Annotated in this window: 177 protein-coding genes, 3 tRNA genes and 1 riboswitch (1 of these 181 running past the window's edge); of the genes, 89 read left to right on the top strand and 91 right to left on the bottom strand. The window is 40.0% G+C overall.

Going from position 1 to position 230,686, the window contains the following annotated elements; genetic code table 11:
* From BLU33_RS11655 to galA (BLU33_RS11575), 17 genes are all read left to right on the top strand, one after another.
* Positions 1–2,326 carry the 3' portion of a glycoside hydrolase family 31 protein gene (locus BLU33_RS11655; RefSeq protein WP_172829244.1) on the top strand. The gene continues 8 nt to the left of window position 1, outside the view, so only the last 2,326 of its 2,334 coding nucleotides appear in the window; its start codon lies off the left edge, out of view; it ends in the stop codon at positions 2,324–2,326.
* Between the two features lie 269 nt (positions 2,327–2,595).
* On the top strand, positions 2,596–6,798 hold the full coding sequence (locus BLU33_RS11650) for a hybrid sensor histidine kinase/response regulator transcription factor (protein ID WP_091372693.1): 4,203 nt from the start codon (positions 2,596–2,598) through the stop codon (positions 6,796–6,798).
* Between the two features lie 662 nt (positions 6,799–7,460).
* Positions 7,461–10,616, top strand: coding sequence for a SusC/RagA family TonB-linked outer membrane protein (locus tag BLU33_RS11645; protein WP_232009440.1), 3,156 nt, complete (start codon positions 7,461–7,463; stop codon positions 10,614–10,616).
* 27 nt (positions 10,617–10,643) lie between these two features.
* Entirely contained in the window at positions 10,644–12,233 is a 1,590-nt protein-coding gene (locus BLU33_RS11640) for a RagB/SusD family nutrient uptake outer membrane protein (protein WP_091372687.1), read from the top strand.
* A gap of 23 nt (positions 12,234–12,256) precedes the next feature.
* Positions 12,257–13,744: a glycan-binding surface protein gene (locus BLU33_RS11635; protein WP_091372686.1), complete on the top strand. Its 1,488-nt coding sequence runs from the start codon at positions 12,257–12,259 to the stop codon at positions 13,742–13,744.
* A gap of 51 nt (positions 13,745–13,795) precedes the next feature.
* Positions 13,796–15,439, top strand: coding sequence for a cellulase family glycosylhydrolase (locus BLU33_RS11630; RefSeq protein ID WP_091372683.1), 1,644 nt, complete (start codon positions 13,796–13,798; stop codon positions 15,437–15,439).
* Positions 15,440–15,756: 317 nt separating this feature from the next.
* Entirely contained in the window at positions 15,757–16,041 is a 285-nt protein-coding gene (locus BLU33_RS11625) for a helix-turn-helix domain-containing protein (protein ID WP_091372681.1), read from the top strand.
* 62 nt (positions 16,042–16,103) lie between these two features.
* Positions 16,104–18,266 carry a glycoside hydrolase family 3 C-terminal domain-containing protein gene (locus tag BLU33_RS11620; RefSeq protein WP_091372678.1) on the top strand — a complete coding sequence of 721 codons (2,163 nt, stop codon included), beginning with the start codon at positions 16,104–16,106 and terminating at the stop codon, positions 18,264–18,266.
* Between the two features lie 153 nt (positions 18,267–18,419).
* Positions 18,420–20,006 (top strand): GH39 family glycosyl hydrolase, encoded by a 1,587-nt coding sequence (locus BLU33_RS11615; protein ID WP_091380443.1) that lies wholly within the window; start codon positions 18,420–18,422, stop codon positions 20,004–20,006.
* 164 nt (positions 20,007–20,170) lie between these two features.
* Positions 20,171–22,216, top strand: coding sequence for a beta-galactosidase (locus BLU33_RS11610; RefSeq protein WP_091372676.1), 2,046 nt, complete (start codon positions 20,171–20,173; stop codon positions 22,214–22,216).
* A gap of 42 nt (positions 22,217–22,258) precedes the next feature.
* The gene (gene galA, locus BLU33_RS11605; protein WP_091372674.1) at positions 22,259–24,715 is read left to right on the top strand and encodes a beta-galactosidase GalA; all 2,457 of its coding nucleotides are present in this window, start codon (positions 22,259–22,261) and stop codon (positions 24,713–24,715) included.
* Positions 24,716–24,755: 40 nt separating this feature from the next.
* Positions 24,756–27,197: a glycoside hydrolase family 2 TIM barrel-domain containing protein gene (locus BLU33_RS11600; protein WP_091372673.1), complete on the top strand. Its 2,442-nt coding sequence runs from the start codon at positions 24,756–24,758 to the stop codon at positions 27,195–27,197.
* A gap of 190 nt (positions 27,198–27,387) precedes the next feature.
* The gene (locus tag BLU33_RS11595; protein WP_232009439.1) at positions 27,388–29,358 is read left to right on the top strand and encodes an alpha-L-fucosidase; all 1,971 of its coding nucleotides are present in this window, start codon (positions 27,388–27,390) and stop codon (positions 29,356–29,358) included.
* A 34-nt stretch (positions 29,359–29,392) separates the two neighbouring features.
* Positions 29,393–31,753, top strand: a complete 2,361-nt coding sequence (locus BLU33_RS11590) for a right-handed parallel beta-helix repeat-containing protein (RefSeq protein ID WP_091372670.1) — start codon at positions 29,393–29,395, stop codon at positions 31,751–31,753.
* 509 nt (positions 31,754–32,262) lie between these two features.
* Positions 32,263–35,406 carry a SusC/RagA family TonB-linked outer membrane protein gene (locus tag BLU33_RS11585; protein ID WP_091372668.1) on the top strand — a complete coding sequence of 1,048 codons (3,144 nt, stop codon included), beginning with the start codon at positions 32,263–32,265 and terminating at the stop codon, positions 35,404–35,406.
* A gap of 22 nt (positions 35,407–35,428) precedes the next feature.
* A complete protein-coding gene (locus BLU33_RS11580) occupies positions 35,429–37,030 on the top strand; it encodes a RagB/SusD family nutrient uptake outer membrane protein (RefSeq protein WP_091372665.1) in 1,602 nt (533 codons plus the stop codon).
* Positions 37,031–37,302: 272 nt separating this feature from the next.
* On the top strand, positions 37,303–40,182 hold the full coding sequence (gene galA / locus BLU33_RS11575) for a beta-galactosidase GalA (RefSeq protein ID WP_091372664.1): 2,880 nt from the start codon (positions 37,303–37,305) through the stop codon (positions 40,180–40,182).
* Between the two features lie 251 nt (positions 40,183–40,433).
* Here galA (BLU33_RS11575) and BLU33_RS11570 read toward each other — a convergent pair.
* The 3 genes from BLU33_RS11570 to BLU33_RS11560 all read right to left on the bottom strand — a co-directional run bounded on the left by BLU33_RS11570 (position 40,434) and on the right by BLU33_RS11560 (position 41,261).
* Positions 40,434–40,518: transfer RNA gene (locus BLU33_RS11570), tRNA-Leu, on the bottom strand.
* Positions 40,519–40,570: 52 nt separating this feature from the next.
* Positions 40,571–40,643, bottom strand: a tRNA-Gly gene (locus tag BLU33_RS11565).
* A gap of 135 nt (positions 40,644–40,778) precedes the next feature.
* Complete coding sequence (locus BLU33_RS11560) at positions 40,779–41,261, bottom strand: regulatory protein RecX (protein ID WP_091372661.1); 483 nt, start codon at positions 41,259–41,261, stop codon at positions 40,779–40,781.
* Between the two features lie 59 nt (positions 41,262–41,320).
* Here BLU33_RS11560 and BLU33_RS11555 point away from each other — a divergent pair, with 59 nt between their 5' ends.
* On the top strand, positions 41,321–43,783 hold the full coding sequence (locus tag BLU33_RS11555) for a bifunctional UDP-N-acetylmuramoyl-tripeptide:D-alanyl-D-alanine ligase/alanine racemase (protein ID WP_091372658.1): 2,463 nt from the start codon (positions 41,321–41,323) through the stop codon (positions 43,781–43,783).
* 6 nt (positions 43,784–43,789) lie between these two features.
* Positions 43,790–44,383 carry a DUF502 domain-containing protein gene (locus BLU33_RS11550; RefSeq protein ID WP_091372654.1) on the top strand — a complete coding sequence of 198 codons (594 nt, stop codon included), beginning with the start codon at positions 43,790–43,792 and terminating at the stop codon, positions 44,381–44,383.
* A 9-nt stretch (positions 44,384–44,392) separates the two neighbouring features.
* Here the strand turns inward: BLU33_RS11550 and BLU33_RS11545 are convergent, their stop codons facing one another.
* The 7 genes from BLU33_RS11545 to BLU33_RS11515 all read right to left on the bottom strand — a co-directional run bounded on the left by BLU33_RS11545 (position 44,393) and on the right by BLU33_RS11515 (position 52,375).
* The gene (locus BLU33_RS11545) at positions 44,393–44,818 is read right to left on the bottom strand and encodes a helix-turn-helix domain-containing protein (RefSeq protein WP_091372651.1); all 426 of its coding nucleotides are present in this window, start codon (positions 44,816–44,818) and stop codon (positions 44,393–44,395) included.
* Between the two features lie 17 nt (positions 44,819–44,835).
* Positions 44,836–46,071 carry a TCR/Tet family MFS transporter gene (locus BLU33_RS11540; protein ID WP_091372648.1) on the bottom strand — a complete coding sequence of 412 codons (1,236 nt, stop codon included), beginning with the start codon at positions 46,069–46,071 and terminating at the stop codon, positions 44,836–44,838.
* A 48-nt stretch (positions 46,072–46,119) separates the two neighbouring features.
* The gene (locus BLU33_RS11535) at positions 46,120–47,340 is read right to left on the bottom strand and encodes a TCR/Tet family MFS transporter (RefSeq protein ID WP_091372645.1); all 1,221 of its coding nucleotides are present in this window, start codon (positions 47,338–47,340) and stop codon (positions 46,120–46,122) included.
* A 220-nt stretch (positions 47,341–47,560) separates the two neighbouring features.
* Positions 47,561–48,994: a hypothetical protein gene (locus tag BLU33_RS11530; RefSeq protein ID WP_172829243.1), complete on the bottom strand. Its 1,434-nt coding sequence runs from the start codon at positions 48,992–48,994 to the stop codon at positions 47,561–47,563.
* A gap of 1 nt (position 48,995) precedes the next feature.
* A complete protein-coding gene (locus tag BLU33_RS11525; RefSeq protein ID WP_091372640.1) occupies positions 48,996–49,973 on the bottom strand; it encodes a pepsin/retropepsin-like aspartic protease family protein in 978 nt (325 codons plus the stop codon).
* A gap of 50 nt (positions 49,974–50,023) precedes the next feature.
* On the bottom strand, positions 50,024–50,701 hold the full coding sequence (locus BLU33_RS11520; RefSeq protein WP_091372637.1) for an ATP-binding cassette domain-containing protein: 678 nt from the start codon (positions 50,699–50,701) through the stop codon (positions 50,024–50,026).
* A 654-nt stretch (positions 50,702–51,355) separates the two neighbouring features.
* Positions 51,356–52,375: an aldo/keto reductase gene (locus BLU33_RS11515; RefSeq protein ID WP_091372635.1), complete on the bottom strand. Its 1,020-nt coding sequence runs from the start codon at positions 52,373–52,375 to the stop codon at positions 51,356–51,358.
* Between the two features lie 343 nt (positions 52,376–52,718).
* Here BLU33_RS11515 and BLU33_RS11510 point away from each other — a divergent pair, with 343 nt between their 5' ends.
* From BLU33_RS11510 to BLU33_RS11485, 6 genes are all read left to right on the top strand, one after another.
* Entirely contained in the window at positions 52,719–53,594 is an 876-nt protein-coding gene (locus tag BLU33_RS11510; RefSeq protein WP_091372632.1) for an SDR family oxidoreductase, read from the top strand.
* Between the two features lie 69 nt (positions 53,595–53,663).
* Positions 53,664–54,443, top strand: coding sequence for a Rossmann-like and DUF2520 domain-containing protein (locus BLU33_RS11505; RefSeq protein ID WP_091380437.1), 780 nt, complete (start codon positions 53,664–53,666; stop codon positions 54,441–54,443).
* A gap of 23 nt (positions 54,444–54,466) precedes the next feature.
* A complete protein-coding gene (locus BLU33_RS11500) occupies positions 54,467–54,799 on the top strand; it encodes a 2Fe-2S iron-sulfur cluster-binding protein (protein ID WP_091372630.1) in 333 nt (110 codons plus the stop codon).
* A gap of 43 nt (positions 54,800–54,842) precedes the next feature.
* A complete protein-coding gene (gene iscX / locus BLU33_RS11495) occupies positions 54,843–55,085 on the top strand; it encodes a Fe-S cluster assembly protein IscX (RefSeq protein ID WP_091372627.1) in 243 nt (80 codons plus the stop codon).
* Positions 55,086–55,156: 71 nt separating this feature from the next.
* Positions 55,157–55,678 (top strand): KdsC family phosphatase, encoded by a 522-nt coding sequence (locus BLU33_RS11490; RefSeq protein WP_091372625.1) that lies wholly within the window; start codon positions 55,157–55,159, stop codon positions 55,676–55,678.
* A 109-nt stretch (positions 55,679–55,787) separates the two neighbouring features.
* Positions 55,788–56,288: a Maf family nucleotide pyrophosphatase gene (locus tag BLU33_RS11485; RefSeq protein ID WP_232009438.1), complete on the top strand. Its 501-nt coding sequence runs from the start codon at positions 55,788–55,790 to the stop codon at positions 56,286–56,288.
* 189 nt (positions 56,289–56,477) lie between these two features.
* Here BLU33_RS11485 and BLU33_RS11480 read toward each other — a convergent pair whose 3' ends face one another.
* From BLU33_RS11480 to BLU33_RS11470, 3 genes are all read right to left on the bottom strand, one after another.
* Positions 56,478–57,872, bottom strand: coding sequence for an arginine decarboxylase (locus tag BLU33_RS11480; protein ID WP_091372620.1), 1,395 nt, complete (start codon positions 57,870–57,872; stop codon positions 56,478–56,480).
* 125 nt (positions 57,873–57,997) lie between these two features.
* Positions 57,998–58,924 (bottom strand): citrulline utilization hydrolase CtlX, encoded by a 927-nt coding sequence (gene ctlX / locus BLU33_RS11475; RefSeq protein WP_232009437.1) that lies wholly within the window; start codon positions 58,922–58,924, stop codon positions 57,998–58,000.
* 86 nt (positions 58,925–59,010) lie between these two features.
* A complete protein-coding gene (locus tag BLU33_RS11470) occupies positions 59,011–60,456 on the bottom strand; it encodes an arginine deiminase family protein (protein WP_091372615.1) in 1,446 nt (481 codons plus the stop codon).
* 161 nt (positions 60,457–60,617) lie between these two features.
* Between BLU33_RS11470 and argS the strand changes: the two genes are divergently transcribed.
* Positions 60,618–62,384, top strand: coding sequence for an arginine--tRNA ligase (gene argS / locus BLU33_RS11465; RefSeq protein ID WP_091372612.1), 1,767 nt, complete (start codon positions 60,618–60,620; stop codon positions 62,382–62,384).
* A gap of 68 nt (positions 62,385–62,452) precedes the next feature.
* Here argS and BLU33_RS11460 read toward each other — a convergent pair whose 3' ends face one another.
* From BLU33_RS11460 to BLU33_RS11435, 6 genes are all read right to left on the bottom strand, one after another.
* A complete protein-coding gene (locus tag BLU33_RS11460) occupies positions 62,453–62,746 on the bottom strand; it encodes a YXWGXW repeat-containing protein (RefSeq protein ID WP_091372609.1) in 294 nt (97 codons plus the stop codon).
* 64 nt (positions 62,747–62,810) lie between these two features.
* Positions 62,811–63,698 carry a 3-hydroxyacyl-CoA dehydrogenase family protein gene (locus BLU33_RS11455; RefSeq protein WP_091372607.1) on the bottom strand — a complete coding sequence of 296 codons (888 nt, stop codon included), beginning with the start codon at positions 63,696–63,698 and terminating at the stop codon, positions 62,811–62,813.
* 64 nt (positions 63,699–63,762) lie between these two features.
* Complete coding sequence (bioD, locus tag BLU33_RS11450) at positions 63,763–64,389, bottom strand: dethiobiotin synthase (protein ID WP_232009436.1); 627 nt, start codon at positions 64,387–64,389, stop codon at positions 63,763–63,765.
* Positions 64,367–65,497, bottom strand: coding sequence for an aminotransferase class I/II-fold pyridoxal phosphate-dependent enzyme (locus BLU33_RS11445; protein ID WP_091372602.1), 1,131 nt, complete (start codon positions 65,495–65,497; stop codon positions 64,367–64,369). Before BLU33_RS11445 ends, bioD begins: the two co-directional genes overlap by 23 nt.
* Positions 65,498–65,583: 86 nt before the next feature.
* Positions 65,584–65,934 carry a Spy/CpxP family protein refolding chaperone gene (locus BLU33_RS11440; RefSeq protein ID WP_091372599.1) on the bottom strand — a complete coding sequence of 117 codons (351 nt, stop codon included), beginning with the start codon at positions 65,932–65,934 and terminating at the stop codon, positions 65,584–65,586.
* A 165-nt stretch (positions 65,935–66,099) separates the two neighbouring features.
* Positions 66,100–66,867: an XRE family transcriptional regulator gene (locus BLU33_RS11435; RefSeq protein ID WP_091372594.1), complete on the bottom strand. Its 768-nt coding sequence runs from the start codon at positions 66,865–66,867 to the stop codon at positions 66,100–66,102.
* Between the two features lie 83 nt (positions 66,868–66,950).
* On the opposite strand from BLU33_RS11435, the gene BLU33_RS11430 reads away from it, so the two are divergent.
* Positions 66,951–67,310, top strand: coding sequence for a GIY-YIG nuclease family protein (locus tag BLU33_RS11430; protein ID WP_091372592.1), 360 nt, complete (start codon positions 66,951–66,953; stop codon positions 67,308–67,310).
* On the opposite strand, the gene msrB is transcribed toward BLU33_RS11430, so the two are convergent.
* The 5 genes from msrB to BLU33_RS11405 all read right to left on the bottom strand — a co-directional run bounded on the left by msrB (position 67,297) and on the right by BLU33_RS11405 (position 74,513).
* The gene (gene msrB / locus BLU33_RS11425; protein WP_091372590.1) at positions 67,297–67,785 is read right to left on the bottom strand and encodes a peptide-methionine (R)-S-oxide reductase MsrB; all 489 of its coding nucleotides are present in this window, start codon (positions 67,783–67,785) and stop codon (positions 67,297–67,299) included. The genes BLU33_RS11430 and msrB overlap by 14 nt on opposite strands.
* Before the next feature lie 111 nt (positions 67,786–67,896).
* Positions 67,897–68,466: a fasciclin domain-containing protein gene (locus tag BLU33_RS11420; RefSeq protein ID WP_157682122.1), complete on the bottom strand. Its 570-nt coding sequence runs from the start codon at positions 68,464–68,466 to the stop codon at positions 67,897–67,899.
* A gap of 52 nt (positions 68,467–68,518) precedes the next feature.
* The gene (locus tag BLU33_RS11415; RefSeq protein ID WP_091372585.1) at positions 68,519–71,662 is read right to left on the bottom strand and encodes a DPP IV N-terminal domain-containing protein; all 3,144 of its coding nucleotides are present in this window, start codon (positions 71,660–71,662) and stop codon (positions 68,519–68,521) included.
* A 54-nt stretch (positions 71,663–71,716) separates the two neighbouring features.
* Positions 71,717–74,056 carry a penicillin-binding protein 1A gene (locus BLU33_RS11410; protein WP_091372582.1) on the bottom strand — a complete coding sequence of 780 codons (2,340 nt, stop codon included), beginning with the start codon at positions 74,054–74,056 and terminating at the stop codon, positions 71,717–71,719.
* Positions 74,057–74,165: 109 nt separating this feature from the next.
* Complete coding sequence (locus tag BLU33_RS11405) at positions 74,166–74,513, bottom strand: TfoX/Sxy family protein (RefSeq protein WP_091372580.1); 348 nt, start codon at positions 74,511–74,513, stop codon at positions 74,166–74,168.
* Between the two features lie 217 nt (positions 74,514–74,730).
* On the opposite strand from BLU33_RS11405, the gene BLU33_RS11400 reads away from it, so the two are divergent.
* Positions 74,731–75,972, top strand: coding sequence for a vanadium-dependent haloperoxidase (locus tag BLU33_RS11400; protein WP_091372577.1), 1,242 nt, complete (start codon positions 74,731–74,733; stop codon positions 75,970–75,972).
* A 128-nt stretch (positions 75,973–76,100) separates the two neighbouring features.
* Positions 76,101–76,664, top strand: coding sequence for a hypothetical protein (locus BLU33_RS11395; RefSeq protein WP_091372576.1), 564 nt, complete (start codon positions 76,101–76,103; stop codon positions 76,662–76,664).
* A gap of 40 nt (positions 76,665–76,704) precedes the next feature.
* Here BLU33_RS11395 and BLU33_RS11390 read toward each other — a convergent pair whose 3' ends face one another.
* From BLU33_RS11390 to BLU33_RS11380, 3 genes are all read right to left on the bottom strand, one after another.
* A complete protein-coding gene (locus tag BLU33_RS11390) occupies positions 76,705–79,728 on the bottom strand; it encodes a GH92 family glycosyl hydrolase (protein ID WP_091372573.1) in 3,024 nt (1,007 codons plus the stop codon).
* A 134-nt stretch (positions 79,729–79,862) separates the two neighbouring features.
* Positions 79,863–80,639, bottom strand: coding sequence for an amidohydrolase (locus tag BLU33_RS11385; protein WP_091372570.1), 777 nt, complete (start codon positions 80,637–80,639; stop codon positions 79,863–79,865).
* Between the two features lie 69 nt (positions 80,640–80,708).
* Positions 80,709–81,800: a methionine aminotransferase gene (locus BLU33_RS11380; RefSeq protein WP_394331795.1), complete on the bottom strand. Its 1,092-nt coding sequence runs from the start codon at positions 81,798–81,800 to the stop codon at positions 80,709–80,711.
* A 117-nt stretch (positions 81,801–81,917) separates the two neighbouring features.
* Between BLU33_RS11380 and BLU33_RS11375 the strand changes: the two genes are divergently transcribed.
* The 4 genes from BLU33_RS11375 (at position 81,918) to BLU33_RS11360 (ending at position 85,110) form a co-directional block, all read left to right on the top strand.
* Positions 81,918–82,460 (top strand): hypothetical protein, encoded by a 543-nt coding sequence (locus BLU33_RS11375; RefSeq protein WP_091372565.1) that lies wholly within the window; start codon positions 81,918–81,920, stop codon positions 82,458–82,460.
* Positions 82,461–82,526: 66 nt separating this feature from the next.
* Complete coding sequence (locus BLU33_RS11370) at positions 82,527–83,495, top strand: ABC transporter substrate-binding protein (protein WP_091372563.1); 969 nt, start codon at positions 82,527–82,529, stop codon at positions 83,493–83,495.
* Complete coding sequence (locus BLU33_RS11365; RefSeq protein WP_091372560.1) at positions 83,495–84,364, top strand: ABC transporter permease; 870 nt, start codon at positions 83,495–83,497, stop codon at positions 84,362–84,364. The genes BLU33_RS11370 and BLU33_RS11365 overlap by 1 nt, the downstream gene beginning before the upstream one ends.
* Positions 84,361–85,110, top strand: coding sequence for an ABC transporter ATP-binding protein (locus tag BLU33_RS11360; protein WP_091372558.1), 750 nt, complete (start codon positions 84,361–84,363; stop codon positions 85,108–85,110). Before BLU33_RS11365 ends, BLU33_RS11360 begins: the two co-directional genes overlap by 4 nt.
* 110 nt (positions 85,111–85,220) lie before the next feature.
* On the opposite strand, the gene BLU33_RS11355 is transcribed toward BLU33_RS11360, so the two are convergent.
* Entirely contained in the window at positions 85,221–86,258 is a 1,038-nt protein-coding gene (locus BLU33_RS11355) for an Atu2307/SP_0267 family LLM class monooxygenase (RefSeq protein ID WP_091372554.1), read from the bottom strand.
* Positions 86,259–86,373: 115 nt separating this feature from the next.
* Between BLU33_RS11355 and BLU33_RS11350 the strand changes: the two genes are divergently transcribed.
* Entirely contained in the window at positions 86,374–87,900 is a 1,527-nt protein-coding gene (locus BLU33_RS11350) for a S53 family peptidase (RefSeq protein WP_091372551.1), read from the top strand.
* A gap of 22 nt (positions 87,901–87,922) precedes the next feature.
* Here the strand turns inward: BLU33_RS11350 and BLU33_RS11345 are convergent, their stop codons facing one another.
* The 8 genes from BLU33_RS11345 to BLU33_RS11310 all read right to left on the bottom strand — a co-directional run bounded on the left by BLU33_RS11345 (position 87,923) and on the right by BLU33_RS11310 (position 93,381).
* Complete coding sequence (locus BLU33_RS11345) at positions 87,923–88,822, bottom strand: helix-turn-helix domain-containing protein (protein ID WP_091372548.1); 900 nt, start codon at positions 88,820–88,822, stop codon at positions 87,923–87,925.
* An 18-nt stretch (positions 88,823–88,840) separates the two neighbouring features.
* The gene (locus BLU33_RS11340; protein WP_091372545.1) at positions 88,841–89,683 is read right to left on the bottom strand and encodes an oxidoreductase; all 843 of its coding nucleotides are present in this window, start codon (positions 89,681–89,683) and stop codon (positions 88,841–88,843) included.
* 89 nt (positions 89,684–89,772) lie between these two features.
* A complete protein-coding gene (locus tag BLU33_RS11335) occupies positions 89,773–90,066 on the bottom strand; it encodes a hypothetical protein (RefSeq protein ID WP_091372543.1) in 294 nt (97 codons plus the stop codon).
* An 18-nt stretch (positions 90,067–90,084) separates the two neighbouring features.
* Positions 90,085–90,801 carry a pirin family protein gene (locus BLU33_RS11330; RefSeq protein WP_091372538.1) on the bottom strand — a complete coding sequence of 239 codons (717 nt, stop codon included), beginning with the start codon at positions 90,799–90,801 and terminating at the stop codon, positions 90,085–90,087.
* Positions 90,802–90,884: 83 nt separating this feature from the next.
* Complete coding sequence (locus BLU33_RS11325) at positions 90,885–91,472, bottom strand: Crp/Fnr family transcriptional regulator (RefSeq protein WP_091372536.1); 588 nt, start codon at positions 91,470–91,472, stop codon at positions 90,885–90,887.
* A 41-nt stretch (positions 91,473–91,513) separates the two neighbouring features.
* Positions 91,514–91,798 carry a GNAT family N-acetyltransferase gene (locus BLU33_RS11320; RefSeq protein ID WP_091372533.1) on the bottom strand — a complete coding sequence of 95 codons (285 nt, stop codon included), beginning with the start codon at positions 91,796–91,798 and terminating at the stop codon, positions 91,514–91,516.
* 21 nt (positions 91,799–91,819) lie between these two features.
* Positions 91,820–92,443 (bottom strand): alpha/beta hydrolase, encoded by a 624-nt coding sequence (locus BLU33_RS11315; protein ID WP_091372530.1) that lies wholly within the window; start codon positions 92,441–92,443, stop codon positions 91,820–91,822.
* A 2-nt stretch (positions 92,444–92,445) separates the two neighbouring features.
* Positions 92,446–93,381: a ring-cleaving dioxygenase gene (locus BLU33_RS11310; RefSeq protein WP_091372527.1), complete on the bottom strand. Its 936-nt coding sequence runs from the start codon at positions 93,379–93,381 to the stop codon at positions 92,446–92,448.
* A 473-nt stretch (positions 93,382–93,854) separates the two neighbouring features.
* Between BLU33_RS11310 and BLU33_RS11305 the strand changes: the two genes are divergently transcribed.
* Both BLU33_RS11305 and BLU33_RS11300 read left to right on the top strand, forming a co-directional pair.
* The gene (locus tag BLU33_RS11305; RefSeq protein ID WP_091372524.1) at positions 93,855–96,980 is read left to right on the top strand and encodes a SusC/RagA family TonB-linked outer membrane protein; all 3,126 of its coding nucleotides are present in this window, start codon (positions 93,855–93,857) and stop codon (positions 96,978–96,980) included.
* Positions 96,981–97,001: 21 nt separating this feature from the next.
* A complete protein-coding gene (locus tag BLU33_RS11300) occupies positions 97,002–98,630 on the top strand; it encodes a SusD/RagB family nutrient-binding outer membrane lipoprotein (protein ID WP_091372522.1) in 1,629 nt (542 codons plus the stop codon).
* Positions 98,631–98,706: 76 nt separating this feature from the next.
* Here the strand turns inward: BLU33_RS11300 and BLU33_RS11295 are convergent, their stop codons facing one another.
* From BLU33_RS11295 to BLU33_RS11270, 6 genes are read right to left on the bottom strand one after another with little or no spacing between them, the layout of a single operon-like run.
* A complete protein-coding gene (locus tag BLU33_RS11295; RefSeq protein ID WP_091372519.1) occupies positions 98,707–99,465 on the bottom strand; it encodes a 6-phosphogluconolactonase in 759 nt (252 codons plus the stop codon).
* An 8-nt stretch (positions 99,466–99,473) separates the two neighbouring features.
* Positions 99,474–99,740 (bottom strand): HPr family phosphocarrier protein, encoded by a 267-nt coding sequence (locus BLU33_RS11290; protein WP_091372518.1) that lies wholly within the window; start codon positions 99,738–99,740, stop codon positions 99,474–99,476.
* Positions 99,740–101,452 carry a phosphoenolpyruvate--protein phosphotransferase gene (gene ptsP, locus BLU33_RS11285; protein WP_091372515.1) on the bottom strand — a complete coding sequence of 571 codons (1,713 nt, stop codon included), beginning with the start codon at positions 101,450–101,452 and terminating at the stop codon, positions 99,740–99,742. The genes BLU33_RS11290 and ptsP overlap by 1 nt, the downstream gene beginning before the upstream one ends.
* Before the next feature lie 3 nt (positions 101,453–101,455).
* Positions 101,456–103,039, bottom strand: a complete 1,584-nt coding sequence (locus BLU33_RS11280) for a PTS system mannose/fructose/sorbose family transporter subunit IID (RefSeq protein WP_157682121.1) — start codon at positions 103,037–103,039, stop codon at positions 101,456–101,458.
* 58 nt (positions 103,040–103,097) lie between these two features.
* The gene (locus BLU33_RS11275) at positions 103,098–103,568 is read right to left on the bottom strand and encodes a PTS sugar transporter subunit IIB (protein WP_091372511.1); all 471 of its coding nucleotides are present in this window, start codon (positions 103,566–103,568) and stop codon (positions 103,098–103,100) included.
* Entirely contained in the window at positions 103,561–103,995 is a 435-nt protein-coding gene (locus BLU33_RS11270; RefSeq protein WP_091372509.1) for a PTS sugar transporter subunit IIA, read from the bottom strand. The genes BLU33_RS11275 and BLU33_RS11270 overlap by 8 nt, the downstream gene beginning before the upstream one ends.
* Positions 103,996–104,435: 440 nt before the next feature.
* Here BLU33_RS11270 and BLU33_RS11265 point away from each other — a divergent pair, with 440 nt between their 5' ends.
* Both BLU33_RS11265 and BLU33_RS11260 read left to right on the top strand, forming a co-directional pair.
* Positions 104,436–106,268 (top strand): glycoside hydrolase family 9 protein, encoded by a 1,833-nt coding sequence (locus BLU33_RS11265; RefSeq protein ID WP_091372506.1) that lies wholly within the window; start codon positions 104,436–104,438, stop codon positions 106,266–106,268.
* 12 nt (positions 106,269–106,280) lie between these two features.
* The gene (locus BLU33_RS11260) at positions 106,281–107,432 is read left to right on the top strand and encodes a redoxin family protein (protein ID WP_091372503.1); all 1,152 of its coding nucleotides are present in this window, start codon (positions 106,281–106,283) and stop codon (positions 107,430–107,432) included.
* A 46-nt stretch (positions 107,433–107,478) separates the two neighbouring features.
* Here the strand turns inward: BLU33_RS11260 and BLU33_RS11255 are convergent, their stop codons facing one another.
* Positions 107,479–110,406 (bottom strand): triple tyrosine motif-containing protein, encoded by a 2,928-nt coding sequence (locus BLU33_RS11255; RefSeq protein WP_091372500.1) that lies wholly within the window; start codon positions 110,404–110,406, stop codon positions 107,479–107,481.
* Between the two features lie 191 nt (positions 110,407–110,597).
* Here BLU33_RS11255 and BLU33_RS11250 point away from each other — a divergent pair, with 191 nt between their 5' ends.
* Positions 110,598–111,359, top strand: a complete 762-nt coding sequence (locus tag BLU33_RS11250; RefSeq protein WP_091372498.1) for a ThuA domain-containing protein — start codon at positions 110,598–110,600, stop codon at positions 111,357–111,359.
* Positions 111,360–111,382: 23 nt separating this feature from the next.
* Entirely contained in the window at positions 111,383–112,147 is a 765-nt protein-coding gene (locus BLU33_RS11245; RefSeq protein ID WP_091372496.1) for a ThuA domain-containing protein, read from the top strand.
* Positions 112,148–112,175: 28 nt separating this feature from the next.
* On the opposite strand, the gene BLU33_RS11240 is transcribed toward BLU33_RS11245, so the two are convergent.
* Positions 112,176–112,943 carry a ThuA domain-containing protein gene (locus BLU33_RS11240; protein WP_091372494.1) on the bottom strand — a complete coding sequence of 256 codons (768 nt, stop codon included), beginning with the start codon at positions 112,941–112,943 and terminating at the stop codon, positions 112,176–112,178.
* 168 nt (positions 112,944–113,111) lie between these two features.
* Between BLU33_RS11240 and BLU33_RS11235 the strand changes: the two genes are divergently transcribed.
* From BLU33_RS11235 to BLU33_RS11225, 3 genes are read left to right on the top strand one after another with little or no spacing between them, the layout of a single operon-like run.
* Entirely contained in the window at positions 113,112–113,642 is a 531-nt protein-coding gene (locus BLU33_RS11235; protein WP_091372492.1) for a DUF4468 domain-containing protein, read from the top strand.
* A 6-nt stretch (positions 113,643–113,648) separates the two neighbouring features.
* Complete coding sequence (locus BLU33_RS11230) at positions 113,649–114,407, top strand: ThuA domain-containing protein (protein WP_091372489.1); 759 nt, start codon at positions 113,649–113,651, stop codon at positions 114,405–114,407.
* Between the two features lie 49 nt (positions 114,408–114,456).
* The gene (locus tag BLU33_RS11225; RefSeq protein ID WP_091372487.1) at positions 114,457–116,475 is read left to right on the top strand and encodes a primary-amine oxidase; all 2,019 of its coding nucleotides are present in this window, start codon (positions 114,457–114,459) and stop codon (positions 116,473–116,475) included.
* A 55-nt stretch (positions 116,476–116,530) separates the two neighbouring features.
* Here the strand turns inward: BLU33_RS11225 and BLU33_RS11220 are convergent, their stop codons facing one another.
* Together BLU33_RS11220 and fbp are read right to left on the bottom strand one after the other, a co-directional pair.
* Positions 116,531–117,007, bottom strand: a complete 477-nt coding sequence (locus BLU33_RS11220) for an Lrp/AsnC family transcriptional regulator (protein WP_091372485.1) — start codon at positions 117,005–117,007, stop codon at positions 116,531–116,533.
* A complete protein-coding gene (gene fbp / locus BLU33_RS11215) occupies positions 117,004–118,044 on the bottom strand; it encodes a class 1 fructose-bisphosphatase (protein ID WP_091372482.1) in 1,041 nt (346 codons plus the stop codon). The genes BLU33_RS11220 and fbp overlap by 4 nt, the downstream gene beginning before the upstream one ends.
* A gap of 293 nt (positions 118,045–118,337) precedes the next feature.
* Between fbp and pckA the strand changes: the two genes are divergently transcribed.
* The 12 genes from pckA (at position 118,338) to BLU33_RS11155 (ending at position 134,129) form a co-directional block, all read left to right on the top strand.
* Complete coding sequence (pckA, locus tag BLU33_RS11210; RefSeq protein ID WP_091372480.1) at positions 118,338–119,894, top strand: phosphoenolpyruvate carboxykinase (ATP); 1,557 nt, start codon at positions 118,338–118,340, stop codon at positions 119,892–119,894.
* 226 nt (positions 119,895–120,120) lie between these two features.
* Positions 120,121–122,025 (top strand): glycoside hydrolase, encoded by a 1,905-nt coding sequence (locus BLU33_RS11205; RefSeq protein WP_091372477.1) that lies wholly within the window; start codon positions 120,121–120,123, stop codon positions 122,023–122,025.
* 116 nt (positions 122,026–122,141) lie between these two features.
* Positions 122,142–123,638 carry a serine hydrolase gene (locus BLU33_RS11200; RefSeq protein ID WP_091372475.1) on the top strand — a complete coding sequence of 499 codons (1,497 nt, stop codon included), beginning with the start codon at positions 122,142–122,144 and terminating at the stop codon, positions 123,636–123,638.
* Between the two features lie 265 nt (positions 123,639–123,903).
* Positions 123,904–126,306 carry a GumC family protein gene (locus BLU33_RS11195; RefSeq protein WP_091372472.1) on the top strand — a complete coding sequence of 801 codons (2,403 nt, stop codon included), beginning with the start codon at positions 123,904–123,906 and terminating at the stop codon, positions 126,304–126,306.
* A 137-nt stretch (positions 126,307–126,443) separates the two neighbouring features.
* Complete coding sequence (locus BLU33_RS11190) at positions 126,444–127,679, top strand: lipopolysaccharide biosynthesis protein (RefSeq protein WP_232009435.1); 1,236 nt, start codon at positions 126,444–126,446, stop codon at positions 127,677–127,679.
* Between the two features lie 44 nt (positions 127,680–127,723).
* Positions 127,724–128,374: an acyltransferase gene (locus BLU33_RS11185; protein ID WP_197684597.1), complete on the top strand. Its 651-nt coding sequence runs from the start codon at positions 127,724–127,726 to the stop codon at positions 128,372–128,374.
* Positions 128,367–129,647 carry a hypothetical protein gene (locus BLU33_RS11180; protein WP_091372465.1) on the top strand — a complete coding sequence of 427 codons (1,281 nt, stop codon included), beginning with the start codon at positions 128,367–128,369 and terminating at the stop codon, positions 129,645–129,647. The genes BLU33_RS11185 and BLU33_RS11180 overlap by 8 nt, the downstream gene beginning before the upstream one ends.
* A complete protein-coding gene (locus tag BLU33_RS11175) occupies positions 129,644–130,405 on the top strand; it encodes a glycosyltransferase family 2 protein (protein WP_091372462.1) in 762 nt (253 codons plus the stop codon). The genes BLU33_RS11180 and BLU33_RS11175 overlap by 4 nt, the downstream gene beginning before the upstream one ends.
* 7 nt (positions 130,406–130,412) lie before the next feature.
* Positions 130,413–131,720, top strand: a complete 1,308-nt coding sequence (locus BLU33_RS11170) for a glycosyltransferase family 4 protein (protein WP_091372460.1) — start codon at positions 130,413–130,415, stop codon at positions 131,718–131,720.
* Positions 131,713–132,873 (top strand): glycosyltransferase family 4 protein, encoded by a 1,161-nt coding sequence (locus BLU33_RS11165; RefSeq protein WP_091372457.1) that lies wholly within the window; start codon positions 131,713–131,715, stop codon positions 132,871–132,873. The genes BLU33_RS11170 and BLU33_RS11165 overlap by 8 nt, the downstream gene beginning before the upstream one ends.
* On the top strand, positions 132,842–133,594 hold the full coding sequence (locus BLU33_RS25375; RefSeq protein WP_091372454.1) for an acyltransferase: 753 nt from the start codon (positions 132,842–132,844) through the stop codon (positions 133,592–133,594). Before BLU33_RS11165 ends, BLU33_RS25375 begins: the two co-directional genes overlap by 32 nt.
* Positions 133,587–134,129, top strand: coding sequence for an acyltransferase (locus BLU33_RS11155; protein ID WP_232009434.1), 543 nt, complete (start codon positions 133,587–133,589; stop codon positions 134,127–134,129). Before BLU33_RS25375 ends, BLU33_RS11155 begins: the two co-directional genes overlap by 8 nt.
* On the opposite strand, the gene BLU33_RS11150 is transcribed toward BLU33_RS11155, so the two are convergent.
* Positions 134,130–134,795, bottom strand: coding sequence for an acyltransferase (locus BLU33_RS11150; protein ID WP_091372451.1), 666 nt, complete (start codon positions 134,793–134,795; stop codon positions 134,130–134,132).
* 240 nt (positions 134,796–135,035) lie between these two features.
* On the opposite strand from BLU33_RS11150, the gene BLU33_RS11145 reads away from it, so the two are divergent.
* Positions 135,036–136,190: a DUF1972 domain-containing protein gene (locus BLU33_RS11145; protein ID WP_091372449.1), complete on the top strand. Its 1,155-nt coding sequence runs from the start codon at positions 135,036–135,038 to the stop codon at positions 136,188–136,190.
* A 9-nt stretch (positions 136,191–136,199) separates the two neighbouring features.
* Positions 136,200–136,985 (top strand): polysaccharide biosynthesis/export family protein, encoded by a 786-nt coding sequence (locus tag BLU33_RS11140; RefSeq protein ID WP_091372447.1) that lies wholly within the window; start codon positions 136,200–136,202, stop codon positions 136,983–136,985.
* Between the two features lie 12 nt (positions 136,986–136,997).
* Here the strand turns inward: BLU33_RS11140 and BLU33_RS11135 are convergent, their stop codons facing one another.
* From BLU33_RS11135 to BLU33_RS11070, 14 genes are all read right to left on the bottom strand, one after another.
* Entirely contained in the window at positions 136,998–139,529 is a 2,532-nt protein-coding gene (locus tag BLU33_RS11135) for an NACHT domain-containing protein (protein WP_091372445.1), read from the bottom strand.
* A gap of 217 nt (positions 139,530–139,746) precedes the next feature.
* Positions 139,747–140,256: a DUF892 family protein gene (locus BLU33_RS11130; RefSeq protein WP_232009433.1), complete on the bottom strand. Its 510-nt coding sequence runs from the start codon at positions 140,254–140,256 to the stop codon at positions 139,747–139,749.
* 241 nt (positions 140,257–140,497) lie between these two features.
* Complete coding sequence (locus BLU33_RS11125) at positions 140,498–142,513, bottom strand: cholesterol oxidase substrate-binding domain-containing protein (RefSeq protein ID WP_091372440.1); 2,016 nt, start codon at positions 142,511–142,513, stop codon at positions 140,498–140,500.
* 50 nt (positions 142,514–142,563) lie between these two features.
* Positions 142,564–143,151, bottom strand: coding sequence for a 2OG-Fe(II) oxygenase (locus BLU33_RS11120; protein ID WP_091372437.1), 588 nt, complete (start codon positions 143,149–143,151; stop codon positions 142,564–142,566).
* An 11-nt stretch (positions 143,152–143,162) separates the two neighbouring features.
* Positions 143,163–151,445 carry an RHS repeat-associated core domain-containing protein gene (locus BLU33_RS11115; protein ID WP_091372434.1) on the bottom strand — a complete coding sequence of 2,761 codons (8,283 nt, stop codon included), beginning with the start codon at positions 151,443–151,445 and terminating at the stop codon, positions 143,163–143,165.
* A gap of 6 nt (positions 151,446–151,451) precedes the next feature.
* Complete coding sequence (locus BLU33_RS11110; protein WP_091372431.1) at positions 151,452–152,612, bottom strand: prenyltransferase/squalene oxidase repeat-containing protein; 1,161 nt, start codon at positions 152,610–152,612, stop codon at positions 151,452–151,454.
* A gap of 4 nt (positions 152,613–152,616) precedes the next feature.
* Positions 152,617–153,510: a phytanoyl-CoA dioxygenase family protein gene (locus tag BLU33_RS11105; protein ID WP_091372429.1), complete on the bottom strand. Its 894-nt coding sequence runs from the start codon at positions 153,508–153,510 to the stop codon at positions 152,617–152,619.
* Between the two features lie 6 nt (positions 153,511–153,516).
* A complete protein-coding gene (locus BLU33_RS11100; RefSeq protein WP_091372426.1) occupies positions 153,517–154,347 on the bottom strand; it encodes a phytanoyl-CoA dioxygenase family protein in 831 nt (276 codons plus the stop codon).
* Between the two features lie 11 nt (positions 154,348–154,358).
* On the bottom strand, positions 154,359–154,715 hold the full coding sequence (locus BLU33_RS11095; RefSeq protein WP_091372424.1) for a hypothetical protein: 357 nt from the start codon (positions 154,713–154,715) through the stop codon (positions 154,359–154,361).
* Between the two features lie 2 nt (positions 154,716–154,717).
* Positions 154,718–155,737 (bottom strand): hypothetical protein, encoded by a 1,020-nt coding sequence (locus BLU33_RS11090; protein ID WP_091372421.1) that lies wholly within the window; start codon positions 155,735–155,737, stop codon positions 154,718–154,720.
* Between the two features lie 14 nt (positions 155,738–155,751).
* On the bottom strand, positions 155,752–156,417 hold the full coding sequence (locus BLU33_RS11085; protein ID WP_091372419.1) for a hypothetical protein: 666 nt from the start codon (positions 156,415–156,417) through the stop codon (positions 155,752–155,754).
* Positions 156,418–156,479: 62 nt separating this feature from the next.
* On the bottom strand, positions 156,480–156,806 hold the full coding sequence (locus BLU33_RS11080; protein WP_091372417.1) for a hypothetical protein: 327 nt from the start codon (positions 156,804–156,806) through the stop codon (positions 156,480–156,482).
* A gap of 33 nt (positions 156,807–156,839) precedes the next feature.
* Positions 156,840–157,118: a hypothetical protein gene (locus BLU33_RS11075; RefSeq protein WP_091372414.1), complete on the bottom strand. Its 279-nt coding sequence runs from the start codon at positions 157,116–157,118 to the stop codon at positions 156,840–156,842.
* Positions 157,119–157,473: 355 nt separating this feature from the next.
* Positions 157,474–158,562 carry a glycosyltransferase family 2 protein gene (locus BLU33_RS11070; RefSeq protein ID WP_091372411.1) on the bottom strand — a complete coding sequence of 363 codons (1,089 nt, stop codon included), beginning with the start codon at positions 158,560–158,562 and terminating at the stop codon, positions 157,474–157,476.
* Positions 158,563–158,857: 295 nt separating this feature from the next.
* Between BLU33_RS11070 and BLU33_RS11065 the strand changes: the two genes are divergently transcribed.
* Positions 158,858–161,962: a lantibiotic dehydratase gene (locus BLU33_RS11065; protein WP_091372408.1), complete on the top strand. Its 3,105-nt coding sequence runs from the start codon at positions 158,858–158,860 to the stop codon at positions 161,960–161,962.
* Here the strand turns inward: BLU33_RS11065 and BLU33_RS11060 are convergent.
* Both BLU33_RS11060 and BLU33_RS11055 read right to left on the bottom strand, forming a co-directional pair.
* Entirely contained in the window at positions 161,897–162,628 is a 732-nt protein-coding gene (locus BLU33_RS11060) for a LytR/AlgR family response regulator transcription factor (protein WP_091372405.1), read from the bottom strand. The two genes, BLU33_RS11065 and BLU33_RS11060, sit on opposite strands and share 66 nt — an antisense overlap.
* Before the next feature lie 5 nt (positions 162,629–162,633).
* The gene (locus BLU33_RS11055; protein ID WP_091372403.1) at positions 162,634–163,689 is read right to left on the bottom strand and encodes a sensor histidine kinase; all 1,056 of its coding nucleotides are present in this window, start codon (positions 163,687–163,689) and stop codon (positions 162,634–162,636) included.
* A 659-nt stretch (positions 163,690–164,348) separates the two neighbouring features.
* Between BLU33_RS11055 and BLU33_RS11045 the strand changes: the two genes are divergently transcribed.
* The 5 genes from BLU33_RS11045 (at position 164,349) to BLU33_RS11025 (ending at position 169,273) form a co-directional block, all read left to right on the top strand.
* A complete protein-coding gene (locus BLU33_RS11045) occupies positions 164,349–165,539 on the top strand; it encodes an alginate lyase family protein (RefSeq protein WP_091372398.1) in 1,191 nt (396 codons plus the stop codon).
* Between the two features lie 254 nt (positions 165,540–165,793).
* Entirely contained in the window at positions 165,794–167,047 is a 1,254-nt protein-coding gene (gene fucP / locus BLU33_RS11040; RefSeq protein ID WP_197684595.1) for an L-fucose:H+ symporter permease, read from the top strand.
* A 6-nt stretch (positions 167,048–167,053) separates the two neighbouring features.
* Positions 167,054–168,106 carry an aldo/keto reductase gene (locus BLU33_RS11035; RefSeq protein ID WP_091372393.1) on the top strand — a complete coding sequence of 351 codons (1,053 nt, stop codon included), beginning with the start codon at positions 167,054–167,056 and terminating at the stop codon, positions 168,104–168,106.
* The gene (locus BLU33_RS11030; RefSeq protein ID WP_091372391.1) at positions 168,103–168,441 is read left to right on the top strand and encodes an L-rhamnose mutarotase; all 339 of its coding nucleotides are present in this window, start codon (positions 168,103–168,105) and stop codon (positions 168,439–168,441) included. Before BLU33_RS11035 ends, BLU33_RS11030 begins: the two co-directional genes overlap by 4 nt.
* A 1-nt stretch (position 168,442) precedes the next feature.
* Positions 168,443–169,273: an amidohydrolase family protein gene (locus BLU33_RS11025; protein WP_091372388.1), complete on the top strand. Its 831-nt coding sequence runs from the start codon at positions 168,443–168,445 to the stop codon at positions 169,271–169,273.
* A gap of 7 nt (positions 169,274–169,280) precedes the next feature.
* Here BLU33_RS11025 and BLU33_RS11020 read toward each other — a convergent pair whose 3' ends face one another.
* Positions 169,281–170,159: a PPK2 family polyphosphate kinase gene (locus BLU33_RS11020; protein WP_091372385.1), complete on the bottom strand. Its 879-nt coding sequence runs from the start codon at positions 170,157–170,159 to the stop codon at positions 169,281–169,283.
* Between the two features lie 167 nt (positions 170,160–170,326).
* Between BLU33_RS11020 and BLU33_RS11015 the strand changes: the two genes are divergently transcribed.
* The 10 genes from BLU33_RS11015 to BLU33_RS10970 all read left to right on the top strand — a co-directional run bounded on the left by BLU33_RS11015 (position 170,327) and on the right by BLU33_RS10970 (position 188,608).
* Positions 170,327–170,953: a class I SAM-dependent methyltransferase gene (locus BLU33_RS11015; protein ID WP_091372383.1), complete on the top strand. Its 627-nt coding sequence runs from the start codon at positions 170,327–170,329 to the stop codon at positions 170,951–170,953.
* A gap of 316 nt (positions 170,954–171,269) precedes the next feature.
* The gene (locus BLU33_RS11010; protein WP_091372380.1) at positions 171,270–172,286 is read left to right on the top strand and encodes a GntR family transcriptional regulator; all 1,017 of its coding nucleotides are present in this window, start codon (positions 171,270–171,272) and stop codon (positions 172,284–172,286) included.
* 44 nt (positions 172,287–172,330) lie between these two features.
* Positions 172,331–173,920, top strand: coding sequence for a solute:sodium symporter family transporter (locus BLU33_RS11005; protein WP_091372377.1), 1,590 nt, complete (start codon positions 172,331–172,333; stop codon positions 173,918–173,920).
* Positions 173,921–174,650: 730 nt separating this feature from the next.
* Positions 174,651–177,794, top strand: a complete 3,144-nt coding sequence (locus BLU33_RS11000) for a SusC/RagA family TonB-linked outer membrane protein (RefSeq protein WP_197684594.1) — start codon at positions 174,651–174,653, stop codon at positions 177,792–177,794.
* An 11-nt stretch (positions 177,795–177,805) separates the two neighbouring features.
* Entirely contained in the window at positions 177,806–179,326 is a 1,521-nt protein-coding gene (locus BLU33_RS10995) for a RagB/SusD family nutrient uptake outer membrane protein (RefSeq protein WP_197684593.1), read from the top strand.
* 154 nt (positions 179,327–179,480) lie between these two features.
* A complete protein-coding gene (locus tag BLU33_RS10990; RefSeq protein ID WP_232009432.1) occupies positions 179,481–181,691 on the top strand; it encodes an alpha-galactosidase in 2,211 nt (736 codons plus the stop codon).
* Between the two features lie 43 nt (positions 181,692–181,734).
* Entirely contained in the window at positions 181,735–183,036 is a 1,302-nt protein-coding gene (locus BLU33_RS10985) for an SGNH/GDSL hydrolase family protein (RefSeq protein WP_157682120.1), read from the top strand.
* A 27-nt stretch (positions 183,037–183,063) separates the two neighbouring features.
* Positions 183,064–185,397: a glycoside hydrolase family 95 protein gene (locus BLU33_RS10980; protein ID WP_091372366.1), complete on the top strand. Its 2,334-nt coding sequence runs from the start codon at positions 183,064–183,066 to the stop codon at positions 185,395–185,397.
* A 14-nt stretch (positions 185,398–185,411) separates the two neighbouring features.
* Positions 185,412–187,481, top strand: a complete 2,070-nt coding sequence (locus BLU33_RS10975; RefSeq protein ID WP_091372363.1) for an alpha-galactosidase — start codon at positions 185,412–185,414, stop codon at positions 187,479–187,481.
* A gap of 221 nt (positions 187,482–187,702) precedes the next feature.
* Complete coding sequence (locus BLU33_RS10970) at positions 187,703–188,608, top strand: VOC family protein (RefSeq protein ID WP_091372362.1); 906 nt, start codon at positions 187,703–187,705, stop codon at positions 188,606–188,608.
* Between the two features lie 556 nt (positions 188,609–189,164).
* Here BLU33_RS10970 and BLU33_RS10960 read toward each other — a convergent pair.
* The 4 genes from BLU33_RS10960 to BLU33_RS10945 form a co-directional block, all read right to left on the bottom strand.
* A complete protein-coding gene (locus tag BLU33_RS10960; RefSeq protein ID WP_091372356.1) occupies positions 189,165–189,812 on the bottom strand; it encodes a hypothetical protein in 648 nt (215 codons plus the stop codon).
* A 1-nt stretch (position 189,813) separates the two neighbouring features.
* Positions 189,814–190,515 (bottom strand): hypothetical protein, encoded by a 702-nt coding sequence (locus tag BLU33_RS10955; RefSeq protein WP_157682119.1) that lies wholly within the window; start codon positions 190,513–190,515, stop codon positions 189,814–189,816.
* A gap of 354 nt (positions 190,516–190,869) precedes the next feature.
* Positions 190,870–191,550, bottom strand: coding sequence for a hypothetical protein (locus tag BLU33_RS10950; RefSeq protein ID WP_091372351.1), 681 nt, complete (start codon positions 191,548–191,550; stop codon positions 190,870–190,872).
* On the bottom strand, positions 191,534–192,508 hold the full coding sequence (locus BLU33_RS10945) for a hypothetical protein (protein ID WP_091372349.1): 975 nt from the start codon (positions 192,506–192,508) through the stop codon (positions 191,534–191,536). Before BLU33_RS10945 ends, BLU33_RS10950 begins: the two co-directional genes overlap by 17 nt.
* 253 nt (positions 192,509–192,761) lie before the next feature.
* On the opposite strand from BLU33_RS10945, the gene BLU33_RS10940 reads away from it, so the two are divergent.
* Positions 192,762–193,286, top strand: a complete 525-nt coding sequence (locus BLU33_RS10940) for a hypothetical protein (RefSeq protein WP_091372346.1) — start codon at positions 192,762–192,764, stop codon at positions 193,284–193,286.
* 56 nt (positions 193,287–193,342) lie between these two features.
* A complete protein-coding gene (locus tag BLU33_RS10935; RefSeq protein WP_091372344.1) occupies positions 193,343–194,131 on the top strand; it encodes a hypothetical protein in 789 nt (262 codons plus the stop codon).
* Between the two features lie 17 nt (positions 194,132–194,148).
* Here the strand turns inward: BLU33_RS10935 and BLU33_RS10930 are convergent, their stop codons facing one another.
* The 9 genes from BLU33_RS10930 to BLU33_RS10890 form a co-directional block, all read right to left on the bottom strand.
* Positions 194,149–194,814: a hypothetical protein gene (locus BLU33_RS10930; protein ID WP_197684592.1), complete on the bottom strand. Its 666-nt coding sequence runs from the start codon at positions 194,812–194,814 to the stop codon at positions 194,149–194,151.
* A 608-nt stretch (positions 194,815–195,422) separates the two neighbouring features.
* On the bottom strand, positions 195,423–195,821 hold the full coding sequence (locus BLU33_RS10925; RefSeq protein ID WP_091372341.1) for a helix-turn-helix domain-containing protein: 399 nt from the start codon (positions 195,819–195,821) through the stop codon (positions 195,423–195,425).
* 91 nt (positions 195,822–195,912) lie between these two features.
* Positions 195,913–197,136: a site-specific integrase gene (locus BLU33_RS10920; RefSeq protein WP_091372338.1), complete on the bottom strand. Its 1,224-nt coding sequence runs from the start codon at positions 197,134–197,136 to the stop codon at positions 195,913–195,915.
* A 247-nt stretch (positions 197,137–197,383) separates the two neighbouring features.
* Positions 197,384–197,473: transfer RNA gene (locus tag BLU33_RS10915), tRNA-Ser, on the bottom strand.
* A 122-nt stretch (positions 197,474–197,595) separates the two neighbouring features.
* On the bottom strand, positions 197,596–198,555 hold the full coding sequence (locus BLU33_RS10910) for a YihY/virulence factor BrkB family protein (RefSeq protein ID WP_091372335.1): 960 nt from the start codon (positions 198,553–198,555) through the stop codon (positions 197,596–197,598).
* A gap of 12 nt (positions 198,556–198,567) precedes the next feature.
* On the bottom strand, positions 198,568–198,975 hold the full coding sequence (locus BLU33_RS10905; RefSeq protein WP_091372333.1) for an acyl-CoA thioesterase: 408 nt from the start codon (positions 198,973–198,975) through the stop codon (positions 198,568–198,570).
* Complete coding sequence (gene mltG, locus BLU33_RS10900; RefSeq protein WP_091372330.1) at positions 198,975–200,027, bottom strand: endolytic transglycosylase MltG; 1,053 nt, start codon at positions 200,025–200,027, stop codon at positions 198,975–198,977. The genes BLU33_RS10905 and mltG overlap by 1 nt, the downstream gene beginning before the upstream one ends.
* Positions 200,028–200,045: 18 nt before the next feature.
* Positions 200,046–200,348 (bottom strand): rhodanese-like domain-containing protein, encoded by a 303-nt coding sequence (locus BLU33_RS10895; RefSeq protein ID WP_091372327.1) that lies wholly within the window; start codon positions 200,346–200,348, stop codon positions 200,046–200,048.
* The gene (locus BLU33_RS10890; protein ID WP_091372324.1) at positions 200,335–201,114 is read right to left on the bottom strand and encodes a PASTA domain-containing protein; all 780 of its coding nucleotides are present in this window, start codon (positions 201,112–201,114) and stop codon (positions 200,335–200,337) included. Before BLU33_RS10890 ends, BLU33_RS10895 begins: the two co-directional genes overlap by 14 nt.
* A gap of 254 nt (positions 201,115–201,368) precedes the next feature.
* Here BLU33_RS10890 and BLU33_RS10885 point away from each other — a divergent pair, with 254 nt between their 5' ends.
* Entirely contained in the window at positions 201,369–202,352 is a 984-nt protein-coding gene (locus BLU33_RS10885; protein WP_091372322.1) for a D-alanine--D-alanine ligase, read from the top strand.
* Positions 202,353–202,405: 53 nt separating this feature from the next.
* On the opposite strand, the gene BLU33_RS10880 is transcribed toward BLU33_RS10885, so the two are convergent.
* The 6 genes from BLU33_RS10880 to BLU33_RS10850 all read right to left on the bottom strand — a co-directional run bounded on the left by BLU33_RS10880 (position 202,406) and on the right by BLU33_RS10850 (position 206,144).
* A complete protein-coding gene (locus BLU33_RS10880) occupies positions 202,406–203,533 on the bottom strand; it encodes an acyltransferase family protein (protein WP_091372319.1) in 1,128 nt (375 codons plus the stop codon).
* Between the two features lie 53 nt (positions 203,534–203,586).
* Positions 203,587–203,997, bottom strand: a complete 411-nt coding sequence (locus BLU33_RS10875) for a hypothetical protein (protein ID WP_091372317.1) — start codon at positions 203,995–203,997, stop codon at positions 203,587–203,589.
* Positions 203,978–204,577 (bottom strand): exosortase/archaeosortase family protein, encoded by a 600-nt coding sequence (locus tag BLU33_RS10870; RefSeq protein ID WP_091372314.1) that lies wholly within the window; start codon positions 204,575–204,577, stop codon positions 203,978–203,980. The genes BLU33_RS10875 and BLU33_RS10870 overlap by 20 nt, the downstream gene beginning before the upstream one ends.
* A complete protein-coding gene (locus BLU33_RS10865) occupies positions 204,577–204,888 on the bottom strand; it encodes a hypothetical protein (RefSeq protein WP_157682118.1) in 312 nt (103 codons plus the stop codon). The genes BLU33_RS10870 and BLU33_RS10865 overlap by 1 nt, the downstream gene beginning before the upstream one ends.
* Positions 204,889–205,305: 417 nt before the next feature.
* On the bottom strand, positions 205,306–205,533 hold the full coding sequence (locus BLU33_RS10855; protein WP_091372305.1) for a hypothetical protein: 228 nt from the start codon (positions 205,531–205,533) through the stop codon (positions 205,306–205,308).
* Positions 205,534–205,736: 203 nt separating this feature from the next.
* On the bottom strand, positions 205,737–206,144 hold the full coding sequence (locus BLU33_RS10850; RefSeq protein WP_091372302.1) for an acyl-CoA thioesterase: 408 nt from the start codon (positions 206,142–206,144) through the stop codon (positions 205,737–205,739).
* A 210-nt stretch (positions 206,145–206,354) separates the two neighbouring features.
* On the opposite strand from BLU33_RS10850, the gene rpsO reads away from it, so the two are divergent.
* From rpsO to BLU33_RS10820, 6 genes are all read left to right on the top strand, one after another.
* Entirely contained in the window at positions 206,355–206,633 is a 279-nt protein-coding gene (gene rpsO / locus BLU33_RS10845) for a 30S ribosomal protein S15 (protein ID WP_091372299.1), read from the top strand.
* A gap of 132 nt (positions 206,634–206,765) precedes the next feature.
* Positions 206,766–208,886, top strand: a complete 2,121-nt coding sequence (pnp, locus tag BLU33_RS10840; RefSeq protein ID WP_091372295.1) for a polyribonucleotide nucleotidyltransferase — start codon at positions 206,766–206,768, stop codon at positions 208,884–208,886.
* Between the two features lie 149 nt (positions 208,887–209,035).
* Positions 209,036–209,308, top strand: coding sequence for a hypothetical protein (locus BLU33_RS10835; RefSeq protein WP_091372293.1), 273 nt, complete (start codon positions 209,036–209,038; stop codon positions 209,306–209,308).
* Positions 209,309–209,431: 123 nt separating this feature from the next.
* Positions 209,432–210,100, top strand: a complete 669-nt coding sequence (gene rpe / locus BLU33_RS10830; RefSeq protein ID WP_091372291.1) for a ribulose-phosphate 3-epimerase — start codon at positions 209,432–209,434, stop codon at positions 210,098–210,100.
* 189 nt (positions 210,101–210,289) lie between these two features.
* A complete protein-coding gene (gene serC, locus BLU33_RS10825; RefSeq protein WP_091372288.1) occupies positions 210,290–211,357 on the top strand; it encodes a 3-phosphoserine/phosphohydroxythreonine transaminase in 1,068 nt (355 codons plus the stop codon).
* A gap of 107 nt (positions 211,358–211,464) precedes the next feature.
* Positions 211,465–212,415, top strand: coding sequence for a D-2-hydroxyacid dehydrogenase (locus BLU33_RS10820; RefSeq protein WP_172829242.1), 951 nt, complete (start codon positions 211,465–211,467; stop codon positions 212,413–212,415).
* A 167-nt stretch (positions 212,416–212,582) separates the two neighbouring features.
* Here the strand turns inward: BLU33_RS10820 and BLU33_RS10815 are convergent, their stop codons facing one another.
* The 3 genes from BLU33_RS10815 to BLU33_RS10805 are packed head-to-tail and all read right to left on the bottom strand — an operon-like array spanning position 212,583 to position 215,334.
* Positions 212,583–213,974, bottom strand: coding sequence for an MBL fold metallo-hydrolase (locus tag BLU33_RS10815; protein ID WP_091372286.1), 1,392 nt, complete (start codon positions 213,972–213,974; stop codon positions 212,583–212,585).
* Between the two features lie 53 nt (positions 213,975–214,027).
* Complete coding sequence (locus tag BLU33_RS10810; protein WP_157682117.1) at positions 214,028–214,552, bottom strand: hypothetical protein; 525 nt, start codon at positions 214,550–214,552, stop codon at positions 214,028–214,030.
* A gap of 5 nt (positions 214,553–214,557) precedes the next feature.
* The gene (locus tag BLU33_RS10805) at positions 214,558–215,334 is read right to left on the bottom strand and encodes an SAM hydrolase/SAM-dependent halogenase family protein (protein WP_091372281.1); all 777 of its coding nucleotides are present in this window, start codon (positions 215,332–215,334) and stop codon (positions 214,558–214,560) included.
* A 100-nt stretch (positions 215,335–215,434) separates the two neighbouring features.
* Between BLU33_RS10805 and BLU33_RS10800 the strand changes: the two genes are divergently transcribed.
* The 4 genes from BLU33_RS10800 to BLU33_RS10785 all read left to right on the top strand — a co-directional run bounded on the left by BLU33_RS10800 (position 215,435) and on the right by BLU33_RS10785 (position 218,811).
* A complete protein-coding gene (locus BLU33_RS10800) occupies positions 215,435–216,394 on the top strand; it encodes a PhoH family protein (RefSeq protein WP_091372280.1) in 960 nt (319 codons plus the stop codon).
* Between the two features lie 107 nt (positions 216,395–216,501).
* The gene (locus tag BLU33_RS10795; RefSeq protein WP_091372277.1) at positions 216,502–217,446 is read left to right on the top strand and encodes a phosphoribosylaminoimidazolesuccinocarboxamide synthase; all 945 of its coding nucleotides are present in this window, start codon (positions 216,502–216,504) and stop codon (positions 217,444–217,446) included.
* Between the two features lie 47 nt (positions 217,447–217,493).
* Positions 217,494–217,871, top strand: a complete 378-nt coding sequence (locus tag BLU33_RS10790) for an STAS domain-containing protein (RefSeq protein WP_091372274.1) — start codon at positions 217,494–217,496, stop codon at positions 217,869–217,871.
* A 22-nt stretch (positions 217,872–217,893) separates the two neighbouring features.
* Complete coding sequence (locus tag BLU33_RS10785) at positions 217,894–218,811, top strand: ribonuclease Z (RefSeq protein ID WP_091372271.1); 918 nt, start codon at positions 217,894–217,896, stop codon at positions 218,809–218,811.
* A gap of 123 nt (positions 218,812–218,934) precedes the next feature.
* On the opposite strand, the gene BLU33_RS10780 is transcribed toward BLU33_RS10785, so the two are convergent.
* Together BLU33_RS10780 and BLU33_RS10775 are read right to left on the bottom strand one after the other, a co-directional pair.
* Positions 218,935–219,879: an MlaD family protein gene (locus tag BLU33_RS10780; protein ID WP_091372268.1), complete on the bottom strand. Its 945-nt coding sequence runs from the start codon at positions 219,877–219,879 to the stop codon at positions 218,935–218,937.
* Between the two features lie 97 nt (positions 219,880–219,976).
* Positions 219,977–220,861: an N-acetylmuramoyl-L-alanine amidase family protein gene (locus BLU33_RS10775; protein WP_091372266.1), complete on the bottom strand. Its 885-nt coding sequence runs from the start codon at positions 220,859–220,861 to the stop codon at positions 219,977–219,979.
* 106 nt (positions 220,862–220,967) lie between these two features.
* Between BLU33_RS10775 and BLU33_RS10770 the strand changes: the two genes are divergently transcribed.
* Genes BLU33_RS10770 through BLU33_RS10760 form a run of 3 tightly spaced genes read left to right on the top strand, consistent with a single transcriptional unit; the run spans position 220,968 to position 226,363 of the window.
* The gene (locus BLU33_RS10770) at positions 220,968–223,664 is read left to right on the top strand and encodes a putative LPS assembly protein LptD (RefSeq protein ID WP_232009431.1); all 2,697 of its coding nucleotides are present in this window, start codon (positions 220,968–220,970) and stop codon (positions 223,662–223,664) included.
* 4 nt (positions 223,665–223,668) lie between these two features.
* Positions 223,669–224,910 (top strand): competence/damage-inducible protein A, encoded by a 1,242-nt coding sequence (locus tag BLU33_RS10765; protein WP_091372260.1) that lies wholly within the window; start codon positions 223,669–223,671, stop codon positions 224,908–224,910.
* A gap of 49 nt (positions 224,911–224,959) precedes the next feature.
* The gene (locus tag BLU33_RS10760) at positions 224,960–226,363 is read left to right on the top strand and encodes a dihydrolipoamide acetyltransferase family protein (protein ID WP_091372257.1); all 1,404 of its coding nucleotides are present in this window, start codon (positions 224,960–224,962) and stop codon (positions 226,361–226,363) included.
* A 164-nt stretch (positions 226,364–226,527) separates the two neighbouring features.
* On the opposite strand, the gene BLU33_RS10755 is transcribed toward BLU33_RS10760, so the two are convergent.
* The 3 genes from BLU33_RS10755 to BLU33_RS10745 all read right to left on the bottom strand — a co-directional run bounded on the left by BLU33_RS10755 (position 226,528) and on the right by BLU33_RS10745 (position 230,247).
* Positions 226,528–227,766 (bottom strand): homoserine dehydrogenase, encoded by a 1,239-nt coding sequence (locus BLU33_RS10755; protein ID WP_091372253.1) that lies wholly within the window; start codon positions 227,764–227,766, stop codon positions 226,528–226,530.
* Positions 227,767–227,772: 6 nt separating this feature from the next.
* Entirely contained in the window at positions 227,773–228,828 is a 1,056-nt protein-coding gene (locus BLU33_RS10750; RefSeq protein ID WP_091372250.1) for a homoserine O-acetyltransferase family protein, read from the bottom strand.
* Between the two features lie 93 nt (positions 228,829–228,921).
* Positions 228,922–230,247, bottom strand: coding sequence for an O-acetylhomoserine aminocarboxypropyltransferase/cysteine synthase family protein (locus BLU33_RS10745; protein WP_091372248.1), 1,326 nt, complete (start codon positions 230,245–230,247; stop codon positions 228,922–228,924).
* Positions 230,248–230,487: 240 nt separating this feature from the next.
* Positions 230,488–230,598, bottom strand: a riboswitch (SAM riboswitch).
* Positions 230,599–230,686 lie beyond the last annotated feature (88 nt).

The raw sequence follows: 230,686 nt of genomic DNA, 5'->3' as shown, positions 1-230,686 counted from the left end.
AATTCTATTACTTCTAATCACAGCTATACCTGTTGCCAACGCCTCTGTCAAATCCTATAAAAAAGAAGCTGACGGGCTTTTATTTACATTAGATAAAGGCCTGATGATGGTTACCATTTGCAAGGACGATATCATCGAAGTAAAATACACCATTTTTAACGATTTTGTCAGCAAGCCCTCACTTATTGTAAATGCAAAATGGAGTTTCCCATCTTTTAAGGTTTCAGAAGATAAGAACCAGGTTATTATCACAACGGCTAAGTTGAAAGTAACAATAAACAAACTCACTAATAATATTACTTACCAAGACCTGTATGGTAAGGAAATAGCCTCTGAAGATAATAAAAGCATTACCCCAGCTACCATAGCCGGCATAAGCACCTATAACGTAAGCACCCAATTTAATTCACCTGCAGATGAAGCGCTTTTTGGCCTTGGCTGCCATCCTATTGACACTGGCTCTATCAATTATAAAGGAAGAAACCAGGATTTGGCAATAAAATACCTTACCGGCGCTGTTCCCGTGCTGCTATCCACTAAAGGTTATGGACTGATGTGGGATAATTATTCGGCATCAAATTTTTACGGTGCCGAAGCCGAAAATACCAAATTTAAATATGTATCCGAAAGTGGGAGGCAGGCCGATTATTACTTTTTTTACGGCCCTGGGTTTGATCAGATCATCAACCTATACCGTACAGCCACAGGCAAGGCTCCAATGTTTGCAAAATGGGCATTCGGTCTATTCCAATCACAGGATAGGTATATGAGCCAGGATGAAATACTTTCAGTAAAGAACAATTACCGCAATAATCATATCCCGGTAGATGTCATCGTGCAGGATTGGTATTATTGGGATCCATTCCCTATTGGTGCTCATGTAATGAACCCGGCACGTTATCCTGACCCTAAAAAAATGATCGATGAATTACATAAATCAAATATTCATGGGATGATTTCCATCTGGCCTGTGTTTGGCAAAGGAACCAGAGACTTCGATACCCTGCAAAAGATGGGAGGGCTAACAAATATAACCTGGGATAATATTGTTACCCATACATTTGATAACTACTATGATGCGCACAATCCCAAAGCCCGTGAATTATATTGGGATATGGCCCGCGACAGCCTGATTAAAAGATATGGTTGGGATGCGTGGTGGGTTGATCAATGTGAACCTGACAACGGCTTGTTATTGGACGAACGCCGCAAGAGTGATTTCTGGATAGGAAAGGGTATCAACTATTTTAATACCTATTCGCTCGAGCATTCCACAGGGCTATACCAGGGCTGGCGCCGGGATATCCCGAAGAAGAGAGCGTTTTTTTTACTCCGGCAGTCTTTTGCGGGTGAGCAACGAAATGCTGCAACACTTTGGTCTTCAGATATTTCCTGCACGTTTGATTCGTTTAAAAATCAGATACCGCAAGGCATTAATACCTGTACATCAGGCATTCCTTACTGGACATCAGACATAGGCGGATACCACTATAATTGGGGGGTACCCGATTGGTCGAAACCGGAATTCAGGGAACTGTTTACCCGTTGGTTCCAGTTTGGTACATTTTGCCCAATTATGCGCATCCACGGCAAGGGTGAACGGGCCATATTTTCAAAGAATTGGGACGAAGGCACAAGGTCAATCTTATTAAAGTATGATAAGCTGCGTTATCGCCTGTTGCCTTATATTTATTCGCTTGCCGCAAAAACTACGCTTAATAATTATACTATGATGCGTTCGTTGGCATTTGATTTTCGTAATGATAAGAATGTATACAAAATACCAGATCAGTATATGTTTGGACCTGCATTTTTGGTTAACCCCGTTACCGGAAAAGGTGAAACGGAAAGAAAGGTTTATTTGCCGGGATCGGGCCCGTGGTATAATTTCTGGACAGGTGAAAACCTCAGCGGAGGTAAAACGGTTAATGCTGCTGCACCGATTGACGAGATGCCATTATATGTGCGCGCCGGTTCCATCGTCCCGATGGGTCCCGAAGTAGAGTATGCCACCCAAAAAACCAATAAGGTTATTGAACTGCGGATCTATCCTGGCGCAGATGGGTGGTTTACTTTTTATGAGGACGAGAATGACAATTACAATTATGAGCAGGGCCGGTATTCCACTTTTACATTCGCCTGGAATGACAAACGGAAAGAACTAAGCATATCAGATACCAAGGGAGCTTTTCCGGGCATGTTAATACAGCACACCTTTAATATCATATTGGTTAACGGCCAGCATGGTAGCGGCCCTTTGGCCACTAAAGTTGTTGACGAAACGATTAACTATAACGGTAAAGCAATAATTGTGAAAGTAAGATAAGGGAACGAAACTGAAAATTGAACGATAAACCAGATTACAATTGATCATAGCCGTGAAATTAATTCAATATCATGGCGATGCGTTCCGTAGAGTCAGCTGCGGACGCATTTTTTATTTAATAACCCACCTTGTTTAAGGGGGCATAAAAATTGAAAGATGTCTGTTTTAGTAACCGAAACCTGGCTCTTGATGCAATACTTTTATTACCTTAGTGTACCGGCTTTAAAAAGTCAACCTTGTGATTTTTTGCTTTTTCAATGAAACCCCGAATGCGCGTAAAATTTTGTTCTCTTCTTGCGGTTGCAGTAATTTTTGTATGCGTAAATGTATTTGGGCAGGGTAGCCAGTATCGTTTCTCGCACCTGGATGTAGGCGATGGGTTATCACACAATCAGGTTAACTGCATATTTAAAGATTCGGAAGGTTTCATGTGGTTTGGTACCGCGTCGGGCCTCAATCGATTTGATGGTTATACCTTTAAAGTTTTCAAGCATGACAGCAATAATAAAAATTCTGTTAGTGATGATTTTATAAACAAAATTTTTGAAGGTCCGGATAAAAAGCTATGGATATCAACACGTAATGGGTTTTGCTATTATGATTCTGATACAGAGTCATTTAATAGTGATATGTCACTATTGTTGCGTTCTTTAAAGTTGCCTGTTGACCCGAATGTCACACAGGTAGTACGGACGAGTGCTGCGGACTTTTGGTTTTTGTATCCTGATTCAGGTGTTTACAGGTATAATACCTTAAGCAAGCAGACGAAACGCTATTATCATAGTATTAATTCCATTCCATCGTTATATTCAAGTTCAATTGCTGATATCACCGTTGATGCTAAACACAATATATGGATAGCATACAGTGATGGCACAGTTGAAAATTTTGATATTACGCTTAATAAAATTACCTATCACACAGATATTTTTAAAAAGGCATACAATAATAAAAACGGGTATTATTCTTTACTTATCGATCGGGATGATGATCTGTGGTTCTATGCGTCCTATATTGAGTCGGGCGTATTTTATTACAAGCCATCAACAGGGACTTTGCTACATATTGATAAAGAATCAGCGGGACTAAAGTTAAAGGCGAATGTCATAAACAATATTATTCAAGCCGACGATGGGCGTATATGGATTTCTACCGACCATGGCGGAATCAGTGTGCTGGATAAAAAGAAATTTGAAATTACCAGCCTGCAAAACCGTGAAGACGACGCCAAATCATTAAGGCAGAATTCTGCATCACTCTACAAAGATAATTTGGGTATTATTTGGGCCGGTACCTTTAAAAAGGGAATAAGCTATTATCATAAAAATATTATCAGGTTCCCGCTTTACAGGCATTTTGCGTCAGATCCTGCCAGTTTAAGTTTTAATGATGTCGACAAATTTGCCGAAGATAAGCTCGGCAATTTATGGATTGGGACAAACGGGGGCGGTCTTATTTATTTTAACCGTAAAAACGGTAACTATACCCAGTATAAGCACGATCCGTCAAACCTCAATAGTCTTAGTAATGACGTTATTGTTAATTTATGTATTGACCATGACCAGAAGCTATGGATCGGTACCTACTTCGGCGGCCTGGACTGCTTTGACGGAAAAACCTTTACACATTATAGACATGATGATAAAGTGACCACCAGTATTGATGATGATAGGGTATGGAGCATTCTGGAGGATTCCTCGCACAGGTTATGGATAGGGACGTTTGCAGGCGGTCTTGAGATTTTCGACCGATCAAAAAAAATATTTTACCAACCTTTTAAACCGTCCGATATAAGGTCCTCAATGGTATCTTCAATCTTTGAGGATAAACAAGGCAATATATGGATAGGGGGATTTTTGGGTGTAGATGTCATATTAAAAAAAACGGGACGAGTGATTCATTATATCTCAAATGGAAACGCCGCAAATGGTTTAGTTGACAATACCGTAAATAGTATTACCCAGGATAGCCACGGTTTAATATGGATAGCAACAGCCGGAGGATTGAGTGTTCTGAATACTAAAACTAATGTTTTCACCTCACTGACAACAAAAAATGGTCTTCCTGCAAACTCAATATTGAACATCCTGGAGGATAACAAAGGAGCCATGTGGCTGAGCACTTCAAATGGGTTAAGTCGTGTCACCTTAACGGCTACATTTAACGCTTTTAATTTTCAAATTGAAAATTTTGACGAGATGGATGGCCTTCAGGGCCGGGAATTTAATGCAAATTCCGCTTTAAGGACACGAAAAGGAGAGATGGTTTTTGGAGGCGGCGATGGTTTTAATATTTTCAATCCCGCAACCATACAACCCAATACGAATAAACCCAAATTAGTTTTTACCGATTTTCAAGTGTTTAATGAAAGTATATCCGCCAATGAAGCTATTAACGGACATGTTATACTTTCAAAAGCCATATCGGTAACACGTGATATCGTACTTAATCACGGCGAAAATATCTTTTCCATAGAATTTGCGGCGCTTGATTTTTTTGACCCCAGTAAAGAAAGATATCAGTATATGCTGGAGGGTTTCGACAAAGGATGGGTAAATGCGGATAGTAGAACGAGAAAAGCCGGTTACACCAACCTTGATGGGGGAGACTATACATTTAAAGTACGTGTATTCAATTCAGAAGGGGTTTGGAATCCCGATTACATTTCTTTAAAAATTAAAATTTTGCCGCCATTTTGGAAAACGACCTGGGCATATATAGTTTATCTGATGATTATTGGTGGGACGTTATATTTCATTCGTAAGCGCGGAATACAAAAAATCAGAATGCAGTTTGCCGTAGAAAAAGAGAAGCAGGAACAAAGACGGCTAATAGAACAAGAGCGCCAGGAAGTTAAACGTATGCAGGAGCTCGACCAACTGAAAATTAAGTTTTTAACGAACGTAAGTCATGAGTTCAGGACGCCACTATCATTGATCATGGCACCAGTTGAAAAAATGTTAACCCGAGCGGACCAGGAGCAGAAACAACAACTGACTATGATAGGAAAAAATGCCAGGCGACTGTTGCTACTGGTAAATCAGTTGCTTGATTTTCGCCGGATGGAAGTTCAGGAGCTAAAGCTGCATCGTAAGCCCGGAGATATTGTGAAGTTCATCAGTGAGATTAGCCTATCATTTATAGATATTGCCGAAGGAAAAGAGATCGGTTTTATTTTTGACACGACCATCGATTCGCTGTTTACAGATTTTGACCATGATAAGATAGAAAGGATATTATTTAACCTGATATCAAATGCCTTTAAATTTACTCCCGCAGGCGGTAATGTAAGCGTTTTACTCAATGTAACGAAAGATAATCAGGTTGATCAGGGTACTTTACTTGAAATTAAGGTGACCGATACAGGCATCGGTATTCCTGTTGAAAAGCACGATAAGATTTTTGAGCGTTTTTTCCAGAACGACGTTCCGGAGTCAGTGATAAACCAGGGCAGCGGTATAGGCCTTGCAATTACCCGTGAGTTTGTTAAGATGCATGGGGGGGAAATAACAGTCGAAAGCGAACCGGGCCACGGCAGTTGTTTTATCATCAAATTGCCACTTGTTGTTTATGCAGATGCTAAAATGGATACACCATTGGACATCGACGGTGAAAATGAAAAAGAAAACCAAGGCAATGGTAATGAAAATAAAGCCTCGCTGAAACAGCAGCCTTCAACTAAAAAACCGGTAATCCTGTTAGTTGAAGACAACGACGATTTTCGTTTTTACCTCAAGGATAATTTAAAAGATATATTTTTTATAATCGAAGCTTCAAACGGAAGAGACGGGTGGCAAAAGGCGCTTTCGCAACATCCGGATATTATCGTAAGTGATATCAATATGCCTGAAATGACAGGCATTGAGCTTTGTAAAAAACTGAAGAATGATAAGCGTACATCACATATTCCATTAGTTCTGCTGACTGCGCTGATTGGGGAGAACGAACAATTAGAAGGCTTGGAAATTGGCGCTAATGATTACATGACCAAACCGTTTAATTTTGAAATACTTCTTTCAAAAATAAAGAACATCCTTATTCTTAGGGACACTTATAAACGAACTTATAAAAAGCAAATGGATCTGCAATTGCAGGAGGTGCCTTTGCAAAATGAAGACGAGAAACTTTTGAGGAGTATAGTTGAATATATAGAAACTAACATATTAAATGAAAGTCTATCCGTCGAAGAACTAAGCCGCCAAATGAACATGAGCCGGGGATCGCTCTATAGTAAGGTCTTAATGCTTACAGGTAAATCTCCCATTGAATTTATCCGTTCCATAAGACTGAAAAAGGCGGTGTATTTGCTCGAAAACAGCCAAATGACCATTAGTCAGATATGCTATGAAGTAGGCTTTAACACTCCCAAATATTTCACAAAGCTTTTCAAGGAAGAGTATAATACTCTTCCCTCTGCCTACGTTGCTTCCATTCGCCAAAAGAAATTATCCGAAACTGAGAATAAAGAATAGCAACTTTCAAGTCGTTTTTGCGAAAGATACTCGTTGGGTTTAACAACAAGCAATGCTCTGGGACGTTGCTGTGAAATCCATTTTCTCCAAATGTCAGTGACTTAATCCTAAATGCTTACAACATACATGTTTTATGTTTATGAATTCCTGACGTTACCCTACATTTAACTGTTTTCTTAGGCCATAAATAGCATGACATGCTTTCGAGTTGTATGTAAGTGACAGTATTTCAACTTATTATGTTCTATTGAACATTTGGCCTATATTTTTACTCAATTCTAGCCCCACTGCTTTTATAGGTAACCATAGTTTAGTTTACTGAGAATGTCGGTCGATGAGATGTACTACATATGTCGTCGAACCTTATTCCCCGATTATAAATAATAGACCAACCAACTAATTTATTTTTTGAGACAGCAAACCGGTTTTACTGTCGCCCAAACTTTTTAATAGAGGTTTGACGGCTTAGTATAAAAAGGTTCCGGTAAAGTAGATTTTAGGTGTCTTTTTTTTGCGATTAACTATTAACAAGAATTTAAAAAAGGGAAGAAATATGAATAAAAGTTAACAAAACCAGTAACCACTAACCAAGAACTACAATTAACCTAATTATTAAAAAACTTAAAAATCCTTTATCAATGGATAAAAATTTACAAAAAAGAATGAGATACTGTATTTCGTTATTTATAGCAAGCATGTTGCTATGTCTTTCAGGATATGCGCAAACCATCGGTATCTCCGGAAAGGTAACAACCTCTGAAAAATCAGAACCGATTCCTGGAGTAACCATCAGAATTAAAGGCTCAGAAACCGCAGTTGCATCCGTTACTGATGGTACTTATAAAATAATGGCAAAGCCGGGAGATATACTCGTCTTTAGCTTTTTAGGTTATGAACGCCAGGAAATAACGGTTAAAAACAACAACACAATTAACGTTAAACTAAATCCTACATCCAGCGATTTAAACGAAGTGGTTGTTATTGGTTATGGTAAGATTCCGAAAAAAGATCTTACCGGTTCCGTTAGCTCAATAAAGGGAACAGACTTGCGCCAAACACAGCCAACTACTTTTGACCAGGCATTGCAGGGAAAAGTTGCAGGTGTTGTGATACAACAAATATCAGGGCAACCTGGTGGTGGCGTATCTATTCAAATACGTGGTGTATCGTCAATAACCGGCTCTAATTCGCCATTAGTTGTAATAGATGGTGTTCTTATTCCTCCATCTAGCGACCCTGGGAATGGCGGCAACCCATTAAATTCCATTAACCCTGCCGATATAGAAACCATAGACGTATTGAAAGATGCATCTGCAACTGCCATATATGGTTCGCAGGCAACCAATGGCGTTATCGTTATTACTACAAAAAGAGGTAAAATTGGAGCACCAACCATAACTTACGATGGCTATACCGAACAGCAGTTGAGGCCAAAGGAACTCCCTACCATGAACCTGCAGCAGTATGCCACTGTAATAAATGCCCGTTCTGCAGTATGGGGTTTCACCACTGATGCTGCAGAACTTGCCAATCCACAATATTTAGGTGCGGGTACCGACTGGCAAAAAGCATTATTTCAGAACGCACCGGAGCAAAGCCATACCCTAACCATAAGTGGTGGTAATGAAAAGAACCTATATTTAATATCAAGCACTTATTTCAATCAGCAAGGTATTGTGGCCGGTTCCGATTTCACCAGATACTCTGTACGGGTGAACCTGGACAATAAACCCGCCGATTGGCTAAAAATGGGAACCAGCCTTCAGTTAATACACAGCAAGCAAAATCAAAATACTACAGCCAACGGCGGAATAAGCAATGTATTAAGCGAGACACCCAATATTCCGGTACAATATCCCAATGGTTCCTATGGTGGCAATACCAACACACAAGGTTGGGTGAGTTCTGTTGCAAATCCTGTAGCTATTTCCTTAATTACAACAAATAATCAAACAAGAAATCAAGTATTTGCCAACCAGTATTTCGAAATAAAATTCACTAAAGACCTCTCATTCCGCACGGAAGCATCGGGTAATTTCGATTTTAATGGCAATAATACTTTTAGCCCAACTTATAATTTTGGTACATCTGTTAATGGTACCAACGGTGGAGGCCAAGGCCTGTCGGAAGATATTAGCTGGACATTCCGCAATTTTTTAACTTATGACCACAATTTCAATAAATTAAAAATCAACGTATTGGCAGGGCACGAAGCGACTTCGGATTGGAATGAAAGTGTTAGTGCCAACCGTACAAATTTCCCTTCAAACGATGTTATATCTGTTAGTGCCGGCGATCCTGTCTCGGCTACAAACTCAGGCAATATTGGTCTCGGTGGTTCAACGGAATCTTATTTCAGCCGCCTTAATTTATCATGGGACGATAAATACCTGATCACTGGTAACATACGTAACGATGGTTCTTCTAATTTTCCAGCCAACAATCGCTGGGCTCTTACCTATTCAGGTGCATTTGCCTGGAAAATTAATAACGAAGTTTTTTTTAAAAATGTAAAACAGATAAGTGAGTTGAAACTGAGGCTTAGTTACGGGCTTACCAACAACCAAAACGTACCGGGCAATTCTTATGTGGGGTTGCTTTCAACTCAGGTTAATGGTTTAGGTACTACAGAGTTTCAAACCCAGTTGCCAAACCCCAAAATAAAATGGGAGCAAACAGATTATTACGATGCCGGACTTGACGCGTCTTTTTTCAACGGCCGTTTCAGCCTTACGTTCGATGTTTATGACCGCATAACAAACGGACTTTTATTGAAAGAGCCGCTTCCAATATATTCTGGTACTACCACCGGTTATTCGCCGGGGGCCATGTCAGCCCCTTATGCCAACGTAGGTTCTATGCGAAATAGCGGGTTCGACTTCCAGATCAGCTCTACCAATATTAGAAGTAAAGATTTTTACTGGAGAAGCGATTTTACCTTATCGCGCAACGTTAATAAAGTGCTTAGTTTAGGTAATGGCGGATCTGATGCCAGCTTATCAGTAACAGATGGTGGCAGTGGCCAGGTGGCCGAAAAAACGGTTGTAGGCCAGCCAATTGGTGAGTTTTACGGCTATGTTTTCGATGGCGTGTTTGCAACTCCCAAAGATTTTCAAACACATGCCCTGCCTGCTAATCAGGCTGGTGTGCCTTATCCAATTAGTCCAAATGCTGGTGGTATCTGGTATGGAGACCGTATGTACAAAGATTTGAATGGGGATGGTATCGTCGACTCAAGAGATGAAACTTTTTTAGGTTCGCCAATCCCGAAATTTCAGTATGGTATCGGTAACACAGTTACCTACAAAAAATTCGAGCTGAATATTTTCTTTACTGGTGACTATGGCAACAAAGTCTACAATGAAGTATCGGAAAGCCATACCGACCCAACACAAACCACTGCCTGGTTTACATCGGTATTAAATTACTCGCGGTTGGCTATGATAAACCCCAATGGCTCTGCATCCGATGTTAACAATGTGTATGTTACCAATCCGAATACAAATATTGTGAGTTTGAGAAATGATAATACCAACGAAAACAACCGCCCTTCTAGTATATATATACAAAATGGTTCATTCCTGAAGTGTAAAAATATTACCCTGAGTTACAATATGACAGATGGTATTTTGAGTAGAATACACGTACACTCTATGCGGGTATATGCTAATGTAACTAATGTGTTTACCATTACGAAATATGTGGGTATGGATCCGGAAATTGGTTCATGGAACCCGCTTCAAGCAGGTTGGGACCAAGGTTACTATCCTCAGCCACGTGGATTTACTATTGGTGCAAATATAACTCTTGACAAATAAAATAATCATCGATTTTAAAAGATATTTATGAAACGGATTAATAAAATTATAGCTATATTATTATTGGGTGCGACGGTAGTCGGATGCAAAAAGAGCTTTTTGGATCGCCCTTCTACCACCCTGATTAGCTCTGAGAATTTTTACAAAACCCAAGCCGATTTGCGGCTGGCAACCGCGAACCTATATGGCGGCTCCCCCTGGTGGCAATGGCAGCAACCCTGGTTACTTTTAGGCGATGCTTTGCCAGGAACAGCCTTTTACACCTATAATGGTGATATAATGCAGCTTTATTCACGTACAATTACATCGCAAAATAGTGTTGTATTGAGTGGCTGGACAGGTTTGTACAATGTTATTGGCCAGTGTAATACGGTTATTAGTGCCATAAACCAATCAGCCTCTGGTTCTTTATCGCCCGCAATCAAAAACCAGGCCATTGCCGAAGCAAGGTTTATCCGCGCCATGGCTTATTATCATTTGGCGGTTTATTGGGGTGCCGTGCCTATTGTTACGGATAACTCCGTATTGGTAAGTAATGCTTTGCTTAACCGTAATACTGTTGCGGATGTTTATAAATTTATAACCATCGATCTCACTTTTGCGGCGCAAAACCTTCCTCTTAAAGATCAGGCAGGCCGGGTGACTACCTGGTCGGCGCAAGGCTTACTGGGCAAAGTTTATTTAACCATGTCGGGTTGGGGCTCAACAAATGGCATGCGCAACCAGGCATTGCTGGACAGTGCCGCGAAATACGCAGGCAATGTGTGTAAAAATAGCGGGTTAGCACTGTTTGCCAGCTATTATGACCTTTTCAAGGTGCAAAACAACAATAACCCCGAAGATTTATTTTCGCTTCAATGGGCCCCGGGTGTGGGTTACGGATATGGTAATGTTTTGGAAACCTATTATTCGCCCAGTGCCCTTATAAATTTTGGGGCCAGTGGCGGATGGGAGACCTTGCAGCCAACCTGGGATTTGTATATGATGTACTCGGCTAAAGATACCGTGCGGCGCAAAGCTACCATTATGAGAACCGGAGATCATTATCCGGAATTGGATATGGCAGATGGTGGTTTTACAGCAGGCGGAAACTGTATGAAAAAACATATTGTAGGCAACAATGCAGATAACAACTCGCCAACAGCTACGGTGTGGTCATCCCCAGAGGACTTCGCGATGCTGAGGTTGGCCGATGTATATTTGGTTTATGCCGAAGCGATTTTGGGCAACAATACTTCCACCACCAATGCCGATGCCCTAACTTATTTTAATATGGTTCGCAAAAGAGCCGGTGTAGACCCTGCCCTAATCTTAACTGCCGATACTATACGTAGGGAAAGAAGGGTTGAGTTGGCTTTTGAAGGTCAATATTGGATAGATTTGGTTAGGTGGTCTTATTATCAGCCGGCTGCAGCTGTTGCATTTCTTAATGCCCAGGATGCCAATCATGATCGGCAGCCGTTTACTTATGATCCTAAAACGGGTATAGCTACAAGGGATACTACTGCTGCCCCTTCTGCTACTCCGGCAACCATCAATTCATATACATTGCAAATTCCGGCGTCGGAGTTATCAACCGACCCGAAATTGGCGGCGGCACCAGTTCCTTATTATTAATTAAAAAATTACAATATATAATTATGAAAAAGAAATCATTAATTGGCTCGTGTTTATTGGCGCTCTTCCTTGCGATGGTGGCTTTATTCCCTGCCTGTAAAAAGAATAACGAAGGAGCCCCCTCTATTTCAGATGTAAGGCAATACGTTGCGTCGCCTGGCGATACTGTTTTGAGTACTGGTAATCCTAATACAAGTCCTAACCTATATGGAAATGGTGGTAATTATGTGGTTATACAGGGGATCAATTTGCAAAATGCCACCGAAATTGATTTTGACGGCGTTGCTGCCAACTTTAACCCTGCTTTAATTAACTCGAACAACGCGGTGGTACCAATACCAACAATTAACTATACAACGATTGATGCTGCTAAACTTTATAGCATTACTTATAAAACTAAAGCAGGCTCAACAACGTTTTTGTTTAAATTAGGGCCTCTGCCTCCAACTATTAGTTCTATATCGAACGTATTTGCCAACCCTGGTGATTCGGTTTATCTTTATGGTAAAAATTTAGTGTTGGTTCAACAGTTTGTATATGGGGGAACCAAGATTTCATCGTTTAATTCAAGTCCTGATGGAACTGCCCTTGGTTTTCTTATGCCAGCAGCAACACCCACCACTCAAATAATAGTAACCACCAAGAGTGGTACTGTTTTAGATACAATAAGGGCCACACCAACTATTACCGGTATTTCCAACGAAGATGCAGCGCCGGGCGATTCCGTTTATATTACCGGTACTTATTTTCAAAGCAGTCAGTCGCTGGTGTTTGGTGGTACTACAATTACTTCCTTTAAGGTATCAAAAGATTTGAAAACAATTGCTTTTGTTATGCCTGCACTAACAAGCTCACAAAACGGCGGGCCATTATCTGTTACTACAAAGTTTGGTACAGCTACTACTGTTTTCAATGTTGAAGACTTTGTTGATGGCGTGTTTCAAAATTGGGACAATGTTAACACTTATCCATGGGGGCTTAGCAACACATCAAACAGCGACTTTCCGGGCAACACTGGTTGGTATGGCGAACTGTATAACACCCAAAGCGGTGGTCAACCTTTGGGTCCGTACAATAGTAGCTGGTACAATGGTGGCCAGGGAATAAATATGGGCGGTTCACAATGGGTACCTACTGCTAATATTTCAAGTAGTCCTGCTAATTATGCGGTTAAATTTGAATTATATGTGCCCAAATCCACACCGTGGATTTATGGGGATATTTACGTAGCAGAAAATTATAGCTTTACGTATATCTCCCGTTACACGCCTTGGATAAACAAAGCGGGTACAATAACCCCATATTATACAGATGGCTGGCAAACTGTGACTTTACCATTGTCGAGTTTTGCAACAAATAATGGCAAAGGCACACCAGTACCATCAATTTCAGCATTGCTTGGCTCAAGTGGTAACACAGGTATGAATATCTGGTTTCTAAATGATAGCTCAGTTACCGTAAAATCTTATTCTTTGGCAATAGATAATATTCGTGTTGTAAAAATTAAATAAACTATAGCCCCGCGGCAACACATTGCTGCGGGGCTTTTAAACAAATAGAATATGAAAATGATAAAAAAAATAGGAACTGTATACAAAATTGCTGCAATATGTATCGCGGTTTTATTTGTTGTTTCCTGCAAGAAAAACGGTATAAGTGCAGCGCAACTTACACAGGCTAATGTTACGGATACCATACCGATGGTTGGTGGAACTAAAATGCTAACATTTAATTCGAATGCCGCCTGGAGTATCGATACTGCTGGTTTTGGATGGCTGCAATTAAGTCAAACATCGGGTGGTAGCGGTAATACTGTCATTACTTTAACAGGTAAGGCTAACAAATCGGGCGCAAGCCGTTCATTGCAATTAGTTTTAAATGCGACTAACGGTCAGACCCGGAATATCACCGTGTGGCAGGATGTCATTATTTATCCATCCTACAATACATCGGCCATAGCAGCTGATGTAACTGGCATGGGTAGTACTGCTATGCAAATAGCTAATAATATTACTTACGGTTGGAATTTCTATAATACTATGGAAGCACCTGGTGGAGAAACCGGATGGGGAAACCCGCCAATTACCCAGCAACAGTTTGATTTGCTAAAAGCAAATGGTGTAAATGCTGTAAGGATACCTATTCGTTACGATGGGACTGTAGCGAACGGTGGACATATAATAAACACTGCAACTGCCCAAATAGACCCAGCCTGGCTTGCCCGCATTCAACAGGTGGTTCAATATGCTATTAACGATGGTATGTATGTAACCATTAATATTCATTATGATCCCGGAACTACGCTTACCGGTGCTGCACAGGATACCGCTAATGCTAAGCATAGGGCATATTGGGAGCAAATAGCTACAGCTATGCGCGATTTTGACGAGCATCTGATGTTTGCCAGCCTCAACGAAACCAGCGCTGTCGATGTACCCTCAACTGTTACCTTAATGCGTTATCACCAATCGTTTATTAACGCGGTGCGCAGTACTGGTGGTAAAAATGTTTATCGTACTTTAGTTATTCAGTCACCTTCTGCATCAATAGATGCAGCTAACTCATTACTCAATCCGTCTAACGTGTATAAAACACCTTCGCTACCTACCGATATTACACATAATAGAATGATGCTTGAGTTCCACTATTATAGCCCGTCGCAGTATTGCATATTGGGGGGTAACGATAACACAGCGGTACCTCAAGACGCAAGCTGGGGCAAAGAGCTGTATTTTTGGGGGAACAGGAATACGTATTCTGTAAACGGCACGTATACTAACTATCATACCACAAACCCACTCTTCCTGGATCGCAATTGCACATCTGCGAATGAAGAAGGTTATGTAGATTCTATAATGCACACGGTGAAAGTAAGATTTGCTGATAAGGGTATCCCATTGTTTATGGGCGAATATGCGCCGAATGATCACTTTGCAAGATTAACGGGGTATCCGGCAGATTCGTTAAAATCAAGAGCATCTGAAACGCATTTCACTGCTTATGTTGCACAACAGGCCAAGGCAAATGGCGTAATACCGTATTTATGGGCAGGTATATTTAACCGGCCAACTATCATGGCCAACGGATCCTCGACCGGAGTAGCGTCTGGGCCCGCAGTTGTAGGAGACCAGGTCACACTGGATTCTGTAAAAGCTGCCGTAAATAAAGGTATAGCTGCTTATGGACAAGGCGTACCGTTTAAATAGGCCACTCTGTGTTTTTAGAGGCTCCCTATAGTAAAATAGGAGCGTATGTTTTTTATTGCACGAGAGTCTTGAATAAAAGTTATTCAAGACCGATGACACAAAGAACTGCCGGTATCATTGGATAAAACATTTTTATCTGTGATACTGGCAGAATTTTGGGCTTTAAGTCCACAAAGGTATTCATAACGAGTTTGGTCCTTTTACAGTTTAATAATGTTCTAAGCCATTCATTAATAAATGTTGTATAGAAAAATAAAAGGAAGAAAGGCCTTCAAAGGACCTGGCAAGCTTCAGAAGACATATAAACCAGCCGTGAGATGAAAATGTGCCGGGTATCGCTGTATAAGAAACTTAAAATGCTTACCGGTAAATCGCCTGTAGAATTTATACAGGCAATCCGCATGCAGAAAGCTGCCCATTTACTCGAAAGTACAGAAATGAAAATTAACAAGGTAGCAAGCGAAGTTGGGTTTGAAGCACCTCAATATTTCGCAAAGCTCTTTAAAAAGGAATACGATATCCTCTCCTCTGCTTACGTTCTTTTTATCCGTAAGGCTAAAACCCAGGGTAATATTAAATACTATGGGCTGGCCTGCGCCTAAAATAGCAGGGGTTAAAAAAAAGAATATGAACAATAAATTACAAACCAAATTTTAAATAATCAATGCGTATAAAATTTTTGATAGCACCCCTTGCCACATTATTCTTCTTCGGAAATGTTTCGGCCCAGAAAGCGAAACAGATGTCATTACAGTATAAGATAGATTACATGCTTAAGAGAATGACACTCGAAGAAAAAATCAACATGCTGCATGGTAATGCCTTGTTTTCTTCAGGGGGAGTAAAACGTTTGGGTATCCCCGAACTAACGTGCGACGATGGCCCATTAGGTGTGCGCGAAGAAATAAAGCGCTTTGACTGGAACTCGGCAAACTGGACAACCGATTCGGCTACCTTTCTGCCAAACGGTTCAGCTATAGCAGCTACCTGGAACCCCGCATTGGCAAATAAATATGGGGTGGTTATAGGAGAGGAGGCCAATGCCCGTAAAAAGGATATTATGCTTGCACCGGCATTTAATATTTGCAGAATGCCGCTATGCGGGCGTACCTACGAGTATTATTCAGAAGATCCGTATCTGAACGCACAATTAGCTGTACAGGCGGTTAAGGGCATCCAAAGCCAGCATGTGGCAGCCTGTATCAAACATTTCGCGGCAAATAATCAGGAAACAGACCGTAACATGATGAATGCCATAGTTGACGAACGGGCATTACGCGAGATTTATTTCCCGGCCTTTAAGGCGGCAGTGCAACAGGGAAATGCTTACACCGTAATGTCAGCTTATAACAAGCTAAATGGCTATTGGTGTTCGGAGAATGATTTTTTACTGAATAAAGTATTAAAAAAGGAATGGGGTTTTAAAGGTGTGGTTATGTCCGACTGGGCCGGCACACATCATACGGTAGCGGCGGCAAATGCCGGACTTGATATTGAAATGGGATCAAGCGGCCCGTATGATAAATGGTATTTTGCCGACCCTTTGCTTGCCGCGGTAAAAGCAGGCCAGGTTTCTGAAAAAACGATTGATGATAAAGTGAGGAGAATTTTATGGCTGATGTATCACACATCTATGAGCCAGAATCATCCCAAAGGAAGCATAGCCACCCCGGAGCATGGCAAAGCCGCTTATGAAATTGCCTCAGAGTCTGTTGTACTATTAAAAAACGATGCACATTTATTGCCTTTAAATACAGCTAACATTAAAAGCATTGCGGTCATCGGCGACAACGCGGTACGTACATTTGCTTTGGGCGGTTATGGTGCAGGGGTAAAGGCCCAGCACGAGATAACAGCATTAGAGGGCATAAAATCAAGGTTCGGTAAAACAGCCAGCGTCACTTTTGCCCAGGGTTACAAGGCTAAGTATTTAGCGAACAATACTGACGCGCAAAATAGTGGTTATGATCAACCCGACCAAACCCTGATCGACCAGGCCGTGGCGCTTGCAAAAACAACCGACATTGCCATTTTGTGCATCGGTTCCAATCGCGAGTTTGAAAGCGAAGGCCATGACCGTAAAAATCTTGAATTGCCTTTTGGAGAGCAGACATTGGTTGACGCAGTTACCGCTGCTAATCCTAATACCATTATTGTGGTAATGGCAGGTGCTCCTTACGACCTTAATAAAATTAAAAAGTCAAATCATACCATTGTTTGGTCATGGTTTAACGGATCGGAAGCAGGGAATGCACTGGCCGATGTTTTAAAAGGTGTAGTGAACCCATCCGGCAGGTTGCCTTTTACTTTCCCTGTCTCGTTAAACGACTCACCAGCTTCTGCCTTAAATACTTATCCGGGTAAGGACCTGACTGCTGAATATAAAGAGGGGATACTGGTTGGATATCGCTGGTATGATACTAAGAAAATTGATCCTTTATACTGTTTTGGTTATGGATTGTCGTATACCAATTTTACTTATACTGATTTGGCCACCAACAAGAAAACGTATAAAAAGGGGGATAAAATAACGGTATCCTTAAAGGTTAAAAATACAGGCAGTGTTGCCGGTAAAGAAGTTGTACAGCTTTACATCAGCAAACTAAACTCTTCGGTTTTGCGTCCTGGTAAAGAACTAAAGGCATTTAAAAAGATTATGATAGCACCGGGTCAAACGGCTCCTGTTTTAATAAACATAGCTATAAACGATCTCGCCTATTTTAACGATAAACTAAAAAATTGGGTGATTGAGCCTGGTCAATATCGGCTAATGGCTGCCTCATCTTCAAAAGATATCAGGCAAACAGTCGGGTTTAATATCAAGTAATTTAAAACGGAAAGCAAAAATAATGGCTTCGGCAATTGGAAAATTTTCCAACTGACAATTGAGTGATCCACTGAAGATGGCATGCCTATTCAAGCTGCCGAAAGGTGTATAGTATTAACAGGCTCCTGGCAACATGGGGCACATATTTATAAAATGAAAAGGAAATATTTACTACTTGTTTTGGGAAGCTTACTTTTAAGCAATGTATTTGCACAAAACAAAGATCAAAAAGGTATTGCTGGCACTGAAAGAATTATTCAGGTCGATTTTAATAAAGAAAAAGGACCGTTGAATACCTCATTTAAAGCGTGTGTAGGTGCCGGCCGCGCAAATGAAGGATTACGAGCTGACTGGCAGCAGCAGCTCGCCATTGTCAGGAAAGAATGCGGTTTCAAATATATCCGGATGCATGGGTTGCTAACGGATGATATGGCTGTTTACAGTGAAGACCGTACTGGTAATCCGCAATATAATTACCAGTATGTCGATGCTTTATACGACTACATTATTAGTATCGGCATGAAGCCATTCGTAGAGTTAGGCTTTATGCCGGGAGCACTTGCTAGCGGGAGCAAAACAATTTTTTGGTGGAGAGGCAATGTAACCCCGCCCAAAGATTATAAAAAATGGGCAGATTTAATTAGTAACCTGACCCAACACTTTACAGAACGGTATGGTGCGCAGGAAGTAAAAACATGGTATTTTGAAGTCTGGAACGAGCCGAATTTGAAAGATGGCTTTTGGACCGGTTCCCAGGCGGATTATTTCAAACTATATCAATATAGCGCAGAAGCAATTAAAAGCGTAAACCAGGCATATAGGGTTGGCGGGCCCGCCACAGCGGGTGCTGCATGGGTGCCTGAAATGATAGCTTTTTGTAAAAATAATTCGGTGCCTATTGATTTTATCAGTACGCATGCTTATGGCGTAAAGCAAGGGTTTCTGGATGAGCACGGATCGTCGGGTACCGTCCTTGACAAAAACGAATGGAGTGTTAGTGGCGATGTTTTAAATTCGCGTAAGCAGATTCAAAAATCGGCCATCCCAGGACTGGAACTACATTATACAGAATGGAGTTCGTCTTATACCCCTGCTGACCCCCTCCACGATAGTTACCACGAAGCAGCATACATACTTAAAAAATTAAAACAGGTTGGATCGGCGGCCAATTCAATGTCATACTGGACATTTACTGATATTTTTGAAGAGTCGGGGCCACGTTTTACTCCTTTTCATGGCGGATTTGGCTTAATGAATATCGAAGGAATCAAAAAGCCTGCATTTTTTGCCTATTCTTTTCTAAACAAACTGGGAGAAACTGAATTGGCTAATCGCGACAGTTCTTCGTGGGCCTGCAAAAATCACAAAGGTGATGTTCAGGTCTTGTTATGGGATTATACCTATACTTTGCCGGATTCTGTAAATAACCAGGCTTATTATATCAAGGATTTACCTGCCAAAACGAAAGGTAAAGTAAAAGTTAATTTATCGCATATCCCGGCTGGAAAGTATACAATGGAAATTTACAAAATAGGTTACAGGGTGAACGATGCATATACCAGCTATGTGGATATGGGCAGGCCAGCACAGCTAAGTTTACAGCAGGTTCAAAAGTTAAAAGAACAAAATGGATCTCCTGTAGCAACATGGCAAATTGAAATAAAACCCGGCGCAGCGTTTTCGCGTGAATTGGATATACGGGAAAATGATGTTGTCCTGATCAACCTGATTAAACATTAACCGGCGAATTTATTGTTCGAAACTGGGAATAGGCAGTACAATTAGGTAAACATTCACACAACGTTTCGGAGAAGAGCAAAAATTTCACATAAACAGACAAGTTCAGCGTGCGTAATTGACAAAAAAGTGAACAAGAGATTAATAAACCTTGCAAGTAAATTTCAATGATAAAAATAAATAGATTTTTTTGGGTAATCTCCATACTGTTGCTGACAGTTTTGTCGGTCAATGCTCAAACATTATATGTGGGCACCAATTATCATCCACATGATAATAAAGACCCGGAAAAAATAAAGAAGGATATTATGCTGATGAAGGCTGCCGGATTTAAGGTGGTCCGAATGGGCCATTTAGCCTGGGACAGTTATGAACCTTCTGAAGATAAGTTCGACTTTCAATGGTTTGATACGGTAATGGATATGATGAATGATGCAGGGATCAAGGTAATTCTTGATATCGCCATACGTCCGGCACCTATTTGGTTACATCACAAGTACCCCTCAATTGATGTTACCAGCCCGGGAGGCGGTGCACAATATCCCAACCATCGCTACATGGATGATGTGGGCGATCCAATGTATCAAAAATATGCTGTACGCTATGCGGATACACTTACAAAACATTATGCCAAACACCCGGCACTCTTAGCTTTTGGTATTGATAATGAATCTGGTGATGGCCCTATTTCCTATTCAGAATCGGTACGAAAAAGGTTCGTTGTTTGGTTGACGAATAAATATTCGAACCTTGATAATTTAAATAAAGCATGGGCTACACAACGTTGGTCCAGGAGGATTAATGAGTTTGATGAGGTTGGACTACCCCTAACAGGCGAAAAAAATGGCGCCCCGGAGAAGATATTAGATTTCAGGCGTTTTATTTCCGACGAAGTTAACCAGATCTTATTCAAAGTACTCGATAAGGTTAATACCAATGCCCCTGGTGTACTTACCAATACCAATGCCTGGTACTTTAGTTCAATGAGATATTTTGACTATTCTGAAATTGCCTATTCCGGGAAAATGGCCCGCGAGGGTTGCGGTTTTTACCCCGGAAACTCATTAACGACCAATTGGGGGATCATGAACTCAGCGTTTGTAATGTCTCGCGGCCAGTTTGAAAGCACGAACCCTTTCTGGTGCAGCGAGTTTACAACAATGACTGCGGTACCCAATTCGATCAGAAAATCAGCCTATGCCACGCTGATGTACGGCAATCAAATGGTTTGCGGATGGACCTGGCAAAGTATGTGGGGAGGCGAAGAACAATACCTGGAAGGCATGCTTGATTGGGACGGAATTCCTAACCGCAAATATGATGAATACAAAAAGATAGCCACCGAGTTTAAAAAGATCGAAAAATTCTTTCCTTACAAACCCAGGCCGGAAGTTGGTTTAGCATTCTCCTTTCCCAGTCAGATAGCCAGTAGCTCTTTCCCGGAGCAGCAGGATCAACAGTTACAGACCTGCTGGAATTTGTTTTATTACCGCAATATGGATTCCCGTGTTGTTGAGATCAGCAAGAGCTCGTTGAATTATAAATTGCTTTTTGTGCCGGGCGTAACGGTAATGGATGAAACAACGGCCAATAAAATCCGGGATTTTGTAAAAAATGGCGGGACTGTTATTATGACAAGCAATTCCGCCGTGGTTGACGAAACCGGGAAGGTATTTGCATCCACCTACCCGGGGCGTTTAAGCGATGTATTTGGAATACGGGTTGCAGGTTATGAAGAAACAGAGGCAATGAACGAAATATCCCGTGACTCGTTGAAAGGAAAGAAAATTAAATTAAATTATCAAGGGAAAACTATTGGAACTGAATCAACCAGATATGACGTCATCGAATCCAAAGGAGCTGAAATTCTCGGAAATATAACTAGCTTGGATAAAGATTATCCGATTATTACTTCTAATAAATATGGCAAGGGCAGGGCAATTTATGTCGGTTTACCTGCAAGTGGCGAGGTGCTGGGCCCGTTGGTTGATAAGCTGATTGATGAGTTAGGTATCAAAAAAGGACCCCAGGTACCCGATGGAATCCTGGCAAGGCAGATTGACAAAAATCATATCCTGTATCTCAACACAGGCCGGAGTCCGGCGGAAATCAAGCTGAAAGGCACTTTTAAAGGCATACTTACCGGCAAGACCTTTGTTGATAGCTTTACACTTCCGTCTGAAGAGCCTGAATTGATCGAAATCAAGGAATGATAACAGGTAAGTGTATTATGAGTAAAGAAATTATATAGACAAATGTTTAAAAGATTAATAAGATATTGCAGCATTTGCTTTTTTTTAATGTTGTGCGCGATAAAAGGAATATCGCAGAATGCGCAGCAAATAGGTCTTGCTAAAAGAACGAAAGAGAGCTTTGATTTTAACTGGCAGTTTCATAAAGGCGACATCGCCATCAAACGGGCAGTGAAAGCTGCTGGTTATGGAGGGTTAACGGATGTAAATGTCAAAGTTGAGACAAATAAAGAAGTCGTTATCGCTTACACTGATGTAGATAAGGCGGCTGCGTTCAAAGCCGAAGACTGGAAAGAGGTAAATCTTCCACATGATTGGTGTGTGGAGGGGACGTTTGTTAATGATAATTCAATCGGGAGTCAGCCTGCAGCCAATGGATATTTGCCCGGTGGAATAGGCTTTTATAGAAAAGAATTTGAGATACCTGAAACCGATAAAGGAAAGAAAATATCTATAGAATTCGACGGAATTTTCAGAAACAGCACCGTTTGGGTCAATGGCCAGCTTCTTGGGAATCACCAAAGCGGCTACACCCCTTCAAACTATGATTTGACTGACATTTTGCGTTACGGAAACGAAGGCAAAAATGTGATCCTGGTAAAGGTTGACGCTACCGAATATGAAGGTTGGTGGTACGAAGGGTGCGGAATTTACCGTCATGTTTGGCTCAATAAAACGAACCAGGTACATGTTGACCGGTTTGGCACTTATGTTACCACGCCCTCCATTTCAACTGATGAAGCTGCGATAAGCATAAAAACGAATATCAAAAACGAATTAGGCGTAGTAAAAAACATTACACTCACCTCCAAAATTGTTGATAACAAAGGCGTTGTGCTCGACACAAAAACCTCATCTCAGGCAATTGAACCGTTTAGCACTACGGAAATTTCCCAAAAAGGGACTATTCAAAAGCCTTTACTTTGGTCGCCCGAAACGCCAAATCTTTATAAAGTATTAACCGAAGTATCAGAAAACGGGATTGTAATAGACAACTACCAAACTACTTTCGGTGTGAGGACAATCGAAATAAACCGAAATGGAGTGTTTTTGAATGGAAAACTTTATCCGGTGAAAGGCACCTGCAACCATCAGGATTTTGCCGGCATCGGTGTAGCGCTTCCTGATAAAATAAACGAATACAAATTAAAGTTACTCAAGGAAGTGGGCTGCAACGCTTATCGTTGTTCCCATAACCCGCCGACCCCGGAACTGCTTGATATGTGCGACAGGATGGGCTTGCTTGTCCTGGACGAAAATCGGATGTTATCAAGTTCAGAAGAAGGGAAAAATGATTTGACAACGATGCTGTACCGCGATCGTAACCATCCCTGCATATTTATGTGGAGCATGGAAAACGAGGAACCGATTCAAGGCACGGTAACCGGGGCGAGAATACTTAAAACTCTGGTTGATATTACGCATAAAATTGACCCTACCCGCCCTGTGACGGCTGCCATGAATCATGGACGGAACGACGGCGGATACAGCGATGTGCTGGATGTTGTGGGCTATAACTATGGCGACAAGGGATTGGCTTATGTGAAAGACCACGAAAAATATCCTAACCGGGTGGAATTTTGTACTGAAGCCACAAGTTTCGTTTCTACCCGTGGCGAGTACAATAACGACTGTGGAAAAGGTTTCGTGTCGAACCTTGGGTTATGGCAACCCAACTGGGGGCCGCTACCAGGCGAAGACTGGGCGGATATTGTTAAATATCCGTATCTGGGAGGGCTGTTTGTATGGACAGCTTTCGACTACCGTGGCGAGCCAACACCTTATCAGTGGCCCTGCGTTACATCTCATTTCGGTTTCATGGATATTTGCGGCTTTCCAAAAGACGGGTATTATGCGTACAAAGCTGCCTGGACAAACGAACCGGTTGTTCATATTTTTCCACATTGGAACTGGCCCGGCAGAAAAGGAGACAGTATACAGGTGCATTGCTACACTAACTGCGATGAAGTAGAGTTGCTCCTCAACGGCAAAAGAATAAGCATGCAAAAAGCAATTCCCTATACTAAACTGATATGGAAACTTGTTTACAAGCCCGGAAAACTCGAAGCCAGAGGTTATAAAGGCGGAAAGTTAGTAACCACGGATGTTGTTGAAACAACAACTGCTCCGGCACAGGTAGGTTTAAATAGTGATTGCACCACATTAAAAGCTGATGGTTGCGACGTGGCGGTTATCAAGGTTTCCATAAAAGATTCAAAAGGCAGGGTGGTTCCTGTGGCCGATGACCTGGTCACATTTTCTATAGAAGGGCCGGGTAAAATCATTGGTACAGGTAATGGCAACCCAAGCAGCCACGAACCAGATAAAGCCAGTCAGCGCAAGGCTTTTAACGGGTATTGTCTGGTGCTGGTTCAATCCTATAAACAGGCCGGAGAAATTAAGCTAAAGGCTTTTTCCAAAACGCTTAAAGGAGATGAATTGACTATTAAAGTTCAATAAAGTGATAGCGAAGTATGCTTCCTTAAAAAAACAGATCATTATGAAACGGTATAATAATATTGAATATCACATAAAAACGATAGTTATTGTTTTTTTGCTTTTGGCTGGCAATATTTTATGTAACGCCCAAAACTCCGATAAAATTGAGCGAAAACAGCTATTTGATTATAACTGGAAATTTTATCAGGGAGACACAGCAGCAGCAAAATCAAAGGAGTTTAACGATATAAGTTGGCGGAGCCTTGATTTGCCGCACGATTGGAGCATTGAAGGCAAAATAAATCCTAAAAATCCGACCGGGGGATCGGGTGGATACTTGCCCGCAGGTATTGGATGGTACCGAAAAACTTTCAAGGTTCCGAATGAGTGGAGGGGTAAAAAAGTTTCTATCTATTTTGAAGGAGTCTATATGAATTCAGAAGTTTTTATTAATGGAAAATCTCTTGGAATCTATCCTTATGGTTATTCATCATTTAGTTATGATCTTTCACCCTATTTGAATTTTAATAATGAAAATGTGATAGCTGTAAGGGTAGATAATTCGCAACAATTAAATAGCCGCTGGTACAGCGGCTCCGGGATCTACCGCCATGTTTGGGTGATGGTTACCGATGCCGTGCATATAGCTAATTGGGGTGTTTCAATCACTACTCCCGATGTTTCTCCGAAAAAGGCAACCGTTCAAATCAAAATATTAATAAAAAACGAAACCGGTTTACCTCAAAGCGTTGTTGTTAGCACCCAGTTGCAGGATGCAAACGCTAAAGATGCAGGAAATAATCAAACAAGTGTCGAAGTGGGGCCTAATAGCGAGAAGGAAATCCGCCAAAGCATAACGGTAATAAATCCCCGGTTATGGACACCGGAAGCACCTTATTTATACGATGCTAAAACGCAGGTTGTGCAAAATAAAAAAGTACTTGACGGGACTAAGACCAATTTCGGCATACGCTCCATAAAATTTACTGCAGAAAATGGTTTCCAGCTCAATGGAAAAACAGTGAAGCTCAATGGCGGATGTATGCACCACGATAACGGGTGCCTGGGAGCTGCTGCTTTTGACCGTGCTGAAGAACGAAAAGTGGAATTGCTTAAAGAAGCGGGATTTAACGCTGTGAGAACTTCTCATAATCCCCCATCTGAGGCCTTTTTAAATGCATGCGACAGATTAGGGTTATTAGTTGTTGACGAAGCATTTGATTGTTGGCGGTCAGGAAAAAACAAATATGATTATGCACAATATTTTGACCGTTGGTGGAAACGCGATTTAGATGCAATGGTTTTGCGCGACGGCAATCATCCTTCAATTATTATGTGGAGTATTGGCAATGAAATAGTGGAGAGGGGTACCCCCGAAGCTGTAAAAACAGCCAAAATGCTCGCGGATGCGATAAAGAAAATAGATGCTACCCGCCCCATTACATCCGCTATTGTGGAAGATGGTAAGGAGTGGGCAACGCTTGATCCCCTTATGGCGGCCCATGATGTTGGCGGTTATAATTATCACCTGGGGAGCGCGTCTTCGGATCATCAGCGGGTTCCTTCGCGGATTATTATGCAAACAGAATCATATCCCAAGGATGCTTTTGCCAATTGGAAATTAGTAGAAAACAACAATTATGTTATTGGAGATTTTGTCTGGACGGCGGTGGATTATCTCGGAGAATCAGGAATAGGCCGTTGGTATTATTCAAATGAGACACCTGGTGAACACTGGGAACATGATCTCTTCCCATGGCATGGTGCTTATTGCGGTGATGTAGATTTGATAGGTTGGAGAAAACCCATATCCCATTATAGAAGCATGTTGTATAATAACACCGAGAAATTTTACATGGCCGTGCGTGAGCCTAATCCAGAACCTTTGGAAATTAAGAACACATGGTGGTCGGTTTGGCCCACATGGGAAAGCTGGACCTGGCCAGGATATGCAGGAAAGGACATTCAGGTGGAAGTTTATTCAAAGTATCCCAAGGTCAGGCTATACCTCAACAACAAACTCATTGGCGAAAAGCCAACTACTGATGGACAGGAATATAAAGCTGAATTTACAGTAGCCTATTCCCCAGGCGTGCTTAAAGCAGTAGGGGTGGAGAATGATAAGGAAGTTGAATCAACCATATTGAAAACTTCCAGCGATGCTGCAAAAATTCAATTAACGGCTGACCGAAAAGAAATAATAGCTAATGGACAAGACTTGTCGTATGTTAAAATTGAGATAACAGACAAGGATGATATATTTCAACCCAATGCCACAAACCGGCTTAACTTCAAGATTGAAGGCCCCGGCACTATTGCAGGAGTAGCCAATGCGGATATGAAAGACACAGACTCCTATGTAGGAAATTCCCGCAAAGCGTGGCACGGACATGCATTGGTTGTAATAAGGAGTACCCACGGTGTCGGTGATATTAAACTTACAGTAAGTTCATCAGGTTTATCCGGGGCTACTTTAAATATCAAATCATTACTGAAAAAATAGCTCATGCAAGAGAAAACGGAAAGGCGTTCTGGTATGACTGGTGTCTTAGGTTTAAAAAATGAAAAAAATGAAAATGTCTAAAATTGTTAAAGCCTGTCTATTTACAGCCGTCTTTTTTCTATATAGTTTTAGCAGCCGTGCGCAAAAAAATGCACCTGCCTCGTGCGGACCAGTCCCTTCGGTAAATCAAATGAGGTGGCAGGAAATGGAATACTATGCCTTTGTGCATTTGTCATTGAATACCTATACTGACCAGTCCTGGGGATACGGTAATGAAGATGTTAACCTCTTCAACCCAACAGCATTGGATTGCCGCCAATGGGCCCGCATTTGTAAAAATGCAGGCATGAAAGGAATTATAATCACCGCCAAACACCATTGCGGTTTTTGCCTGTGGCCTTCCAAATACACAGAATATTCCGTAAAAAATGCGCCCTGGAAAAACGGGAAAGGAGACGTAGTGCGTGAGATGGCAGATGCATGCAAGGAATATGGTTTAAAGCTCGGTATTTACCTTTCGCCATGGGACAGAAACCGGGCGGATTATGGCAAACCGGAATACATTAAATATTTCCGCAACCAGCTCACAGAATTGCTTACCAATTACGGCCCGATTTTCGAGATTTGGTTTGACGGTGCTAACGGCGGTTCGGGCTATTATGGTGGTGCTAATGAAACCCGTATGATTGACCGTAAAACTTATTATGATTGGGCCAACACCTATAAACTTGTACGTAAACTACAGCCTAATATTGTCATCTGGAATGATGGTGGAGATCGGGCTGATTTACGGTGGGTGGGCACTGAAGGCGGATCCGTCGGCGAAACAAATTGGAGCCTGCTAAATGCTACCGGTGATGTACCATATGATATGTTGCATTATGGGGTGGAGAATGGCAATGTATGGGTGCCTGCAGAAGTAAATACTTCTATTCGGCCTGAATGGTTTTACCACCCTAATGAAGATAAGAAAGTGAAGTCTGTGCCGCAGCTTATGGATATCTACTACAATTCCATCGGCCATAATGGTAGTTTACTCCTCAATTTTCCAATTATGCCCAACGGTCTTATTCATCCAACGGATGAAAAAAATGTATTGGATTTTGCAGAGGCAGTAAAAGCTGCGTTCTCCGTAAACCTGGCGAAAAACAAGTCGGCAACAGCATCTAATGTACGCGACGGAAGCAAATATTTTAGCGCAGGCAATGCGACCGATGATAATAAAAACACTTATTGGGCCACAGATGATAATATTAAAGCGGCTTCGCTTACCATTGATTTAGGCCGACCAACAAGGTTTAATCGCTTTTTGGCGCAGGAATACATTCAATTAGGGCAGCGTGTAAAATCTTTTACAGTGGAAGCGCTTGTTAAGGGCCAGTGGCAGGAATTGGCAAAAGGGACAACTATCGGCTATAAGCGCATAATAAGCTTTCCTGCTGTAAATGCCACTAAGGTGAGGCTTCATATTTTGGATGCCAAGGCCTGCCTGCTTATCTCCAATGTCGGGATTTATTATGCTCCGCAAATACTCGCCGCCCCTTCCGTTATCAGGAACCAGGCAGGTGAAATAACCATAACACCGGTTGATAAGGAATCGATAGTTTACTATACAACAGATGGCAGTACGCCAACCTCTGGTTCAATAAAATATAAAGGGCCTTTCCTCGCGGACGGCAAACCGGAGATACGTGCGATCGTTTACGATCCTTCTAATCATCAAAGTAGTTCCGAAACGCATGAAAAGTTTGATATAGCGAGGAAAAACTGGAAAATTGTTGGCATTGATGACGAAAAAGCATATGCTGTTTTAGACGGCGACCCATCTACCGCATGGCACCAGGGCAAAGACCAAAAAATGCCGGTTGATTTGGTGATTGATTTAGGAAAAGAAGAAAGTCTATCCGGTTTCAGGTATCTGCCGGATCAGGGTCAATGGAATGCTGGTATAATTGCTGGATACGAGTTTTATATTTCGGAAAACGGCGCAGACTGGAAACTGGTTAGCCATGGTGAATTTCCTAATATAAAAAACAATCCTTTGTGGCAAATCGTAAAATTCAACCCTCAGAAAGCGCGATATATCAAACTGAGGGCGGTTAAAAACACTGAAAACAACAATGAGACGGGGTATGCGGAAATCGATATAATTACGCAATAACGGCAGCTTATATTTAAACGTTGAAAGAGGGATTATGAATAGATTCAAAATAGTCATTATTATACTAACCGTGCTTTTTTGTCCGGCGCGATTGTTATCGCAAACAAAATTTTTCGTCTCTGCTCAGGGAAAGGATAGCAATCCGGGCACAGAAGCAAAGCCTTTTGGTTCTATACTCCGGGCGTTGAAAGAAGCCCGTAATCAGAAGGGCAAAATTAATTTGTACTTTATGGGAGGAACATATCGCCTGGATAAGCCTGTGGTTTTTACTGCTGAGGATTCAAGGCCCAATGGCAGCACGCTTACGCTAACCAGCTATAAAAAACAAAAAGTGATTATTAGCAGCGGCGCAGTGCTTCACTTAAAATGGGTGCCTTACAAAGATGGCATTTGGAAAGCAAGCGTAGACCAAAGTGTTCAGTTTGACGAACTGCTTGTTAACGGGCAGTTACAGCATATGGCCCGCTATCCCAATTATGATTCTTCTGCCCATTATTTGGGCGGTACCGCAGCGGATGTGTTATCGCCCGAACGTGTCGCCCGTTGGCAATCACCGGAGGGCGGGTATATACACGCGTTGCACCCGTCTCAATGGGGCGATGTCCATTACCAAATCACAGGGAAAGATAGTAAAGGGGAACTTGTGCTGGAAGGTGGGTGGCAAAACAACCGCCGCATGGGTATGAGCGAAAAATACAGGTTTGTGGAGAATGTTTTTGAGGAGCTCGATACAGCGAACGAATGGTATTATGATAAGAAGGCGAAAACGCTGTATTATTTTCCACCCGTTGGTCTAAACTTGCAGACAGCGACATTTGAATCGCCACAGCTTGCCAGCTTGTTCGAGTTCCGGGGCACAGAAACAAAATCCGTGAAAAATATTACCGTATCAGACTTGATCTTTACGCAAACAACCAGAACTTTTATGCAAAATAAGGAACCGTTGCTGCGTAGTGACTGGACCATCTACCGTGGCGGCGCTACAATATATGAAGGTGCGGTAAATTGTAGTTTGGTTAATTGTGCCCTGGTTAATCTTGGGGGTAATGCTGTATTTTTCAGTAAGTATAACCGTAGTTGTGAAATATCGGGTTGTCAGATTTCGGACGTAGGAGCAAGCGGAGTTTGTTTTGTCGGCGATCCTGGGGCAGTTCGCTCCCCTCGTTTTGAATATAACGAGTTTGTTCCAATAGCGGAAATGGATCGTACACCAGGCCCCAAAACCAACAATTATCCCAAGGACTGCAGCGTATATAACAATCTAATGTTTAACCTTGGATTGCTGGAAAAACAATCTGCAGGTGTAGAATTGTCCATGTGCCAAAGTATCACTGTCAGCCACAATACCATCTATGATGTACCCCGCGCTGGCATAAATGTCAGCGAAGGAACCTGGGGCGGTCATGTTATTGAATACAATGATGTTTTTAATACGGTTAAAGAAACCGGCGACCACGGAGCCTTTAATTCCTGGGGCAGGGATCGTTATTGGCATCCCGATAAAAGAATACTGGATTCGATTGTGGCGGCATACCCCGGTTTAGCGCTGCTTGATGTGACTAGACCAATTATTTTGCGCAATAACAGGTTTCGTTGCGACCATGGGTGGGATATTGACCTGGATGATGGCTCCAGCAATTATATAATTTACAATAATATTTGTTTAAACGGAGGTATTAAGCTGAGGGAAGGTGTGAATCGTGTTGTTGAAAATAACATCATGATAAATAATACTTTTCACCCTCATGTATGGTTTAAGAACAGCAATGACATATTCAGGCACAATATCGTGGGCAGCGGTTATCTCCCAATCGGAATTTCGGTATGGGGGAAAGAAGTCGATTATAACGTATTCCCTGACTCTGCCTCGTTATCCGAGGCACGGGGGAGAGGAACTGACATGCATTCTGTATACATGCCCGAAGCATTTGAAAACCCGGCAGAAGGAGATTTTCGACTTAAGCCCAATGCTGCTGCATTTTCAGTTGGTTTCAAAAACATAGCGATGGACAGTTTTGGAGTTATTTCACCAGGGTTGAAAGCACTGGCAAAGAAAGTGACTTATTCTAATATTGTAAAGCCAATTCAAGCTGCCGAAAGTGAAACAATTGATTTTCTGGGCGCAAAAGTGAAAAAGCTGACTACTCTTGGAGAACGATCGGCAACAGGAATGGATGGTATCCGGGGTATTTTGGTGATAGCTGTAGCACCCGGTCGATCCCAAGCTTTTTTCCAGGTAAATGATGTGATCATGTCACTAAACAACAGACCAACAAATAGTCTGAAGGAATTGCAAGAAGCAAGAATGTCGGTCACCGGGCCATCTGCCGAAATTATTATTTTCCGTAATCAACATGCGTATACCGAAAGAGTGAATTTTGATGACCATAAGTAAGTCAGGCTTCCGAAGTATACCCGGGGACATAGTAGTAAGGTGTAAAATACCCAGACCAGGCGGCTCATTATAACGAAATGGTTTAGTAATTCGATTTAATATAACCATCTTATTTTTAGGTTATTATATAGGTTTGCACATTTGGTCTATATTTTTGCTCATTCCTGTCCCTTGCTTTTTTTAAAGTTGCCATAATTTCACTTGTAAGGATATAGCCTCAACACAGTGTACTTACCGACACTGATTTTACGGCGTCCTACCAATTATCGATTGAACCAATATTTAATCTATTTCCTGACTCAGTAAATAGCTGAGTGTGTTTAAAAATTTTAATGATATGTTAAAAAGATCACTAATAAGCTGTGATAGGCTTTATGATGTCGAAGTTCGACAATCGATTGCATATGCAAAACCGATAAATATTTTTCACCAAAATTTCTTACGGTCAGCTATTCCTATCCTAAGTATTCCTAAATAATCAACCAATAGTTCACTTAAATTTTAAATTCATGAAAAGAAAATTACTAGCACGATTCCTGATTTTTTTCGGGATGACCTTATCAATTGTCATGATAAGTCCGCCGGGTTATTCCCAAACCGGGAAAATTACAGGAAGGGTTTCAGACAAAGATGATGGTTCCCCCTTACCTGGTGTAACTGTTAAATTAAACGGTACGGCAGAGGCCGTAAGTACAAATGCCGATGGGTCTTATTCCATAAATGCTGCGCAGGGCAGTGTATTGATTTTTTCTTTTATCGGCTATGATAAAAAGGAAATAGCTGTTCCTGTATCGGGTAAACTTGATGTAGCCTTATCTAAAGCATCTAATAATCTTAACGAAGTAGTAGTAATAGGCTATGGTACCGCCCGCAAAAAAGACCTGATAAGTTCTGTTGATGTCGTGGCCGCAAAAGATGCAGGTTCGACTACATCAGTAAGCCCCGCGCAATTATTAATAGGTAAAGCTCCAGGCGTTCAGGTGGTACAGGCAAGCGGTGTGCCGGGCGCAAACGCACAGATTATTATACGTGGTACCGGCTCATTTACAGATGTTAGCCCACTTTACGTAATTGACGGTATACAGGGAGATGCTAACCTCTTTAATACGATCAGCCCACAGGATATCGAAAACATAACCATATTAAAGGACGCCGCCTCTACGGCTATATATGGTGTTGCGGCAGCTAATGGAGTTGTTATGATTACCACAAAAAAAGGAAAGGCAGGACCCACTCAAATATCATTTACGTCGCAGGCAGGTATTTCAAATGTGCCGAAGGAACTTGGTCTGCTAAACTCCCCTGAATATGTAAAGCTCCTTCAGGATATTGATGCTTCGAACAATGTTCCGGTACCGGCAAAACTCAACACCCCTTATGTTCTGGTTGATAGAACCAACTGGCAAAAGGAAATCTTTAAAACAGCTGTATCAACTCAAAATGATATTAGTGTAAGCGGCGGAAATGACAAGGTTACTTATAACTTGTCTACAGGATATGTAACGCAGCAGGCCATAGTTAAAGATTATGATTTTGACAGGCTTAACAGCCGCTTTGGACTGGAAGAAAAATTAGGCCGTTTTCATTTCGGGGAAACTTTAAATTTAAGGTACACCGTAACCCAGGGCCAAACAGCGAGTGTAGGTAACGCTCTTACCTATGCACCTTATCAACCTGTGTATGATTCTTCGATCCCGGGCGGTTACTCCATTCTTACCAATGTGGATGACAACAGCAATGCTGTAAACCCTTTGCAGCCATTGGGTGTACAAACAGAAAGCAGCCATGAGATGGTATTATTTCCACAAGTATTTGGCGAAGTAAGAATTATTGATGGTTTAACTTTCCGTTCACAGGCGTCAGGAGTATATGGCAGCAGCGTAAGCGATTCTTATCAGATACCCTACGTGACTTCCAATAACCTGGCTTACGATCGGCAGGCGGGCCGCAGTTATGGCAACTTCTCCAATTATACAATTGAGAATTATTTATCTTACAATCATAGCTTTGGGAAAAATAATATTTCATTGACAGCGGGCACGAGCTATATCGATGCCGGCAGTTCTAAAAGTCTTAGTGTATTAGGTACCGGGATGCTAACCGACGCTGTAAAGGACATTGGTGTAGCCCCAACCATAACCAGCACGGGTAATTCCTCAGGTTATTACACTGAATTTGGCGATGCACAATCTTATTACGGACGTTTGATTTATTCTTATGACGATAAGTATATTTTTTCAGCCAGTATAAGGCGGGATGGATCATCCAACTTTGGTCCTTTAAGCCGTTATGGTAATTTTCCGGGTGCAGGTTTCGCATGGCGCTTTAGTCAGGAAGACTTCATCAAAAAGGCTTTGCCATTTATCAGCGATGGTAAACTGCGCGTAGGATGGGGACGGACAGGTAACAACAAGTTTGGCCTGACAAATACCAACGTATTTACCTTTAGCGGATCACCTACCGGAAACCTGGTATATTCTTTAGGCCAGAACGAACAATTCGTCACCGGAACAACAGTTACCACAATCGCCAACCCGTCGTTACATTGGGAAACAACCGACCAAACCGATGCCGGAATTGATTTGGCGTTTCTCAACAATCAAATAACATTTACAGCCGATTACTATAACCGAAAAAGCAGTGGGTTGATAGTAGCAATACCCCTGCCACCAAGTTTAGGAGTGGGTATAAATACTTCCGGTAGCAGCGAGATAGTGAACGCTGCGGATGCACAAAACAAAGGTTTTGAATTTCAGTTAGGTTACCGCTCTGAGGTTAAAAATGGCTTTAGCTATAATGTGAGTGTAAATGGTGCCTATAACAATAATAAAACACTATCGTTAGGCACCCAGTCGCCAACCCCGATAATTGGCGGAGCCTCCGGTGTGGAGACATTGACCCAGCCGGGCACACCTATTGGCGCATTTTGGGGTTATAAGGTTGCTGGTGTAGCCAGCACCCAGGCTCAAATTGATGCATTAAATAAAGCGGCACAGCAAAAAACCGGCAACCCAACTGCCGTTTATCAAACAGGGCTGCTTCCAGGCGACTTTATATATAAGGATCTGAACGGTGACGGGGTCGTTGACTCGAAGGATCAGCAGTTTTTAGGGAGTTCAATTCCGAAGTTTATATATGGGATTAATTTGGGTGCTACTTACCATAATTTCGACCTTAATGTTGTATTATCAGGTGTGCAGGGTGTACAAATTGGCAATTCGCTGCTAACCACACTGGATTTCGCAGCAACAGGGCATAACGCCTCAACCGCTATATTAAATAGGTGGGAACAATCCGGCGACAATGCAGCCCTGCCGAGAGCAGGCCAGGATGCAACAGGATCGGGAAACTTAAGACCATCGGATTTCTTTATACAAAATGGAGCTTATTTACGTGCCCGTAACGTAACCCTGGGTTATACGCTTACAAAAGCAGCCTTACAATCATTTTCGGGTAATGTGGTAAGCAGATTGCGCCTATATATTGCTGCGGAAAATTTGTTTACCATAACCGGCTATAAAGGGTATGATCCTGAATTAAGCACAGTTAACGGTGATAACAATACCTACGATACTATTTTTAACCGCGGCATTGATACGGGTCAAATTCCGCAGCCGCGCACATTTTTATTCGGGATACAAGCAGGATTTTAAATAACATTTTAAAGATACTATTATGAAAAAATATATAAAATTCTTTATGACGGGAGGGCTTTTGATCCTCTCCATAGGGTGTAAAAAAGATTTAAGTCTGGTTAATAAGAGCGCTTACACTTATGATACTTATTTTACCAGTGATGCTGCCATAAACCAGGCTGTTATAGCCACTTATGCGGGTTTATTGCATACTGGTTTATGGGCCCGTGAGTGGTATTATACTTTTGATTTGCTGGGTTATGATGCCAAAAACAACCAGCCCCTGGTAGGTGACCTCCTGCAATTAGCCCAGTATAATTTTGGTCCGGATCTTGACATTATGGACGAAAACTGGTCATCTTTATACCAAATAATAGCACGCGCCAATGTCGTTATTGATCGTGCGCAGAATGCATGGAAGCCGGCTAATGCCACAGAAACAACTGACCAGGCGCAATATATTGGCGAGGCCAAATTTTTGCGTGCTTATGCTTATTTTCAACTCGTTAATTTGTACGGGCGGGTGCCTTTGCATACGCAGTTTATAGCGCAGCCAACCCCTGCAGAAATTAACCTGCCGAGATCACCTGTTGCCGATGTATGGGCGTTAATTGAAAAAGACCTGCAAGATGCAGAGAAGGGTCTTCCCGTAACATATGCTGCTGCTAATTATGGACGTGCTACACAAGGTGCTGCGGTGGCGCTTTTGGGTAAATCATATTTATATGAGAAAAAATGGGGCCAGGCACAAACGGAACTTACGAAGTTGACCCAGGCGCCTTTCACTTATGCACTTGCGCCTGTATATAACAACCTTTTTGATGATCCGAACCAGGATAATCCGACTTTGAACCCTGAAACCATCTTCCAGGTGATGAACCAGCAATGGACAGATTGGGGCATAGGTAATCAATACTATCTTTTTGGTGGTCAGGAAACCTGGGGCGGAAAAGCGACACATTCAGACCGTGCGCAGGAATACGGATTTAATGATTGGAGCAACGTTTATATTACTACAACTGCTGTAAAGGCATTTACGTACCCGAATCCACAAAACCCTTCTGTAAATTACGTAGATCCACGTGCAGCCTTTACCTTTTATGGTGATGCCGCGAGCGGGGGGCAAACACAATATTGTCAGCAATGTTCGACTGGACCTGTGGCTTATCCTTACGCCACAAAAGGGTATATGTGGCTTAAATACGAATACTATAACAAAGTTGCCACTTTTGGCGGACCGCAGAGTGGTATAAACGGCCAGGTAATACGTTATGCTGATGTATTGCTTATGCTGGCAGAAGCCTACATACAGCAGGGAAATACGGGAACGCAACCATTAGCATTGATTAATCAGGTGCGCAGCAGGCCAAGCGTCAATGCTCCGCTTTACACCTCACTGGGTAGTCAGACTGAAGCCATGACCATCTTAATGCGGGAAAGGCAGTTAGAACTAACCGGTGAACAAAGCCGTTATTTTGACCTGATACGTTGGGGCATTGCGAAGCAAACTATAAATACTGAAAGGCAAATTGAGGACGGTACACAACCATTTCAGGATAAAAATGTGCTGTTCCCAATTCCTTTAGCCGAGAAGAATGCAAATGGTACAGTTGCAAAAGATATTTCAGGTGACTGGAATTAGTTAGTGTTGGTTTTATAATTGATCAAAGCCCGCAACATTAATCGTTGCGGGCTTTTTTGCAACAAACACCCCAAGCACTTTAAGCAAGAGGGTTTGTAGCAATTTGAACATTTTACACACTATTTATTGACTTTTGTACCAGCTCATTCAATGCCATCTTCAATAGTTTTGCCCAAATCATAAAATGAGTATTTGTTAAAAACAAATGCTATCGAAAAAAAATAAACATTATTTTAACAGGCATTGTATTTTCAATACCTCATAATTGGCAAATGAAAAATAAATATATAATCAAAAGGGCACATCTCGTACTGTTACTCTTAATAATAAAAACAGGCATATATGCACAATCTTCAGTATCTTCATCAAAACGTGAGCATTTGTCAATGGACAATGACTGGCGGTTTGCGTTGGGACACGCCTATGATCCTGCAAAAGATTTTAACAACGGTACGGGCGGATTCTCTTATTTTGCGAAGGCCGGATATGGGGATGGCGCGGCGTCGCCGCAGTTTGATGATAGGGGCTGGAGAAAAATTAACCTGCCGCACGATTGGGCGGTTGAACTGCCCTTTAGCCCCAAAGGCAGCACAAGCCATGGATCAAAGGCTATAGGGCGTAATTTTCCTGAAGCGAGCGTTGGCTGGTATCGCAAAGCATTTTTTGTTCCGGCTGCTGACCTTGGCAAACATATTTCTATTGCTTTTGATGGTGTTTTTCGTAACAGCATAGTTTGGGTTAACGGTCATTATTTGGGTACCGAGGCTAGTGGTTATAACAGCTTTGAATACAATATTTCCGAGTATTTAAATTATGGTGGTGACAACATAATCGCTGTGCGGGTTGATGTGACAATGGAAGAAGGCTGGTTTTATGAGGGAGCCGGTATATACCGCCATGTTTGGCTCAATAAAACAGATCAATTGCATATCCAAACCAATGGAACGTATGTCACAACCCAGGTTAAAAACAACATTGCGGGTGTTTCAGCTACGGCTACTGTAATAAATGATGATAAAAAAGAAAGAAGTTTTAGTGTTACACAAACTATCATTGACACCAATGGCAAGGCGCTCGCGACGAGTAGGATAACGGGACTCACTTTAAAGCCTTTTGCGTCTCAGGATGTAAAAGGCGTTTTAGCTGTTGCTCATCCCAAGTTATGGTCAATAGAAACGCCTTACTTGCACAAGCTGCTCACTACTGTTGAAGAGAACGGTGCTGTTGTTGACAGCTATATAACAACATTCGGAATACGCACTATAAGATTCGATGCTAACGCTGGGTTTTTTCTGAACGGTAAGCGTGTTGAGATAAAGGGAACTGACAACCATCAGGACCATGCCGGTGTGGGCACAGCTATGCCCGATGCCTTACAGGATTTTCGCATCCATACCTTAAAAAGCATGGGATGCAATGCCTATCGCTGTTCCCATAATCCGCCAACTCCGGAACTGCTGGATGCCTGTGACCGGTTGGGTATGGTGGTCATTGACGAAAATCGTTCGATGGGCGTAGCATCAACTGAATTAAATGACCTGAAAACGATGATCCTGCGCGATCGTAATCATCCATGCATTATCAGTTGGTCTATAGGAAACGAAGAATGGGCCATTGAAGGTAATATTACAGGGGCCCGTATCGCAGGTACTATGCAGGCTTTCGCAAAGTCGGTTGATTCAACCCGTTATATTACAGCAGCCATAAGCGGTGGTATTGGTTCGGGAATTTCAACTACGATAGATTTGTTAGGGTATAATTATATAGCTACCAAAAATACCGATGAGCAGCATAAGAAGTATCCTAATCAATTTAGCTGGGGTACAGAGGAAGGATCGACCGTAACATCGAGGGGTATTTATGTGGACGATATGAGCAAACATCAGCTTGCCGCATACGATCGAAAGCAAAATGATTTTTTTTATAGTTTGGAACAAGGCTGGAAATATTATGCCGCGCGCCCGTACCTGGCTGGAATGTTTATATGGACAGGTTTTGATTACCGGGGCGAACCCGTGCCTTTTGGATGGCCTTCGATTGAGTCGTATTTTGGTATGCTCGATGCTTGTGGTTTCCCAAAGGATGACTATTACTATTTAAAATCATGGTGGACGGATCAAACAGTAGTACACTTGCTGCCGCACTGGAACTGGCAAGGTAAAGAAGGCCAGGAAATAAGGGTATGCGCCTATAGTAATTGTGATGAGGTTGAACTTTTTCTGAATAAGAAAAGTCTTGGTAAAAAAGCTATGGAACCAAATGGCCACCTGGAATGGCAGGTGAAGTATGAACCCGGAACGCTGGAGGCTATAGGCTATAAAAAAGGCTTAAAAGCTGGTTCCGACGTGGTTAAAACTACTTCAAGCCCGGATCAGATAAAGTTACAGGCTAATCAACCTGTAATCAAAGCTGATGGAAAGGATATTGCTATAATAACAGTAAAAGCAACCGACAAAAACAATTTGGTGGTGCCTACAGCTGATAATGAGATCGGTTTTTCAATTAATGGTCCCGGTAAAATTATAGGGGTAGGTAACGGAAATCAAACTTCGCATGAGCCTGATCAATATTTAGAACGGGGCGATCTGATCGATATCGGCAATTTAAAAGAAAAGTTTGTGGACGATTTAAATGTGACTGCTGAAGTGGCTGCGGGGTACGACGATAGTGGTTGGCAAAATGCGTTTAAAGATACCAGGGATGATGCGTTTGGACAAAGGGTGAAAGCTTTGGTATATAGGGCGAGTTTTAATATTCCGGCTGATGGTACATTCACGACTGCTACTTTTTTCAGTAAAAGTATAGGCAAAACGGAAAGCATTTTTATTAATGGCAAAGAGATAGCCCATCAGATAAACGATGACAATGAAAGGCATGAATTTAAACTCGATGCCTCATTGCTGCATCCGGGATCTAATACCATTGCCATAGTTGCCACTCCATTGCTCAAAGCAAATATATGGGCTGATGTCAATACCGATCCGGGCTTAATCCAGTTAGTTTATCCGGCATTGCCATATAAAAGAAAGCTATTTAATGGTTATGCCCAGGTTATTGTACAATCAACCGGCCAGCCGGGTACAATCATTTTAAAAGCAGCATCGCCAGGCTTAAAAGAGCACACCATTGAAATTACGGCAGCAAATAGATAGTGTTAATAAAGCTTTGAGCAAAAATGTGTGTTTTCAAAATCATGCAATGGGTATCGAATTATTTAGGTGAACACTAACGGTCGACCAGTAGATACTTGGTTCGATATTTCGGGAAAAACTGCGATTTGAAAAAAGTGAATATCGAACCGGAAGATTGAACGAGGCAGTTGCACTTATGTTTCAGATTAACAATGTATTAGGGGGTAAAAAAAACGGGAAAGATCGATTGCCAAATCGTCTTTCCCGTTCAGTACTCAGAGCGGGAATCGAACCCGCACTCCGTTTACGGGAACAGGATTTTAAGTCCTGCGTGTCTACCAGTTCCACCATCTGAGCAGGTGTCTAAACCTTTAACAATAAATCCCTTCTTTTTGTGGGAAGGGATTTGAGCGAAAGACGAGATTCGAACTCGCGACCCCGACCTTGGCAAGGTCGTGCTCTACCAACTGAGCTACTTTCGCATGGTAAGAGTATCGTATTTTTCTACTCTTTTCCTTTCAACTCTCTAAGCTAAACCGCCTCTTCGTTGTTGGGAGTGCAAATATAGGCAGAATTGAATATCCTGCAAGGAAAATTTTCACTTTTTTTATAAAAATTTATAACTCGCTGGTTTTCAAAATATCATTTATGATATCAATTTCATATCCGCGGCTAAAAGCATACTGTTGCAGCTTATACCTGCGTTTATAAGGGTCTTTCTCGGTGAGGGAGGTCGCTTTTTTACTCAATAACCTGTTCAATGTATCCAGGTATTCGTCGCCATCAATGGTTTGCAGCGCCTTTTTTATAAGCCCATCGGGTACTTTTTTTAGTTTAAGGCCCTGTTTTATTTTTATTTTCCCCCAACTTTTTTGCTTGAACTTGCCGGTTACATAGGCTTTGGTAAAGCGTTCTTCGCTTAAAAAGTTATTGCCAATAAGCTGGATGATGATATTTTCAACAGCGTCCGTCCACAGTCCCCATTCATAAAGTTTATTGCGTACCTCATGCTGCGATCGCTCCTGGTAGGCGCAAAAAGCTTCGGCTTTGGTCAAGGCTACTTTTTCGTCGGTAATTTTAGGGGGCTTGGGCTGATCCATTTAAAACCAAAATTCGATAAAAATTCTTCTATTGGCAGAAATATAATCAAATTAGTGCCATGCTTAACAGCCAATATACCATAACTAAAATAAAAGAGATCATAAATGCCAACGGGGCTATTGTAAGTGAAAATAGCATAAGTGTTTTACTTACGGATAGCCGCCGGATTAATAATGCAGCGGAAGCTTTGTTTTTTGCATTGAGCGGCAGGAGGAACGGCCACGAGTTTATTGCCGAGGCTTATGCAGCTGGTGTACGCAATTTTGTGGTAAAGCATGGCCCCGAAATAAAAATGCCCGGCGCTAATTTTTTAATTGTTGATGATGTACTAACTGCTTTACAAACATTAGCCGCTTATCATCGTAGTCAATTTAAACTAAAAGTGATTGGCATAACAGGCAGCAACGGTAAAACTATAGTAAAAGAGTGGCTTTACCAATTAATGGCGGCAGATCATAATATTGTGCGCAACCCTAAAAGCTATAACTCACAAATAGGGGTGCCGCTTTCGGTATGGCAAATAAGCGATAAGAATGAGCTGGGTATTTTTGAAGCCGGAATATCAACCATCGGCGAAATGCATCGCCTTGAGGCTATAATTAAGCCTGAGATAGGCATATTAACGCACATAGGTTCGGCACATGATGAGGGTTTTGAATCGCGCGATCAAAAGATAAAGGAAAAACTGGGCTTATTTAAGCATTGTAGGCTCGTTATCCATAACTATGATCAGCTGATCGATTACCAGAAAAGTATCAAAGCTGAATGTTTTACCTGGAGCCAGAAATTTAAGCAAGCCGACCTGTATGTTTTTAGTGAAGCGGTAATTAGCAGGAACTTTTATCTGCGCGCTAAATACAAGGGCCATGAGATTGAATGCCTGGTGCCATTTATGGATGAAGCCTCGGTTGAAAATGCGATTACCTGCTGGGCAACCATGCTGGCAATGGGGTATAGTCCAGTTGAGGCTGATAAGCGTATAGAGCGATTAGCACCCGTAAGCATGCGCCTGGAGCTTAAAAATGGCATTCATGATTGCTCTATTATTGATGATTCCTATAACTCGGATGTGCAATCATTAGAGATTGCGCTTAATTTTTTAGGGCAGCAAAATCAGCATCAAAAAAAGACTTTAATACTATCGGATATATTCCAGTCGGGCTTAGAGGAGGATGTATTGTATGCACAAGTGGCAAATCTTATCAGTGCTAAAAAGATAGATAAATTTGTAGGAGTGGGGGGCGCGCTGTTTAATCATCAGGAGAATTTTGATGTGCCAGAGAAACACTTTTTCCATGATACGGCAGCTTTGCTAAAAGATCTGGGCAAACTCAATTTCAGGAATGAAGATATCCTGATAAAAGGTTCGCGTAGCTTTGAGTTTGAACGGGTGAGCCGTGCATTAGTGCAAAAAGGGCATGAAACAGTGCTTGAAATTAACCTGAATACGCTGCTTAACAATCTTAACTTTTATAAATCAAAGCTAAAGCCGGGGGTTAAAGTTATGGCAATGGTTAAGGCCTTTTCGTATGGCAGCGGCACTTTCGAGGTGGCCAATATGTTGCAATACAATAAGGTTGATTACCTGGCAGTAGCTTATATTGATGAGGGTGTTACGCTCAGGCAAACAGGTATTACCTTGCCTATTGTGATAATGAATCCGGAAGTATCGGCATTTGATAAGCTGGATGAATATAAACTGGAGCCTGTGATATACAGTTTTGGCCTGTTTGATGATTTTATTAAATATGCACAATCTGCAGGGCTGGTAAATTATCCTGTTCACCTAAAGATAGATACTGGTATGCACAGGCTCGGTTTTGAGGATTTTGAGATTGAAGCCTTATGCGATCTTTTGGAAGAAAATATTTATGTGCAGGTAAAATCAATATTTTCGCACCTGGCAGCCAGTGAAGCTCCGAAACACGATGCATTTACATTAAAACAGATAGCAAAATTTGAGAAAGCCTATAAGCAGGTAGAGAAAGCACTTGGTTATAAGCTCATTAAGCATTTAAGTAATACATCTGGCATAACGCGTTGGCCAGCAGCCCAGTATGATATGGTGAGACTGGGGATTGGCCTATATGGGATCGACTCAGCTGTGCCTGCTTCTGAAAATGCTTTGCAGCCGATAGCCGGTTTAAAAACAAGTGTATCGCAGGTTAAAAAGGTGCCTGCCGGCGAGACTATTGGCTATGGCCGCAATGGTCGCCTGGCCAAGAATGGCAAAATAGCCACCATTCGTATAGGTTATGCCGATGGCTATTTGCGCGCGTTTGGTAATGGCGTTGGCAAAATGATGATAAGGGGGGTACGGGTGCCAACAGTAGGCAATATATCAATGGATATGTGTATGCTTGATGTTAGCACCGTGCCGGATATACGCGAAGGGGATGAGGTAACTGTTTTTAATGAAGAGCTTAGGATTGAAGAACTTGCCGCCCAAATTGGCACTATTCCGTATGAAATATTAACTAATGTTTCGCAACGCGTAAAAAGAGTGTACTTTTATGAGTAGAATTTTATGAGAAGAGTTGCTAAAGCATTGCTTAATTATTTTGTTAAAGGTCTGCTGATTGTAGTACCCCTGGGGGTAGCTATTTTTCTGATTTACTGGGCAGTAGCGAAAATTGATAACTCCCTGAACCTAAGTAGTAATTTTATTGAAGACAGTAAAGGCAAGCCTATTTATATTCCGGGACTGGGTATTGTAAACGTAATACTCATCATTCTTATAGCCGGGGTTTTAGTTACAAATGTTATAACCGAACCTATAAAGCAGTGGTTTAACCGTTGGCTCAACCGCCTGCCTTTGTTCAAGTTTCTATACTCATCGATAAAGGACCTGACAGAAGCATTTGTTGGCGAGGAAAAGAAATTTAACGAGCCTGTTTTGGTTGACGTAAATGAATTTGGCTTGAAAAAGATTGGTTTTCTGGTTAAAAAAGACATGGCCACATTAGATTTACCCGGCGAGGTTGCTGTTTACTTTCCTTATTCCTATTCATTTGCAGGTCAGGTAGTTATCATATCTGCAGATAAAGTGCATCCCATAGATAAAAGCGCTGCAGAAGTGATGAAGTTTGTGATATCGGGCGGCGTAAGCGGGTTGGATTAACGGTGCCTTTTATAAAAGAATTGACATTTCTTTAGCCTTTTTTACCGATCCTGTACGGCAATCGGTATGCAGCTTTTTGGATACACGGGTTAGATGTCTTTTAACAGTACTTTCCGCAATAAATAGCTTGCCTGCAATTTGCTCATTGCTGAGGCCTTCATCAATCAGCAATAATATCTCGCCTTCGCGATCGCTGATACCAGCTTTGGCCATTTGATCATGGTTTATTAATGATGGCCTTTGCTGAACTATGGATGAATGTTTTTTTATTACACTTTTGATGATGATGACACCTGTTGTTATAAATGCCAGGCTAAAAACAACTATCCATATATCATCAATAGAAGCGCTATAAAATTGATCAACCCGGGCAAGTAAAAGCAATACCAGGATAGCAATAATCAGCAACTCGAAACTAATGATCAGTTGTTTCATTAATCAAACTTATGAAATTAAGTTGTTAAAGTAATATCTTTTTTAAAGCTTCTAACAACCAGTAACACACTAATTAATATTAATAATGCTCCAAGTATATAAGGCGAGCCGGGGAAATAAACTGATGAATCTTTATGCGTAAAAAATTTAAAACTGTAACCCATAATCAGTGGCCCAACTACCAGGCTTATACTCGAAAGTAATGTTAATCCGCCTTGTAATTCACCTTGCTCACTTGCCCCAAATTTACTGGTTATAAATCCCTGCAATGCCGGGCCGGATATGCCGCCAAAGCAATAAGGAACCATGAAAATATAAACCTGCCAGCCCTGGCCCGCAAATGCAATTAATGTTAATCCTACGCCGTAGGAAATTAAGCCCAATATGATATTCTTCTTTAATCCCCATTTGGGTATAAGGTAACGGATGAGCCAGCCCTGGATACATATCAGCAGAAAACCAATAAAAAGGCCAAGACACCCAACACTTCTCATTGTCCATTGAAACTTTTCATACACATAAAAAGGCATTTGGTATTCAACTGCTTTTTGTGCTATATAAACCAATGTAAAGGCAATTGCCAAACCGGTTAATGCGGAATATTTGCTAAGCTGCATAAATGAGCCTATCGGATTAGCGCGTTTCCACTCAAATTTGCGACGGTGTTCTTTGTCCAGCGATTCAGGCAAAACGAAATAGCCATAAAAGGCATTAAAGAGGGCAGCACCTGCTGCCACCATAAAAGGGAATTTAATATTGATATCGCCCAGGAATGCCCCGCCAGAAACACCTATGATAAAGCCCAGGCCCGATGCTGCACCAACAATGCCAAAGTTAGCCGCTCTTTTATCGCCGGTGCTTATATCGGCTATATATGCAGTTGCCGTGGACATGGTTGCACCGGTTATGCCGGCAATTGTTCGCCCTACGAATAGCCAGAATACAGTAGGTGCAAAGGCCATGAATGTATAATCAACACAAAAGCCTAATAAGGATATGAGCAGAATGGGTCGCCTGCCGAAACGATCACTAAGATTACCCATTACAGGCGAGAAGAGGATCTGCATGGTGGCATAGGTAAAGGTTAGCCAGCCATTAAGCTCAGAAGCTACCGAATAATCCACATTTCCCAATTGCTTCAATAAGTTAGGTATCACCGGGATGATGATAGCCAAACCCATCACATCAATAAATATGGTGACAAATATAAAACGTAAAGCGGCTGAGGTTTTAACTTTTGGTTCCTGATCCATTCGAGAGAAAATAATAATTGACAGGGAATTGTTTTAAATGGAGGTGGTTTAATTTCTTTTAAAGCTTCGTACAGCTAATATAGCACTCAAAAGCATCAATACAGCGCCTATTATAAATGGCGCCCCCGGGAACTGGAAATAGGGGTTAGGCTGCGTAAAATAACGGAATGATCCCAGCATAACGATGGGGCCAAAAATTGAGCTTAAACTCATGAGGCTGGTTAAACCACCTTGCAGCTCACCTTGTTCATTAGCGGGTACGTTGGTACTCATATAACCCTGCAAAGCCGGGCCTGCAATACCACCAAGGCAATAAGGAACCAAAAAGGCAAACATCATCCAGCCTTTACTCGCAAATGCAAATAAAGCCAGTCCGGTTGCGTATAAGAGCAATCCTATCCAGATACTTTTTTCCTGCCCAATTTTTGGTATGATGATCCTTATCAGTCCGCCTTGTACCAGTGCAACAAATAAACCTACCGCGCCGAGTGAGTAGCCCACCATGGCCTCGTTCCAGCTGAACTTATCCATCGTATAAAAAGTCCATGCGCATTGTACCGCCTGTGCGGCAAAATACACCAGGAACAAGGATACAGCCAGCCCAATAACTGCTTTGTATTTGCTTAATTTTATTAATGTACTTACAGGATTAGCCTTTTTTATTTCGAAAGGGCGCCTGTGTGCAAGATCCAAAGATTCCGGAAGAATGAAATAACCGTATGTCGCGTTTAACAACGCCAATAAAGCAGCGGCAATAAACGGGTAATGAACATCATATTTGCCCAATATCCCACCAATCACCGGGCCTATTATAAAACCCAGGCCAAATGCTACGCCAACCATCCCAAAATTTGCTGCGCGGTTTTCAGGGGTGCTGATATCAGCAATATAGGCTGAGCCTGTTGTAAAGCTGGCACCGGTTATTCCCGCCACAATACGGCCCACAAATAACCAGGCTATTGTTGGTGCAAAGGCCGAGAACATATAATCCACACTGAAGCCCAGTAATGAAAAAAGCAGCACGGGCCTGCGGCCAAACCTGTCGCTAAGGTTACCTATCAGCGGCGAAAATAAAAACTGCATCCCGGCATAAGCAGCGGTAAGAATTAGGGCATAGCCCGATGCCTCACTCAAATTGCCGTGAATTAAGTGCTCAATTAGTTTGGGGATAACAGGTATAATAATACCCAAACCCATTACATCAATTAAAAGTGTTGCAAAAATAAATCCTAAAGCAGCCTTACGCTTTTCAGGTACAGGTTTATTCATGCCCGCAAAATAGCAAATAAGTTAAATATTGATTATTAAATTTTTGTTAGGAGGGATTTTCTAACCCTTTTTGTCATTTCGAACGAGGAACGAAGAGAAATCTTCTGCACCAAGCAAAGCGAACGATACAGATCGAAGAAAATTTTTCGCTCACACAGCCCCAGGCACCAACCTGCTCAAGAGATAGTTTCTCCCTCAGGTCGAAATGACAAGGGGACTATTACGGCTCTATCCATAAAACCGAGTTCCCGGTACCATACTGGTTTTGTTCCCACAGTTTGTTGCCGGGGTCGATTATCCAATTTCCATCAACTATAAATTTGTATAGGTATTTACCTGGTTTCAGGCGCATGCTTATACTCCATTCATCACCATTATGAGCTAAAGTATAACTGCCCTGGTTCCAATCATTAAAACTTCCCGACAGGTGGATAACCTTTGCATTATCATACCCTTTTAATTTAAAAGTATGGGTAGGGCCTACCGCTAAAAAGCAATTGGTTTCCCCATTTATCACGGTATGGTTTTGGTTCAGAGGATCTAATATCCATTGGCCATCCACAACAAACTTATAATTGTAATTACCTGCTGAAAGTTTAACAGTGGCTACCCACGCATCACCCGATTTACTGAGGCGAATCTTGTTGGGTTTCCAATTGGTGAAATCACCGGCTACAAATACATTTTTTGCATTTGCGTAGCCATTGAGTTTAAAATTAACCGTTTCGCCAATATTTAGAACAGAACTGATGTTGCCATCCTCATCAACATGCTTATCTGGGTTGGCGGGGTCGGTCATCCATTTACCATCAACTTTAAAACGATATTCATGGGTGCCTTCGCACAAATACATAGGGATTTCCCATTCACCTTCATTTTTTTCGAGCTGCAGTTCAGTAGTATTCCAGTTATTAAAACTGCCCGCTAAAGTAACAGTATGCGCACTTAGAAAGCTTTTCAGTTTAAAGGTATAATTGCACTTGTAATAAACCGAGTTGGTGTTTCCCGCTCCGTCATTCATCTGCAAAACGTTATAAGGGTCAACCATCCAGCGACTATCAACTATATATTTATATTCATAACCACCGGGTTTTAGTTTTAGGTCGATGATCCAACCTTGTGGGGTTTTTGTCATTAAGCCTTTCAAGGTACTCCAATCATTAAAGCTACCGGATAAGAATACCCGTTTTGCATCCTGATGCCCCGGTAAAAAGAACCTGGTTAAACCTGGTGACACTTCAGTAACTGTAGCAACTGCAAAATTATTTACGCCATATACCGCATCAAGGTATCCCGGCCTGGGTTGAGTTTTTATAACACTTGCGGTAATTATGTAAGGGTTTTCCTGCGGATTGCCTTTCATATCTGTAAGGGAGCGATTAAACTGCACCACGCTGTTCTGTTTTTTTGCCATTACCCAGCCATCTTTTATAATTGCCGAATAATCACCTGCTAAAAATGCGCGTTTATCAACTCCGGGAATGGCTGCTTTTTTAAAGATACTATCCAGTTCAGCAGGGGATGAGTGGAGATCGATGAGCAATATAAGCTTGCCTTTGCCGGCTATGAGATTGTTACGGGTTTGGGCAATAGCATTCACCATGCAGCTTAACAGCAACATCAAAGTGAATATATATGGCCAGCACCGTCTCATTTTATTGATTGTTGTAAATGTACATTTCAAATTCCTTTTTAACGAAATTGATACTGAAAACGCCCCTTGTAAAAAAATCATAGCCTAGTATCCCATCAATGGTATGGTCATAGGCTTTGCCCATTTTTTCAAGGTTGGTTATCAGTATCCGGTTATGCATAAAATCCTGGTCACCAATGGTTAGTTTGTCAAAGCGCGCATATAAAACCTCAAAACTTGAACCTCCCACACCAACCAGTTTCGACCTGTTTATGATCTGCATATTTTTTATGATCTTTTTTGATTTGCCGTAATCCAATAAGTTAGTTTCGGCGCCGCTGTCAAAAACAAACCACATGCTTTTATCATTAATACTGCCTTTTAAAAATATAATATCATCCAGAAATTTGAACGGGGTTTTTAAGGTAGGATTATGAAACACTACTTCTTCAGGGGGGATATTGCCATCATTGTCGAGTTTCTGAATATAAAGCAGGTTATTTTGCAGGTCGATGGTAACAGCAAGCCTGGAAAATAGGCGTGTACCTAATAAGCCCAGTATTTTAATCCCGCGGCCGTTTTCAATGCCTGACAGATCGGTAACATCAGCAGTAAGCCTGCTATAATGCAGGTCGAGTATGGAAAAATCATGCACTACTGTAGTAAAAGTATTATCAGCCTCGCCGTTTATACCCGCTGCATGCTGTTCATGTATTTGAGGTGCATCCCTAAAATAAGTAGCGTTTAAAACCAGGTAGGGGGCACCTGTATCAAATACAAAATTACCTTCGAGCGAGTCGACCTGGGCTTCCACTATGATTAAGTTCCCGGCTCTTTTAATAGGAACAATAAGGGTTTTAAAATCGCCATATGGTGCAGGATCTATATCAACCAGCACATGTTTGAAACTAATACCACCTATAACTTTACCCGCACATTTGCCCTTAAGTGCCAGTGAAAGCACCAATATGGTGAGCAGATAGGGTAAGAGTTTGCGCATTAGGTTGTGTATATGCTATATAAGACAAGATGAACGCAATATTAGTTACATTAAAAGTCATTATCCGGCACTTTATTTATGTAGTTGTAGGTAACTAGCTCATTAGCACTGGTAATATGTTTGGTAGCGCCATTATGTAGTAATATAATCCTGTCGCTTACATCCAGAATGTTATAATATTGATGATCGGTAAGTATAATGCCCTTAGTTTTGGCGCACCTGCGGATGGTAGCCTTAAAGCCATCTGCCTGTACCGGCGAAATATGGGTAAAAGGTTCATCCAGCAAAATAAAATCAGCTTTGTTATAAAGGATCATCAAGGTTTCCAGCTGCCTCAATTCACCGCCCGATAACTGATTTACTATTTTATGATGATGATCTTTGTATACCTGATAATCGGCAAACTCGTCCCAAAGCCTGTTATCGATCATTATTTTAGCCATTTGTTGAATTTTAATACCATTTGGCAAATAATTGTGCTGCGGCAGATAAGCTATTTTTTGCTGATGATAGCCCTTTTTGATAAACTGATCATTAATACTCACATGTTTATAAGCCGGATTGAGCGTGCCGAAAATTATGCGCAACAGGGATGATTTACCGGAACCGTTTCTGCCTAACAAGCCTACAACTTCGCCCTGTGTACAGGAAAGCCATACATCCTGCAATATTTTGCGGTTGTCGAACTCTAGCTGCACACTATCAACCTTAAGCGTGTGCAAATGCATAATGCAGGAGATAAAAGAATGAATATAATAGGGAATAGATTGCCAGATCGAGTATTGCTACATATGCGTAAAGTCGTTTCATACTATAACCCGCATTACGATAATAAAAATAGGTGTTGCTTTTACTGAAGTATTGATAGCCAAACAAAAATAAATAGCCGAATAGTTTAAAAAAAACGCCCTGGCCATAGTCGATCTCACTACTTTCATAAATGAGATATATACTGAATATCAAATTTATGACGAACAGAGGTCTGTAAAATTGTAAAACTATAGTTCGGGTATTTGACATTTATTAGTTGATGACCGGTTGAAAAAGATCAAAACTGTTTGTCATTTCCCGTTCACTAAATGCCTCGTTTTGCACAGTTTATCACAAAACGGATGGAAGAAATTAATATTGTAAGGGAAAATGTTAAATAAAAAAGCCTCTGGTGGAAACAGGAGGCGTAACAGTTCTGATTATGGATTTTATTATCCTCTTTACCGCTTGCGGTAGAGAGGATCGACCAGCGAAGCGTAGTCGAGGTGAGTCAACTCAGCGCGTTTGTTTGACCGGTGATTTTGACTCACCCGGTCTTCACTCAGTCGTTCGACCACCCTCTCTGCCGCAAGCGGCAAAGAGGGTAAGATCATTAACATTAAACTCAATACTTACTTCAATTCCCTGTTAGCGGCTTGCCTTTCAACCATCCACTGCGGATATTCTTTAACCAGCGCGCTTACTTCATCAATCTTTTTCAGGTCATCTACTGATAATACAATCTCGGTCGACTTAATATTATCATGTAATTGTTCAGCACTTTTTGCCCCGATAATGGTGCTGGTAATCCCGTTTTGCTGCCTTACCCATGCCAGCGCGATAGCTGCCGTTGAGGCATTGTGCTGCTTGCCGATCTCGCTGATCACATCAATAATATCGAACGTTTTATCTTTATTGATGGGAGGGAAGTCGAAAGTATCACGCCTGGCGCCTGCCTTTTCACCATCGCGGGTATATTTTCCCGACAGGAAACCACCGGCCAGCGGGCTCCATGGCATCATAGCCAAATTTTGATCGGCAGCCAATGGCAATATTTCGCGCTCAATGTCGCGGCCTGCTAAGGAGTAAAAATATTGCATACCCACAAACTTGTTCCAACCATGCAGCTGGCAAATGCCCTGGGCTTTCATCACCATCCATGCCGGCCAGTTACATACGGCTATGTATCGCGCTTTTCCGGCTAAAACAATATCATTTAAAGCACGCATAGTTTCTTCAATTGGTGTTCTGTAATCAACCCCATGAACATATAATATATCCACATGATCCATTTGCAGGCGTTGCAGACTTTCATCTATTGATCTAAAAATATGCAAGCGGGATAAGCCCACATTGTTTTTACCCTCGCCCATTACGCCACGTACTTTGGTAGCAATCACTAATTCATTGCGGTTTATACCAAGGTCTTTTAACGATTGCCCCAATAGTTTTTCTGATTGACCGAAAGAGTAAACGTTGGCTGTATCGATGAAATTGATGCCGGAGTCTACAACAACTTCCATCAGCTCATTTACCGCTTGTTGTTGTAGTTGACCGATGGCCTCCCAATAGCCTGTTCCGCCGAAAGTCATGGTGCCAAAACATATTTCGGATACCACCACACCGGTGTCCCCTAAAAAATTGTATTTCATAATGTGTAGTGATTGTATGTTGTAAAATTAACCACACGGATCGGCTTTTGTTTAATACAGATGGTCAGCAAAGGGTAAAATAGCTGATACAAACCGCAAGTCCAAGCGTCCACGCTTGGACTTAACTTCCATGTAAGCGTCCACGCTTACGTTTATCACGAGCGTGGATGCTCGGAATTTATAGTATTCAAGCGTGGACGCTTGAACGGGCGATGGCCGCTAGTAGCTGTAGGATTACACTATGTGTCGATTCAATAGGCCCCTGTTGCAAATATTAGAGCATGAAAAATTGGCGGAAGCCTGTTAGTGCCTATATTTACGACGTATTCATTATAATACCCATATGTCGATAAAAACTACGGTGATTACCGGGGCAACCTCCGGAATAGGGAAAGAAACTGCTTTAGCGCTGGCTAAAAAGGATCATACGCTATATCTGCTTGTACGCAATACAATTAAAGGCGATGAGCTTAAGCAGGAGATCATCACCAAAACAGGTAATAAGAATGTCCATATTGTAAAATGTGATCTTTCTGATCTGCAAAGTGTTCGTGAGGCGGCGGCAGAACTTAATAATGGTAAGCTGTTTGCCATAAACGTACTCATCAATAATGCCGGTGGTATGTTCGATAAAAAGGAATTGAGCAAAGACGGCTTTGAAATGACTTTTGTAACCAATCACCTCGGGCATTTTTTATTGACCACCAGTATTTTGCCTTTGCTTGAAAAAGGCCATGCCCGCATCATTAACCTAAGCTCCGAAGCGCATAAAATGGGAAAGGCTAATTTTGATGACCTGCAATGGGAGCAACGCCCATACTCAGCAATAAAGGCTTACGGGGCAGCAAAATTATTTAATCTGTATTTTACAAAAACATTGGCTGAGAAATATGCCGATAAAGGGATTTCGTCATTCGCGGTACATCCGGGTATTGTAAGAACAGGTTTCGGAACCGGGACAAGCGGACTTTCAAAGTTCTTACTGTGGATTGCCACACCCTTTATGATATCACCGGAAGAAGGCGCTAAAACAAGCGTTTTTTTAGCCACAGAGCCAGGTATGGAAGCTAAAAGCAGCCAGTATTTTGTTAAATGTAAAATGACTAAATCATCCGTATTAGCCTGGAGCGAGGCGAATAGGAATATGTTGTGGGATATTAGTAAAAAGCTGGTAGGGAAAAGCGCTGTTGCAGGTGAAGACACCAGAAAGAAGAGCTAAATAGTAAGCTTATTTAATCTTTTACATTTTATCCCGATGTTTGTGTCCTCACAAATATTTGCCAAAACAATGCGCATAACAATAATAGGCTCCGGTAATATAGCTACACATCTGGGCGCCGCGTTCAAAAATGCCGGCCACCGTATTGTACAGGTTTATAGCCGGAGTGCCCATAACTCGGCTTTACTGGCTTACCATATTGGCGCCGAGGCAATCAATAATATTGATAGTATAAACCCTGCGGTTGATATTTTTATCATAGCCGTAAGTGACGATGCCATACCGGGTATAGCCAGTGAACTGGCTAAGTATGATAAACTGATGGCGCATACTTCGGGTGTTACTAACCTGCAGGCTTTGTTAAATTATACTGATAAAGCAGGCGTGTTCTACCCCCTGCAAACTTTCAGCAAAACCCGTGAGATCGATTTTTTAACCGTGCCCTTATGTATTGAGGCTGCCGATGAAACTATCCATGCCACTTTAAAAGAGCTGGCGCAAAGCATCAGCAATAATGTTTATGATATTGATTCCGTGCAACGTAAAGTATTACATTTGGCCGCTGTATTTGCCTGTAATTTTCCTAATTATCTATATGGTGTGGCACAAGATCTGTTAAAGCAAAATAATATACAGTTTGATCTGCTTCGCCCTTTAATATTAGAGACTGCGCAAAAAGTGCAGGAACATTTTCCGGCTGATGTGCAAACCGGACCGGCTATCCGCGAGGATTTTAAGACCATGGATACACACCTTGAAATGTTGGCAGGCGAACCCGGTTTGGAGCAGGTTTATAAGATATTAAGTCAGGGTATTATCAAAAAGGGTAAATCAAAATACGGGGCGTAAGTTATTTTGTTACTTTTGCCCAAATGAATATTTTTAAAGTTAAAATAAACTTTGAGGAACAGGGGCACGAATCTGTTGAGTTGCCTATTGCCGAAGGTGAATCTGTTTTAGATGTATGCCTGGAGAATGGCATTGAACTACAGCACAATTGCGGTGGTGTATGCGGTTGCAGCACCTGCCACATATATGTAAACAAGGGTATGGATAACGTGCAGGAAATATCCGATAAGGAAGAAGATTTTATTGACCGTGCAGTAAATCCGCGCATTAATTCACGTTTGGGATGTCAGGCTGTGATGATTGATGGCGATATTGAGGTAACTTTGCCCGATCAATCGGACTTCATGGGGCATTAATACAGGGTATCGATATATTATAAATTTTACTATAACAAATAAAATGGCAGACCATAAATTCACCTTACCTATTCACTGGAATGATCATGAGGACATTGCCATTGAACTTTACGAAAAGTTTGGTGATGATTTTGACGAATCAAAAATATACCGCATCCGTTTCACCGATCTTTTGGAGTGGATACTAACCTTACCAAACTTCGCCGGTACACGTGAGCAATCAACTGAAGGCCACCTGGAGCAGATCCAATCAGCCTGGGTATATGAATGGCGCGATAACCAATAGTTTCAGTTGGCAGTAGCCGGTTTGCAGTTTGCAATCGGTGAAATCATAACATAATCAGTGTAATCACAACGATGGAATCATTCCTGAATAAACTTAAAGATATAACCACTTTTATTTTTGATGTGGATGGCGTACTTACCGATGGTTCTGTATTTGTAGCAGAGAACGGTGAGCAAAGCCGTGCCTTCAATATTAAGGATGGTTACGCGATACAACTGGCCGTAAAATGCGGTTACCAGGTTTGTGTCATTTCGGGCAGCCGCTCAAAAAGTGCGGTTTACCGTTTAAACAGCCTGGGGGTAACTGATGTTTATATGGGTACCCACACCAAAACTGAGCGTTTAAAAGTTTACCTGGAAGAAAAAGCCACCCATGCCTCTAATGTTTTATACATGGGCGATGATATACCCGATCTGGGTGCAATGCACCTGGCGGGTTTACCTACTTGTCCTGCTGATGCTGTGGAAGAAATAAAAGCCGCAAGTCAGTATGTATCGCCTTATGCCGGAGGCAAGGGCTGCGCCCGCGACGTGATTGAAAAAGTGTTGAAGATACAGGGTAAGTGGATGAGCGAACAGGCCTATAGCTGGTAGGTTTTAAAGTCAAAAGTTTAAAGTCAAAAGGTCTCTTCAGATGAATAACCCATTACCAAAAATCATTCTTGCATCAAAATCACCCAGGAGGCAAGAATTGCTGAGGTTGATGGATATTGATTTTAGGATAGTTTTGAAAGAGGTTGATGAATCATATCCTGATCATTTATCACCTGAAGAGGTTGCACTCTATATTGCCACAAAAAAAGCAGAGGCTTTTGATGAAACCATAGGGGATGAGGTAGTGCTTACAGCCGATACCATCGTGTGTATTGATGGCCTAATACTTGGTAAGCCCGAAACCCCTGAACATGCCGTAGAGATGCTTAAAATGCTTTCAGGTAGGGTGCATAAAGTTATAACCGGTGTTTGCTTATTGCATAAACACAAATACAACAAGTTTTTTGATGTATCCGAAGTATTCTTCCGCAAGCTTACGGATGAGGAGATCACCAGTTATGTTGAAAAATACCAGCCCCTTGACAAAGCCGGCTCATACGGCATCCAGGAAAGGATAGGTCTGATTGGTATTGAACGCATCAACGGTTCTTATACCAACGTGGTAGGTCTGCCTACTGAAAAACTGTATCAGCAGTTAAAGAATCTTTAAAAACCTCATTGTCATTTCGAGCGATAGCGAGAAATCTTCTTCGACTTGCATTGGCGCCATATATTTTGCAGAAGATTTCTCTCTATCGTTCGAAATGACAAGGATAAAAAAAGAGACACAATATTTTGTGTCTCTACGATGATCTTTTAAATGTAGAGACGCAATATTTTGCGTCTCCTGAATTATTCTTTAAGTTGTATAACCCAGTATCTTCAATACCTGTTTACTGTTTTGTTCCTCACCAAATACCTCGAAATTGAATGTTTCATCGCGGTTGCGCCTGATGATCACATGCTTTGGCGATGGCAGCAGGCAATGGTGTATGCCACCATAACCGCTTAATACTTCCTGGTAGGCACCTGTATTAAAGAAGCCCAAATATTGCACCTTACGGGTTTTAGGCATAAACACACTGTTCATGTGGGCCTCCTGGTTGTAATAATCCTGACCGTCGCAGGTAATACCACCTAAGTTCACACGCTCATATTCGCTGTCCCAGTTGTTTATTGGTAACAAAATATATTTTTGGTTCAATGCCCAAACATCCGGTAGGTTGGTGATGAATGAACCATCCAGCATAAGCCATTTTTCACGGTCGTTCTGCTGTTTACGGCCTAATACTTTGTATAGGATACCTGAAGCCTCCGCAACGGTATATTTACCAAATTCAGTAATAATATCCGGTTCAACGGTATCATTTTCGGCGCAGATCTCTTTTATTCGGCTCACTATCTCATTGATCATGTATTCATAATCAAAGTCAAATACCAATGAATCCTTGAATGGTAAACCGCCACCGATATCAATCGTATCTAATGCAGGGTTTATCTTTTTAAACTTGCAATATAGGGTTACATATTTTTCAAGCTCATTCCAGTAATAGGGTGTATCTGATATACCTGAATTGATAAAGAAATGCAGTAATTTAACCTGGAAGTTAGGATTGTTCTCTATCTTGTTATAATAAAAATCGATGATATCTTCCAGCCTTACACCAAGGCGTGAGGTATAGAACTGAGAATCCGGCTGCTCTTCTGCGGCTATACGTATGCCAAGATTACATGGGGTATCCATCTCGATCTCGTCATCATACAGGTTAAACTCCTCTTTATTGTCCAGTACCGGGATGATGTTTTTAAAACCATCATGCAGCATATCAATGATATATTGTTTGTACTGAAAAGTTTTAAAGCCATTACATATTACGGTAACATCTTTATTTAGCGAGCCTTTTTTCTCAAGGGCATCAATCATTGGCATATCAAATGCCGAAGATGTTTCAAGGTGGATCTCGTTTTTAAGCGCCTCTTCAACAATATGCTTAAAATGCGAGCTTTTTGTACAATAGCAATATTTATAACTGCCGCGATAATTGTTTTTAATAATCGCCTGCTGAAACAACAGTTTTGCCTGTTGTATCTTTTTCGAGATGATTGGAATATAAGTGAAGCGCAAGGGAGTACCATACGTTTCGATCATTTCCATCAAATTAAGATCATGAAAATATAATTCATCATCTATTATCTCAAAACCTTCCTGTGGGAAACCTACACTTAGGTCAAGAAATTCCTGGTAACTCTGCATCTATTAAAATTTTGGCAAAAATGTAAAATTTAAACGGAAATTATGATGATTTTTTTATCGATGTAATGTAATTATTTTAGGAGCAAATATTTCACGGTTAATAGTCCATAGCTTTGGGTTGTAAATTATGATTCAAACGGTAAATGTACCTCGGCTATCATACATCTTGCACTACCTCCGCCGTTAGTTTCAATAGTGTTTATATTGCTGTAAATCAGTTCTCCATACTTTTTAAGCGTTGTTTTTTGAGCCCCCGTGAGCGACTTAAAAGCGCTTTGTGACATTACGATCAGCGCCTCTCCATTTTTATTCTGTACCTCCAGCATATTACCGGCAAATTGATTCATTTGCTCAAATGATATTTCAATAATTTCCTTCCTGGTCGTTTGCAGTGATTCAATAACTATTGTACGCTCGTTCGGGTTAGGAATGCTATCCAAACAAATAACCGCGAACTTGCTGCCAACGCACATTAAAACGTTGGTATGATAAATAGCTTTACCATGTTCATCAATTGCATCAAAGCAAATAGCTTTATAGCCGGTTTGCTCGCAAAAAACTGCTAACACATCTTTATCAGTACGTGGTGAAATACAAGCATAAGCAATTTTACCTATCCGGTCCAAAACCATACTGCCCGTACCTTCTAAAAACTTATGATCCTGCTCAAATCTGCTCAGGTCAACAATGTGGTGCACTTTAAAACAATCTTCTAATTGATTGATAATATCTTCCCGGCGTTCCAACCGGCGGTTGTTGGCCTGCATGGGGTACAGAAAAATATTTCCATCACTATGAAAAGATACCCAGTTATTAGGAAATATAGAATCAGGGGTATGGGGTTCGGGGGTATCGTCAATAACGGTAACATCTACACCGTTATTCCTAAGTACGGTAACCAGGTTATTAAACTCAATTAAAGCTTTTTCCTGCACTTCATTTTTACCGCCCTGCTTTACTTGAAAAGCATTGCTCACGGCAGTTTGCTCATTAAACCCGAAGCTAACCGGGCGTATCATTAGTAGGTGTGATGTAGATTGCTGCGTGGTCATTGGTCAGTTGTCATTAGTCATTTGTATCATTAGGCCATTTTTCATCAATCAAACAATGACTAATGACTCAATGACCAATGACTTTTTTATAAAACTTTATCCCTAAAAAGTGGCATACTCATACAATGAAAACCACCCCTCGCTCTTGATAATTCTGCCGATGGCATCAAAATCAAGGTATCCTTCATTGTTTGCGGATTCAGCTCGTTATTTTCAAACTTCTCCAACAGTTCAGCTACTTTAACCACTTTAAAGCCATTTTGTTTAAATGCCTCAACGGTTTTATCATTGCGGTCGTAACCCAGCACTACGCCTTCTTTTACAGCCAGCAGGTTGCAGGAGTCAGTCCATTGCTCCCGGGCATCATAAGGGAAGGTATTATTACCTGAATAAATGAATTGAGTTTTCTCTTTGCTTTCCAGATCATGCTCGCTGATGTTTGATAGCAGGGCTTCCAAGCACTCAAACATCTTTGGCTTTTTGCCTTTTCTAAATTGGATGATCTCTACCTTATCCTTTGACTTTTTATCGGCAAACCAGGCAATCGGTTCTTTATCTTCAATCGGGCTTTCAGCAATAGTCAGCGAGCCAAGCAATACCCACATATTTCGTTTGACTTGGGTAAACACGGTATCAATATGCATGTAGTCGCGCTTGTGCGGTATTTTTACTATGGTTACTTTTTTAACTACATCATTATCAAACAATAGCTTAATAGCTTCATTTGCACCACTTGTTGAGGTTCGTTCACTGCAGCCGATTATCAAATGCTGCGGACTAACCATCATCACATCACCGCCTTCAAGGGTGGTTTTATCGGTATTATCTTCACCGGGGCGCAAAAAATGCTGCATGCTTTCGGGGATCTCTAAAATGTTCTCGCGATAATTTGCAAACAATGGATGGTTGAAAAATATGTACCTGGCCAACAGAGTTTCGCGCGCTCTTGCCTTTTTTGCAGGTTTATTAAGCAGCATAAAATTATTTATGGCGATGCCGATATCCCTTGAAAATATCAGGTTAGGGATAGGTGCAAAGATCATCTCATCGGTAGTTAATGAGCCTGATATAAATATTTTGGCCAGCTCAACCGGTTTGGTATCTATTAGTTTTTGTTGCAGGCGATAGTTGCAGCTTTCGATAGCGCAAACAGAGGCTACCAGTTTCTCGCGTATGTTTTTTTCTTCCAGTATATCAGCCAGCAAGGTTTGTATCTCAATTACTTTATCTGAGGCGTGGAAGTTCTTATTATCAGGTTTAAAGAATGAACGCTTATCGGCAGCGCTATCAATTTGCTTGAGTTTTCCCTTTATCTTATCCGGATCGAGGAAATACATCAGCAACTTTATGTAGTAGTCATATTCATTTTTACGAACAGTATCCAAATGTACTATATCTTCAAAAAGCCAGTCCTGGGCCTTTGAGGGTACCACTTTGCCCAGTCCGCTATCCGGACTATGGATCAATAAACTGCGAAGATTGCCAATTTCGGAAGTTACATCAATTTTAAAACTATCGTTTTTGAGTATCATAAAATGAATAAGAGGAAATACAAATCTATATTTTTTAGTTCATGGTTCATAGTTGATAGTTCATGGATCATGGCTCATAACAAAACGGATAAAAACTATAGCGTAGCTGCTATGAACTATCAACTATGAACCATGAACTAATTATATTAATTTTGCCAAATATGGATTTTATTATTGAAGCCGTTGTTGAAGCGGTTAAACACTTATACCAAACTGATATTACTGCCGACGCCATAAACTTACAGGAAACCCGTAAGGAATTTGATGGCCAGGTTACCATAGTTACTTTTCCGTTCACTAAATTCTCACGCAAATCGCCGGAACAAACAGGGGCTGAGATAGGTGAGTACCTTAAAGCCAACCTGCCAGAGGTTGCGGCTTTTAACGTTATAAAAGGTTTTTTAAATATTTCAATTGCTGATAGCTACTGGCTCAATCAGCTATATACCGAAATTTTACCTGATACTTTCGCCGTTGCTAAACCAAACGGTAAAAAGGTAATGGTAGAGTATTCATCGCCAAATACCAACAAGCCATTGCACCTGGGCCATGTGCGTAATAACCTTTTAGGCTTTTCAGTAGCACAAATTTTAGATGCAGCAGGATATGAGGTGATTAAGGCTAATTTGGTGAATGACAGGGGTATACATATCTGTAAATCAATGCTTGCCTGGCAGTTGTTTGGTGATGGTGAAACGCCTGAATCAACTGGTGAAAAAGGCGACCATTTGGTTGGCAAGTACTATGTAATATTCGATAAAGAGTATAAAAAGGAAATAGAGTTCCTGAAATCCGAAGGGCAAACCGAAGAAGAGGCCAAAAAGAACGCGCCGCTAATTAAGCAAGCCCAGGAGATGCTGCTTAAATGGGAGGCAGGCGATGAAGAAGTTATCAATCTTTGGAAAACCATGAATACATGGGTTTATGATGGCTTTGGTAAAACTTACAATGCTTTAGGCGTCGCTTTCGATCAATTTTATTATGAATCAAATACCTATTTATTAGGTAAGGATATTGTTGAGGAAGGACTTGCAAAAGGAGTTTTCTTTACAAAGGAGGATGGTTCTGTATGGATAGACCTGACTGCTGATGGCCTTGATGAGAAATTGGTTCGCCGTTCTGATGGCACTTCTGTTTACATGACCCAGGATCTGGGTACTGCGCAGCTTAAATATGATGATTACAAAATGAATGAATCTATTTATGTTGTAGGTAATGAGCAGGATTATCACTTTAAGGTATTGTTCCTGATACTGCAAAAACTGGGCAAAACGTGGGCGCAGGGCTTATACCATTTATCGTATGGTATGGTTGATCTGCCATCAGGTAAAATGAAATCGCGTGAAGGAACTGTGGTTGATGCTGATGACCTGATTAATGAAATGGAGCAAACAGCTAAAGAGCAAACCGAAGCTTTAGGTAAGGTTGATGGTTTTAGCGAAGAGGATAAGCAGCATTTATACCACACGATAGGTATGGGAGCGCTGAAATACTTCTTACTAAAAGTTGATCCTAAGAAACGCTTATTGTTTGATCCTAATGAATCTGTTGATTTTCAGGGGCATACCGGGCCATTTATTCAATATACCCATGCCCGTATTAAATCAGTAATGAGCCGCGCCGGTGTTAATTATGCCGATAAGATCGATATTCAGGAATTATCAGCCGTTGAGCGTGACCTGATCGTGATTTTGACTCAATTCCCGGCAATTATAAACGATGCAGCTAAAGAGTACAGCCCGGCCGTAATTGCTAATTATATTTATGAGTTGGCTAAGATCTATAACAAATTTTACCACGAAAAATCCATATTGCAGGCTGAAGATGAATCACTGAAGAAATTCAGATTACAACTTTCTGCGGCATCAGCTAAAGTGATTAGCAAAGGAATGGGTTTGTTGGGGATTGAAGTGCCTGAGAGGATGTAATAATGTGCAGATATGCAAATGTGCAGATGATAAGAATCTGCACATTTGCATATCTGCACATCTATAAATTATCTCCAACGTCCTCTGTGCCATGCATAACCGCGAGGTCCGTGATACCACCTACCTTCAACCCAAACGTGACCTGCACGAGGTCTTGCCCAGTATCCTGGTCTGCGTACATATGACTGGCCATTCCATACCCAATCACCATTTATCCAAACAGCGCCTGCATAGGGTGCCACTGGTCTTGTATAATAAACTTCAGCAGGCTGGTTACTTACATAATACTCCCCAGCACATGATGACATAAACAGCGAACCTGCCAATGCAGCCAGGATGCCTAATTTTGATAATGTTTTCATCTGTATATGATTGATAAATAATACGTATTGACAATCAAACGCCTTAAAAGTTTAATGATTAAATTCAGGAAAATTTATCGGCCACTATAATTTCTTTACTACCAGCAATATATTTATAAAACCCGCTTCCCGATTTTACACCCAGATGCCCGGCGGTTACCATATTCACCAGTAGCGGGCAAGGCGCATATTTTTGATTGCCAAAGCCGCTGTATAATACATTTAAAATAGCCAGACATACATCCAGGCCAATAAAATCAGCAAGTTGTAATGGGCCCATAGGGTGGGCCATGCCCAATTTCATTACCGTATCTATCTCATTTACGCCGGCTACGCCTTCAAACAGGGTATATATGGCTTCATTTATCATGGGCATTAAAATGCGGTTAGCCACAAAGCCAGGATAATCATTTACCTCAACCGGATTTTTATCCAGTTGCTGAGCCAGCTCCATCACTTTTTGGGTAACCACATTGCTTGTTGCATACCCCCTTATAACCTCTACGAGTTTCATCACAGGCACGGGGTTCATAAAATGCATGCCTATCACATTTTCCGGTTTTTTAGTTACCGAAGCTATTTGTGTAATAGATATGGATGAGGTATTGGATGCCAATATAGTATCATCGCCACATATCTCGCTCAGTTGTTTAAACAGTTTTAGTTTGATGTCGCTGTTTTCAGTGGCGGCCTCTATTACCAAATCTGCATTGGCTGCTGCTGTTATGAGGTCTGTGTGGGTAATGATGTTATTCAGTGTATCAGCTTTTTGCTTTTCATCAATGGTGCCTTTTTTCAGTTGCCTGTCAAGGTTATTGGTTATAGTTTGTATGGCACGGTTTAAAGCATCAGCATTAATATCAACCAAAGCAACATTAAAGCCATGCTGCGCGAAAGTATGCGCGATGCCGTTGCCCATAGTTCCGGAGCCGATCACTGTTATATTTTTCATATCAGGTTATAATATATTACTAAGTTGATGCTATTTATTTAATTGGCAAAGTCCAGCCGGTAATTTATAAGCTGATATGTTCGCCTGCTTCAATAACCACATTTTTATCTATTGATTTATATTCGGGGATATGTCCCAGTAGCTTTAATCCCTTATATTTTAGAATATAAGATTCAGAGTCTATATCCGCCTTGCCATTAAATATGATCCCTTTTATGGGGATGTTGTATTGTTTTAAGGCAGCAACAGATAGTAAAGTATGATTAATACTCCCCAAATAATTTTGCGAAACCAGTATAATTTCAGCATCAAGGTACTTAATAAGATCTATCATTAAAAGCTCGTTGTTTAAGGGTACCATTAAACCACCCGCACCTTCAATTAATAGTTGGTTGTCGGTTTTTGGAGTGATGAATTTCTCTTTTTCAATGCTAACGCCATCGATTGCCGCAGATTTATGTGGCGAAAAGGGTTGGGTTAACCGATATGTTTCCGGATGAAAAACTGTTTGGGTATTAGAGATCAGGCTTTTTACTTTAAGCGTGTCACTATCATCCAGATCGCCGGATTGTACCGGTTTCCAGTAATCGGCTTTCAATTTTTCGGTTAAAATAGCTGATACGATAGTTTTTCCTATCCCGGTTCCTATTCCTGTAATAAATAATGGTTTATTCGGCATTGAGTACTTCATTTATGGTATTAGTAAGCAAAAATATTTCACCTACCGTATTATAGGCATGCAGGCATATTCGTATCCTTTCGGTACCTACAGGCACTGTCGGACTAAGAATTGCTCTTACATCCAATCCTGCATTTTGTAAATGTGTTGCCATTTGCTTTGCCTTTTCATTGCTGTTTAGCAGCAGACATTGTATAGCGCTGTCACTTTTAAGCAGGGGATAGGCTGCATTGTGTTTTATATTTTGTTGGAATAAACTGATATTATCAGCCAACCGTGCTATCACTTCATCCGATTGCTGTAACAGCTCGTAAGCCATTTTTATGGATGCGATCTGATGAATTGATGCCGCGGTAGTATAAATAAATGACCGGGCAAAATTGATAAGGTAGTTTCTCAATAAGTTGCTCCCTACAACTATTGCCCCATGGCAACCCAGCGCCTTACCAAAGGTGATTATTCTTGCAAATATCCTGTCTTCCAAACCAAGAGCGCAGATAAGCCCCTGTTTATATAAGCCAACGGCATGAGCTTCATCAACAATCAGGTAAGCGTTATACTTTTCTGTTAACTCCAATATTTCCACTATTGGCGGTGTATCACCATCCATAGAATAAACACTTTCAATAACCACATAGCAAATGCCTTTGGCTTGCTTTAGCTTACCCTCCAGGCTCTCCAGGTCATTATGCCTGAAAGTATACCGGTTTGCATAACTTAATCGCGCTCCGTCAATTATAGAGGCATGGATCAGCTCATCAGCAATAATGGTGTCGCCACGTTGTGGGAGGGATGAGAATAAACCCACATTTGCATCATAGCCTGAATTAAACATTAATCCAGCTTCATTATTATGAAAGGCGGCTATCTGCTGTTCCAGGTCTTCAGTATAAGTTAAATTACCTGATAGTAATCTTGAACCTGTTGATCCGTTTAAGGCCAGCGGCAAATTATTTAACTCTTGTTGAATATTATCTCTCAAGGCTGATGATCTTGCAAAGCCCAGGTAATCATTCGAGCAGAAATCAACCAGCGTACTTTCAGGTTTTAGGGTTCTGTAGGTGCCTGATGCTTTTCTTTCAGCCAGTCTTTTCTCGATATGATCTTCTGATAACTTCAATGTGGATAATTTTCGCTAAAATAAAGAAAGCGCCCCGATATTCATCAGAGCGCTTTCTTTATTAAATTAGTTTTTGGCCGGGATGGTTAGTTACCGCCGCCACCGCCGCCGCCATTTTGCATTTTGGCGCGCATCTCATCCATCATTTTTTTATAAGCCACTTGCTGATCAGGAGTAAGTACTGCCTGAACTTTGTCATTTGCAGCTGTCATGATAGGGCGCATCGCCGATCTATCGCCGCCTGCTTTCATTACGCTATCTCTTTTTGCAGCAGCATCTTTATAAATGACCAGTATTTTAGATGATTGATCATCTGTTAAATTTAACTTGGTTTTCAATGCTGCAACCCTGTCCTCAGGACTCATACGCATACCTTGTGCGCGACTTACTGCTGTAATACCGATAAGGAAACAACAGATCAACAAAAATTTTTTCATCTTAGTTTTTTTAAGTTTTTAATAAGTATAAGATAAAGATAGGCTGTTATGGTTTAATAACAACCTTGTAACTTAATTGTTGCAGCCCCCTAACCCCCTAAAGGGGGAATTTTAAACTTAATTTCTGCTTGTTTTAAATAACTCCCCCTTTAGGGGGCTGGGGGGCTAATTGCTTCCCTGTTGCAATTTGGATATTGAACGCTGCATCTGGGCCATCATGGTGGTCAGGCTTTCCATGGTTGGCTCTGGGGTAGGGAGCGGCATATGGGTAGAGATATAGGCCTTAGCTTTCCAGATCTCTAAAATATCTTCGCCATTAATATCATAAGGCTCGTAAACCGGGTTGTCTGATATCAATTTCAGTTTCTTGTTCTCCTTAAATTTATTGCCGATACGTTTGTAAACCACACCGTCGCTTTTTGAAATGATCACATAAGTTTCAGCTGGTTTTACATCGCCCCAGTTTTCCATGTATTCACCTATTATAATAGTACCTGATACCAAGGGTAACATCGAGTCGCCTTTTATTTCAAACGCCCTGAAGGTTCCCTGCTTAAACATAGGCAGGTAGAACTTAGGCAGCTGCGCCACATATTCTGGATCAGCGTAACCATTCAGGTAGCCGGCGCTTGCTTTCATCGGTACAAGCTCAATATTTTCATTATCATCCTTATCAACTGAAATGCTCAGGATACGCAGATTGCCTTTTGGCGCGGGCGCCCATTTGTCATTTATCGTCTCTTTTATAAAATCATCAAGACTGATCTCGAAGAAAGATGCTATTACTTTTAGTAATTCGTACTTGGGTTCGGCTCTTTCTTCTTCGTAGGCACCCACAAGTGAACGTTTTATACCTACCTGATCTGCAAACTGTTGCTGTGTTAAACCCTTCTTTTTACGGAGAAATTTAATATTTGATGAAATAATTGACATAAAATTTGGAATTGCTAAAATTATTAGTAATTTTATGCTCATAAAGTTAGTAATTATTTTTTAAACACCAAATTTATTCTCAGATGAAACGGTTTATCTATATTATCACAGACAGAAACAGAAAGAATTTACACGTAGGTTTATGCTCAGACCTGCTTAAAACGCTGAATTTTTATACCCAAATGCCAACTTTGTTTTTCGACAGCGCGCAGCAACTAAACCGTTTAGTATATTTTGAGGAAATCAATACCGAGGAGCAGGCAATGGAGCGCTTTAAATATGTAAGCACATTCACCAGGGCCCAAAAAGAAAAAATGATCAGACCTGTTAACCCTGATTGGGTAGATCTGACCATTGGATTGAATATTGAAAGCAATTTACGTACAAGGCCGCATATGCGCCCATCGGTAAGTGCTTTAAGAAAAGCGGTTACTTCGTTTTAACGAAAATAAGCGCGCCTGAATTCATGCAGTAACGTTTGCCGCCGCGGTTAACCGGTCCGTCATCAAAAACGTGGCCTAAGTGTAAGCCGGTGCTTTTTTCGATCACTTCATCGCGCGACATGCCGTAACTGTTATCTTTTACGATCTCAATTTTACTCATATCAGCGGGCTTTACAAAACTTGGCCAGCCTGTGCCACTATCAAATTTATCCTCCGAGCGAAATAAGATCTCGCCGGTGGCAGCACTTTTATAATAGCCTTTTTCAAAATTCTCATCATATTCATTATGGAAAGGAGGTTCTGTTCCTCTTTCAACCATTATGTAGTACTGATTTGGTGTAAGGATCTTTTTCCACTCGGCATCGGTTTTTGCCATAGGTCTTTTTCCCTTTTTATCGTTTTGCGCGTTAATGTTCTGACAGCTGAGTAAGGTTACTATACCTAATAGCATTATAGATAAGATTGACTTTTTCATTTTTGTATTCCTTTTAGTTTAAACAGCATACAATGCATATGTTGTATGTTTACCCCTTTAGACTACAATTACGCAATATCCTTACAAAAAGATTGTCATCAAATGGTTTGTTTATGGCTGGGTATTCTTTGAGATCAATACAGAGGTTACTATATCCAGAATGCCATTTTTTTGCAGAATATCAAATTTGCTGATAACGCTTTTATTGCCGTTCTCATTAGTTAAAACAATATTGCGGTTAGCATCAATTGTAGCTATTAATTTTGTGTTGGCCATAGTTGTTAAAACAGCCTGCCCATTATTCAGGTTGATCTGTTTTGCTATATCTTTTGAAGTTACCTTGCCGGTAAGTACGTGTGATAGTAGAAGTTTTACCAGATCTTGTTTGTGCGCGGGTTTCAAAAGAGTATCAAGTACTGCCTTATCCAATTTTAAAAACGCCTGGTTATCCGGTGCGAATACAGTTATAAGCGCATCACTCTTAAATGTTTGGCTTATACCTGCTGTATCCACCAATTGAAAAAATATGCTTGAATTTTTTGAATGTGATGCGTTTATAAAGAAATCATTTGATGAACTCATCGTTGTGCCATCAACTGTACGGGTAACTACAGCCGTAGTTTGTGCAAAAAGCAAGCAGCAATTAAATAATAGAAAAGTAAGCAGGATGATTTTTTTCATAAAGATATTATACATCAACTTTAACCATTTACACCGTGATAGGTTTTATTATTTACCACCCCGGTGTAAAGCCTAAGCCAAACACAGGTTTACTTACATCATCTCGATTGAACGGTACTGCAAGGTATGGTTCTAAAATAAAAGCGCCGAAAACATTAACTCTTAACGATATACCTGCGCTCAGTGCAGGTACACGTTGAATAGGGCCACCCTGTGCATCAGTACCGATAATGCTTGGTGTGGTTCTCCCCAAATCTATCTGATCGCCATGATTCCAGGCTAAACCGGCATCAAAAAATGCGTTCAGATCAGAAAAAAAGAATTTAGATTTTATCTGCGCTAATTTTTCAGGTCCGGTAAAAGGCAGCCTAACCTCAAAGCTTGCTACTGCTATGCGGCTGCCAGATAGCTGATCGATAGTAAAGCCATTACTGGGTTTGCTGGTTCCATTATAAAAAGTTTGCGCTTCATAACCACGTATTAAAAACGGATAGCCTACATATAACGGATAAAGTCCATTAGCATCACCCAAACGGGCATAACCATATAGCCTGGCTGCAAAGGTTACCGGTGAGGCGCGCAAATATCCTCTCAGATCAATAGTAGGATCGAAGAACTTATAGGTACCCACATTATATTCAGCCTCGATACGATAGCGATAGCCACTAAGTGGCGCAGCTACGCCAAAAAATGAATTGTCGCCAATTATTGAGGTGTTTAATTGATAAAGCGTAAAAGGCACAAGCTGTGCACCCGTGGTGCTATTATCAGGATCAGCGTTATAGGCTGAGTTGGATATATGAGAATGATTAGAAGTAAGGAAATGGCCCAAGGTATCGTATAGCGTATTATACCTATCGACCCGGTAATAATATCTTGAAGCACCGGCGCCAAATTCTAACCGTGTTTTTCTTGAAAAAGGATAGGAGGTAAACACGCTTGCCTGATCTTCAAAAACACGGATCAGGTCATACCTTTCATTAATGGCGGGTATAGTTTTTGTGCCATTAGTATAGGTTGTGTTTATATTGCTGTAGTTTGCATACTGATAAGGAATATGTGACAAGCCGAATCCGAAATTCCAGCGGCCGGTTTGTTTAATATATATTACCTGTGCACCAAAGTCATAAATTTCGCCATTTACAGCTGCCCCGGCATAGATCTGGTTGCGGCCTAATATATCGCTGAACACACCTTGTATGCCGCTTGCCAAGCCTGTACCAAATGAGCTTACACCCACACCAACGCCACTGCTTGCCAAATAATCAAGCTTGAACATTGGCTTATAAGGCACCGTATGCACTGAATCGGTCGGGATACGTGGATAGGCCAGGAAGTTGTTTAAATTAGCGTTGATAAGATTTACGCCCACAGCACGTGCAGGCGGCAGTAAGCCTGCATCGGTATTGATATAGGTACTATCAACCTGCTTGCCGGTAAAGTCACTCGCTTTGGCATTGTAAAGCGAATATTTTTGAGCACGATAGTACGAGTACACGATGTCATTGTTGTTGGATATACTTAAAGCAGGGGAGTACTCTGTAATACCGCTTATACCAGTAAACAAATTGGTCATCTGTTCAAGCTTCCCGTCACTTAAAGTATAGCGGTACATGTTACGAAAGCCATCCTGGTTTGATAAAAAGTAGATCTGCGTACCGTCTGACGAGTATTGCGGATTTAAATTGTTTGCACCGTTAAATACTTTAATATCAGTTATTTTTCCGGTAGCCAGATCAAGCTCGGCTAAGTTAAAAGTGATATCCTGGCCTAGCGACTTGTCATAGGTTGTCCTATCGCTTGCAAAAACTATCTTTTTACCATCGCGCGAGAAACTTGGCTGGTAATCGGAATATTTATCATTGGTAAGCTGTGTTATTTGTTTAGTATCAAAATGATACAGATATAGATCGCCCTGCCCTTCAGATAATCCTTGAAAAACGATGCTTTTGCCATCCGGCGACCATGATAGGTTACTAAACTGCTCAGCTTTCTCCATTGAAATATCCTGTACTACACGTCCGCTCGGTATTTCCACAACCAGCATACGGTTGCGCCCCTTATTGAAAACACTAAAGGCAAATTCCTTGCTATCCGGCGACCATGCTCCAGCTGATTCGATAAAATTAAATTCATCAACATGGTTGCTGGAGACCTTGCTCGTGAGTTTTCGTATTATGGTTCCTGTTTTGGCATCCGCCAGATAAAGATCAATGGTGAATAGATTTTTCTCTGATAGAAATGCCAGGTATTTGCCATCAGGACTGACAGCAGGGGCAAGGTTCATTTTCCCTGAATTTTTATCACTGATGATCTGACGCCCAACTGGCTTTTGCACAGTATCTTTTAAAAATGGCCGGTATGTTGCCTCAATGGAGTTTTTCCATAAGTTCGATAGGGTTTTATCATTATACCCAAACGTGCGTCTGATACCATATTCCAGTCCGAATTTGGCTGTGTTTTTAAAGAAGGGCACAACAATCGTATCGCCATAAGTTGAACCTATGAACGACCAGAAAGCTTCGCCATAACGGTATGGGAAGTATTTATTGGTTTCAGTAAGATCCTTTATGGTAGGGATATCATGATTTAAATAGGCATCACGCATCCACATGGCGGTGTAAGAGTCTTTTTTACCTAATGAAAGGTATTCTGCCATACCCTCCACCATCCACGAGGGTAAATTGGTGATGTTATCAAGATTGGTAGAATCCCGCCCTTCCAATAAATGATATTGGAAGGCATGCACCATTTCGTGCCCGATAACGTGCCTTGTGGTTTGGTTGGTTTCCATAACCGGCATTACTATGCGGTTCTTTAAACCTTCGGTAACACCACCCGTACCTACATCAATCTCACCATCAATGGCTGTTGTTTGCTGAAAATCAGGATGATTGGCATACAGGATAATTGGGTTGGGCTTTTTAAAAGTATCCCTAAAAACCTGTTGATGCACAGTATACCAAAGCTCACTTTCCTGTGCGAAGCGTTTGATCATGCTATCATTTTTCAGGTAATAGTAGATCTCAAAGTGTGGGGTGCGGTAAACCTTGAACTTAAGATTCTTATACCGCACCTTGTTTTGCCCGAAATATTGTGCTTTAGCGCTCTGGCTCAATAATAGGGTACCTAGTAAGCAAATGGCTATTGCTGAATATCTTTTTACTTTATTTAAGTGAGGGTAAAATCTATTCATATTTTCCAGGTATCAATTGTGTTGGCTTAGCGCAATTAAATTACAAATTTTTTATCATTCTTCCTGCCCGGGTGGTTTGCTGTCGGGTTTATCTTGCGATGGTGTTTTTACTGCAGGTGCTGTCATTGTTGTATCTGCAGGTGTGTCACCCAAACTATCTGTTGCAGTTGTATCAGCTGAGATCCTTGGTGAAGGGCAATCATATTCCTTGGTGATCTTTACCCATGGTTTAGGAAATGGCCCTGGGGTATAGCCTGATTTTGGATCAGCATAGACTTTCTCCATAAATCTTGCAAAAATCGGCAATGCGGTATGCGATCCTTCGCCGGTTTCTGAATCTTTAAAGTGAACGCTGCGGTCATCAGCACCAACCCAAACTCCGGTAACCAGATCCTTGGTGATACCCATGTACCAGCCATCAACATAATGCGATGATGTACCGGTCTTACCACCTATTTGATTACTCTCTTTTTTCCACAGACCCGGATACTCCCATAAAGCCTGTGATGTACCACCCGGTTCTTCCATACCGCCCCTGAACATATATAGCATCAGCCATGCGGTTTCTTCACTTAAAACTTTCTCGGTTTTTAAGGTAAATTCCTGTAATACGTTACCATCTTGATCAGTGATCTTGGTTACCAGTAAGGGATCTATCTTTGAACCTTTATTCAGGAATGTGCTATAAGCGCGCACCATTTCATAGACAGATACATCATTTGAACCTAATGATACCGATGGTACGGATTTCAGCGGACTTTCAATACCCAGTTTGTGCGCATATTGCACAATCTTATCCCAGCCAACCTGTTCGGTTAACTGCGCGGTAATTGAATTTACTGATTTACCCATAGCCCAGCGTAATGACATCTCTTGATAACTAAAACGGAAGTCGGCGTTGTTTGGTTGCCACACCTCTTGTTTTCCGTTATCAATATATTTTATGGTTACTGGCTTATCGGTAAATTTATCGCAAGGGGTAAAGCCATTATCCAGGGCGGTTACATAAGCAAAAGGCTTAAATGTTGATCCCGCCTGGCGTTTTGCCTGGTTTACGTGATCATAATTAAAGTATTTATAATCAATACCGCCAACCCAGTCTTTTATCATTCCGGTTGATGGTTCAATGGTCATCATACCTGTATTTAAAATACGGGCGTAGTATCTGATAGAGTCAACACTAGAGAATGTAGTGTCTTTTTCACCATTCCAGGTAAATACAGTCATTCTCTTTTTAGTCTCGAAGTATTTTTTGATCTGTACAGAATCACCGTGGAATTTCCTGTCCAGAATTTTATAAATAGGTAAATTCTCCTCAGATTTTAACACAAAATCTTTGATCTCGTTACCGCTGAAATCGCGCCATGGGTTTTTTGTACCCCATACATTATCAAAGCGTTTTTGCAGCATTTTCATTTTTTCGGCAACTGCTTCTTCGGCGTATTGCTGTAAGCGTGAATCGATGGTAGTGTAGATCTTTAAACCATCGGTATAAAGGTCATAATCGTTATCCTTTAACCATTTTTTAAGCCATCTTTCCACTGCTTCGCGCAGGTAGGAGTCGCCATTCGATTCATCGTCAACATAGCTTAAATTAAGGCCGATAGGTTTAGCTACATTAGCATCGTAATCAGCTTTATTTAAATAACCGTTCTTTTCCATCTGGCTTAAAACGGTATTGCGCCTGTCTAACGAACGATCGGGGTTATTAATTGGGTTATAGGTTGATGTTGCTTTAAGCATACCTATCAATGTTGCAGCTTCGGCAGGGTTAACCTGATCGGGAGTTTTATCAAAATACTTTAGTGTGGCTGTTTTTATACCAAATGTATTATTGCCGAACGGCACAGTATTCAGGTAAAGCGTAAGTATTTCCTGTTTTGAATAAACGTGTTCAATTTTAAATGCGGTAAGCCATTCCTTACATTTATATACCAGTGTACGTACAAAAGGAATATGCTTTATAAAGCCTTGCGATTTCTTTTTACGTGTTTCGAAAAGGTTTTTTGCTAATTGTTGGGTAATTGTACTGCCTCCCCGTTTATCACCTTTTGCGGTTGATAGAATGCTGGTGAAAAATGAATAAAAATCAACGCCGTGGTGATGGTAAAAGCGTACATCTTCAGTTGCAATTAAGGCGTTTACCAAGTTTGGTGATATCTTATTGAACTCAACGGGAGAACGGTTTTCCCGGTAATACTGACCTATCAGTTTTCCATCAGCAGTATATACCTGTGAGCCTACCGACATGGATGGGTTTCTAATATCCTGCATATCAGGAGAGTAGCCAAAAAGATTAAGGAAGTTTAATTCTATTGCACAGAAAAACAGAATTACAAAATAGATAAAAATAACAAAATACCTGAGAAATCGGTTTTTAATACGTCTGAACATGGGCGTAAAGATGTAAAATTATGGCTCTAAATCATAGCCGTGTAAACAAAAATTAACAACGTAAATTCGGCAGCGAAATTTCATGAGGGCTAATAAATCTCGTTAAGGTTTACTTTTTGTGCTTTGGTTTTGAGGCTTTGGCGAATTTATTAAACGCAAGCGAATTATTTATCCAGTAATCAAAATCCGACCTTTTTTGAAGTACATCTTCGCTAACATACACAAAACCTTTCATTGTTCGGCCATTATTAACCATAGTATGGGTGCCGTCTTTTTCAAGAGCTTCTTCAAAAATATCGGGCCCAACACGACATAAAAGGTTATCATCACTTATACAAATACACATTTTGCCATTCACCATAAAACAAACCCCGCGGAACATTTTCTTCTCTTCAACATCCGGCAGGTCGGCAAAAACTTCTCTAATAATATTGGTTAGGCGCTCACTATAAGCCATGGTTTATAAATTCGTTATTCAAATATAACAATTAAAACCTACTCCGTAGAGACGCAACAGTTTGCGTCTTAATTTAAGAAGATGTAAGGTATATTTTCAATTTCTTATAAAGAATGTTAAGCTAATATTAAATTATTCTATTTATTCTATGGATATTATAGTCTTTGTTATATTTGTGTTTACATGAGTTTTAAAAAAAACTATTATCCATCCTAAAATGAAAAAAATACTACTATTTATTATCCTCATTGGCGCTACATTATTCTTATTTAAGAGCGCTTCAGCTGCGGGTACGCAGCCTGATGCTGTAGTTAGCTGGAACCTAATAACCGTTAAAGCCACAAAAACAGCAGGCTTAAACAGCAATCTTGGCAGCAGGATAGAAGCTATTGAAGCTATAGCGGTTTATGATGCTGTAAATTCCGTTAAGCATATCGGCACACCATATCATTATTACGTGGCGGTTAAGGGTAAGGCATCGTTACAGGCAACTGTTATATATGCTGCGCATGCGGTATTAGTTAATTATTTCCCGACTCAAAAGCCTGCGCTTGATTCCGCATTGGATAGCAGTATTAAGGCGATCACTGATGGCCCGGTTGGCAGTGCGCAATCAGTTGGCGAAGCATCGGCGGCGGATATTATTGCATTGCGGGCAAATGATGGCTCAAGTCCGCTAACTACTTATGCTGGCCCTGCAAGTCCAGGCGTTGGACAATATAGACCTACACCGGGTAAATTTGCACCGGGTATAGATGTAGAATGGGGAAATGTGAAACCATTTATTTTAAAAAGCTCAAAGCAGTTCCTGCCTGAGGCGCCTCCTGCTATTGGCAGCGACGAGTACAAAAAAGCTTTAGCCGAGGTAAAAGATATTGGTGAAATTAAAAGTACAACCCGTACCGAAGACCAAACACATATAGCGCAATTTTATAAACAGGATGCTGAGTTAACAGTTAATGAAGGTGCGCGTTTACTGGCTATAAATAATGGTACCTCGCTTGAAAAAAATGCCTTAATATTTGTTTTGGTTGATATTGCTGAAGCTGACGCGAGGATAGAAGTTTGGGGCGGTAAATACGGTTACTTGTTCTGGAGACCGGTTACAGCTTTAAATGCCGATAGTACAGGCACGGTAAAATCATACGCTAAATGGACTCCATTGATCAATACGCCGGCGCATCCAAGTTATCCAAGTGGGCACAGCGCTACCATTGCTGCCGGTTATGATGTACTTAAAGCCTTTTATGGCGATAATAACAAACTGGAACTGCATACAACAACCGCAGGTGAACCAACACGTCTGGTAGAATCACTAAGCAAAGTAGAGTGGGAGAACGGTTACAGCCGTATATATGGCGGTATTCATTATCCTTTTGAAAATACTGCAGCTCAAAACATTGGCCATAAAATAGCTGCTTATACCTTAACTAATGGACCTAAACTGATAAAAGATTAGCATAAACACGTTTCTTTCCATCAATGAGTAATATTTAAGTTACGGTGGGTTTTTGCAACTGATATATTACATAACACTTTGATTATTAATGTGATTATATACTACTTTTATATAGTTATAAGCATGTTATGAAAAAGATATGTATAGTATTATCAGTATTTATTCTTATGCTGATAAAAAATGCGGATGCTCAGAAAAATGGTTATGTTATTGGTTTAAACAATGATACCATTCATTGCTACGTAGAACTTAACCGCTGGTTAGCCCCGCAATATAAAAGTCTGTTGGATGAGAAGTTTCATAAAATAAAAACCCAATATTTAAACGGTTACCATATAGCAGGGGACAGATATTATTATACAGTAAAATCAGTTGGCAAAAAACAGAAAAAGCAATTTGTGGCCTATATTGAGCGTGGAAAGATTGATTTTTATTATGCTAATGTTCCATATAGTAAAGAACACTATATGGCCTATAACGCTTGCTGGTATGTAGCAAAAGGAGAGGACCCATTGCAGCTCATACTTATGCAGGAGGACTGGCTCTTTCCTAAAAAAGGCAGAAAGATCCTCTATGACATGCTAAACGATAACCAGGCATTGGCATCAGAATTTAATAACGATAAGAAATTTGATTTTTATAGTGTCAGGTCATATATCCAACGCTATAACCTGGCTGCTGTGAAGCAATAAAAAAATAGAGACGCAATATTTTGCGTCTCTACGAATAAGGTTATTCTACTGTTATTTCATCAGCAAAAATGTAGGATTGATTGCCTTTGGCCTCATGCCACTCCGGCAGCGGCCCATATTGTTTGGCTACTACTTTAATATAGCGTGCATTTGTATTCAGATCAGCTTTAAACTGCTGGATTTGCACTTTCGTGTCTTTTATATCAACCTTATTGTTAACCGTTGCCAGTAGTTTGTAGTTTTTGCCATCATCTGATGACCAATATTGAACATACTGTGGAAAAACTACCCATGAGCCTGTATCCTGTAATGTGCCTAAACTGATCTTGTTCACTGGTTTTACCTGTCCAAAATCAAGTATGGCAACAAGGTCATTCCCTTGAAAGCCCTGCCAGTTACCCAATTGCCAGTTATCTTTACCATATAGGCCGTTAATCAATGTATTATCGCCCTGATCCTTATACTGATCCAAATATTTATTTATCAGCGTGAGTTTTATATCATCCCGTATTTTAGTAAAAACAGCAGTGCTTACAAAACTTGATTTGCCATTTTTTATAGATATGGCCTTAACAGTTGTATTAGCAGAAATTGAAATAGGAGTGGAATAACGTGCTGAGCTTGATGATGGTGGCGACCCATCAAGCGTGTAATAAATTTGCGCGTCTTTATCGGTAGTTCCTATCTCAACATTAAATGGTTTTTTAAATGTTTTTGCAGGTGCTATTATGTAAGGATTAGATACAAGCAGGTTGTCAGTAATTAATGAAGTTGGTTTTTCCAATCCTTCTTCAAACATCTTGTTAGGTAGTTTGCCTGTAAAGACTTCAAATTCGCCCCCATTCATAATGGTGTTATACTCTATAAAGCTCTTGTTATATGCCTGTTTATTCAGGTTTATGCCTTGCAAGTAAATGTTTGAGCGGCTAATGCCCTGGCCTGAATTGATGATGGTGAACTTTTTACCATTCTCAAGACTGAGAACCGTTTTATCAAATTGCGGCATACCGATCTGGAATTGCTGCTGACCAGGCATAGTATTATAAATACCCAATGAACTCATCACATACCACGCCGACATTTGCCCGCAATCCTCATTGCCTGACAAGCCATCAGGGTTCGGACTGTATTCTTCGTTCAATATTTTGTTGATGTAATATTGTGTTTTATCGGGCGAGTCGGTGAAATTATATAAATAGGCCATATGATGGCTTGGCTCATCGCCATGCGCATACTGGCCGATAAGTCCGGTTACATCTGATACATCCTTACCCGTAAGTTTTGAACTTGTAGTAAACAACTCATCCAGTTTTGCTTCAAATTTATCCTTGCCACCCATACGCTCAATTAACCCTTGTACATCCTGCGGAACTAAAAATGAATATTGCCATGAGTTGCCCTCCGTGTAATTATTGTTAAGTTCGGTAGGATCAAAAGGAGTATACCAGCCGCCATTTGTACGGGCCTGCATAAATCCATTCTGATCGTTAAAATTGTTTTTCCAGTATTGGGCACGTTTAATGAATTCGTTATAATCCTGTTGCTTACCCATCGATTTGGCCATTTGGGCTATACACCAGTCGTCAATTGCATACTCTAGTGTTTTTGATACTGATTCGGGCTCATCATCAGCTAATGTAACTCCATTATTACGGTAGCTATCTAAACCAAACTGGGTGCGGTTTACGGCTGATTTCATGGCTGTTAATGCTTCCTCGGTATCAAAGCCATTAATGCCCTTCATATAAGCATCAACAATAACCGGAATGGAGTGATTGCCCACCATACAATAAGTTTCGCTTGAAGCTAAAGGCCATATAGGCAATAAGCCACCCTGTTCGTACATCGCCAAAAATGATTTTACAAAGTCAAGTGTTCTTTTACGGTCGATAAGGTTAAACAATGGGTCTTCGGCTCGATAAGTATCCCATAATGAAAACACGGTATAATAATTAAAGCCTTGCGCGGTGTGTATCCTGTTATCCATTCCCCGGTATTGGCCGTCAACATCATTATAAATATTAGGCGCTATCATGCAATGATACAGGGCAGTATAAAAAGTAACCTGCTTCTCTTTAATATAATCAACCATTACAGCTTTGGGTTTATGCCTTTCAGCGGTACTTGCTGCAACAGGCTGCATACCCATTTGTGTTGATGCAGTAGGGGCGCCGCCTTGTACATCTATTTTTGACAGCTCAGTATTCCACGCTATTTTGGCATCATGCTGAACTTTTTTAAAGTCGAAATCAGGCACCTCGGCATCGAGGTTCTTTAACGCGCCTTCGGCACTTACATCAGATATACCCACCTTGGATATTACTTCGCCGGGATTATTAAACTGGATATACATTTTGATGTTTTTACCTTCTGCTTTGGTTTTACCGGGTTGCAGCTGGTCATCAACCGCTATGCCATAAGTTTTAAATGGTTTTGAAAATTTAGCATAGAAATAAACATATTGATTACTGGCCCATGATCTTGAACGGCGCAGCCCACGGATCTCATGATCATTAACTACTTCTATCCATGATTCTAAAACTTCATCACGGTGTTGCAGATCAATAATAATATTGGCTTCATGAGTTGATGGATAAGTATAACGGTGAACGCCAACACGTGTTGTAGCGGTTAGCTCAACGCCGATATTATACTTATCTAAAAGTGTTTTATAATAACCCGGTGTGGCACTTTCATTCTTCTTTTTAAAGCCTGAAAGATAATCGGTATTCTTAAATTTAGGCTCGCCGGTAGTAGGCATGAATAGCACATCGCAATAATCAGGTATGCCTGTACCACTAAGGTGTGTATGCGAAAATCCGTAAATTACGGTATCCGCATAATAATATCCTGAACACCCGTCCCAGGTGCCTAATCTTGTATCCGGACTCAATTGTACCATACCAAAGGGCCTTACAGCGCCCGGAAAAGTATGCCCGTGGCCACCTGTGCCAATAAAAGGATCAACTAATTGTGTATAGTCTCTCTTTTTTTGTGCCGATGATTGAAATATGATTGAGAAGAGTAAAGCGATTACCAACAGAAAACGGGGTATCAGTTTCATGGGATTTTAATAAGTTAAATACCCTGCAAATTAAGAAGTTTATGTGGATTTTGCCCTATATAACAACGACTTCTTAAAATATTTTAAGAAGTCGTTCGCTTAAGGATTTAAAAAAGTAAATATTTAAAGCAAATTTATTCGATCTCAAATTTATCCGCGTCTTCTAAAAAAGGCATGGCATGGCGTATTTTTTCGATCTCATCACCTACAATTGAAAAGGTGTACATATCCTCTTCATCGCGTTTATAATAGATCACTTTTCCGTTCGGGTCAATACAATTAGAATCGCCTGAATGGTAAACCTCATTACCATCATGCCCAACACGGTTTACAGCAACTACATAAGCCTGGTTTTCAATAGCCCTTGCGGGAATAAGGGTTCGCCAGTGCAAGGCCCGGCGCTCGGGCCAGTTGGCTACAATAAGCAGCAGGTCATATTCACCGCCAACATTACGCAGCCAAACCGGGAAACGTAGGTCATAACAAATAACCGGGCAAATTTTCCAGCCGTTGAGTTCAACTATGATCCTCTTATCACCGGCGGTGTAAGTTTCATGTTCTTTGCCTAAAGCAAACAGGTGGCGTTTATCATAATGCTCATGGGTGCCATCCGGGCGCATCCATATCAGGCGGTTGTAATATTTGTTGTTCTCTTTAATAATCAAGCTGCCTGTTACTACGGCATCATATTTAACTGCTATTTTATGCATCCACTGCATTGATTTGCCACCCATAGGCTCGGCTAATGCTGCAGCATTCATAGTAAAGCCTGTGGTAAACATTTCAGGCAGGATGATTAATTCGGTTTTTTCACGTATGGAACCGAGGCGTAACTCAATGTTTTGTAGATTTTTATCTATGTTTTCCCAAAAAAGGTATCCCTGAAATATGCTAATTTTAAGATTATCCATTCTTTAATTTTAGTAGATAGTTTTGCAAACTATGGTTTACTAATCGGTTAAGGAGCGATGAACTAATAGTTAAACACGCATCAATCTATCAACGGCATTATCCAACGTTTCTTGCCTTTTGGCAAAACAAAATCGTAAAATATGGTTATCAATGCCCTTATTGTAAAATGCTGATGTAGGTATTGAGGCTACTCCAAACTCCTTAGCCAGGCGTATGGTAAATTCGGCATCCTTTTCATCGGTAATATCGCTATAAGTTACTGATTGAAAGTATGATCCGTGGCATGGTAATAGTTTAAAACGGGTTTGTTCAATACCGTTTCTGAAGTGATCCCTTTTCTGTTGAAAAACTTGAGGCAAGTCTAAATATACATCCTCATTTTTAATGTATTCGGCAATAGCGTATTGCATTGGCGTGTTAACACTGAACACGATAAACTGGTGAATTTTTCTAAATTCCTGTGTTAGCCAGTCGGGAGCGAGGCAATAGCCGATTTTCCAGCCGGTAGCATGGCAAAGTTTACCAAACGAGGCTACAATTAAACTGCGTTTCTGAAGCTCAGGATAACGGGCCATGCTATGATGTGTTTCGCCATCATATATCAGGTGCTCATAAACCTCATCGCTTAATATCAGAATATCCTGGTCTTTAACAATCGCGCTTAACTTATCTATATCCTCTTTATGCAGTATGGTAGCGGTTGGGTTATGCGGCGAATTAAGAATGATCATTTTTGTGCGGTTGCTGATCAGCCTTTTAACCATATCCCAGGCAATGCGGTAGTTGGGTGGTTCTAATTCCAGGGATTTTACAACGCCGCCCATTAATTTAATGGCAGGGGCATAGCAATCATAAGCAGGTTCAAATATAATAACCTCGTCATTAGGATGTATAACCGCGCTGATGGCTGTAAATATAGCTTGTGTACCGCCGGCTGTTATGGTTATTTCTGTTTCGGGATTATATTTTGCGCCATATAGTTTTTCTGTTTTATAAGCTATTTGTTCCCTTAGCTGCATAACACCAGCCATAGGCGCATATTGGTTGTGGCCATTTTTCATGGCCTCATTAACCAAATGTACTAAGTGCGGCGAACAGTCGTAATCAGGGAAACCCTGAGATAGATTAATAGCCCCAACCTCGGCAGCTAATGCCGACATTACAGTAAATATAGTTGTCCCCGTTTGGGGAAGTTTAGAAGTAACAGGTCTCATGTATGGGCCTAAAATAGCTAAAAATCGTAAATTAGCCGTTAAAAGAAGTTAAATAATTCTACTATGAGATTAATTTATTTACTGTTTTTGTTGTTTATAAGCGCTGATATACATGCACAAATATGCGGGACATCAAAAAATAATGCCGGTGAAATTTCGCGATATGCAATGGTTCAGTTCGGGAAAGATACTATAGTTATGGGCGCGCCTTTTAAGATTAAAGACAAACCGGGAATGAGTTTTGATTTTTCGACAATAAAAAATAATACCAATTTTGTATTTGTTTTACGATTAAGTGATTCAACCCTTATTGCCGATTCAATAAAAGTAGACAGTTCTTATCTCTTGCTTACTATGAATAATAGTGATACCTTGAAAATAATGCCATTAAAAGCATTGCGGTCGCCTTATGGTTTAACTAAGAGCTCCGGGGCTATAATGATATCTCTCAGATCTTATTTTAATCTTGAGCGATTAACCGCCCTTGCCCAGTATAAATTAATTGATGTTAAATATTATCTTAATGAAGATACCTATATCAACCTGCCTGTAACCACGCTTGAAGCGGATAAACTTAAAATAGCTGTGGGTTATTTGCTCAGATAGTTCATTTAATTTTCACCTTTTAGTTTTCAGCTTTAACCTTTCAACCTGATTAATTAACTTCGTAAGATGAAGCTTTCGAAATACCTCTTTACTTTTTTCATATTATTTAGTTTTGCATCGTGTAAACAAAAAACAAATACCGTGCCCGTTGTTGGTTTTGTTGATGCTTTTGAAGATGCTACCATATCACAAGCACGCGATGGATTTGTTGCCGCTTTAAAGGACAGCGGTTTTAGTGCCGGTAAAGGCAATATAAAAATAGAATACCGCAACGCGCAGGGAGATATTCCAACCCTGACCCAGATAGTAAACTATTTTGTATCAGAACCAGTAACATTGCTGGCTACATGCACCACCTTATCATCAGTTACAGCGGTACAAAAAACTAAGACCATCCCAATTTTCGAAATGGTTTCACCAACACCTGAGCGTATGAATGTGCTGGATGCCAACGGGAAGGCACCGGCTAATTTATTTGGCGCAGTCGAGGATCTCCAATATATTGATACCTCATTCTCCATCATCCCTAAAGTATTAAAGCCAAAGAGCGGCAAACTGGTTATCGGCATGATCTATAATCAATCTGAGCCGCAATCGGCTGATGCGATGCAATACATTAAGGCTTTGGCCGCTAAATTTAATATCACCCTGATCGCCTTACCGTTAAATTCATCGGCGGATGCCCAACTGGTAACACAATCATTATTAAATAAAAACATCGATGCTTTTTTTGCTAACCCGGATAATACCGTTTTTGAAGCATTTGAAACTATAAAGAAAAATTGCGATCAGCACAATGTGCCTATTTTTACCAGTGAGGCAGGTTTAGTTAAACGTGGTGCCGTAGCTGCATTTGGCGCCGATATTTATCAATGGGGATACCAGGCAGGAGAACAGGCCGCCCAATACCTTAAAACACATAAAACAGACGGGCTAAAACCTGAAATGGTGAAGATTAGAAAGCGTGTTTATAATCCTGAGGCTGCTAAAAAATATAATATCATCATCCCATCAAATTTCGAAGCTGTTAAATAATGGATTTTTACCTGACCGCTTTATTACAGGGGCTTTGCTTTTCGGGGATAGCATTGGGTATTTATATCTCCATGAAGATATTTAACATACCTGATATCACAACCGATGGCAGTTATACACTTGGCGGCGTGGTAACGGCTATTTTTTTAACCCATCATCAACCGGGCTATATTATTTTGCCTGCGGTTATTATTTCGGGGGCTGTTGCAGGGGCATTAACAGGTATTATCCATACTAAATTAAAAATCAACGCCTTGCTGGCCGGTATTTTGGTAATGACTTCACTGCGGTCAGTAAACCTTATTTTAATGGGGCGCCCTAATTTGCCGTTAAATGGCATTTCATCTTTGTTCGATATTATAAATGTTTTTAGTAATCCAAATCAAAATACATTCTGTATCATAATTGTATTCGTCATTATAATAACTCTTTTAATAGGCTATTTATTAAAAACTGATTTTGGGATAGCAATGAGGGCAACTGGCAATAGTGAGTCAATGATAAGGTCATTGGGTGTTAACACGGACAGAATGAAAATTATAGGCTTAGCACTTGCTAATGCTTTAACGGCTACAAGCGGCTATCTGATTACACAGTTTCAGGGCTTTGCTGATATAAATATGGGAATAGGTATAGTGATTGTTGGTCTTGGTTCAGTAATCATAGCTGAAACAATCATCAACTGGATGAAGATAACATCCGTATGGCTTAGTTTGGTTTTGATGATAACAGGGGCAATTATCTTTCAGTTTGTATTGGCAGTAACACTTGATATTGGAGTAAACCCTAATCTTTTAATGCTTGTTACCGCTGCATTTGTGCTGCTGATTGTCAGCCTGCCGCGCTTATCCTTTAAAAAGTCCTTATGATCGATATAAAACAAATTTATAAAACCTTTAACAAGGGCAAGCCCAACCAGGTGAATGCGGTTAACGGGATCGATCTGCATATTGAAACCGGGGAGTTTGTAGTTATCATCGGTTCAAATGGTTCAGGAAAAACTACCTTATTGAATTTGGTTGCAGGCAGCGTTATCCCAACTTCAGGCACAGTAAGTATTGATGGTAATGATGCTACTGATCTGGCAGATTATCGCCGCAGTCAGTGGATAGCACGTGTTTTTCAAAATCCTTTGAGTGGCACAGCATCAGATCTGAGTATCCTGGATAATTTCAGACTGGCAGCTATCCGTACAAAACCTAAAGGGTTATCTATAGGTGTAAACGATCATTTTAAAAAAGATGTAAAGGAAAAGATAGCCACGTTGGGCATGGGCCTGGAGAAAAAGATAGATCAGCCAATGGGTACCTTATCGGGCGGACAAAGACAGGCCTTAACCTTACTGATGAGTATTATGGATAGTTGCCAGGTTTTATTACTAGACGAACCAACTGCGGCACTTGACCCAAGATCCGCAGAAATAGTAATGAAAACAGCCAATAAACTTATCAAAGATTTTAAACTGACCGCGATCCTGATTACCCACAATTTAAAAGATGCCTACAATTATGGAACACGCATTATACAAATGAGCGAGGGGGCGATCTTAAAGGACATCGATACTGCAAAAAAAACAACTTTAAAGCAGAATGATTTGTTTGACTGGTTTGGATAGGCTTATAACGCCGAATGAAACTTACGAAGTTTTTAAACGGCAAAGCCCTCAACGAGGCCATTAAAATAAACACCTCGAGTTAAACTTCGTAAGTTTGTTATCAGTTAAAACTAAACTTTATCGCCTGTTTCTTTCCTGATGATGGGTGCCACCTTAGTCCCGAGCAATTCTATAGCTTTCAACACATTAACATGAGGTGTATGCCCTGTTACCAACTGTGCTACAAAGCGGGTGTTATGAAATAATTCATACTGCCCCATTATTTTATCTACGGCTTGTTGCACATCGCCAACAACCAATGGGCCATCTTTGCGCAGCCATTCAAATGATTCTCTATTCATCGGCGACCAGCCACGATCCCTGCCAACACGGTTCATTAATGCTTCATATGATGGATAGAACTCATCCGCTGCCTGTTTAGCGTTTTCGGCGATATAAAATTGTGATGATATAGCCAGCTGTAATTTGCTTACATCATGCCCGGCTTTCTCAGCAGATTCACGGTATAATTCAACAAAAGGTACAAAATGCTTTGGCGCACTGCCCAGTATGGCAATGATCATAGGCAGATTTAGGCTACCGGCACGTTTAGCCGAAGCAGGCGTACCGCCAACACCTATCCATACAGGTATAGCACTTTGATAAGGCCTTGGATATACACCCTGGTTTACAACAGGCGAACGGAACTTCCCTTTCCAATTCAGTATTTCATGCTTATTGATCTCTAAAAACATTTCCAGCTTTTCGGTGAACAATGCGTCATAATCATCCAGGTCATAACCAAAAAGCGGATACGATTCAATAAAGGAACCCCTGCCGGCGATCATTTCAGCACGCCCGCCCGAGATCAGGTCGACCGTTGCAAAGTTCTGGAATGTACGCACCGGGTCGGCAGAGCTTAATACGGTTACAGAACTCGATAAATGAATATTTTTAGTAATGGCGGCCGCGGCAGCCATCATAATTTCAGGTGCCGAGATCACAAAATCCGGGCGGTGGTGTTCGCCGAAAGCATAAACATCAAGGCCAACTTCATCAGCCAGTTTAACTTCTTCTAAGAGTTCCTGTACACGCTGATGCGCATTAACTGCATTACCGGCTTTGCCGTCAGGAGTGATCTCTCCGAATGTACTTATACCTAATTCCATGGGGCATAAAAGTAGCTACAATAATATAACCCCGATGTCAAAATTATTTAACCTTAATGCAAACTTTATCCGCTACCTTTAATTAATAAATAAGTAATAACCAATTTTAATCACAATGGAGAATCAACCAAACACTAAACTAACAGGCAGTTTTAAGCCCTTACAAGCAGGTGCCAGTTTGCAGGAAGCCGATAAAGAAGAAGTTATAACTGTTACTGTACGCTTGCGCAGGAAAAAAGAATTGCCGGCAGATGCGATGAAAGGCAATTTTTTAACAAGAGATAAATATGAAAGCGATTATGGCGCTTCTTTAGAAGAAGCGGAACAGGTGGAAGCTTATGCTCATGAGCAAGGCCTAACCACCGTATCAGTAAACCTGGCTCACAGAAGTGTTCATTTAACCGGAACAGTTAGTGAATTTGAAAAAACATTTAATACTACTGTAAAGACCCATAATAACTTTAGGGTTTTACAATCAGAAATACAGGTTCCTGAAGCGTTAAAGGATATTATTGTAGGGGTATTTGGCCTGGATAATCATCCTATAGCCCGACCGATGTTCCAGATAGCTAAAAGTGAGGGTAAAATTGTTTCGCATGCAGCGGCTCCGCAATCCTTTACACCCAACCAATTAGCCGGGATATATGGTTTCCCGACAGGCGTAACCGGCAAGGGCCAATGTATAGGCATTATAGAATTAGGGGGTGGTTATCGCCCAAAAGATATTACAGCTTATTTTAAAGAAATTGGTGTGACCAAGCCAACGGTAAAGGCAGTATCTGTTGATGGGGGTAAGAATAGCCCTTCAACAGCCAATGGTGCTGATGGCGAAGTTATGCTTGATATTGAAGTTGCAGGAGCTGTAGCGCCGGGTGCAACAATTGTTGTTTATTTTGCAGGTAATACCGATCAGGGATTTTTAGATGCTATTATCAATGCTATACATGATACCCAAAACAAGCCGTCTGTTATCTCCATCAGCTGGGGCTCAGCAGAAGTGAGCTGGACGCAACAGGCTTTTGATAACTTTAACGAGGCCTTTAAAACAGCAGCTGCTTTGGGCATTACTATTTGTGTTGCCGCTGGCGATAGTGGCTCAAGAGATGATCAGACTGATGGTAAAGTTCATGTTGACTTCCCGGCATCAAGCCCCTATGCGCTGGCTTGTGGAGGTACTAAATTGGTAGTAAACGGTACTCAGATCGTATCAGAAGTAGTATGGAATGAATCGAGTGATTCAGCGGGTGGTGGTGGAGTAAGTACCTATTTCCCTTTGCCGGATTATCAGGCCAATGCCAATGTTCCCTTAGAACTCGACACGCAATTTAAAGGCAGGGGAGTACCTGATGTAGCAGGAGACGCAGATCCTGATACTGGCTATAAGGTAAGGGTAGACGGGCAGGATATGGTTATAGGCGGAACAAGCGCGGTAGCTCCTTTAATGGCCGGATTAATTGCCCTTATTAATGAACAGACTGGCAAACCTGCCGGTGATATTCATGCGCAGATATATGCTAATCCGGGTTTGTTACGTGATATAACAAGTGGTGACAATAAAACCACATCTGCTAATACAGGCTATACCGCCGGAACGGGCTGGGATGCCTGTACGGGTTTGGGTGTATTATCAAAGCTGAGCTAAATTGTTGTAAGCGGCTCATTTATTAATGTCTGAAAGTGGATGGAGCAGCGTTAGTTTGCTTTTTAAAAAAGTGATTAAAATGCGCAGGGTCTTCAAAGCCGAGGCAGTTGCTGATTTCGGCAATATTCCAGTTGGTATGCTTTAATAAGGCTTTTGCCTCACTGGTCATTCGCTCAAATATCAGTTCGGTAGTGGTTTTTCCGGTAGTTTGCCTGATAGCACGGTTAAGATGATTTACATGTATACAAAGCTCTTGCGCAAAATCCCTTGCCGAACGCATCCTGAATTGTTGTGAGAGCGATTCAATAGGAAATTGCCGTTCCAGTATATCATTAAAAACCGCTGTAATGCGTGCATTGGCGTTTATATACTGATACAGGGTTTCGGATGGCTCCATTTTGAGCGCATAATGAATCATTTCCGTTATATAGCTGCGGATAAGATCATATTTAAACGGATAAGCCGAGGCTATTTCATCCTGTATCTTTTTGAAAATACTGGTCAGCTGTTCATCCTGCCGGTCATTTAGCATATATGCTGTTTTTGCACCCGGCGCAAACATAGGCAGGTCTTTAATATTACTGCGGATATGGTCGCTGAAAAAGGCTTCTTTAAAAATACAGTAATACCCGGTGGTATCAGTTGTTAGCGGCTCGAATTTATAGGGCACCATCGGGTTAAAGAATAATAGGGTAGCGCCTGAAACTTCAAGGCTTTTATCGGCATAATGAAAGATGTGCTTTCCACGTATCAGCATGATTTTATAAAAATCCCGGCGGGTGTACTTTACCGGGGTTGCACCATGCTTTGCCTTATCTTCAAAATTGAAGACATTGAAATGCCCAACGTCCTTTTTCAAGTCGTCGGGCATCCAGTTAAACTTTCGCTGGTAAAACTGCTCAAGTGTTTCTGTTTCTGCCATATTGCAAAATTAAAACAATTACACCGGGAAATCTGTACTCAAAGTCAGGTCTTTCCATTGCTCCAGATCATTACCCAGTTGGGTGATCTTTGCCGAAGCCCTGGTATATGCATCACTGCCTAAAAATAATCGTACCGGAGTTTTAGGGTTTTCAGCAAGCGCTATAAAAACCTCTGCTGCCTTGTCAGGGTCACCGGCCTGTTTGCCGTTCATGGTATTGTACCTGGCATGTGAATCCCGGATAGACTGGTAATCGCTGATCACATTTTCTGCCATTACCAATGATTCGGCTGAAAGAAATTCAGTACGGAATCCACCCGGTGCAACAACGGTTACCTTTATACCCAAGTCGCGCACTTCTTCAGCCAGAACTTCCGACATGCCGGTTATCGCGAATTTTGTTGATGCATATACACTCCAACCGGTTGCCCCTGCAAAGCCGCCAATAGAAGAAATATTGATAATATGTCCTGATCTTTGGGTACGCATAACAGGCAATGCATGATGAATAACCTTGATAGTTGCGAAGACATTTACGTTAAAATTATCGTAAACATCCTTTTGCGATAGTTCTTCAATAGAACCGCCGATACCATAACCGGCATTGTTTACAACAACATCCAACTGCCCAAAATGAGCCTGTGTTTTTTGAATGGATTGTTTGATGGATTCATCATTTGTAAGATCTACTTCCAACGCAAGGAATTGATCTTCATTAGTTGACCCAAGTGCCTTCTTTAATTGTTCTGCCTTACGGGAAGTAGCAGCAACCCTATAACCTTCATTTATTAATTTTTTCACCAGCGCCAGGCCTAAGCCCTTTGATGCACCCGTAATATACCATACTTTTTTTGTGTTCATGATCTGAATATTTTATAACACAAATATGAAGTATAATTGAACAATTCGGCTTGCCGGTATCAAACCAATACTTGTCAAATTCAAACAATTTAAGGTTGAATATTTAATGCCTGGTATATTTCAGCATAAAGCAAACCGCTGCCGCCACCATAATGCTGTACTACTGGTACTTTGTAATATGCTTTTATTTGCTCCGATTCCGCTACGTCCAATCCTGCACCTAAAAGCACAATATTAAATGCAATAGTATTGCCTTTTTCAATAGCCTTATCAGCTGTAAAAGCAGCAGTGCCTTGCCATCCGGATTTATTGTTGAGAAGCCGAAGGATGGTTTTCATTATATCCGGGTGTTTTCCAACAATCAGTATTTCAATATTTTGCATGATCTTAATTTTAAGGTGTTAAAAAGACATGGGAACTTCCATCAGCAAAAACTCGGCATCTTCAAGTGCATCAATGGTAAACTTATCAGTATCCCATATACCAAAACCATCGCGGGTATTTAAAACCTGCCCGTTAATTTTTATTGATCCGTTAATAACAAACACGTACACGCCATTACCTTCGGTATTTAAATTGTATTCGGTACTTAGCCCTTTATCAAAACTGCCTAAGTTAAACCAGGCATTCTGATAAATCCATACACCATCGTCATCAGGGTTAGGAGACAGGATCTGTTGTAATTTATTGTGGCGGTCGTCCTTATTCAGTGTAAGCTGGTCGTAGCGAGGCTCAACATTCAGCACATTCGGATAAACCCAGATCTGCAAAAACTGAACAGCTTCATCCTGATCGTCGTTATGTTCTTCGTGGAATATACCGGTACCAGCGCTCATTACCTGTATGTCGCCATCATTTATTACGGCAACGTTATCCATGCTGTCATGATGTTTTAAGCCGCCCTTTAAGGGGATAGAGATGATCTCCATGTTATCATGCGGGTGCTCGCCAAAGCCTTCGCCGCCATCAACGGTATCATCATTTAAAACGCGCAATGCACCAAAGTGCATTCGTTCGGGATTGTAATAACCTCCAAAGCTAAAAGTATGATAGCTTTTTAACCAGCCTAGATCTGCTTTGCCACGTGAAGCTGCAGGGTGAAATATTGTTTGTGCCATGATGTTTTTAAATTATACAACAAATTTACGCCCGCCGGCTTGGGGGAAAGTTAATGTAGGATAAGAAATGAAATCTATTTACACTATTTTTTTCCCTTTAACATCTGGTGCTGCATCCGGCTGAAAAACTCAGGTGTAACACCAATATATGCGGCAATTTGCTTTTTGGGCAACGTGTTAATAAGGGTAGGGTATCGCCTGCAAAAATTGTTATAACGTTCTTCTGCTGTCAGGCTCAAATTATCAATAAGCCTTTGCTGGTATGATACTAAAGAGTTTTCGGTAATAATGCGGAAGAAGCGTTCAAACTGCGGAATATCCAGGTACAATTTTTCCTGCCGGGATTTAGATAGTAACAGTACTTCTGTCTCTTCCAGTGCTTCAATATTAAGTATCCCTGGCTTTTGGGTGAGCAGGCTGTACATATCTGCTATCCACCAACCAACGGGGGCAAAATTAAGCACATGCTCAAAACCATTCTGATCTACTGTAAAACCTCGCAAACAACCCTTGGTTACAAAAGTGGAGTATTTACAGATCTCACCTTCTTCTAAAATAAATTGCTTGCGTTTATAAACCTTCGGCTGAAGCAGGGATATAAAATGCTCCTTTTCTTCAGCCGAAAGCTGTATATGACGGGTAATACTTTCAATAATAAGAGTAGTCGACATTAAGTCGAAAGTACGGCTTTACAGCTAAAAATGCTAATTGATCAGGCAACAATGCGGTTCCATTCCGGGTGGCGCTTTAAATAATGCTGAACATAAGCACAAATTGGAACCATCTTTAAATGATGTTCCTCAATATATCGCAAAGCTTTTTCAACAATTTCGGGCGCTACGCCTTTCCCCTCCAATTCCTGCGGTACTTCGGTATGGATCAGGTAGATCTTATCGCCCTTCAGCATGTAATCAATAAACGACCTGTGGCCATCAACTACCATTTCAAAATTGTGCTCGGCCTCGTTATTAGTAAGCGGTATTTCAGGATAATTCATAATAATTGCAATATACTGTTATCAGGCAAATATTAACTGGTTTGCCAGTTCAATTTCATCGCCTGTAATAGTATGCGGGCGGCCTTTGTAAACCTTAACAGTAACATCGGCATTTAAGTTTTTTAATATTACCGCGCTTTCCTCTACGCGACTTAAAGGCACATGCGGATCAGGATCGCCGGTTGTGATTAATATGGGTGTGTTGTTAAAATCGCCCTTATAATTTGTAGTTACAAGTTCTTTGCCAATCAATCCACCTGTAAAGGCGATTACACCGCCAAAACGTTTGGCATTACGTGCCACATACTCTAAAGTAAGACAAGCGCCTTGTGAAAAGCCTGCAAAATAAATATGCTCAGCAGGTATGCCTTTAGCAATTAAATCATCTACCAGTTCGCCAATAATTTGTAATGCCGAATCTAATGCTGGTTGGTTTTGCGAGACCGGCATCATAAAGCTATATGGGTACCAGCTGTGATTTGATGCCTGCGGAGCAACAATTGCTATGTCATCTATATTAAACTCATCTGCCAGCGAGATAATATTATCGGCAGTGCCACCGCGGCCATGCAGCAGAACCAGGGCCCCCTTGGCTTTATCCAAAGGGGTTCCGGCTGTTATAATTTGTTTTTGATGTGTGTACATAATTATGATAAAGTTGGAAGGTTTTGTTCTATCTGGCTGCGGTGACTTTCATATTGGGCAGGCAGCATTAAGTGTGTTCCTAATTCATCAACCGGCTCATCAACAGCAAAGCCTGGATTATCGGTAGCTATCTCAAACAAAACGCCTCCCGGTTCACGGAAATAGAGTGAGTAGAAATAATTACGATCTATCTTTTCGGTGATGTGTAAACCCAGTTTAGCGATCTTATCACGGTATTCCATTAAGATCTTTTCATCCCTTACACGGAAAGCCACATGGTGAACAGATCCGCCTGCAACATGCCCTGCAACTTCACCGGCAACTTCAACAAGATCAACAATATTCGCATTATCAACCGCGTCAGTTATAAAACGGTACCTGTTTACATGTTGTTCCAATAAGTGGTAACCAAATACACCTGTTAAAATATCAGCAGTTGGCTGTATTTTATTAGTGGTGATGGTAATATTATGAAAGCCTTTAATGGCATTTTCAGCGGTTATTTCATCGGTTTTCCATGGAGTGCGTGTATCTTCATTTTTAGCTACAGTCAATTCTAACTTCAATCCATCAGGATCAAGTAAGGTAAGATACTGCTCACCAAATTTTTCGGCTACTTTATTGTGGATCACGTTATGATCTTCTAAACGCTTCAGCCAGAAGTTTAAACTGCCTTGTGGTACTGAGTACCCGATCTCGGTAGCCTGGCGTGCGCCACGGCGACCTGGGGTAATGCCTTCCCATGGGAAAAATGTTAAGATAGTGCCCGGTGAACCAACTTTATCGCCATAATAAAGGTGATATGTATTTGGATCGTCGAAATTAACGGTCTTTTTAACCAGGTGTAAGCCCAGTGTTTTTGAATAAAAATCGAGGTTACGTTTTGCGTTACCTGCTATCGCAGTAATATGATGAATACCTTCTATTTGATTTTCCATTGTTTTAAATTGATTTGTTGATACAAATTTACTGCAGAAATAAGGCAATAGACTTGATGTAGGATAAGAAATGAGACCCGCTATTATTTATGCCCGTGCTTAATATTCAAGCATATTATACAGGAGCAAAGAGGTTTTACCCCTTCATTTCCACTACTTACAACCAAATAATGTTTTATCCCAACCTAGTTTTGTGAAATAACCTATAGGAAAGAATTGTGTTTTTGTATTATCTGCCTAATAATCAGCCCAAATACAATTTTTCATCGGTAGTGCAATTGTAGTGCCGCCAAAATCTCCTTTAAGAAACTGTGAAACTAGCTTTGTGATAAGGCAGATCAACATGTCCATCCTGATCTGTTTGGCGCTGACCGCCATTAAACTAACCACCTGTTACTCAATACTAAATTTTACTATGAAAGATCAGTATTAACTCATTAACTAAATTTCTAAAACCAACTAACAAAAGAAAAATGAAAAAACTATTACCACTAATTTTATTAATTCCGTGTATTCCGGTAAGGGCGAGTTCGCTCTACAAGGAGCATATGGTAATTAATACAGGCTTGCATGTGAGCCAAAGCCTGCACACTAAAACCCTGCTCAATGTTTCAACCATTAAGGGTACAGTAAAGGATGCAACCGGCCAAACACTACCCGGGGTATCAGTAAGTATAAAGGGCACAAGCGTTGGTACACAAACTGATGCTAACGGACAATTCACCATATCGGCCAAAGTAGGCGATGTATTGGTATTTACTTCTATTGGTTACACTAAAAAAGAAGTAACCATAGCAAATATCAATGCCTTAGTTGTTGAGCTTAACACTGATGCCAGGAACCTTAACGAGGTTGTTGTAACAGCGTTAGGTGTAAAAAGGTCTGAAAAATCACTGACCTACTCAACACAACAGGTTGCTGGTTCAGAACTTACTACTGTAAAGACTGATAACCTTGTAAATGCCCTGAGCGGTAAAATAGCAGGCGTTACTATTACGCCAAGTGCATCGGGTATTGGCGGGTCATCAAAAGTATTACTACGCGGTAACCGCTCGCTTGATGGTAATAACCAACCATTATATGTAATTGATGGTGTGCCTATCTCTAACGATGGTAATAATTTTGGTCAGCCCGGCGATGCTTATGGTGGTAATCCGGAAGGCGGCGACGGTATAGGTAACCTTAACCCGGATGATATTGAAAGTATGACCGTGCTAAAAGGCGGTCCGGCTGCTGCCTTATACGGTAGCGGTGCAGCAAATGGTGTAATAGTTATTGTAACTAAAAAGGGGAAAGCTGGTAAAACAACTATTAACTTTTCATCTTCAGCATCGTTTGATCATAAAGCCTATGAGCCTGCTTTGCAAAACAGGTATGGCCAAACATCAGCAGGAGCAACGACCAGCTTTGGGCCAGCCATAACCAGTGCACCTGATAACCTGAGCCAGTTTTTTCAGACAGGGAATAATTATACTAACTCACTTAGTTTAGCAGGTGGGTCTGATATAGCTCAAACCTATTTCTCCTATACCAACACTACTTCAAGAGGTATAGAGCCGGGGAATAAGCTTGGAAGAAATAACTTTGACCTGCATGAAACAGCCAAATTTTTAAATAATAAGCTGACTGTTGATGGTAACGCAAATTACATTACGCAAACCCTTGATAATAGTCCGGCATTAGGCTATTACTCAAACCCGTTAACTGGTTTATACCTGTTCCCACGTGGGCAAAACATAGCGCCTTACAAGAATTTTGAAGGCCCGGATGGTACTAATGGCGTACCTACCCAAAACTGGCCCTTTCAGGAAGATATACAGCAAAACCCGTGGTGGATCATTAATAGGAACACCAACGAGGCAACCCGTAACCGTATATTATTAAACGGAAGTATTAAATACGATATCACCAGCTGGTTAAGTATACAGGCAAGGGGAAGTTTGGACCGCAGAAATGATGCTGGTGATCAGAAATATTGGGCAGGTACGCTTGCACCGCTTGCCGCGCCAAATGGTAATGGCAGCTGGAATGGTTTTAACTCAACCAATACACAACGCTATGCTGATGCGATATTAAACTTTAATGTACCTCTAAAATCAAAGGACTTTAAGGTAGATGGTTTATTTGGCGCCAGTATTACCGATAATACCGGAACAGGTTTATCTTTTGGCCCTGGCCCACAAGCTCCAACACTCTTTGGCTTGTTTATTCCCAATCTGTTTACTATACAGAATATAGAAGTTGCACCGGCAGGTTCTAATAACCCTTACGGAAGTAATGTTAGCGGCGGTACAACCTATGAAGATCAAACACAGGCGGTTTTCGGCAGTGCTAACTTATCTTATAAAGACTGGGCTTACCTGTCTGTAACCGATAGGGTTGATTGGTCATCAACCTTAGCATTTACACCAACCTATCATTATAGCTATCCCTCAGTTGGTTTATCTTTTATCCTGAATCAAATGTTTAGCTTACCGCAGGCTATCACTTATGCCAAGGTAAGAGGTGATTATGCCTCAGTAGGTAATTCGCCGGGTGCATATCAAACCAATCCGGTAAATTATCCAAACGCAAATACGGTTACATTTAATTCGACAGCGCCATACCCAACCCTTAAACCGGAGATAACAAAAACTTATGAGGGGGGTGCCGATTTGCGCTTTTTAAATGATAGGCTAAGCTTCAGTTTTACCTTATATAAAACCAATACCATTAATCAAACCATTGGCTTTGCTCCGCTGGCTACTTCAGGTTATGGATCGGGTAATATTAATGCTGCTAATATTCAAAATAAAGGTATTGAGATCACCGTGGGGTACAACATGGTTAGAAGCCAACAATTCAGCTGGAACTCACAGATCAACTTCTCGCGCAATATAAATAAGGTGCTTGATGTAGCGTCAAAAATTGGTATCGATAGTATTGAGCTTACCAATAGTAGCAGCTATGTGTCCGAAGTTAAAAAAGGTGGTTCTTATGGAGATATCTATGGCCAGACACTCCTGAAAAATAGTTCCGGACAATTATTGCTTGAAGCAGACGGCACACCGCAAAAAGGTGACTTTGTTAAGATTGCCAATCCTGAACCTAAATTTCAGTTGGGATGGAATAACAGCTTTAATTATCAGCATTTCTCGTTGAGTTTCCTTGTTGATGGCAAATTCGGTGGTCAGGTTGTATCTGTAATGCAATCTATTCTTGATTCATATGGCGTATCACAAGCTTATGGCGATGCACGTGCGGCTGGTGGTGTAAAGGTAAACGGCGTAGGCCCTAATGGTAAACCAATAACTACAGTTAATGCAGAAACATGGTATACTGCTATAGGCGGTCGTAATGCTGCCTTAGGCGAATATGTATATAGTGCCACAACTGTACGCTTACGAGAAATGGCGTTTGGTTACACGTTACCTGTAAATAACAGTGTATTCAAAAGCTTCAAACTATCATTAACAGGCCGTAACCTGATCTACTTCTACAGAAAAGCGCCATTTGATCCTGAGATCACCTCATCCACAGGCAATGGTTTAAGTGGTGTGGATATATTTAATCAGCCTGCATTACGCAGCTACGGCTTAAAACTGGATGTTACTTTATAAGCATTTTAAAATCAGACAATAATGGAAACGATATATAGATCAATAAGACATAAAAAGAGTAGCTATTATTTAGCTGCGCTGTGTACAATAGTATTGGGATTGACTAATTGTACAAAGAACTTTCAAAAATACAATACAGACCCTACAGGCATACCTAATAAAGATGTGCAGATAGCCTCAGTTTTTATACCATTTGAGCAGGAGATCATGTATTCTGCTGATGACGGCTACCAGGTAGGACAGAATTTGAATGCTGATATTTATGCAGGATATTCATGCCCTCCGCAGTTTTTTGGTACCACATTAAATAACATGAATTATGTTTTTGTAGATAACTGGAATCAGGAAGCCTTTAATAGCATCTATACAAACTTGCTCGGCCCTATAAAAAACAAGCTGGCGGCAACTGGTGTAAAAACTACTCAGCCAGATTTTTGGGCTATTGCATTAATTGTACAGGTTGAAGCGATGGATAGGATAACGGATAAGTTTGGCCCTGTACCTTATAGCGCAATAGGTAAATCATTAACCACAACGCCTTATGATACGCAGCAAAGCATCTATCAGCAAATGTTTGCGCAATTAGATACTGCTGCATCAAGCTTAAATGCTTTTATAACAGCAAACCCCAGCGCAACGCCATTTGTAAATTCTGATGTTGTATATGGCGGCGATTATACCAAATGGCTAAAGTTTGCTAACTCATTGAGGTTACGTTTAGCGATGCATCTGGTAAAGGTTGACCCTGCAACTGCACAAAAACAAGCAGAAATAGCCATGGCTGCACCTGGTGGCTTACTATCAGATCCTTCGGATAACGCTGCAATTGCAGTAGCAGGGCAGAATGATTATTGGCAAATTACAGCAAGTTATACTGATAACTCTATGAATGCCTCTATTGGTACTTACATGGTAGGGCTTAAAGATCCGCGTTTGCCGGTTTATTTTACCCCGGTTGATATTACACAGGGTCCGCTTCCGGCTAAATACGCGGGCCAGTACATTGGTATCCGTTTAGGCACGAACGTACACTCAAAACCGCTTTATTCAGGTTTCTCGGTATATAATTATAATACCACCTTTTTAGTGACCTCAAAGGAAACTGTTATGACTGCCGCTGAGGTGTATTTTTTGAAGGCGGAAGCAGCCCTGAGGGGCTGGACAGGTGCAGGTGATGTACAAACAAATTATGAAGCCGGTATAAACAGCTCAATGGCACAATATGGTGTTACCAGCGGTGTTGCGGCGTATATTGCTGATGGTACAAGCAAGCAAACAGATTATGTTGACCCGCAAAATGCAGCTGATAATATGGCTGCGCTTTCAACTATCACGGTCAAGTGGGATCCATCAGCAACAAATGAAGTAAAGCTGGAGCGTATCATTACCCAGAAATGGCTGGCCATGTTTCCTGAGGGGCAGGAAGCATGGACTGAGTTTCGCCGTACAGGATATCCAAAGATATTCCCGGTTGTTAATAACCAAAGTGGTGGTGCTATCAGTACCCAGATACAGGTGAGGCGCTTATCTTATCCAATAAGTGAATATTCAACAAACGGTCCTGCTGTAAAAGCCGGCGTAGCCCTTTTAGGCGGCCCGGATAATGGAGGTACACGTTTATGGTGGGATGTAAATAAAGGTAATTTTTAATAACCGAAACATTATCCAAAAAGAAAGCCGTTTCATGATAAATGAAACGGCTTCTTTGTTGTTATTAAAGTTGCTATTAAAAGTTATAGTTGCGTTTCTTAGCGTACTCTGCAATTTTTGAGCCTGCATCTGCATCAAGCAGGATCTCACAATTTGGGTGCAGCTGCACTACTGATGCGGGGATATCTGTTGTTACCGGGCCAAGTATGGCTTGTTCGATGATATCAGCTTTATGAGCGCCTTTGGCAATTAATATCAGTTTGCGGGTATGCATTATGTTTTTTACACCACGGGTTAGTCCACCTAAAACTGTTTCGGGTGGTACCTGCGTTTCCCTGCGTACACGGGCTTCAAAGTCAGGATCCATCGGTGATACCCATGTTTCACTTTCAAACGGCGTACCAGGCTGGTTTATGCCTATGTGACCATTACTGCCTATGCCCAGCATTTGCAGATCGGCGCCGCCGCGTTCGGCCAGGCGTTTTTCGAATAATAATGACTCTGCTTCAAAATCATCAGAAAGGGTGGGAGGCATAATGAAATTTTCCTCCGGGATACCTAATGGCCCGGCTATCTGGTTCAGGATCATGGTGTAGCAACTGCCTGCATATTCCCTCGATAGGTTGGTAAGCTCATCAACATTAAAAAGCGTGATATCAGCTATATCAAACGGATATTGTTTATAGATTTCAGATACCACACGGTGCATGCCAATAGTGGTTTGCCCGGTCGACAAGCCTATTACTGAATTGCGTTTTTCCAGCATTTGGGCAATAATTCGCCATGCCGCGGTTATATCAAACTCGAGTTCGCTTTTGGTTATAGTTATTTTCATTGTAAGTATTATAAAGCTTTTAATTCTTCATTAAAAAAATGATCGAGTGCGTCGACTGCTATAATTTCATCATCACCTTCGATCAAAATAGAAATAGTTTCGCCACCTTTTATCGCCATGGACAGGATATTCAATATACTGTTAAGGCGAACTATTTTGTTATTCTTTTTTATGCTGATAGTAGATTTATAACTTTTAGTCAGCTTGATTAATGTAGTTGCCGGCCGGGCGTGTATGCCTTGTGCCGATGTAATTATGTATTCCCTTGTAATCATTAAATGGTGTTTTCCTGTAAAAATTGAGTAATGCTATCTGAACTATCCATAGCCATTACTTTGTTGTAAATATCTCTTGCTTTAATTGTGTCGTTATTGATGATGATATTTTTTATTGCAGGAATAGCCGTTGCGCTCATTGAAAACTCAGTTAAGCCCATGCCGATTAATAATAAGGTAGCTAATGGATCTGATGCCATTTCACCGCACATAGCAACATGTATTTGATGTTGATGTGCCTGCTGGATCACATAATTTATTAACCGCAATACGCCGGGGGTAAATGGATCATACAGGTATGATATCTTTTCATTCATCCTGTCAACAGCCAGTGTATATTGGCACAGGTCATTTGTGCCGATACTGAAAAAATCCACTTCCTTAGCCAAAATGTCGGCCGTTATAGCAGCTGATGGGATCTCTATCATTATACCAACTTCAATAGCCGCGTTAAATGGGGTGTTGGCTTGCAACAATTCCTGTTTTGCTTGCGCGATAATAGTTTTTGCTTGCCTAACTTCCTGTACGTTAGAGATCATTGGCAGCATGATCTTTAGATCACCAAATATACTTGCTCTTAAAATGGCTTTTAATTGGGTAATAAAGAGGTCTGTCCTATCTAAGCAAATGCGTATGGCCCTATAACCTAAAAATGGGTTTTGTTCGGCAGGCAAGCCAAAATAGGGTAGCTGCTTATCACCACCAATATCAATGGTCCTTACAATTATCGATTTGCATTTTGATTGTAAAGCTACCTTTTTGTAAAACTCAAACTGCTCATCTTCTGTAGGGAAAGAGTTACGGTCCATGAAAAGCAGCTCGGTACGTAGCAGGCCCACGCCTTCGCCGCCATTATCAAAAACTGCTTCCAGGTCATCTGCGCTTGAAATATTAGCGAGCAGCTTTATTTCAGCACCATCGGTAGTAGCAGATTTCACTTCCTTTAGCTGCTTGAGTTTGTCTGATTGTGATATGTAAATATCTCTTTTGCAGGTATATTCGTCGATTAATTGATGTTTAGGATTGATAAATACCAGGCCGGTTGTCCCGTCCAAAACAACTATATCATTATCCTTAATCGCTCTCAAATCATCACCGCAACCAACCACTGCAGGTATCCCTTTTGCTTTGGCAATGATAGCCGTATGCGAGGTTTTACTACCCATCTGCGTTGCAAAGCCGGCCACATTCCGGGTATTCATAGTAATGGTATCAGATGGCGCGATGTCCTCGGCAATAATAATGGTGCCGGGTTCAAAGGCTTGTGTAAATACTGAATTTGATCTGATGAGATGCTTTAATATGCGATTGCCAATATCCTGTATATCAGCAGATCTCGCCTGCATGTATTCATCATTCATCTCCCGAAAGAGTTTTACCATATTAGCGATAGCTTCTATTAATGCATCGCTTACATTTTTTTTCTCGGTATCGATCTTTTCAATTACGTCATTACGCAATTGTGGGTCGGATATAAATTCAATTTGGGTATCTAAGATGGCGATATCTTCTTCGTGAAGCGTTAAGTCGGGATTTTGCTTTATGAGGCCAATTTCATTAATGGCAAGACTAACAGCATCATCAAATTGGTTTATATTAGCTGATATATTCGCTTCATCCTTCAATAAAACGCCTGTTGTTTCGGCTTTGCTATTCTTTATAACATAAGCCCTGCCAATTGCAATACCCGGAGAAACGCCGATCCCTTTCATGGTTTAAGCAAATAAATGTATCATACTGCCAACAAAGCCTAATACCAGCAAGCCCAGCAATAAGTAAGCGGTTTTAGCACCCTTTTTTACAAAATAATACACCAGGAAAGTTAGTCCTAACGGTATTATGGCGGGTATTATCTGGTCCAATATACCCTGTATAGTTATAGCTGATTTTGATGAGCCAATGGTTATAGGTGTAGTGATGTTCATTAACGTTGCAGGCATAGCGCCAACCACCATTAGCCCTAATATAGATGCCCCGGTAGTTAATTTATCCATCACATTACTTTTAGCCAGGTTGCTCAAAAATTTGGTACCCGCATTATAACCTATAAACGTGAGATTATACCTGAGTAACAGGTGCGGGATATTAAATATCAATATAAAAATTACCGGCCCCATTATATTCCCCTTTAGGGCGAGTGAGGTACCCACACCAGCAGCTATTACCTTAAACGTACCCCAAAACAACGAGTCAAATATGCCTGCCAACGGACCCATTAGCCCCAGTTTAACCGAGCTTATCGATTCCGCGTCAAAATCTGTATCGCGGCTATTTTGCTCTTCCATAGCGGCTGTAATGCCCAATACAAGGGTTGAGCCGTATGGGCTGGTATTAAACAATTGCAAATGCCTTTTCAGTGCTTCTGCCATTTGCTTTTTATCGGTATAAATCCTTTTTAACGCCGGGATGATAGAGAAAGCAAAACCTGTATTTTGCCAGGTTTCAAAGTTAAAGTTAGCCTCCAGCGCCAGTGAACGGAAAAATATATTTCGGATATCCCTATTAGTAAGTCTGTGAATTACAGCAGGCGCACCATCAGGTTCTTGCGTTTCATTGTTGTCATCGTCATCATTTGTATTTACAGGCATGTATTGCGTTATAATGAGCGCAATAATTACCCCGATGCCGCCAATGGCTATTATAGGTAGTTTTAAATAGCTGGCCAGTATAAAGCCAAGAAAGAAATAGGGTGCCACTTTTTTATTGAACATCAGGTTCATTAAAAGCGCAAAGCCCAATGCAGGCAGCATATTACCTGCAACCTGTAATCCGGATTGTACCCAGGCAGGTATCATATCCAAAAACGAACGCATGGCATTAGCGCCTAATTGAAGCGCAAGCAGTACAATAAAGCCCATTAACAACGGCCTTATCAATCCCGATAGAATATGCAGCCATTGTATCTTTTTGTAATTACCTTCTTCGGCATATTGGTTGAACTTTTTGTTGAGCATGGCCCTCAATACAAACAGGGCGCTGATCATCATTTCAGCTAATATAGATACGGGTATGGCAATGGCAAGCGCGATGGCCGGTCCTTTGCCTGAGATAATAGCGAATGCTGTACCCAACACACCACCGGTAATAACATCCGGAGGGATAGCAGCGCCAACCTTAATATTACCCATAAATATCAGTTCAAGCGTAGCGCCTATGATGATTCCCTGGTTTAAATCACCTAGCACCAGGCCAACCAAAGGGCCGAGCACAAGTGGGCGGCTTAGCAGGGTAGTGCCAAGGAAATCTTCAGAGTGACCGAACATGGCGATCAGCGCAATAAGAATAAATGATACTGACACTTATATAAGGTATTTTAAGGTTGAAAAAGGTGATATTAATTTATGCATTTAATGTTGATCAGATAAGGCTTTCAACCAGTTGTTTACTATCCGTTGGTACCTGTCTTATTTCAAGTTCGATCCCCTTATTTACAAGTTCCTTAATAACGGGTATATCGTCATCAGTAATTGCAATTGCCTTTGATATAAGTTTAGAACCTTCTTTTGAGCGCAAACCGCCAAAGTTTATTGATCTTATTTCAGGCACATCAACAGCTAATGTATAGGCATCTGTAACACTGTTAATGATCAGTAATATATTCAGTTTCTTATTCTTATCATCATTTAAAAAACCGGCAGCATCTTTTAATGATTTTATTAAAAGCTTTGTCCCGGCTGGTTTGGCCAGGTTTAATGTCATCTTTAAAAATTCATCCTTCGCTACTTTATCGTTAGCTATAATAAGGCAGTCTGCGCTTAAAGCGGGTGTCCATGTAAAGGCGACCTGTCCATGTAATAATCTATCGTCAATCCTGGTCAACTTAATCATCCTGATCCTCTCCGTTATTTGAGTTTATTAATTTGTTTACATACACCATTTGCTCCTTCGCATTTATAATGGCATCATCTATCACTTCAGCTATTGGCGTTTCGGCATCAGCAAGCATTATCTCAATAAGCAATGGTAAATTAAAGCCGGATACTATATGCGCATTTGACTTTAGTACCTGCTGTAATAATTGATTGGTTACACTTCCTCCCATAATATCGGAAAAAATGATCAATTCATCTTCATTGCTGATCTCGTCCAATACTAGTTTGATCTGATCTTCGATGTTTACTTTATCGTCTACATATGCCTCTATAATGTACAGGTTTTCCGTATCACCTATTATCATATTTAAAGACGACTTTACACCCGTAGAAAATGTGCCATGTGTCGCGATCAGGTATTTCCGCTTTTTAGGTTGTTCCATTAACTTTTAGCTGTATTTACTGGTTTACAATATCATTATTTAAATATACATCCTGGCTACTAATAAAACAGCTTATATACCTGTGATTTTAATGCGTTATTTACAGGATACAATTATCCTTAAAAGTTAAGTGATATGCTATTTTTAGCCCCCTACATAAGCACTACTGTAATTACAACAGGTGATATTATCAGGAAATCCAACTCATTAAATCGGTTTTCTTATTAAAATACTTTTACCCGATAACGATTTTACTGGTTAATGGCATTTTTAAAGTCTTAGTTTAAACTGTAACTAATGGGATACAATACTGTAACGTAGTGCTTATGTAGGGGCATGAAAATCTGTTCAATAATTTCAATAAATTAGATTTGTGCAAAGGCATTATTTGCGCAGGATAAAATATACCAATTATTCACCTTTAAACTATACCAGATCTTATGACTATACTAAAAACAAAAAAATGGCTGCTTTATGTATTGCTCAACATCCCACTGTTTATTCAGGCGCAATCGGTAAAAATTGTGACCAATCATGTTGGCTACGAGGATAACAAAGCCAAGCATGCGGTTATTGTAAGCGATCATCAGCTTAATGTTACCAGTTTTAGTATTGTTGATGCCGGTACAGATAAAGTTGTTTATACGGGTAAACCCATATTTAGCGGCCCGGTTGATAAATGGAAGAACTGGCAGTTCTGGACTATAGATTTTACCGATTATAATACTGACGGCATCTATAAATTGCAGATCAGTTTGCCCGATGGTACTGTTTCCTCTTATCCCTTTATAATAGGCAAAAATGTACTGGAGCAGTCGACCATATCAAACGTGGTATATTACTTTAAAGGGCAAAGAAGCTCAGGTTTGATGGATAAGGCCGATCATCATTTATTATTGGCCGGAAAGACCACTGATACCGTTGATGCGCACGGCGGCTGGTACGATGCTACCGGTGATTATGGTAAGCACCTTTCACATTTATCATTCTCTAATTACTTTAATCCGCAACAGGTTTCATTAACGGCCTGGAGCTTGTTTAAAACCTATGCGCTTTTATCTGAACGCCCCGGGACTGATTTTAAACAGATCGACAGGCGCATACTGGATGAGGCTATGTATGGCGCTGATTATTTGGTACGGATACAGGCGAAAGATGGCTCTTTTTATCGTTCAGTAGCAGGGCCGGGTCCCGGCAAATTGCCACAAGATAGGGTAATCCAAGCTAATGAGGGCAGTTATAGAATTAAACAAACCAAGGATGCTGTATTTAATAAGAATGCCGCCAGTGCAAATTGGCGCAGTTATCAATCTAGTTATCGCTCAGGCGGGGGAATAGCTATTGCTGCTTTGGCTATGGCATCTGCGTACCCAACATCAGGCGATTTTACTAATGCTGATTATTTAAATGCTGCTGAAAGGGCATTCGCGTTTTTGGAGAAAGATAATAAACTGATGGATTACGATGGCAAGGAAAACATATTGGATGATTATTGTGCTTTAAGCGCCGCTACCGAACTTTATAAAGTAACCCATAAAGATGTTTATAAAGCAGTTGCCGAAAAACGTGCAAATAGCTTAATTAACCGCTTATCAAGCTGGAATAACTATAAAAATTACTGGCGTGCCGATAACGCTGACCGTCCGTTCTTTCATCCGGCTGATGCCGGTATGCCGATTGTAAGCTTGCTAAGTTTTTATCCATATGCTTCGCCAGATATGCAGGCACAGATTAAAAAAGCCGTAAAACAATCAATGAATTTTGAATTGACTATAACTCATGAAGTTAACAACCCATTTGGTTACAGCAGGCAATTGGTGCAGGATACATCGGGCAACCGTCATAGCGCGTTCTTCTTTCCGCATGGCAGCGATGCATCGCCATGGTGGCAGGGCGAGGATGCACGCTTAGCTTCTATGGCGGCCGCCGCACGTATGGCTGCGGGCATTTTTACCGATGATAAAGCTTACCAGGATAAACTGCAAAGCTTCGCGCTTGACCAGTTGAACTGGATTTTAGGGCTTAATCCTTTTGATGCCAGTATGCTGCAGGGTACAGGTCATAATAACCCTGTTTATGGTTTCTTTGGCACGTTTCAGTATACCAATGCGCCGGGTGGTATTGTTAATGGCATAACATCTGGCTTAAATGATGAGCATGACATTGATTTTAATATCCCATATACTACAACAGGTAAGGATTACGACTGGCGCTGGGCCGAGCAATGGCTGCCACACACCGCATGGTATTTATTCGCGGTAGCAAACCAATAAAAATATAGACAGATGAAGAATTACAAAAGAATAGGATTGGTATTGGTTGCAACCTTACTGTCAGTAACAGTAAATGTTGCATCCGCACAGGATGCCGCTCATCAATATGATCATAAAACGTTAGAAATTGGCGCCAGTGCTCCGGATTTTAGTCTGCCGGGCATTGATGGTAAAACGTACATGCTTAACTCGTTTAAAAATGCCAAAGTATTGGTGGTGGTGTTTATGTGCAATCATTGCCCAACCTCGCAGGCTTATGAGCAACGCATCATAAAATTAACCAGCGATTATGCTCCTAAAAGCGTAGCTCTGGTTGCTATCAACCCTAACAATCCCAACGGGTTGCGTTTGGATGAGTTGGGCTATAGTGATGTGGGTGATTCATTTGATGATATGAAAGTACGTGCAAAAGATGCAGGTTTTAATTTTCCTTATTTGTATGATGGAGATACAGAGATAACTTCGGACAAATATGGCCCGGTATCAACTCCACATGTTTTTATTTTTGATAAGGACAGGAAGCTACGCTATAACGGCCGGATAGATGACATGGAGAATCCTGCCAAAACACCGCATAGTCTGGACGCACGCAATGCAATTGATGCGATATTGAGCGGGAAGGAAGTACCTGTTGCGGTTACTAAAACCTTTGGCTGCTCCATAAAATGGAAAGATAAAAGTGACTGGATACAAAAAGCAACCATTCAATGGGCCAAGGAACCTGTGAAATTGGATACTATCAGCGCCAGCGGCATAGCTGAAATTGTAAAAAATCATACCGATAAGTTAAGACTGATAAACGTTTGGGCTACCTGGTGCGGGCCATGCGTAGCTGAGTTTGCTGATCTGGTTACGCTTAATCATACCTATCGCGACCGGGGATTGGAATTTGTAAGTATCAGTGCCGATGATCCCTCAAGAACGGATAAGGCGCTTAAATTTTTGGTAAGTAAGCAAGCATCCGGCCCTAATTATATCTATACTGGTGACGATAAATACAAAATGATTGATGCAGTTGACCCTAAATGGGATGGAGCGCTGCCTTATACTATGTTAGTTGATCCCGATGGTAAAATTGTATATGCCCACCAGGGTGCTATTGATCCGGAAGAATTAAGAAAGGTAATCTTTAATGATCCTTTAATGGGAAGGATATATAAATAGGTATTTTTTATGTTTGAATTTAGTTTGATTAACCTGCTGTAATTAATTACAGCGGGTTTTTTACTGCCTCAATTAAAAAATCATACAGGTTAATTTCTGTTGCGAGGTTCAGCTTTTTACGGATACGGTACCGACTGATCTCAACTCCCTTGAGCGAGATATTCATTAGCTGTGCGATTTCTTTTGAACTAAGGTTTAATCTTAAATAAGCGCATAACTTTAAATCGGTTGAGCTAAGATCAGGGAACTTTGCTTTGATGATAGTGAGGAAGTTGTTGTGTACCTGGTCAAAATAAATGGCGAAATGATTCCAGTCGTCAGCATTCTTTTCTATCTCGTTCAATAATTTAAATACACTTCTGAATTCATATTCGGCATCCGGTATTTTTGTTTTTTTAACTAAGCTAAGCAATGCCTGTTTAAAGTTGATTAAAATCCCCCCGCGCTCAACAAGGTGCATGGTGATGGTTGCCAATTCTTTGTTTTTAAATTGTAGTTCAGCCTCTAAATTCTGGTTTTTTAGTGCGATGATCTCTTTTTCATTTCTATCGAGTTCAAGGCCATGCAAATAACTTAATCGTGCCTGTTCCTCTTCATGTTTCCTTTGTTGTATGGCAAATCTTCTCCGTTGCCATAGGGTAAATATGCGGATCAAAATAACAGCCAAAACCACGTAAAACAAGTAGATCCATGCGGTTTGATACCATGCGGGGGTTATAATGAAGGTATAATTAACCGGCTGCGATTCATTACCCAGGTTGTTGCGTGCAATTACTGAAAATGTATAAATGCCATAAGGCAAATTGGTATAATCTTTTTCCGTTTTAACCGACCATGCCGACCATGCCTGGTCAAAGCCTTTCAACTTATATTTAAATTCAACATTACTTTTTTGCGCATACAAGCTTGATGAATACTCAAAATGGAAAGAGTTCCACTGGTTAGGCAGGCTGATCACCTGTTTAAGGTTTTGGTCTGATGCTGCATTATTCTCATTAAAAAAGTACCCACCAAAAATAAGGCTGTCTTTATCAGCAATAGCTTTTACAGTGCTCAGCATCACCTTTAACGGCATTGCTGACTGTGTGTATTTGCTATAATTTAAATGGAAAACCCCATCGTTTGAACCAATGAAAATGTTCTGATTATTGTATGGATAAATAAATTCAAGCCCCTTTACGGTTTGTGCTGTTAGCTCCGGAAAATAAATGACGGTATATGGCTGTTGAGCAGTTCTCTTACTGAAATCAATTACCCCAACCCGCTGATCATTCACAAACCAAATATTGCCGGTATTATCAGCAGTAAGATATTCAACAGCAGTATTTTTAAAAACAGGGGAGAAAAAGGTTGATACGACAAATCTGTCGGTAGCGGCATTGTATTCATATAGCCCTTTTTCAGTTGCTACTAATACCTTGTTTTTGATAAAGTAAACATGGTTGTTTTGGGTTGATGGTAAGCCATTATCTAGTGTATAGTTTTTGTGATGGATGATCGTTTTCCCATCCGCAGAAAGCTGTATTTTAAAAACTCCTCTATAAGGATGTGATGCCCATACATTGCCATGATTATCAATCGTAACATTATTTAACGACTCATATACACCCTCCAGTTTGCCGCCATCTGTAAAACTTCCATCTGTTGTTTTGTTAAGGAGTTCAAGCCCGGTATAAGTACCTGCAATAATATCATGTGCAGCAGGGTAGGCCTGGAAAGACCATACGCCCTGATGTGTCATTAAGGGAACGGCTTTGTTATCCTTAACAATAAAAGCCCCATCTTGATGGCCTAAAAGAAGCTTATGATCTATCTCATTCAGGCTCCATACCTGGCCTTTAGTATTGGCGACTTCGTTAAATGTGCCGTTACTGTTGCTTATATCGCTGGCCACATTATTTAATGGAATATTATACAATCCGTTAGATGTACCGATAAACAGCTTTTTATCAAATATTTTTATGGCCGAACTAACAGTTTGATTGCCTTTAACCGGGTATATACTTTTTACCGATGTATTAGAATTTATAAATGATACACCGTTTTCGAGCCCGAGCCAAATGTTTTTATCATGGTCGGCCAAAATTCGGTATACATTTGAGTTTTGCAGGCCTTCTGTATTTGATAGCTTTTGGATCAGTTGTCCTTTTGCATTAATTATTAAAAGCCCGTTTGCCACTGTACCAATAGCATATTTATTCGAATCTATTCTTTGAACACAATTTACCAGGTCATTAGCAATAATGGCATCTATCTGAGTAGTCTTTTTGGTGAGGGTTTGCCCATGCAATAAATAAAGCCCCTGTTTCTGGCTGGTAACCAGCAGTGTATCGTTACTGTAATTACAGATACCTGTTATGCGCATTCCTTTTAGAGCAGGCTTTGCAATCTGTGTTTCCCAATTATTTTTTTTAAATATTGATAGCCCGGTTTCCTTATCAAATGCAAATACAGACTGATTTACCTTTGTTAAATATTTCCAGCCATCGGGCGCGTCAAATACAGTAATATGATTGTTTTTATATTGAAAAATAGCTTCAATAGTACGGAAGAAAACATGATCGCCATCAATTATTATATCCCATATATCGGCAAACTGTTTTGCTTGTAGTGGTAATAATTTTTTTATAGAATGAAATTTTAAAACTCCGTACTGGTTAGGGTAGAAGTAGCCCACCTCATCCTGCCCGCCAGCATAAATTTTGCCACTCGCATCAATCGCTATTGATTTTATGGAGGTGTGGTTAGGCATTGGGTACACTTTCCAATAATTACCGTCGAAAGTTAATAATCCATCATCATTGGCAAAGTATAGTATGCCTGCTTTGTCCTGTTTTGCATCGTAGATCTGTGTGGCTGCATTGTAATCATTGCTTTTATAATTCCTGATCGCAGGCAAACCTATAGTGGTTTGAGCAAATGCTGGGCTTACGGAAAATAAATATATGGCAATAAAAAAAATGGCTCTGTTCATTATAAAAACTGATCGTGATAGTAAATTAAATGTCAATATAGAGTATTTTAAAGATTGCAAAATACCTAAGCCGCTTTTAATGCATTTAGTAGTACTAATGTAGTGGTAAACAAATTGACTTTATTTAATTGGATGTTGATATTTGGATAGCTAATACACTCATAGTTAAATTACTATAAACCAATTATAAAATGATAAATAATCCACTGAAAAAAAGTGTAGTACTAATACTGGTCTGTTTTTGGGCCATGGGGTTACAGGTTTACGCGCAACAACGCTTCAAAGTATTGGTAGTGGCCTCACGTGCCAGTGATCATTTAAAGATGATTGCCGCGGCTAAACCTTTCTTTGAAGAACTCGGCAAAAAGAGCGGTTTTGATGTTGATTTTACCGATGATACCAGCAAAATTAATGATGCCAACCTGGCCAATTACCAGGTTTTTGTAATGCTGCAACTGGCGCCGTTTGATATGTCGTACAGGCAGCAGGCGGCTTTGCAAAAGTTTGCATCGCAGGGTAAAGGTTGGGTAGGCATTCATGCAGCCGGACTAACCGGGCAGGAGTTTTTGGCAAAGAATACTGTTTACTGGCAATGGTTCGAGGGCTTTATGGGCGGAGTGATCTATTCACCACATCCGGCTTTTCAAAAGGCTACAGTTATAGTTGAGGACCGGAAGCACCCCGCTACAATGCACTTGCCTGCGAAGTTTGAAATAAGTGACGAATGGTACGAGTGGGATAAAAGTCCACGCCCCAACGTGCGTGTATTGGCCAGTGTTGATGAATCAACCTACAAGCAAAATAAACCAATGGGCGATCACCCGGTGATCTGGACAAATGAAAACTTCAGGCGGATGATCTATATTAGTATAGGCCATTCCCCTGATGATTTTACAAATCAAAATTATGTAACACTAATGCACGATGCCATTATATGGGCAGCATCTAAATAAAAAAAAATATTAAGCACTTAACTATGAAAAAGACCCTGTTATTGATCTTTATTTACCTTTTTAGCTTAGGCGCATTAACTGCGCAAATAAAATCGCCTCGTTTTAGAGTGATAGCACTTTATGAAAATGGTGGACATCATATTGAATATTCAAAGGCGGCGCGGGTATGGCTGGATAAGTTGGCAGCCGACAGTAATTTTAGTATCGATTATATTCAGAACACGGATAGTATTGATGATAAATTCCTGTCGAAATATCAATTGTTCATCCAGTTGGATTATCCGCCATATGCATGGAAGGATAAAGCAGTAACCGCATTTCAGAACTATATTACCGAGGGTAAGGGTGGCTGGATCGGCTTTCATCACGCCACATTAATCGGTGAGTTCGATGGTTTTCCGATGTGGGAATGGTTCCACCAGTTTATGGGCGATATCAGATTCAAAAACTACATAGCCACCTTTGCAAAGGCTACGGTTGATGTGGAGGATAAGAATAACCCCGTTATGAAGGGCGTATCGCCAAAGTTTGTAGTTGAAAAAGAGGAGTGGTACACTTATGATAAGGATCCGCGGCCCAATGTACATGTGATCGCTACTGTTGATGAATCAACCTACGAGCCTAACTCAGCTATTAAAATGGGCGGCGATCATCCTGTAATATGGACTAACCCTAACTACAAGGCTAAGAATGTGTACATATTTATGGGCCATTCACCTATACTTTTTGAAAGTAAGGATTACAAAAGGCTGTTTACCAACGCTATTTTTTGGGCAGCCAGTAAGTAATTTATTGATGTGATATTTGGGACTGTGATCACTTTTTCACAGCCCAAAATATGGCATTACGCACTAGGGTAGTATAATTCTCATCCTGAAATAAGGATGGGAAATGCCCCATGGCAATGTAAATGTTCCTGGCTTTTACATGCTCATTTGTCCATATAACCGGGTGGTCGCCCATCTTCACATTTTTCTGCGGATCATAAGTATCTTCGTTAATACTTGCCAATACGTGTACATTAGCCCGAGGGCTTTGGTTATAGATATACCATTCATCCTTTGTTGTGAATGATGTCGGCAAACCTTTCATAATAGGATGGTTTTTATCCTCCACAGTTAACGATGCCGATGCGCCGCCCGGTATGTAATTCTTAAATTCAATACCACCCATAAATTGCGAATACCACTGCCACATCGGGTAACCATCAAATACACCTAAAAGCGTAGGATGGTGAAAACCTATCCAGCCACCTTTGCCCTTTTTAATATAATTTTCAAAAGCCATTTGCGCGGTATCGCTCCATGGGTATGGCGGGTAATCTAGTTGGATGAACAATTGATATCTGCGTAAAAATGCTTTAGTTATTGGTTTGGTATCGGTGATGTAGTCAACGCTGAAATTGCTGTCGATAGCCAGTTTATTGAGCCAGATTTTTGCTGCAGTATCAAAACGTGCATGCCCGCCGCCAATCTCTGCAAGCGCAATTACTCTGAACTTGGGTTTGGTGACTTTTTGAGCTTGAGTTGTATGATTAATAGTCAGTAAAAGTAAAAGGCATATAAAAGCCGGCGTTATTTTCATTTTGCTTAGATTGAATACGAAAATAGCTCATTTTGGATATGATTTTCTTTGCCGCATAACATATCAATAAAGTGTAGTGCTTATGTAGGGCTGTGTATTTTAAGTTTAACCAGTTGATTCATGATATTTGAGAATACTTAATTATATCACAGATAATAAAAGCATATCATGTTTAAAACGCTGTTTTTCGGGGCACTTATTCTTTTTTCATTAAATACGCCGGCCCAAACCAGTAAAATAGATATCCCGATGAAAAAAGGGAAGGTTTATTACGAAAGAAGCTATAGGATAAGTGATAGTTCACAGCAAAATGAATTGTTTAAACGGGCCGAAAAATGGTTCAAACAAGATTTTCCGAATACACAAAAGATCAAAATATCAGCAGATAAAACAACCGGCGAAATTACAGGCACTGGCATATTTAAAATTGTGACCAGTAATACAGGCAACTATTACTTTATGCGCTTTGCTATCACCATTAAAGTGTACAATAGCGGTTACACTTATACGGCAGACAAGTTTTACGAGAAACCTATTGAAAGCGGTATATCCAATGAATACTCAAAAATAGAATACCGCTGGTGGGATTACAGGCAAGGCAAACCATGGTCGAAAGAGGATGAAACACTTTTTAAAGGGATAGCCTCAAATGAAACAGCTTTAATGGCATCGCTTGAAGATGAAATGAATAATAGATAATTCCACATGATAAAAAATATACTCAAAGCCATTTTCTGTTTTGCTATAGTACTGGTATTTAACCAACAGGCATCCGCGCAAGCGCAAAAAATCAGAGTGCTGGCATTTTACTCCACAAAAGTTGAATCAGATCATGTTGATTTTGCAAAGGATGCCATCAAATTTTATACAAAAATGGCTGCCGATAAAGGCTTTGCCTTTGACACTACCCAAAACTGGAATGAGCTAAATACAGAAAACCTGAAAAATTATAAAATGGTGATCTGGCTAAATGATTTCCCCCAAACGGAAGTACAGCGAAGCGATTTTGAGAAATATATGGAAAACGGCGGTGGCTGGATCGGCTTTCATGTGGCCGGTTATAATGACCAATATACCCACTGGCCCTGGTATGTAAGTTTTTTAGGCGGAGCTGTATTTTATAACAATAACTGGCCGCCATTGCCTGCTAAGGTTATTGTGGATGACAATACTCATCCGGCAACTAAACGACTGCCTAAGAGCTATATAGCGCCAATAAACGAATGGTATGGCTGGAAGCCTGATCCAAGGGATAATAAAGATGTAAGAGTATTAGTTACACTTGCGCCGTCAAACTATCCGTTAGGTAAAAAAGATATAATTACTGAGGGTGATATACCGGTGGTGTGGACGAACACCAAATACAAAATGATCTATATGAATATGGGTCACGGCGATCAGATATTTGATTCAGCAACGCAGAATAAAATGTTTGAGGACGCAGTTTTATGGCTTGCCAAATAAGGCGAAATAACAACCATAATTTACTTAGTAATCTTTAATCACAAATAAAATGATAAAAACCATTACCCTCTATGGCTGCCTCGTCCTGCTTTTATGCGCAGGTAAAACTTATGCGCAAACTGATAGCGTAACCTATCCGCTCGATCCGCTTACCGCAAAAGAAATGCAGCGCGTTGTACAAATATTAAAGGATAGTAAAACAACTACCGGCAAGGATATTTTCAATATCATCAACCTAAAGGAACCACCCAAGCGCGAGGTTTTGGCTTATAAGCCCGGCACACCTTTCAGGCGTGAAGCTTTTACCAGCTTTTATGATTACAGCAAAAATGGTGTTACCGAAGCGGTTGTTGATCTGAATACAAACAAGGTAGTGTCAGTTAAAAATATTCCAAATGTAATCGGCATGGGCCTTGAGGCTGATTCTGTTGCTAGTGATATTGTAAAGAAAGATAAGAACTGGGTCGCAGCATTGAAGAAAAGAGGGATCTCTATTGACTCCGTTACACATCGCAGCGTATTTACAGGTGATTTGGGCATAGGGCCGATTGGTCACCGGGAGCAATTGGTGATCGCCAGGCGTAAAAAGAATAATGTCGACATCGAGGGATTAATGGCTTATACCGATTTTACTACCGGTAAAATATTAAAGATTGTTGATGAGGGTAACAGCTTTAGCGGTATGGTTGATCTTAATTATTTTAATAAGGATTCGGTTAAAGAAGTTGAATCAGCACCAAAGCCCCTGATTATTACACAGCCAGAAGGTCACAACTTCCAGTTGAAGGGTCATGAAATTACCTGGCAAAACTGGAAAATGCGTTTCGGAGTTGATAATCGTGAGGGATTGGTGATCTACAATGTGCGATATGTGGATAATGGCAAGGAACGCTCGGTAATGTACCGTGGTTCGATGCCTGAAATGGTAGTGCCTTACGGGTCGCCCGATCTGTTCCAGGCAGCATATAACTTTTTTGATGCCGGGGAATACCGTTTAGGTCAAGGTACGGCACAGTCATTAAGTCCGGGTGCTGATGCGCCGGAAAACGCAGCTTATGTACCTGCAATATTGCATACAGAAAATGGCGTGCCGTTCCAGGTTGATAGGGCGGTGGCTGTTTATGAAGAGTATGGGGGGGTATTGTGGCGCCACGGCACAGTATCGCGCAGAGCTACTAACCTATGTATTAAATATTATACCATGATCGAGAATTACGACTATGCTTTTACATGGAAATTTCATCAGGATGGTACCATTGATGTAGATGTGGAGTTAACAGGTATTGTTGAAGTAAAAGGTGTGCATCGTATCAATGAGATGGATGCACCGGATAAGGATGATCTTTCTTATCAGGGGCATACGTTCGGTACTTTGGTACATCCGCATGTGGAGGCTATCAATCACCAGCACTTTTTTGTTTTCAGGTTGGATATGGATATAGATGGTGCCAATAACAATGCAGTTGAGGAGATGAACAGTAAATTAGTGCCTCCGGGGCCGCAAAACCCCTACGGCAATGCTTTTTATGTTGATGCAACAAAATTTAAGACAGAACAGGAAGCACAGCGTGAAGTTAATTATGAAAGTGCCCGTAACTGGCATATCATGAATAACAATGAAATGAATGATCTGGGCCAGCATGTAGGTTATATGCTGATGCCTGGCGCACAAGCCAAAACATTTGTGCCCGAAGGTTCATCATTGCTGAAAAAAGCAAGTTTTTTAAATCACCAGGTATGGGTAACGCAATATCATGATGATGAGATCTATCCGGCCGGAAAATATCCTGCCAGTAACAAGGTATATGATGGCTTAGCCACATGGACAGCCCAGGACAGGGATATTGATAATAATGATATTGTGGTATGGTATGTAGCTGGCATTACACACATTGTAAGGCCTGAGGAATGGCCAATTATGTCGGTACATCATATGGGCTTCACATTAATGCCGTTTGGCTTCTTTTCAAGCAATCCTACTTTCGGTATTACCAATCCGGCTTTTATAAAGAAGGAGTTTAAAAATGTAGATAAAAAGCAAGCCGGTTCTGATATAGATCATCAATAAATAAAAACAGCCTGTAAGCAGAGGTGTTTACAGGCTGTTTTTATTTATTACAAAATCATTCCGATCTCAACACATAAGCAGTCTCATTTTTCACTTCTGACATTACCCAATAGCTGGTAAACATACCCACTCCGGGCAGTTTAGCCAATTTGTTCATCAATAGGGTGCTATATTCATCCATATCGCGTATAACAATCCGCAGCAAAAAATCGAAAGTTCCGGTCATGTGATAGCATTCCATTACCTCGTCTAATTTTACTGCTTCCTGCATAAAGGCGGTCAGGCTTTCTTCGGTATGCTTAACCAATTGCACCTGTATATAACCAACAAGCCCACGACCTATTTTTTTGGCATCGACAATGGCAGTAAAGCGTTTAATGTACCCCAGCTCCTGCAAACGCCTTACGCGGATATGGATAGGGGTAATGCTTTTATTCACCTTATGCGCCAACTCTTTATGTGATTGCCGGGCATCCTGCTGCAGTAATCTAAGGATCTCGTTATCTGTTTCATCAAGCACATACTTTGTCATACAGTTTCTGATTTAGTATATTGATAGGATGGTTCAAAAACCTCATTCATAAAGCTTTCGGCCTTTAAAACCATTTGTTCTGAACCAATAAATATGGGCGAGCGCTGGTGCAATGTATTTACCTCAACCTCCAAAATGCGCGTTGAGCCATTGGTTGCCCTGCCACCTGCTTGTTCAATTATAAACGATAGGGGATTACATTCATATACCAATCTCAACTTGCCGTTAGGGGCGGCGGCAGTACATGGGTAAATAAAGATTCCACCCTTTATCAGGTTCCGGTGCAGGTCGGCTACCATGGAGCCTATGTAGCGTGAAGTATAGGGGCGATTGCTTGCTTCATCCTCAACCTGGCAGTATTTAATATAGCTTTTCACGCCCTGCGGAAAATGAACGTAGTATCCTTCGTTGATAGAATATATAGTTCCGTTTTCTGGTATCTTCATTTCCGGGTGCGACAGGCAAAACTCACCAATTGATGGATCAAGTGTAAAGCCGTTCACACCACGGCCTGTTGTATAAACCAGCATGGTTGAGGAGCCGTAGATAATATATCCTGCCGCTACCTGCTCGGTACCTTTTTGCAATACATCGCTCAAAAGGGCAGGGCCCTCCGGTGATATACGTCGATAAATAGAAAATATAGTACCAACAGGCACGTTTACATCAATGTTTGATGAACCATCAAGGGGGTCAATAGCCACGATATACTTGGCACTTTTTGAAACCGCAGAATCAATAGGTATAACCGTTTCATTTTCTTCTGAGGCCACCATACAACATTCGCCACCACTGCGTAGAGCGGAGATAAATTGTTCATTGGCATACACATCCAGCTTTTGCTGAGATTCTCCTTGTATATTGGTGTTCCCGGCGCTGCCTAAAATATCCATAAGGCCTGCTTTATTAACCTCCCGGTTAACAATTTTTGCGGCTATGCCTATGTCCCTCAATAGCCTCGAAAGCTCGCCTTTTGCATATGGAAAATCGGCCTGCTTTTCAATGATAAATTGCCCCAGTGTAGTGAAATTATTCATATACTTAGTGTAAAATATACAGTATTAAATTGGTTAATTATTGGGACGAATGTAAGTTAAAATAAGAATAAAAAGCAAATTTTAAGCTTTATTTTAACGTTACTTAGTGTATTGAGATGTGAATTTAAACAATTAAAACTTTACTTTTTTATTAAAATAGGACTTTAAAAGAGGCTTAAATGGTCAATATGATCTAAATAAATATATTTAATAATCATTTTTTCTAAATAATAGCACTACTATGGCATGTTTTACTAAAACTGCAAACCTTTACAGTAAAGAAATTGAGGTTTATGGAAAAGTTGGAGCTACAAAATTTATCACTTAAATCACGGGGTTATTATCAGTTAACTGTTGAAGAATTAGTTCAGCAAACACTGTTAAGAAAAGAGGGAGTTTTGAATGATACCGGGGCGCTTGTTATTAACACCGGTGAATTTACCGGCAGGAGCCCGGCTGATAAATTTATAGTGAAAGATGAGATCACAAGGGAAACTGTCGACTGGAATAAATTCAATCATCCGCTCGATGAATCTTACTTTTTAATCTTGAAAGATGAAATGCTGGCATATCTTGTACAGCAAAGCGATATATGGATCAGGGATGCTTATGCCTGTGCCGATCCTGCTGTGCGTTTGAAATTGCGCGTAATAAATGAAAATCCGTGGGGGAATCATTTTGCCGCCAATATGTTTATCGACCCTGCTGAAACCGAATTGAAAAACTTTAAGCCGGAATGGCTCATCATCCAGGCACCCGGGTTTAAAGCTAACCCGGCTCACCACGGCACAAGGCAAAGTAATTTTACGGTGGTTTCATTTGAGCATAAAACTATACTCATAGGCGGTACGGGTTATACCGGCGAGATTAAAAAAGGGGTGTTTACAGTGCTTAATTTTATTTTGCCCCAGCACAATATATTAAGCATGCATTGCAGTGCCAATGAGGGTAAAAAAGGAGATACTGCCTTATTCTTCGGCCTTAGCGGAACGGGGAAAACTACATTAAGTTCAGATCCCGAACGGAAATTAATTGGCGATGACGAGCACGGATGGGATGAAAAAGGTATTTTTAACTGCGAAGGAGGGTGCTACGCCAAGATCATTAATTTGTCGGCTGAATATGAACCCGATATTTTTGGAGCTATTCGTGAAGGGGCTTTAGTGGAAAATACCATGTTTATAAATGGCACCAATAAAATAGATTTTAAATGCAAGGCGATTACCGAAAATACAAGAGTAAGTTATCCGCTGAATTATATCAAAAACAGTAAAATTCCATCTACTGCGGTTACGCCTAAAAACCTGTTCTTTTTAACATGCGATGCGTATGGAGTGTTCCCACCCATCAGTAAACTAACCTATGAACAGGCCATGTATTATTTTATTAATGGTTATACAGCAAAGGTGGCAGGTACCGAGGAAGGGGTCAAAGAGCCGCAGGTAACCTTTAGCGCCTGTTTCGGCGCCCCGTTTTTGCCATTGCACCCCGGGGCTTACGCACATTTACTTAAAGAAAAACTGGAAAATCATCAAACTAATGTATGGATGATAAACACAGGGTGGACAGGCGGAGCTTATGGGACAGGCAAACGCATAAGCATAGCTTATACCAGGGCCATGATATCCGCTGCGCTAAACGGACAATTAAATGAGGTAGCATATCAACCACATCCTGTTTTTGGGATCCAGATGCCGCAAAGTTGTCCAAATGTACCGTCAGAGATCTTAGATCCGGCTAAAACATGGGCAGATCGAAAAGCTTATGATAAAACTGCTTTAGCATTGGCTCAAAAGTTTAAGGAGAATTTCAGTCTGTATCAAAATGAATACCTGGAATACGCTCTTTAATTAAGATCAATCCAACCAATAACTCAATAACTACTAAACTAAATACCCGGCCAGCAAAGCGCAATAATTTATTGCGCTTTTATGCTGGGTATACTCAACTTGTAAGCTGAATTTATTTTTTACACCTAATATTCATCGCATCTTGTTAAAATAATGATAGCAAATGCGAAAAATTCATTGCCCGGCGATTTTAATTAAGCCTAACTTTAGCGCTCAATTATCAATCATGTATCCTAAATATCGTATCGCTGCCCTATTCCTGTTATTTATATCTCTGTTTTTTGTTAAAGTTGTTAATGCCCAATCTGAACTTGCCCCTTGGGGAAATATCATGGGAATTCGCCAGCAAGGACAGCTTTTTGATTTTCAAACTAGTTTAAATGTGGTAGCTAAAGGTGGTTCAAATACATCATCTACAGCTAAAGAAGCGCAAAGGCCACATTATGTACGTGATGGCAACAAGCAAATAGTTACAACTAACATAGACAGCCTTTATTTTAAGGAAACAGTAACAGATGAAGCAGAGGGTAAAATAACAGTAAATGTTAAAGTAAATGCAAAAAAAGATACTGCGGTTGATGGGGTATATTTTTGTATCAGTCTGCCGGACAAGGATTATGGCAGCGGCGAATTAAACCTTGAAAGATTAGCTAGTGGCTCATTAATGACAAATGGCTTTAGTATTAGTTCGCATCATCGGGTATTTAATATCGCCTTTGATAAGCCTGCAGCAGTGATCATGAAAAATGATACCGGAAAAGCCGGTAATAAATTGTTTTTTGTAGCTCTTACCCTGCAAGGTATACATAAAGAGGATTCACTACAAAATACTTTCACTATAAAAGTATCAGGCGATATTGATAAGTCGCCTGTAAATATAGCCGTAAATACAGCTGTGCGGGGTCGTCCGTTTGATGGCTTGGGGGGCAATTTTCGTCTGCAAAATCCGAAGTACGATCCACAGGTCATTGATTATTGCCTGGATAATCTCCGCGTTGCCTGGGGACGGGTTGAAATGCCATGGCGTTTTTGGCAACCGCAGGAAAATATGTCTCCTGCCGATTCATCCAATCAGGCCAAACCTGTAATTAATGCAATGCTAATGGCACAACGATTGGGTAAAAAAGGTATCCCGCTTATTCTTTCAGCTTGGTTCCCGCCAACATGGGCTATAACTGGTAAGTTTAACTTCAGGCCGGTTAACGGTGTTTGGGGTAATCCGCTGAATCCGGATAAGATGCAGGAAATCTACAAGTCGATCACTGATTATATACTTTATCTGAAAAATCATTATGGGGTAGAAGTAAGCTTATTTTCTTTCAATGAATCGGACCTGGGTATAAATGTTAGGGTTACCGCGAAGGAGCATGACGAGTTGATAAAAGGTCTGGGGGCATATTTTGTTTCGCATGGCCTCAAAACAAAAATGCTTTTAGGTGATAATTCAGATGCGACAACTTACAAGTTTATTTATCCAGCACTTAATGATTCCGCTGCATTGCCTTATATTGGTGCTATTTCGTTCCATTCATGGCGTGGATGGGATACGGAGACACTACAAAAGTGGGCTGACGCCGCGAAACAGATTAATGTATCGCTTATAGTAGGCGAGGGCAGTATTGATGCACAGGCATGGGGTTATCCGCAGATATTCCAGGAACCAACCTATGCTTTGCAGGAGATCAATCTATATACCCGTTTGCTTAATATTTGCCAGCCATTAACCATACTACAATGGCAGTTAACTTCTGATTATTCACCACTTATAGGCGGGGGGATTTTTGGCAATAATGAACCACTGCACCCCGGCCAACGTTTTTGGAACCTTAAGCAACTGGCATCAACTCCCGGGCATCTTTTCGCTATGCCGATTATCAGTAGTGCCAGTGATGTATCCTGTGCTGCCTTGGGTGATAATAACAAAGGCATCTACACCCTGCACTTGGTCAACAACGGAACAACCCGCAAAGTAACTTTAACGGGGCTGCCCGCTAATTTAAAACGAATGCACCTGTATGTTACTAATCAAACAGCAAATATGCAGGAAACACCAATTTCAAAGCCAGCGGATGGTACAATCACATTTGAAATGAATGCGACCAGCTATTATACGCTTACAGTTAGTAAATAAACTATATTTAGAGGTGTATATATGTGTTATCACTAAAAAAAGCAATAACCGTTCGCATTTTTCCAATTTATACTTTTTACTGTGATGTAGTTTTGGGTAACAAATTAACAACAATCATGAAAAAATCATATCATATATTGCTTTTATTGCTTATCACAGTATTATCAGTAAAACACGCAAATGCCCAGGTAAGTGATACCTCAAGATTATTTAAAACACTGAAAACAGCCGATAGCCTGGTTTTTAGCGTAGGTTACAATAAATGCGACATTAGTCAATTTGAACAGCTTATTGGCGACGATTTTGAGTTTTACCACGATCAGGGTGGTTATATCCATACAAAAGAGGGATTTATCAACAGCATCAAAACTAACATTTGCTCTGGTTCATTTAAGGCCAGAAGAGAACTTGTTGAAGGTAGTTTAAAGGTTTATCCGCTTTACAATAATGGGGTTTTATATGCTGCATTACAGATGGGCCTACATCGTTTTTATCAAACAAATAAAGGTAAACCCGAAAGACTATCAGGCATTGCCCAATTTACTACGTTATGGGTAAAAAATGGCGACAAATGGCAAATGAAAAGGATTTTGAGCTATGATCATAAGGATGATCCTTTACCCGGAATAGGTGAAGCACAAATGTTTGATGATGATGCCGCGATAAACAGCTGGCTGGCAGTCAACCATGTTCCGGCCGTAGGAATAGGCATAATTGAAAATGGTAAATTACAGGATGTAAAGGTTTATGGCGAGCTTAAAAAAGGTGATCCTGCGCCTTATAATGCCATTTTCACTATAGCGTCATTAACTAAGCCCATCACCAGTATGCTAACGCTGAAACTGGTGAGTATGGGCAAATGGGACCTGGATGAACCGCTTGACCATTACTGGATAGACCCTGATGTAAAGGACGACCCAAGGCACAAAAAATTAACTACCCGTATTATTCTTAGTCACCAGTCGGGCTTTGCAAACTGGCGCTACCTGAATGCCGATAAAAAGCTTCATTTTGAATTTGAACCGGGAACGAAATACCAGTACTCAGGTGAAGGCTTTGAATATTTACGTCGTGCGCTGGAGCACAAGTTTCATACCACGCTTGATAAATTGGCAGATTCTCTGATTTTTAAACCATTGAGCATGCATGATACCCATTATGTTTGGAGCGATGAAATAGATACCAACAGGCTTGCTCATGGGTTTGATCCTAATGGGAATATGTACCCGGTAATTAAAAACACAACAGCCAATGCCGCTGATATGGTACACACAACTATAGTCGACTATGGTGCATTTGTAGTTGCAGTAATGAATGGAAAGTTATTTACTCAAAGTATATATGACCAAATGATCACACACCAGGTACGCACAAAAGGCGATAAATACATGGGCCTGGGCTGGGAGGTATATGATATTGGAAATGGTCACTATGCTTTAGGGCATGGTGGATCTGAACAAGGAGTACATACACAGGTATTCATATTACCGCAATCAAAAAAGGGGCTTATCATTTTCACCAACGTTGATGACGGCTATAAGGTTTACACTAAACTACTTGACCAATATCTCGGTACTGACGGCAGAAAAATATTGGCACTGGAATTGCAATAACTAAAATCTCTCGTTTTACCCGGTCCCCCTCATCACTATTTATTCAATAGATTTGAGATGGATCGAGTAAAATATTTCTATTACTCACTGATTTTCAACCCCTAAGTCGAACGGGTGTTACCTACTTTGAAATAAGCGTTCTCAGAAAGAAATCCTGTTTATTTCATTCATTATCAATATGCTATTCAACCTGTTCATTGTAGTAAGTGGTCGTGGATTTGAGCCATTATAAGCTTAACTTTCAATATCATTTACCGTGAGCCTTATGAATAACAGCGATATTTTAGCCGACAAATTAGATTTTACTTATAAAAAAGAAGAGAACCTGAGTGAGGTAAGGAATTTTATAACGCTTTGTCTCAATTACTGGTATATTTTTCTTATAAGTATTGTTTTGTGCGTTGCGGCAGCTTTCCTGTATATACGGCATTTGCCCAATCAATGGGCAGTAAGCAGTAAAATTATTGTGGAAGACAATAAAGAGGGCCCCGAGAAATCATTGACTAGTGGTGTGAACGCCGATTTAGGTTCTCTTTTTGATATTAAAAGTAACGCCGATAATGAGGTTGAAATATTAAAATCCCGCAGCCTGATAAAGAGTGTGATCACCGCACTCGATCTTAACGTCCATATTCTTGATAATAATGGTTTCAGAAAAGTGGAAATGTATGCTGATGCTCCATTCTCAGTTGGTATTAATTACAAAAAAGATAGTCTTAAAGCCGGCAGTTATGAAGTGAGCATATTGGATAATAATCATTTTAAGATAATTGGTAAGAAAAGTGAGTTTAACGCGGTATCATCATTCGGCAAACCTGTTGACCTTGGCCAATATGATCTTACTTTAAATAAAACAAAGAATTTTAATGCTGAGGGCACCTACAGATTAGTGGTAACCACATTCAAAGAGGCTGAAAAAAAGTTGAGTGCCGATTTTAATGCCTCAATTGATGACAAACAAGCCACTGTTATTGATCTGCAACTAAATTACGAAGACCCTGATCGTGGCGAAGTGATATTGCAAAAACTGATGCAGATATACCTGCAAAATAACCTGGCCAATAAGGTGCGTTTGGCTGATAGTACCATGAAATTTATTGACAAGCGCCTGATACTGGTTAGTTCCCAGTTAAATGATGTGGAAAAGGATCTGGAACAATACAAGGTAAATAACAAGATATCAGATATAAATGCACAATCAAAAGCCCTGGTTGATGGAGCCGATCAATATCAAAGCAAACTGAATGATAACCAGGTACAGTTGGCTGTGGTAAATAGCCTGTACCAATATATTAATGATAGCAACAAGCCACAACTGGTGCCCAGTTCATTAATCACCAAGGATGTGGCTTTTGGTACTGCTATTAATGCATACAATGAGATGCTTTTAAAAAGAGAGCAGCTCAAATCATCTTTTATTGAAGGCAGCCAGGTGATTGCTGACCTTGACCGGCAGATTAAGGTTGCCCGTGAGGCGCTCAAAAATAGCCTGATGAATTACCGGAACAGCTTGCAGACTTCGCAAGCAGAATTGAAGGCACAAAATTCAACCATTAATAATCAAATAGCCAATGCCCCAGCTAAAGAGAGGGTTTATCTGGATTATACCCGGCAACAAAGCTTAAAGCAGGACCTGTACCTCTTCCTGTTGCAAAGAAGAGAAGAAACCGCCATTTCACAAACGGCTACCATATCAAGTTGCAGAATATTGGATGATGCTGAAAGTGATGATAGTCCATTTGCGCCAAAAAAATCGCTTATATATATCATAGGGATGTTTGCCGGAGTTTTTTTACCAGTTGCCGGTTTAAGTATTAAGGAGATGCTCAACATTCGCATACAAAACAAATCGGATATTGAAAGGCATACCAATGTACCGCTTCTCGGCGAGATAAGTCGGAGTATCATCAGTAGAAAAAAGCTCCTTGTATATTGCGATCCATTATCTATTATCTCAGAAGAGATAAGGGCTTTACGTACCAATTTAAAATATATAACAGATAAAGGCCGGTTAAATGTGATCATGTTTACCTCCAGCATGAGCGGCGAAGGCAAGTCATTTATCTCACTTAACCTGGCCAACTCTATAGCCTTATCTGGTAAAAAAGTGGTTTTGCTTGAACTTGACCTGCGAAAACCACGCTTGTTAAAAAGCATCGGGATAGATAATTCATATGGTTTTACCAACTATATGATATCCAGCGATAAAAGCAATATGGAAGGGTTGATCCAGCCATCAGCATTTAATGAAAATTTTTACATGATAGCATCCGGGCCAATCCCTCCAAATCCCGGTGAATTATTAATGGACGAGAAGTTGAAATTATTGATAGGAGAGTTAAAGCAAAAATTTGATTATGTGATAATTGATACTCCACCTGTGGGGTTGGTTTCAGATGCTTTGCTAATTGAAGAGTTTGCCGATATAACCTGCTATGTAGTAAGGCAAAACTTCACATTTAAATCACAGCTCGGCATTGTTAATGATCTGTATAAGACAAAAAAGGTAAAACAGCTTTATCTGGTAGTAAATGATATACCATTACAAAACAATGCTATAACAGGTTATGGCCACGGTGTACGTAGTTATGGTTATGCCATGGTGGATCAACATGATGGCAATAAGCTAAACTCCCTGTTAAGGAAACTAAAACCGGTAACCCGCTAATAAACATTTGTATGCTACAGGCAATTCAAACAAATATACACCGGTTCTTAACTCAGGGGCATGAACGATCGTTGCGCGCTAAAAAAAATATCATTAAGTCTGTTTTTATAAAGGGTGGGAGTGTAATTATCTCACTTATGCTAATACCATTAACCATTAACTACGTAAACCCAACTCAATACGGTATATGGCTAACTTTAAGCTCCATTATAACCTGGGCCGCCCTCTTTGATATGGGCCTTGGCAATGGTTTAAAAAATAAGCTTGCAGAAGTTATCGCATTAAATGATATGTCGAGGGCGAAAAGCTATGTAAGTTCTACTTATGCCATATTGTTAATTATTTCAACTTTACTTTTTATAGTGTTTTGTTTAATTAATCCCTATATCAATTGGGCTAAGGTTTTAAACGTGCAAGCTGGCGTCTATGAGCAATTGAATCAATTGGTGCTTATCATTTTCGCATTCTTTTGTTTTCAGTTTATAGTTGAGCTAATCAACACTGTGTTATCCGCAAATCATGCCCCGGCTAAGTCGGCGCTTATGAATATGATAGCGCAACTATTAACACTGGTTGTTATTGTAATTGCTACCAGGTATAAACCAGGTTCCTTAATTGAACTGGTTATAATTATGGCGGGCATACCCCTGCTGGTAATGATTGCAGGCAGTATTATCCTGTTTAATGGGAGCTATAAATTAATAGCCCCGAATATAGCAGCCATAAATTTCAAATATGCCAAAGAGCTGTTAACCGTTGGTGGATCGTTTTTTATAATTCAAATAGGGGCGCTGGTTCTTTACGGAACAGATAATATTGTTATTACTCAATTGTTTGGCCCTAAGGAAGTAACCGTATTCAACGTTGCATATAAGCTCTTCTCGGTTATACTAATGATTTTTATGCTGGTAATAACCCCCTTTTGGAGTGCATTTACCGAGGCTTATGTTAAAGATGATTATGACTGGATTCGGAACGCTATTGCTAAAATAAACAGGCTATGGGGCGCTTTAAGCTTATTGAGCATCTTACTGCTTATTATTTCACCGTGGTTGTATACTGCCTGGGTTGGTAAAAGTATCAGTGTGCCTTTAAGCTTGTCTGTTGCCATGTGTTGTTACATGATCAGCCTTATATGGCAGGCTACTCATGTTCAATTGCTAAACGGTACCGGTAAAATTAAACTGCAATTTTACCTTGTTATATTTTCATCTATAGTTAATATTCCACTGTCGATTTTCTTAGGCAGAAGAATTGGGGTTGCCGGTGTTACATTTTCAAATGTGATATTACTTGTTATGATGGGCATTGTATTCTCCATCCAAACCAATAAAATTATTAATAAAACAGCTTCAGGAATTTTTAATGCCTGATATAAATATTATGAATACAGCATTGACCTATAAATTATATTAAAATGAAGCTAATAAGAAAATTTTATAGGGGATTACGCTTCGTTTACTATGAAACAGCACGCATGTATTCATGGGTAATTACACGGTTTAAATTTTATTTGAATGATGTGAAATTCCATAATGATTTTATAAGCTATGGTATACCTATACTGGATATTAGCCCCGATTCGTCATTTACCATAGGCAAAAAATTCAGGTTTAATAGTGGTAAATACCACGCAATGGGTGGGCGGCAGCAACAGTGCTATTTTGTAGCAGCAAAAGGAGGTGAAATAATTATTGGTGATAATGTTGGTGTTACTTCCATTGCTATTATTTGTCACAGTAAGATTAGCATAGGTAATAATGTTAAGATAGGCATCAATACAGTGATCTATGATACCGATTTTCATTCACTTGATGCAAAAGTAAGGAACCAATATCCCGAAAGTATTGAAGGTGTAAAACGCAGGCCCGTAATAATTCATGATGGTGTTTTTATTGGTGGGCACACCACCATTTTAAAGGGGGTAACAATTGGTGAAAATGCAATTGTAGGAGCTGGATCAGTAGTGTTTCAGGATATACCTGCCGAACAGATCTGGGCAGGAAATCCCGCCAGGTTTGTAAAAAATACTTATAGTAACGAATTAAAAAAAGTAGTAAATGAATAGCAGGGTATACCAGTTTTTATTGCTGATAATGGTTGTGGTTTCTTTTTTTCATTTACAAGCCGCAGTGCTGGGACTGGTATTTTTAATTATTGTTATATCGCTTTACAAATATTCAGCATCTGTAAAAATGGTGAGGCTGTTTACTGTTTTATTAATCCCACCAATATTAGGATTAATAGTCGGCTATGAAAATAATACCTATCTCATTTTAAAGGATTTTTATTATTTCTCTTTTCCTATTATATTCTTATTGTGTGGGATTTTATTAGCCAGGCAAATTGAAATAGCAGAGTTTCTAAAAATACTTGTTTTAGCGGGTGCGGCAACTTCCATAATCGTAACAGTTATATCAATAGCTTATACAGGGTTTGGCGCATTAACTAATCCTTACTCCGCACATTATGCTATGGGTATTTTAGGTACACCGGCCCCGGCCGTCGCATTGGCTTGCCTCTTATTTACTAAAAAGTTTAACATAAGACTGTTTACCTCCTTTTGGTTTAATATTTTCCTGGCAATAAATATGGTTGGCATTTACATGTTTGCCTCGCGCAGCTACTTTATTATTCTTATATGCTTCGTGTTTCTGCTGTTTGCCAATCGTATAAAATGGAGCTGGATAACGCCTCTGGTAGTTACATCGATAATATTTTTCACATTGTTACCTTCCGGCATTTTCACTGCAAAATCATCAGACACCTTTTTAGGTAAGTTACTAAGTTCATTTAGCGAGATCAGTATAGGGAATTACAATACCGAACAGGACATTAACACCCGCTATAGAGGATATGAATCATTTATGGCTATTAATGAATATATGAACAGCGGTACCAAAGGGATAATATTTGGTGGATTAGGAAAGCTGGTTGACTTAAAAACCTTTGTGAGGCTGGGGGTTGACACCGATTATCGTTACATACCTGTGCTACATAATGGCTGGCTGTATATTCTTATAAAAACAGGTGCAGCGGGCGTCCTTACTTATCTGGTGATATTTTTTGGCTTGATAGCGGTAAACTGGAGAAAATATGCCGATGCAAAAGGTAAACCCATTATACGCCTGTTTGCTGCATTAACTATTGGCTGCATTTTAAGCCTGATGCTCACCAATTACATCATAACCTCTTTTTTTAATGTAGAGATGAGTATCATCATGATAACCCTTGGTTACAGTTATATGAATTTTTATTCGTTGTTAGCCCGGTTAAAGGAACGAGAAGAGGCTGAACTTGTTGAAAGTGACCATATAAATAACTTAAGTTATAGCTTATGAAACAGAAAGATATATGGCCAAAGGTGTCAATTGTTACTACTGTTTTTAATGCAGCAGCAACAATTGAGGATACTATATTAAGCGTTATCAATCAAACCTATAAAAACATAGAATATATAGTTGTTGATGGAGGTTCAACAGATGGCACGTTACAGATCATCAATAATTATAAAAACCAGATCAGTCATATTATAAGTGAACCCGACAAAGGCATTGCCGATGGGTTTAACAAAGGCATTGCCTTAGCTACCGGCGAATGGACAGGTATGATAAATGCTGATGACTGGTACGCTCTAAATGCCGTTGAGCTGATGATTGAGAATACTTCAGACAATGACCAGGTATGCTGCGGTAACATTATGTTAATGGGCAATAATGGTTTCAGCCGGATAAAGAAAAGTAAAGTAAGCTGGTTAAACCTGGGCATGTACATTATGCACCCAACATGTTTTATCAGAACTGAGGTTTACAGGCAAATAGGCCTGTACGATACTTCATTAAAGATAGCAATGGACTTTGATATGTTTTTGCGAATAAAATGTAAGGGGTTGAAATTTAAATATATAGATGAGTTAATGGCATACATGCGTACAGGCGGCGTTAGTACCGATGTTGCAAAAATGCATAAGGAAGAGCTTACCGTGATGAAAAGGTACTTAACTCAATTTACCTATTTTATGGCTTACACCTTTAACTATCTGAATAGGTTACGCTGGCGTTTTTTTTATAAGGATCCTTTTAATGTGAAATTAAAATAATCACTGTATGAAAAAAAAGATACTCATATCTGCTTATGCTATATCTCCTGTAAAAGGATCGGAATATGGGGCCGCCTGGGATACTGTTACCCAATTGGCTAAGCATCATGAATTATGGGTGCTTTATGGTATGTCTGACGATCATATGGGTGATACGCAAACCTTACGGGAATTTATAAAAACAAACCCATTGCCATCGGTCACATTTATTGAAGTAAGAGCCGGTAAGGTAGCTATGGCCATTAACAGGTTAAATAAGATAGGACTGGGCTGGTTTTTTTATATAGCATACTACTTATGGCAACAGGAGGCATTAAAAGTAGCATACAATGTTTTAGCCACTGTTAATATTGATGTGGTTCATCAATTGGGGCCGATTGGCTTTAGAGAGCCGGGATTTCTTGGTTACCTGGATAAACCATTGGTTTGGGGGCCGATTGGTGGTATGAAAATGATCGATAGTCTTTTATTAGAGGATAAGCCATTGCCAACCAGGTTTAAATTTTGGGTTAAACATCAAATTAACCATTTTCAACTGCACTACTCTCAACGAATATCAGAAGCATTCTCAAGAGCCGATATATTAATTGCCGCTACAATTGACGGGCAGCAAACCATATTGAAAAGGTTCGGACGGGAAAGCCACTGGCTGCCTGAACAAGCGATAGTTGGTGATATTGAGATAGATGAAACAAAATTCGATCACATTCACCAGCGTGTACAACTGGTTTGGTCGGGTAGCCATATTGAAAGGAAGAATCTTGGTTTGTGCCTTGATTCTCTGGCATTAATAAAACACAATAATTGGCACTTGCATATCTTAGGCAGCGGTCCGCTCACTGGTAAATTAAAACAAAAAGCTGATGAGCTGGGTCTGTCGGCCAATATTACATGGCATGGTCAACTATCCCGGTCAGCGGCAATAAATATTATGAACGCGGCCCATTTGCATATGATGACCAGCATTGCCGAAGACAACCCGGCCGTAATATTTGAAGCTTTACGGTTAGGGGTTCCTACACTAACGCTTAATCATTGCGGAATGGGTGATGTGCTGTGTAATAATTGTGGCATAAAGATAATGGTAGCAACGCATGATCAAATGGCAGGAGAAATCGCAACTGTTTTAGATCACTTTTTACTACGGCCTGAAATTTTAGCAGACATGGCCCTGGGTACTATATCATGCGCCACCAGGCATCACTGGGAGAAAAGATTGACGTTGATGAATGCTTATTACGATGAAGCCATTGCCCTGCATGGTAAGTCAAGACTATCTAATAATGAAACCTTAATCATATTACAAAATGCATAAAAACCGGGAAGATAAAGTAAAGCTGGGTATTGATGCCAAATGGTTCTTTGAAGGGCCACCCAGCGGGCATATGGTTGTAAAAAACCTGGTTGATGAAATGATCATCAATAACAACGGGCGTTTTGAGATATTTTTATTATTAAATGCTAAAAATAAACAACAGGCACAAGCCTATTTCCCCGCAGATGTTAGGCTTATTTTCTTGTTTTGGATGCCTAATATACTGTCCAACCTGTTGTTGATTCCGCTGATGACCCGGTTATATGGCATAAAAATAATGCTGTTTCAGAACTTTAGCAGTATATGGCCACAGCAACTCTTTAAGATAGTTTATATACATGATGTTTTGTTTCTGGATCATCCACAGTATTATTCCCGGCTTGAAAAATTGCATTTCAGGCAAATGAAACATCTTGCGGGGAGGGCAAACGGTATCATCACCATATCCAATACAGAAAAAGAGAGAATGGTTAAAAACCAGGTAGGCGCTGCTGATGATATAGCGGTAGTTTATCATGGTATCCATAAAAGTTTTAAACCATTGACCCATCAGCCGGCTGACAGAATCCAGGAAGTGATTAACAAATACGATCTACCTGAAAAATACCTTTTGTACGTTGGGCGGGTAAACAGCCGTAAAAATATAAATAACCTTATCCGGGCCCTATCACTATTAGAGGATAATGATCTGAAATTACTTATTACAGGTGAACAATGCCACAATTCTACTGATCTGGAAGAATTGATCCATACCAGGCACTTAGCTGACAGGGTTATATTTACAGGGCATGTGCCTGAAAATGATCTGCACCTTATTTATGCCATTGCAACCGTATTTTGCTTCCCGTCATACGCTGAGGGTTTTGGCCTGCCACCGCTCGAGGCTATGCAATGTGGAGTGCCTGTAGTGGTATCAAATCGTACCTCAGTGCCTGAGATTTGCGGCGATGCCGCAACCTATATTGATCCCGATGATCCTGCAGATATCGCGAAAAAAATAAATACCCTACTGAATGATAGTTGCTTATATGAAGAAAAAATGATGGCCGGGATTCGGCATGCCGCAAAATTTTCGTGGCAACAATCAGCTAATGAAATACTTGACCTAATAAGCTACGCATATGTTGATAGAAAAAGTTATAAGGAAGCTTAAGGGCAATCCTGATTATAAATGGGAGAGTAAGTATGATCTGAGGGATCTTGTTGAAATTACGTCAGTAAGGTTTAAGCAGGTATTGCGTGGCAGTTGGAAAAAAATATTTTTCAAAGCATCAAATGGATTGGTATTTATTGGCACAGGAGTTATCATCAGGCATCCTTACCTGTTTACTGCTGGTGCGAACCTCATATTGGAAGACCATGTTTATATTAATGCCTTATCCTGTAAAGGGATATTTGTTAAGGATAATGTATCACTGGCACGCAACTGCACCATGATATGTACGGGTGTAATAGCTCATAAAGGCGTGGGCATCACTATTGGCAACAATTCAGGTATAAATGCAGGTGCTTACCTTGCAGGGCAGGGCGGTATTGAAATAGGCGATGACGTAATTATTGGGCCGGGAGTGAAAATATTTTCTGAAAATCATAATTTTTCAGATACTGATAAGAATATTAAAGACCAGGGAGTAACCCGTAGCAGCGTAGTTATTGAAAACAATTGCTGGATTGGCGCCGGTGCTACTATACTTGCCGGCGTAACCATTGGCGAAGGATCTGTAATAGCAGCAGGTTGTGTGGTAACCAAGTCGGTTGCATCTAATTCAATTGTAGCGGGTGTGCCCGGGCGGGTATTGAAAAATAGAAAACCGGGAGAGGTAGAAGTAATTATTAAAAGTATAACAAGGCCTGATGTTACAAAATATGGATAATAATATAAACAAGCTACAGACAGCATTTATTTATATGGCTTGCGCAACTATTGGTTTATTGCCTTTTCATACCATACGGATAGCCTTATTACGAGCTTTAAAAGCTAAAATTGGTAAAAAAGTAGGTATTTATAGAGGATTTGAAGTGAGGAGCCCATGGAAACTGAAGATAGGCAACAGTTCCGTAATAGGCCATAATGCTTTGCTGGATGCCCGTAGGGGCTTAACTATCGGCAACAATGTTAACCTTAGTAATGAGGTAATGATATGGACATCACATCACGACTATAATTCCGCTGTTTTTGAAACCGTAGGCAAGGAGGTGATTATTGAAGATTATGTATGGCTATGTTCAAGGGCTGTTATTTTACCTGGGGTTACCATAGGCCGCGGTGCTGTGGTAGCGGCGGGTGCAGTAGTAACCAGGGATGTAGCACCTTTTACTGTTGTTGGGGGTGTGCCCGCAAAACCAATTGCCACACGTAACCGTGAATTAATTTATGATCTGGGAGATGGAGTTATCCCGATAATTTAGCTAATATTTCCAGGTAATACCGCTTTTAAGCACACGCAGCGGGTTACCGCCATAAATGCATTTTTCTTCAATTAATGTTTTAGTGATCATTGAATTAGCGGCAACTACACAGCCTGATGGTATTACAGCTCCCTTTAAAATGGTGCATTTACATGCTACCCATACATTATCGCCAATAATTATCTCTTTGGGATGATTAAATTCTATTCCGTTTTCATCATAAATGTGATGAAAATCAGTATCCATAACCAGGCTTTCCCATGAAATACCACTGTCTTTGCCAATACGAATTCTCTTTTGGGCGATAATAACACATTCCACACTCATATTAAAACCGTCGCCTATAATTAACTGAGCATTTTTCATTACATGAATTTTGCAGCCATGCATAATATAGCTTCTACCATTAAATATTACATCACCCTCAACCTCCCAAATGGCCCGCGACCGTTTAAAATCAGCTATCCCCACTTTGCCATAGCCTATTTGAATAAGGCCCGTTTTGATAGGGCCATTAATTATTACTTGCCCCTTTACTTTATGTAAAAAAACATTATTTGAAATGAGTACCGGCAACCTGATAGCCATACCGAAAGGGAAATATTTAAAATTGAAATAGATGGTCTTTAGGTTGATGCGACCAAGCAATTTCAGTGCTTTATTCATGTGAAATTCGTTTAGTATTTACTTTAATAATAAGCATAATTTTCATTGAATCCGACATTCATCCGATGTTCATTTTGTTCATAATTTTTCCTCTATACAATATGTTCATATGATCTTATCTTGCTGTATTTCAGCACTATTATCCGTAATATTAGTCATGCTAAATATTTTATAGCCATACGGGCTGTATATAATTTAAGCATACAATAAACCAACCTGTCATTTAATAAATAATATAATATGCGAATAGCAATCATAGGCACGAGAGGGATACCTAATTGTTACGGAGGCTTTGAACAATGTGCCGAATACCTGGCCGCCGGATTAGTGAAAAAAGGATATGAGGTTATAGTTTATAATTCGCATAATCATCCATACCAGGATAAGGAATGGAATGGTGTGAATATACGCCATTGCTATGATCCAGAATACAAAATAGGAACAATAGGACAGTTTTTTTATGACCTGAATTGCATAAGGGATTTAAAAAAAGGAAAATATGATATTGTGCTGCAATTAGGTTATACAAGCAGTTCGGTATGGGGTTGGCTTTTACCAAGAAATACCATTGTTACCACTAATATGGATGGTATGGAATGGAAGAGGACCAAATATTCTAAAAAAGTACAGAAGTTTTTAATGTTTGCCGAAAAACTTGCTGTAAAACATAGCGATCATTTAATTGCCGACTCAGCCGGGATACAAAAATATTTGGACGAGAAATACGGTATAAAACCTGTATACATTCCTTACGGCGCCGAACTATTTGAAACACCTGCTCCTGATATACTTGGGGAATATCACCTGGAGCCATATGCTTATGATATGCTTATTGCACGTATGGAACCTGAGAACAGCATAGAAGCTATACTTGATGGTGTAGTTATAGCAAAAACCAACAGGCCATTCCTGGTGGTGGGCTGCGTTAACAATAAATTTGGTAATTATTTACAGGAGAAATTCCGCGCCTATAAAAATATAAGGTTTTGTGGTGGAATTTACCATATGGAAACCCTCAATAATCTTAGATATTACTCTAATCTATATTTTCATGGTCATACAGTAGGTGGTACTAACCCATCATTATTAGAAGCAATGGCTTCTAATAGTCTCATTTGTGCAAATGATAATCAGTTTAACCGGGCGATAGTTGGTGATGATGCCTTGTATTTTTTATCGGCACGAGATGTAGCCTTTAACTTACAGATGGTAAAGAAGTGTACCGGTGCATTTGAGGGTATGTTAGCAGCTAACATGAACAAGATACAACAGGTTTATAATTGCGAAAGCATTGTTAATGCTTATGCAACCCATTTTGAAGCCATAGCTATAAGGCCACAAAGTGTAAACCCAATGCCGCTAAGAGGCGAAACAGTATCACTTATGTTAGATTAAACAATATATATGAACAGGAAAATACTGAATCATCATTTACAATTTGTTTTATCTATATCATCAATTTTACTGTTATTTAGTTCATGCTCCTATAAGCAGGATCAAGTGCTTTTTGAAGGCAATACTCAACCGAATACGAGTATAAGCGTTGCAACAATCTACCGGATCAAGCCGCAGGATATATTACAGGTCAGGAATCTGCAAAACGTGAAATATATTGTTGATGACGCCCCATCAACCTCATCTTCTTCGTCATCATCAGCAAATGCTGATAACCAAACTTATCAGGTAGAAGAAGATAGCACCATTGGTTTGCCAGTTTTAGGCAATGTTAAAGTTGCCGGTTTAACCCGTTACGAAGCTGAAAAAAAGATAGCCTATCTGTATAGCAAAACATTGTTAAAGGACCCTGTTATACAGGTTAAAATACTTAATTTAAAAGTTACATTAATGGGCGAGATTAAAACACCGGGCAACTATCCGCTATTAAAGGATAAAACTACATTAACAGAAGTACTTGGTGAAGCCGGGGGACTTACCAGTAAAGCCGATGAAAAAAACATCAAGATCATTCGTGGGCCCCAGGAAAACCCACAAGTAACCGAAATTGATTTGGGCAAACTTAATTCACTATCAAACCCAGCTTGTATATTGCAAAATCAAGATATAATTTATGTTTCAGAAAGCAGACACGCTGTGAAAAATGAGAAACTTCAGAATCTTTCAAATATTGCACAGCCCGCACTTACGCTGCTAAATACCGTTTTAATAATTTTCACACTTTCAAAACAATGATGTGTAAAGAAGCTATTTATAAACCAAGTTGCAATGGCTGCTCAATAGATCGGTATTTACGCTGCACTGATAGGCCATTTTTTTATAATCATTGTAAAGCTGCGCATGGAATTTAGGATGGGTAACAGCCATTCTTTCATTTTTCATTATAAAGATTAGTATTAACAGTAAGGATAGCTTATTGCCTGATGTTTCGCTATTCGCCCTTAGTGCTTTAATTTCTTCCATAATCGCATGATCTTCATGATTGCCCGCCAGGAATTTTATTTTTACACTTAAAAATAAGGTTTTCATAAATGGCGACATTAATCCTTCTGATTTTTCATAAGCGTTGGATATGGCATAGTACAAAGCGGTAACCATATCATTATCACCCAGACGGAAATATGCATCAGCTGATATGATCTTTACCATAAAACCGTAGACTGAGGTTTGATTATATAAATCATCACTCTTATAAAATGATCTTATAGCATGAATAAAACGTATAGATTTTTTAGGATTGTTGCAGATGGATAAAGTATACATACCAAGCATATATAGCATGTCATTCATGACACAATTTCTTAGTTCATGCTCATTTTTAGGTGGTGTAAAAGCTAGTTTGGTTAATGCTTCCAATGATTCTTTTTTTATGATACCATATTTTAAAAATTGATAAATAGCATCAAGGCATTGTAATGGGTTTATGGCAAAAAATAGCATATCCTCATCCTGAAAGTCTTTTAGTTTTATAAGACAAGTATAAAGCTCGTCCAATTCCAGATTTATAATTGCCAGCATGGCCAGTAAGGAATAAACCTGTATTCTTTTTTTGGGTGATAAATTAAATGCTAATAAATGCTTTAATGTTTTTTTATAGTCATTATGCAGTAATTCGGAACCCAGGAAATATTCAAATAGTTTATCACCAATTTCTTCCTTTTGCCATACTGGTATCTTGTTAAGTACATCACCTAAAAAGAGTATTATCTCACACTTTTCAACCGGAGTTAAATATAATTCAGTTAAATGTACCAGATTTGATTGCTGACCGGTACTAACCGCATGTAATATGCACCATTTCAATAAGGATAATTTAATGGGGTTGTTAGCAAACCGGTTGTGCAAATGCTTAATAAGTACAGTATCAAAACGGTCTTTATTTTTGTATAACAGTGATTGAGCTATGCCAAGACTGGTAAAATATGGGGTGCTGAACTTTACTGCAACATGGTAATGATTAAAGGCGCTTTCATTTACCTCTCTTAAAAAACCAGTACTTAGCAATTCCAGGTAAGCAATATGGTGTTTACTGATCAGGTCGTATATCTGTAATTTGTCGGCCACATGATTACCCTGTTCCGGATCCATACATTCGGCTAGTTCCCTTGTCAGTAATGCTTTTTCTTCAGCATTTCCACCGGAATATATATTACTTTGAACCATAAAATAGATCAACTCATATATTGCACTGTGATCCATATGAACAGGAGAGAAGTTTTCCTTATGTTTTTTATAATAGTATTGAAAAAATAATGGGTGATCAAAATCTGCGGCCAGGCGGATAGGTATAAATTGATGCAAATAAGGATTGATCTTATAACAAAGCGTTTTTATTTCGGCCGGATTCAATAACGGTACATTAATGCAATCCTCATCGGTATTAAAGCCGGTTAGCCATTTATTATCATTTGCCTGCAACTCATGCCTATGATTGATCCAGGTACATGAACGCATACTTAAAATGACTTTCATCCATGGGTTTGACCTGTGTAAAGCAAGAAGATCACCAATTTGGCCCAGCAGTAACATAAACTGATCTGTTTTGAATGAATGTTCATCAAAGCCATCAATTACCAGATAAAATCTGCTGCCCTTACGTTGTTTTTCATCCCATATGGCATTTATGTCTTTATCAGAGGTGTAGCCAAGTAATCCAAGCAGCCAGTAATTAATATCCCGGCCTGAAAGCAGGAAGCTTACCAATGCAATGGAACTAAAGAACAGTATAACATCATTAGTAGCCTTTGATTCATTTAATTCAACCTGTTGCTCAACCCATTGGCAAAGAGAAATGCTTTTTCCATATCCCGCGGGTGCTGCAACAACAGCACCTGTGTAATCAGATTCCCTGAAATTATTAAAATGATCTTCTATAAACGACCTGCTAACTGTTCTGTTATAGGGAATACCCGACCTGTTTTTTATAGCATCAATAGTGAATTTTGTGATCTTAGCGGCGTTACGTTGTAAATTAAACCAATCAGCAGCATCATCGTTAGTGATTTTTGACGATGCCTGGTGTTCACAAAAATCTTCCCATCCGCTATAATTACAATATATACTGAGCGTATCTAATGTAAAAAGAGAGGGGTTAAACCGGCTTACAGCAAAGCCATAAATGCGTTTTATAGTAGTTTCACTTATATTGCACCTTGTTTTTTTTAGTATAAGACAGGATATTATTTTACAATCGGCGGGTGACACATTTTCCAGACCGGATGTATATTTAATTTTACTTTTTAAAAGCTCCAGATTATGATGCGATAAGTGACTTGTCATAGGGAATAGCTTAGGCGTAAAATAGAGCACATTTTTGGGGGATTTTCCCCTTGTGAAACTTTTATTTCAATTGAAATTAATCAATAATTAAAGATAGCGTTAAATATAAATAACAGCTTGGGGGGGTATTCCTAATAGTTGTTAAATAGGCAAAATGGCTAAAATGAATAAGATTTTTATTGAGAAATTTGAGGTGTTTTCAAGCGCACAATATTGACTAATAGCTTTTTATGTATTTTTCAGTAAGCACCATTAATAGTGCTCTGTCAGCTTTAGCTTCCTCGTAATTTTCTTTCAGTAATTTCTTTATTCTGGGTTCAGGAATACTCGCTGCGGCAATTTGTAATATTCTGAAAGAAGCCATTTCAACACTTTCCTGCTGATACAGGTATGTTACGATCAGCAAGTCACGCACTTCGTGATCGCTAAACTGCCGTTGTAAATTTGTAAATATGTTTTCTAAAAAAGTGATGAGTGCATTGCAGTTTTCAAATGAATATTGCAGGTTCAGTAATTCAAATATCTCATCCATTCGCGCTATTTGATTTTCAATCACATGAATGGTTTCTTTGATTGCATGTTTCAGATCAGCAAAACCAGCTTCTTCATAAATTTCAGGCAAGCGTTCAGCCAAATGCGATTTTGCGCAATAAATTCTGTTAAGATGATCTACAAAAAAGGCTTGTCTTTTTTCAGATCCTAATGTTGTTTTAGAAGATTTGTTCAATTGATATAAATTAATCAGGCGGTTGAATTAAAAAATACCGGTCATAAATGCAAGTTATAAAGTTATAACATCAAAATTATAAACCTGTTTTTTTTAATTTAATTACATTAATATGTACGTATCTTGAAAAATTTTGGTTTTAATGAACAAAAATGAATAAATATTGGAAATATTACCTTTTAATTAAAAAAGGTAATATCCTGATAATCTTAATAACCGGTTAAGTATTTTAATAAGTAAATCACGAAAACAAGGTTTGCGTAAGCTGACTTTGATATATGTTATACGCATCATACTTGGCCAATATTGCTTGTTCCCATGCCCAATTATCATCGGCAGCACGGTTTGTTGTAAAATCCTGTTTTATCCCATCAATAAAAGCATCATTAGTCCAGGCACCATTTGTGGTATATGCCCAGCCTTTTGACCATTCGGGAACCACTTTAGTTGCTGGTGCTGTAAAATGCTGTGTAAACCATTCTTCCAGCTCTGTATAAAAATCCATTGCATATTTTGTACCCGGAATAGTGAGCACATCAAACCATACCGCTACATCCCAATTGTTTTTTATTGTTTCCGCATCGGTTGCCAGGCTCGAAATTACCGGTCTGCCCGCTGGGCCACCAGTAACCGATGGCATACCATCACCACTGTCCAAACCGGTCACACGTATTTCAAGCGGTGAGTTGATCGGGAATTTATTTTGCCCCTGATAGGCAGTCAGCATGGTTTCAAACTGAGTAGTGAAATCGGCAATCGCTTGCTGCACATTGGCTTTATTCATCAATACTGCATAGCCGTTGGCAGTTATACGCAGCGTGGTGTCCTTTACATAAAATAGTGTGTTTTTTGATGCACCCCATATATCCCTGCATTGCGGTAGCACAGGATAACCCAAAACTAACCCATCAAGGCCGCTATTGGTCATGTCCAGCATCATTTGGCCGAATTTTACGGTTAAACTGGGATCGCTGTTTAGAATTATATCTATAAGACTAGTTACAAAATCAGGTAAATTATCAGAGAATGTATAATTATTGGGCCCATCTACCTGTCTTGATGTAGCCGGTTTGGCAGCATCAACAGTCCACACCTTTAGCCATGGATAGGTAGTGAAGGGGAACCAGATCACTTCAATACGCCCACTTTGATTAAGGAAGTCACCACAGCTATTTGGCGGTGGCGGTCCTCCGGCGGGTTCTTTAAATAAAGTAGCGCTGTCGATATTTGTAATACTGAGGCAGCGCAGGTTATAGTTATCAATCACCTGTATGGTAACTTCGGTTATAAGTGCGCGCCCAAGTTGGGTCATAAATGCAGTAGTTTCTTTATCGCCCCGTTCAAATATTTTTAACTGGTAAGCTTTTGTGGGGTCAGTCCCTTGTGGGTCAGTTACAACAGCAGTTAATGACAATATCCTGTTACTCATTGAACCATAGGTGGTCGTAAAATTATCATTGGGCGGTGTTGGTACTGCTGTGCCATGCGCATTGATAGCCATTACACCACCAACAGTTAAATTATCGGGAGCCGGTATATGCGGAAAACTGTAACCCGGCGCAACTCCATTACCGCCTTGCTGAGTTTCTAAAAATTGCATGAGGGCTGCCATTGTTGCACCTGTACCAACTTTTACCGAGGGGCCAACAGACCCATGTGGCGGAATAAAACTGATATCATTAAGAGAAACCGTAGTATCTATAAGCAGTAGTTTATTATAATCTGGTAACCCTGGTGTTACTGATAGTGGCGACCAATTATGCATAATACCCCTTGGCCTCACCGTATATCCATTTTGTGCTGCCCAGTTACAGGCTGCAACAACATCATCCGCGCTACGCGGGGCGCATGTCCAAACACCGGGGACATCAATGGTATGTGCCCAGTTCAAAAATTCTTCTTGTTTAATAGGAATAAATATCGGAAAACCAGGAGGACGGCTTCCAGGGTCATCTTCAATACCCTTAAAATTAATAGAATAGCCAAAAAGAGTACCCTCCACTTCATAAACGGCAATTTTGCCATTCATCGCGAAAGTGAATTTTTCTGCAGCAGCCTTGGTAGAGCCCCAATAAGCTGACACAACAGCCCAAACCACATTACCTTCGGGTAATTTAGTTGGTGCGAGATCAATTGTACATGATTGTAGTACCGGGTAATCACCTGATGACGGGCTAGTGAATTTTCCATCTGTAATCACAAAAGACATAACAAAGGCTGCTTTGTTCTTGCATTCAATTCTTTGGATAGCATCCATAATAATATCTGTTTAGGTTAAAAATTATAATTGTTTAAGTTGATGCCCGGTTAGCGGTAAGGCTGCCCCGATATCCACAACACCAATGATTTGCGAACACCTTTTGTAACGGGTGATACACGATGTAAAAAGAACGACGGAAATACAATGGCGCATCCTTTTTTCCGTGGAAGTTTTATGATATCCTTACCCAACAAAAACTCAAAATCACCGCCTTCATACTCATCAGGGTCGGAGAGTTGAAGCGTTATACTGACCTTGCGCCTTGAAAAAATACCACTGCCGATATCCATATGCCAGTCATAATGGCCGCCGCCTTCATGATAAACAGTGTATTGCAGGTCATCAAAAATGCCTGTAAGTTCAAAATGCCAAAGCGAGTTATTGGCTTCGGTAACCATTTTTACAAATTTTTCATACAACCATCTGCATTCATCCATATGCTGTGGCAGCCATTTGATCTCGCTCTTCCGATATTCTTCCAAATCGTGTGGGTTCGCATTTATTACTGCTTGTTTGAAGGGGATATCTGCCTGTAATTTCTCCAATAGTTCTATTTCTTCGGGACTTAGCGCCTCTTGGAACCAGTACCAGTTATCAATAGAACTTTGCCTGAAATCTTCAATAATAAAACTCATACTATTTGTTTTTAAAGTCTGATGATCCCATCAGCAGGTGCAGCATTTGGTGAATTTTTCAAACCCATAAAATTGAGCTCACTTTTAGTGCGTTCACTGGCATATTCCCTTGTTCCTAAATTGCCAATACTGCCATCTACAAGTCCGCCAACAACGGTATTTAATAAGCCTTTACTCAGATTATCGCCCTGCACCGCATTTGTGCCTAATTGTACGGTAAGGCCAATTGCTTCGGATTTTGCGATGTTGGTTACCATTCGTGCAAAGAGATTACCCCATCCTGCCTTATAATCAAGGCTTGGCAACGCATAAGATAATGATGAACTGAGTACACCGGTAAGCAGCGAATCGCCCAATCCGGTGGTAAGGCTGCGCCCATTAGCGGAATTATCAATTAATGTTGATGTAGCCGCCGCTGCTTCGCCACCCGCGATAGCAAAGCCGGCTTTGATACCTGAATTTGCAGCTTTAGCCAAACTACTTACTGCTTGCCCTGCTTCTTCAGCGGCTTTAACACCTGTGGCAGCCTCCGCAGCTATTGATCCGGCAGCGCCGAAACCCGCAGTAATAGCACCGGCAACAAAGCCAATGGCTGTATTTACACCATAATCTTTCCAGCTGAAATCATTAGTAATTAAACCCACAGCAGAGTAGGATACTGCGCTGATACCCGAGCCTAAAAAGGCACCGCCCAGGCTCGCCAACCCGATACTTGCCGGTGTTGATAATCCCCCGGTAACAACCTCGAGTATGCCCGCAATAGCATCTACAGCAACTCCTATTAATATTTCAAACGCGCCAATAATTGCCCCGCCTATGGCTGAGAAGAAATTACCAATAGAGAAGTTGCCCGATGGGTCGACATAAATTAACGGACTGTTACCCGCAAATATATACGGACTATAGAACTGGTTATAATTATCAACCACACCAAAGCGGCCAACCCTGCTAAAGTAAAAGCGCGCCTTATAGTTATAAATACCTAATTCAAAGTCAAACTCCTGGCTACTATACAGATAGGAAAAGAAATTAGTTTCCCGTTGCTGTAATATATTTAGATTTCCATATAGATCGTAATCGTAAGCTGCGGCTACGGCAGCAGTATCATCAAGTATAACCCTTATCGAACCAAGGTGATCCTTGAGGGTATTATATTGTTTGTCATCTTTAATAAATCCAATAATCCCGATAGGCCCATATACGATGCAGGTTAATTGTTTGGCACTGCCTTGCGCATCCAACTGAACAAGTGTATTACCAGCCAAACTGCTTATATACATGGTTGATGCATTAACAGTTGTACCTGTGAGCACCTGTTTTAGCACCCTGTCGTTTGAACTGCTGTAATAAAATTTATAGGATTTTGAGTTGAGGTTATCTTCAACCAGTGTGGTCATACGGTTACCCGGATCATAGATAAAACCAAGATTTTGTGCCGGCAAACCATCGCCTCCTGAGGCTATGTAGCTGCTGATAGCCCCATTTTGATTATATATAAAACTAAACAGCGACTGGTTATTACCCTTATCAGTAACGCTTTGCAACTGATTGCCTTTACCGGATTGCCCATTGTATTGATAACTGCCGGAACCAATACTTACATTATTAAAGTTCCCGTTATTATCAAAGCCATACTGCCTGTTTATAGCTGGCGCGAAGGCACTCGTTTCATTCACCTGCTCTAATGCATTAATACCGTTGTAATAGTTGGTATACACCGAGCCGGATGAAATACCCTGCGGATAACGGTACGCAATCTCTGCGGATTGCCCGTTGTAATATGACGGGCCGTTGGTAGCGGATGTTTTTAATGTCTCATCAAATATTTCATTGTTTTGGCTATTGTTATCCTGCAACTCCTTTAACCATACAGGCGAATTATAGCTGTAGGCTCTTTTAATAGGAGCATTGCCATATTGATTAAGTATTTCCTGTACCGGTTTGCCTGCTGCATTGTAAATATATGCCGCAAGTCCATCAGGTTGGTTAGTCTGCTTGCCAACACCAGTAAGCTGCCCAATGCTGTTGTACTGATAAAATATGCTTAGCGGTGAACCGATATTTTGTGTCGGGTAATCAATTTGTGTGATGCCGCCAAGATTATTGTAGGTAAATCCAGTGATGTATTTATTACTATCAAAGGCAAATACCTGCTGACTGCGAATGGTTACATTACCATAAACATCATACACAAAATTTTCCTCCACATCAGGAGAGCCATTGTCTGATTGATTATTGAGCGTTTTAATTACCCGGCCAATCTGGAATGGCTGCGAGGTGCCATTGTTATCATAAAATGTTTGTGTTCGCCAGGTAACTGGTGTATCAGGGTATGCGGGATTGCTATTCGCTTGCTGCTGTAACTGTTCACTGTTCCAAACACCGGTTAAATAGCCTGATTCTATTATCCGGCCCGGTATATCATATTTAAAATATTGATAATTGTCCTGTGCTACTGCCTCTGCATCCTGCCTGAACCGTAAGCGATTGGCTTGATCATAGATCATGTTTACCGTTCCGCTGGTATTGGAGGTGCTGCTGATCAACTGCCCAATAAAATTATACCCGTAATAAGTGATCCAGTTGGCATTATCCGGATCGTTTTCCTGGTAATTGGGCGATCGCAGTTCGGTAGCATTGCCTGCATCATCATAATAAACTGATGAAATGATCTGCTCGCTAACGCTTTTCTGACTCAACTTGCGTACTTCCAGGCCTCTTTTATCGGCAAGGGAATAAGACACGTTGCCATTCTGATCGGTAATGGTTGTCCGGAAATATTCACCCGCAGGTAAACCGAGTGAATTATCATTAGTACCATAAGCAATGGTTTCTGTATGGGTACCCATCTTGTAATCGGTACCCGACATTGATAGCTCTACCTGACGGCCCAATGGAGATGTTTCATAACGGGTGCCGAAATATGGATAGCCACCATCGGCAGGATAATAATCCGCAACAAGGCCCGTCATAATACCATTGCTTGAATTATAGGTGGCAAAATTAGTTATATATTGAAATAGGGGTGCTTGATCTGCTGTAACAAAGGCCGGTTTGGTATTGGCTATAATTCTTCCAAGATTATCATAAACATTTTCAATAACCGTCAGTTGGGTATTGTCCAATAACTGTGATTGTAAATCGTTACCCGCCTCATTAATGCAGGTAAATGTGATCTGATTATTAAATGAGGTAAGCAGGTAATCTAATGCAATTTTATTGCCTGCAAATAGGGTAGCAGCGCCGGTTATTGTGATCGCATTTATGTAATTGAAAACCAATTCACCATCTACAAAAAACAACAGGCTGTTTTCATTTACCAATAACGACCATTGTGTGCCTATACCGCTTACTTCCGTGCCGGTCCCGTTGTTTTGCAGCGCGAAATATTGCTGATAGTGTGCATCATAAATACCCGTGTCAGTCTTTGTTAAGCTTAACATCTCATCATTACTAACACTTACACCGCGCCTCAATAAATATGGCTGTATAGATGACACCAGCGTAGTGGTATCGTCCAAAGGCGTATCAATAATGAACTGGTATACCTTTTTTTGCTGTAACACTGCGCCCGAAGCATTAAGCAGTTCCCATTGCCCGGTTGCAGGTTGCCATTGCAGGGTGAACATATTGCCCACCTTTATACCAAGAGGTTGTGTAATGGCTTCAGACGGCAGTACATTGGTGAGTACGCCATAATTATTGGTCATAGCGCCAATATAACTTAAGGTGCCTGTGGTTTGAAAAGAGCTGAGTTTAAGCATACCACTATCAGTATTCCAAACAGAGCCGTTGCCTGCTGCCCAATACTGCATCCATTCATTACCCTTTGTAAATGGCAGAGCAGGGCCGCCACCAGCCGACAGTACTTTTATTTTACTATTCGGATCGCTTGTTGAAAACTGGTTATCGTTACCCGTGCGCGAAAAATAGTTTGTTGCTATAGAGGTCGTTTCGCCTGAAAAACCTGTTGTAGCAACTAACTGCTGAAAGCTATCAAAGAATTTGCGCCTGATCTCGCCATTAGCACCTAATGCTGCATCAACCATGTTGCTTTTCATATTCATGGATATAGCTGCAAACAGACTTTGCAAAGGAGAGAAGCGAAGGCAATCAATTAGTACCGCCGATGTTGTATTGTCATTTTGGGCTTTGATGTTTATGGTAATAGGTGTATTTACTCCGCTATTAATACCCTGCAGGCTGATAATACAATAAACATATTGCCAGCTACCCACAATATTGCCAAACGGTAATATAATATCGTTACCTACAGGTGCTGAGTTTTGGATAAAGGATATCCGCCAGTTTGCGTTGCCTTTATTGGCGTCAAATCCGTTGGGTAGCTTTACATAGCTGGAGAATACGTAATCCTGCTGCTGATTTTTGGGGATAAACTGTCGTTGTATTCCTGTGCCTGTCCCGATTTTGAGGGAACTGATGCCCATTTGTGCATCTATAGTAGTATCATTTGTATTTGGGATAATTGATGCACCTGTGCCGAGTTGCCATCCATCAGCTATTTCATAAGGCTCAAAGCTGTAATAGGATGCTTCATCGCCTGCTTTACTGGCAGCCGGGAATTCGGCTACTTCAAAACGGCCCTGTGTATCGTAAATGTATGAGGATACCACACCATCAACATTAGCCATCTCAGTGATCACACTGTAAGGCAATCCACGACTGATTACTTCCTGCTTTTTAAGCCAGCCGGATCGTTGAGCGCCATCAGTAAAATCAAATAATGGATTCCCATTAGCGGGGCCAAGCCATTGATAATTCTGATAGGCCGCCCATTTCCATGAGCCATCATTTGCCCAGTTTTTCCAGGTCACTGCTTTTGATGATGTATATCTTTTTACGCCATCCTTCCCGGTAACAGATACAGAATCTTGCGCAACGGCATTCAACAAGTGCTTGCTTGTCATGGCGATGTTATAGGCATCAACCTGTATAGCATAGTTCTTTTCGGTGAGTATAGTTTTCGTTTCGCCGCTGGAGTCGCAATAAGATGTTGTACTAAATTGTTGCAGGCCGAGATCCTGAAAGTAAGTTATGCCAGTAGTTTGAGTTACACCATCCTGCATAACAACGCTCTTGCTCAGCCGGTAAAAAGCCCCGAAAAAGTAATTTTTCTTTACGATATTGTTCTGAAACACCTGCCAGTAGTTGGTTTCACTGGTTACCAGCTGTCCTTGTTTATTGTATTGCAGTTTTTGCAATAACGAGCCATTAAGCAACTGATTAAAGTTATAAATCCAATTACTGGGGTAAGGTATTTCACTTTGAACGGATACGCCATTTGAAAAGTAATTAATAGAAACTCCTGCTGGCGCCGTACCTGCATTAGGTGTTTTAGAACCTGTTACTACAGTTACTTTGGGAAATTGTGCGAGATTACTCTGCGCGTCATAGGTAATTACTGATTGTACAGAACTGGCATAGTCGTATGATTGGTAATAATTATCAGTTGGATTATATGCATTATCAATTTCGATATAAGCCACGGGCGTTACCTGTAATGTGTCAGCCGCCTTGCCGCTAACAACCTTGAAGAGTGCCAGTGATAATGTTGTGTTGAAATCCTGGTTTGAAGGGTAGGTAACAAAAGTATCTGAACCGGCCAGCAGTGTGCCTGCTTTTACCACGTCCTGCTGTACCATTATTTTTTGGCCTGTTCCACCGGCTATAACAGGCAAGGGCTGCGGGTTGCCAGGAATACCGTTTAGCGGACTGGCAAAATAGGTTTGAGCGTTAGCGGTAGTATTATCCTGATAAGCAATATAGGAAGCGCCACGATTTTGTACTGTTTCCGGTGCTTGCAGGCTATTTAACTGCTGTTGTTGCTTTATCCACTGCCCGTTGGTGTTTTGGTAAAAGATGTCTTTACCCGCGGTTATATAATTGCCGCCGATAGTTGGATTGGTGCCGGCTGAGCCAAGATTCTGCACAATCCCCCACATCCCGGTATCGGGGTTGAACTGATAGTATTGGTTTACAGCAGCAGTACCTTGTGATAATGACATGATGGAAATATCCTGCCCGGTAACAAAGCTGGGCTTATCCGTTGGTTTGGTTACGAATGATGCTTGTTTCCAGTTCTGCGGATTATTACTGTTGCCGGGCCCTCCGGTATAGCGGTTCAGATAAGGATTATTGGTAATTAAAGAATCTGAAAGAATGGTATTGAATACACTGAATTGTGATTGACCACTACTAACCGGAGATTTATAATTATTAACCAGTGGGGTGCCAGGGTTAAGCAGATTAAAGCTTTTATCCCATTGCAATATGCGAAGAGTATAGTCGGCCTCTGTAGCTGTTATGGCCGTTACATAAGTAGCCACGGCAAAGGGATTGCTTAATGATAAGCTGAATGGAAACTCAGATGTATTATTCGGATCCTGATAAATTTTTACATTAGATGTATTATATAACACACTGTTATTCCATGTATTATTACCATCGTGGTAAAACAACTGGAATTGTAATAGCATGCTGGTTTGATTATACAGAGCCGCTATATAATAATTATCATTTGCTGAGATAACTATATTACTTGCTTTGGCTACATCACCTGGCGAGGGGAGCAGTACCGGTATAAAGCCCGTACCCGGATTGTTTGATGGTGAGGTATCCCAGCGTTTTTGTTTCCAGTTCCATTGATATGCTGTTACTGCATTAGTGGTAAAATCCTTGCTAAAGGCGATAACAAAGTCCTTACCTGCCTGAACACTTACATTCGGTGTAGCGGTTTTTACAGGCAGGTATCGTGGCCCGTCCGACAGATTAAAGACACCGAAATTTGTTGGATTACGCCTGTAAAGAAACAATTGTACTTGTTTTTTTGTCTTTTCTGTAAAGTAAAGCGCTATAAAATCCTGGCGGGTAATTACGCCTAAGGTATCAATGTCGAAATCTACATTATCAAAATAATGACCGGCTGGCTGATCGCTGTTCAGATCAAAGGTTATCCAGTTGCCACACCATGAATATACCGTACCCCTGAGTGTTTTGGTTGTTGCATTATACCATGTTATGACGGTATAATCCGACCCGAACCATACCCGTGGTGTAGCGCCTGTTAAAGGGCTATTCAGTTTTAGGTTACGCGAGGTGTTCAGCGCTTGCTGTTTGTAGTTATATGTTGCCCTTGCACCTTGCGGATAGATAATTGTTTTTAGTGCGCCAGAATTTATATCTGCATTTTTATCATAATATTCAAACTCCATGCCCGGCAGCGATCTTCCATCAGGCTGTACCTGCCAAAAACTGGTAAGTACGCGTTTCCACATGAGCGGATATACGGTTGTTTGGCTGCTTACCCCAAGATTTATAAAATCATACTCAAACAAGATAGTGAATTGCAGGTCACCGATAGGGTTTTGTACATCTATGTGGTCGAGGTACCTTGTTTCATATTGTTCCTGGTAGGAATTCGGTGCTGGCTTTTGTGTATGTGCCGCCTGGTATTCAACAATGTTTTGTGTACCCGGATTCTTAGCCCCGTATTTTTCGCCGTAGTTATAAGTAATTGTCCTGTTAAAACTATCTATGATCTGTTTAAGGTATGAAGCCTGTGTGTATTCCATTCCGGTGTTATCACCGACTTTAACCTGTACATTATTATAGCTGTAGGTGATTTTTTCGCCCCATACATTCTGCATTTCAGAAAGGTTCCAGGCAACAACGTATTGTTCCTGACCAATTACTGTCGACGAATCACCCAGCCAGTTACCCCATCCAACACCATATTGTAACGTATTTCGTCCGCTGTTTTTATCGCCATAAATAAATACTGTCCCGTCTTCCTTAATAACTGTCCATTTCTCGGTATACTGATCGTATTTAACATCCCAAAACTCATAATTGCGAAGTTGAAACAAAAGGATGTTTGCCGGGGTGGCAGGGGTGAAGCCATCCTGTACTAACTGATTGCCAGAGCCATTGCTCAATAAGTAATAATCATTAGAGGTAGGGGTGCCGCTGCCATTTTTATTAACTACTATTTTGTCGTAAGTCATTTCCCACCCCAGGCCAATAATACCAGTAGGATTGCTTAAATTCCAGTTTTTTACATCGCTTTGCACATTGCTGTTGTACATAATGCCGATGTTGATATCCAAATCTTTACGCCCCGGCAACGAGGCGATGTTGATTGGTATATTGGCTGTGCCTGTAAAAAGGTTTACGCTATCTTTTATCTGTCCCACCGCATCATTGCTGAATTGGAAAGTGGTAATTTGTGGCACTGATTGCTGACTTACGCCGTCACTACTATTGGAATTGCTCATGATAGTTTAGTTTTGGTTGATATGATTTTGGCATAGGTGATTGCACGCCTTTGCCACATAATTGCTGGTTATGGCAGCGCTTTCATAGGTTAGTATGGTATGTACAAACCCCATCGGCCGGCCCATCGGCATCCGTATAAATGGGCTTGATGGCCAGTTGCCATTTGCATCGCAGGTTTGTTGCAGGTAATTTAGGCTGCTTTGCAGCCATTGTTCATCAATTGTGAGGCCGAGATGTTTTTTGCCGATACTTAATGCAAGTAATGCCAATGCGGTTTGTAATGGGTTGCTTTCCTGCCGCTCTGTCCAGCTGCCATCGGGCTGCCTGCTGTTTTCAAGAAAGGCAACAGTGCCTTGAACAGTATTTTCAGGGCCGTTAGCAGCACAAATTGCCCGTAAGCTTACATAAGTGCCATAATAATCGCCGTAATACCAGGTGCTTTCCCAGTAATGACGGTTTTTGTGGCTGTTCAATAAAAAGGTTAAACCACGCTCAATGGCTGCGGCAAATCTTCTACTATCAAATAAAATAAGCGCGTATACCAAATTGGCAACCACTTCAATATCAGAGCCGGTTCCCCAGGCTTTGTTAACCCAAATAGTTTGTAGCTGCTGTTCTTCTGTTTGATTGTTTTTGGGGATGATCCATGATTCCCATCCATTATCAGCATTGGCCTGATCATTAAGTAATACGTTTAGAGCCTGTTCAAAGTATGGAGTAGCGGCTTGTGAGTAACGTGCCCGTAATAATACCTGCATTACCTGTGCAAGGTCATCAGCATCAGGTGGTAGCTCACGCAGATCAGGGAAATATGCCCATCCACCAATACCGGTTTTTCGGCGTGCATTAAAAAGATAGTTGGCTTCTGCTGTAATAATATCATTTAATTGATTTTGCAGGCCTGAGTTGAAATCAAGTAGCGTATCAAGTATAAGTGCCCTTTGAAATACATCGCCTTCCTGAAAATCCTTATCTACCTGAAATACTTCACGCGGGAATGGCATTACATGTTTTGTAGCTGCAAAACCATTGGCATACTCCAGTAACAGGTGCTCTAATCCCTTATAACTTAAAGCTTGCCAGGGATTCTTTATCTCCGGAAGATCTATTTTCGGCGTTTTAGAAAACGATGTTGTGGCGGGTATTGATGATGCTGTATCAAACATTGTTTTATGATTTGGAAAAATCGCTGAGTGCTTCAATTATTGATTCAATATCCGGCATGGATCTATCAACCCGTGCGATCTCTGTTAACCTGTACCTGCCAATATCAGGTTTGCTGAATAAGGGCGCCGTAACGTAGTAATTATGATCAACCTCAAAAATTTCGGCCATGCCAATGTCATTTACTTTATGATAATGGCAATATATCAGGCTGCTCTCAATCGGCCCAGCCAGTCCTGCGGCTACAATGCGGGGCTGTGCGCTTGTATTTGGTGGTGATGCATGAAAAAGTGCAGGACTGCCAATATAAGCCTGCCCGGCCCGCATTAATAGTTGCTTGCCAAATTGTTCCAGTAAGGTTTGCTGTGATGTGGCATAAGGAAATGGCCGGCCGCCGCAACGTAATTGTTTTAACAGGGTATGGCTGCCAGGTATAACTTGCAAAGCGCCATTTTGAGGAGTAGTATCAACCAACGGCACCCAGAATCCTAAGGTTTGAAAAACGCGCTCATCCAAAAATGAATGATCCTGGTGCAGTGGAACGGCCCCCATATTATTGCTCGGATATTTTATGTTGAAGTTGCCCCAGTAAAAACGGGTATCTTGAAACATTTCATTTATGGCACGTGCGAAAGTATTTTCAATTAACGCCGATACCTCGAGCCGGTATTCGGCATTGCGGCTCATTATGGTTGATGCGAATGCAGGTGTGCCTAAATCACCCTGTAAATTGGCATAAGCCTCGTTTAATGAATCAACTTCAACAGAGGTTAAGAAATCAATCACCACATACCCATCACGGTCAAATCTTTCCTGTAAGCTTATATCCCTAAAAAGCTGCCGTTTTTTTTTAAGTGAGCCCAATAATTGGGCTTCTGATGGTTGTATGATAGTCTCCATATTTTGTTAGGCATAATGGATTAGGGCATCAATTTTTATTTCGTCAAGCACTTCATACTTGTAGGGGATAATACCAATTTTTACGGCTTTACTTTCATCCGGTCGACTAAAGAGCGGTTTCTCTATATAGTGGCTGGGTTCAAGCTCAAACACCTCCATCGTTTCGCCGGGATTCTGGTAATCCTGGTAATAACAGCGCATAGTGCTTTCTTCTTCTGCCATCCAGGCTAATGCGGCCACCCTTTCGGTATTACTCAAATTGGGTGGCGACCAGTGAAATATCCTTGAACTGCCCAGGTATGCCTGCCCGGCTTTCATATTGATCCGCTTAAAATATTTTTTTAATAATAGGGGTACTAAATCATTATAGGGAAAGCGTGGGAGTGTGCTGCGTGGCCAGCCATTTAGTAAATGGCTCCTGTCAATTACTTCAAGTGCGCCATTGGTTTCATCAACATCTATTAGCGGCACCCATATGGTAAGGCCGGTATAATTATTTTCATCTACATACGCCGGGTCCTGGTGCATGGGGCATAAGCTTTTTTCCTGGCCGGGTTGTTTAGATGTGAATATGCCAAAGAATATTTTACAGCGATCAAAATAATGATTCATGGCCCTGTTAAAACTGATGGTGACAGTATCAGATGCCTTACGCCGGTAATTGGTGTCCATGCTCATATTTGAGGTGGAAAAACCCATTTGTATAGGCTGATCTCTAGAACTTTTATAAGCCTCTTTTAATGTGCTTAATTCTTTAGCGGTTAAAAAATCAACTACTACATAACCTTTATCTTCAAATTCCGCCTGTATTGCAGGATCATTAAAAATTGGTCGCATATGTTATATGTTTAATTTGGAAAAAAGGGTGGATATTGATTTTTAGACTTAGGCAATGGTGCCGCTCTTTCAGATAAAACCATCGATCTTACCGTGTAAAACCATGATAACACAATGGCGAACGGAACAGCTGGGAATACCCAGTAATTATAAACGGGCCTGCTGCCCAGGAAAAGAATAGGGTAGCCTTTTGCCTTGGGATAATCATCAAAAAATAATTTAATGCTATCGTCTACTTCAAGTGGTATACGTTTGATGAAATTGAATGACATCAATACAACCATTTTTGATAATATCTGACATTTTTTACAATAGCCCTGGTAATAGAGCACGATCCTGTTTCGTGGTACAAGATTGTTCTGTTGCATATTTATAATATTTTATTTTTCAGGTATAGGTTCATTCTCACATCTCCCTTCCGATCTACGCCAATACCGTAATAGGATATGGCGCATTGTTCATCAAGTACTTTTGCACTAATTGGGAATGGGGTAAGCAGATACCGGGATGTTGTGTGTTTTATTACGTGCATCCATGATTCGGTATTAAGGTTAACACAAGCATTACAGCCGCATATATCAATTTTAGCATCAAACATTTTGCCCGATGCAATGTGAAATCCAATGTTAAATACGAGGCCCGATAATCTTATTTCTCTTTCGCCAACAACATCATCCAGAAAAAGTGAAAACTCATTACGTAGCAATAAAGGAATAGCCAGGTCATTTAAAGTTGACGGGTGGGATAAACGGAAATAGACCTTAGCCCGCAGGTTTTCCATGCTGCTGCCTTCCAAACCAATGCTCATTATACCAGCATGCTGGCTTGCATGGTCTATAAAATTATCTACTTCAGTATTTTGCGGCATCAGATAGTTTAACCAATCTCTCAGTCTTTGCCATGATGCTTCGTTACCACCACGGCGCCCGTCCATATATACGGCAATACCATCCATATCGGGCGAAGCTCCCAACCAAAGTACACCATCAGGGTAATCATCAAGCGTTTCCTTTTCAACAGGCAAATGGAAGCTGAGCATGTCTTCACAAATTTGCTGAATAGCAGTTGAGCCGGTTATTTCATAAAGTTTTTGGAGCGCATCGTAACTATGGCTATAGCGCTGGCCTGTTGAGCCAATGATACATGCGGGATCACTGATAAAGCGCCCGTTTAAACCATTAATTGATGAACTGATGCAAAACTGCAGCGGGCTGCCATCAGCATTTAAACCAGAACGGCCACCAGGTTGAAACGGGTAATCCTCTCCAGGTAATGCCAGCAATTCATCTCTGAGCTGCAGCACCTGTTTGGCAGGTGCCTTACTAAGTGCTGCAGCAAGGGATGAAAGCTGCTCAATATGATTGATAACTTTTTGTTTAGTATCGAGCATGCTTGGTTGTTGTATTAAACTGGTTGAGGAATGATATTAGCAGGAGTACCATTATTACCGGCTGTGCCTCCGGCGCCTGCCTTGCCGCCGCTACCTGCACTACCGCCTGGCGAACCAGCTTGTCCGGCTGAACCACCTACACCGCCTACACCAACATTGCCACCCTTAGGAGTAGGAGTTGAGGTAACTACATTACCACCATGGTAGGTGATAATGCTGGTACTGCCATAACCACCATTACCCGCATTACCTCCGGCACCACCGTTGCCGCCATTGCCGGCATTGCCGCCAGGGCTGTTACTACAATCACTACCTGCAGGGCAACTTGAAGCCGAGCCGCCGTTTCCGCCGTTTCCGCCTCCCTGGCCGGCGCCACCATTGCCGCCGCTTCCGCCGTCGCCAGCTGCGGCAGTTACAAATAATGTTCCCTGAAGATTGTTTATTTTAATAGTTGCTGTTGGACAGTCGGTACCATTACCTGCATTACCTGCGCCGCCGCCATCAGCGCCGTTACTACCTGCTGTGCCCGGACTTGAGCTTGGGCGACATACTGAATCCCAGTCGCATGACGCGTTAACCCCGTTACCACCACTTGGGGCGGGGTTTGAAAAACCTTGTCCCGGCTGGCCAGCAGAACCATTGGCTCCGGATATAATAATATCACCTGTTAAAGTGCTCATATGATTAATAATTTAAATGTTTAATAATTTTTGATTTTCGTTAGTTTTTAGGTTGAATTCAGTTATTGTTTAACTAATGTTTCAATACTGATATCAGCAGTTGTGTATACAAATATTTGCCCGCCCGGTTCAATGGTTACTGTGCCAAATTGTACAGATACAGGGCCGCTACCGCTAATAATAAGCGGGTTGCCCGGTGATACAACTACATTAGGCGGTGCCGTGTAAACGGCCACCTTTGGAGCAGTTGCGCCACTTTTTAATTTAGGGGCTGTGGTGTGGGCTGTAAATGCTGTTACTTCACTGAGGCTTTTCATTTCAGGAGTAAAGGCGGAATCCGGGTTGGCCGGGTTGGAAAAAATTAATTTTCCTGATGATGCTTTAGTCATAAGATTTATTTTTATTAATGAAAAAAATGAAAATTAGGAATTGGAGCAACCGTCAATAGTATCCTGGATGCCATCCCAAATTGTACCCTCGCCAACTATAAATGGCTTTTTTACAATGGTGTAATTAACGGTGTCTGCAGATGCGTTATAGTCATAATTCAGTAGCACTTCTCCAACCGGAGTGTTGGTAGTGGCCGTTCCGCTTGCAGCGCCCGGGGGTGCGTAAATGGTGCCGTGTTCTTTAAAAGATGTAGTTTTTACACACTCCCAAATAGCTGGAGTAATCCCATTAAAGCTTTTTGTTTTTGCCATGGTTTTATTTTTTAGGTGAAGGAAATAGGTTATAATATTTAATAATTGGTTGCAGGCAGAATGATCAAAATCAATAGTTGCATTATTAACTACGACTTAAAACTAATTTTTATAAGTACCGGAAATAACTTTATTACACTAACTCTGCTTTTATCAATACCAATGAGACTATTGCCACATTGATTAATAATAGAGCTTGAAGTTGTAAGGGCTTACAACTAGCTTGTTTAAGAAATACAGATACTAATAATTGATACATTTAACTATATGTTTGATATAGTGCATTTTGGCAGTTTGCAAATAGGTTAAAGCTGCTTTTTATAGAATAAAGATGAAGTAATAGCCCGCTGTTTATTCATGGTATAATATTACCAGATGAAAATTGTTGTATAAGCCAATTTTGATAAGTAGAGCGGATATTATAAAGGGTGGGATATTTCTCAATAGTTAGCACTTCTGTATTAATTAACTTATTTGAGTTGATTGGTAATGCTAGCCTGTTTTTAAAATAGTTAAGATTTTCACCATGTACTGCGTGCATCATAGCTTGCGTTTCAGATGAATTCATAAACCTGGTTTTCCACTTTTCAATTATAAGTTCGGGTATCAGGCAATAACCAAATAATGTTCTCATCAATGTTGGGTCCCCGGTTAATAAGATCACCGTGCTCATTCCATTAAAATGCCGGTATGGAACGGTTACTTTTTTAACACTATAACCGCTACGTTGAATGCGATATGAAAAATCCAAATCCTCAATGCCAGCAAAAAAGAACTCATCATGGCCTCCAATTAGTTCATAATTTGTTTTGCTCATTAATAATGGGGTGCCTTTTAAAAACTCAAAATTAAAATGGGGATTATATACACTTTCGGTACTTGTGGCAAATGCTCCGTCATTTATAGCAGCTATCATGGGTTGGTGCCAGCTATGCGATGTTATGAGGCAATCATCATGGAAAATTGCTATGAATTTACCCTTTGCAGTAGCAACACCTTTGTTATATGCCTTAGAAACACAGCCTGTTTCCGATTTAATTAAATTGAAATTTTCAAATACCGTTAAGTCAGTTGCAATACCATTATAAACTATTATAATTTCATAAGGTATAGTAGTATTGGCAATTATTGATGGGATAAGAAAATGCCGAACAAAAAAGCAGTTAAAAGTTAATAATATAATACACGAAATAACAGGTTCATCAGATTGTGAATAGGAACTGAGATCTATACTACAAGGCGCAAATTTTTGTATAAAAGCACCACCCTCGCAAAAGCCTTGTTCGGGGTTTTGTGTATATGATGTTATATGCAAATGCTGACCATTCTCTTCACCTGTAATTTTTAAGTGAAAATTATTGGTTTTATGGTTAATACAATCGTCATAAACCACCTCGTTAAAAGTATGTATAAACTCGTTTTGTATTTTACCTATAGCTGGCATTGTGGTTGAATTAAGGAGGTGTAAGGTTTTAATTACTAATTAACATAAAAGTTTTAGTATTGATCAACAAAGAATCCCAATAATTGATGTTTTCCTCCCAACTTTAGTTGAATTTTATTTTACAATTTCTATTAATTTAGTGCTGCAAAAGCCTTTGTATTGTTGTCTGCTCATACCAATTAAACTAATTGCTTCCTGTTTTATACTGCCTTTTTTAATTAGCTGTTTGGGATAGCTCCCAGGCAGATGTTTATTAACCTTAATTGATTTTGCTATTACTTAAACCCTTAAATGTATGCTTAACGTTTGTTTTAGTCCATACCTGTTCTTAAGAACACCTGCCTTAAGTTATGATGATTATAATTCATCCATGCTGGAAGAGATGCTTAACTCGCAGTTTTTTCAGGCGGCAATATTTTTTGCAAGTGAAAGCCTTTATATGGAATTAAGTCGTTGTAACTTTAATTACCAGTCCTTGGATAAAAAGGTAAAACTCAGCCTGCAAAAATATTTTAACAGGATGTGTTATCGGCCAACACCATTTGGCATGTTTTCGGCATTCAGCTCACATAACTGGAGCGATTCTAAAAACACAGGACCTTGTGTTTTGGATAATGAGAAGCATATTTATGTTAACCCTGATTTTCAGTTCACTGTTAACATAGCGAAAAAGATGGAAAAATCAGCCGGGTTCAGCAATGTGAAATATTATTCAAATAATGCTATTTACACTATAAAGGACGAGAAACGGTATTTAACAAGTGCTTTTGATTTAGATCAGGAGAAAACTGATTTTCTGATTTCATCCTATAAGGCAGACAGGCTATTGAATAAACTAATGAGCTTTTGTAAGGATGGGAAAACTAAAATAGAATTAATTACGTGGCTTGATAATTTGATAGATGATAAAGATGATGCCGTGAATTATATTGCCGACCTGGTTGAAGCGGGTTTGTTGGTATCCGAATTGTATCCTAATATGATTGGGGAAAAGTATTTTAACAGGCTGGCAAGTATCGCAGCCAGAAATACAAAAAACAAATTCACTGAAGATATATTAGCCTATGAAAAATTAATCAGCAGTATTAAACAGGAAAGTGATGTGAATATTAAACATCTTACACAAAATAGTTTATATCTGCACCCCGAGAAGAAGCTAAAGTCCATGTTTTATGTTGGTTATGAAAGGATGTCACAATCCTTAATCGACAGAAAATATCAGGACTATATAAAAGATGGCTTAAACTGCCTGAATAAATTAACCTTCGGTGGCGTAACAAAATCACTTGTTAATTTTAAAAGTAAATTTAAGGCCAGGTTTGAGGATCAGGAAATTCCTATACTTCTTGCACTTGATCGTGAGTCGGGGATAGGATATGAGGGGCTGGAAGCCAATTTAGCCACAAGTGAACTATTAGATGGGATCCAGCTGGATCTGCAATCAAACAGTTTGAATTTTAGCTGGACACCTGTTCATGAGTTCTTTTTATCGAAGCTCTCCAAAAATAAGAATGAGGACTACATCTTAATTTCTGACAGAGACCTGGAAAAAATTCAAACGCAATCAGAGTTAAAGTGCCCGCCAAGTTTTTCAGTGTTATTTAGAATATTTGATAATAAAATCTGGATGGAACAAGCTGGTGGCTGCACTTCGGCCGCCATATTAGGCAGGTTTACCTTATTTAGTGAACGAGTGTTGGAAGAAGCCCGTTATGTGGTTTCGATGGAAGAGAAAATCAACAAGGAGGTTGTTTTTGCCGAAATATCTTGTTTTAATGATGAACATGCAGCAAATATTAATTCGAGTGCAGGAATAAGAGCGTATGAGATTCCGATAGGGGTGCACTCCACTCTAAGCAGAGAAAATATCATCAATCTTTCTGATATTACTGTTTCGGTAGTGGATGATGATATTATTTTAAGATCAAAAAAGTTAAACAGGATCATCGTACCAAGATTAAGTTCCGCCTATAATTATAGTAGAAGCGAACTTTCTATATTCCGGTTTTTATGTGATCTGCAGCATCAGGGCCTAAAATCCAATTTCAACCTTGATCTTAAATCTTTGCTTCCCGGTCTTAATTTTTATCCCAGGGTTGAATACAAAAATTGTATCCTTTTTCCATCAACCTGGATTTTGGGAAATGAAGAAATTACCGAAATAGTAGGAGGGAATGATACAAAGGGCAGTTTTCAAAAATTGAGTGAAAAAATCAGGCTCCAAAAATTCTTTGCACTTACTGAGGGTGATAATCAATTAATATTTGATCGGGATAATGCTGAATCAATAATCATGTTTATAACGGTGATAAAGAATAAGAGTTCGGTTGTATTGCAGGAAGTTTTCCTGGATCAGTCGACTTTTGTCGGGGATCAAACCGGTAAGCCATTGATAGGCCAGTTTGCAGCATCAATTTATTCAAATGATATTGCCTATTATCAGAATACTTTAGCGCCTTTACAACGAAAAAGCAATAAAATTAAACGTGTTTATCTGCCGGGCGATGAATGGATCTATCTTAAATTATACTGCCATCCTGCTATATCAAATAACCTCCTGACGAAAAATATTAAGAGTTTGGTAACCTGGCTAAAAAAGCAGCATATTTTAAAAAACTGGTATTTTATACGGTATGCTGATCCTGATAATCATTTAAGAGTACGGGTTCAGATCAATCCGAATGATGGTACAGAAGTGCTGAAATATTTTGAGAAGAAGATACGCCATCAGGTTGAAAAAGGAAGTGTAAACAATTTATTACTGGATACTTATAAACGTGAAATAGAAAGATACGGCGAGTATACTATTGAATATGTTGAAAAGGTATTCCAGGTTAGCAGTGAGCTGATTTTAGCTTATCTTAAAAATATATTTAAAGTCCCAGGCGGTTATTCCGAACTACATTTAGCTATTATATCAGTTAACGCTATGCTTGAGACTTTCTTTCATGAAAATGCCAGGCGAATAACGCTGCTTAAATGTATACATGAAAGCATGAAACATGAATTTGATGATAGTAAACAAGTTAAGTTTCAATTGGATAACAAGTACAGGGAACACTCTTTTTTTATAAACAACATGGAAGCAAACAGGGAGGCTATTATCGTTATTACCGGCAAGAAAGAGTTTAATAATTATTTAAAAGCCCTGGAACTGTTAAGATCCAATACTGGCCAACTTACAGATGAAAAGCTTACTAAGCTGGTTGCAGATTTAATCCACATGCATTTAAACAGGTTGTTTAATGAAAAACAGCGCAAACAGGAGTTTATTATATACTATTTACTTTACAAGTATTATCTATCTGTAGAAGCCCGAAAAGGTAAAATGCCTTTAGTTCTGCCTCCGGCTCCTAAGGGTCATAGTATTGATCATGCTAATGAAGCTGTCTTTAAATGAAATACCGATAGGTAATTCGCTTGACTGCGCCAGTATTACATTATTACCATCAATTGATTTTATCCTGTCTATATTAACAATATAGGATTTGTGTATCCTGATGAATTTTGATAAAGGGATTGCCTTTTCAATCTCTCTCATAGATAAGTAGGTGATATACTTACCCTCGGTTGTATAAATAACTACGTAGTTTTTTAGGCCCTCAATATATAATATATCCGAGTAGTTCAATTGTATCATCCGGCCCTTAATACCGGGGTTTATAAAGAAGTGCTCATTAGCAGGATGCTGGTCTGCCAGGTTTTTTGACCGCAGCAGGTTTTGTACTTTTGTAACAGATTTGGTAAACCGTTCAAATGAAATAGGTTTCAAAATAAAATCGGAGCCATTTTTTTCAAAAGCTTGTACGGCATAGTTAGGGTAGGCAGTAGTGAAAATTACCGAAGTGTATGATGAAATGATGTCAGCAACATCTAATCCAGAAAGTTCGGGCATATCAACATCTAAAAAAACAATATCAACCTGCGCCGCATTTCTTATTTCATTGATGGCCTCAAGAGGGTTTGTATTACTGCCAACCAGGTTTAACCCCGGAAATTTATTGATATACCCAACAAGTGTGTCAATGGCATGATACTCATCATCAATTACATAACATGTATTCATATGTGTTATAATTCAATTTTCAGTATTGATTTATACTCGGTTTCACTATCTTCAATAGTTAATTCATATTTATAGTACATGGCTAAACGATCTTTTACGTTGTTAATTCCAATTCCATAGCCATGATCATGAACTGTTTTCCGTTTACGGTTTTGAGTTATAAAAGTTAAATTATATCCCTCAATTAATACAAATATTTTTGCAGGGTATTCATCAGCTAGCAGATCTCCGTATTTTAAAACGTTTTCAGCAAGTGTGATCAGCACCAGGGGAATGATCCTTAAACCATCGGGATTACCTTCTATCCGAAAATCAATATTAAGCCTTTGACTAAATCTTGCCTGGTTTAATTTAATAAAGCTGTTGATATGTTCAACCTCCGATTCTAGTTTTACTTTGCCATCTTCATCAGCATTAGTCAACGCATAGCGCATTATATCTGATAATAACAATATACTATCAGCAGTTTCCTCCGAAAGTTTTGAAACAGAATTGTATAAAAAATTTAAAGTATTTAACAGAAAATGCGGATTTATTTGTGATCTGAGATATGCGTTTTCTGTACTCAGCAATGTTTTTTCCAGGATCTGATTTTGCAGTTCATTTCTAACGTTTATGTTTTCCAGGTTATCTATAGTTTTTCGATCCTGTATAGTTGACAAAGCAAACCAGTAACCTGTACTTAAACCAATAAAATAAATAGCGCGCCAAATACTCTCTACAAAAAACGACCATGTATTTGTAATTAACCTACTGATTTGGAAGTTGAAGCCTACCAATAAGTTTGTCAGCAAAAACTTAAGCATCATATACAATACAAGTTCAGCTACTATTAGTAATGCCAATATAAAATAGGATTTCCTTTTCCGGTTTATAGCTGTTGGAAACACTAAGTGAGCATTGAAATAGAACAAACCTATATTTAATAAATAATGGCCGGCATAGTCGGGGAAAGTTGTAAACTTTCCTCCAAAGGAAAAACTTACGGCCAATTCATAGACAATAAATATCGCCCAGAAAATAACGTGCAATTTTAAATTCTCAAGTTTTAGTGTTTTCATTAATACCCGTGAAGGCTTTAGGTGACTTCAAAAGTAGTTATTTATATAAATGAATTGATTATGCTGGCCACAATAAGTTTTTCAGTGATACCTAATCAGGATCTAAAAAAACATGAATCTAATATTGTAATTGGTATATACAATAATGCAGTTGGTGTAATAACTTTTTTGAAGCGAAGTGACTTTCATACCTTCTCGCCAAATTAAACTATCAGACATGAAAGCCACCGGACAAAAACTCAAAAAGCTTAAAACTAAGCAAGTTTACGGATTCAAAAAGTATTCGTTTAACGTTGATAACCATGTTGGAGATCCAACAACGATCACTACTGTCACGGTTACGCACATGTTGTTAAATGTGTAATGTAAGACAATACAAATAGGGCGATTGTATGTTATTAATAATAACGCTATGATGTTCTAAGGCCATTAATATATAACTGATCTCGTTTTTACCTAAACCTTATTACATCTTGCTTCAGGCTGCCTCTTCATTAATGAACAGGTATATTCTGAATAATTATGCTATGCCTAAACCAAATTAGTATAATCATAGGATGTAGTCTTACAAAAAGCCTCTAATCGAAAGATTGAGGCTTTTTGTTTTAAAAGAAATTACATTACCTACATTTGTTTAGGACCTAATAAAACGTTTATTTATGAAAAAAACCACGGCTCAAACATTGTTAATTATTGTTTTTTGGTTCAGTCAGAATGCTTTTTCATTTAAGCAATCATTGCCAGAGAAGTCCGCAATAGAAAAGGCTGCCGAGGCAACACTTAAACAACATATTTTGGCCGAAGCCGATTGGGCGATGAAGCAAGAGCCGGTTACTGTAACTGCATTCTTTTGTTCAAGAAGCGCGGGCGGAAAGCATGATTTCTTTTCAGAGGCCGATTATTTTTGGCCTGATCCTAAAAACCCTGGCGGGCCGTATATAGATAGGGACGGCATGACCAATCCTGACAATTTTGTTGAGCACAGAAAAGCGATGATCCGCTTTAGCAGGATTATTGGTGCTTTGGCGTCAGCTTACAAAATAACCGGTGACGAAAAATATGTAAAACAGGCAGTTATTCATCTTAAAGCATGGTTTATTGACCCTGAAACGCTAATGAACCCCAATCTGTTATTTGCCCAGGCTGTAAAAGGTAAATACACTGGTCGTAATTATGGTATAATTGATACCATTCATTTAATGGAGGTTGCTCAGGGAATAATAGTAATGGAAAACGCCAAAGCTATGGATCCGGAAACCGCGGCAGGAGTAAAGAAATGGTTTGCAGCCTATACTAATTGGTTGATGACCAGCAAGCCTGGTATTCAGGAAAAATTAACTACAAACAACCATTCAACCTGCTGGGCTATGCAGGTGGCATCATTTGCGAGGCTTTGCAATAACCAGGTAATACTTGACTCCATGCGTGTGAGGTACAAAACCATTTTACTGCCAAATCAAATGGCTGCAGACGGAAGTTTTCCTTTGGAAATAGCACGTACTAAGCCTTATGGCTATTCTATTTTTAATTTAGATGCAATGGCCACTCTTTGCCAGATCTTATCAACCCCAGAGGATAATTTATGGGTTTTTGAAACACCAGACGGTAAATCAATAAAAAAAGGCATTAATTATTTATATCCTTTTGTGGCAGATAAAAGCAAGTGGACGTTAAAACCGGATGTGATGTATTGGGATAATTGGCCGGTAGCACAGCCATTCCTTTTATTTGGTGCCAATGCTTATGATCAAAAAGCCTGGTTACTGACTTGGGAAAAGCTTGATCATGATCCCCGGGTAGAAGAAGTGATCAGAAACCTGCCTATCCGTAACCCATTGATATGGCTATAATTTAAATGCTCCTGATAAAATTGATCTCATGCCTTATTTAATGGGCGATATTTATATTTTGGTTGTTTATGGTCAGATAATTCAATAAATAGTTAATATTTCATAACTGAATAAAGGAAATAGTAACTTACTTTGGGTTGTATCAATTTTTACCAATTAACCGTTTTCCCCCCATGTCTGAAGTGTTGTCAAAAGACCGCGAAATCTTTGGTTTTATACCAGCGAGAAGCATAGTATCATTTTCACTGGTTACCATGTTATTTTTAATTTGGGGTATACCCAATAACATGAACGATATTTTGATAAAACAGTTCATGAAATCTTTTGAACTAAGCCGTACCCAGGCAGGTCTGATTCAATCGGCATTTTATATGGGCTATTTCTTTTTGGCAGTGCCTTCGGGGCTTATCATGAAAAAGTATTCTTATAAAACAGGGCTTATTGCGGGCTTATTACTTTTTGCATTAGGATGCTGCTTGTTTTGGCCAGCAGCCATCGCCGGTAAATATGGTTTGTTCCTGTTTGCCTTATTTGTTATAGCATCAGGCTTAACTTTTTTAGAAACCGGGGCCAATATATTTATTGTAAAACTGGGCAGTTCTCAATCTGCCGAGCGCAGGCTTAATTTTTCGCAGGCTTTTAATCCTATAGGTGCGGTTTTAGGAGTACTTATAGGTACCATATTTATACTTTCAGGTATTGAGCATAACCCGGTAAAAATTGCAGTCATGAAATTATCGGGCGAGTATCAGCATTATCTGAAACAGGAAACTATGCGGGTTGTTACTCCTTACCTGGTATTAGCAGCATTTGCCGTGTTATGGAGCATTTTGCTGATGTTTACCAAATTCCCCAAAGGTACTGACGAGTTAAAAGAGGAAACACAAGCCCCTGCCAATGCAAAAGAGCTATTAAAATACCCTCATTTTTATAAAGGGGTACTTTCACAATTCTTTTACTGCGGGGCACAAACCTGCACCTGGAGTTTCTTTATTCAATATGTTCAGGATTATACAGGTGAGCCCGAGAAAATAGCAGGGTACTTTTTAACCGGAACACTGGTAGCATTTGGTCTCGGCAGATTTTCGGCTACCTATATCATGCGCTATGTATCACCCGGTAAGTTAATGGGGATTTATGGAGTGATAAATATAGCCCTGGTTGTTATTGCTATATTATTTCCGGGTGTTGTAGGGGTTTGGGCCATATTTTTCACCAGCTTCTTTATGTCATTAATGTACCCTACAAACTTTGCCCTCAGTATTCGTAGCCTGGGTAATAACGCTAAAATTGGCGGCTCAATAATGGTGATGGCTATTGTTGGTGGCGCATTCTTCCCGCCAATAATGGGCTTGATCGCTGAGTCGGCAAAAAGTATGGCTGTTGCCATGGTAATACCATTAATATGTTACCTGTATATTGCTTATTATGCGTTTAGAGGTTCAAAAATACCCAATGAACATGCAGAAGAAATATCTGCAGAAACAAAAGTATTATCTATTCATTAAATATATATGCCCGATAAAAATTTCAAACCATATGCTTTGGATATGTCACCGGTAATTTTTGGTACCAGTGGCTTAGGCAACTTGTTTGTAGCCTTAAATGATGATGTTAAACAAGAGATAGTAAAAGAGTGTATTGCCCATACTCAGGGTAAGCTGATCTTTGATTCGGCTGGTAAATATGGGGCAGGCTTAGCGCTTGAATCATTGGGTAAATGTTTAAAAGCTTTAAATGTCGACCCGGACGATGTGATCATCAGTAATAAATTAGGATGGATACGTACAGAGCTTAAAACACCTGAGCCAACTTTTGAGCCCGGTGTTTGGCGCGATCTAAAATATGATGCTGAGCAACACATCAGTTACGATGGTATTATTGAATGTTTTGAACAGGGGAATGAATTGCTGAACGGATATATTCCGCAAATGGTATCGGTACATGATCCGGATGAGTACCTGGCTAAAGCGACGTCGGCAAGTGAGGATGAAAAATTATATAACGATATTTTAGATGCATACCGCGCGCTTGAAACATTAAAACGTGATGGCAAGGCTAAAGCGATAGGCGTAGGGGCCAAAGATTGGCGATCAATAGCCCGTGTTTACGAGGATGTAGATTTGGATTGGGTGATGATTGCCAATAGTATGACCATTAAAAACCACCCAAAACCTTTGCTTGATTTTATGAAAAGGTTGGAAGATGATGGTGTGCAGATCATCAATTCTGCCGTGTTCCATTCCGGTTATTTAATTGGCGGTGATTATTTCGACTATAAACTTATTGACGCAAATGCGCCTCAACACAAAACATTAATCAAATGGCGGGACGACTTTTTTAAACTATGTGGTAAATTCAATATAAAACCGGCTGAAGCTTGTGTGCAATTTGCATTAATGGTGCCTGGGGTAAAAAGCATTGCACTGAGTACTACTAATCCTAAAAGAGTAAAAGATAATATAGCAATGGCAGAGGTAGCGGTGCCAAAAGCATTCTGGGAAGAAATGATCAGCAATGAATTGATAGATAAAAACTGTTTAGAATATACCAACATCCTGTCATGAAGAGATACTGTTTAGCACTTGACCTGGTAGACGATCCTGCATTAATTGCAGAATACGAGCATTGGCACAAAAAAGAAAATATATGGCCCGAGATCACAGAAAGTATTAAGGATGCCGGTATTGTTAGTATGCAAATATACAGAACAGGTAATCGCCTGTTTATGATAATGGATACTGCTGATGATTTTGATTTTGATATAAAAACGGCGATGGATACCGATAACACAAAAGTGCAGGAATGGGAAGAGTTGATGTGGAAGTTTCAACAGCCTTTACCATGGGCTGAACCAGGTGAGAAATGGGTATTAATGGATAAAATATTTCGATTAGGCTGACATGGCAAGGATTGATTCGCATCAGCATTTCTGGAAATATGATCCGGTTAAATATGATTGGATAGATGACAGTATGCCGGGCATCAGAAGGGATTTTTTACCACATGATCTGGAGCCTGTTTTAAAGGCTAATGGGTTTGATGGTTGTATTACTGTTCAGTCCCATCAATCAGAACAGGAAAACGATTTTCAGTTAGCTAATGCTGATAGGTACAACTTTATAAAAGGGGTAGTAGGATGGGTTGATCTTCAATCGCCAAATATTGAGGCACGATTAGCCCATTATAAACAGTTTAAAAAGATGAAAGGTTTTCGTCATGTATTGCAGGGAGAACCTCAGCGCGATCTGATGCTGCAACCGGCCTTTTTACATGGCATAAGCTTGTTAAAGAAATACAATTATACCTATGATATCTTAATTTTCCCCGATCAATTAAAATATATAGCAAAGTTTGTAGCGCAGTTCCCTGATCAGCTTTTTGTTATTGACCATATAGCAAAACCCAATATAAAACAGGCTGAAATAGTCGAGTGGGAAAAAGATATAAAGTCAGTTGCCCAATTTGAGAATGTATTTTGCAAAGTATCGGGCATGGTTACCGAGGCCGATTGGCAAAATTGGAAACCAGCTGATTTTAATCCGTATCTGGATGTTATAGCAGATAATTTCGGTAGAGACCGCATTATGTTTGGTTCCGACTGGCCGGTGTGCAAAATTGCTGCTGAATATGAGCAGGTAGCAGGAATTGTAGCAGCATACTTTTCAGCTTTTAGTCAAACAGAACAAGAAAATATTTTTGGCGCAAATGCTGCCAGATTTTATAATATCTAAGCTGAAATTATTCCTTCTCTAGCTCTTTTTTGGATTCCCTTAGCTTTTCCATTTCATCTTTTGGCAATACGGGGTATTTCAACTTCAGATTTTCAATGGTTTGCAGTATAATGGTTGATATGGCTATACGCGTAAACCATTTCTTATCTGCCGGTACTACAAACCAGGGGCACTCTTCTGTAGCTGTTTCTGTTATGGTTGTTTCATATGCTTTCATATAATCGTCCCATCTGTCGCGCTCCAAAATATCACTTGCTGAAAATTTCCAGTTTTTCTCCGGATCGTCAATACGTTTTAAAAAACGCTGTTTCTGTTTCTGTTTTGAAAGATGAAGGAAAAACTTAATTATAACCGTTCCATTTGCATGCAGGTGTTTTTCAAAATTACGGATGCTTTCATAACGCTGATCCCAGAACTTTTTATTGATATGCTTAATATCACTAATTCCCGGAATGTTCTCTTTTAATATCAACTCTGGGTGTACTTTGGTTACTAGTACGTTTTCATAATGGGAGCGGTTGTGGATACCTATGCGCCCGTCTTCTGGCAGGGCTAGATAATGCCTCCATAAAAAGTCGTGTTTATAATCCTCAGGCCCCGGTTGCTTAAAACTGAATACCTGGCAGCCCTGTGGGTTTAATCCCGACATGGTGTGGGCAATAGCACTATCCTTACCCGCTGCATCCATCGCCTGGAAAATGATAAGTAATGAATATGTATTTGCAGCATAAAGCTCTGTTTGCAGTTTTGCTGTTTGCTTTATAAGGTCCTTTAAAATGGCAGCCGCATCTTCCTTTTCGTAGTCGGCCGAGTAAGAGGTATCGTAATCTTTTAACGAAAAATTTTTATCGTTGGTTATTTTAAATTGATCCGGTAAGCTTTTCATAAGATAGAATGGTTACTAAGTAATGATTATAGGTTTATATCTCCTGCAGATCGCAATAGTAAATATACTATTCCTTTTTTAAACCTGTATATCGGCATTAAACAAGAAACCTCAGTTATATGCAGTTTTAATAAATGGTTACTTTAGAGACCTAATTGAAAGACATTATGATAAATGAAAACGAAAAACCTGAATTTTGGGAATCCGCCTTTATCAACAAGCAGGAAATGTGGGGATTTGAACCATCAAAGTCGGCAGTACTGACAAAGGATTTTTTTGTACAAAAGTCAGTGAAAAATATCCTCATTCCCGGAATTGGCTATGGTCGGAATGCACAAATTTTCAGGGATCATGGAATAGTAGTTACAGGTATTGAGCTATCAAAAACTGCTATTGATATGGCCAGAAAGCATTACGGAGCAGATATGACCATTTATCACGGTTCTGTAATCGATATGCCTTTTGACAAATGCCTGTATGATGGAATATTCTGCTATGCCTTAATTCATTTGTTAGACGAAAGCGAACGGGAGAAATTGATCCATGATTGCTATAATCAACTGGCAGACAATGGTTATATGGTTTTTACGGCAATTTCAAAAGAGGCTCCAACATATGGACAGGGTAAATTAGTGAGCAAAGATCGTTATGAAATATTCGATGGGGTTAAAATGTTTTTTTATGACAGAGAATCGGTTCAAGCAGAGTTTAGCAAAGCTGGATTGTTTGAGATAACGGAAGTTACCGAGAACTATCCATTCTTATTAATCAAGTGCAGGAAAGGCGATCAATAATATTATGAAAGTGGTTATATAGATCATTCTGGATTTTCCCCGGTTAGATTCTTTCTGGTGATTCCTTGTATACTTCAGTGCAAAGGGATTTAAAGAAAAGCACTTTAAAATTTTCGATATTTTTCTTCAAAAATAAGTAGAATAATACTGTCTATCCCGCCTCATTTTGATAGTATAATTTATCCTCCTAAAAAAATATTAGCACAATGAAGATTTTACACAAATAAATATACCTTTGGTTCTTATCCTATTCTATTCCATTATTGATGGAATTAGAGTTTAAAGAAAATGTCAAAACCTAATAAAAATACGTTTGATGAGAGATATATATGACCAGATACATGAGCTTGAGGGCATACCCAGGCTAACAAAGCACGAGCAATTTGTACAGGGCATTATCAATGCGGTTGATAATAGAGTGGTTGTGGTAGGCGATCTGCTGCCATCAGTCAACAAGTTGATGAACGAGTTGGGTTTTGCCAGGGAAACCATCATGAAGGGCTACAAGGAACTCATCAAGCGCGGCATTGTAGAATCTCGTAATCGTATGGGCTTTTTTATTGCCAGTGCAGATACCGGGCAAAGCCTGCGAGTAGCACTGTTGCTTTATGCGTTTGACACTTTCCAGGAAACCTTTTATAAAACATTTAAGAAACACCTCGAACCAGAGGTGCATCTTGATTTGTTTTTCCATCATAACAATATCGATATCCTGGATACCATTATTGGCAATATACGCGGCAAATATGGTATGTATGTAGTGGCTCCAATCCCCAACCCGCGCACCAGTAATATTCTCAAAAGTATTCCCCCGAATAAGTTCCTGATGATTGATCGTTTTGAACAAATGGAGGGAGATTTCTCTTACGTTACACAAGAGTTTGAACAAGCTACTTACAAAGCTTTTTGTGAATTGAAAGATGTAGTAACGCGCTATGATGAATTTGTTTTCTATTACCGCCCATCTACAGATACGCCAATTGAAATTTTGCGATCTTTTAAAAGATTTATTAAAGAATACGGCATAAAAGGAACCATACAAACAGAATACACCCCGGGCACCATCACCAGTGGGAAAGTATACTTTACGATCAATAATACCGAATTATGGGCCATGCTGAAAGACTGCATTGATAAAAATCTTGACCTTGGTACTGATGTAGGCATTCTGTCGCACAATGACGATATGGTGAAAGAGATCATTTGCGGTGGTATAACCACTTATTCTACCGATTTCAGGTTGATGGCAGAAGAAGCGGCTGCGTTTGTAATGTCCGGAAAGCCGGTCAAAAAGATCATCCCTACAACGCTCATCAGGCGAAAATCATTGTAGCTTAATTTCTGTTATATATTATCAACACCGCATTTTAGTTTGATATGCTGCTTAGTTTTATTATTTGTACCGGTTTGGTAGCCTTGATCTCGTGGCTCAAAACAAGACGGACACGCCTTAAAACGGTTAATGATTATTTTTTAAGCAATCGCAGCCTTGGTTTTGTGCTGGTTGGTTCCTCTATTTTTTTAACCAACCTAAGCGGCAACTTGCTCATCGGCGAAAACGAGTCGGTGTATATCAATAACATGTCTGTTATGGCCTGGGGGATGACATCTATCCTGGCCATGCTTGTAGTTTCGGAATTTTTGCTGCCGGTTTATTTGCGTATAGGTGCTATCACTACGCCCGATTTTTTAGAACACCGTTTTGATGCTGTTACCAAAAGAATCGTATCTATTGTTTTTCTGGCCAGTTATGCAATCAATCTTATTCCCACTATTTTATATGGCGGCGCTTTGGCCATGAACGGCATATTCCACGTTAGCCAGCACACAGGGTGGGGGGCAACTACCACTTGCTGTGTACTCATTGTGATTATCGGCATTTCGGGTAGTTTTTACTCTATTCTGGGCGGCCTGCGGGCCATGAGCATTTCTGATACGCTATTGGGGCTGGGTATGATGACTGGCTGTCTTCTTATATCTTATTACGGGTTTAACTATCTCGGTCATGGCAATTTATTAGCCGGAGTGAGGGTGATATTGCATCAAAAAAAAGAACATCTTAACGCCATCGGCTCAGCTACAGATGCGGTGCCCTTCAGCACAATTTTTACCGGCATGTTGCTCATGAACCTGTATTACTGGGGCATGGAGCAATTTATAGTACAGCAGGCGCTCGCTTCAAAAAACCTGAAAGAGTGTCAGAAAGGTATAGCGTTAGCCTGCGTGGGTAAATTACTAGCCCCGTTAATTTTGAATTTGCCGGGATTGATTGCCGTGCATTTGTATCCCCATCTTGATAATACCAGGGAAGTGTTCCCTAGGCTAATCTCGGATATTCTGCCCGGTGTTTTTCAGGGTTTTATGGCATCCATCGTTTTAGGTGCCGTTTTCAGTACTTTTAACGCAGGCCTCAACAGTTCAGGAACATTGTTTATTATGAATATTTACAAGCCCTGGCTTGATAAAAGCGGTAAGCAGAAAAATGATGAGCAGTTGGTGCGAAGCAGTAAGATATTTCAGGTACTGCTCACGCTGATGGGATGTTGTATAGCGCCGTTCATTATTTTATTTAAAGGAGGTTTTTATACTTATATCCAAATGCTGTCCGGCTTTTTCACCGTACCTGTATTCTCCGTTTTGCTCGTAGGCTTTCTAACGCGCAGGGTGCCGCCTGTAGCTGTAAAAATCGGACTGGCCTTTTTTATATTGACCTATGCCAGCGTTATCCTTGTATTTCAGCCGCCAATGCATTACCTGCATGTGCTGGCTATATTATTTGTATTAACAGTTGCTATAATGCTGTTGATAGGGCGACTGTTCCCGCTCAAGGTACCTTATCAAGCAGAAAAACATCCGGTAGTAGATATTCAGCCCTGGCGCTACCGGCATTGGGTAAGTGCGTTGCTCATTACCCTCATGGTACTCGCCTTTGTCTTGTTCTCGTCGATAGGGATCGCCGGTAGGTAGTCTTCAGTTCGCAATTTGACGGCGTATAACGGGCAAAGGATCTTATCTGTTTGCTTTTATATCTGTACTATTCTATACCTTAATTATAAATTTATTTCCACGTTTGTTAACTACTTTGCCAAACGCCGGAGTTAAAGGGTTTTTCCAGAAAATTTTTAAAAAAAATATGTATTCATAAAAAGATATTGTAAATGATATTATACTTTCAGTGATATGATTAATAACGATTTAGTTGGTAAAAATGTAGCTTTTATAAAATTTTAAGTGTGCAGAACTGTCGCCTTCACACAAACAATTGAATAGGTAGATAATGAGGGTATTAAAAAGTATTAAGGAAAATTTGCAAAAGTCATTTTATATTTTCACTTTTGAATTATAGTATAGTATAGAATAGATAAATGATTTTTATACTATTTGCCAATTATCAACCAGTTGCTTAAAGATTAGTGTTCTCCATTATATAATGCGTTGCTTGCAGCACATGGTAAAAATGGTTTTTGATGCATAGGCATAGCAATTGTTTGCTGCGAAGTAAACAAAGGCATTATGCGACTGGCGAAAGGAAATTATAGAAAAGTAATCAACCAAATTTTAAACCATATAACACCTCTTACATGAACCAAAAAGAAAAGCTACCGAAAGGGAAACCTAAGGCCCGATGCTTAATTCAGCCTTATTCTACAATGTCTTTTAACATTCCATATTAAACGAAACCAATTCAATTTAAATTATGAAAATATTTACTCATTCCATTTTAAAGGATCGCGATATGAGGCAAGACTTTTCCGGTGTTTGCCCTAAAAGGCAGTTTACGGCCGGGAAGTGCAAGCTTGCTTTGTTTCTTCTGATCCTTTTACCCTTATTCACATTGAATACCTACGCGCAAACCATTACAGTCGGCGGTACGGTATCTGACAACAGCGGGACACTGCCGGGAGTCAGCGTTACAATCAAAGGCACAAGCACTGGGGTAAGTACTGACATTAAAGGGCAGTACACGCTTAAAGTGCCTGGCAATGCTGTGCTTGAATTTAAAATGATCGGCTATAAAACGCAGGCGGTGGATGTCAATAACCGGAAAACCGTTAACATTAAACTGGAAACTGACAGCAAATCACTTGATGAAGTGGTAGTTGTTGGTTACGGTGCCCAAAAGAGGGTTAATTTAACAGGATCAGTTTCGACCATATCAGGAGAAGATATGATCAAACGACCGGTGGTAAACACAACCACTATGCTAGAGGGGCTTGCTCCAGGCGTGTCGGTTGTGCAGGGCAGTGGCGAACCGGGAAATGAAAATGCTTCAATTACTATCCGGGGTGTGGGTACTTTCAGCGGTGCTGGTACCTCACCTTTAGTATTGATTGATGAAGTTCCCGGCAACCTGAACGACGTTAACCCCTTAGATATTGAAAGTGTCTCTGTATTGAAGGATGCTTCCTCTGCGGCCATCTACGGCTCACGGGCGGCCAATGGGGTAGTTTTGGTAACTACAAAGAAAGGTAAAGCAGGCAAACTTAAAGTTGAGTATGACGGAAATTTGGGTTTCTCCACCTACACTAAAATGTTTCAAATTGTTACCAATTCTGTTCAGTACATGAATATGTACAATACAGCACGTATTAATTCGGGGCTTACCGACACAACACAACTATACACGCCGGCTGAAATTAACGCTTACGCGACGCATCCGAATGACCCTTTGTATCCAAACACGAATTGGTTACCATACCTTTTCAGGACAGGTACAACACAGACCCATAACCTGACGTTCAGCGGAGGCAATGATAAAACAACCTATAATATCAATTTTGGCTACGTAGATCAAAACGGTATTATGCGCGGGTTTGATTACAAAAAATACAATATTCGTACAAACCTACAGTCCAAAGTAAATGATCATATCACTTTTGGAACTAATATCCTGATGAAGTCAGGTATAACGGATGCAACGTCCAATGGATCTGAAGATATGTTCTTGTCAACATTATCACAAGCGCCCACTTATGGCCCTTATACAGCGGATGGCAGTGGTCACTTTACCTATAAGACATATCCTTTTGAATACAATAATAAGAACCCTGTTGCGGTGTTGGATGACGGCTTATATCATGATACCAAGGACTATGAAGCGGACATCCAGGGTTGGGCAAATGTAAGCTTCAATAAAGATTTTTCATGGTATACCAAGGCTGCATTTAACGGAGAATTTGATACTTACAAAAACTTTGTTCAAAACATCCCTGAATATTATTATGGAACCGGGCAATTGGGTACAACTCTTGACCTGGGACAAGGCTTAACCGTGCAGGACGAGCATACAATTTACTCCAATTTATTCAGTTACTTAAAATATAACCACTCCTTCGGTTCCCATACTATTATGGCACAGGCCGGCTGGAGCATAGAACAAAGTAATTACGAATTTCTGCAGGCTTACAGGCAGAATTTTGTGGACCCTGCCTTGCAGGAGATAAGAGCCGGTAGTACCGATCACATTACCAATGATGGTACCAGCAACGGATGGGCGCTGGAGTCATGGTTCGGCCGTGTGGATTACAATTATAAGGAACGTTACCTGCTGGAAAGCAATATCCGTTTTGATGGTAGTTCTAAATTCGCACCCGGTAATAAATGGGGGACTTTTCCTTCCGCATCTGCTGGTTGGAGAGTTACGGAGGAACCATTCGTTAAGGCACTCAATTTAAATTGGCTCAGCAACTTTAAATTCAGGGGATCATGGGGGCAGGTAGGTAACCAAAATATCAATGGAAGCCTTTATCCTTATCAGGCATTGTTGAATTTTACCGGTGCTTATTCGTTTGATAATCAAAGCTTAACTACGGGTGTTGCGCAGACACAATTGAATAATCCTCAATTGAAATGGGAAACAACAACCATGACAGACATCGGCGCGGATATTACGCTGGTAAAGAATTTTGGTATTACTTTTGACTGGTACAATAGGGTCACTTCAAATATTCTTAGGCAATCCCAAATCACGGCTGTTGTTGGGCTGCAGGCTCCTATTGTTAACGATGGAACGGTTGATAATAAAGGTGTTGAACTTGGTCTTACCTATGGCAATTCCGTAAAAGGAGGTGCACTTGAAGGGATGACCTATAATTTTGGCCTCAACCTGGATCATAACACCAATAAACTGGTGAAATATGGCGCGCCTGATATTTACGGTAACAGTATTAATGAGGAGGGTTATCCAATCAATTCTTTTTATATGCTGAAGGTGGTCGGAATTTTCCAGAATAAGCAGGAAGTTGCAAATTCTCCTAAGCAATACGGTGACAATACGCAGCCTGGTGACTTAAAGTATCAAGATACTAACGGCGATGGAAAAATTGATGATAATGATAAGGTGATTATTCCGGGTGTTGTTCCAAAATTAAATTATTCCTTTAGTGCGAATGCCAGTTGGAAAGGCTTTGATTTGTCAGTGTTAATGCAAGGTGTATATGGTGTTAAATACTTTGTTAATGATTGGGGTACAATCCCATTTGTGCAAGGTGCGCCACCAACCACCAACTGGCTGAACGCGTGGTCGCCCACAAATCCGTCTACAACGATGCCTCGTCTATACTGGGGATTTAATGCGCCGCAAAGTCTGACCCGCCCGTCTACTTTCTTTCTGCAGGACGGTTCATACCTTAGGGTGAAAAACTTGGTATTCGGGTATACTATTCCAGCCAGTGTTACCAAACATATAGGTATTGATCGCCTTAGGGTATATTTCTCAGGCGACAACCTGTTCACCTTTACGAAGTATCCTGGTCTTGATCCGGAACGCGCGGGAAGTGGTGATTTCCTTACCTATCCGCAAAATAAAATATATTCCTTTGGTGTAAATGTGACCTTTTAAGAATTGATAAAATGAAAAAACGAATATATATCATCATATGCATGGCCGTAGTTTCGACACTGGGCGCATGTAAAAAATCGCTCGATTTGAATCCGACGGATCAATTGGCAACTACAACCTTTTACAAACAAAAAAGTGACTTTGACGAAGCGCTGGCCGCTGTTTACGGTTCCTTACAAACCGAGGAGTTTTCCTACGGAATGGGTTTTCGGGATTGTCTTTCTGACAACGGCTATGCTCAGTTTAATTCAGGTTCGGTTACCAGTATTGATCAGGGTAATCTGAGCGCAACAATCGGAGGTTATCAGCAGTCAATTTACGACGATGCTTATACCACCATTGCGCGTGTAAATAGCTTTTTGGCGCAGCTTACTGCCTACCAGGGAGCTGATGTTACCGATGCTATCAGAAAACAATATACTGGTGAGGTAATGTTTGTCAGGGCATTCATGTATTATCAGCTGTATACCATTTATGGCGATGTTCCTTTAGTAACCCAACCATTAACACTTGCAACACAGAAGCAACCGAAAGTTCCAGCTGCACAAATATTGGCACAGATTGAGAGCGACCTGAATTATGGTATAAACAATTTAGGTACTGGACCCTACATCAGCAACTATGGACATGCTTGCGCATCATCGGCGCAGGCTTTATTGGCACGTGTATTAATTTTTGCTGCTTATCAGGGTACAGGAGTGGTTGATCCAACAATAATGGGGCAAGTGCGCGACTTATGTAAGTCGGTGTTAACGCAATACTCTTTGGATCCTAACTATATCAGTCCTTTCAGGGATGCAACCCAGATGACCAGCAAAGAGGTTATTTTTACGATCAATTTCCTGGCACCTAACAACACTGCGCCCTGGGATCTGTATTATGGCGACTGGGATGCCTGTGCGCCTTATGAAAATCTCGTAGATGACTATGAGTGTACTGATGGTTTACCTTGGGGAACTTCGCCACTGACGGATAAAGTAAATAACTTTAATAATCGGGACCCCCGGTTGGGAATGACGATTTATAAGGGTTATGTCGATTTCGGGAACGGTGAGGTTCATCATCCCTCAAATCCGGTTCCAACCGGATACGGTACAAAAAAATTCCTGGAACCCAAGAATATACCTTATGGCTTTTCTACATTAAGCCAGCAGGATGCCGTTATCATTCGCGCAGCTGAAGTAATGCTGATGTATGCTGAAGCTGAAAACGAGTTATCAGGTCCGGATGCAACCGTTTACCAATTGACTACGGCCATTCGGGCCAGGGTAAGTATGCCTGCTTATCCGGCCGGCCTGTCGCAGGACGAAATGCGCCAGCGGATACGCCATGAACGCAGGGTAGAACTGGCGTTTGAGGGATTACGCCATTTTGACCTCGAGAGATGGCATATTGCAGGCCAGGTACTAAACGGGTTGAATACAGGGATAATTACTTTTAATTGGCAAGATAAATTTTATAAATGGCCATTACCACAAACCGAAATAGATAAGAGCGGCGGCATATTGGTTCAAAATCCTGATTACAAATAAAACTGAGTTATTTAATTTATATCGTTAATGAGTGTAATAAAGTCCAGCAATGGACTTTATTCATAATTTAAGTATAACAGAAAAAAGATCGTATTCATTGTCGGGATGAAGACCCGGGTCAATATTATTTAAGGATTATAAAAGCATCATACAATTGAAAATAATAGATATATATACAAAGGGCAGATATATTATACTGGGTTTAGCAACAATTGCCTGCTGCGGGCATGCGAAAGCGCAGCAAATAACAATACCAATAGAAACAGAGCAGACAGCTGTTGTTTTACAAACGGATACCGCCAGGCATTTAAATACGATTTATATAGGGAAGAAGCTGGAGAAAATAAATGAATATGAATTTGTTACCGGCGAATATAAACAAACGGTTGATTATAGCGGGATGTATAACTCCGCTTACACACCGGCGGGTTCACGGAACCTGCTGGAACCAGCCATCGCAGTAACGCATGCCGATGGTAATAATTCGCTTGATCTGCAGTATGTTAGTCATACCCAAACTAAAATTAGCAATGATATTTCACTTTTAACCGTGCAGCTGAAAGATCCGGCCTATAACTTCCAGGTTACCCTGTACTACAAATCCTACTATAAAGAAAATGTAGTTGAACAATGGAGTGCCATACAGCATCACGAAAAGGGAAATATTGTACTGCGGAAATTTGCTTCAGCTAACCTTAATTTGTCTGCAGGTAGCTATTGGCTTCGGCAATATCACGGCGATTGGATCAGAGAGATGCAGCCTGAGGAAACCTTATTGACACATGGCATCAAAACGCTGGATTCGAAACTGGGAACGAGGGCCAATCTTTTTATGCCTTCCATATTTATGATTTCGCTCGACGAGCCGGCCACCGAGGATCACGGCAGCGTTCTGTTTGGCGGCCTGGAATGGAGCGGAAACTTCAAAACGGATTTCGAAATTGATCCGCAGGATAACCTCCGGATTATATCCGGGATCAATAATTATGCGTCAGCTTACCAGCTCAAACCGGGTGAAGTATTTGAAACCCCACCTTTTTTATATACGTTTTCAACCGAGGGAAAAGGTAAAGCAAGCCGCGACCTGCAATCCTGGGCCCGTAACTATAAATTGGTTGACGGTAAAGGTTCAAGACTGACCCTGCTCAATAACTGGGAATCTACCTATTTTGATTTTAATGAGGCTAAACTTAACGGATTGTTAAAAGATACCAAAAAACTCGGTGTCGATCTTTTCCTGCTTGACGATGGCTGGTTTGGTAACCAGTTTCCGCGGAACGATGATCATGCCGGCCTGGGTGACTGGCAGGAAAATCGTAAAAAACTGCCAAATGGTATTGCGGCTATCGCGAAGGAAGCACAAAACGAGGGTGTAAAGTTTGGGATCTGGATCGAACCGGAAATGGTTAGTCCGAAGAGTAGCTTATACCATCAGCATCCTGACTGGGTAATTAAGCAACCCAACAGACAGGAATATTACTTTCGAAATCAACTGGTACTTGACCTGAGCAATCCCCAGGTACAGGACTTTGTATTCCATATTGTCGACTCCTTATTTATTAAGGATCCGGCACTGGCCTATATTAAATGGGATTGTAATGCCGTAATTTATAATGCTTACGCTGTTCATTTGCACCAAAATCAGTCGCAGTTTTATGTTGATTATGTCAGGGGTTTGTATAAAGTATTACAGCGAATCCGGGCCAAGTACCCGGAGGTGCCGATGATGTTGTGTTCAGGTGGGGGCGGGCGTGTAGATTATGGTGCTTTGCAATATTTTACAGAATTCTGGCCGAGCGACAATACTGATCCTATTGAGCGAATATTTATTCAGTGGGAAAACTCCTACTTTTATCCGGCAATTACAAGCGCTAACCATGTAACCGATTGGGGTAAAGAATCTTTAAAGTTTCGGGTCGATGTTGCTATGATGGGCAAGCTAGGATTTGATATTGTGGTTAGCAAACTCGGTGGTGATGATCTTACATTTTGCCAGAACGCGGTGGCAACCTACAATGAAATAAAGCCGGTGGTATGGCAGGGAGACCAATACAGACTGTCAGATCCGCGAAAGGAAAATACGGCTTCGCTACTCTATGTAAATGCTGATAAGTCGACTGCGGTTATGTTTACTTACCTGGTTAATTATCGCTATGACGAAGGAAGTAAAAGACCAATTTTACTGAATGGACTAGACCCTGAAAAGAAATACCGTATCAAAGAGATTAATTTATACCCGGGCACCTCACCGGCCATCGACCATGAAAAGGTTTACACAGGGGATTTTTTAATGAAAGTCGGCCTGAATCCTGAAGTAAATGCTAACAGGACCAGTGTGATACTCGAATTGAATGAAATAAAATAATTGGCGTTATAATATGACGAAAACGGAAATAAAAAATACTTTTATGCAGATTCAACCCGACGATGAAGTGCAGGTCGGGCTTACTGATTTAGAGCGAGGAACAAATATGTCAACCTATCTTTCAGGGCTTATTAAAGCATATTTTAAATTTACTTTCGTTATGCTTTTTGCTTGTGTATGTTTATTTGCAAAAGGACAGGACAAATCTGCTGTAACTAATGCAGGCCTGCCTTACAGCAACTATTATACACTGGCCAATAAATTAAATAATTTTAAGCAGGTAATTGCCACCAGGAAAAACGTTACAGTAACATTCCTAGGCGGCTCCATTACCTACAATCCGGGCTGGCGACAGATGGTTTGTAAATACCTTACAGATAAATTCCCGAATACTGAGTTTCATTTTATTGCTGCAGGTATACCATCATTAGGAAGCCTGCCACACGCATTCAGGTTGCAGCACGATGTACTTGATTCGGGCAAAACCGATCTGATGTTTATTGAAGCCGCCGTAAATGACAGGGTAAACCATACCGATAGTATAACACAGGTAAGGGCCATGGAAGGGATAGTAAGGCATGCTAAACGAAGTAATCCTGACATGGATATCATACTGATGGCCTTTGCTGATCCCTACAAAACAAGTGATTATAACAAAGGCCTTATTCCAACTGAAATAGCGAACCATCAAATGGTTGCTGAACATTATAACCTGCCGTTTATAAACCTGGGTAAAGAGGTTCGTGATAAAATAAATAATAAAGAATTTAGTTGGGAAGGTGATTTTAAGGATATACACCCGGCGCCCTTTGGCCAGCAATTGTATTTTGAAAACATAAAAAGCCTGCTGAATGCTTGTTTCAATAGTAAGACCAAAAAGATAGTTAGATCACCATTGCCTAAACCGCTGGATAAGGCAAACTTTGAGCACGGCAATTATTACAATATCAGTAATGCCCGCTATAATTCGGGCTGGACAATTGATAACAACTGGAAACCAACCGATGGCCTTGGTACGAGAGAGGGTTTTGTAAATGTACCTGTATTAAGTTCCGCAACACCGGGCTCAACATTGTCATTGCCTTTTAACGGAACTGCGGTAGGTGTAGCCATTGTTTCCGGCTCGGATGCAGGCATTGTTTCATACAGGGTAGATAATGGCCCTGAAAATACTATCGATCTATATACCGAATGGAGCAGCATGCTGCATTTACCATGGTACCTGTTACTGGATAGTGATTTAAAACCCGGAAATCACACGCTAACTATCACCATAAGCCAGCTAAAAAATAAAAATAGTAAAGGCAACGCCTGCCGCATAGTTAACTTTTTGGTAAACAACTAATAATAGTACAACTTATTTAACATAAGTATGATCCGTAAGATTTCTCTATTCACAATACTTAGCACCGTAATAATTAATACGTGTTTCGGGCAACAGCCTTTAAAATTATGGTATGACAAGCCTGCACAGGTCTGGGAAGAAACTTTGCCATTGGGCAATGGCCGTTTAGGCATGATGCCCGACGGTGGTGTGGCCAACGAAAATATTGTACTGAACGATATTACGCTATGGTCAGGTGCACCGCAGGACGCTAATAACTATAATGCTTATAAAGTTTTACCGCAAATAAGAAAGCTGCTTGTAGAAGGTAAGAATGACGAAGCACAGGATCTAATCAACAAGGATTTTGTGTGTACCGGTAAAGGTGGGGGTAGTGTGCCGTTCGGTTGCTACCAGGTGCTTGGCAATTTGAGCATAAAATATAAATACAATGGCACTGACAGCACTGGCAGCCAATATAGTAATTATGAACGCGAACTATCGCTAAACAAAGCAATTGCAAAAAGTACATTTACGGTAAATGGCGTTACTTATACAAGGGAATATTTCACCAGCTTTAATAATGACATCAGCATTATAAGGCTTACTGCCGATAAACCGGGGCAATTAAGCTGCAGCATAGGTATTAGCAGACCGGAGCGGGGTAATGTTGCCATAAGTAATGACGAACTGCAATTAAGCGGGCAGTTGGATAATGGTATTGATGGCAAAGGCATGCAATATATGGCGCGTGTAAAAGCCAAATTGCAGGGTGGCACCATGAGCCTTGCAAATAATACGCTGGTCATTAAAAATGCTACCGAAGCTATAATTTATATATCAGCCGCAACCGATTTTAGAGGTGCAGCCTTCAAAAAGAATACCGAGGATATACTCAATGCAGCTGTAAATACCGCTTATATTAATGAAAGGCAAAAGCATATCAGCAATTACCAAAAGCTGTTTAACAGGGTAATTGTTAATTTGGGCGATGCCAGTAATACTGAGGAGACAACTGATAAAAGGCTAATATCTTTCCATAAAAACCCGGCATCTGATAATGGCCTGCCGGTATTGTTTTACCAGTTTGGGCGTTACCTGAGCATATGCAGCACAAGGGTAGGGTTACTACCACCAAACCTGCAGGGTTTATGGGCCAATCAAATACAAACGCCATGGAACGGCGATTATCACCTGGATATAAACGTGCAAATGAATCATTGGCCGCTGGAAGTATCAAACCTGTCGGAGCTTAACTTACCATTGGTTGAGCTGGTGCGCGAAATGATACCGCATGGCGAAAAAACGGCAAAAGCTTATTATAATGCTGATGGCTGGGTGGCACACGTAATAACTAATCCCTGGCATTTTACCGAGCCGGGAGAAAGCGCATCATGGGGCGTAACCAAGGCAGGTTCTGGCTGGTTATGCAATAATATTTGGGAGCACTATACTTTTACAAACGATAAAAAATACCTGGCTGATATTTATCCGATATTAAGAGGTTCTGCGCTGTTTTATAACAGCATATTAGTTAAGGACCCTAAAACAGGCTGGCAGGTAACTTCGCCGTCGTCATCGCCCGAAAACTCATTTTATTTGCCAAACGGTAAAACCGCCAGTATCTGCATGGGTGCAACTATTGATAATCAGATTATCAGGGAGTTATTTAATAATGTGATAACTGCTTCAAAGATACTGGGTAAGGATGAAGCTTTCAGGGCACAGCTAAGCGCTAAATTAAAGGAACTGCCGCCTCCGGGTGTTATATCTAAAGATGGCCGTATACAGGAATGGCTGGAAGATTATAAAGAAACCGACCCGCAACATCGCCATGTTTCGCACCTGTACGGTTTGTTCCCGGCATCATTAATAACGCCTGATGCTACACCCAAACTTGCTGAAGCCGCTAAAAAAACACTTGATGTTCGTGGTGATGATGGACCAAGCTGGTCTATAGCCTACAAAATATTATGGTGGGCAAGGCTGCATGACGGCGATCGTGCTTTTAAATTGTATAAAGAGTTAATGAAACCAACCTTACGTACCGATATTAATTATGGATCGGGCGGTGGTATTTATCCTAATTTATTGTCGGCGGGCCCGCCGTTTCAGATCGATGGTAACTTTGGTGCGGCAGCAGGCATCGCTGAGATGCTGATACAAAGCCACGCCGGTTATATTGAACTGATACCAGCCATACCAAATGAGTGGAAAGCAACGGGAGCGGTAACAGGCTTAAGGGCGCGGGGTAATTTTACCATTAATTTTAAATGGAAGAATGGTAAAGTAACTGAATACCACATAACATCTGCGCAACCGCGAATGGTTAAAGTGAAAATAAACGGTGTTATTAAAAATGTAATGGCATCAAAAGCCTGATCAATCAAAAAAATATGAATCATCTTATAAAAAATACGCAACGGTTATTGCTACTGCTGATTGGTTTGCTGCCATTCAGTATTTTAGGTTCAGTACCTATTAAACCTGTTAGCGCTGCAGATTCAAAAGTTAATATTCCGTACGCAAATGGGAGGGTGGTATACAACTTAAAAACCGGCATGTACAGCGTTTACAGTCATAATGAGTTAATATTTTCAAACATTATTGCTACCTGTAAGGTAAATGGAAAAACTTTGAGTTCGGCAGACTTCCCGGAACGAAAATATAATCAGATCAGCATCAGCGACAAATTCGGAAACGGGTCAAGGTACACCATTACACTTAAGGGTAACGGCGGTATTGAGATGAAGCAGGTGTTTTACATATATAACAACCGGCTATATTTTATTACCCAGGTTGAACTAACAGGCGGTTATTTAAAAAGTAATTATATGTCGCCTTTTAAAGGAAATTTTGCCGGTATTGCTGGTGATGCGCGCACCGTATTCTTTCCTTTTGATAACGATACTTTCATCAGCTATAATTCAAAACCGTTTATTGCACCAACTGCTAACACCAGTTCCGAAACAGGGGTTGTATTTGATAATACATCACGCAAGGGTTTTGTATTCGGCTCGTTAGAGCATGAGGTTTGGAAAACAGGTGTAACTACAACCGCCACAAAAGATGGTGCCAACATGGTTAATGTTTTTGGGGGATATAGTGATTCAACTGTTACTCGTGACAAGATACCGCACGGTGAAATTAGCGGTACCACAATTAAATCGCCAAAAGTATTTGTAGGTTATTTTAATGACTGGCGCACCGGGCTGGAAGAATATGGCAAGGCAAACCGCCTGGCTGAGCCACCATTTATTTTTAACTGGACAAAACCAACACCCGTAGGGTGGAATAGCTGGGGCGTATTGCAGGATAAGGTAACATTTGATGAAGTGATAAAAGTTGCCGGATTTATCGCCGACAGCCTGCCCGGTTTCAGAACGGGTAATACCGCTTATGTTGATCTTGACGCGTTTTGGGATAATATGGTGAAAGGCGGGAGTGAAGGTGACTACAGTAAGTTGAAGGAGTTTGCAGATTATTGTAAATCAAGAGGATTGCAGCCGGGTGTTTACTGGGCGCCATTTACTGACTGGGGCTGGAAAAGCGGCCCTAACAGAAAGGTAGAAGGCAGCCAATATAATTGGGGTGATATATGGACTAAAGTAGGCGACGGCTATCACGAAATTGACGGCGCACGCGCTATAGACCCAACCCATCCCGGTACGCAGCAGCGCATTGCATTTATGATTGGCAAACTAAAGGCATGCGGTTTTAAAATGATAAAAATTGATTTCCTGGGGCATGGCACAGCGGAGTCAACACACTTTTATGATACTACAGTTACTACCGGCATGCAGGCCTACCGTAAGGGAATGGAATATTTAATTAAACAACTTGATGGGCAAATGCTGGTTTATGCTGCGATATCGCCTAATTTGGCTACTGCTCGTTACGTACATACACGTCGCATTGCTTGCGATGGCTTTAAGAGCATGCATGATACCCAATACACATTAAACAGTGTCAATTACGGCTGGTGGCTAACCTATATGTATAACTTTATTGATGCCGACCAATTAGTATTAGGTACAGAAGCGCCGGGCGTAAATAGGGCGCGGGTGTTGTCGGGTATAGTTACCGGTACTTTTTTTACGGGGGATGATTTTTCAACAACCGGGCAATGGACCGCGGTTGCTAAAAAGCTGTATCAAAATAAGGAATTGCTTAAAGTGATTAAAAACGGCAAGGCATTCAGGCCGGTTGAGGGTAATACAGGCGATAAAACAACCGAAATGTTTACCCAATGGATTGGCAATGATTTTTACCTTGCAGTATTTAATTACAGTAATGATGCCAGGGAATATAAAATAAACAGGCGGCGCCTTGGCTTGCCGCCCAATCAAAAGTATAATATTAAAAATCTGCTGCCGGGCGATGCGCCAATTTCATTAACGCAATTGTCGTTAACAACTAAACTACCAGCGAGTGATGCAGCCTTATATAAGTTCAGTAAAGAATAGTGCTATGTCTTTTAATTAAAAGCGAGCTTTAATAGCGTAAAGCAAAAGAAACCCCTTTAATTGCAAATTAAAGGGGTTTTGACATATCCACTGGAACAATATAACCTTTTATAGTAATTGTTATTTGTCGCATTTACACCCTTAAAAAGTCCGGAATACGCCTGACGCGTCCATGCGTTTGGCGTTATTTTTGATTCATATTACACTAAAATCATTTACCTATGTTCCCCATCAAACCTCACATCTGGTTCGACCAGGATAAAGCTAAAGAAGCTGCCGAATTCTACGCATCAGTAATGCCTGATTCGGCCTTAAACTATGTGAATCATTTCGCTATGCCCGGTGGCGGCGAATGCGAAACAGTTGAATTTACTGTGGCCGGACAACCGTTCCTGGGCATCAGTTCAGGGCATTGGTTAAAGATCAACCCTGCTATATCTTTTATGATCAATTTTGATCCCTCACGTGACCCGGACGCTTCCAAGCATATTGATAAAGTTTGGAATATGCTGTTACCAGGCGGAGAGGTGATGATGCCGCTTGACCGTTATCCCTTTAGCGAACGCTACGGCTGGATAAGCGATAAATACGGCGTATCCTGGCAGTTGATCCTGACCAACCCAACCGGTGAGGAAAGACCAGTGATCGTTCCATCGCTGCTGTATACGGGCGATGTAGCCGGTAAAGCCAATGACGCTATCGATTTTTACTGCTCGGTATTTAAAGATGGTAAACGTGGCACCACGGCTCCGCGTCCTGAAGATATGGGTCCCGACAAGGCAGGTACGCTGATGTTTGCTGATTTTTATGTAAATCATACCTGGCTGGCGGCCATGGATAGCGCGCACCCGCACGGGTTTGCTTTTAATGACGCGGTGTCATTGCTGATCGCCTGCGAAACGCAGGAAGAGATCGATTACTACTGGTCAGCCCTTTCGGCCGACGGCGAATCGGGGCAATGCGGCTGGTTGAAGGATAAATACGGTGTATCCTGGCAGGTGGCTTCAACTGTAATGTTTGAGGCGCTTAAGAATGGCAGCCCTGAACAGGTTGCGCGCGTTACGCAAACTTTTATGACTATGAAAAAAGTTGATGTTGCGGCTTTGCAACAGGCTTACAATGGGTAGATCAACAGAATTTAAGGAAAATAAAAAAGCCTGTAAAAATAATTTACAGGCTTTTATTTTTGATGATGTTAGTGCGGAGAGCTAAGGGGAATCGAACTCTTTATCGCTTTTTTGATATTTTTATAGACTCGCTAAAGTAATACTCTGCGGCAAATGCCCTGCAAGAACCGATTAAATGTCGTTATATTAGGAAATAAACAGCACCAAAGGAGCTCTGCTGGAAAATGTAGTTTAATTATAGGAACATGCTTTTTTTTCGAGCGATACCGGAAGAAGGATTATTAAAATTCCAACGCTATACATTCTTGCAATGCAATGAAATTCGTTTCTATTTGCTCGTCTGGAAGCATGAAGATCAAATGAATTGGCAGGTGAATATCACGTAGCAACTGCCTAATTAGCTCCGGTTGCCACGCTTCATGGTAAACTATCAGTAAATCCATGTCATTGGGTTTCGTGTCCGGTCGAGTTGCTGAACCGAACGCAAAAGCGCTTATAGGACCGGTGATATCTGAATTATGGTGTAATGTCTCCCTGATCAGATTGAAAGCAGTAATCATTTTTTATTTAATCTTCCAAGTAGTTCTCCCCATTTTAAGATTTCCGCCGATAGTTCTTCTGCTACCATTTCGGCTCTTCCCGTCGTGTTACCATTAGGGTTGGTAATTAAGACTATATCAAAAGAGCCATATGTATTACTGGCTTTTCTGATTTCTTCGGCTGTCAGTTCGTAAGAATTGATAAGGGTTATGATTAGCGGCTGGAGATGGCCTGTGCGGTGTATTTTAAAGATCCGGTCGTATAGCCGCTCCAGATGCGAAACCTTGGAATGATTTTTCAAACCCAATTCTACGAATTTGTACTCTTTTTTTTGAACAGAAGAAACGTCCGAGTTATCAATCGCCGAATACATTTCACCTAAGCCCCCCCATCCTATGTGATTTTGTCGGGCGTAGTTAATCGCATCACCAGTCCATACCGTCATGCCTTTGGCAATTACGAAATCCGGTTTGGGTTCATCATTGTACAAATTGTAAAGATTAATGCTGGAAACCGGATCGTTTGTGACTACACCAACTATTAAACTATTTCCTTCTTGGGAAATAATTTCGATAATAGCGTCACCGTGACAAATAACCTCTTTGATTTTTTCATCGTCCTTTTTACGGATATCTGTAACAATCCAATCTCTATAACTTGACATTTTAATTGATTAATATTTGATTCATTTTTTCAGGAAACTTGCTTGCGATACTCTTATTGTTGCCTAGATGACGTTCGATCAGATCATCGACGTGTTGCCTGAATTCTTCTGTTGTTGCTAACTCGTCCTCGTTTAGTAAATGTTTGTGTATATCCAGAAATAGTAAGATCTTTTGATTATTTGGGATAATCTGAGCCAGCATTTTTCTTTTCCATACAACAGCTTCTTCCGCATCAGGGTTACTGCGGTAAGACATGTTCGGGTTTAATTTGTCGAATATGGCTTTGTTCTTTCTTAATTCTGAGCTCACATACTGACGGGCCTCCAGGCGTTTGCTCATTTGAGGAATGCCTATGGCATTTGTGATCCGTTTTTTATGATTGGTTTTCCAATCTAAGATCATATCTACGGTAAAGACTTCAGGGGCTTTGTCGATCTCGGTATGACAAGAGGGGCAAAGCAGAATTAAATTACTGTATTCCGCCCTTGCCTCGGTATCGAGATTGCTTTCGGAACGTGGCCCGTTATCAACTGCTGCGATAATATGCGCCATTTCACCTATATTGTAGTCAGCAACATTTTCGTCTGAAAAAAGGTAGCGATGGCAAGATGGTTTGCTGCAATGTCCGGCTGAATCAGCAAATAATCGCAATTTGGTCTGAGGACTCGGATTTACTCTGCCGTTTACGCAAGAACTTGACATGAGTGAAAGGATGATTGGTTTGGGTTGATATGATGATTATAAAATATAAAGCTACATAATTATAACAATTCGCTCCAATTTTTTATAAATCAATTGACATGTTGAATTGCAAAAAACAATTCATAAAAAAGGGAACAACATTTTGTTATTCCCTTTTAGCGGAGAGCTAGGGAACAATTTTAGAGTTTTTGTTTCCTAATAATCAACAACTTATATTTTATTTAGTCTAAAAGGTCACCGAAAAGGTCACCTTTAAAATAAACTAAAAACCGCAAACGCTTATGTTGCAAATTTAAGATATTTTACCAAAAAACAACATGTTGCAGATAGCAATTGGAAAAATGGTGTTGTAAATCAGAATGAAGAAACTTTCTCCATTATAATTTTAGTTACTTCTTTATTATTAGAATCAGTAAAAGCCTTTTTAACTGGGATATTTAAATCGAAACCAGCTGTAAAATATTCTACCGGCAATATTCTCCTAACATGCTGTGCAAATTCTATTATATCAATATCAGGGTAATTTTTTTTTGCGTTAATAAAATACCTTAAAATCTTGTCATCCGTAATACCATTGTGATAGTTCCAATCAGTATAATTTATAAAGTCATTACCACGCAAAACAGTCTTTAAAACATTTAGGCAAAAGCCAACACAAGACATTATTTCGGGCATTTGATTTTTATCTATAAATTCTAGTGTTGATTCGTTGTAAAAACTTCCACTATAAAACAAACCGTAGTCGGGCGATTTAAATTTCTCTAATTGCCTAAACCAATGAAATGTAGATGTGATAAATTCAGGTGGAATAAAAGTCAATTGTTTAAAGAAAACTATTGCGTCTTTAGGTATTTCAATAAGCACGACATCGACCGAATCAAAATGAAAAAGATAGTTAGTGTTATTATATCTAATAAAAATACCTGAATGATTAATATCATCATTCAATAACGATACTGCTACGCCTATAATATTGTCGGGCAAAGAATCATAATCTCCCCTAATAATAAATTGATGATTAATTTGAGTTTTCAATCGCAATAACTGGTTTTCGGTTTATTTTTTTCAATTTTTTATCAATAATTGAATTTAGATTACTAATAACTTCTTTAAGTTCATCAACTTTTGAAAACGGAAGAGTTAACATTAAAATGCTGTGTATAATGCTTAGATTAATATTCTCATCATTGAATAATTGCAAAAACTTTTTGAATGAACTGTAATCTTTTTGATTCAAATAGTGGAAACACTCCAAATGTAACTTATCAAGTGAATCCAATTCATCTGTAGAATTTTCGAAATCCAATATAAAGTTTTCAAATCTTGTAAATAAAGGCAGGTCTTCGTAATAGTAAGAACTACAAAATTTGTAACTGTTTTTATCGCTACCGGGAATTAGCCAAGCACTTATAAGTGCTTTTTGCTTAAAGAACTTGGTAGCATTTTCGGCTTGTTGTTTCGAACAATCAATAATTATGGTATTTTCGTTATCGATCTCGATATGAATGTTATCGTTCCTTTTGCCACCTAATTGAAATAACTCTCCCTTGAAAAATTTAATCTGTGCTTTTAAAGATGGCTTAACTCTTTTTTTGATTCTGAAAATTGGCGCCTCTCTTAGTACCTGGTGAAATATAGTTTTTTGACCATCTACAGTTAACTCAGAACTATATGTTAATCCATTTTTCTGAATTAATTTTTGAAGGTCTCTCCACGGTTCAACAATGGTTTTATCAGAAGTTTGTTTATGAACGACTTGCAGGTAATTATTTCTTATTTCAGTAATACCTACTCCCTCAATAGTTGCCCTTACAGACCCTTTTGATACCCTAACTTTTAAATTAGCTTTATTGGGGGAGTTCTGTATGATTTTTGTAAGGGATTGAATTAAAATAGAGAACGCCTCAACTACCTCTAAATTCATAGACTCCAGTTCAGCGTCTTTTTGATCGGAATCTTTAACTATAGCTATTTCTAATTTGTCTATGCTCATAGTGATAGCTTCAACTATTGGGTTCTGTTAAGGTTCTATACAAATATATAAAAAACACTTACACTTTGTGTATTGTAACTTTGCTAAGATTCAAAAAACAATATTTGTAACTGAAGCGACGGTAACAGTATTAGCTAAAGATGTTATTGCGATTAAAGGAATTGTACAGCTTGATGATTGATTTAAACTTCTTAATTCATATATTTATACCACCTAACAATAAGCTTATTTATTAGCCGTAATCTTAAAACGCATGAAAAAAACAATATTTTTTATATTTATAATTATCGTTTTTTCATCCTGTTCTCATTTCAAGACAAAACAACAGCGAGCTCAGAATTTGGTAAAATTATATCTTGACAGTACTTTGAATGATCCTAAAAGTTATGAAAGTGTTAAATTTACGCCAATAGATAGCGCGTATTCAAACTATAATTTAAGTGAACATTATCTACAATTAAAAGCTAAATCCGATAGTGTAGTGGCTGCTTTTGACGAGTGGAAAGAGCAAAACCCAGAGTTTAACGGGTTCGGTGATTTATCACATGAAAAAGTACTATATTTTGTTAAAATGAATAGATATTATTCAGATCAAAATATTGCAATACTTAAACAGATTGCTAATGACGGTAAATTATTCAAGTCTAAATTTTCGGGTTATACCATTTACAATGAATATCGCGCAAAAAACGGATTTGGAGCTTTAGGGCTACATGGTATATCATTCACTGTTGATAGTGACATAACAAAAGTTATATCCACGTATACTATTCAATAAAATAAACCTGAGACATTCCCAAGATTAAATTTAGAAAGATAAATAGATGTTTCTTTATGCAAGAAGACAACAAGAATATTGATTTTTTCAATTCAGCGATAATTATATCAATTGTCACTGCGGATATATATTTAAGTGCATATGAATTTGAAAGTGGATATTCAGGTTTTTTCAATATTCCAAATTATCTAATAGAAATATCGATTACAAATATTTTATCGTTTGCGGGATCTGCAATTTTGTTATTTACCGTTTTTATGAATGTCTCTGGTGTTTTAATGCCAATGGTTAGACGAGTTAGAGATATGGAGAATGGTTATTTAAAAGGTGCTTTGATGTCAAACATTGCGATTATAATAATAACGCTTTTGATAATTTACATGTTTCCATTATCGAATTCTCTTTGGTACACTCTTATTGGTGTTTTTTTATCGAGTAATCTATTAGCCTGGCTGTTGGGCACTCTTTTAAGTATAAAAGATAAAAAACCGATTCTTGCTGGCGCAGAAATTTTGCATCACAATAATCAAAAATTTAGCACATGGTATTTGTTGTTTGATAAAATGGATAGAAAATATATTTTACCCTTTGGTTTTATGCTAGTCTTACCTTTTTTTATGTACTTATTTGGCCAAGGCACGGCAATGAAGCAAACAAAATTTGAATGCGTTACAGGACACAATAACATGTTGGTGATTAGGAAATATGGCGACCTTCTTATTTGTAATTCTGTTGATACTATCCATAAAACACCAACCAAACAACTCGTTATATTAAAAATAAGCGATAAAAATGCAATCGCTTTATCAGAAATTAGCATCGGGCCACTCCGCGATTCAAAATAAATAGAAGCCGTAGACGTTTATTTATATCTCGAGATAAAATTTAACACCCCCAGGTGCATCAATTTCACCTGTTCGGGAAAATAGTCGCTGTATTTACCATGCGCGGCACTATTTCTAATATCTAGCCACGCAGTAACTTGCCGATTATCAATTATCTCGTATACAGATGCCCTACGTAGTTCGTCATTTATCACATTTGCCTTTTTCGGTACTCTATCCATTCCCTTTACCTGATATGTGTCGATACCATTTGTCTTACATAATTGTCGCAGGTGCTCTTCCAAGACTGATCCAATCATAACCGCTGCAGCGTCTTTATATCCTTCGTCCAAAAGATGTTGACTCATTTCTAAAAAGTCGGAAAACAACTCTGCAGTTACCAATTGTTTAAGCGAAAAAAGCCATCCGTTTTCTACATCATTTCTCAGAGCTAATAGAATATTAACACCAGCTTCATTATGAGTCTTTAGATGATCTTCACAAACAGTATTAAATTCAATGTAATATGAGTCGTCTTTACCTAATTGTCGAGCTATAAAAGACAGAGCTGCCGCCCTAAATCCAAAAAACTTTCCTTTATCTACGTAGTTGGTTCCTATACTATTCCTATACTGCGAATCAATTGCAGTTCTTCCTTGAAAAATTAAGGCATCTACTCGCGCTAAGATTTCTTCCTGTTGCATTTTATTTAGATTACTTGTAAATATATATTGATTCACTTATTAATTTAAGACTCCCTAAGACAACTAAAATTGCAAAGTGTTGGCATCATAAAACCTATAATTCATCTTGTGGAGACAACGTTTCAACTAACCCAAAGTGTGTGTAGAATTACAAGAAAAACTGTCTATTGCTATAAAACTCTTTCTTTACATTCCAATAATTTCTGCGACCACCGGGAGAAGAAATCAAGTTTGCCATGGCGTGCCATGGGAGTTTTTGTGGCAACAAAAACACAAACTTGCTACCTATAGCGATGGAATATCTGGATATATAATAACCTGTTATTATTTAAGCTGAAAAATGATATTGAGACCTTGCAAAAGAGCTTTTTTTTGCTCTGCCGGCGTTTCAGTAAGAAAGAAATAACGGTTTAGACATGCATCTCCAGGTTAGCAATTTGTTAAGCAACAAAAAGCGAGAAAAGGTTGCCCTGTCAAGGGATCGTGGAATAAATGGACCGGAGCGCAGAGGCCTTGTGGGTTTATGCCGCGAAAGCCCTTTACTGGGCAGCCTTTGCAGGCTAAATTTGCGGAACAGATGGCTAATCTTACCATATAAACAAAATAGTCTAAACTTTATTCTGTCTTAAAATCGCGACCTTTTCCCGCTCGCTTGCTAATAGTTCCTGATAAAGTTTTTTATTTTCTTCAAATAGTTCTAACAGTTTATCAATCGGATTAAAAGTCGGATAATAATTGAACATAGCAGCTTGATCGTGATTATTCACTGTATTACCAATTATATTGAATACAGCGTCTTCATTGAATTTTTTAATTCCTTCTACAGGTACACCTAAAGCAATCGCAATTTTCTCTAAAGCACTCTCGTCTACTTCTGCACTCTGTTCAATTTTAGATATAGACTGCTGACTGATGCCAAGTTCAGCTGCTAAAGCTTCCTGCTTCATGCCACGAAGTTCACGAATCTTGCTGATTTTTCTTCCGATGTGTAAGGTAGCTTCTGCCATAGTGTCAAATGTATTGTAAATATATAAAAGTACAAAACTTGAATTATTGTAAAAAACAATTAGGCTGCGAACGCAGCCTAATTGAAATGGATTAACCACCAGCAAGTTTCTTCTTTAATTGGTTCATATCAGCGCTGACTTTTGAATCTAGTATTTTTGCATAATGCTGTGTTGTTTTAATATTGGTATGGCCAAGCATTTTAGAAACGCTTTCTATTGAAACACCATTTGCTAATGTAACAGTTGTCGCAAAGGTATGCCTTGCTATATGATAGGTTAGTTCTTTAGAAATACTGCAAGCATCGGCTATCTCTTTTAAATAACTATTCATTTTTTGGTTGCTTAGTACTGGCAATAGAAGTCCATCATCCACGCATTGTGGGTGGCTATCATATTTTGCTATTAATTGTATGGCTTGTGGCAAAAGAGGAATACGTGAGGCTGTATCCGTTTTCTGACGGCTCGTAAAAATCCATTTTTCCCCGTCCAATCCAACTACTACCTCTGACCGCTTCAACTTCTTTACATCTGCATATGCAAGGCCCGTATAACAGCTGAAAAGAAAAATATCCCTTACCTGGCTTATCCTATCACTTACAAACCGTTTCGCTTGCATTATAGTCAATTCTTCAACATTCAGGTATTCTCTTTTAACCTCTTTGACCTTTGGTTTGTATTTTGAAAAAGGGTCTTTATCCAGCCAGCCGTTGGCAATACAAATCAGAATGATCTTTTTGAAGTTCTTTAGATATTTAACTGTGGAGTTATTGTTACAATTTCTTTCAGAACGGAAGTAGAAATCAAAAGCCATAATAAACTCATGATCAATTTGGGTAATAGCGATGTCGGTAACCTTGTATTTCCATTGTAAGAAGTCTTTAGTGTGTTTAAGGCTGGTTTCATAGCGGTCAAACGTCCCCTTTGCATATTCCTTACCTAATAAGGCCTGAACTTGGCTATTGTGCTGTTCGAATATTGGTATAAGCATACGGTTAGTTGAAACTTCTTCTTTTTTTGTCAGGAAGTTTTTTAGGTTGAGCGTTGATATAGGGAGTTTTTTATCAGACATTATACGTTGTGCTTCGTATACCTGATGCTCAAGGTTTCTCAAATAAGCATTTAGAGTTTTTACCTCTTCACCAGAGCCATTTAACTTCTGTCCGCTTGCATTCCATTTATCTGGATTGACATAACGTTTAGAGGAGATTTCAATGCGTTCTCCATCAACTGTAATACGTAGGTAAACTGGCACAGTTCCAGCGTCGGTAATTTTTGATCTCTTTAAGTAAAAGAGTAACGAAAGTGTTTTGTTCATCGCAAAAGTCGCTTTAAAGTGGATAAAATTAGTTTATTACCATGCCGCAATCAAGATGTTCAACAATTGAACAGGTTGATAAACAGCAACTTATAAGCATTCCGGTGACCTGAAAAATTTCCATGTCCAGGTCACCCACAGGTCACCGGAAGTATGCGATTATTTGGTTTATTTTGGGTGGGACTACAAACAAAAAACGCCGTAAATCATTCATTTACAGCGTTTTTGATGTTCTTTAAAATATACTTGGCGGAGAGCTAGGGATTCGAACCCCAGGAACCTTTCACAGTTCAACAGTTTTCAAGACTGCCGCAATCGACCACTCTGCCAGCTCTCCGGGGACAAAAGTACAAATCCGGGGCGAATTGGCAAATTTGATATTGATTTTTTTTTAAATATTTAACATTTTCATATAATGAATTGATGACCAAATCATTAATTTTGCATTTTTTTTGAATTTTAATGCCTGAAGCTGTTAAAAGTAGGTTTTACCACTTTAATATTGCGTTTTGCGAAGTCGATATTGGCGTTTAATTCGAATCCCATCAAAATAATTAGCGAATTCAGGTACAGCCAAAGCATCACAACGATGAGTGTACCTATGGAACCATAGATCTTATTATAATGAGAAAAGTGGTTGATATAGTACGTAAACCCTAATGATGTTAGGACCGCCAATCCAGTCGCCATCATGGAGCCGGGATTAATGAATGCCCATCGTTGTTTATGAGCCGGGCCATACCTGTACAGGATAGATACCGTGGTAAAGAATATCAACACAATGATGATCCACCTCGATAAGGCAAATATATAAAGCCAGAAATGGCCTTTACTAAAAAAATGCGCCTGCAAAAAGCTGATAGCACTTTGTCCGGCTATCATAATGGTAATTGCTATCAGCATGGATATACTGATCACAACGGTAAGGATAAGGGCCACCCAGCGTCTTTTTAACCAGGTACGGGTCTCCATTACCAATGAGGACCTGTTGAATGCTCTCATGAGGTTATTTACGCCATTGGTGGCAAGTATTAAGGCTGACAGGAAACCAACTGATAATAACTGCCCGTTTTGATGTTTGATAATGACCACCACGTTTGAATCAAAGAATTGCGAAGTGCGTTCATTAGGTAAAACCAACCCAATAAGATTGAGTAACTCATCCTGAAAGTTATTAATGGGTATGTAGGGGATAAGCGTAAACAAAAATATAGTGGCCGGGAATAATGCCAGCATAAAATTATAGGCCAGCGCTGAAGCTTTGGTGGTTAATGTCCCTTGCAAAAATTCCTGCACAAAAAATATGACGACCTCATATAATGATAGTGGGCCAAAACCGGGTAACAATACAGATTTCGTCCAGCTGGTAAAAGACCGGTAATACTTAAATCGTAATAAAAAGCGGTTCAGCCATCTCATTTAAGCTCAAATCTACTCAAAAAAAGGCTTTAATTTAGCTATAAAATCCCTGGGCGGGAAGCATGGCCTGCCTGTTTTCTTACTTACAAAAACAAGCGTTGTAGCTCCTGTATTTATAAGTTCTTCAGTTTCATTGTACAACTCATATTTGAAATGGATCTTTACACCAGGCATTACATCCATAATCACTTTTATGGTGATTTCCTGGTCATATAAAGCCGGTTTCAGGTATTTGCAATGCAGTTCGGCAACCGGCAGCATAATGCCCGTTTCTTCCATTGCCCTATAGCTCAAACCCAGGTCGCGGAGCATATCAACACGGGCTACCTCATAAAATTCGGCATAGTTGCCATAGTAAACGTAGCCCATCTGATCGGTTTCGCCGTAGCGTACACGTAGCTTTGTTGAAAACTCAAGCATTACTTTTCAATATGTCGAGCGTCGAGCGCCTGCTGAAACTTATGAGCATTAATTAAATGGTCGGCAACATTGGTAGCAAAAGCGTGATAGCCTGAAAAATCTGCCTTGGCACACATATATATGTAATTGCTGGCTTTGTAATCAAGTACGGAGTTAACTGCGTTAATAGATGGCATCATTACCGGGCCTGGGGGCAAACCTGCATACATGTAGGTATTATAAGGCGATATTACTTTCAGATCCTTATTCAACACACGATGAATGGTAAAATCATGCAGCGCGAATATAACAGTCGGATCGGATTCCAATTTCATGCCTTTTTTAAGGCGGTTAAGGTACAATCCCGCTATGGTTGGCATTTCATCATCATGCAAAGCTTCAGCATCAACTATAGAGGCTAAAATAGATACCTGTACCGGGCTCAGGTTAATTTCGGCCGCGCGTTGTTTACGTTCCGGCGTCCAGAATTTCTCATAATTGGCATACATCCGCTTAAACAATTTCTCGGGCGAAGTATTCCAGTATAGCTGGTAGGAGTTAGGCATGAACATGGTATACACATTATCAGTAGTAAAACCATATTGCTTTACATAAGCAGCTGAATCCAGCAGGTTGAGTATAGCGATTGAATCCGGCTCTATTTTTTTTGATACAAAACCTGCAAACTGTTCTTTCAAACGTAAATTATGGAATGCCAGCGTTACCGGTTCCTGAGCGCCTGAAGCCAGCATGTTAATGAATTTACGGTTGCTCATACCTTCGTGTAAACGGTATCTTCCCGGTTTAACACGGGTAGTATACTTCATGTTTACAGCCGCCCAATGAAAAGTGGTAGTATCTTTCACAATGCCTTCATCACGGATGGTTTTATACACATCATCAAAAGTGGCACCGGTATGTATGTATAGGTATTGTTGTTTGTCGGAAACGTTAGGGCCAAAATAGCGCAGGTAATAAACCACGCAGGTAATGCCCAGCGATATAATAATTAACAGCACCAGGGCGATAATGAATTTTTTAGCTGTACCTGACGATGCTTTCTTTTTAGTCATGATAATTAGTATATTTTGTTATTGTTGATCTTTTTGAATGGCAATTAAGCCGCCCGATAGGTTACGTGCATTAACATAGCCGTTTTCATTTAATAGTATACGGGCTGTTTCACTGCGCTTACCCATGGTACATATAACTATAAGTTCATCTGTTTTGTTATATCCAAGTTTATCTAATTGTGAAGACAGCTTACTCAAAGGAATGTTTTTACCGCCGATGTTATAGGTTAAATATTCCAGTTCTTCGCGTACATCAAGCACATTCAGTTGTTCGCCGCTATTAAGGCGAGCCATAAAGTTGGTTGCACTAATTGGATCCATCTGCTTTTTTACCTTGTGTAACAGTTAGGTTAATGCGTGTACCCAGGCTTACTTTTGAAGAATCTGTTTTTACCGGAAACTGTGCTGAAACAACCACATTGCTTGAATCTGTAATAGAACCTTCATAGGTAACGGTTCCTACTGTTAAACCTGCGCCCTTAATAGCAAACTTTGCAGCATCCAGGTCCTGGTTAACCAGATCTGGTATTTCAACTTCGCTCGCACCTGCACCATTGCCTATCACCAGGTCAAGTTTTGAACCCTTTGGTATTTTTGCTCCTGCAGCAATAACATGGCCTGCGAAACTTGCCTGTAAAATATGATCGGCAATATCGGCTTTATAAGTAGTGTCGCCCACTTTTAAACCGTAGTTTGCCAAGGTGGCCACAGCCTCCATATAATTTTCATTCTGCAAGTCGGGCATGGTTACATCAGGCGCAAGTCGGGTAACCATAGTTAAATAAATTATACGGTTTACTTTTACGTTAGTGCCGGCATCTGGATCCTGTTCAACAATGGTTCCGGCCGGTTCATCCAGTACATAAACAGAATCAATCTGGTAGCCAAAGCCCTGGTCTTTTAAAAGCTGTATAGCTTTTTCAACGGGTAGCCCTTTTAAAGTGGGTACAGGTATGCCTTCGCCGTGGCGGGTGTAATAACTCAAACTAAAAAAAGCGATGATCACAACCAATATTACTGTACCTATCGCCGCGAAAAAGTTGTTACGAAATGCTTTTGTTTTTAAGTAGTCCCAAAATTTATTCATTGTTATTTATAAGGGTATTCACGCTTAATGAGCAACCAAACATAATGATTATTTCTAATAGTCGGAAAGTCTGCAAGTCAGAAAGTAGGGAAGTTAACAATATATTTTAACGAAAAGGTTTTGACTATCAGTATCTTTTAATCTTTATGATCTATGCTATATTCTGACTGTAAAAACTCCCTTTTATTTTTAAATTTGAACGAACAATCTTTCGGATTACCGGACTTTCCCGGCTTTCCGGCCATAATAATACCATGACAACAAAAAACATTGCACTTTGTGCGGGGGGATATACCGGGGAATACGAAGTTTCGCTTAACAGCGCTAAAAATATAGCTGCCAATCTCGATCCGGCTAAATACAAGGTTTATACCGTATTGATAAATCGCGATAGCTGGTTTTATGATGGCGAAGATGGCAAGATAAATATTGATAAAAACGATTTCAGCCTAACCATAAAAGGGGATAAGGTGAAGTTTGATTTCGCTTTTATTACCGTACACGGCACCCCCGGCGAGGATGGTAAATTACAGGGTTATTTTGATATGATGGGCATCCCGTATAATACCTGCGATGCAACAACATCGGCTATTACCATGAACAAGGCTTATACCAAAACTATTGTACATGGTATACATGGCCTTAACGCCGCGCGGTCAATGCAACTTCATCGCAAGGATGCGCATGATGTGGCAACCATTGCAGCTAATTTAAAATTTCCGCTGTTTATTAAACCTAATAATGGTGGAAGCAGTGTAGGCATGAGTAAGGTGCATAATATTGCCGGTTTGCCCGAGGCGCTTAAAAAAGCATTTGATGAGGATGACCAGGTTTTGGTTGAAGAATTTATAAAAGGCCGCGAATTCAGCAGAGGGATAGCCCGCCTTAAAGGCAAAATTACGGTTTTACCCGCCACTGAAATAATAACCTTTAAAGAGTTTTTTGATTACGAAGCCAAATATACTGCCGGTGCATCCGAAGAAATTACCCCTGCCGACCTAAGGCCTGAACTAAGCGATAAAATTGCTGAAATACTCACCGAAATTTACCTGCGCCTAAACTGCAAAGGCATGGTACGTATTGATTTTATTTTATTGGAGGATACGCTTGATTTTTACTTTATCGAAGTAAATACTACCCCAGGGCAATCAGCTGCAAGCTTGATACCGCAACAAGTACGCGCAGCTGGTATGAGCGTAATGGATTTTTATGGTGATTTGATTGAGGGGGCATTTTGAACAAGGATTTTTAGGATTTAAGAGATTTTATTTGATGTAATTTTGTACGGTTTCTATTTGAATCTCTCTTTCAATTTTAGGAAAGGGGTTTCAAATAAATAATAACTGATATAGGCAATCGGGATCATAAAGACCAGCTTTAGTGCTATTATGAAGATCAGCGGTAAGCTGTTCAGCTCTTTTAACCACGGTATCCAAAAGAATTTGCCGATGAAAATTTGCTGCCACATGTATATGCTATAGGATAGAATTCCAATTTTAACCAGGATACGATTACTTAAGATCTTCGATAAAAAGTTTTGTGATCTAATATTTAACAATATTACATAGGCTATAATAATTGAAGAGATATACTCAGATGTATACTTACTATACAAAATGAAAGTTCTTGTACTTATTAAGATGGCTAATATTAATAAGAAGAAGCTTAGAAAATAATGCTTGTTGTTTGGTTCAGACTTAATAATTCCTTTAAATGTTAAGATTGAAAATACCGAACTAATTAAAATTATAGTTGGCCCTTTCCAAAAAGAATACATTATGAATTTTATAATCAGTTCGAAAATATGATTGGTGAAAGGATATCCGATAGAATTGAAAGCCAAAATTGATAGGAGTGGCACAAAAATCACAACGAGTAAAGCAAAATTGAAATACTTTTTTATGCCTAAGTACATTAATAAGGGTAAAATGATATAAAACTGTTCTTCAACAGACAATGTCCAAAGATGGGCGGTAAATGGCTGGTTCTTGATGGGTAAGTTTTTTAAAAACAGGAATGAGTATATAAAATCTGATTTTGTACTCATTCGGTAATAACAAACACTGATAATGACGAGTACGATCAGGAATAAATAGGCTAATGGTACAATTCTCAATATTCTCCGGGTGTAGAAACGTTTAACCGATATGTTACCTGTTCGTAGTTTTTCTTTTATTAATTGTGTCGTAATTAAAAATCCGCTAAGCACAAAAAAGATATGTACACCTATTTCGCTGTCAATTAATAAATTATAATGTAAAAGAATAGTATCTGCACCAAAATGAGCAAGCATAACCATGAGAATGGCAATCGCTCTTAACCCGTCTAATGACGAATAATATTTACCCTGAAGTATCTCAGGCACAGTAGTGATATCAGAAAACAGTTTGGTTTTTGTTACTTTTAAATACTTTAACACCCAACTAATTTAAGAGTAAAGAAATTAGAATCAAGAAAGAATGATTTATATGATCATTTACTTTTTTCCGTTTTCCCAAACTTACTATTCAATATCCCAACGGCAATATAAATAACCGGCGAAATAAGGAACTCAAACAGGGTGTCGGCAATATTGCGGATCTGCATGGTGACTGCGCCGAAGGTCCAGTCGTAAATACCGATGAGGAGCAGCAGGGTTATGATCACTATATGTATCATGTGCCAAATGAACATCATCCAATCGGTCGTATATTTTTTTAGCGCGAAAGTGCCGGTTCCATATATGGTTAATATCGCTGCTAATTTACCTACATGCCTTATTTTTCGCGGGATAGATTGATAATAGCTAACATCAACCAAATACAAATTATATAAGGAATAAATGAGAGCTATTATTATAAACCCCAGCCAGTAATAGCGTTGTTTATTGCTCAGTTTCAGCATGTGCAATTTTAAGCTTTTTTGAGAAAATTAGCCACAGTGCAATAATAAGGGCGTAAACTATAAATGTGAAAACATAGTGGTGCGCAAAGTCGGCATACTTGGGGTTATATATAATGGTATAGGCCACCACAGCACATCTGATAACATTTGTAATATGGATAAGTAAAATACCACCTGTAATAAATATTATTTTTCGCCATAATGATGCTGGCATGCATACAATAAACCCGGCATAGAGCACAAATAGCTCCAACGCGTTGCAAGGGTCTTCAATTGAAATAACATTCCGCTGATTAAAGTAAACATCCTCCAGCGGACTGACAACTGGCCCGTTATCCGTAATAACGGTACCGATTTCAGATTTAGCATAGTAAGCAGTTGAGTTAGTATACTTATTTAACAGCCAGGAAGTACCATTTGCAACTGAATGGCTGAGTGGCCTATCCAATACCCGTGTAGGCAATAAGAAAACCAGGTATAATATTTTCCAGCTAATTAAAATTGCGAGGGCGCGTAATATAAACTGCCTTACAGCTACCGGAACTTTTTTCCACTTACTTGTATATGTGTCAATAACCATTAGGCTAATTTAGTCAGTTTGTTTTTCTTAATAGTAGTAATTCCAATAACAACTCCGGCAGCCATTAAAAACATTAAACCATTATTAATTGGTAGTTGCGTGCCTGAGCCGCCAGTATTGCCTGTGTTACCAGTATTTCCTGAACCTGACGGGCCGTCTAAGCCAAGTAAACCTAAAAGATCGCCCAACCAACTATTCGAATTATTACTTGTGACTGTAGCAACAGTAATAGTACTTGCGTTTGCAGGTGCAGCCATAAAAAGAGTGCTTGCTAACATAATAACTGAGAATAGATAAATGTGCTTTTTCATAATTTATTGTTTTTTGATCTATAAAGTTAATACAACAATTATGCCTCATGCCAATGAGGCACTATTTATTTTGTTCAACGATATTTCTCTTAATGAATTCGATGTTTCCTTTAGGGAAAATATAAAATTCATTAAACGAAATGTTTTTCTACGTGGTTTATCATCCCCAGGTTGTGGAAATATTAACCTATGGGAAATTATTAAAGTAGAATTTGAAAAAGGTGAATAATTTATCTTTTGGATGAATATAAAAAAAGAATAATATTATAAAAGAAAAAGTACATCTGTCAGCATATAATGCGATTTGAAAAGTTTATAAAATCAAAAACCGGCAAATTTTCATAAGCCGGTTCCTAATTTTATGAGGTATTAATTATGTACTATACTATTGCGTTAAATATCAAATCGCAAAAAAAATTATGCTTTTACAGTAACAGCTTTAAGCGATTTTGCTTTGTTGACAGTAGTTATACCAATAGCAACACCTGCAACCATTAAAAATGCAACACCGCTATTGATAGGCAAGTGGGTTGAAGGAGAGGTTGGTTTTGTTGGTGGGCAATATGGTTCTTTATCATGTTCTTTTGCCCTTGCTGAATTTAATACTGTTATTGCTATGATAACTAAGAAAAGTTTCTTTTTCATGGATATTGATTTTATGTTGATACCAAAACATAGGCAAGTATCATACCTAATGAGATTTTTGCTATAAAATCAATAAATCAGGCATTTGAATTGGGGTTTTAAATACCCAACCTGTGAAAATTAACTTTTATAAATAGGGAAATTTTTATACTGTGTGTCAATATTAGTTAAACCTTTAGTTATTATATGGCCTAAATCTTATTTTAATTTAAATAATGCTCAATAACATCTTGTGGTATAAGTACGCCTTTGCCTGTTTTAAGGTCGATCAATACAAAATCAAACCAGCCATCGCAGCAAATTTTCCCGGTTACTTTGTTGATGATCTCAAAATGAACCTTGCATTTCTTTGCATCGATGGTTTTAATACCTGTACGCACTAAAAAATAATCACTCATTTTAAGTGCCCGCTTGTAATCCATATACACACTGCGTACCAGCCAGCCAAAACCACGTTCAATGAATGACTCCATACTTAACCCATAGCAGCGTTCCATCTGATCATAGCGCGCAGCCAGCACATAATCAAAGTACTTACTGTTATGCACATGGTTAAACATATCAATGTCGTCGGGGCGTACACGGAGTTCGGATTCGTAAGTAGTATACATTTGAGTTGAAAGTCTATAGTTAAAAGTCTCAAGTCAAAAGTAGGATAATTGTTTTTTGATTTTAGTTTTGATGTATTAAATATTGCATTTTCACTCAGGACTAGAGACTGAGGGCTATGGACTAAAAATCTATTTTTACTTTTGAATTAATTGGCTATCTTTGCACCCACAATTAACAAAATTTATTTACGCTTTAGTATTATTCAAGTAATGTATTTAAGTAAAGAATGGAAATCAGAGATTTTCGAACAACACGGTAAAGCTGTTACCGACACAGGATCTACCGAAGGACAGGTAGCTTTATTTACAAACCGTATTGCTCATTTAACCGGTCACTTAAAGAAAAACAAACACGATTTTTCTACCCAGTTATCGCTTCAAAAATTAGTAGGTAAACGCCGCGGATTGCTGGCTTACCTATACAAAAAAGATATCAACAGGTATCGTGCTATTATCAAAGCATTGGCATTAAGAGATATCATTAAATAATATCTTATACGTACCAAACAAAAAGCCGTCTCAAATTTAAGGGGATGGCTTTTTTACTTTCTGAAACAAACGTTTACACACAAATAAAATCGGTGCGCCCTAAAGACGAAAGCGCATCATAACACACAAAAGATGAATGTAATTAAAAAAGTAATCGATTTAGGTGACGGCCGCACCATCGAGATCGAAACAGGTAAACTAGCCAAACAAGCTGATGGATCAGTAGTAATAAAAATGGGTGATACCATGTTATTAGCTACCGTAGTTTCATCGCCTGACGCAAAGGAAGGAGTTGATTTTTTACCTCTTTCTGTTGATTATCAAGAAAAATACGCTGCCACTGGTCGTATTCCAGGTGGCTTTTTACGCCGTGAGGCACGTTTATCAGACTATGAGGTTTTAATCTCCCGTTTAGTTGACCGTGCATTACGCCCAATGTTCCCTGAAGATTATCATGCTGATACACAAGTAATGATAACCTTAATATCAGCTGATAAGGATATTATGCCTGATTGTTTAGCCGGCTTAGCCGCCTCAGCAGCATTATCAGTTTCTGATATCCCTTTCAACGGCCCTATATCCGAAGTTCGTGTAGCTAAAGTTGACGGTAAATTAGTTATCAACCCAACTTTAACCCAATTGCAAACTGCAACTTTAGAATTTATTGTTGCGGGTAGCGAGTTTGACATCAACATGGTTGAAGGTGAAAGTGCTGAGATACAGGAAGCTGAATTAGTTGAAGCAATTAAATTTGCGCACGAAGCTATAAAGATACAATGCTTTATACAAAAAGAGCTGACTATTGCAGTTGGAAAAACTGAAAAACGCGTTTACAGCCACGAGCACAGCAACGATGAGTTAGAGAAAGCTATCTATGCTGCTACTTATGATAAAGTTTACGCCATTGCTGCTGAGGCATCTGGTAAAGACGAGCGTGGTGCTAAATTTAAAGCAGTACGTGACGAATACATCGCTACCTTAGGCGAAATTGATGATATCACTAAATTCTTAGCTAAAAAATATTACCACGATGTGGAGTATGATGCTATCCGTAACCTGGTATTAGACGAAGGCAAACGTTTAGACGGTCGTACCACTACCCAGATTCGCCCGATATGGAGCGAAGTTGGTTATTTACCATCTGCGCACGGTTCTGCTGTATTCACCCGTGGCGAAACACAATCATTAACTACCGTTACCTTAGGTGCTAAGGATGATGAGCAAATGATTGATGGCGCGTTCATCAACGGTTATCAAAAATTCTTATTACACTATAATTTCCCTGGTTTCTCAACCGGTGAGGTTCGCCCTAACAGGGGAGCTGGTCGTCGCGAGATTGGTCACGGTAACTTAGCTATGCGTTCATTAAAACGTGTATTACCTGCCGAAGACGCAAATCCATACACTATCCGTATAGTATCTGATATTTTAGAATCAAACGGTTCGTCATCAATGGCTACGGTTTGTGCCGGTACATTAGCTTTGATGGATGCAGGTGTGAAAATTACCAACCCGGTATCAGGTATCGCGATGGGATTGATCACCAATGAAATGGGTACTAAATATGCTATCCTTTCTGATATTTTGGGTGATGAAGATCACTTAGGTGATATGGACTTTAAGGTAACCGGTACTAAAAATGGTATTGTTGCTGTTCAGATGGACCTGAAAATTAATGGTTTATCATACGAAGTATTAACAAATGCTTTAAATCAGGCTAAAGAAGGCCGCTTACATATCCTTGGTGAAATGGCTAAAACCATTACTGAGCCTCGTGAAGATTACAAACCACATGCACCACGTATTATCACTATCCGTATTGATAAGGAATACATTGGCGCGGTAATTGGCCCGGGAGGAAAGATCATCCAGGAAATGCAACGTGAAACTGGTGCCACTATCTCAATTGAAGAAGTTGGCAACCAGGGTGTAGTTCAAATTTTTGCTGATAACAAGGAAGCAATTGATAAAGCTGTAGCGCGTATTAAAGCCATCGCTTCAAAACCTGAAATTGGCGAAATATACGAAGGTAAAGTAAAATCAATTATGCCTTTCGGCGCATTTGTTGAAATTATGCCGGGTAAAGATGGTTTATTACACATCTCTGAAATTGATCACCGCAGGATAGAAACTATGGATGGTATATTCCAGATTGGTGATGAAGTTCGCGTTAAATTGCTTGATATTGACAAGCAAGGTAAATTCAAACTTTCAAGAAAAGCATTATTGCCAAGGCCTGAACCGGCTAAGTAATAAATAGCAATAATTAGTATATACAAAGCCCTCTTTATGAGGGCTTTGTTATTTTGTTGAAAATTTATTTTTTAAATTTAAAACAAAAGCTAATTTTTAGGCTTTCTATCAGTTAAATAGTTGCAAAAAGCGGAGTTTTTTATCGAAAAATGACATCTACTACCGAAGATCCTTTAGATTTTCTTGATAATAATGCGAATAGTATACAGAACAGCGCGCAAACTGATCTGATCCAGCAATTATTATATGAAATTATAAGGGTTAAAGAATTGATCAAGTATTATGAATCCATCCCAAATGGAGGAGGGCAACTTGGTGCTTCTATTTTGAACGAACTGGTATCTGAAGCTTATAGTTCGCTGGTTAATTATGACATTATCCTCATGAAAAAATATTACGATCTGCTACTGAATTGTGATTGATTTAAGTCTGAAAAGACCGAAAGTCTGTAAAGACCGGAAGTAATTACACTGATTTAACTTTTTCTTATTGACTTTCCGACTTCCGGACTTTCCGACTAAAATCCTAATTACTATCTTTGAGGCATGAATCATCTAGTCGCACCATCTATTTTAGCTGCCGATTTTGCTAATCTGCAACGCGATATTGAACTTATTAATAACAGCGAGGCCGATCTGATCCACGTTGATGTGATGGACGGGATGTTTGTACCTAATATTTCATTAGGATTGCCTGTTGTTAAGGCTGTTTATAAGCATGCTAAAAAGCCTTTGGATGTTCATTTAATGATTGTACAGCCCGAGCGCTATTTAAAGGATTTTAAAGAGGCTGGCGCAGCCAGCATTACCGTGCATTACGAAGCTTGCCCAAATCTGCACCGCACCGTACAGGTGATAAAGGAATTGGGCTGTAAAGCTTGTGTTGCTATTAATCCGCATACAACTGTAGCTTTATTGGAAGATATTATCCTTGATCTGGATATGGTGCTCATTATGTCAGTAAATCCAGGCTTTGGCGGACAAAAATTCATTGATAATACTTACAAAAAATTAGCTGACATTAAAGCACTGAAAAGACGCTATAATCCGGAGCTGCTGATTGAAGTGGATGGTGGTGTTGATGAAACCAATATTGCCAAGCTTATTGATGCAGGTGCTAATGTATTTGTAGCAGGTAATGCCGTATTTGCATCGGCTGATCCATCGGCCACCATAGCCAGCTTAAAGCATCCCGGTATCTTATCGCGATCGTAAAGCTTTAAGAATTAACCCGTAAACCCTCATTTTAACTGATCTTTTTTGCTTAAACCGTTTTAGTCGGAGAATTGTCTGCTTTTTGAAAAAAAAGCAAATAATGTCTATATATTTTGTCAAATTAATTAACTTCGGCGCGGCTAAGTAGCAATTTGTTAATTACGTATTTAGCTATAAATTATTAATAATATGAAACATAATTTTGGTGCCGGACCCGGCATTTTACCTCATGAGGTTTTGAAACAGGCTGCAGCAGCAGTGGTAGATTTTAATGGTATAGGACTTTCTATATTAGAGATCTCACACCGCTCGCCTGAGTTTGAAGCTGTTTTGGACGAAGCTGTAAAATTAGTTAAAGAGCTATTCAGCGTTCCGGAAGGTTATTCAGTATTGTTTTTACAAGGAGGTGCAAGCACACAGTTTGCTATGGTACCTTATAATTTATTACCAGAGGGCGGAAAAGCCGCTTATCTTGAATCGGGTGTATGGGCAAATAAAGCAATAAAGGAAGTTAAATATTTTGGTGAGGCACAAGTTGTTGCTACAGCAAAAGAAGCTAACTTCACTTATATCCCTAAGGATTTTGAAATTCCTGCCGATGCAGCTTACTTCCACATTACATCAAACAATACCATTTACGGTACACAACTGCATAAGTTCTTCCCGTCACCGGTACCTGTTGTTTGTGATATGTCATCAGATATATTCAGCCGTAAAGTAAATGTTGCCGATTTTGGTTTGATCTACGCCGGTGCTCAAAAAAATATGGGACCTGCAGGTGTTACATTGGTAATTGTTAAGGATGAAATATTAGGTAAATCAGGGCGTAAAATACCTTCAATGTTTAACTATCAAACACAGATAGAAGGCGGTTCAATGTACAATACGCCTCCGGTATTTGCTATATATGTTTCAATGCTCACACTTAACTGGCTTAAATCAAAAGGTGGCGTTGAAGCTATTGAAAAAGAGAATGAAGCCAAAGCAAAGGTATTGTATGATGAAATAGACCGTAACCCATTATTTAAAGGTGTATGTGTTCCTGAAGATCGTTCAATCATGAACGTTTGTTTCGTAACTGAAAATCCTGAGCTTGAAAAACCATTCCTTAAACTATGTGATGAAAAGGGAATAGTTGGCATAAAAGGACACAGAAGCGCAGGCGGTTTCAGAGCATCAATATACAACGCATTGCCTATCACCAGCGTTTATGTGCTGATTGATGCCATGCGCGAATTTGCAGAGAATAATAAATAAAGCCCCCTAACCCCCTAAAGGGGGAATAAGGAACTTCCTTCCCTAAAGGAGGAACTGTATAAATTGCTCCCCCTTTAGGGGGCTGGGGGGCTAAACATTATAATGTAATGATAAGAATATTAGCTAATGATGGTATCGATCCGATAGGGAAACAAATGCTGGAAGATGCCGGTTTTGAAGTAGATACAAATAACATACCTCAGGATGAATTACCTGAGAAACTAAAGGCTTACGATGCAATAACTGTACGAAGTGCAACTAAAGTACGTAAAGCTTTAATTGATGCCACCCCAAACCTTAAGCTGATTGGCAGGGGCGGAGTAGGTGTTGATAATATAGATGTTGAATATGCTAAGGAAAAAGGCATAGGCGTGTATAACACACCAGCTTCATCTTCATTATCAGTTGCCGAACTGGTTTTCGCGCAACTATTTGGTGGCGTTCGCTTTTTAGCAGATAGTAATCGCAAAATGCCTGTTGAAGGAAACACTAAATTCAATGATCTTAAAAAAGCTTATGCAAAAGGTGTTGAATTACGTGGTAAAACTTTAGGCATTGTAGGTTTTGGTCGTATCGGTCGCGAAGTGGCTAAAATAGCTATTGGCGTTGGTATGGATGTTTTGGCTTATGATCTTTACCCGTTCAACCCTGAACTGGCATTGGTTTTAGGCGGCGGCACCGTAGTAAATGTTACTATTGAATCAGCTTCATTGGAGAAGATCATCAAAACAGCAGATTTTATTACCCTGCATACACCATTTGTTGACAAAGCCCTTATAGGCGCTGAAGAGCTGGCTCAGATGAAAAAAGGCGTAGGCCTGGTAAATATATCACGTGGTGGCTTAATTGACGAGCTGGCGCTGATTGAAGCCTTAGATAGCGGCAAAGTATCATTCGCGGCACTGGATGTATTTGATAACGAACCTACACCACGCGAAGAGATTTTGAAACATCCTAAAATTTCCTTAACCCCTCACATCGGCGCAGCCACTAATGAGGCACAAGAAAGAATAGGTGTGGAGCTGGCTAGTTTGATAATCGAGCACTTTAATAAGTAAAGGAATCTCCCATATTCATAAAAAAAACAAAAACAGAGTCTTTGAGAAGACTCTGTTTTTGTTTTAAAGGATTTGTTATTGCGAGCGATAGTGCGGCAATCTCGTCGCTTGCATATTGAACGCGACGAGATTGCTTCGTCGTTCCTCCTCGCAATGACATGTTTTTTTTACAATTCGTAGCTAATTCCCTTTTCCGGTATCACTACCTTATACTCATCAAACTCCAAACTATCAGCTAAAGCCTGCATGCTTTCGGTTTCACCATGCACCAGGAAAACGCTTTTGTTTTTTGTTTTATCCTGTTGATGAACAACATTCGTCAGATCTTCATGATCACCGTGGGCGCTCAATACATCGGTTTGTTTAATAGTGGCATAAACCGCAAGGTCGCGGTCTTTAATGTGCACGATAGAATCGCCACGTAATAAACGATGACCTAACGTCCCTTTGGCGCAATAGCCAATAAAAAGAATGGTGCAATAATAATTCTGGATGTTATAGAACAGGTGATCCTGTATACGGCCGCCCTCCAGCATTCCTGCTGATGATATGATAATACAAGGCTCAAAATAATTGGAAACCTGGCGGCTATCCTTCAGGGTCTCAACATAAGTTAAGTTATCAAACTCAAACTCATCACCCTGATTTTTATAGAAATCCTGTGCTTCCTGGTTCACCAGGTTATGGTATTTGCGGTAAATACCCGTAGCCATTGAGGCCATCGGACTATCAACAAATACTTTAACAGGTGGCAGTAAGCCGCTGCTGAATATCTTATTAAGCGCAAAAACCAGCGACTGTGTACGCCCAATGCTGAATGCAGGGATGATCATGCGGCCCTGTTCTTTTATACAAGCCTTTTCTATAACCTCAACCAAAGTTTCCTCAACAGATTTTCCTTTGGAATGAAACCGGCCACCGTAGGTTGATTCTGTTACCAGGTAATCAACCTGTGGTAAGCTTTCCGGATCATTTAAAACAGGATAGTTTTTACGGCCTATATCGCCTGTAAATGCTATGCTTTTTTCAGTGCCGTTATCATTTATCTTGAGTACTGCAGCCGCTGCGCCTAACAAATGCCCAACTGGTATAAAAGTAAGTTCAATATCGCCATTCACCCTGAACGGCCTGTTAAAGCCAATGGTAACAAAACGCTCCACCGTATCCATCACATGTTTTTGCAGGTATAAAGGCTGGCCACCACTATTGAATTTGCTTTTCCCGCGCTTCCCTTTTTTCTGCGCCTTACGCATAAAAATACTAACAGAATCCATCAATAAGAGCTCGGTAAGATCAGCCGTAGGAGGGGTGCACAATATTTGGCCCTCAAAACCTAAGCGTACAAGCGTAGGCAAATTGCCTGAATGGTCAATATGAGCGTGGGTAAGTATCACCAGGTCAATCTCAACAGGATCGAATGGAAAATCCTCATTCATTTGTATGTTGTGGTCTTTTTCGTAATCAAGCCCGCAATCCACCAGTATTTTATATTTGTCAACCTGCAGCAAATGCATGCTGCCTGTAACCTGTCGGGCAGCCCCGTGTATGGTTAATTTCATCCTAATTCATAGCTAAACCCTGTGTAACAAATCATATGTCAATTGGCTATGAACTATTTGCCTTTTTTAACGAATTTAGCTCTCAAAAGCAATATAACAATAAAAAGAAGCGCGAAGATTATCCCCAAAGATATCTGTTTGCCTCTTTGCTGATCCTGCTCTGTTAACTCAATATCATGTCTCAGTTTCTCGTTTTGATCCCTCAGCCTGTTTATGGTATTCATATACCCAATCTTGCTGGTATCGGCATCTGCAATGTGACTTTGAACTTCTTTCTGCTCAAATGTTTTATAGTCCAGTAAAACTTTTAGCTGAGCGAAGATATCGTCATCAGTTTTAACAATATCCATCAAAATATCATTCGACCGGCGGATATCATTTTTTGTTTGCAACCCAAATATGCCGGTATGCTGACTTAAGCTCTGATCATACTGACCAAACTTTTGTTTACGCTGCCCCAGCATATCGTTTATCTTTTTACGTTGTGCCTGGTAAGCCATCGAGTCGGCAGTTACCTGTGCATAGGTATCAGCCAAAAAAAGAGAGAATAGAACGAGTAAAAGTATTTTTTTCATCATGTGTGTTATTCAAAATCGAGTATAACGCTATCGCCAAGGTTTAGCCCTAACAGGCCGCTTGCATTTCCTTTATTTATGGCGATCTCCAAATGGTCACTTATGCCAAATAAGCATAGTTTTTCGCCTTCGGGTACTTCGTTATAATGCCAGCTTAAATGGTTAATGGTTTCATTGCGTTTAAAGTACAAAATAAAACGGCGTCCGCGCTGTACATTGTTAAAAAATTCCTTGGTTATATTGGTTATCACGTTTTGGAACGAGTCGATATAGATCACAGAGCCCTTTATCTGGTTTTTATCAACCACTGGCTGGAGGTTCATTTTCTTTTCAATATCGCTGGTAGGTATCCCTATTTCGCTCAGCTTACCACCTTTTGCCAGGTGGCAGGCAGCCTTAACAAAAATATCGGCCAGCGGGAAGTGCAAAAATTTAAGATCCTGCATAATAGTTATTTCCACCACCTCATCAGGCTCGGTATTAAACATCAGGGAGAATATGCCATTATCGGCACCAACAAAATAGTGATTTTTATACTTTATAGCCAGGTACCGGGTTGATGTGCTGAAGACTGTATCAATACCAATTAAGTGCACCGTAGCATCCGGAAAATAATAAAAACTATTCTTTAAAATGAACGCTGCTTGCTGTATATTGAAGGCCGAAACGCTATTGGTAATATCAACAATATTTACGGTTGGCAACAATTTCAGGATGCTGCCTTTGAGTGCAGCCTGATAAATATCTTTATCGCCCAAATCTGTAGTTAATGTTATTATTGCCATTAATATTTTAAAATTTTATTACTAATCTTGTAGAAGCATTAGATGCTGCAAATATCAATTTTTAATTCATAAAAATCTGCAACTAAAAAATCAATTTGTATTGAACGAACTTAAATTATCAATTGAAAACATCAACCCCGCAGTATTATGGGGACCGAATAATGATCATTTTGAGATCATTAGAAAGCAGTATCCAAAGCTAAAAATTGTAGCCCGCGGCAACGAGGTAAAGATATTAGGGGATGAGCATGAAATAACTACGTTTCATGAAAGATTTGAGCACCTGCTGCAGCATGTGGAGAAATATGAATCACTTAACATCACTGACCTTGAGCGTATTTTAGGTACAAAAGCATCAGCATCTTCACCAGCAGATCCGGCAGCGGATAAGTTTGCCAGTGGCGAAGTTATTGTGTTTGGCCCTAATGGTGTTATGGTAAAGGCACGTACAGCCAACCAACGTAAAATGGTTGATTGTATTAACAAAAGCGATATACTTTTTGCCATTGGCCCGGCAGGTACAGGTAAAACCTATACCGCGGTTGCACTGGCAGTAAGGGCTTTAAAAAATAAGGAGATAAAGCGCATAATCCTTACCAGGCCGGCAGTTGAAGCAGGGGAGAACCTCGGCTTTTTACCCGGCGACCTTAAGGAAAAAATAGATCCGTACCTACGCCCGTTATATGATGCGCTTGATGATATGATACCTGCAGAAAAGCTAAAGCTTTACCTGGAGAACCGTACTATTGAGATAGCACCACTGGCATTTATGCGCGGCCGTACACTGGATAACTGCTTTGTTATTTTGGATGAGGCACAGAATGCTACTGATATGCAGTTAAAGATGTTTTTAACACGTATGGGCCCATCAGCCAAATTTATTGTTACAGGTGACGTTACACAGATAGATTTACCTAAAAAACAACAATCTGGCTTACATACCGCTTTGCGTATTTTGACCGATATTAAAGGTATTGACATAGTTTACTTAAGCGGCGAAGACGTAGTAAGGCACAAACTGGTAAGGAAGATATTAGCAGCTTACGGAGATATACAATAAGTAGCAAGTATCAAGTATTTAGTATCAAGACAAAAAAGTAAGATGCTAAACGCTTGATGACAAGTTTTTTACTTGATACTTGATACTAAATACTTGATACTAAAAAAATGAATGCAATAAAAGAAACACACTTTAATTTTCCGGGGCAAACGGCCTTTTATAAGGGAAAAGTACGCGATGTTTATACTATAAAAAATAAATACCTGGCCATGGTTGTTAGCGACCGCATTTCAGCATTTGATGTGGTTTTGCCGGAAGCTATACCTTTTAAAGGACAGGTTTTAAACCAGATAGCGGCAAGCTTTTTAAAGGCCACAGCCGATATTGTACCTAACTGGGTTGTTAGCGTACCTGATCCAAGCGTTACCATAGGCCGTATTTGCGAGCCATATAAAGTAGAAATGGTTATTCGTGGTTACCTCGCAGGCCACGCTGCCCGTGAATATGCTGCTGGTAAAAGGCAGGTTTGCGGTGTGAGTTTACCCGAAGGATTAAAGGAAAATGATAAACTGCCTGAGCCCATAATTACGCCAACCACAAAAGCATCGGTAGGGCATGATGAGGATATATCGCGCGAGCAAATACTGGCAAAAAAGATTGTATCTGAACAGGATTACATTCAACTGGAAAATTATACCAGGGCATTATACCAACGTGGTACCGAAATAGCGGCAAAACAAGGTTTGATATTAGTTGATACCAAATATGAATTTGGCAAGGCTGATGGAAAAATATTCCTGATTGACGAGATACATACCCCGGATTCATCCCGTTATTTTTATAGCGAAGGTTATGAAGAACGCCAGGCAAATGGTGAACAGCAAAAACAACTTTCAAAAGAGTTTGTTAGAAGGTGGTTGATTGAAAATGGTTTTCAGGGCAAAGACGGACAAGTTATACCAACGATGACAAAAGAGATAGTTCAATCCATATCTGACAGGTATATTGAGCTTTACGAAAAAATTACAGGTGAAGCGTTTGTAAAACCCGAAAGTGCTGATATATTAAACAGGGTTGAAACAGCAATTATAAGTGCGCTATCGGCATTGTAACTTTTATTTATAAATAATATTATATCTTAGTGCTTTAATTTATTGAGATGAAATTTACGGTTGATAAACACGAGAAGTATATATTGGTGAAGCTGAATGAGTCAAAACTAAATTCATTGGTTACTCCTCAGCTAAAATCTGAGTTAATTCTTATAAATACTGAAGGCCAGAGAAACATTGTTCTCGACCTTTCACAAGTAAAATTTGCCGATTCATCCGGATTAAGCAGTTTACTGGTAGGGCACCGTTTATGTAAAAATGCCAAAGGGGTGTTTATCCTAACGGGATTAAGCGATGCTGTTTCACGCCTGATAACTATTTCGCAATTGGATAATGTACTTTCTATAGTTCCTACATCAGAAGAGGCTATCGACCTTGTATTTATGGAAGAAATAGAAAAAGAATTAAAAAAAGAAGCAAAATAATCACCACTATTGTTTACCCTGTATGAAATTTGAGGTAACAATACTTGGCAGCAGTTCCGCAACCCCCATATTCAATCGAAATCCTTCTTCACAGGTGCTCAATATTAATGAGCGCCTGTATTTAATTGATTGCGGCGAAGGTACCCAGCAGCAAATGCTGCACTTTGGTGTAAAGGCTAGTCGTATCGATAATATTTTCATCAGTCACCTTCACGGCGATCATTACCTGGGCTTATTGGGCCTGCTTTCATCAATGCACCTTAATGGGCGCACAAAACCATTGAATCTTTTTGCACCAGCTCCGTTAAAAGAAATTATAGATGTTCAACTAAAATATTCTGAAACAGTTTTACAGTACCCTATTAATTATGTGTTTACCGTACCTGATAAAGCAAATGTAATTTTCGATAACCAGGACATTGTTGTTGAAAGCATACCGCTTGATCATCGTATAGATTGCACAGGTTTTTTATTCAGGCAAAAAAAGAGGAACCGAAAGCTGTTAAAAGATAAGCTGGAAGAATTTAACGTCCCCATTGAATACTATACTGCATTAAAAAAGGGTGTTGATTACACCGCTCCTGATGGAACGGTATATAAAAATGAAACGCTAACCTCGGCACCTGAAGAGCCTAAAAGTTATGCCTATTGTTCGGATACAATTTATAGTGAAAGTTATTTTAAGCAGATAAGCAATGTGGACCTGCTATACCATGAATCTACATTTTTAAATGATATGTTGGAGCGTGCACAGAGCACCTATCATACTACCGCTTTGCAGGCAGGGCAGGTGGCATTAAAAACAAATGCTAAGAAACTTTTGCTGGGGCATTTCTCGGCGCGATATAAGACGCTTAATGAATTGCTTGACGAGGCAAAAACTGTTTTCCCTGATACCGAGCTAGCCGTTGAAGGAAAAACGTTTGTTATAGAGTATTAAGCACAATTGTCATTTCGACCGGAGGGAGAAACTATTCTCTTGAGCGGTAGCGAAAAATCTGCTGCTGTATACCTATCTTGCGAAAAATATTTCTCCCTTTGGTTGAAATGACAAAGTAATAAACTAATTTTTCTTACCGCCGAACACCGAGAAGCTCACATAACGTTTAGGATGTGCTTTTATATCGATGAACAGGTTATTTAAATTAGCCGTAGCGTCACTCAAATTCTTGTACATCTTATCATCATTTATCAGCAACCCTAATGAACCATTACCGTTGTTGATCTTGCTCATAGTGGCCTGTAGGTCGGTCAATGTTTTGTTGGCGTTATCTAATGTTTGCTTAATGTTTGAATTTGCCAAGTCATCGCTTACCTTTTCAAAATTTGTGCTAACAGTTGTTAAATGCCCCGTGCTGGTTTTTAAATTATCCGATACCACCTCAGCATTACTCATAATATTGTTTATGTGCGTTGTTTGGCCGCCAACCAGTGCATCAATTTTCTTAGTTGTACCTTCAAGCGTTTGCAACGAGTTGGCTATACTGTTAAAGCTCCTGTCAACATTTTTTTGGAAATCAGGGTTCAATATTTTATTTACAGCTGCTAATGATGAATCTAATTTAGATATCAAACGCTCTGCTTTCATTTGGATAGGCTGCAAGCTTTCGGCCAGGCTGCCTTGTATGTCGGCACGTAAAGTATCCTTATCCTGTGCAAACTGCTTGCTGTCGCCATATTCAAAACTAATGGCTTTACCACCTAAAAGGTCGGTACTGATCAGTTGCGCCAGTGTGCTTGACGGAACATTATATTGCGGATCTATCTTAAATTCAACAACTGTACGCCCGTCGGCCCGCAGGTGCATACTTGATACCCTGCCGATCTGAAAGCCATTTACCAGTACTGGTTTTGATACCGAAAGCCCGTCTACACTATTATAAATAGCATAATATTTATTCGACCTGGAGAAAACGTCGTTCCCGCTCAAATAACTGTAACCCAATATCAGCACAGTAATTACAACAGCAGTTAGTACTCCAATTTTTGTTTCGTTTGATATTTTCATTTTTATTAGATGTCTTTTTTCAGGTATCAGCTGGATATAAGCAGTTTAGGTCTCAAAATCTACAACTAACCAGGGCCGCTACATTATGTTTAAGTACTTACTCTGCCGCGTCTTCTACTTCCTTTTTATAATTTTGCAAGGCCCTCACTATTGATGCTACTATTTCATCCTGTCCGCTTTCAGAGTTTAAATATGCCTCGTCGTCAGGATTATCAATAAAACCCGTTTCAACTAAAACAGAAGGCATCGCGGTATGGCAAAGCACTAAAACTCCCTGTTCAATCACACCATCACTGTGCCGGCCATCGTGTTCAACAAATTCCGAATTTATTAAATCAGCCAAATGTATGCTTTGTTTACGGTATTTCGCTTTAATGGAATTCATTAAAATAACCGAAGTAGGGTCGTTTGGATCAAAACCGGAGTTGTCATTTTCTTTGAAATCCTCATCACCCAATAAATTTTTACTTATTGCGGCTTCTTCTTCTTTAGTACGATGAAAACCATATACCAGTAACAATACACCTCTTCCGGAATGATCCGGAACATGTATTTTTCTACCATGCTCATGTATCACCTTATCGGGCAATGCATTACAATGTAGAGATATAAAAAGATCACCTTTGGCATCATTAGCTATTTGCGAACGTTTTTCCCATGAAACATCATCTTCGGTACTACGGGTTAAAACCACCTTTACACCGCCCATATCTTTTTCTACCGCCTTTTGCAATTTAAGTGCAATAGCTAGCGTTACATTTCTTTCATAAGAATATGACCCCGAAGCGCCGTGAGAAAAATGCCCTGTTGTACCCGATGGAGTGCCGCCATGGCCCGCATCAACAACAATGGTTCTGATTTTATAGCCGTTGGAAGGTACCGTATCTTTTTTTAATGAGTCAATTGGAGAGGAAAATAACGAAAAGGACACCAGTAGTAACGATAAACTGCAAATCAATCTTTTCAATATTTTATTTTTCATTATGTTTGAACACTGTTAATTGTTTCTGCAAAAATACTATTCATAATCGATTTTGAAATTCATCAGCCTGTTTTTTCTGCTTGAAATTGTTTTAATGGTAAATGTTATGGCTTCACCTAAAAAAGGTAAATATAACTACCATAGACCACTTACTGATACTATTATCAAACTCGACTCTATAAAAGACAAAAAACTTCTTAGAATAAAAGATACAGTAAGTACTAAAGGTACGAAAAGTAATAATACTAAAGGTATTATTGGTAAAAGTGACACTTCATCCAAAAAGGGTAAGAATGAATTGGCAGCCGAAATAAAAGGTAATGCTGATGACTCAACCATTGTTGATAAGGTGCACAATATTTTATATTTCTATGGCAGGGCCCGTGTAAAATATGAAGATGTTGAAATGGATGCCGACTATATAAGGGTCGATCAAAAAAATCATCTGATATTTGCCAGCGGTAGCATCGATCCCAGAACGCACCGGTACATAGGCCGCCCCATTACAAAACAGGGTAAAGATAAACCTGTTGAATCAGATTCATTACTCTTTAATTACGAAACCAAAAAGGGTAAAGTATATAACCCTGCATCAGAACAGGGGGGCAACTATATTTCGGGTGGTCAGGTAAAAAAATTGAATGAAGATGAAGCCGCCTATCGGAATGTGCTTTTCAGTACCTGCGATAAGCCTTTTCCTGAAACGGATTTCGGTATAGTGATAACAAAGGGCATAGGGGAGAAGAAACGTATTATCTCGGGTCCGGCATATCTTGAGATTGAAGGTGTGCCCATACCGCTGGCTGTTCCTTTCGCCTTTTTTCCAAAGCCAGATACCAGAACGTCAGGTGTTATATTGCCAACTTTTGGAGAGGATCAGAAACTGGGTTTTTACATTAAAGATCTAGGCTATTACATTGCCTTGAATGATTATGTTGATATGACCACACAAGGCACCTTTTATGCAAAAGGGTCATATGATTTAAATGAAACGGTACATTATTTAAGCAGGTATGAATATTCAGGAAATCTGTCATTAAGCTATGGCTCACATAATTACGGATTACAGGGCGATCCCCCGACTAAGGACTTCAATATTACCTGGTCACATTCCCAAAACTCAAATGCAAGTCCGGGGAGTACGTTTAGTGCATCGGTAAACGCGGGTACATCAACTTTTTACCAGAATAACCCTGCATATAGTAACTATAACCTGCAGGCGCTTACACAAAACAATTTAAGTTCAAGTATAGCATATGGCAGGGTATGGGCCGGTACTCCTTTTAACCTTACCGTAAGCTTATCACACAGTCAGGACCTAACAGCGAAAACGGTTACGCTGAACTTGCCTACGTTTAACTTCAACATGTCAACACTGAGCCCTTTTGATTCAAAAGACAGGGTAGGCCCTCAAAAGTGGTATCAAAAAATAACAGTAGGTTATAGCTTACAGGGAACAAACAATATTAATGCTATACCCGAATCGGAATTATTCCAGGGTAATACCCTCTTTAAAAAGATGCAAAACGGGCTTGAGCACCAAATACCTATTGGCTTCAATCAAACCCTGCTTAAATATTTTCAATTTAGTGCAACAGCAAACTATACAGAGCGCTGGTATTTTCAAAGCATAAAAGAACAATATAACCGTGATAACCTCATCGATCCTACTCTTCCTACTATTGATACGGTAGGGGGCTTTAAAAGATCGGGCGAGTATAACCTGAGTGCGGGCTTTTCAACAAAAGTATATGGTACAATGAACTTCAAGAAAAGTAAGTTAAAAGCCATCCGTACAGTTATGACGCCATCCATCTCGTTTCAGTACAAACCGGATTTCTCGGACCCAAGCTATGGCTATTATAAAACGATTGTAAGTAATGCAACCATACCATACCCTGCTACCTATACAACATATTCTATATTTCAGAACGGCGTTTATGGCTATCCATCAGCAGGCAGACAGGCAGGCTTAAACTTTAGTTTGGATAATACTATTGAAGCTAAGGTAAAAGCAAAAGCCACTGATACATCCAACACCGATAAACATGTGAAAATACTGGATGGGTTAACTTTCTCTACATTCTATAATTTCGCGGCTGATTCGTTCAGGCTTTCACCCATCTCATTCTCAGGACACACGGCTATATTGCACCAAAAAGTAAATATTAGTTTTAGTGGTGTATTTAACCCGTATGAATCAAAACTTATGGATTCAATATCAAATGGCGTAATTCAAAAATATTCACACGAGATAGACCGTTTTACCTGGCAGGATGGTAAATTACCATCTTTGCAATCATTTAGCATATCAGCAAGCGGCAGTTTAAATTCAACCTCATTTCATCCGCATAATACAACACAAGCGCCTGTTGGCAGTAATATGCAAAATATGACGCCCCAGCAACAAGATAGACTGGCATTATTAAATAGCGATCCATCGGCCTATGTTGATTTTAATATCCCCTGGAATATTTCTTTTAACTACAGCTTTACCTATAATAATAATGTAACCAACACGAACACTACTAATACGATGATGATAAGCGGGGATTTTAATTTAACCCCCAAGTGGAAGATACAATATTCAACTAACTACGACTTAAAGGCGCGCGCGTTAAGCAGTGCCACATCGTTTTCAATCTACCGCGATCTGCATTGCTGGGACCTTTCAATACAATGGTTGCCGTTTGGATATTATAAATCATATAACGTTACTTTAAGGGTAAAATCAACTATATTACAGGATCTGAAACTAAGTAAGAAGAGTGATTATACCAGCAGTTCATATTTTAATCAATAAGTAAGTGTTAGCAGAAATAATAACCATTGGCGATGAGATACTTATAGGGCAAATAGTTGATACAAACTCTGCATGGATGGCACAGCAGCTTAATGATGCTGGTATACGTGTAAAACAGATCTCATCAATATCTGACGACCGCCAGCATATTTTAACCGCGCTTGCGGAAGCAAGTAACAGGGCAGATATCATATTAATAACCGGTGGACTAGGCCCTACAAAAGACGATATAACCAAAAAAACCTTAGCTGAATACTTTGGGGTAGGCATGGTTGAAAGTAAAGAGGCGCTTGAAAACGTAAACCGGATTTTTGCTAAATATAACAGGCCCCTGCTTGAGGTGAACCGTTTGCAGGCTGAAGTACCCGAAAACTGCGAAGTTATCCTGAATAAAAACGGCACTGCCCCGGGTATGTGGTTTAATCAGGAGGGGAAGATATATGTATCGATGCCGGGCGTACCTTTCGAGATGATGTATATGATTGAGGAGGAGGTTATACCTAAACTTAAAACCACATTTACACTACCGGTAATTATTCACAAAACTATATTAACAGCAGGCGAAGGAGAATCATTTTTAGCGGAAAAAATAGCAGATATTGAAGATGCCCTGCCACCATACATTAAGCTGGCTTATCTGCCAAAATTAGGTCAGGTACGTTTAAGATTAAGCGCTTACGGCGATGATGCTGATCTCTTAAAACAAAAGATAGATGAATTTGCTGCGCGAATTGTTGAACGTGTAGGTATCAACGTGGTAACACAGGAGGATATCCCGCTTGAAAAAGCCCTGTTAAATATGATGATTGAAAAGGGTTTAACCCTATCGGTTGCTGAAAGTTGCACAGGCGGTTATATTTCGCATTTATTCACCCAGCATGCAGGTTCATCAAAAGTTTTTTTGGGTGGAGCGGTTAGTTATTCGAATCAGTTAAAGGAGAGTTTGCTGGGTGTAAAAGATGAAACAATTGAAAAATATGGTGCCGTAAGTGAAGAAACTGTTACTGAAATGGTAGCAGGCGCTTTGAAAAATTTCAAATCAGATTTTGCTATTGCGGTTACTGGCATTGCCGGCCCTGATGGTGGTACGCCTGATAAACCTGTGGGTACAGTTTGGATAGGAGTGGCATCTGCCCGGCAAACATTGGTTAAAAAATTCACATTCAGCAGTAAACGTATTCAAAACATTGAAAGAAGTGCCATGTCCGCATTATCTATGTTGAATACTTTACTAAAAGAATACTAAAAGTAAGAATGAATTAGTTATTTTTGACGATACTAATTCTAAATTTTCTATGGCAAAATATCAGCTGTTACTGCCTAAAATGGGAGAGAGCGTTGCTGAAGCAACTATCATCAAATGGTTAAAAAAACCGGGAGATTATGTTGAGGCAGACGAAGCAGTAATGGAAATTGCAACTGATAAAGTTGACTCAGAAGTTCCATCACCTGTAGCCGGAAAACTTGCGGAACAACTTTGTACTGAAGATGATGTGGTACAGGTAGGCTCTGTTATAGCTATAATTGAAACAGAAGCTGCCGAGGAACCAGCTAAACCTGAAGCACCTATTGCACCTGCACCCTCCGAAATACAACAACCTGTTTCTACAGAAACATATAAAGCGCCGGATGCTGCAGTAGCGACGCCTGAGCCTGTGATTGCTATACCAGGCATTGAACAGCTTCCTAAGGCTGAACCTGTTCAAAATACAGTAGCGTTAAATGATTCCATCAGGTTTTATTCGCCATTAGTACGCAGTATTGCTGTACAGGAAGGTATTGGCGCTGCCGAACTCGACCAGGTTTCAGGTACGGGAGCTGAAGGCAGGCTGACTAAAGACGATCTGTTGCAGTATATTAAAAACCGGTCTACTAATAACGGTCACGCACAATACACACAGCCGTCGCAGCAAACGGCTGCACCCGCCAATCCGAATCCTGCATATGAGCCTAAACCAGAGCCTGTAAAAGCTGCAGTATCAGTTTCAGGCGGTGATGAGATCATTGAGATGGACAGGATGCGCAGGCTGATAGCCGATCACATGGTGATGAGCAAGCAAACATCGCCGCATGTTACCTCATTTGTTGAGGCCGATGTTACTAACCTTGTTTTATGGCGCGAAAAGATTAAAAATAGCTTTGAAAAGCGTGAAGGTCAGAAAATAACATTCACGCCAATCTTTATTGAAGCTGTTGCACGGGCTATTAAAGAAATGCCAATGATAAATGTTTCGGTTAACGGAACACAGATCATCAAAAAGAAGAACATAAATATCAGTATGGCTACCGCATTGCCAAACGGTAACCTGATAGTACCTGTAATTAAACAGGCTGATGAGCTAAACCTTATTGGGCTAACCAAAGCTGTTAATGACCTGGCAAATCGCGCTCGCAACGGTAAATTATTACCTGATGATGTAAAAGATGGAACATTTACCATTACTAACGTAGGCTCATTTGGTAATGTGATGGGTACGCCGATCATCAATCAGCCACAGGTGGCAATATTAGCAGTTGGGGCCATTAAAAAGAAACCGGCTGTAATTGAAACTAAAGAGGGTGATATGATCGCTATACGCCATATGATGTTCCTATCATTATCCTACGATCATAGAGTAGTTGATGGTGCTTTAGGCGGATCATTTGTACGTAAAGTGGCTGATTACCTGGAAAACTGGGATTTGAACAGGGATATATAATTCCACAATGTCATCCCGAACTTGTTTCGGGATCTCACAGGACAAACGGCTAAGCAAATTCTACACTTAGTTGATGGGGTGCTGAAACAAGTTCAGCATGACTACAAGATAAAATGAAAAAGGCTCCCTAAAGGAGCCTTTTTCATTTTATAAGCTGGAGCAATCTACTCAACAACTTCAGCTGTTAATTTTACTGCCGGAGCTAAACTAACTCCTGTTAACTGATCAGCAAAGGCTATAAATGCCTTGTTATCCGCTATAAGCAATTGATTATCGATCAGATTTTGCAGGTTGATCTTTCCAATCACAAATTTATAGCTGTCTGAGTGGTAACGCTCATGAATGTGTTTAAAGTTAAGGACCTCTACAAGTGCTTCATCCTCATAGCGTAAATACACGTTCAATTCAACGTTATTGGTAAAGTTCAAGTCTTTTTTGCCTTTTGCTTTTTTGTATTCGTATTGATAATTGTAACGTAATGCTGCAATATCAGATAAAACAGCAGAACCAGTAGGATGACCACCGGCACCTTTGCCGAAAAAGAATTGCTGATCGGCAAACGCGGCCTGTACAGTTACACCGTTATATTCATACTCAACATTGTATAAAAACTCAGTTTCGTTTACAAACTTTGGCAGTACAAACATGGTAACATGCCTGTCGTCAAGTTCTTTGGCAACCGGCACAAGTTTTATCTTTAATTTCTTCTCACGGGCATACTGCAGGTCGCTGGCTGTTAAGTTCTGAATACCGATATTCAATACCTCTTCAGGCTTAACAATTACGCCATAGGCATGAGATGCGGCTATTATCAGTTTATATTTAGCATCAAATCCACCTACATCACTGGTTGGATCTGTTTCAGCAAAACCTAAGTCCTGAGCCTGTTTTAATGCTGTATCGTAATCAAGATTTTCTAAATAACCTTTTGATAATACATAGTTTGATGATCCGTTAAAAATACCGCTGATAGAGTGCAGTAATTCATTGTCATAATACTCTTCCAGGTTACGGATAATTGGTATACTACCGCAAACCGCGCCTTCGTATAATAAAGAAGTGCCATGAATATGCTGTAATTCAATCAACTCATTTAAATAAGTAGCGATCATTTTCTTGCTGGCCGATACTACATTTTTGCCTGTACTTAGTGCACGGGATACAATCTCAAATGCAGCTTCGGTATCGTTGATTAGCTCAACAATGGTGTTGAGCTCCGGGTTGTTTAGTATTTCTTCCTTATCAGTAGTAAATATTTCTGCTGGTAATGAACGTTTCTTCTCCGGATTTTTGATTGCTATTTTAACTATTTCAAGATTCAGGTTCTTGGTTTTGATAATATCATATAATCCCTGGCCAACAACGCCAAAACCAAACAACCCTATATTTAATTTCTTACTCATTATGTGTTATGCTATTCTTTGTAGTTCTATTATCTTTCCTTTTACATCTGTTTTAAAGAAAGACGTTATAATATTTGTTAATGCTTCTGTTTCAATTAAAAATCCATCGTGACCGTAAAAGGAATCAAACTCAGCAAATGCTGATTTTGGTATATGCCTGAACAGGTATTGCTGTTCCTCAACCGGGAATAATACATCTGATTTTATGCCGATAACCAATGTACGGGCTTTTATCAGACTTAATGCTTTCTCAACACCATTACGGTTACGGCCTACATTGTGCGAGTCCATAGCCTTGCTTAAATACCAGTAGCTATAAGCATTAAACCGGTTCACCAGCTTTTCGCCCTGGTAATTTTGGTATGATGATGCGCGGTGGTCATCGCTAATGTTATCATTTTCATCCTGCTGGCTCACCGTGTAAGTTTTATAACCACGGTAGGATAGGAGCGCAATACTACGTGCTGCTTTTAAACCTTTTCTGCCACCATCAGGGGTATTTGAATAAAAAGTACGGTCGGCTGATAGTGCCAGGCGCTGTGATTCATTGAACGCGATACCCCATGGTGAATGACGGGCATTAGTCGCTATCAATATCAGGTTCTTTATACGTAATGGCTCAATAATTGCCCACTCAGCAGCCTGCTGGCCACCTAATGAACCACCTATCAATATCTCGATCTGATCTATCTTAAGATGCTCAGCCAATTGTTGATGTGCCTTAATAATATCCCTTACTGTAAACTGCGGAAATGCCAGGTAATAAGACTGCCCGGTTACAGGGTTTTCACTCAGTGGATTACTTGTACCATAAGGCGACCCTAAAATATTAGCGCAAACAATAAAATGCTCTTCAGGGTTGAAAAATTCATTCTCGCCGAACAAACCTTTCCACCAGTCCATCACATCTGAATTTGCTGTGAGCGCGTGGCATACCCACACAACGTTGTTCCGGTTTGTATTTAATTTACCATAGGTATGATAACCTATTTCCAGTTGCTGTATCCGCTGTCCCGATTCAAGCTCAAGTGGTTGTGTACTTTTAAATATTTGTGTATTCATGTTACCGTTTTGTTATTGCGGTGCAGCTGCTTGTTGGCAGCTGCATCCCGTAACAACACTATTATCACTAAAAAACTAAAAAAAAACTCAATATTAAACTAACTCTGCTGCCTGCTCACTGATTTTTACAAATGCCTGTTCAAAATCAGCTTTTATGTCATCAATGTGTTCAATTCCAACAGCCACACGTAGCGATGTTGGTGTTACACCGGCTGCCAACTGCTCAGCATCTGATAATTGCTGATGCGTAGTTGCAGATGGTTGTATAATTAATGTTTTGGCATCGCCAACATTTGCTAAATGACTTACCAGTTTCAGGCTATCAATAAACTTACTGGCCTGTTCCTTATCACCTTTTACCTCGAATGATAATACCGCACCAAAACCGTTTTTCAGATACTTTTTGGCCAATGCATGGTATGGCGATGACGCTAAACCCGGATAGTTAACTTTTGCTACCTGTGGATGCTGTTCGAGCCATTTAGCCAGATCAAGCGCATTATCAACATGGCGTTGCACACGCAGGGATAATGTTTCCAATCCTTGTATTAATAACCATGAATTAAACGGCGATTGTGATGAGCCAAAATCACGCAAACCTTCAACACGTGCACGTATGATGTATTGTATATTGCCGAACGGACCGTTAACGCCAAATACATCAGCGAAAACTAATCCATGATAACCTTCTGATGGCTCAGTAAATTGTAGGTATTTGCCATTGCCCCAGTTATAATTACCGCCATCTACAATAACACCGCCAATAGTTGTGCCGTGCCCGCCAATCCATTTGGTGGCTGATTCAACAACTACATGTGCGCCATGTTCCAGCGGGCGGAATAAATATCCGGCTGCGCCGAAGGTATTATCAACTATTAACGGCAGATCATGATTTTTAGCTACAGCTGCGATCTTCTCAAAATCAGGGATATTAAAACCCGGGTTACCTATGGTTTCTAAAAAGATGGCTTTAGTGTTTTTATCGATCAATGACTCGATGCTATCCGCATGATCATCTTTGGCAAAACGAGCCTCGATGCCCAGGCGTTTAAAGGCTACCTTAAATTGATTGTAAGTACCACCGTACAGGAAAGGAGAGGTCACAAAATTATCCCCTTGTTGTAAGATATTATTAAGCGCCAGAAATTGTGCTGCCTGACCCGATGCTGTTGCCAGCGCTGCTACGCCACCCTCTAATGCTGCGATGCGTTTTTCAAACACATCGGTAGTAGGGTTCATAATGCGGGTATATATATTGCCGAATTCCTTTAGCGCGAAAAGATTTGCGCCATGCTGGGCATTGTTAAAAACGTATGATGTAGTTTGATAAAGAGGCACAGCGCGTGAGCCGGTTGTAGGATCAACTTCCTGGCCTGCATGTAATTGCAGTGTTTCGAATTTTAAGTTTGTAGCTGACATATTGATTTGATTTTACAGGTGATTAAAAATTTGTATTTATGGCTAGTTCACGATAGGGTAAAACATATACCTGTGTGAGGTAACACGCGTTTTTTTTCAGGAAAAGAAAAATAAAGACGTGTACTGCTTCAACAACAGCAACAAATACAGCCGGTAGAATAGCTATATGTAGCAAACAAAGAACCTTTTAAGGCTTTCGGTTGGGGTGAAAATGTGTTTTTTGAACTTTTCATGGTCGTTAATTTATATCCCCCGGTGTTATTTGCCGGGACAGGAATTGGCACCTTCTCTAAACTTAGAGGGTTGCCAGCGGGTAATTGAGCCTGATCTCTCGCCGCTTCTTTATAAATCAAAACCTTTTAAGGGGAGTTGATCTCATTTGATATCGCTACCAAATATTGTTGCAAATATAGTGCGATAGTATTTATTAAACCAAATT

The sequence above is a fragment of the Mucilaginibacter mallensis genome, assembly GCF_900105165.1.
Lineage (GTDB): Bacteria > Bacteroidota > Bacteroidia > Sphingobacteriales > Sphingobacteriaceae > Mucilaginibacter > Mucilaginibacter mallensis.
This window is presented reverse-complemented; position numbering and strand designations above follow the sequence as displayed.

Excerpts from the sequence above, each read along its gene's own strand:
- BLU33_RS25375 (WP_091372454.1), top strand. The coding sequence starts at position 132,842 with ATGTTGATAGAAAAAGTTATAAGGAAGCTTAAGGGCAATCCTGATTAT.
- BLU33_RS11340 (WP_091372545.1), bottom strand. The coding sequence starts at position 89,683 with ATGAACACAAAAAAAGTATGGTATATTACGGGTGCATCAAAGGGCTTA.
- BLU33_RS10885 (WP_091372322.1), top strand. The coding sequence starts at position 201,369 with ATGACAACAAAAAACATTGCACTTTGTGCGGGGGGATATACCGGGGAA.
- BLU33_RS11175 (WP_091372462.1), top strand. The coding sequence starts at position 129,644 with ATGAAACAGAAAGATATATGGCCAAAGGTGTCAATTGTTACTACTGTT.
- BLU33_RS11020 (WP_091372385.1), bottom strand. The coding sequence starts at position 170,159 with ATGAAAAGCTTACCGGATCAATTTAAAATAACCAACGATAAAAATTTT.
- BLU33_RS11590 (WP_091372670.1), top strand. The coding sequence starts at position 29,393 with ATGAATAGATTCAAAATAGTCATTATTATACTAACCGTGCTTTTTTGT.
- BLU33_RS11360 (WP_091372558.1), top strand. The coding sequence starts at position 84,361 with ATGATCGATATAAAACAAATTTATAAAACCTTTAACAAGGGCAAGCCC.
- BLU33_RS11025 (WP_091372388.1), top strand. The coding sequence starts at position 168,443 with ATGGCAAGGATTGATTCGCATCAGCATTTCTGGAAATATGATCCGGTT.
- BLU33_RS11520 (WP_091372637.1), bottom strand. The coding sequence starts at position 50,701 with ATGCATTTGCACACGCTTAAGGTTGATAGTGTGCAGCTAGAGTTCGAC.
- BLU33_RS11125 (WP_091372440.1), bottom strand. The coding sequence starts at position 142,513 with ATGGATGCTATCCAAAGAATTGAATGCAAGAACAAAGCAGCCTTTGTT.
- BLU33_RS11220 (WP_091372485.1), bottom strand. The coding sequence starts at position 117,007 with ATGACAAAGTATGTGCTTGATGAAACAGATAACGAGATCCTTAGATTA.
- BLU33_RS11640 (WP_091372687.1), top strand. The coding sequence starts at position 10,644 with ATGAAACGGATTAATAAAATTATAGCTATATTATTATTGGGTGCGACG.
- BLU33_RS11195 (WP_091372472.1), top strand. The coding sequence starts at position 123,904 with ATGAATAACAGCGATATTTTAGCCGACAAATTAGATTTTACTTATAAA.
- BLU33_RS10920 (WP_091372338.1), bottom strand. The coding sequence starts at position 197,136 with ATGAACAAAACACTTTCGTTACTCTTTTACTTAAAGAGATCAAAAATT.
- BLU33_RS11080 (WP_091372417.1), bottom strand. The coding sequence starts at position 156,806 with ATGACTAAAGCATCATCAGGAAAATTAATTTTTTCCAACCCGGCCAAC.
- BLU33_RS11135 (WP_091372445.1), bottom strand. The coding sequence starts at position 139,529 with ATGACAAGTCACTTATCGCATCATAATCTGGAGCTTTTAAAAAGTAAA.
- BLU33_RS10850 (WP_091372302.1), bottom strand. The coding sequence starts at position 206,144 with ATGTATACTACTTACGAATCCGAACTCCGTGTACGCCCCGACGACATT.
- mltG (WP_091372330.1), bottom strand. The coding sequence starts at position 200,027 with ATGACTAAAAAGAAAGCATCGTCAGGTACAGCTAAAAAATTCATTATC.
- serC (WP_091372288.1), top strand. The coding sequence starts at position 210,290 with ATGAAACATAATTTTGGTGCCGGACCCGGCATTTTACCTCATGAGGTT.
- pnp (WP_091372295.1), top strand. The coding sequence starts at position 206,766 with ATGAATGTAATTAAAAAAGTAATCGATTTAGGTGACGGCCGCACCATC.
- BLU33_RS11470 (WP_091372615.1), bottom strand. The coding sequence starts at position 60,456 with ATGATACTCAAAAACGATAGTTTTAAAATTGATGTAACTTCCGAAATT.
- BLU33_RS11580 (WP_091372665.1), top strand. The coding sequence starts at position 35,429 with ATGAAAAAATATATAAAATTCTTTATGACGGGAGGGCTTTTGATCCTC.
- BLU33_RS11355 (WP_091372554.1), bottom strand. The coding sequence starts at position 86,258 with ATGGAATTAGGTATAAGTACATTCGGAGAGATCACTCCTGACGGCAAA.
- BLU33_RS10985 (WP_157682120.1), top strand. The coding sequence starts at position 181,735 with ATGCAGATTCAACCCGACGATGAAGTGCAGGTCGGGCTTACTGATTTA.
- BLU33_RS11635 (WP_091372686.1), top strand. The coding sequence starts at position 12,257 with ATGAAAAAGAAATCATTAATTGGCTCGTGTTTATTGGCGCTCTTCCTT.
- BLU33_RS11330 (WP_091372538.1), bottom strand. The coding sequence starts at position 90,801 with ATGGCACAAACAATATTTCACCCTGCAGCTTCACGTGGCAAAGCAGAT.
- BLU33_RS11115 (WP_091372434.1), bottom strand. The coding sequence starts at position 151,445 with ATGAGCAATTCCAATAGTAGTGACGGCGTAAGTCAGCAATCAGTGCCA.
- BLU33_RS11345 (WP_091372548.1), bottom strand. The coding sequence starts at position 88,822 with ATGGCAGAAACAGAAACACTTGAGCAGTTTTACCAGCGAAAGTTTAAC.
- BLU33_RS11120 (WP_091372437.1), bottom strand. The coding sequence starts at position 143,151 with ATGAGTTTTATTATTGAAGATTTCAGGCAAAGTTCTATTGATAACTGG.
- BLU33_RS10975 (WP_091372363.1), top strand. The coding sequence starts at position 185,412 with ATGAATCATCTTATAAAAAATACGCAACGGTTATTGCTACTGCTGATT.
- BLU33_RS11185 (WP_197684597.1), top strand. The coding sequence starts at position 127,724 with ATGAAGCTAATAAGAAAATTTTATAGGGGATTACGCTTCGTTTACTAT.
- BLU33_RS11225 (WP_091372487.1), top strand. The coding sequence starts at position 114,457 with ATGATAAAAACCATTACCCTCTATGGCTGCCTCGTCCTGCTTTTATGC.
- argS (WP_091372612.1), top strand. The coding sequence starts at position 60,618 with ATGGATTTTATTATTGAAGCCGTTGTTGAAGCGGTTAAACACTTATAC.
- BLU33_RS11015 (WP_091372383.1), top strand. The coding sequence starts at position 170,327 with ATGATAAATGAAAACGAAAAACCTGAATTTTGGGAATCCGCCTTTATC.
- BLU33_RS11625 (WP_091372681.1), top strand. The coding sequence starts at position 15,757 with ATGAAAATGTGCCGGGTATCGCTGTATAAGAAACTTAAAATGCTTACC.
- BLU33_RS11400 (WP_091372577.1), top strand. The coding sequence starts at position 74,731 with ATGAAAAAAATACTACTATTTATTATCCTCATTGGCGCTACATTATTC.
- BLU33_RS11380 (WP_394331795.1), bottom strand. The coding sequence starts at position 81,800 with ATGTCGGCATTAGCTGCCGAGGTTGGGGCTATTAATCTATCTCAGGGT.
- BLU33_RS10855 (WP_091372305.1), bottom strand. The coding sequence starts at position 205,533 with ATGAAAAAGAAACTTTTCTTAGTTATCATAGCAATAACAGTATTAAAT.
- BLU33_RS10930 (WP_197684592.1), bottom strand. The coding sequence starts at position 194,814 with ATGCAACAGGAAGAAATCTTAGCGCGAGTAGATGCCTTAATTTTTCAA.
- BLU33_RS10910 (WP_091372335.1), bottom strand. The coding sequence starts at position 198,555 with ATGAGATGGCTGAACCGCTTTTTATTACGATTTAAGTATTACCGGTCT.
- pckA (WP_091372480.1), top strand. The coding sequence starts at position 118,338 with ATGGAAAAGTTGGAGCTACAAAATTTATCACTTAAATCACGGGGTTAT.
- BLU33_RS11245 (WP_091372496.1), top strand. The coding sequence starts at position 111,383 with ATGAAAAAGACCCTGTTATTGATCTTTATTTACCTTTTTAGCTTAGGC.
- galA (WP_091372664.1), top strand. The coding sequence starts at position 37,303 with ATGAAAAATAAATATATAATCAAAAGGGCACATCTCGTACTGTTACTC.
- BLU33_RS11010 (WP_091372380.1), top strand. The coding sequence starts at position 171,270 with ATGAGAGATATATATGACCAGATACATGAGCTTGAGGGCATACCCAGG.
- BLU33_RS10940 (WP_091372346.1), top strand. The coding sequence starts at position 192,762 with ATGAAAAAAACAATATTTTTTATATTTATAATTATCGTTTTTTCATCC.
- BLU33_RS10820 (WP_172829242.1), top strand. The coding sequence starts at position 211,465 with ATGATAAGAATATTAGCTAATGATGGTATCGATCCGATAGGGAAACAA.
- BLU33_RS11615 (WP_091380443.1), top strand. The coding sequence starts at position 18,420 with ATGAAAAGGAAATATTTACTACTTGTTTTGGGAAGCTTACTTTTAAGC.
- BLU33_RS10805 (WP_091372281.1), bottom strand. The coding sequence starts at position 215,334 with ATGGCAATAATAACATTAACTACAGATTTGGGCGATAAAGATATTTAT.
- BLU33_RS11435 (WP_091372594.1), bottom strand. The coding sequence starts at position 66,867 with ATGTCAATTATTTCATCAAATATTAAATTTCTCCGTAAAAAGAAGGGT.
- BLU33_RS10760 (WP_091372257.1), top strand. The coding sequence starts at position 224,960 with ATGGCAAAATATCAGCTGTTACTGCCTAAAATGGGAGAGAGCGTTGCT.
- fbp (WP_091372482.1), bottom strand. The coding sequence starts at position 118,044 with ATGAATAATTTCACTACACTGGGGCAATTTATCATTGAAAAGCAGGCC.
- BLU33_RS11110 (WP_091372431.1), bottom strand. The coding sequence starts at position 152,612 with ATGTTTGATACAGCATCATCAATACCCGCCACAACATCGTTTTCTAAA.
- BLU33_RS11165 (WP_091372457.1), top strand. The coding sequence starts at position 131,713 with ATGCATAAAAACCGGGAAGATAAAGTAAAGCTGGGTATTGATGCCAAA.
- BLU33_RS11305 (WP_091372524.1), top strand. The coding sequence starts at position 93,855 with ATGAAAAAACTATTACCACTAATTTTATTAATTCCGTGTATTCCGGTA.
- BLU33_RS11070 (WP_091372411.1), bottom strand. The coding sequence starts at position 158,562 with ATGCCAGCTATAGGTAAAATACAAAACGAGTTTATACATACTTTTAAC.
- bioD (WP_232009436.1), bottom strand. The coding sequence starts at position 64,389 with ATGAAGTACTCAATGCCGAATAAACCATTATTTATTACAGGAATAGGA.
- BLU33_RS11410 (WP_091372582.1), bottom strand. The coding sequence starts at position 74,056 with ATGTTCAGACGTATTAAAAACCGATTTCTCAGGTATTTTGTTATTTTT.
- BLU33_RS11310 (WP_091372527.1), bottom strand. The coding sequence starts at position 93,381 with ATGGAAAATCAAATAGAAGGTATTCATCATATTACTGCGATAGCAGGT.
- BLU33_RS11320 (WP_091372533.1), bottom strand. The coding sequence starts at position 91,798 with ATGAATTATCCTGAAATACCGCTTACTAATAACGAGGCCGAGCACAAT.
- BLU33_RS11005 (WP_091372377.1), top strand. The coding sequence starts at position 172,331 with ATGCTGCTTAGTTTTATTATTTGTACCGGTTTGGTAGCCTTGATCTCG.
- BLU33_RS11650 (WP_091372693.1), top strand. The coding sequence starts at position 2,596 with ATGCGCGTAAAATTTTGTTCTCTTCTTGCGGTTGCAGTAATTTTTGTA.
- BLU33_RS10875 (WP_091372317.1), bottom strand. The coding sequence starts at position 203,997 with ATGCTGAAACTGAGCAATAAACAACGCTATTACTGGCTGGGGTTTATA.
- BLU33_RS11620 (WP_091372678.1), top strand. The coding sequence starts at position 16,104 with ATGCGTATAAAATTTTTGATAGCACCCCTTGCCACATTATTCTTCTTC.
- BLU33_RS11645 (WP_232009440.1), top strand. The coding sequence starts at position 7,461 with ATGAGATACTGTATTTCGTTATTTATAGCAAGCATGTTGCTATGTCTT.
- BLU33_RS11515 (WP_091372635.1), bottom strand. The coding sequence starts at position 52,375 with ATGAAATACAATTTTTTAGGGGACACCGGTGTGGTGGTATCCGAAATA.
- BLU33_RS11530 (WP_172829243.1), bottom strand. The coding sequence starts at position 48,994 with ATGAGACGGTGCTGGCCATATATATTCACTTTGATGTTGCTGTTAAGC.
- BLU33_RS11290 (WP_091372518.1), bottom strand. The coding sequence starts at position 99,740 with ATGATTACAAGGGAATACATAATTACATCGGCACAAGGCATACACGCC.
- BLU33_RS10955 (WP_157682119.1), bottom strand. The coding sequence starts at position 190,515 with ATGTCAAGTTCTTGCGTAAACGGCAGAGTAAATCCGAGTCCTCAGACC.
- BLU33_RS11525 (WP_091372640.1), bottom strand. The coding sequence starts at position 49,973 with ATGCGCAAACTCTTACCCTATCTGCTCACCATATTGGTGCTTTCACTG.
- BLU33_RS11455 (WP_091372607.1), bottom strand. The coding sequence starts at position 63,698 with ATGAAAAATATAACAGTGATCGGCTCCGGAACTATGGGCAACGGCATC.
- BLU33_RS11600 (WP_091372673.1), top strand. The coding sequence starts at position 24,756 with ATGAAACGGTATAATAATATTGAATATCACATAAAAACGATAGTTATT.
- BLU33_RS10945 (WP_091372349.1), bottom strand. The coding sequence starts at position 192,508 with ATGAGCATAGACAAATTAGAAATAGCTATAGTTAAAGATTCCGATCAA.
- BLU33_RS11390 (WP_091372573.1), bottom strand. The coding sequence starts at position 79,728 with ATGAAACTGATACCCCGTTTTCTGTTGGTAATCGCTTTACTCTTCTCA.
- ptsP (WP_091372515.1), bottom strand. The coding sequence starts at position 101,452 with ATGAAAGGGATCGGCGTTTCTCCGGGTATTGCAATTGGCAGGGCTTAT.
- BLU33_RS11270 (WP_091372509.1), bottom strand. The coding sequence starts at position 103,995 with ATGGAACAACCTAAAAAGCGGAAATACCTGATCGCGACACATGGCACA.
- BLU33_RS10835 (WP_091372293.1), top strand. The coding sequence starts at position 209,036 with ATGACATCTACTACCGAAGATCCTTTAGATTTTCTTGATAATAATGCG.
- BLU33_RS11385 (WP_091372570.1), bottom strand. The coding sequence starts at position 80,639 with ATGGATAATCTTAAAATTAGCATATTTCAGGGATACCTTTTTTGGGAA.
- BLU33_RS11505 (WP_091380437.1), top strand. The coding sequence starts at position 53,664 with ATGCGCATAACAATAATAGGCTCCGGTAATATAGCTACACATCTGGGC.
- BLU33_RS11295 (WP_091372519.1), bottom strand. The coding sequence starts at position 99,465 with ATGAAAATAACTATAACCAAAAGCGAACTCGAGTTTGATATAACCGCG.
- galA (WP_091372674.1), top strand. The coding sequence starts at position 22,259 with ATGTTTAAAAGATTAATAAGATATTGCAGCATTTGCTTTTTTTTAATG.
- BLU33_RS10960 (WP_091372356.1), bottom strand. The coding sequence starts at position 189,812 with ATGTCAAGTTATAGAGATTGGATTGTTACAGATATCCGTAAAAAGGAC.
- BLU33_RS11300 (WP_091372522.1), top strand. The coding sequence starts at position 97,002 with ATGGAAACGATATATAGATCAATAAGACATAAAAAGAGTAGCTATTAT.
- ctlX (WP_232009437.1), bottom strand. The coding sequence starts at position 58,924 with ATGACCACGCAGCAATCTACATCACACCTACTAATGATACGCCCGGTT.
- BLU33_RS11250 (WP_091372498.1), top strand. The coding sequence starts at position 110,598 with ATGATAAATAATCCACTGAAAAAAAGTGTAGTACTAATACTGGTCTGT.
- BLU33_RS11095 (WP_091372424.1), bottom strand. The coding sequence starts at position 154,715 with ATGCAACAGAACAATCTTGTACCACGAAACAGGATCGTGCTCTATTAC.
- BLU33_RS10755 (WP_091372253.1), bottom strand. The coding sequence starts at position 227,766 with ATGAGTAAGAAATTAAATATAGGGTTGTTTGGTTTTGGCGTTGTTGGC.
- BLU33_RS10775 (WP_091372266.1), bottom strand. The coding sequence starts at position 220,861 with ATGAAAAATAAAATATTGAAAAGATTGATTTGCAGTTTATCGTTACTA.
- BLU33_RS10870 (WP_091372314.1), bottom strand. The coding sequence starts at position 204,577 with ATGGTTATTGACACATATACAAGTAAGTGGAAAAAAGTTCCGGTAGCT.
- BLU33_RS10780 (WP_091372268.1), bottom strand. The coding sequence starts at position 219,879 with ATGAAAATATCAAACGAAACAAAAATTGGAGTACTAACTGCTGTTGTA.
- BLU33_RS10745 (WP_091372248.1), bottom strand. The coding sequence starts at position 230,247 with ATGTCAGCTACAAACTTAAAATTCGAAACACTGCAATTACATGCAGGC.
- BLU33_RS11490 (WP_091372625.1), top strand. The coding sequence starts at position 55,157 with ATGGAATCATTCCTGAATAAACTTAAAGATATAACCACTTTTATTTTT.
- BLU33_RS10810 (WP_157682117.1), bottom strand. The coding sequence starts at position 214,552 with ATGATGAAAAAAATACTTTTACTCGTTCTATTCTCTCTTTTTTTGGCT.
- BLU33_RS11140 (WP_091372447.1), top strand. The coding sequence starts at position 136,200 with ATGAACAGGAAAATACTGAATCATCATTTACAATTTGTTTTATCTATA.
- BLU33_RS11315 (WP_091372530.1), bottom strand. The coding sequence starts at position 92,443 with ATGTACACACATCAAAAACAAATTATAACAGCCGGAACCCCTTTGGAT.
- BLU33_RS11085 (WP_091372419.1), bottom strand. The coding sequence starts at position 156,417 with ATGAGCACTTTAACAGGTGATATTATTATATCCGGAGCCAATGGTTCT.
- BLU33_RS10785 (WP_091372271.1), top strand. The coding sequence starts at position 217,894 with ATGAAATTTGAGGTAACAATACTTGGCAGCAGTTCCGCAACCCCCATA.
- BLU33_RS11480 (WP_091372620.1), bottom strand. The coding sequence starts at position 57,872 with ATGCAGAGTTACCAGGAATTTCTTGACCTAAGTGTAGGTTTCCCACAG.
- BLU33_RS11500 (WP_091372630.1), top strand. The coding sequence starts at position 54,467 with ATGAATATTTTTAAAGTTAAAATAAACTTTGAGGAACAGGGGCACGAA.
- BLU33_RS11325 (WP_091372536.1), bottom strand. The coding sequence starts at position 91,472 with ATGTCGACTACTCTTATTATTGAAAGTATTACCCGTCATATACAGCTT.
- BLU33_RS11545 (WP_091372651.1), bottom strand. The coding sequence starts at position 44,818 with ATGAAACAACTGATCATTAGTTTCGAGTTGCTGATTATTGCTATCCTG.
- BLU33_RS11265 (WP_091372506.1), top strand. The coding sequence starts at position 104,436 with ATGACTATACTAAAAACAAAAAAATGGCTGCTTTATGTATTGCTCAAC.
- BLU33_RS11420 (WP_157682122.1), bottom strand. The coding sequence starts at position 68,466 with ATGAAAAAAATCATCCTGCTTACTTTTCTATTATTTAATTGCTGCTTG.
- BLU33_RS11170 (WP_091372460.1), top strand. The coding sequence starts at position 130,413 with ATGAAAAAAAAGATACTCATATCTGCTTATGCTATATCTCCTGTAAAA.
- BLU33_RS11205 (WP_091372477.1), top strand. The coding sequence starts at position 120,121 with ATGTATCCTAAATATCGTATCGCTGCCCTATTCCTGTTATTTATATCT.
- BLU33_RS11595 (WP_232009439.1), top strand. The coding sequence starts at position 27,388 with ATGAGGTGGCAGGAAATGGAATACTATGCCTTTGTGCATTTGTCATTG.
- BLU33_RS11105 (WP_091372429.1), bottom strand. The coding sequence starts at position 153,510 with ATGGAGACTATCATACAACCATCAGAAGCCCAATTATTGGGCTCACTT.
- BLU33_RS11610 (WP_091372676.1), top strand. The coding sequence starts at position 20,171 with ATGATAAAAATAAATAGATTTTTTTGGGTAATCTCCATACTGTTGCTG.
- BLU33_RS10790 (WP_091372274.1), top strand. The coding sequence starts at position 217,494 with ATGAAATTTACGGTTGATAAACACGAGAAGTATATATTGGTGAAGCTG.
- BLU33_RS11065 (WP_091372408.1), top strand. The coding sequence starts at position 158,858 with ATGCTTAACGTTTGTTTTAGTCCATACCTGTTCTTAAGAACACCTGCC.
- BLU33_RS11440 (WP_091372599.1), bottom strand. The coding sequence starts at position 65,934 with ATGAAAAAATTTTTGTTGATCTGTTGTTTCCTTATCGGTATTACAGCA.
- BLU33_RS11180 (WP_091372465.1), top strand. The coding sequence starts at position 128,367 with ATGAATAGCAGGGTATACCAGTTTTTATTGCTGATAATGGTTGTGGTT.
- BLU33_RS11510 (WP_091372632.1), top strand. The coding sequence starts at position 52,719 with ATGTCGATAAAAACTACGGTGATTACCGGGGCAACCTCCGGAATAGGG.
- BLU33_RS10750 (WP_091372250.1), bottom strand. The coding sequence starts at position 228,828 with ATGAATACACAAATATTTAAAAGTACACAACCACTTGAGCTTGAATCG.
- BLU33_RS11090 (WP_091372421.1), bottom strand. The coding sequence starts at position 155,737 with ATGCTCGATACTAAACAAAAAGTTATCAATCATATTGAGCAGCTTTCA.
- BLU33_RS11415 (WP_091372585.1), bottom strand. The coding sequence starts at position 71,662 with ATGAATAGATTTTACCCTCACTTAAATAAAGTAAAAAGATATTCAGCA.
- BLU33_RS11535 (WP_091372645.1), bottom strand. The coding sequence starts at position 47,340 with ATGAATAAACCTGTACCTGAAAAGCGTAAGGCTGCTTTAGGATTTATT.
- BLU33_RS11405 (WP_091372580.1), bottom strand. The coding sequence starts at position 74,513 with ATGGCTTATAGTGAGCGCCTAACCAATATTATTAGAGAAGTTTTTGCC.
- BLU33_RS11155 (WP_232009434.1), top strand. The coding sequence starts at position 133,587 with ATGGATAATAATATAAACAAGCTACAGACAGCATTTATTTATATGGCT.
- BLU33_RS11335 (WP_091372543.1), bottom strand. The coding sequence starts at position 90,066 with ATGCAAAATATTGAAATACTGATTGTTGGAAAACACCCGGATATAATG.
- BLU33_RS11150 (WP_091372451.1), bottom strand. The coding sequence starts at position 134,795 with ATGAATAAAGCACTGAAATTGCTTGGTCGCATCAACCTAAAGACCATC.
- BLU33_RS11100 (WP_091372426.1), bottom strand. The coding sequence starts at position 154,347 with ATGCGACCAATTTTTAATGATCCTGCAATACAGGCGGAATTTGAAGAT.
- BLU33_RS11075 (WP_091372414.1), bottom strand. The coding sequence starts at position 157,118 with ATGGCAAAAACAAAAAGCTTTAATGGGATTACTCCAGCTATTTGGGAG.
- BLU33_RS10890 (WP_091372324.1), bottom strand. The coding sequence starts at position 201,114 with ATGAATAAATTTTGGGACTACTTAAAAACAAAAGCATTTCGTAACAAC.
- BLU33_RS11395 (WP_091372576.1), top strand. The coding sequence starts at position 76,101 with ATGAAAAAGATATGTATAGTATTATCAGTATTTATTCTTATGCTGATA.
- BLU33_RS10905 (WP_091372333.1), bottom strand. The coding sequence starts at position 198,975 with ATGCTTGAGTTTTCAACAAAGCTACGTGTACGCTACGGCGAAACCGAT.
- BLU33_RS11365 (WP_091372560.1), top strand. The coding sequence starts at position 83,495 with ATGGATTTTTACCTGACCGCTTTATTACAGGGGCTTTGCTTTTCGGGG.
- BLU33_RS11060 (WP_091372405.1), bottom strand. The coding sequence starts at position 162,628 with ATGAATACATGTTATGTAATTGATGATGAGTATCATGCCATTGACACA.
- BLU33_RS10795 (WP_091372277.1), top strand. The coding sequence starts at position 216,502 with ATGAATGCAATAAAAGAAACACACTTTAATTTTCCGGGGCAAACGGCC.
- BLU33_RS10770 (WP_232009431.1), top strand. The coding sequence starts at position 220,968 with ATGGCTTCACCTAAAAAAGGTAAATATAACTACCATAGACCACTTACT.
- BLU33_RS11055 (WP_091372403.1), bottom strand. The coding sequence starts at position 163,689 with ATGAAAACACTAAAACTTGAGAATTTAAAATTGCACGTTATTTTCTGG.
- BLU33_RS11235 (WP_091372492.1), top strand. The coding sequence starts at position 113,112 with ATGTTTAAAACGCTGTTTTTCGGGGCACTTATTCTTTTTTCATTAAAT.
- BLU33_RS11230 (WP_091372489.1), top strand. The coding sequence starts at position 113,649 with ATGATAAAAAATATACTCAAAGCCATTTTCTGTTTTGCTATAGTACTG.
- rpsO (WP_091372299.1), top strand. The coding sequence starts at position 206,355 with ATGTATTTAAGTAAAGAATGGAAATCAGAGATTTTCGAACAACACGGT.
- BLU33_RS11370 (WP_091372563.1), top strand. The coding sequence starts at position 82,527 with ATGAAGCTTTCGAAATACCTCTTTACTTTTTTCATATTATTTAGTTTT.
- BLU33_RS11630 (WP_091372683.1), top strand. The coding sequence starts at position 13,796 with ATGAAAATGATAAAAAAAATAGGAACTGTATACAAAATTGCTGCAATA.
- BLU33_RS10865 (WP_157682118.1), bottom strand. The coding sequence starts at position 204,888 with ATGAAAAAGCACATTTATCTATTCTCAGTTATTATGTTAGCAAGCACT.
- BLU33_RS11240 (WP_091372494.1), bottom strand. The coding sequence starts at position 112,943 with ATGAAAATAACGCCGGCTTTTATATGCCTTTTACTTTTACTGACTATT.
- BLU33_RS11190 (WP_232009435.1), top strand. The coding sequence starts at position 126,444 with ATGCTAATACCATTAACCATTAACTACGTAAACCCAACTCAATACGGT.
- BLU33_RS10980 (WP_091372366.1), top strand. The coding sequence starts at position 183,064 with ATGATCCGTAAGATTTCTCTATTCACAATACTTAGCACCGTAATAATT.
- BLU33_RS10995 (WP_197684593.1), top strand. The coding sequence starts at position 177,806 with ATGAAAAAACGAATATATATCATCATATGCATGGCCGTAGTTTCGACA.
- BLU33_RS11000 (WP_197684594.1), top strand. The coding sequence starts at position 174,651 with ATGAAAATATTTACTCATTCCATTTTAAAGGATCGCGATATGAGGCAA.
- BLU33_RS10925 (WP_091372341.1), bottom strand. The coding sequence starts at position 195,821 with ATGGCAGAAGCTACCTTACACATCGGAAGAAAAATCAGCAAGATTCGT.
- BLU33_RS11560 (WP_091372661.1), bottom strand. The coding sequence starts at position 41,261 with ATGGATCAGCCCAAGCCCCCTAAAATTACCGACGAAAAAGTAGCCTTG.
- fucP (WP_197684595.1), top strand. The coding sequence starts at position 165,794 with ATGTTATTTTTAATTTGGGGTATACCCAATAACATGAACGATATTTTG.
- BLU33_RS11275 (WP_091372511.1), bottom strand. The coding sequence starts at position 103,568 with ATGATTAAGTTGACCAGGATTGACGATAGATTATTACATGGACAGGTC.
- BLU33_RS10970 (WP_091372362.1), top strand. The coding sequence starts at position 187,703 with ATGTTCCCCATCAAACCTCACATCTGGTTCGACCAGGATAAAGCTAAA.
- BLU33_RS11255 (WP_091372500.1), bottom strand. The coding sequence starts at position 110,406 with ATGAACAGAGCCATTTTTTTTATTGCCATATATTTATTTTCCGTAAGC.
- BLU33_RS10935 (WP_091372344.1), top strand. The coding sequence starts at position 193,343 with ATGCAAGAAGACAACAAGAATATTGATTTTTTCAATTCAGCGATAATT.
- BLU33_RS11350 (WP_091372551.1), top strand. The coding sequence starts at position 86,374 with ATGGAGAATCAACCAAACACTAAACTAACAGGCAGTTTTAAGCCCTTA.
- BLU33_RS11460 (WP_091372609.1), bottom strand. The coding sequence starts at position 62,746 with ATGAAAACATTATCAAAATTAGGCATCCTGGCTGCATTGGCAGGTTCG.
- BLU33_RS11555 (WP_091372658.1), top strand. The coding sequence starts at position 41,321 with ATGCTTAACAGCCAATATACCATAACTAAAATAAAAGAGATCATAAAT.
- BLU33_RS11035 (WP_091372393.1), top strand. The coding sequence starts at position 167,054 with ATGCCCGATAAAAATTTCAAACCATATGCTTTGGATATGTCACCGGTA.
- BLU33_RS10815 (WP_091372286.1), bottom strand. The coding sequence starts at position 213,974 with ATGAAATTAACCATACACGGGGCTGCCCGACAGGTTACAGGCAGCATG.
- BLU33_RS11430 (WP_091372592.1), top strand. The coding sequence starts at position 66,951 with ATGAAACGGTTTATCTATATTATCACAGACAGAAACAGAAAGAATTTA.
- BLU33_RS11485 (WP_232009438.1), top strand. The coding sequence starts at position 55,788 with ATGGATATTGATTTTAGGATAGTTTTGAAAGAGGTTGATGAATCATAT.
- iscX (WP_091372627.1), top strand. The coding sequence starts at position 54,843 with ATGGCAGACCATAAATTCACCTTACCTATTCACTGGAATGATCATGAG.
- BLU33_RS11585 (WP_091372668.1), top strand. The coding sequence starts at position 32,263 with ATGAAAAGAAAATTACTAGCACGATTCCTGATTTTTTTCGGGATGACC.
- BLU33_RS11145 (WP_091372449.1), top strand. The coding sequence starts at position 135,036 with ATGCGAATAGCAATCATAGGCACGAGAGGGATACCTAATTGTTACGGA.
- BLU33_RS11260 (WP_091372503.1), top strand. The coding sequence starts at position 106,281 with ATGAAGAATTACAAAAGAATAGGATTGGTATTGGTTGCAACCTTACTG.
- BLU33_RS11200 (WP_091372475.1), top strand. The coding sequence starts at position 122,142 with ATGAAAAAATCATATCATATATTGCTTTTATTGCTTATCACAGTATTA.
- rpe (WP_091372291.1), top strand. The coding sequence starts at position 209,432 with ATGAATCATCTAGTCGCACCATCTATTTTAGCTGCCGATTTTGCTAAT.
- BLU33_RS11045 (WP_091372398.1), top strand. The coding sequence starts at position 164,349 with ATGAAAAAAACCACGGCTCAAACATTGTTAATTATTGTTTTTTGGTTC.
- msrB (WP_091372590.1), bottom strand. The coding sequence starts at position 67,785 with ATGAAAAAGTCAATCTTATCTATAATGCTATTAGGTATAGTAACCTTA.
- BLU33_RS11375 (WP_091372565.1), top strand. The coding sequence starts at position 81,918 with ATGAGATTAATTTATTTACTGTTTTTGTTGTTTATAAGCGCTGATATA.
- BLU33_RS11030 (WP_091372391.1), top strand. The coding sequence starts at position 168,103 with ATGAAGAGATACTGTTTAGCACTTGACCTGGTAGACGATCCTGCATTA.
- BLU33_RS11540 (WP_091372648.1), bottom strand. The coding sequence starts at position 46,071 with ATGGATCAGGAACCAAAAGTTAAAACCTCAGCCGCTTTACGTTTTATA.
- BLU33_RS11550 (WP_091372654.1), top strand. The coding sequence starts at position 43,790 with ATGAGAAGAGTTGCTAAAGCATTGCTTAATTATTTTGTTAAAGGTCTG.
- BLU33_RS10895 (WP_091372327.1), bottom strand. The coding sequence starts at position 200,348 with ATGGATCCAATTAGTGCAACCAACTTTATGGCTCGCCTTAATAGCGGC.